Annotated in this window: 212 protein-coding genes and 2 pseudogenes (2 of these 214 only partly in view); 88 read left to right on the plus strand and 126 right to left on the minus strand. The window is 69.2% G+C overall.

What is annotated here, in order from left to right:
- A protein-coding gene (locus FHG54_RS14270; RefSeq protein ID WP_139417864.1) for an NUDIX hydrolase crosses the window boundary here: on the plus strand, positions 1-256 show its 3' portion. 215 nt of this gene lie to the left of the window's left edge; the window shows 256 of its 471 coding nt (coding positions 216-471); its start codon lies off the left edge, out of view; it ends in the stop codon at positions 254-256.
- Between the two features lie 79 nt (positions 257-335).
- A complete protein-coding gene (locus tag FHG54_RS14275; protein ID WP_139417865.1) occupies positions 336-1,271 on the plus strand; it encodes a transposase in 936 nt (311 codons plus the stop codon).
- Between the two features lie 13 nt (positions 1,272-1,284).
- Here FHG54_RS14275 and FHG54_RS14280 read toward each other — a convergent pair whose 3' ends face one another.
- From FHG54_RS14280 to FHG54_RS14290, 3 genes are all read right to left on the minus strand, one after another.
- Complete coding sequence (locus tag FHG54_RS14280) at positions 1,285-2,118, minus strand: alpha/beta fold hydrolase (protein ID WP_139417866.1); 834 nt, start codon at positions 2,116-2,118, stop codon at positions 1,285-1,287.
- A gap of 33 nt (positions 2,119-2,151) precedes the next feature.
- Positions 2,152-2,346 carry a hypothetical protein gene (locus tag FHG54_RS14285; protein WP_139417867.1) on the minus strand — a complete coding sequence of 65 codons (195 nt, stop codon included), beginning with the start codon at positions 2,344-2,346 and terminating at the stop codon, positions 2,152-2,154.
- A 61-nt stretch (positions 2,347-2,407) separates the two neighbouring features.
- Positions 2,408-3,010 carry a class I SAM-dependent methyltransferase gene (locus FHG54_RS14290; RefSeq protein ID WP_139417868.1) on the minus strand — a complete coding sequence of 201 codons (603 nt, stop codon included), beginning with the start codon at positions 3,008-3,010 and terminating at the stop codon, positions 2,408-2,410.
- An 84-nt stretch (positions 3,011-3,094) separates the two neighbouring features.
- On the opposite strand from FHG54_RS14290, the gene FHG54_RS14295 reads away from it, so the two are divergent.
- A complete protein-coding gene (locus FHG54_RS14295; RefSeq protein ID WP_139417869.1) occupies positions 3,095-3,952 on the plus strand; it encodes an EI24 domain-containing protein in 858 nt (285 codons plus the stop codon).
- Here the strand turns inward: FHG54_RS14295 and FHG54_RS14300 are convergent.
- Positions 3,891-6,356, minus strand: coding sequence for a LamG-like jellyroll fold domain-containing protein (locus FHG54_RS14300; protein ID WP_210415433.1), 2,466 nt, complete (start codon positions 6,354-6,356; stop codon positions 3,891-3,893). The genes FHG54_RS14295 and FHG54_RS14300 overlap by 62 nt on opposite strands.
- Positions 6,357-6,568: 212 nt before the next feature.
- The gene (locus FHG54_RS14305; RefSeq protein WP_139417870.1) at positions 6,569-7,714 is read right to left on the minus strand and encodes an epoxide hydrolase family protein; all 1,146 of its coding nucleotides are present in this window, start codon (positions 7,712-7,714) and stop codon (positions 6,569-6,571) included.
- 62 nt (positions 7,715-7,776) lie between these two features.
- Between FHG54_RS14305 and FHG54_RS14310 the strand changes: the two genes are divergently transcribed.
- The gene (locus FHG54_RS14310) at positions 7,777-8,736 is read left to right on the plus strand and encodes a helix-turn-helix transcriptional regulator (RefSeq protein WP_139417871.1); all 960 of its coding nucleotides are present in this window, start codon (positions 7,777-7,779) and stop codon (positions 8,734-8,736) included.
- A gap of 22 nt (positions 8,737-8,758) precedes the next feature.
- Here the strand turns inward: FHG54_RS14310 and FHG54_RS14315 are convergent, their stop codons facing one another.
- Together FHG54_RS14315 and FHG54_RS14320 are read right to left on the minus strand one after the other, a co-directional pair.
- Positions 8,759-9,955, minus strand: coding sequence for a hypothetical protein (locus FHG54_RS14315; protein ID WP_139417872.1), 1,197 nt, complete (start codon positions 9,953-9,955; stop codon positions 8,759-8,761).
- 88 nt (positions 9,956-10,043) lie between these two features.
- Entirely contained in the window at positions 10,044-11,243 is a 1,200-nt protein-coding gene (locus tag FHG54_RS14320) for a hypothetical protein (protein ID WP_139417873.1), read from the minus strand.
- A gap of 128 nt (positions 11,244-11,371) precedes the next feature.
- Here FHG54_RS14320 and FHG54_RS14325 point away from each other — a divergent pair, with 128 nt between their 5' ends.
- The 5 genes from FHG54_RS14325 (at position 11,372) to FHG54_RS14345 (ending at position 17,631) form a co-directional block, all read left to right on the plus strand.
- Positions 11,372-13,495 carry a galactose-binding domain-containing protein gene (locus FHG54_RS14325; protein WP_139417874.1) on the plus strand — a complete coding sequence of 708 codons (2,124 nt, stop codon included), beginning with the start codon at positions 11,372-11,374 and terminating at the stop codon, positions 13,493-13,495.
- 218 nt (positions 13,496-13,713) lie between these two features.
- A complete protein-coding gene (locus tag FHG54_RS14330) occupies positions 13,714-14,832 on the plus strand; it encodes an ABC transporter substrate-binding protein (protein ID WP_139418480.1) in 1,119 nt (372 codons plus the stop codon).
- Positions 14,832-15,752: an ABC transporter permease gene (locus FHG54_RS14335; RefSeq protein ID WP_139417875.1), complete on the plus strand. Its 921-nt coding sequence runs from the start codon at positions 14,832-14,834 to the stop codon at positions 15,750-15,752. The genes FHG54_RS14330 and FHG54_RS14335 overlap by 1 nt, the downstream gene beginning before the upstream one ends.
- Positions 15,749-16,546 (plus strand): ABC transporter permease, encoded by a 798-nt coding sequence (locus FHG54_RS14340; RefSeq protein WP_139418481.1) that lies wholly within the window; start codon positions 15,749-15,751, stop codon positions 16,544-16,546. Before FHG54_RS14335 ends, FHG54_RS14340 begins: the two co-directional genes overlap by 4 nt.
- Positions 16,543-17,631 carry an ABC transporter ATP-binding protein gene (locus FHG54_RS14345; protein ID WP_139417876.1) on the plus strand — a complete coding sequence of 363 codons (1,089 nt, stop codon included), beginning with the start codon at positions 16,543-16,545 and terminating at the stop codon, positions 17,629-17,631. Before FHG54_RS14340 ends, FHG54_RS14345 begins: the two co-directional genes overlap by 4 nt.
- A gap of 46 nt (positions 17,632-17,677) precedes the next feature.
- Here the strand turns inward: FHG54_RS14345 and FHG54_RS14350 are convergent, their stop codons facing one another.
- A complete protein-coding gene (locus FHG54_RS14350; RefSeq protein WP_139418482.1) occupies positions 17,678-18,658 on the minus strand; it encodes an ArsR/SmtB family transcription factor in 981 nt (326 codons plus the stop codon).
- Positions 18,659-18,753: 95 nt separating this feature from the next.
- Between FHG54_RS14350 and FHG54_RS14355 the strand changes: the two genes are divergently transcribed.
- Complete coding sequence (locus FHG54_RS14355) at positions 18,754-19,110, plus strand: cupin domain-containing protein (protein WP_139417877.1); 357 nt, start codon at positions 18,754-18,756, stop codon at positions 19,108-19,110.
- A 66-nt stretch (positions 19,111-19,176) separates the two neighbouring features.
- Here the strand turns inward: FHG54_RS14355 and FHG54_RS14360 are convergent, their stop codons facing one another.
- Complete coding sequence (locus FHG54_RS14360; protein WP_233437783.1) at positions 19,177-19,950, minus strand: CPBP family intramembrane glutamic endopeptidase; 774 nt, start codon at positions 19,948-19,950, stop codon at positions 19,177-19,179.
- Between the two features lie 90 nt (positions 19,951-20,040).
- On the minus strand, positions 20,041-20,832 hold the full coding sequence (locus tag FHG54_RS14365) for a siderophore-interacting protein (RefSeq protein WP_233437784.1): 792 nt from the start codon (positions 20,830-20,832) through the stop codon (positions 20,041-20,043).
- A gap of 175 nt (positions 20,833-21,007) precedes the next feature.
- On the opposite strand from FHG54_RS14365, the gene FHG54_RS14370 reads away from it, so the two are divergent.
- The 4 genes from FHG54_RS14370 (at position 21,008) to FHG54_RS16535 (ending at position 22,952) form a co-directional block, all read left to right on the plus strand.
- Positions 21,008-21,916 carry a methyltransferase domain-containing protein gene (locus tag FHG54_RS14370; RefSeq protein WP_139417878.1) on the plus strand — a complete coding sequence of 303 codons (909 nt, stop codon included), beginning with the start codon at positions 21,008-21,010 and terminating at the stop codon, positions 21,914-21,916.
- A 33-nt stretch (positions 21,917-21,949) separates the two neighbouring features.
- On the plus strand, positions 21,950-22,183 hold the full coding sequence (locus FHG54_RS14375; protein ID WP_139417879.1) for a hypothetical protein: 234 nt from the start codon (positions 21,950-21,952) through the stop codon (positions 22,181-22,183).
- Positions 22,184-22,326: 143 nt separating this feature from the next.
- Complete coding sequence (locus FHG54_RS16530) at positions 22,327-22,725, plus strand: alpha/beta fold hydrolase (RefSeq protein ID WP_210415434.1); 399 nt, start codon at positions 22,327-22,329, stop codon at positions 22,723-22,725.
- The gene (locus tag FHG54_RS16535) at positions 22,722-22,952 is read left to right on the plus strand and encodes an alpha/beta hydrolase family protein (protein ID WP_198169767.1); all 231 of its coding nucleotides are present in this window, start codon (positions 22,722-22,724) and stop codon (positions 22,950-22,952) included. The genes FHG54_RS16530 and FHG54_RS16535 overlap by 4 nt, the downstream gene beginning before the upstream one ends.
- Here FHG54_RS16535 and FHG54_RS14385 read toward each other — a convergent pair.
- Entirely contained in the window at positions 22,936-23,823 is an 888-nt protein-coding gene (locus FHG54_RS14385) for an intradiol ring-cleavage dioxygenase (protein ID WP_139417880.1), read from the minus strand. The genes FHG54_RS16535 and FHG54_RS14385 overlap by 17 nt on opposite strands.
- Before the next feature lie 103 nt (positions 23,824-23,926).
- Positions 23,927-24,502 (minus strand): helix-turn-helix transcriptional regulator, encoded by a 576-nt coding sequence (locus tag FHG54_RS14390; protein WP_139417881.1) that lies wholly within the window; start codon positions 24,500-24,502, stop codon positions 23,927-23,929.
- A 67-nt stretch (positions 24,503-24,569) separates the two neighbouring features.
- Here FHG54_RS14390 and FHG54_RS14395 point away from each other — a divergent pair, with 67 nt between their 5' ends.
- A complete protein-coding gene (locus FHG54_RS14395) occupies positions 24,570-25,523 on the plus strand; it encodes an NAD(P)/FAD-dependent oxidoreductase (protein WP_139417882.1) in 954 nt (317 codons plus the stop codon).
- Positions 25,524-25,572: 49 nt separating this feature from the next.
- On the opposite strand, the gene FHG54_RS14400 is transcribed toward FHG54_RS14395, so the two are convergent.
- The 4 genes from FHG54_RS14400 to FHG54_RS14415 all read right to left on the minus strand — a co-directional run bounded on the left by FHG54_RS14400 (position 25,573) and on the right by FHG54_RS14415 (position 33,220).
- Positions 25,573-27,573, minus strand: coding sequence for an NHL repeat-containing protein (locus tag FHG54_RS14400; RefSeq protein WP_139417883.1), 2,001 nt, complete (start codon positions 27,571-27,573; stop codon positions 25,573-25,575).
- Between the two features lie 142 nt (positions 27,574-27,715).
- On the minus strand, positions 27,716-29,239 hold the full coding sequence (locus FHG54_RS14405) for an ATP-dependent DNA ligase (RefSeq protein ID WP_139417884.1): 1,524 nt from the start codon (positions 29,237-29,239) through the stop codon (positions 27,716-27,718).
- A 127-nt stretch (positions 29,240-29,366) separates the two neighbouring features.
- Positions 29,367-31,967, minus strand: coding sequence for a purple acid phosphatase family protein (locus tag FHG54_RS14410; RefSeq protein ID WP_139417885.1), 2,601 nt, complete (start codon positions 31,965-31,967; stop codon positions 29,367-29,369).
- 212 nt (positions 31,968-32,179) lie between these two features.
- A complete protein-coding gene (locus FHG54_RS14415) occupies positions 32,180-33,220 on the minus strand; it encodes an alpha/beta fold hydrolase (RefSeq protein ID WP_233437785.1) in 1,041 nt (346 codons plus the stop codon).
- On the opposite strand from FHG54_RS14415, the gene FHG54_RS14420 reads away from it, so the two are divergent.
- Both FHG54_RS14420 and FHG54_RS14425 read left to right on the plus strand, forming a co-directional pair.
- A complete protein-coding gene (locus FHG54_RS14420; protein WP_139417886.1) occupies positions 33,219-33,578 on the plus strand; it encodes a hypothetical protein in 360 nt (119 codons plus the stop codon). The two genes, FHG54_RS14415 and FHG54_RS14420, sit on opposite strands and share 2 nt — an antisense overlap.
- Before the next feature lie 108 nt (positions 33,579-33,686).
- On the plus strand, positions 33,687-33,977 hold the full coding sequence (locus tag FHG54_RS14425; protein WP_139417887.1) for a DUF4287 domain-containing protein: 291 nt from the start codon (positions 33,687-33,689) through the stop codon (positions 33,975-33,977).
- 37 nt (positions 33,978-34,014) lie between these two features.
- Here the strand turns inward: FHG54_RS14425 and FHG54_RS14430 are convergent, their stop codons facing one another.
- On the minus strand, positions 34,015-34,728 hold the full coding sequence (locus FHG54_RS14430; RefSeq protein ID WP_233437786.1) for an NUDIX hydrolase: 714 nt from the start codon (positions 34,726-34,728) through the stop codon (positions 34,015-34,017).
- On the minus strand, positions 34,725-35,285 hold the full coding sequence (locus tag FHG54_RS14435) for a TetR/AcrR family transcriptional regulator (protein WP_168197190.1): 561 nt from the start codon (positions 35,283-35,285) through the stop codon (positions 34,725-34,727). The genes FHG54_RS14430 and FHG54_RS14435 overlap by 4 nt, the downstream gene beginning before the upstream one ends.
- Positions 35,286-35,467: 182 nt before the next feature.
- Between FHG54_RS14435 and FHG54_RS14440 the strand changes: the two genes are divergently transcribed.
- Together FHG54_RS14440 and FHG54_RS14445 are read left to right on the plus strand one after the other, a co-directional pair.
- Positions 35,468-37,405 (plus strand): S16 family serine protease, encoded by a 1,938-nt coding sequence (locus FHG54_RS14440; RefSeq protein WP_168197191.1) that lies wholly within the window; start codon positions 35,468-35,470, stop codon positions 37,403-37,405.
- Positions 37,406-37,458: 53 nt separating this feature from the next.
- On the plus strand, positions 37,459-37,935 hold the full coding sequence (locus tag FHG54_RS14445) for a DUF4190 domain-containing protein (RefSeq protein WP_139417890.1): 477 nt from the start codon (positions 37,459-37,461) through the stop codon (positions 37,933-37,935).
- 113 nt (positions 37,936-38,048) lie between these two features.
- Here FHG54_RS14445 and FHG54_RS14450 read toward each other — a convergent pair whose 3' ends face one another.
- Positions 38,049-40,598, minus strand: coding sequence for a lamin tail domain-containing protein (locus FHG54_RS14450; protein WP_139417891.1), 2,550 nt, complete (start codon positions 40,596-40,598; stop codon positions 38,049-38,051).
- A gap of 168 nt (positions 40,599-40,766) precedes the next feature.
- Between FHG54_RS14450 and FHG54_RS14455 the strand changes: the two genes are divergently transcribed.
- Positions 40,767-41,162 (plus strand): YybH family protein, encoded by a 396-nt coding sequence (locus FHG54_RS14455; protein WP_139417892.1) that lies wholly within the window; start codon positions 40,767-40,769, stop codon positions 41,160-41,162.
- A gap of 24 nt (positions 41,163-41,186) precedes the next feature.
- Here the strand turns inward: FHG54_RS14455 and FHG54_RS14460 are convergent, their stop codons facing one another.
- The 4 genes from FHG54_RS14460 to FHG54_RS14480 all read right to left on the minus strand — a co-directional run bounded on the left by FHG54_RS14460 (position 41,187) and on the right by FHG54_RS14480 (position 46,630).
- Positions 41,187-41,849, minus strand: coding sequence for a hypothetical protein (locus FHG54_RS14460; protein ID WP_139417893.1), 663 nt, complete (start codon positions 41,847-41,849; stop codon positions 41,187-41,189).
- Between the two features lie 74 nt (positions 41,850-41,923).
- Positions 41,924-43,012 (minus strand): zinc-binding dehydrogenase, encoded by a 1,089-nt coding sequence (locus FHG54_RS14465; protein WP_139417894.1) that lies wholly within the window; start codon positions 43,010-43,012, stop codon positions 41,924-41,926.
- Positions 43,009-43,677 carry a TetR/AcrR family transcriptional regulator gene (locus FHG54_RS14470; RefSeq protein WP_139417895.1) on the minus strand — a complete coding sequence of 223 codons (669 nt, stop codon included), beginning with the start codon at positions 43,675-43,677 and terminating at the stop codon, positions 43,009-43,011. The genes FHG54_RS14465 and FHG54_RS14470 overlap by 4 nt, the downstream gene beginning before the upstream one ends.
- A 331-nt stretch (positions 43,678-44,008) precedes the next feature.
- Entirely contained in the window at positions 44,009-46,630 is a 2,622-nt protein-coding gene (locus FHG54_RS14480; RefSeq protein ID WP_139417896.1) for an ATP-dependent Clp protease ATP-binding subunit, read from the minus strand.
- Positions 46,631-46,985: 355 nt separating this feature from the next.
- On the opposite strand from FHG54_RS14480, the gene FHG54_RS14485 reads away from it, so the two are divergent.
- Positions 46,986-47,330 carry a type II toxin-antitoxin system HicB family antitoxin gene (locus tag FHG54_RS14485; protein ID WP_233437787.1) on the plus strand — a complete coding sequence of 115 codons (345 nt, stop codon included), beginning with the start codon at positions 46,986-46,988 and terminating at the stop codon, positions 47,328-47,330.
- Between the two features lie 271 nt (positions 47,331-47,601).
- Positions 47,602-47,829: a hypothetical protein gene (locus FHG54_RS14490; RefSeq protein ID WP_139417897.1), complete on the plus strand. Its 228-nt coding sequence runs from the start codon at positions 47,602-47,604 to the stop codon at positions 47,827-47,829.
- A 54-nt stretch (positions 47,830-47,883) separates the two neighbouring features.
- Here FHG54_RS14490 and FHG54_RS14495 read toward each other — a convergent pair whose 3' ends face one another.
- The 4 genes from FHG54_RS14495 to FHG54_RS14510 all read right to left on the minus strand — a co-directional run bounded on the left by FHG54_RS14495 (position 47,884) and on the right by FHG54_RS14510 (position 50,687).
- Positions 47,884-48,267, minus strand: a complete 384-nt coding sequence (locus FHG54_RS14495; protein ID WP_232331526.1) for a type II toxin-antitoxin system death-on-curing family toxin — start codon at positions 48,265-48,267, stop codon at positions 47,884-47,886.
- A complete protein-coding gene (locus FHG54_RS14500) occupies positions 48,264-48,467 on the minus strand; it encodes a ribbon-helix-helix protein, CopG family (RefSeq protein WP_139417898.1) in 204 nt (67 codons plus the stop codon). The genes FHG54_RS14495 and FHG54_RS14500 overlap by 4 nt, the downstream gene beginning before the upstream one ends.
- A 379-nt stretch (positions 48,468-48,846) precedes the next feature.
- Positions 48,847-49,071, minus strand: a complete 225-nt coding sequence (locus tag FHG54_RS14505) for a type 2 periplasmic-binding domain-containing protein (protein ID WP_139417899.1) — start codon at positions 49,069-49,071, stop codon at positions 48,847-48,849.
- 374 nt (positions 49,072-49,445) lie between these two features.
- Positions 49,446-50,687, minus strand: coding sequence for an MFS transporter (locus FHG54_RS14510; RefSeq protein ID WP_233437788.1), 1,242 nt, complete (start codon positions 50,685-50,687; stop codon positions 49,446-49,448).
- A 54-nt stretch (positions 50,688-50,741) separates the two neighbouring features.
- On the opposite strand from FHG54_RS14510, the gene FHG54_RS14515 reads away from it, so the two are divergent.
- The 5 genes from FHG54_RS14515 to FHG54_RS14535 all read left to right on the plus strand — a co-directional run bounded on the left by FHG54_RS14515 (position 50,742) and on the right by FHG54_RS14535 (position 58,048).
- Positions 50,742-51,329 carry a hypothetical protein gene (locus tag FHG54_RS14515; protein WP_139417900.1) on the plus strand — a complete coding sequence of 196 codons (588 nt, stop codon included), beginning with the start codon at positions 50,742-50,744 and terminating at the stop codon, positions 51,327-51,329.
- A gap of 70 nt (positions 51,330-51,399) precedes the next feature.
- Positions 51,400-51,795, plus strand: a complete 396-nt coding sequence (locus tag FHG54_RS14520; RefSeq protein ID WP_139417901.1) for an amino acid-binding protein — start codon at positions 51,400-51,402, stop codon at positions 51,793-51,795.
- Between the two features lie 189 nt (positions 51,796-51,984).
- A complete protein-coding gene (locus FHG54_RS14525) occupies positions 51,985-55,656 on the plus strand; it encodes a family 20 glycosylhydrolase (protein ID WP_139417902.1) in 3,672 nt (1,223 codons plus the stop codon).
- 80 nt (positions 55,657-55,736) lie between these two features.
- Entirely contained in the window at positions 55,737-56,312 is a 576-nt protein-coding gene (locus FHG54_RS14530; protein ID WP_139417903.1) for a PadR family transcriptional regulator, read from the plus strand.
- Positions 56,313-56,317: 5 nt separating this feature from the next.
- Positions 56,318-58,048, plus strand: a complete 1,731-nt coding sequence (locus tag FHG54_RS14535; RefSeq protein WP_233437789.1) for an ABC1 kinase family protein — start codon at positions 56,318-56,320, stop codon at positions 58,046-58,048.
- A gap of 25 nt (positions 58,049-58,073) precedes the next feature.
- On the opposite strand, the gene FHG54_RS14540 is transcribed toward FHG54_RS14535, so the two are convergent.
- On the minus strand, positions 58,074-58,460 hold the full coding sequence (locus FHG54_RS14540) for an antibiotic biosynthesis monooxygenase family protein (protein ID WP_139417904.1): 387 nt from the start codon (positions 58,458-58,460) through the stop codon (positions 58,074-58,076).
- A 29-nt stretch (positions 58,461-58,489) separates the two neighbouring features.
- On the opposite strand from FHG54_RS14540, the gene FHG54_RS14545 reads away from it, so the two are divergent.
- Entirely contained in the window at positions 58,490-59,209 is a 720-nt protein-coding gene (locus FHG54_RS14545) for a TetR/AcrR family transcriptional regulator (RefSeq protein ID WP_168197192.1), read from the plus strand.
- On the opposite strand, the gene FHG54_RS14550 is transcribed toward FHG54_RS14545, so the two are convergent.
- The 3 genes from FHG54_RS14550 to FHG54_RS14560 form a co-directional block, all read right to left on the minus strand.
- Positions 59,184-59,501, minus strand: a complete 318-nt coding sequence (locus tag FHG54_RS14550) for an ArsR/SmtB family transcription factor (protein ID WP_139417906.1) — start codon at positions 59,499-59,501, stop codon at positions 59,184-59,186. The two genes, FHG54_RS14545 and FHG54_RS14550, sit on opposite strands and share 26 nt — an antisense overlap.
- Positions 59,498-59,968 (minus strand): SRPBCC family protein, encoded by a 471-nt coding sequence (locus tag FHG54_RS14555; RefSeq protein ID WP_139418491.1) that lies wholly within the window; start codon positions 59,966-59,968, stop codon positions 59,498-59,500. The genes FHG54_RS14550 and FHG54_RS14555 overlap by 4 nt, the downstream gene beginning before the upstream one ends.
- 133 nt (positions 59,969-60,101) lie before the next feature.
- Positions 60,102-60,452, minus strand: a complete 351-nt coding sequence (locus FHG54_RS14560) for a metallopeptidase family protein (protein ID WP_139417907.1) — start codon at positions 60,450-60,452, stop codon at positions 60,102-60,104.
- 127 nt (positions 60,453-60,579) lie between these two features.
- Between FHG54_RS14560 and FHG54_RS14565 the strand changes: the two genes are divergently transcribed.
- Positions 60,580-61,755 (plus strand): low temperature requirement protein A, encoded by a 1,176-nt coding sequence (locus FHG54_RS14565; protein WP_139417908.1) that lies wholly within the window; start codon positions 60,580-60,582, stop codon positions 61,753-61,755.
- A gap of 88 nt (positions 61,756-61,843) precedes the next feature.
- Here the strand turns inward: FHG54_RS14565 and FHG54_RS14570 are convergent, their stop codons facing one another.
- From FHG54_RS14570 to FHG54_RS14585, 4 genes are all read right to left on the minus strand, one after another.
- Positions 61,844-62,719: an RNA polymerase sigma-70 factor gene (locus tag FHG54_RS14570; RefSeq protein ID WP_139417909.1), complete on the minus strand. Its 876-nt coding sequence runs from the start codon at positions 62,717-62,719 to the stop codon at positions 61,844-61,846.
- Positions 62,716-63,333, minus strand: a complete 618-nt coding sequence (locus tag FHG54_RS14575) for a carboxymuconolactone decarboxylase family protein (RefSeq protein WP_139417910.1) — start codon at positions 63,331-63,333, stop codon at positions 62,716-62,718. Before FHG54_RS14575 ends, FHG54_RS14570 begins: the two co-directional genes overlap by 4 nt.
- Before the next feature lie 451 nt (positions 63,334-63,784).
- On the minus strand, positions 63,785-64,699 hold the full coding sequence (locus FHG54_RS14580; RefSeq protein ID WP_139417911.1) for an aminoglycoside phosphotransferase family protein: 915 nt from the start codon (positions 64,697-64,699) through the stop codon (positions 63,785-63,787).
- A 2-nt stretch (positions 64,700-64,701) separates the two neighbouring features.
- Complete coding sequence (locus tag FHG54_RS14585; protein WP_139417912.1) at positions 64,702-65,253, minus strand: DEAD/DEAH box helicase family protein; 552 nt, start codon at positions 65,251-65,253, stop codon at positions 64,702-64,704.
- Between the two features lie 455 nt (positions 65,254-65,708).
- On the opposite strand from FHG54_RS14585, the pseudogene FHG54_RS14590 reads away from it, so the two are divergent.
- The 6 genes and pseudogenes from FHG54_RS14590 to FHG54_RS14615 form a co-directional block, all read left to right on the plus strand.
- Positions 65,709-66,432 (plus strand): annotated as a pseudogene (locus tag FHG54_RS14590) (ATP-binding cassette domain-containing protein); the annotation flags it as partial.
- 85 nt (positions 66,433-66,517) lie between these two features.
- On the plus strand, positions 66,518-67,144 hold the full coding sequence (locus tag FHG54_RS14595) for a TetR/AcrR family transcriptional regulator (RefSeq protein ID WP_210415435.1): 627 nt from the start codon (positions 66,518-66,520) through the stop codon (positions 67,142-67,144).
- Positions 67,145-67,147: 3 nt separating this feature from the next.
- On the plus strand, positions 67,148-68,431 hold the full coding sequence (locus FHG54_RS14600; RefSeq protein ID WP_139417913.1) for a glycosyltransferase: 1,284 nt from the start codon (positions 67,148-67,150) through the stop codon (positions 68,429-68,431).
- A gap of 188 nt (positions 68,432-68,619) precedes the next feature.
- On the plus strand, positions 68,620-69,225 hold the full coding sequence (locus FHG54_RS14605; RefSeq protein ID WP_139417914.1) for a dihydrofolate reductase family protein: 606 nt from the start codon (positions 68,620-68,622) through the stop codon (positions 69,223-69,225).
- A 51-nt stretch (positions 69,226-69,276) separates the two neighbouring features.
- Entirely contained in the window at positions 69,277-69,606 is a 330-nt protein-coding gene (locus FHG54_RS14610) for a YciI family protein (RefSeq protein WP_139417915.1), read from the plus strand.
- Positions 69,603-70,835, plus strand: a complete 1,233-nt coding sequence (locus tag FHG54_RS14615; RefSeq protein ID WP_139417916.1) for an RNA polymerase sigma factor — start codon at positions 69,603-69,605, stop codon at positions 70,833-70,835. Before FHG54_RS14610 ends, FHG54_RS14615 begins: the two co-directional genes overlap by 4 nt.
- An 18-nt stretch (positions 70,836-70,853) precedes the next feature.
- Here FHG54_RS14615 and FHG54_RS14620 read toward each other — a convergent pair whose 3' ends face one another.
- Both FHG54_RS14620 and FHG54_RS16415 read right to left on the minus strand, forming a co-directional pair.
- The gene (locus FHG54_RS14620) at positions 70,854-71,168 is read right to left on the minus strand and encodes an XRE family transcriptional regulator (protein WP_139417917.1); all 315 of its coding nucleotides are present in this window, start codon (positions 71,166-71,168) and stop codon (positions 70,854-70,856) included.
- 44 nt (positions 71,169-71,212) lie between these two features.
- Positions 71,213-71,383, minus strand: a complete 171-nt coding sequence (locus tag FHG54_RS16415) for a hypothetical protein (RefSeq protein WP_168197193.1) — start codon at positions 71,381-71,383, stop codon at positions 71,213-71,215.
- A 286-nt stretch (positions 71,384-71,669) separates the two neighbouring features.
- Here FHG54_RS16415 and FHG54_RS14625 point away from each other — a divergent pair, with 286 nt between their 5' ends.
- The 3 genes from FHG54_RS14625 to FHG54_RS16975 all read left to right on the plus strand — a co-directional run bounded on the left by FHG54_RS14625 (position 71,670) and on the right by FHG54_RS16975 (position 74,823).
- On the plus strand, positions 71,670-73,325 hold the full coding sequence (locus tag FHG54_RS14625; protein WP_139417918.1) for an ABC-F family ATP-binding cassette domain-containing protein: 1,656 nt from the start codon (positions 71,670-71,672) through the stop codon (positions 73,323-73,325).
- Positions 73,322-74,620 (plus strand): MFS transporter, encoded by a 1,299-nt coding sequence (locus FHG54_RS14630; RefSeq protein WP_139417919.1) that lies wholly within the window; start codon positions 73,322-73,324, stop codon positions 74,618-74,620. The genes FHG54_RS14625 and FHG54_RS14630 overlap by 4 nt, the downstream gene beginning before the upstream one ends.
- 74 nt (positions 74,621-74,694) lie before the next feature.
- On the plus strand, positions 74,695-74,823 hold the full coding sequence (locus FHG54_RS16975; RefSeq protein WP_267898503.1) for a hypothetical protein: 129 nt from the start codon (positions 74,695-74,697) through the stop codon (positions 74,821-74,823).
- 31 nt (positions 74,824-74,854) lie between these two features.
- Here the strand turns inward: FHG54_RS16975 and FHG54_RS14635 are convergent, their stop codons facing one another.
- Positions 74,855-76,489, minus strand: a complete 1,635-nt coding sequence (locus tag FHG54_RS14635) for an MFS transporter (RefSeq protein WP_139417920.1) — start codon at positions 76,487-76,489, stop codon at positions 74,855-74,857.
- Between the two features lie 427 nt (positions 76,490-76,916).
- On the opposite strand from FHG54_RS14635, the gene FHG54_RS14640 reads away from it, so the two are divergent.
- The 6 genes from FHG54_RS14640 to FHG54_RS14665 all read left to right on the plus strand — a co-directional run bounded on the left by FHG54_RS14640 (position 76,917) and on the right by FHG54_RS14665 (position 83,302).
- On the plus strand, positions 76,917-77,390 hold the full coding sequence (locus FHG54_RS14640; RefSeq protein ID WP_139417921.1) for an Lrp/AsnC family transcriptional regulator: 474 nt from the start codon (positions 76,917-76,919) through the stop codon (positions 77,388-77,390).
- A gap of 58 nt (positions 77,391-77,448) precedes the next feature.
- Entirely contained in the window at positions 77,449-79,575 is a 2,127-nt protein-coding gene (locus FHG54_RS14645) for an MMPL family transporter (RefSeq protein WP_139417922.1), read from the plus strand.
- The gene (locus tag FHG54_RS14650; protein WP_332310023.1) at positions 79,538-80,809 is read left to right on the plus strand and encodes a sensor histidine kinase; all 1,272 of its coding nucleotides are present in this window, start codon (positions 79,538-79,540) and stop codon (positions 80,807-80,809) included. Before FHG54_RS14645 ends, FHG54_RS14650 begins: the two co-directional genes overlap by 38 nt.
- A complete protein-coding gene (locus tag FHG54_RS14655) occupies positions 80,806-81,432 on the plus strand; it encodes a response regulator (RefSeq protein ID WP_139417923.1) in 627 nt (208 codons plus the stop codon). Before FHG54_RS14650 ends, FHG54_RS14655 begins: the two co-directional genes overlap by 4 nt.
- Positions 81,433-81,514: 82 nt before the next feature.
- Positions 81,515-81,970: a DUF2871 domain-containing protein gene (locus FHG54_RS14660; protein WP_139417924.1), complete on the plus strand. Its 456-nt coding sequence runs from the start codon at positions 81,515-81,517 to the stop codon at positions 81,968-81,970.
- 90 nt (positions 81,971-82,060) lie between these two features.
- On the plus strand, positions 82,061-83,302 hold the full coding sequence (locus tag FHG54_RS14665; protein WP_139417925.1) for an endonuclease/exonuclease/phosphatase family protein: 1,242 nt from the start codon (positions 82,061-82,063) through the stop codon (positions 83,300-83,302).
- A 1-nt stretch (position 83,303) separates the two neighbouring features.
- Here FHG54_RS14665 and FHG54_RS14670 read toward each other — a convergent pair whose 3' ends face one another.
- Entirely contained in the window at positions 83,304-83,837 is a 534-nt protein-coding gene (locus FHG54_RS14670) for a hypothetical protein (RefSeq protein WP_139417926.1), read from the minus strand.
- 39 nt (positions 83,838-83,876) lie between these two features.
- Complete coding sequence (locus FHG54_RS14675; protein WP_139417927.1) at positions 83,877-84,491, minus strand: histidine phosphatase family protein; 615 nt, start codon at positions 84,489-84,491, stop codon at positions 83,877-83,879.
- Positions 84,492-84,693: 202 nt separating this feature from the next.
- Here FHG54_RS14675 and FHG54_RS16420 point away from each other — a divergent pair, with 202 nt between their 5' ends.
- Together FHG54_RS16420 and FHG54_RS14680 are read left to right on the plus strand one after the other, a co-directional pair.
- A complete protein-coding gene (locus FHG54_RS16420) occupies positions 84,694-84,918 on the plus strand; it encodes a hypothetical protein (RefSeq protein ID WP_168197194.1) in 225 nt (74 codons plus the stop codon).
- A gap of 4 nt (positions 84,919-84,922) precedes the next feature.
- Positions 84,923-87,208 (plus strand): ATP-binding protein, encoded by a 2,286-nt coding sequence (locus tag FHG54_RS14680; protein ID WP_168197195.1) that lies wholly within the window; start codon positions 84,923-84,925, stop codon positions 87,206-87,208.
- On the opposite strand, the gene FHG54_RS14685 is transcribed toward FHG54_RS14680, so the two are convergent.
- The 4 genes from FHG54_RS14685 to FHG54_RS14700 form a co-directional block, all read right to left on the minus strand.
- Positions 87,192-87,992 (minus strand): bestrophin-like domain, encoded by an 801-nt coding sequence (locus tag FHG54_RS14685; RefSeq protein WP_139417929.1) that lies wholly within the window; start codon positions 87,990-87,992, stop codon positions 87,192-87,194. The two genes, FHG54_RS14680 and FHG54_RS14685, sit on opposite strands and share 17 nt — an antisense overlap.
- 76 nt (positions 87,993-88,068) lie before the next feature.
- Complete coding sequence (locus FHG54_RS14690) at positions 88,069-88,680, minus strand: response regulator transcription factor (RefSeq protein ID WP_210415436.1); 612 nt, start codon at positions 88,678-88,680, stop codon at positions 88,069-88,071.
- A complete protein-coding gene (locus tag FHG54_RS14695; RefSeq protein WP_139417930.1) occupies positions 88,677-89,825 on the minus strand; it encodes a sensor histidine kinase in 1,149 nt (382 codons plus the stop codon). The genes FHG54_RS14690 and FHG54_RS14695 overlap by 4 nt, the downstream gene beginning before the upstream one ends.
- Before the next feature lie 48 nt (positions 89,826-89,873).
- A complete protein-coding gene (locus tag FHG54_RS14700) occupies positions 89,874-90,368 on the minus strand; it encodes a DUF6069 family protein (RefSeq protein WP_139417931.1) in 495 nt (164 codons plus the stop codon).
- Between the two features lie 189 nt (positions 90,369-90,557).
- On the opposite strand from FHG54_RS14700, the gene FHG54_RS14705 reads away from it, so the two are divergent.
- Positions 90,558-91,136 carry a dienelactone hydrolase family protein gene (locus FHG54_RS14705; protein WP_139417932.1) on the plus strand — a complete coding sequence of 193 codons (579 nt, stop codon included), beginning with the start codon at positions 90,558-90,560 and terminating at the stop codon, positions 91,134-91,136.
- 45 nt (positions 91,137-91,181) lie between these two features.
- Here the strand turns inward: FHG54_RS14705 and FHG54_RS14710 are convergent, their stop codons facing one another.
- Positions 91,182-92,075 (minus strand): TerC family protein, encoded by an 894-nt coding sequence (locus FHG54_RS14710; protein WP_139417933.1) that lies wholly within the window; start codon positions 92,073-92,075, stop codon positions 91,182-91,184.
- 47 nt (positions 92,076-92,122) lie between these two features.
- Entirely contained in the window at positions 92,123-92,656 is a 534-nt protein-coding gene (locus FHG54_RS14715; protein WP_139417934.1) for a dihydrofolate reductase family protein, read from the minus strand.
- A 160-nt stretch (positions 92,657-92,816) separates the two neighbouring features.
- On the opposite strand from FHG54_RS14715, the gene FHG54_RS14720 reads away from it, so the two are divergent.
- Positions 92,817-93,227 carry a hypothetical protein gene (locus FHG54_RS14720; RefSeq protein ID WP_139417935.1) on the plus strand — a complete coding sequence of 137 codons (411 nt, stop codon included), beginning with the start codon at positions 92,817-92,819 and terminating at the stop codon, positions 93,225-93,227.
- Positions 93,228-93,229: 2 nt separating this feature from the next.
- Here FHG54_RS14720 and FHG54_RS14725 read toward each other — a convergent pair whose 3' ends face one another.
- Entirely contained in the window at positions 93,230-93,709 is a 480-nt protein-coding gene (locus tag FHG54_RS14725) for a recombinase family protein (protein WP_139417936.1), read from the minus strand.
- A 172-nt stretch (positions 93,710-93,881) separates the two neighbouring features.
- Between FHG54_RS14725 and FHG54_RS16425 the strand changes: the two genes are divergently transcribed.
- Positions 93,882-94,040 carry a hypothetical protein gene (locus FHG54_RS16425; protein WP_168197196.1) on the plus strand — a complete coding sequence of 53 codons (159 nt, stop codon included), beginning with the start codon at positions 93,882-93,884 and terminating at the stop codon, positions 94,038-94,040.
- 466 nt (positions 94,041-94,506) lie between these two features.
- On the opposite strand, the gene FHG54_RS14735 is transcribed toward FHG54_RS16425, so the two are convergent.
- The gene (locus tag FHG54_RS14735; RefSeq protein WP_139417937.1) at positions 94,507-94,932 is read right to left on the minus strand and encodes a DUF6069 family protein; all 426 of its coding nucleotides are present in this window, start codon (positions 94,930-94,932) and stop codon (positions 94,507-94,509) included.
- A gap of 94 nt (positions 94,933-95,026) precedes the next feature.
- Between FHG54_RS14735 and FHG54_RS14740 the strand changes: the two genes are divergently transcribed.
- Complete coding sequence (locus tag FHG54_RS14740) at positions 95,027-95,533, plus strand: MarR family winged helix-turn-helix transcriptional regulator (RefSeq protein WP_139417938.1); 507 nt, start codon at positions 95,027-95,029, stop codon at positions 95,531-95,533.
- A gap of 27 nt (positions 95,534-95,560) precedes the next feature.
- Here the strand turns inward: FHG54_RS14740 and FHG54_RS14745 are convergent, their stop codons facing one another.
- Positions 95,561-96,532, minus strand: coding sequence for an alpha/beta fold hydrolase (locus FHG54_RS14745; RefSeq protein ID WP_139417939.1), 972 nt, complete (start codon positions 96,530-96,532; stop codon positions 95,561-95,563).
- A 42-nt stretch (positions 96,533-96,574) separates the two neighbouring features.
- Between FHG54_RS14745 and FHG54_RS14750 the strand changes: the two genes are divergently transcribed.
- Positions 96,575-97,204 (plus strand): TetR/AcrR family transcriptional regulator, encoded by a 630-nt coding sequence (locus tag FHG54_RS14750; RefSeq protein WP_210415437.1) that lies wholly within the window; start codon positions 96,575-96,577, stop codon positions 97,202-97,204.
- A gap of 11 nt (positions 97,205-97,215) precedes the next feature.
- On the opposite strand, the gene FHG54_RS14755 is transcribed toward FHG54_RS14750, so the two are convergent.
- The 5 genes from FHG54_RS14755 to FHG54_RS14775 form a co-directional block, all read right to left on the minus strand.
- Positions 97,216-97,839, minus strand: coding sequence for a response regulator (locus FHG54_RS14755; RefSeq protein ID WP_139417940.1), 624 nt, complete (start codon positions 97,837-97,839; stop codon positions 97,216-97,218).
- Complete coding sequence (locus FHG54_RS14760) at positions 97,836-99,116, minus strand: sensor histidine kinase (protein WP_139417941.1); 1,281 nt, start codon at positions 99,114-99,116, stop codon at positions 97,836-97,838. Before FHG54_RS14760 ends, FHG54_RS14755 begins: the two co-directional genes overlap by 4 nt.
- A 4-nt stretch (positions 99,117-99,120) precedes the next feature.
- Entirely contained in the window at positions 99,121-99,861 is a 741-nt protein-coding gene (locus FHG54_RS14765) for an ABC transporter permease (RefSeq protein ID WP_139417942.1), read from the minus strand.
- A gap of 13 nt (positions 99,862-99,874) precedes the next feature.
- Positions 99,875-100,786, minus strand: coding sequence for an ABC transporter ATP-binding protein (locus FHG54_RS14770; RefSeq protein ID WP_139417943.1), 912 nt, complete (start codon positions 100,784-100,786; stop codon positions 99,875-99,877).
- Between the two features lie 114 nt (positions 100,787-100,900).
- The gene (locus FHG54_RS14775) at positions 100,901-102,124 is read right to left on the minus strand and encodes an acyltransferase family protein (RefSeq protein WP_139417944.1); all 1,224 of its coding nucleotides are present in this window, start codon (positions 102,122-102,124) and stop codon (positions 100,901-100,903) included.
- Positions 102,125-102,330: 206 nt separating this feature from the next.
- Between FHG54_RS14775 and FHG54_RS14780 the strand changes: the two genes are divergently transcribed.
- The 3 genes from FHG54_RS14780 to FHG54_RS14790 all read left to right on the plus strand — a co-directional run bounded on the left by FHG54_RS14780 (position 102,331) and on the right by FHG54_RS14790 (position 105,771).
- Positions 102,331-103,326, plus strand: a complete 996-nt coding sequence (locus tag FHG54_RS14780; RefSeq protein WP_233437792.1) for a multicopper oxidase family protein — start codon at positions 102,331-102,333, stop codon at positions 103,324-103,326.
- A gap of 27 nt (positions 103,327-103,353) precedes the next feature.
- Positions 103,354-104,199 carry an SDR family oxidoreductase gene (locus FHG54_RS16980; protein ID WP_139417946.1) on the plus strand — a complete coding sequence of 282 codons (846 nt, stop codon included), beginning with the start codon at positions 103,354-103,356 and terminating at the stop codon, positions 104,197-104,199.
- A 168-nt stretch (positions 104,200-104,367) separates the two neighbouring features.
- Positions 104,368-105,771, plus strand: coding sequence for an HNH endonuclease signature motif containing protein (locus FHG54_RS14790; protein WP_139417947.1), 1,404 nt, complete (start codon positions 104,368-104,370; stop codon positions 105,769-105,771).
- Between the two features lie 140 nt (positions 105,772-105,911).
- On the opposite strand, the gene FHG54_RS14795 is transcribed toward FHG54_RS14790, so the two are convergent.
- Complete coding sequence (locus tag FHG54_RS14795; RefSeq protein ID WP_139417948.1) at positions 105,912-107,504, minus strand: ABC-F family ATP-binding cassette domain-containing protein; 1,593 nt, start codon at positions 107,502-107,504, stop codon at positions 105,912-105,914.
- A 285-nt stretch (positions 107,505-107,789) separates the two neighbouring features.
- Here FHG54_RS14795 and FHG54_RS14800 point away from each other — a divergent pair, with 285 nt between their 5' ends.
- The 3 genes from FHG54_RS14800 to FHG54_RS14810 all read left to right on the plus strand — a co-directional run bounded on the left by FHG54_RS14800 (position 107,790) and on the right by FHG54_RS14810 (position 109,747).
- A complete protein-coding gene (locus FHG54_RS14800) occupies positions 107,790-108,080 on the plus strand; it encodes a hypothetical protein (protein WP_139417949.1) in 291 nt (96 codons plus the stop codon).
- Positions 108,046-109,293, plus strand: coding sequence for an aminoglycoside phosphotransferase family protein (locus FHG54_RS14805; RefSeq protein ID WP_168197197.1), 1,248 nt, complete (start codon positions 108,046-108,048; stop codon positions 109,291-109,293). Before FHG54_RS14800 ends, FHG54_RS14805 begins: the two co-directional genes overlap by 35 nt.
- A 106-nt stretch (positions 109,294-109,399) precedes the next feature.
- Positions 109,400-109,747 (plus strand): hypothetical protein, encoded by a 348-nt coding sequence (locus FHG54_RS14810; protein ID WP_139417951.1) that lies wholly within the window; start codon positions 109,400-109,402, stop codon positions 109,745-109,747.
- Between the two features lie 70 nt (positions 109,748-109,817).
- Here the strand turns inward: FHG54_RS14810 and FHG54_RS14815 are convergent, their stop codons facing one another.
- A complete protein-coding gene (locus tag FHG54_RS14815) occupies positions 109,818-110,474 on the minus strand; it encodes a response regulator transcription factor (protein WP_139417952.1) in 657 nt (218 codons plus the stop codon).
- A complete protein-coding gene (locus tag FHG54_RS14820; protein WP_139417953.1) occupies positions 110,471-111,973 on the minus strand; it encodes a sensor histidine kinase in 1,503 nt (500 codons plus the stop codon). The genes FHG54_RS14815 and FHG54_RS14820 overlap by 4 nt, the downstream gene beginning before the upstream one ends.
- A 149-nt stretch (positions 111,974-112,122) precedes the next feature.
- Between FHG54_RS14820 and ectB the strand changes: the two genes are divergently transcribed.
- Positions 112,123-113,397, plus strand: coding sequence for a diaminobutyrate--2-oxoglutarate transaminase (gene ectB, locus FHG54_RS14825; protein WP_139417954.1), 1,275 nt, complete (start codon positions 112,123-112,125; stop codon positions 113,395-113,397).
- Positions 113,398-113,425: 28 nt separating this feature from the next.
- On the opposite strand, the gene FHG54_RS14830 is transcribed toward ectB, so the two are convergent.
- Complete coding sequence (locus tag FHG54_RS14830; RefSeq protein ID WP_139417955.1) at positions 113,426-113,992, minus strand: bifunctional nuclease family protein; 567 nt, start codon at positions 113,990-113,992, stop codon at positions 113,426-113,428.
- 112 nt (positions 113,993-114,104) lie between these two features.
- Between FHG54_RS14830 and FHG54_RS14835 the strand changes: the two genes are divergently transcribed.
- Genes FHG54_RS14835 through FHG54_RS14845 form a run of 3 tightly spaced genes read left to right on the plus strand, consistent with a single transcriptional unit; the run spans position 114,105 to position 116,457 of the window.
- Positions 114,105-114,881, plus strand: a complete 777-nt coding sequence (locus FHG54_RS14835) for a DsbA family protein (RefSeq protein ID WP_139417956.1) — start codon at positions 114,105-114,107, stop codon at positions 114,879-114,881.
- Positions 114,878-115,756 (plus strand): cytochrome c biogenesis CcdA family protein, encoded by an 879-nt coding sequence (locus FHG54_RS14840; RefSeq protein ID WP_233437793.1) that lies wholly within the window; start codon positions 114,878-114,880, stop codon positions 115,754-115,756. Before FHG54_RS14835 ends, FHG54_RS14840 begins: the two co-directional genes overlap by 4 nt.
- Before the next feature lie 59 nt (positions 115,757-115,815).
- Complete coding sequence (locus FHG54_RS14845; protein ID WP_139417957.1) at positions 115,816-116,457, plus strand: GntR family transcriptional regulator; 642 nt, start codon at positions 115,816-115,818, stop codon at positions 116,455-116,457.
- A 56-nt stretch (positions 116,458-116,513) separates the two neighbouring features.
- On the opposite strand, the gene FHG54_RS14850 is transcribed toward FHG54_RS14845, so the two are convergent.
- Positions 116,514-120,203 (minus strand): phosphodiester glycosidase family protein, encoded by a 3,690-nt coding sequence (locus FHG54_RS14850; RefSeq protein WP_139417958.1) that lies wholly within the window; start codon positions 120,201-120,203, stop codon positions 116,514-116,516.
- A 159-nt stretch (positions 120,204-120,362) separates the two neighbouring features.
- On the minus strand, positions 120,363-121,568 hold the full coding sequence (locus tag FHG54_RS14855; protein WP_168197198.1) for an alpha/beta fold hydrolase: 1,206 nt from the start codon (positions 121,566-121,568) through the stop codon (positions 120,363-120,365).
- Positions 121,569-121,729: 161 nt separating this feature from the next.
- Between FHG54_RS14855 and FHG54_RS14860 the strand changes: the two genes are divergently transcribed.
- On the plus strand, positions 121,730-122,305 hold the full coding sequence (locus FHG54_RS14860) for a GNAT family N-acetyltransferase (protein WP_139417959.1): 576 nt from the start codon (positions 121,730-121,732) through the stop codon (positions 122,303-122,305).
- Here the strand turns inward: FHG54_RS14860 and FHG54_RS14865 are convergent.
- Positions 122,283-124,901, minus strand: coding sequence for an MMPL family transporter (locus tag FHG54_RS14865; protein ID WP_139417960.1), 2,619 nt, complete (start codon positions 124,899-124,901; stop codon positions 122,283-122,285). The genes FHG54_RS14860 and FHG54_RS14865 overlap by 23 nt on opposite strands.
- Before the next feature lie 156 nt (positions 124,902-125,057).
- On the opposite strand from FHG54_RS14865, the gene FHG54_RS14870 reads away from it, so the two are divergent.
- Complete coding sequence (locus tag FHG54_RS14870) at positions 125,058-125,615, plus strand: TetR/AcrR family transcriptional regulator (RefSeq protein WP_139417961.1); 558 nt, start codon at positions 125,058-125,060, stop codon at positions 125,613-125,615.
- Positions 125,616-125,728: 113 nt separating this feature from the next.
- Positions 125,729-126,331, plus strand: a complete 603-nt coding sequence (locus FHG54_RS14875; protein WP_139417962.1) for an ASCH domain-containing protein — start codon at positions 125,729-125,731, stop codon at positions 126,329-126,331.
- Between the two features lie 71 nt (positions 126,332-126,402).
- On the opposite strand, the gene FHG54_RS14880 is transcribed toward FHG54_RS14875, so the two are convergent.
- The 7 genes from FHG54_RS14880 to FHG54_RS14910 all read right to left on the minus strand — a co-directional run bounded on the left by FHG54_RS14880 (position 126,403) and on the right by FHG54_RS14910 (position 135,528).
- On the minus strand, positions 126,403-127,881 hold the full coding sequence (locus FHG54_RS14880) for a sulfatase family protein (protein WP_139417963.1): 1,479 nt from the start codon (positions 127,879-127,881) through the stop codon (positions 126,403-126,405).
- A 112-nt stretch (positions 127,882-127,993) separates the two neighbouring features.
- Complete coding sequence (locus tag FHG54_RS14885) at positions 127,994-129,013, minus strand: aliphatic sulfonate ABC transporter substrate-binding protein (RefSeq protein ID WP_139417964.1); 1,020 nt, start codon at positions 129,011-129,013, stop codon at positions 127,994-127,996.
- A gap of 85 nt (positions 129,014-129,098) precedes the next feature.
- Positions 129,099-129,899 carry an ABC transporter ATP-binding protein gene (locus FHG54_RS14890; RefSeq protein WP_232331496.1) on the minus strand — a complete coding sequence of 267 codons (801 nt, stop codon included), beginning with the start codon at positions 129,897-129,899 and terminating at the stop codon, positions 129,099-129,101.
- Positions 129,881-130,696, minus strand: a complete 816-nt coding sequence (locus FHG54_RS14895; protein ID WP_139417965.1) for an ABC transporter permease — start codon at positions 130,694-130,696, stop codon at positions 129,881-129,883. Before FHG54_RS14895 ends, FHG54_RS14890 begins: the two co-directional genes overlap by 19 nt.
- A gap of 28 nt (positions 130,697-130,724) precedes the next feature.
- Positions 130,725-131,963, minus strand: a complete 1,239-nt coding sequence (locus FHG54_RS14900) for an ROK family transcriptional regulator (RefSeq protein WP_198165905.1) — start codon at positions 131,961-131,963, stop codon at positions 130,725-130,727.
- 189 nt (positions 131,964-132,152) lie between these two features.
- On the minus strand, positions 132,153-134,879 hold the full coding sequence (locus FHG54_RS14905; protein ID WP_139417967.1) for a family 20 glycosylhydrolase: 2,727 nt from the start codon (positions 134,877-134,879) through the stop codon (positions 132,153-132,155).
- Between the two features lie 145 nt (positions 134,880-135,024).
- Positions 135,025-135,528 (minus strand): MarR family winged helix-turn-helix transcriptional regulator, encoded by a 504-nt coding sequence (locus FHG54_RS14910; RefSeq protein WP_233437794.1) that lies wholly within the window; start codon positions 135,526-135,528, stop codon positions 135,025-135,027.
- 87 nt (positions 135,529-135,615) lie between these two features.
- Between FHG54_RS14910 and FHG54_RS14915 the strand changes: the two genes are divergently transcribed.
- The 5 genes from FHG54_RS14915 (at position 135,616) to sufU (ending at position 139,235) form a co-directional block, all read left to right on the plus strand.
- Positions 135,616-136,566 (plus strand): prenyltransferase/squalene oxidase repeat-containing protein, encoded by a 951-nt coding sequence (locus tag FHG54_RS14915; RefSeq protein ID WP_139417969.1) that lies wholly within the window; start codon positions 135,616-135,618, stop codon positions 136,564-136,566.
- Between the two features lie 75 nt (positions 136,567-136,641).
- Positions 136,642-136,890: a type II toxin-antitoxin system VapB family antitoxin gene (locus tag FHG54_RS14920; RefSeq protein WP_139417970.1), complete on the plus strand. Its 249-nt coding sequence runs from the start codon at positions 136,642-136,644 to the stop codon at positions 136,888-136,890.
- A complete protein-coding gene (locus FHG54_RS14925) occupies positions 136,887-137,315 on the plus strand; it encodes a TA system VapC family ribonuclease toxin (RefSeq protein ID WP_139417971.1) in 429 nt (142 codons plus the stop codon). The genes FHG54_RS14920 and FHG54_RS14925 overlap by 4 nt, the downstream gene beginning before the upstream one ends.
- A 160-nt stretch (positions 137,316-137,475) precedes the next feature.
- Entirely contained in the window at positions 137,476-138,741 is a 1,266-nt protein-coding gene (locus FHG54_RS14930) for a SufS family cysteine desulfurase (protein WP_139418499.1), read from the plus strand.
- Positions 138,738-139,235, plus strand: a complete 498-nt coding sequence (sufU, locus tag FHG54_RS14935; RefSeq protein ID WP_139417972.1) for a Fe-S cluster assembly sulfur transfer protein SufU — start codon at positions 138,738-138,740, stop codon at positions 139,233-139,235. Before FHG54_RS14930 ends, sufU begins: the two co-directional genes overlap by 4 nt.
- An 84-nt stretch (positions 139,236-139,319) precedes the next feature.
- Here sufU and FHG54_RS14940 read toward each other — a convergent pair whose 3' ends face one another.
- The gene (locus FHG54_RS14940; RefSeq protein ID WP_139417973.1) at positions 139,320-140,141 is read right to left on the minus strand and encodes an SGNH/GDSL hydrolase family protein; all 822 of its coding nucleotides are present in this window, start codon (positions 140,139-140,141) and stop codon (positions 139,320-139,322) included.
- A complete protein-coding gene (locus FHG54_RS14945; protein WP_168197199.1) occupies positions 140,138-140,884 on the minus strand; it encodes a hypothetical protein in 747 nt (248 codons plus the stop codon). Before FHG54_RS14945 ends, FHG54_RS14940 begins: the two co-directional genes overlap by 4 nt.
- Positions 140,885-140,935: 51 nt before the next feature.
- Between FHG54_RS14945 and FHG54_RS14950 the strand changes: the two genes are divergently transcribed.
- The 3 genes from FHG54_RS14950 (at position 140,936) to FHG54_RS14960 (ending at position 146,242) form a co-directional block, all read left to right on the plus strand.
- Positions 140,936-141,427, plus strand: coding sequence for a MarR family winged helix-turn-helix transcriptional regulator (locus FHG54_RS14950; protein ID WP_139417974.1), 492 nt, complete (start codon positions 140,936-140,938; stop codon positions 141,425-141,427).
- 170 nt (positions 141,428-141,597) lie between these two features.
- Positions 141,598-144,399, plus strand: a complete 2,802-nt coding sequence (locus FHG54_RS14955; RefSeq protein ID WP_139417975.1) for an MMPL family transporter — start codon at positions 141,598-141,600, stop codon at positions 144,397-144,399.
- Position 144,400: 1 nt separating this feature from the next.
- The gene (locus tag FHG54_RS14960) at positions 144,401-146,242 is read left to right on the plus strand and encodes a hypothetical protein (protein ID WP_139417976.1); all 1,842 of its coding nucleotides are present in this window, start codon (positions 144,401-144,403) and stop codon (positions 146,240-146,242) included.
- Here the strand turns inward: FHG54_RS14960 and FHG54_RS14965 are convergent.
- On the minus strand, positions 146,232-147,113 hold the full coding sequence (locus FHG54_RS14965; protein WP_139417977.1) for a sigma-70 family RNA polymerase sigma factor: 882 nt from the start codon (positions 147,111-147,113) through the stop codon (positions 146,232-146,234). The two genes, FHG54_RS14960 and FHG54_RS14965, sit on opposite strands and share 11 nt — an antisense overlap.
- 95 nt (positions 147,114-147,208) lie before the next feature.
- On the opposite strand from FHG54_RS14965, the gene FHG54_RS14970 reads away from it, so the two are divergent.
- The gene (locus tag FHG54_RS14970; protein WP_233437795.1) at positions 147,209-147,970 is read left to right on the plus strand and encodes an SDR family oxidoreductase; all 762 of its coding nucleotides are present in this window, start codon (positions 147,209-147,211) and stop codon (positions 147,968-147,970) included.
- Between the two features lie 14 nt (positions 147,971-147,984).
- On the opposite strand, the gene FHG54_RS14975 is transcribed toward FHG54_RS14970, so the two are convergent.
- From FHG54_RS14975 to FHG54_RS14985, 3 genes are read right to left on the minus strand one after another with little or no spacing between them, the layout of a single operon-like run.
- Positions 147,985-149,334, minus strand: coding sequence for a class I SAM-dependent methyltransferase (locus FHG54_RS14975; protein WP_139417979.1), 1,350 nt, complete (start codon positions 149,332-149,334; stop codon positions 147,985-147,987).
- Positions 149,331-150,719, minus strand: a complete 1,389-nt coding sequence (locus tag FHG54_RS14980) for an FAD-binding oxidoreductase (RefSeq protein WP_139417980.1) — start codon at positions 150,717-150,719, stop codon at positions 149,331-149,333. Before FHG54_RS14980 ends, FHG54_RS14975 begins: the two co-directional genes overlap by 4 nt.
- Positions 150,720-150,728: 9 nt before the next feature.
- Entirely contained in the window at positions 150,729-151,673 is a 945-nt protein-coding gene (locus FHG54_RS14985; RefSeq protein ID WP_139417981.1) for an oxygenase MpaB family protein, read from the minus strand.
- Between the two features lie 96 nt (positions 151,674-151,769).
- On the opposite strand from FHG54_RS14985, the gene FHG54_RS14990 reads away from it, so the two are divergent.
- The gene (locus tag FHG54_RS14990) at positions 151,770-152,438 is read left to right on the plus strand and encodes a YdeI/OmpD-associated family protein (RefSeq protein WP_139417982.1); all 669 of its coding nucleotides are present in this window, start codon (positions 151,770-151,772) and stop codon (positions 152,436-152,438) included.
- A gap of 51 nt (positions 152,439-152,489) precedes the next feature.
- On the opposite strand, the gene FHG54_RS14995 is transcribed toward FHG54_RS14990, so the two are convergent.
- The 4 genes from FHG54_RS14995 to FHG54_RS15010 are packed head-to-tail and all read right to left on the minus strand — an operon-like array spanning position 152,490 to position 157,978.
- A complete protein-coding gene (locus tag FHG54_RS14995; protein WP_210415438.1) occupies positions 152,490-153,122 on the minus strand; it encodes a TetR/AcrR family transcriptional regulator in 633 nt (210 codons plus the stop codon).
- Positions 153,119-155,704, minus strand: coding sequence for a PEP/pyruvate-binding domain-containing protein (locus tag FHG54_RS17010; RefSeq protein WP_276528341.1), 2,586 nt, complete (start codon positions 155,702-155,704; stop codon positions 153,119-153,121). Before FHG54_RS17010 ends, FHG54_RS14995 begins: the two co-directional genes overlap by 4 nt.
- Positions 155,701-157,131 carry an MFS transporter gene (locus FHG54_RS15005; RefSeq protein ID WP_139417983.1) on the minus strand — a complete coding sequence of 477 codons (1,431 nt, stop codon included), beginning with the start codon at positions 157,129-157,131 and terminating at the stop codon, positions 155,701-155,703. Before FHG54_RS15005 ends, FHG54_RS17010 begins: the two co-directional genes overlap by 4 nt.
- 55 nt (positions 157,132-157,186) lie before the next feature.
- Positions 157,187-157,978, minus strand: a complete 792-nt coding sequence (locus tag FHG54_RS15010; RefSeq protein WP_139417984.1) for an alpha/beta fold hydrolase — start codon at positions 157,976-157,978, stop codon at positions 157,187-157,189.
- Positions 157,979-158,046: 68 nt separating this feature from the next.
- Here FHG54_RS15010 and FHG54_RS15015 point away from each other — a divergent pair, with 68 nt between their 5' ends.
- Positions 158,047-159,186, plus strand: coding sequence for an acyl-CoA dehydrogenase family protein (locus FHG54_RS15015; protein WP_139417985.1), 1,140 nt, complete (start codon positions 158,047-158,049; stop codon positions 159,184-159,186).
- 52 nt (positions 159,187-159,238) lie between these two features.
- Here FHG54_RS15015 and FHG54_RS15020 read toward each other — a convergent pair whose 3' ends face one another.
- From FHG54_RS15020 to FHG54_RS15035, 4 genes are all read right to left on the minus strand, one after another.
- Positions 159,239-159,829 carry a TetR/AcrR family transcriptional regulator gene (locus tag FHG54_RS15020; RefSeq protein ID WP_139417986.1) on the minus strand — a complete coding sequence of 197 codons (591 nt, stop codon included), beginning with the start codon at positions 159,827-159,829 and terminating at the stop codon, positions 159,239-159,241.
- A gap of 1 nt (position 159,830) precedes the next feature.
- Positions 159,831-160,847 (minus strand): cytochrome b/b6 domain-containing protein, encoded by a 1,017-nt coding sequence (locus FHG54_RS16540; protein WP_233437796.1) that lies wholly within the window; start codon positions 160,845-160,847, stop codon positions 159,831-159,833.
- Positions 160,848-161,470: 623 nt separating this feature from the next.
- Positions 161,471-162,451, minus strand: a complete 981-nt coding sequence (locus FHG54_RS15030; protein ID WP_139417987.1) for an electron transfer flavoprotein subunit alpha/FixB family protein — start codon at positions 162,449-162,451, stop codon at positions 161,471-161,473.
- Positions 162,452-162,462: 11 nt separating this feature from the next.
- Positions 162,463-163,239, minus strand: coding sequence for an electron transfer flavoprotein subunit beta/FixA family protein (locus FHG54_RS15035; protein WP_139417988.1), 777 nt, complete (start codon positions 163,237-163,239; stop codon positions 162,463-162,465).
- Positions 163,240-163,403: 164 nt separating this feature from the next.
- Between FHG54_RS15035 and FHG54_RS15040 the strand changes: the two genes are divergently transcribed.
- Positions 163,404-165,200, plus strand: a complete 1,797-nt coding sequence (locus FHG54_RS15040) for an acyl-CoA dehydrogenase (RefSeq protein ID WP_139417989.1) — start codon at positions 163,404-163,406, stop codon at positions 165,198-165,200.
- 15 nt (positions 165,201-165,215) lie between these two features.
- Here the strand turns inward: FHG54_RS15040 and FHG54_RS15045 are convergent, their stop codons facing one another.
- The 4 genes from FHG54_RS15045 to FHG54_RS15060 all read right to left on the minus strand — a co-directional run bounded on the left by FHG54_RS15045 (position 165,216) and on the right by FHG54_RS15060 (position 168,663).
- Positions 165,216-166,109: a lytic murein transglycosylase gene (locus FHG54_RS15045; protein WP_232331503.1), complete on the minus strand. Its 894-nt coding sequence runs from the start codon at positions 166,107-166,109 to the stop codon at positions 165,216-165,218.
- A gap of 180 nt (positions 166,110-166,289) precedes the next feature.
- On the minus strand, positions 166,290-167,174 hold the full coding sequence (locus FHG54_RS16850) for a sucrase ferredoxin (RefSeq protein ID WP_233437797.1): 885 nt from the start codon (positions 167,172-167,174) through the stop codon (positions 166,290-166,292).
- Positions 167,171-168,406, minus strand: coding sequence for a cupin domain-containing protein (locus FHG54_RS15055; RefSeq protein WP_139417990.1), 1,236 nt, complete (start codon positions 168,404-168,406; stop codon positions 167,171-167,173). Before FHG54_RS15055 ends, FHG54_RS16850 begins: the two co-directional genes overlap by 4 nt.
- Complete coding sequence (locus tag FHG54_RS15060) at positions 168,406-168,663, minus strand: BatC protein (RefSeq protein ID WP_139417991.1); 258 nt, start codon at positions 168,661-168,663, stop codon at positions 168,406-168,408. The genes FHG54_RS15055 and FHG54_RS15060 overlap by 1 nt, the downstream gene beginning before the upstream one ends.
- A 132-nt stretch (positions 168,664-168,795) precedes the next feature.
- On the opposite strand from FHG54_RS15060, the gene FHG54_RS15065 reads away from it, so the two are divergent.
- Entirely contained in the window at positions 168,796-169,032 is a 237-nt protein-coding gene (locus FHG54_RS15065; RefSeq protein ID WP_233437798.1) for a hypothetical protein, read from the plus strand.
- A complete protein-coding gene (locus FHG54_RS15070; RefSeq protein ID WP_139417992.1) occupies positions 169,029-169,499 on the plus strand; it encodes a MarR family winged helix-turn-helix transcriptional regulator in 471 nt (156 codons plus the stop codon). The genes FHG54_RS15065 and FHG54_RS15070 overlap by 4 nt, the downstream gene beginning before the upstream one ends.
- A gap of 27 nt (positions 169,500-169,526) precedes the next feature.
- On the opposite strand, the gene FHG54_RS15075 is transcribed toward FHG54_RS15070, so the two are convergent.
- Complete coding sequence (locus FHG54_RS15075) at positions 169,527-170,006, minus strand: nucleoside deaminase (RefSeq protein ID WP_139417993.1); 480 nt, start codon at positions 170,004-170,006, stop codon at positions 169,527-169,529.
- A gap of 15 nt (positions 170,007-170,021) precedes the next feature.
- A complete protein-coding gene (locus FHG54_RS15080; protein WP_139417994.1) occupies positions 170,022-170,981 on the minus strand; it encodes a LysR family transcriptional regulator in 960 nt (319 codons plus the stop codon).
- A gap of 77 nt (positions 170,982-171,058) precedes the next feature.
- Between FHG54_RS15080 and FHG54_RS15085 the strand changes: the two genes are divergently transcribed.
- A complete protein-coding gene (locus tag FHG54_RS15085; protein ID WP_233437799.1) occupies positions 171,059-172,852 on the plus strand; it encodes an L-aspartate oxidase in 1,794 nt (597 codons plus the stop codon).
- On the opposite strand, the gene FHG54_RS15090 is transcribed toward FHG54_RS15085, so the two are convergent.
- Positions 172,812-173,936, minus strand: coding sequence for a helix-turn-helix transcriptional regulator (locus FHG54_RS15090; RefSeq protein ID WP_233437800.1), 1,125 nt, complete (start codon positions 173,934-173,936; stop codon positions 172,812-172,814). The genes FHG54_RS15085 and FHG54_RS15090 overlap by 41 nt on opposite strands.
- Positions 173,937-174,001: 65 nt before the next feature.
- On the opposite strand from FHG54_RS15090, the gene FHG54_RS15095 reads away from it, so the two are divergent.
- The gene (locus FHG54_RS15095) at positions 174,002-174,397 is read left to right on the plus strand and encodes a RidA family protein (protein ID WP_139417995.1); all 396 of its coding nucleotides are present in this window, start codon (positions 174,002-174,004) and stop codon (positions 174,395-174,397) included.
- A gap of 74 nt (positions 174,398-174,471) precedes the next feature.
- On the opposite strand, the gene FHG54_RS15100 is transcribed toward FHG54_RS15095, so the two are convergent.
- Positions 174,472-175,311, minus strand: a complete 840-nt coding sequence (locus FHG54_RS15100) for a DUF4190 domain-containing protein (protein WP_139417996.1) — start codon at positions 175,309-175,311, stop codon at positions 174,472-174,474.
- 237 nt (positions 175,312-175,548) lie between these two features.
- Here FHG54_RS15100 and FHG54_RS15105 point away from each other — a divergent pair, with 237 nt between their 5' ends.
- Positions 175,549-175,938 (plus strand): MmcQ/YjbR family DNA-binding protein, encoded by a 390-nt coding sequence (locus tag FHG54_RS15105; RefSeq protein ID WP_139417997.1) that lies wholly within the window; start codon positions 175,549-175,551, stop codon positions 175,936-175,938.
- Between the two features lie 12 nt (positions 175,939-175,950).
- Here FHG54_RS15105 and FHG54_RS15110 read toward each other — a convergent pair whose 3' ends face one another.
- The 7 genes from FHG54_RS15110 to FHG54_RS15140 all read right to left on the minus strand — a co-directional run bounded on the left by FHG54_RS15110 (position 175,951) and on the right by FHG54_RS15140 (position 183,103).
- Positions 175,951-176,490 carry a hypothetical protein gene (locus FHG54_RS15110; RefSeq protein WP_139417998.1) on the minus strand — a complete coding sequence of 180 codons (540 nt, stop codon included), beginning with the start codon at positions 176,488-176,490 and terminating at the stop codon, positions 175,951-175,953.
- 63 nt (positions 176,491-176,553) lie between these two features.
- On the minus strand, positions 176,554-177,744 hold the full coding sequence (locus tag FHG54_RS15115; protein ID WP_139417999.1) for a serine hydrolase domain-containing protein: 1,191 nt from the start codon (positions 177,742-177,744) through the stop codon (positions 176,554-176,556).
- The gene (locus FHG54_RS15120) at positions 177,741-178,574 is read right to left on the minus strand and encodes an ATP-binding cassette domain-containing protein (protein ID WP_139418000.1); all 834 of its coding nucleotides are present in this window, start codon (positions 178,572-178,574) and stop codon (positions 177,741-177,743) included. Before FHG54_RS15120 ends, FHG54_RS15115 begins: the two co-directional genes overlap by 4 nt.
- Complete coding sequence (locus tag FHG54_RS15125; RefSeq protein ID WP_139418001.1) at positions 178,571-179,530, minus strand: ABC transporter ATP-binding protein; 960 nt, start codon at positions 179,528-179,530, stop codon at positions 178,571-178,573. The genes FHG54_RS15120 and FHG54_RS15125 overlap by 4 nt, the downstream gene beginning before the upstream one ends.
- Entirely contained in the window at positions 179,527-180,420 is an 894-nt protein-coding gene (locus FHG54_RS15130; RefSeq protein WP_139418002.1) for an ABC transporter permease, read from the minus strand. Before FHG54_RS15130 ends, FHG54_RS15125 begins: the two co-directional genes overlap by 4 nt.
- A complete protein-coding gene (locus FHG54_RS15135) occupies positions 180,417-181,433 on the minus strand; it encodes an ABC transporter permease (RefSeq protein ID WP_139418003.1) in 1,017 nt (338 codons plus the stop codon). The genes FHG54_RS15130 and FHG54_RS15135 overlap by 4 nt, the downstream gene beginning before the upstream one ends.
- 74 nt (positions 181,434-181,507) lie before the next feature.
- Positions 181,508-183,103, minus strand: a complete 1,596-nt coding sequence (locus FHG54_RS15140; RefSeq protein WP_168197200.1) for an ABC transporter substrate-binding protein — start codon at positions 183,101-183,103, stop codon at positions 181,508-181,510.
- A gap of 132 nt (positions 183,104-183,235) precedes the next feature.
- Here FHG54_RS15140 and FHG54_RS15145 point away from each other — a divergent pair, with 132 nt between their 5' ends.
- Positions 183,236-184,126 (plus strand): LysR family transcriptional regulator, encoded by an 891-nt coding sequence (locus FHG54_RS15145; protein ID WP_168197201.1) that lies wholly within the window; start codon positions 183,236-183,238, stop codon positions 184,124-184,126.
- 8 nt (positions 184,127-184,134) lie between these two features.
- Here FHG54_RS15145 and FHG54_RS15150 read toward each other — a convergent pair whose 3' ends face one another.
- Both FHG54_RS15150 and FHG54_RS15155 read right to left on the minus strand, forming a co-directional pair.
- Positions 184,135-184,947, minus strand: coding sequence for a GNAT family N-acetyltransferase (locus FHG54_RS15150; RefSeq protein ID WP_139418006.1), 813 nt, complete (start codon positions 184,945-184,947; stop codon positions 184,135-184,137).
- 54 nt (positions 184,948-185,001) lie between these two features.
- Positions 185,002-185,745, minus strand: a complete 744-nt coding sequence (locus FHG54_RS15155; protein WP_198169750.1) for a formylglycine-generating enzyme family protein — start codon at positions 185,743-185,745, stop codon at positions 185,002-185,004.
- Positions 185,746-185,794: 49 nt separating this feature from the next.
- Between FHG54_RS15155 and FHG54_RS15160 the strand changes: the two genes are divergently transcribed.
- Entirely contained in the window at positions 185,795-186,202 is a 408-nt protein-coding gene (locus tag FHG54_RS15160) for a VOC family protein (RefSeq protein WP_139418007.1), read from the plus strand.
- A gap of 30 nt (positions 186,203-186,232) precedes the next feature.
- Here FHG54_RS15160 and FHG54_RS15165 read toward each other — a convergent pair whose 3' ends face one another.
- From FHG54_RS15165 to FHG54_RS15215, 10 genes are all read right to left on the minus strand, one after another.
- Complete coding sequence (locus FHG54_RS15165; RefSeq protein ID WP_139418008.1) at positions 186,233-186,499, minus strand: hypothetical protein; 267 nt, start codon at positions 186,497-186,499, stop codon at positions 186,233-186,235.
- An 82-nt stretch (positions 186,500-186,581) separates the two neighbouring features.
- On the minus strand, positions 186,582-186,776 hold the full coding sequence (locus FHG54_RS15170) for a hypothetical protein (RefSeq protein WP_139418009.1): 195 nt from the start codon (positions 186,774-186,776) through the stop codon (positions 186,582-186,584).
- 91 nt (positions 186,777-186,867) lie between these two features.
- Positions 186,868-187,794, minus strand: coding sequence for a nucleotidyl transferase AbiEii/AbiGii toxin family protein (locus tag FHG54_RS15175; protein WP_139418010.1), 927 nt, complete (start codon positions 187,792-187,794; stop codon positions 186,868-186,870).
- Complete coding sequence (locus FHG54_RS15180) at positions 187,787-188,266, minus strand: type IV toxin-antitoxin system AbiEi family antitoxin domain-containing protein (RefSeq protein WP_233437801.1); 480 nt, start codon at positions 188,264-188,266, stop codon at positions 187,787-187,789. Before FHG54_RS15180 ends, FHG54_RS15175 begins: the two co-directional genes overlap by 8 nt.
- A 528-nt stretch (positions 188,267-188,794) precedes the next feature.
- Positions 188,795-189,817: a class 1b ribonucleoside-diphosphate reductase subunit beta gene (nrdF, locus tag FHG54_RS15190; RefSeq protein ID WP_139418013.1), complete on the minus strand. Its 1,023-nt coding sequence runs from the start codon at positions 189,815-189,817 to the stop codon at positions 188,795-188,797.
- Entirely contained in the window at positions 189,814-190,623 is an 810-nt protein-coding gene (locus FHG54_RS15195; protein ID WP_139418014.1) for an NUMOD3 domain-containing DNA-binding protein, read from the minus strand. The genes nrdF and FHG54_RS15195 overlap by 4 nt, the downstream gene beginning before the upstream one ends.
- A gap of 4 nt (positions 190,624-190,627) precedes the next feature.
- Positions 190,628-192,733 (minus strand): class 1b ribonucleoside-diphosphate reductase subunit alpha, encoded by a 2,106-nt coding sequence (gene nrdE / locus FHG54_RS15200; protein WP_139418509.1) that lies wholly within the window; start codon positions 192,731-192,733, stop codon positions 190,628-190,630.
- 26 nt (positions 192,734-192,759) lie between these two features.
- Positions 192,760-193,182 carry a class Ib ribonucleoside-diphosphate reductase assembly flavoprotein NrdI gene (gene nrdI / locus FHG54_RS15205; RefSeq protein WP_139418015.1) on the minus strand — a complete coding sequence of 141 codons (423 nt, stop codon included), beginning with the start codon at positions 193,180-193,182 and terminating at the stop codon, positions 192,760-192,762.
- 72 nt (positions 193,183-193,254) lie between these two features.
- Positions 193,255-193,488: a glutaredoxin-like protein NrdH gene (gene nrdH, locus FHG54_RS15210; RefSeq protein ID WP_139418016.1), complete on the minus strand. Its 234-nt coding sequence runs from the start codon at positions 193,486-193,488 to the stop codon at positions 193,255-193,257.
- Positions 193,489-193,899: 411 nt separating this feature from the next.
- The gene (locus tag FHG54_RS15215; RefSeq protein ID WP_139418017.1) at positions 193,900-198,402 is read right to left on the minus strand and encodes an endo-alpha-N-acetylgalactosaminidase family protein; all 4,503 of its coding nucleotides are present in this window, start codon (positions 198,400-198,402) and stop codon (positions 193,900-193,902) included.
- Between the two features lie 255 nt (positions 198,403-198,657).
- Between FHG54_RS15215 and FHG54_RS15220 the strand changes: the two genes are divergently transcribed.
- The gene (locus tag FHG54_RS15220) at positions 198,658-199,455 is read left to right on the plus strand and encodes an alpha/beta fold hydrolase (protein ID WP_139418018.1); all 798 of its coding nucleotides are present in this window, start codon (positions 198,658-198,660) and stop codon (positions 199,453-199,455) included.
- Between the two features lie 296 nt (positions 199,456-199,751).
- Here FHG54_RS15220 and FHG54_RS15230 read toward each other — a convergent pair whose 3' ends face one another.
- The 5 genes from FHG54_RS15230 to FHG54_RS15250 are packed head-to-tail and all read right to left on the minus strand — an operon-like array spanning position 199,752 to position 207,493.
- On the minus strand, positions 199,752-202,742 hold the full coding sequence (locus FHG54_RS15230) for an alpha-mannosidase (protein WP_139418020.1): 2,991 nt from the start codon (positions 202,740-202,742) through the stop codon (positions 199,752-199,754).
- A gap of 48 nt (positions 202,743-202,790) precedes the next feature.
- Positions 202,791-204,212, minus strand: a complete 1,422-nt coding sequence (locus tag FHG54_RS15235) for a family 20 glycosylhydrolase (protein ID WP_139418021.1) — start codon at positions 204,210-204,212, stop codon at positions 202,791-202,793.
- Positions 204,209-205,114: a carbohydrate ABC transporter permease gene (locus FHG54_RS15240; protein WP_139418022.1), complete on the minus strand. Its 906-nt coding sequence runs from the start codon at positions 205,112-205,114 to the stop codon at positions 204,209-204,211. Before FHG54_RS15240 ends, FHG54_RS15235 begins: the two co-directional genes overlap by 4 nt.
- On the minus strand, positions 205,111-206,172 hold the full coding sequence (locus FHG54_RS15245) for a carbohydrate ABC transporter permease (protein ID WP_232333662.1): 1,062 nt from the start codon (positions 206,170-206,172) through the stop codon (positions 205,111-205,113). The genes FHG54_RS15240 and FHG54_RS15245 overlap by 4 nt, the downstream gene beginning before the upstream one ends.
- Before the next feature lie 31 nt (positions 206,173-206,203).
- The gene (locus FHG54_RS15250) at positions 206,204-207,493 is read right to left on the minus strand and encodes an extracellular solute-binding protein (protein WP_139418023.1); all 1,290 of its coding nucleotides are present in this window, start codon (positions 207,491-207,493) and stop codon (positions 206,204-206,206) included.
- On the opposite strand from FHG54_RS15250, the gene FHG54_RS15255 reads away from it, so the two are divergent.
- Positions 207,492-208,949 (plus strand): glycoside hydrolase 5 family protein, encoded by a 1,458-nt coding sequence (locus FHG54_RS15255; protein ID WP_233437802.1) that lies wholly within the window; start codon positions 207,492-207,494, stop codon positions 208,947-208,949. The genes FHG54_RS15250 and FHG54_RS15255 overlap by 2 nt on opposite strands.
- Positions 208,950-208,993: 44 nt before the next feature.
- On the opposite strand, the gene FHG54_RS15260 is transcribed toward FHG54_RS15255, so the two are convergent.
- Positions 208,994-210,016: a LacI family DNA-binding transcriptional regulator gene (locus FHG54_RS15260; RefSeq protein ID WP_139418024.1), complete on the minus strand. Its 1,023-nt coding sequence runs from the start codon at positions 210,014-210,016 to the stop codon at positions 208,994-208,996.
- A gap of 287 nt (positions 210,017-210,303) precedes the next feature.
- Here FHG54_RS15260 and FHG54_RS17160 point away from each other — a divergent pair.
- Positions 210,304-210,555 (plus strand): annotated as a pseudogene (locus tag FHG54_RS17160) (EndoS/ChiA family endoglycosidase); the annotation flags it as partial.
- Between the two features lie 28 nt (positions 210,556-210,583).
- Positions 210,584-211,435 (plus strand): EndoS/ChiA family endoglycosidase, encoded by an 852-nt coding sequence (locus FHG54_RS15265; protein ID WP_139418025.1) that lies wholly within the window; start codon positions 210,584-210,586, stop codon positions 211,433-211,435.
- Between the two features lie 48 nt (positions 211,436-211,483).
- On the opposite strand, the gene FHG54_RS15270 is transcribed toward FHG54_RS15265, so the two are convergent.
- A complete protein-coding gene (locus tag FHG54_RS15270; RefSeq protein WP_139418026.1) occupies positions 211,484-212,056 on the minus strand; it encodes an HhH-GPD-type base excision DNA repair protein in 573 nt (190 codons plus the stop codon).
- Between the two features lie 152 nt (positions 212,057-212,208).
- On the opposite strand from FHG54_RS15270, the gene FHG54_RS15275 reads away from it, so the two are divergent.
- A complete protein-coding gene (locus tag FHG54_RS15275) occupies positions 212,209-212,592 on the plus strand; it encodes a glyoxalase superfamily protein (protein ID WP_139418027.1) in 384 nt (127 codons plus the stop codon).
- 98 nt (positions 212,593-212,690) lie between these two features.
- On the opposite strand, the gene FHG54_RS15280 is transcribed toward FHG54_RS15275, so the two are convergent.
- From FHG54_RS15280 to FHG54_RS15325, 10 genes are all read right to left on the minus strand, one after another.
- A complete protein-coding gene (locus tag FHG54_RS15280) occupies positions 212,691-215,678 on the minus strand; it encodes an immunoglobulin-like domain-containing protein (protein WP_139418028.1) in 2,988 nt (995 codons plus the stop codon).
- Positions 215,679-215,713: 35 nt separating this feature from the next.
- Positions 215,714-217,225: an L-arabinose isomerase gene (gene araA / locus FHG54_RS15285; RefSeq protein ID WP_139418029.1), complete on the minus strand. Its 1,512-nt coding sequence runs from the start codon at positions 217,223-217,225 to the stop codon at positions 215,714-215,716.
- Between the two features lie 95 nt (positions 217,226-217,320).
- Positions 217,321-218,928, minus strand: coding sequence for a xylulokinase (locus FHG54_RS15290; RefSeq protein WP_420837418.1), 1,608 nt, complete (start codon positions 218,926-218,928; stop codon positions 217,321-217,323).
- The gene (locus FHG54_RS15295; RefSeq protein ID WP_139418030.1) at positions 218,925-219,632 is read right to left on the minus strand and encodes an L-ribulose-5-phosphate 4-epimerase; all 708 of its coding nucleotides are present in this window, start codon (positions 219,630-219,632) and stop codon (positions 218,925-218,927) included. The genes FHG54_RS15290 and FHG54_RS15295 overlap by 4 nt, the downstream gene beginning before the upstream one ends.
- A gap of 3 nt (positions 219,633-219,635) precedes the next feature.
- Complete coding sequence (locus tag FHG54_RS15300) at positions 219,636-220,688, minus strand: ABC transporter permease (RefSeq protein ID WP_139418031.1); 1,053 nt, start codon at positions 220,686-220,688, stop codon at positions 219,636-219,638.
- On the minus strand, positions 220,685-221,785 hold the full coding sequence (locus FHG54_RS15305) for an ABC transporter permease (protein WP_139418032.1): 1,101 nt from the start codon (positions 221,783-221,785) through the stop codon (positions 220,685-220,687). The genes FHG54_RS15300 and FHG54_RS15305 overlap by 4 nt, the downstream gene beginning before the upstream one ends.
- Positions 221,782-223,368, minus strand: coding sequence for a sugar ABC transporter ATP-binding protein (locus tag FHG54_RS15310; protein WP_139418033.1), 1,587 nt, complete (start codon positions 223,366-223,368; stop codon positions 221,782-221,784). Before FHG54_RS15310 ends, FHG54_RS15305 begins: the two co-directional genes overlap by 4 nt.
- Before the next feature lie 125 nt (positions 223,369-223,493).
- On the minus strand, positions 223,494-224,489 hold the full coding sequence (locus FHG54_RS15315) for an ABC transporter substrate-binding protein (RefSeq protein ID WP_139418034.1): 996 nt from the start codon (positions 224,487-224,489) through the stop codon (positions 223,494-223,496).
- Positions 224,490-224,706: 217 nt separating this feature from the next.
- Complete coding sequence (locus FHG54_RS15320; protein ID WP_139418035.1) at positions 224,707-225,729, minus strand: LacI family DNA-binding transcriptional regulator; 1,023 nt, start codon at positions 225,727-225,729, stop codon at positions 224,707-224,709.
- Positions 225,730-225,912: 183 nt separating this feature from the next.
- On the minus strand, positions 225,913-226,786 hold the 3' portion of the coding sequence (locus FHG54_RS15325) for a WxL protein peptidoglycan domain-containing protein (RefSeq protein WP_232331512.1). 203 nt of this gene lie beyond the right edge of the window; the window shows 874 of its 1,077 coding nt (coding positions 204-1,077); its start codon lies off the right edge, out of view — the gene reads right to left on this strand; it ends in the stop codon at positions 225,913-225,915.

The raw sequence follows: 226,786 nt of genomic DNA on the forward strand, positions 1-226,786 counted from the left end.
CCTCGGCACGTTCCGCTACTCATCCGGCAAGACCGTGCGGGTGTTCGCGGTCTGCGCACCCGAGTTCGAGGTCGACGCTGTGCGGTCGAACACCTTCGAACTCGAGTGGCCGCCGCGGTCGGGCATGATCCGGGAGTTCCCCGAGGTCGACGATGCCCGATGGACGCCGGTGTTCGAGGCGCGGGAGCTGCTCACCGCCGGACAGCGCCCCGTGCTCGACGCGCTCCTGGCGGAGCTCGACGGCTCCGCAGACTGAATCAGATCGAATCAGGCCGAGGCAGACTGAATCAGATCGAATCAGGCCGCAGACACCGCAGAACGAGGAGGAGGCCGGAATGCCGGCAGACGCGCTCGTGAACGCCGCGACGGACCTGTACGCGCTGCGTCCCGACGAGTTCACTGCTGCCCGCAACGCTCGAGCGCAGTCGGCCGGCGCCGACGATCGCGAACTCGGCGCACGCATCCGGGAACTGCGACGCCCCTCCCCCGCGGCGTGGCTCGTGAACCAGCTCGTGCGCCGCCGGGCCGACCAGGTGCAGGCGGTGCTCACGCTCGGCGCCGAGGCCCGAGCCCGCGAGGTCCGCGGGGCGCTCGACACGGCCGAGCTCGCGGAGCTCGGCCGGCAGCGCCGACGCCTCGTCTCCGCGCTCGCCCGCGATGCCGGCGCGCTCGCCGAGGAACTCGGGGCCCCGGTGCGCGCCCCGGTGCTCGACGAGGTCGCCCAGACCTTGCAGGCCGCGATGTCGGATGCCGCCGCGGCCGACGCCGTGCGATCGGGCCGACTCGTGCGCGCACTCGAGGCGGTCGGCGTCGAGGTCGAGCTGAGCGGTGCCGTCGCGGGCGGGCCGGCGCCGCGCACCGAACAGGCGGGTGCTGCGGGCGACTCGGATGCCGCGGACGACGCCGCTGCCGCGAGCGACGCCGCTGCCGCGAGCGACGCCGCGCCGGCCATGCCCTCGGGCCACGACCGTCGGGCCGCCAGGAAACGCGCCGAGCGCACGGTCGAAGCCGCCGAGCTGCGAGCGGCCGAGGCATCCGCTGCGCTCGAGGCGGTCGACGCCCGGCTGGCCGACGCCAACGGCCGGCACGCCGATCGCGCGGCTCGACGCGACGAGCTCGAACAGCAGCTGCGACGAGTCGAGCAGGAGATCGCCGAGGCCGATCGGGCGACGCGATCCCTCACGCGGGAGCGGGAGCGCGCGGCCGGTGCTGCTCATGCCGCTGAGGTCGACGTCGACGACGCCCGCGAGGCGTTCGCCGAGTTCGAATAGCCGCGAGCGCTGCTCAGACGCGCTCGATCAGCCAGTCCATCGCGTCGGGCACGACGTCGAGCACCGAGATGTGCCCGTCGTCGAGTCGCATCCAGAGCGACGCCCGCGGAATGCGCGCGAGCAGCCACGAGGCGTGCGACGCGGGAACGATACGGTCGCCCTCGCCCTGCACGAGCAGCACCGGCACGTCGATGTCGCCGAGGTCGAAGCCCCACGGTGCTGCGAAGGCGACGTCATCGTCGATGAGTCCGTCGGGCCCGGCCGCTCCGGCGAGCACGGAGTCGGCGCCGAGCGACGCCCATCGTGCATCGAGCGCCGCCAGATCGACGGCGAGGAACTGCGAGGGATCGAACTCCTCGGTCTCGGCGAAGGCCGCACGCGCGGCGCGCCCCCCGACGGCTGCACGAAGGGCGTCGGGCGAGGCCATGCCGGCGAACCAGTCGTACCCATCGGTGCGCGGCGCGACGCCCGCGAGCGTGACCGCACCGACCACGCGACCGGGCAGCAGTGCCGCGCAGGCGAGCGCGTGGGGACCGCCGCCCGACGCCCCCATCACGGCGAACCGCTCGAGCCCGAGCGCATCGGCGATCGCCGCGACGTCTGCTGCCGCCGAGGCGACGTCGCGCCCGGGCCGCGGCGTCGATCCCCCGTACGACGGACGCCCGTAGGAGACGAGTCGGATGCCCCGTTCGGCCGCCGCGACGAGCAGGGGTTCGATCGGCGCACCTGTCTGCGGGGAGCCGTGATGCCACACGAGCGTGAGCGTCGACGCGGCATCCGCGCCGGTGTCGAAGGTGTGCAGGCGAGCGCCGTCGCCGATGGCGACATCGAGTTCGGTGTACGTCATGATCGCCACGTGGTCAGCGCTCCATCGACAGGCTCAGCGCTCGATCGAGCGCTGCCCGCGGTCGCGACCGAACACGCCGCGCAGCACGAAGTACACGATGACCGCGACCACGGCGACGACCACGAGCTTGCCGATGAACCAGAGCAGGCTGAACAGCACATCGACGAGGAACCACGCGATCACGACTGCGGCGATGACACCGATGACGGTCCAGACGGTGCGGCTCATGGTTCAACGCTAGTCGACGGGCCGCGGATGCACCGACCCGCTCGAGACCGCCTGGCGCGCCTCACGGCGCATGGCCGTCGAAGAGCAGCACCCGTACCGGGCCGAACGGCATCGAACGCACGCGCAACGGCCGTGCGTCGTCGGCGACGAACCCCGCGTCGGCAAGTGCCCGAGCCGTGTCGCGATCCCAGTGGCATCCATGGCAGAAGCGGGCGGTGAACGGCGTGGCGATGCGCTGCACCACCCGTTTCACCGTGCGGGGCGGCGCGACGACGTGGTCGATGAACACGACCCTGCCGCCCGGCGCGAGCACCCGGCGCACCTCGGCGAGTGCGATCGCCGGATCGGCGACGGAGCAGAGCACGTAGGTGGCGACGACGGCATCGACCGCGTGATCGGGCAGCGGAATCGCCTCGGCCCGCGCATCGAGCGGCTCGGCGCGGTGACCCCACCCGCGGGCGCGCTGCGCGAGTTCGGCTCGGCGCTCGGCATCGGGTTCGAGTCCGATCCATTCGACGTCGGCGTGCAGGGCTCCGAAGTTCTCGCCCTCGCCCGCCCCGATCTCGAGCACCCGGCCGCGCACCCGCCCCACGAAGTCCCGCTCGAGGTCGTCGAGCCGGTCGTCGTCGATGAGGTCGGATGCCGCGGCCGTCGGTTGCTCCATGTCGCCATGCGAGCACGTCGGCCGTGCGGCGTCAAGGGCGCGAGCGCCGATGCGCTGCCTTCCCGCACCTCGTAAGCTGAGTCGATGCTCAGGCGATTCCTCTCCGGCGCCGGCCTCCTGTTTCGCGGCTTCGGTTTCTGGGGGAGGCGGCCAGGCGTGATGCTGCTCGGGCTGATCCCCGCGGCGATCGTGTTCGTGATCGTGCTCGCCGCACTCGTGGCACTCGGCATCCAGCTGCCGGCGATCGCCCAGTGGGCGACGCCGTTCGCCGAGAGTTGGGACGCATTCTGGGCGGTGTCACTGCGCATCGGCATCGCGGCGGTGACCTTCGCCGGCGCGGTGCTGCTTGCGGCGGTGACGTTCACGGCCCTGACCCTCGCCGTCGGCGACCCGTTCTACGAGCGCATCTGGCGGGCCGTCGAACTCGAACTCGGCGGCGAGGTACCCGATCGCGGAGCGGGGTTCTGGCGCGCCGCGGGCGACGCCGCCGCGCTCATCGCACTCGGCATCGTCGCGGCCGTCGTCGTGGGCCTCGTCGGATTCGTGCCGCTGATCGGAACGATCGCGGCACCGGTGCTGGGCGTGGCTCTCTCGGGCTGGCTGCTCGCCAGGGAACTCACGGCACGCGCCTTCGAGGCCCGTGGCATCACTGCGGCGGCCCGCAAGGCCGTGCTTCGCGGGCACCGGGCCCGGATGCTCGGATTCGGCGTCGCGACGCAGCTCTGCTTCATGGTGCCGCTCGGCGCGGTGGTCGCGATGCCCGCCGCGGTGGCCGGATCGACGATGCTCGCCCGCGGCGCCCTGGATGCCGCCGCAGCGCGGATGTCCCGGAACACCGCTCCGGGACATCCGCTCGATGCGCAGTCTCTCTCGCTGCCCGTCAGCCCTCGCTCTGAACCCGTCGACGGCGGAGCATCAGGAACACCGCGCCCGCCGCAATGAGGACGATCGCGATGCCGCCGAAGACGGCGCCTTCGAAGCCCGTGCTTGCGAGGTCGCCCGAGGGGCCGCCGGCGTCGGTCGCGCCGCCGTCTCCGCCCCCGCTGCCGCCGTCTCCGCCCGCGCCGCCGCCGGTTCCGGGTTCAGCGGCGATCGTGAACGATCCGGTCAACGGTTCGGAGACCCGCTCGCCGAATCCCTGGCGGAGCTCGAAGGCGTAGTCTCCGGGAGCGAGCTCCGCGAGTCGCGGGCCGACGGCCGCTGCGACCTGCCCGGCACCTGCCGAACCGGAACCCGTCGCCGCCGTCTCGCCGAGCGGGATCGACCAGGTGCCGTCGGCGCCGACCGTCGCCGTTCCGGCGACGTCGCCCGTCAGCGACACCGTCGCGCTCGGGGTGCCGGTGCCGGAGATCGCGTCGACGACGGACCCCGCCGGCAGCTGGCCGCTCGGCGCCGTGGTGGTGAGCGTGTCGAGGGCGGGGCGAGCCGTGAGCCACTGGTCGGGCGTCGTCGGACGGTCCACCAGGCGGGTCTCGCCGATGCAGCCGGCCCAGCCGTTCAGCGCGCGGTCGTCAGCCCAGTCGGCACCGAAGATCCACGGCATGTCGCCGTTCACGCTCTGCCCGAGCGTGTCGGTGGTGTTGCGCAGCACCGGCGCGCCGTCGACGTACATGGTCGAGGTCGACGAGGCCGGATCGTTGACGAGTGCGACGTGCACCCATCGGTCGAGCATGATCTCACCCGACCACGCCGTGCGATCGCCCTTCGTCGTCTCGGCGGGAACCTCGGTCCACTGGAACTCCTTGAGGTTCGACAGGCCGAGCGCGGCAGGCGACGCCGTGTAGTCCCACTGCGACCACGGCATGCCGGGCATCGTCGAGCGATTGCCTGAACGGGTGATCGCCTTCATCCAACCGTTCGAATCCGCCGTCCACGAACCGTCGATCTTCAGGAACGTCTCGAGGGTGTACCCGTTCTCGAGCCGGGCGTCGTTGACCGCCGCATCCGGCGCCGTCTGCAGGTAACTGAACCGATTCTCGATCTTGTCCGATTCCGCGAAGCAGACCGCTCCACCGTCCGACGAGAACGGATTCGCCTCGTTCGTGACGGTCACGTCTTCGACCATCGCGGTCGGCGACCCCGATTCGGCGATCGCGACTCGAGTGAGGTCCGCGTCTCCCGCGATGTCCTCGAACACCTGTCGCTCCTGAACGACGCCGGGGGTGTCGCCGAATCTCCAGTGGGCGAGCGTGCCGTCGGCCTCCACGAAGTCCTCACGCGACCCGGGCTGCTCGAGGTCGATCGGGGCGGGTGCTTCGAACCCGTCGAGCAGGATGTCTCTGGCGCGCTGCGTGAGCGACGGCTCGTCGGCAGCCCCGGGCGCGAAGTCGGGGGCGAACCCCGCGAATCGCGTGGCGAAGTCGATGTCGAGTGCGAACTGCTGGTTCGGACCCTCGAGGAACGGCTGGTCGTAGCTGGTCAGCGATTCATGCGGCTTCGTGACCACCCAAGGAGACGCCGTCTGCACCGAGATGCGATCGTTGGTGAGGTCGAACTCGAGCAGCCCCAGATAGCCGTTGCCGCCCTCGTACGCCATCTGGTAGTCCATCAGCACATTCGTGACGGAGTTGCCCGAATCGTTCAGGCGAGTGAGCTGCGCCGCGCCGTGGAAGTGCCCGTTGAACGTGAGGAAGATCTGGTCATTGCCGCGGATGAGCTGATCCCAGAGCCGTGCCCCGTACGGGTCCTCCTTCGGGGTGACCGTGTCGGGCTCGACGTTCAGCAGCGCATGGGTCGTGAGGATGACGGGCAGCGTCGGGTGCTCGTCGATCACTCCCTGCGCCCATTCGAGGGTGGCATCCGAGGCCCGCCAGCTGAGCGCGAGCACGAGGAACTCCTGACCGGCGGCCTCGAACACGTGGTACTGGTTGAATCCGGTCGGATCGGCGCCCCCGAAGGTGGACACGTCGGCGGCGCGCGTCGGACCGAACCACTTGAGGTACGGCTCGGCGGCGAGGTCGTACTCGGTGTCGAAGTGGTCGTCTGCCGAGTTCAGCACGTCGTGGTTGCCTGCGAGGATCGAGTACGGCAGGCCGTCATCGTCGAGCGCCGCGATCGCGTTGTCGGCGGCACGCCATTCAGCCTCCGTGCCGACTCTGTCGACGACATCGCCCAGGTGGGCGACGAACGGGATGTTGAGTTCATCGCGGTGCTCGGCAAGCCACTCGGTCTGCGTCTCGAACGGGTCGCTGCCGTACCTCGGCATGAACTGGTCGGCGGAGTACCGGGAGTAGAACTGGGTGTCGGGCAGCACGGCGAGGGTGAATCGCGCCGCCAGATCCGCCTCCTCGGCCGAGGCTGCGACCGTGGGAACGGCGAACGACGCGCCCAGGGTCGCAGTCGCCACGAAAGCGGCGGCGATCCGCCCCCATCGACGACGAGGTGCAGCGGGCGGACGGTCGGGTGGTGCGAGGCTCACAAGTGCTCCAATCAGTGGAACGTACGTCGCCGCCGGTCGTCCGGCGGCGACGTACACATTTGTGAAGACAAGTGAACGTTTCCCGTCCTCCCCGCGAACCCCCGGCGAACGCGACACGACGCTGCGGGGGCATCGACTCCTCAGGCCGAGCGCTGCCCGGCGAAGAACGCCCTGATGTCGCCGGCCACGAGTTCTGGGCGCTCGAGGGCTGCGTAGTGGCCGCCCTCTTCGAACCGGCTCCAGTGCACGATGTTCGAGTTGTCACGCTCGGCGAAGACCTTGATCGTCTGGAAGTCGTCCTTGAAGACCGCGACACCGGTGCGCGCGCTGCTCACCTGCGGCTCGTCCTCGGCACGGGCGTTGTCGAGGTAGCTGCGGCTCATACCCGCAGCGGCATTTGCGAACCACGTGACGCTGACCTCGACGAGGATCTGCTCGAGCGTGACGAGCGAGGTGCCGTTGCCGAAGGAGTTGAACAGCTCGGAGTAGGCGAACAGACCGATCGGCGAGTCGCTGAGCCCCACCGCCACGGTCTGCGGGCGGCTCGCGTTCATCGTGTTGTAGCCGCCCACCGACTGGAACCACTGCATGTGCTCGAGCCCCGCGTAGTCCTGTGGTTCGAGGTGCTCGAACTCTGCGGGGTCGCCGCTCGGGAACGAGAAGAGCTGCAGCACGTGCAGGCCGAGGAAGCCCTCGGGGTCGAGGAGCCCGAGCTCACGGGCGACGAGCGCGCCGTTGTCGGAGCCGTGGATGCCGTACTCGGAATATCCGAGCCGACGCATGAGCTCGTCGTAGACGCGGGCGACGCGAGCGGTGGTCCAGCCGGGCGCGGCGACCGGGTTCGAGAAGCCGAACCCCGGGGCATCCGGAATCACGAGGTCGAAGGCGTCTTCGGCGCGGCCGCCGTGCGCGACCGGGTCGACGAGCAGGTCGATGAGGTCGAGGTAGTCGACGGATGACCCGGGGTAGGTGTGCGCGAGCAGCAGCGGTGTCGCATCGGGGTGAGGCGAGCGCACGTGGATGAAGTGGATGCGCTGGCCGTCGACGTCGGTCGTGAAGTGGGGCACGGCGTTGATGCGTGCCTCGGCCGCGCGCCAGTCGAGCCCGCGCCAGGCCTCGACGGCCTCGCGGAGGTAGGAGTTCGGGGTGCCGGTGTCCCAGTCGTCGGCGGGAGCAGGCTGGGGCAGGCGGGTGCGCGCGAGCCGTTCCATGAGGTCGTCGACGTCGGCCTGGGGCACGTCGACGGTGAACGGGCGGATCTCGGTGGAAGAGGTGGTGTTCGTCATGTCTTCGACGGTACGGTGTATATAGGAACGTTCAGTTCCTAATGATCGAACGGGTCTGCACGATGTCCGATACCGCCGCACGGCTGCTCTCGCTGCTCGCCCTGCTGCAGTCCCGCCCCGACTGGACGAGCGCTGAACTCGGCGCCAGGCTCGGCGTGACCCCGCGCACCATCCGCAACGACATCGATCGCCTGCGCGAACTCGACTATCCCGTCGACGCGACCCGCGGCGCTGCGGGCGGCTACCGGCTCGGCGCGGGCGCGAAGCTGCCGCCGCTGCTGCTCGACGACGAGGAGGCGGTCGCCGTGGCGATCGGACTGCGGGTCGCGACGGGCATCTCGGGCGTCGAGGAGTCGAGCACCCGCGCTCTCACGAAACTCGAACAGATGCTGCCGTCGCGGCTCCGGCCGACGGTCGAGGCGCTCGCGACGGTGATCGAGCGGGCGCCCGAGAACAACGACACGGATGCCCCCGACCCCGAGGTCGATGCGGCGGTGCTCACAGCCGTGGCGAGCGCCATCCGCGGGGCCGAATGGATCAGGTTCGACTATCAGGGCACCGCGCGCCTCGTGGAGCCGTATCGCCTGCTGAGCTGGGCTCGGCGCTGGTACCTCGTGGGCCGCGACCCGGCAAGCGGGGAGTGGGGCACGTTCCGAGCCGACTGGATCGAACCGCGCATGCCGACGCGACGCCGTTTCGAGCCGGCGACGGTGCCCGGCGGCGACTACACGGCGTTCGCGATGCGGTCGATCGCCGAGAGTGGTTGGAAGGTTCATGCGCGTCTGCGGATCGCGGCGTCGGCGAGCGCGGTGCTCGCGCGCATCCATCACGCGGTCGGCGTCGTCGAGGCCGTCTCCGAGACCGAGTCCGTGCTCGTCACGGGCGCCGACTCGCTCGACACCATCGCCGCCTACATCGGCATGCTGGGCATGGACTTCACCGTCGAATCGCCCGATGAACTGCGATCACTGCTCAAGACGTACAGCGAACGCTACGCGAGAGCAGCAGGCACGCCCGCGTGAGGCGGCGACCCGGCCGAACGATTCAGCGGCACGCCTTCGAACGCTCGATGAGCTCGTCGGGAGGGTGGCCGTAGAGCCACTCGCCGTTGCCGTTGGGGTCGGTGTGACCCAAGCCGATCGCCCAGGCGGTGGCCCATGGCTCGTTGTTGTTCGCGTACTCGCCGACGAGGTCGAGGCACTTCGAGGTGATCGCATGACCGACCTCGTGCGTGACGAGAGCGACGATGGTGGGGTCGCCCCAGCGCTCGGCGATGCTGTTCGAGAGGGTGATCGTCGAGAGGCCGCCTTCCCAGGTGTCCCAGGTCGCGGTGCCGCCGGCCGAGCCGTTCTCGCCGTAGCCGATGACGATCGGCGCCCAGTCGAACTCGAGCAGCACGCCGCCCGCGATCGACCGTGCATAGGCTTCGACGGCGACGCGGCGGTCGTACAGCGGGCCGGCCTTCTCGGCCTCTTCGGCGGCATGGGTCGACTGCAGTGCGTTCGCCGCCGCGACGTACTGATCGATGCGCGCGGCGGCGTCGTGGTCCCACGTCGTGGCACTCGCGAGCTCTTCGACGGTGTTGCGGTACTCGATGCGCTCGATGTTGCGCGCGGACCCGTTGGCGGCCTCGATCGCAGCGGCGACCGGAGCGATGGCCGCGACGTATGCCACGCCGGCGTCGGCGGTCGAACGATCAGCCGACGCGAGGTCGGCGGCGTGCGCGCTCGACGCACGGGCCTCCGCGTCGAGGCGCTCGGTCTCAGCGGCGAGCAGATCCGAGGCGCGGTCGAGGTCGGCGAACCAGACGGGGCGGGGCAACGGCCGGGTCGGCTCGGCGAAGTCCGTGTGCGGTGCCGCCCCGATGACGGTGTCGAGGGTGCCGGCGGCGGTCGACAGCGCGGCCTTGGCCGTGGGGTCGACGAGGCCGTCGGGGGCGGCGAGCATCGAGGCCGCGATCTCCGCGCTCTCACCGGCATCCGCTTCGGCCAGTGCCGTCGACTCGCCGATCGCCGCCGCGTCGTCGACGGCGACCCGGTGGGCTGCCACCGCAGCGTCGAAGCGAAGATTCGCGATCGCACTCACGGCGAGGATTCCCGCCGCGACCAGGAGGAACAGGGCGATGCCGACCATCGTCCACGCGACGACCGAGCGCGAGCGGCGCGGGGTTCCGGGATCATCGGGCACCGCGAGGGCGGGGCCCGAGTCGAGGCTCACGGTCGGCGCGGATTCGGTGGTCACTCGTGAAGTATCGCCGCTCGGGCACGGATCGGGCAATCCGCACGATGATCTCGCGAGTTCCTGATTGTTCCCGATGCCGAGTGCGGCCTCACCGGCAGCTCTGCGAGAGTGCGATGGCTTCGGGTGAGGGCTGCCCGTAGTTGTTCACGCCGTTGCTCTCGTGGGTATACCCCATGCCGATGGCCCAGGCAGTTGCCCAGACCTCGTTGTTGGAGGCAAGGCCGTCGCCCATCAGGTCGTAGCACTTCGAGGTGATCGAGTGGCCGACCTCGTGCACGACGAGCGCCACCACTCCCGGGTCGCCCCACATCTCGGCGACGCTGTTGGAAAGCGTGATCGTCGAGAGCCCGCCGTCGGAGGTGTCCCACGTCGAGGTTCCCCCGTACGAGCCGCCGGTGCCGTATCCGTTCACGGTGGGCGCCCAGTCGAACTCGAGCAGCACGCCACCGGCGATCGACCGCGCGAACTCCTCGACCTGCTTTCGACGCTCGTAGAGCGGTCCGGCCTTCTCCGCCTCCTCTGCACCGTGCGATGCCTGAGCGGCGCTCGCAGCGGCGACATATGCGTCGATGCGCGCCGGGGCGTCGGAGCCCCAGCCCGCCCCCTCGAGGTCTTCCATGGCCAGACGCAGTTCGATGCGGTCGAGGTTGCGGGCCGAACCGGTGGCTGCGTCGATCGACGTCGCGATCGGCGGAACCATCGCGATGAAGTTCGTGCCGCTCGTCTGCGTGTGCACGACGGCATCCTGCACGACCTCGACGTGCTCGCGCGCGCCGATCGCCGCAGCCGCCAACCGCTCGGTGTCGGCCTCGAGTCCCTCGGTGGCGCGATCGAGGTCGGCGAACCACACCGGCCGATCGTGGCCCTCGGGTGCGGCCGCGGACTCGCGGTCGAGCTCTTCGCCGGCATCGATGGCTGCGGTGAGCTCTGCCGCTGCAACACCCAGGTCGCCCTGAGCTGTCGTATCGACGAAGCCGGCGGTGGTGTCGAGCAGATCTGCGGCGAGTGCACCTGTCGACGTCGCCTCTGCGACGGCCGCGTCGAGTTGCGAGTACGCGCCGGCGGCCACAGCTGTCGACTCGGCCTGATCGGCGACCGCTGCGTCGAACCGCGCGTTCGCCGCGGCGTGAACGACGAGGGTCGTCGCGCCGGCGATGAGGAAGACCGTGACGCCGACGACGATCAGGCCGATGGTGCGGGGCGAGCGGCCCGCGGGGGCCGATGAACCGGTGTCTGTTCGTGATGCGTTCGAATCGGGCGTGCTGGCTGCGTCGGCGTCGAAAGTCACCAGTGCAGTATGTCGGCCCCGTTCCGCTGAGACAAGCGGAATATGCGTTGCGAATCAAATGACTGGTTCACTTGACTGGGACGGATGACCCACAATACGCTTCCCTCCAATTGAGCAAGGAGGCTCCGATGGCGATCGATCATGCACGCCCTGCACGTGCCAGTTCCGAACGCACCACCGTCCGACGAAGGCGCGGGTGGCGAGGCAGAGGCCTGACCATCGCGCTCGCCGCCGCACTCGCGGCCGGCGCACTCGCGACCGTTCCGGCCGCGCTCGGCACGGCACCGGCCGAGGCCGCAGCCGCCGGGTGGTGGGAACCGCCGAACCGCCCCGCCGAAGACGTCGAGCTGAACGTCTCCGGCGAACCCTTCACCGGCACGACCGCGAACGGTGAAGTGCGCGGCCTCATCGACTCCCACACCCACCTGAACTCCAACGAGGGCTTCGGCGGTCACCTGATCTGCGGCGCACCGTTCTCGCCGAACGGCGTCGCCGACGCGCTGAAGGACTGCCCCGAGCACTACCCCGACGGCAGCGCCGCGCTCTTCGAGAATCTCGTGAGCGGCGACGCCGACGGAAAGCACGACCCGGTCGGCTGGCCCACCTTCACCGACTGGCCGAAGACCACCTCGATGACCCACCAGGCCTCGTACTACGCCTGGGTGGAACGCGCCTGGCGCGGCGGCCAGCGCATCCTCGTCAACGATCTCGTCACGAACGGCGTGATCTGCTCGCTGCCGATCATGCCGAAGGACCGCTCGTGCGACGAGATGACGGCGATCAGGCTCGAGGCGCAGAAGGCGCGCGAGATGGAGTCGTACATCGACGACATCTACGGCGGCGCAGGCAAGGGCTTCTTCCGCATCGTCACCACACCGGCCGAAGCGCGATCGGTCATCGAGCAGGGCAAGCTCGCCGTCGTGCTCGGTGTCGAGATGTCGGAGCCGTTCGGCTGCAAGATGATCCTCGACGTGGCCCAGTGCTCGAAGGCCGACATCGACCGTGGGCTCGACGAGTTCGCAGCGATGGGGGTGTCGAGCATCTTCCTCTGCCACAAGTTCGACAACGCCCTCTGCGGCGTGCGATTCGATCCCGGCACGCAGGGCACGATCATCAACATCGGCCAGTTCTATTCGACCGGCACCTACTGGAAGACCGAGGCGTGCACCGGCCCTCACCACGACAACCCGATCGGCAACGCACCGCCGCCCGAGGAACTGCCCGGCGCTGAGCCCCCCACCTATCCGTCCGGGGCGCAGTGCAACACTCGAGGTCTCACGTCGCTCGGCGAGTACGCGCTCAAGGCGGTCATGGCTCGCAACATGATGGTCGAGGTCGACCACATGAGCGTGAAGGCGGCAGGTCGAACCCTCGACATCCTCGAGGCCGACGACTACCCCGGCGTACTCTCGAGCCACAGCTGGATGGACGAGAACTGGACCGAGCGCCTCTACAAGCTCGGCGGCTTCAAGACGAGCTACCCGCACGCCGCCGAGGGCTTCATCGAGGAATGGCAGGACGGTGCGGCACTTCGGGAGCAGTACGACAAGGGCTACGGCGTCGGCCTCGACTTCAACGGCATCGGCGGCCACCCCGGAGGCGGCAGTTCCGACGTCACCGTGGAGTACCCGTTCACCGCTGCCGACGGCACGACGGTCGTCGAGCGACAGGTGAGCGGCGAGCGCACCTTCGACGTCAACACCGACGGGTTCGTCCACTCCGGACTCCTGCCCGACTACGTCGAACAGCTCCGACTCGCAGGCGGCGGCGACGAACTCGTCGACGACCTCATGTCGGGCGCCGAGTCGTACCTGCAGACGTGGGAGGCGACCGCGGCACACGAGAGCTCGCAGAATCTCGCCACGGGCAAGCCCGCGTGGGCGAGCTCGAACGAGAACAACCCGTTCACGAGCTACGCCGCCTCTCGTGCCGTCGACGGGCGCGACAACACCCGCTGGGCGAGCGGCAACTGGGGCGCGAGCCCGCAGTGGCTGCGCGTCGACCTCGGTGATTCGCAGCCCATCAGCCGCGTGTCGGTGAACTGGGAGTCGGCCGCTGCGAAGGCCTACGAGGTACAGGTATCGGATGACGCGCAGAACTGGCGCACCGTCTGGTCGACCACGGCAGGCAACGGCGGTCTCGACACCGCGTCGTTCGCGGCGACGAGCGCCCGTCACGTGCGCGTGCTCTGCACGGAGCGCACGACGAACTACGGGTACTCGATCACGGAGCTCGGCGTCTTCGCCGGCTGACCACTGCACGACCCGAGCGGATGTCGCGGCGCGAGCCGCGGCATCCGCTCGATGTCTGGCGCGGCTCGCATCGCCGAGCCGTCGACGGGTATTCATCCGCGATTCATCTGCGCACAGCCTGCCCGATGAGCGTCGTCCCTACTGTGGCCTCGGCTCCCCCGGTTCTGCACGCCCGTCTCACAGCGCGGGCGGCCGGCGGAGCAAACGGAGGACACGTGTTGAAGAAGAAATTCACGCTCGCGGCGGTCGGGGTCTCGGCTGCGGTGGCGCTCGGCCTCACCGGTTGCGTCGGCGGCGCCGACGCCGGCGAAAGCGGCACGGATGCGGCGACGGCGACGAGTCTCGCCGACTTCGGCGACCTCGCCGCACTCGAGGAGGCGGCGAAGGCCGAGGGGCAGTTGAACGTCATCGCCCTGCCGCGCGACTGGGCGAACTACGGCGCGGTGCTCGACGCCTTCGCAGCCAAGTACCCCGAGATCACCATCAACGAGGCCTCGCCCGACGCGTCGAGCGCCGAGGAGATCCAGGCCGCCGAGACGAACGCCGGCCTCGACACGGCACCCGACGTCTTCGACCTCGGCCTGACGGTCGCCCTGCAGAACACCGACCGGTTCGCGCCGTACCAGGTCGCCACGTGGGACGACATCCCCGACGAGCTGAAGGAGCCGAGCGGTCTGTTCGTCGGCGACTACGGCGGATTCATGTCGATCGGCTACGACTCGTCGAAGTTCGAGGCGCCCGAAGCGCTCGACGACCTGCTCGGCGCCGAGTACAAGGGCTCGGTCGCGATCAACGGCGACCCGACGCAGGCCGGTGCCGCGTTCGCCGCGGTCGGACTTTCCACCGTGCAGTCCGACGGCACGCTCGACGACTTCCAGCCGGGCATCGACTTCTTCTCGGAACTGAACGCCGCGGGCAACCTGCTGAAGGTCGACGTCACGACCGCCACGGTCACCTCGGGCGAGACGCCCGTCGTCTTCGACTGGGACTACCTGAACGCCTCGCACCGCGACGCGAACCCGAACTGGGAGGTCGTGATCCTTCCCGGCACCGGGTACGCGGGCTATTACAACCAGGCCGTCAACGTGGATGCCCCGCACCCCGCGGCCGCACGGCTCTGGCAGGAGTTCCTCTACAGCGACGAGGCGCAGAACCTGTGGCTCGAAGGCGGCGCCCGCCCCGTGCGCGCCGAGGCCATGGCCGAAGCCGGCACGATCGACGAGGAGCTCTTCTCGAAGTTGCCCGCGACCCCCGAGGTCACGGTCGTTCCCACCGAGGAGCAGTCGACGGGCGCCGGCACGCTGCTCGGCGAGAAGTGGGCAGCGGCGGTCGGTTGATGACCGTCGCCGCACCCGCGGCGCCCGTCGCCGTGGCGGAGCCGGTCTCTCCGGCTCCGCCTCGGCGACCCGTACGCCCGGGCACGTCTCCAGTGCTCGGCCTCGTGCCCTTCGCCGCCTACGTCCTGCTGTTCCTCGCCCTGCCGACCGTGCTCGCGGTCGCGAGCGGATTCTTCGACGGCGACGGCGCCTTCACCCTCGCGAACGTCGCCGCACTCGGCGACCCCGTCATCGTCGCGACGTTCGCGAACTCCGCCTGGCTCTCGGTGCTGACCGCCGTGGTGGGCGCACTGATCGGCGCACTCGCCTGCTACGCGCTCGTCGGCCTCGAACACGGCAGGGCCCGCAGCCTCGTCGATGCGGCCAGCGGGGTGCTGGCCCAGTTCGGCGGCGTCATGCTCGCCTTCGCGTTCATCGCCACCATCGGCATTCAGGGCCTCGTGACCGTGTGGCTCCGCGACACCTTCGGCATCGACATCTTCGCCGAGGGCGCGTGGATCTACGGCCTGCCCGGCCTCGTGCTGCCGTACATCTACTTCCAGGTACCGCTCATGATCATCACCTTCATGCCCGCGATGAGTGCGCTGAAGCCGCAGTGGGCCGAGGCGAACCTCACGCTCGGCGGCACCCGCACCGGGTTCTGGCTGCACGTGGGCGTTCCGGTGCTGGCGCCGTCGTTCTTCGCGAGCCTGCTGCTGCTCTTCGCCAACGCCTTCTCGTCGTACGCGACCGCCGCTGCCCTCGCGAGCCAGGGCTCCCAGATCGTGCCGTTGCAGATCCGCACCGCGCTCACGAGCGAGACCATGCTCGGCCGCGAGAACCTCGCCGGCGCCCTCGCACTCGGCATGATCCTCGTCATGACGGTCACGATGTGGGCGTACTCGCTCGTGCAGCGTCGCGCCGCCCGGTGGCAGCGATGAACCGGGGCCTTGCACCGCACCCCGCGGTTCGCTGGGTGATCGGCATCGTCGTCGTCGGCCTCTTCGCGATTCCGATCGTCTCGATGGCCGAGTACACGTTGCGCGACGTCGACGGGTATTCGCTCGCGCACTGGGCGTCGCTCTTCGATCCGGCGAACGCGGCGAAGTACCGACCGATCTGGATCGGCCTCGGCAATTCGGTCGTGCTCGCGATCGTCACGGTGGCGATCGTGCTGTTCCTGCTCGCACCGACGATGGTGCTCGTGACGCTCCGGTTTCCGGCGCTGCAGCGTCCGTTCGAGTTCCTCGTGCTGCTGCCGATCACGATTCCCGCGATCGTGCTCGTCGTCGGCCTCGCGCCGATCTACCTCGTGATCGGCCGCACCTTCGGCACCGGCATCTGGACCCTCGCGTTCGCCTACGGCATCACCGTGTTGCCGTTCGCCTACCGCTCCATCCAGGCGTCGATGGAGGCCACCGACGTGAGGACGCTCGCCGAGGCGGCCCGCTCGCTCGGCGCCGGCTGGCCGACCGTGCTGCTGCGCGTGCTCGCGCCGAACCTCCGGCCCGGCCTCATCGCGGCATCCCTCATCTCGCTCGCCGTCGTGCTCGGCGAGTACACGATCGCCTCCCTCCTGAACCGCCAGAATCTGCAGACCGCCCTGGTCGTGGTCGGCAAGCAGGATCCCTACGCCTCGGTGATCCTCTCGCTCCTCGCGCTCGTCTTCGCGTTCGTGCTGCTGCTCGTGATCGGGCGCGCAGCCCGGCGCCCCATGAAGAAAGTCCGTCCATGACCGATATCGTCACCTCAGCCGAACTCTCCACCGCCGACAACTCGATCCTCGCCGCCGGCGGCGAGGGCACTGCAGCCGAGTTCGACGGCGTCGTGAAGGACTACGGGTCGAACCGCGTGCTGCACGGCGTCGACCTCGCCATCCGTCCCGGCGAATTCGTCTCGCTCCTCGGCCCGTCGGGGTGCGGCAAGACCACTGCGCTTCGAGTGCTCGCGGGCCTCGAGAGAGCCGACGGCGGCACCGTGCGCATCGGCGGGGTCGACGTGTCCGGCATACCCACGAACCGTCGCGACCTCGGCATGGTGTTCCAGGCGTACTCGCTGTTCCCTCATCTCGACGTCGCCGCGAACACGGCCTTCGGCCTGCGGATGCGCAAGGTCGCCAAGGCCGAGGCATCCGTTCGGGTGCACGACGCGCTCGCGCTCGTCGGGCTCGGCCATCTCGCCGCGCGCTACCCGCACGAGCTCTCGGGCGGGCAGCAGCAACGCGTCGCCCTCGCCAGGGCGCTCGTCACCGAGCCTCGGGTACTGCTGCTCGACGAGCCGCTCTCGGCGCTCGACGCGAAGGTTCGGGTGAGCCTCCGCGATGAGATCCGGCGCATCCAGCTGCGGCTCGGCATCACGACGGTGTTCGTCACGCACGACCAGGAAGAGGCGCTCGCCGTCTCCGACCGCATCGCGGTCATGGACGGCGGCCGCGTCGACCAGGTCGGAACCCCGGAGGAGCTCTACCTGCGTCCGGCGACGGCGCATGTCGCCGAGTTCGTCGGCCTGTCGAGCGTGCTGCCCGCGGTCGTCACCGGCGATTCCGCCGACGTGCTCGGCGTCACCCTGCCGGTGATGGGCAAGCCCGCCAGCGGCCCGGCCGAGGTCTTCGTTCGGCCCGAGAACGTGCGGCTCGGCGGCCCCGTCGCCGCGATCGTGCAGGAGAGCACGTTCCTCGGCAGCATGCGACGCACCCTGCTGCGCACCGAGAGCGGCGTATTGCTGCGCATGCAGCATCCGGCGCGCGAGCAGCTGCAGTTCGGCGAGCGCGTGACCGTCGACCTCGATGCAGTGGCCGTGGCGGTGCGGCCCGCGACCTGACGACGGCGAGCGGATGCCGCGGCGCGCGCCGCGGCATCCGCTCGTCTCAGGTGGTGGCGCCGACGAGCGCCTCGCCGAGCGGGGTGCGCACATGCAAGACGCGGGCGCCGCGGCGTTCGCTCGCGATGAGCCCGCTCTCGCGCAGCACCGAGAGGTGATGCGACGCGGTCGAGAGGGCGAGGCCGCTGTCGGCCGCGACCTGCGTCGTGGTGCGCGGATCGTGCGCGGCGAGCAGGATACCGGCGCGTGCCGGGCTGATGAGCGCACCCAGCGATCGTGAGGCCGCTGCAGGGTCTTTCGCCCAGGTCTCAGTGACCCCCTGCGCGGGGTAGAAGAGCGTGGGCTGGGCCGGCGGCTCGGTGAGCACGGAGCACCCGAGGCCGCCCATCACCGACGGCACCAGCACGAGCCCGCTCCCCCGGCAGTCGACGAGCTCGCGATGCTTGCGAAGCCGAACTCGCACGACGTCGCCCTGCCAGTCGACGGACTCGTGGAGGCCCGCGACCATGGCGGCGATGCCCTCGCTCGTCATCCGCCGTGCGCGTACGGCGATGTCGGCGCGCAGCAATCGCTCGAGCTGCGGCCAGACGGGCGCAAGCACGGCCTGCCAGACTTCGCCCCACGCCTCGGCGATCATCGCCCGCGCCTTCGTCGGCCGCTCGATCATGCGTCCGATGGCAACGTGCCGGGCCCCCGTCGATCGGGCGAGCATCTTCGTGAGGTCGGCGCGCAGCAGCTCGGGGCGCACGGACGCGAGTCGCTCGGCCTCGTCTTCCGGGGTCAGGTTCCAGTTCGGCGTCGTGGTGAGGAAGTCGGGGAAGTACCCGGCTTCGCCGATGATGACCGCCAGGAGCTCGAACGCCTGGTTCGGCACGCGGCCCTGCACGCTCCGCAGCCAGCCCCACTGGAGCGGCTGTTCGCCCGGGCGCAGCAGCACCCGCACCGCATGGCTCAGTTCGTGCCCTGGGGAGATTCCGAACCGGATCGCCGAGATGTCGTCGGGTGCCAGTTGGAAGTCCGCGAACATTCGATCCACATCGAAATACTACCGGGGCCGGATGCCGCGGGCGGAGCCTGTCGTCATCAGGAGCCACCGCACTCATTCCCGCGAGAGGACGAATCATGACCGCCACGACCTTCATCCCGCCGATCGTGCCCGCCGACGCCATCAAGCTCGGCTCCGGCCGCACGCTCCGCTTCGAGGGACGCGATCACGGGGCCGCCGTCTCGTACTTCCTCGTCGACAACGACCCCGGGCAGGGCCCGGACCTGCATCGCCACCCCTACCCCGAGACCTGGATCGTGCTCGAAGGCGAAGTACGGCTCACGATCGGCGATCAGGAATTCGCCGCATCCGCCGGCGACACGGCAACTGCGCCCGCCGGCGTCTGGCACCGCTTCGTCGCGACGGGCACGAGCCGCCTGCGCATGGTCTGCATCCACGCATCAGACGTCATCGTGCAGGAGTTCGCCGAGTAGCGCCGCGTCGTCGCACGTGTTCACGAGCCGGTCACGCTGCGCCAGAGGGTTTCAGGCGTGCAGTGATCAGCGCACGGTGCGTTCGTCGGCGCCGCGGATGACGAACGCGACGACGGCGAGCCCGGCGATTCCGGCGATGAGGTTCACCGTCGAACCGAGCGCGGCGAGCGGGCCGGGGGTGCCATGGCCGACCGCGAAGGTCGAGAAGTCCCAGAGGCCGTGCAGCACCATCGCCCAGATCAGGCTGCCGGTCGTGCGGCGCAGGATGTAGAACACCGTGCCCCCGAGGAACGCCATGCCGACCTGAGTGAGGGTCAGCGCCATGTCCTGCCCCGCGAGGGCGTTCGTGAGGTGCATGAGCGCGAAGAGCGCCGAACTGAGGAACCAGACCCAGCCCTCGCCGAGCCGGCTGCGCAGAGCCACGAGCAGCAGGCCGCGGGTCGCCATCTCCTCGGTGAAGCCGACCAGCAGCAGCACGATCGACGCGGCGAAGAAGCCGACGTCGTACGAGCCCCAGTCGGTGCTCGCGAGGTTGAGGAGGAGTGCCACCACCATGATCGCAGGCACGAAGATCGGCCAGCGTGCGCTGTGCTTGCGGTCGAACAGTGCTGGTCGCCACCAACCGAGCAGGCTCGCCGTGATCGCGAGGAGGATCGCGCCGATGATGAGCGACAGCCCTGCGCCGAGGAAGAGTGTGCCGCCGTCGCGGCCGAATTCGGTGTAGGGCACTCCGCTCAGTTGTTGCACCGCGAAGACGAGCAGGGCGTAGGCCAGCCAGACGGCGAGGCCGATCCAGATGCGGGGGCGAACGCGCAGCGAAGCGGCGGGGGAATCGGACATCTGCGGTCCTTCAGTTGGCGTGGGAGTCGAATTCTCAGATGGAAATATACAACCTCTGAGGACTCGGATCTGCACCGGCCCCGACGCGGCTCAGCGAGCGCGCCAGTACCCGCAGAAGGTGACGTTGCCCTTCGGCACGCCGCGGTCGCCGACGAGGTGTCGGCGGGCGCCGGTCGCGAGTTTCGATTCGCCGGCCGCGAAGGCGGAGACGGAACCCTCGAACGCCGGTAACTGCCTGAGGTGGTCGAGGCCTGCTGCGCCGGGCGCCTCGCCAGGCCGGCGCACGATCCAGTGCACGCCGACCCCGTCGGGCGCCTCGACGTGCTGTCGGTCGTCGATATCGGCGAGCTCGATGAGCGCGTCTCCGAGCGCGTCGCGAGGCAGGTCGCGGAGGATGCCGACGAGCGCGGGCAGTGCGCTCTCGTCGCCGATCAGCAGCGTGCGGTCGGCCTCGACGGGTCGGTAGCCGCAGCCCTGGTCGATGAGCGCGACGGATGCCCCGATCGGCAGGCTGCCCGCCCATGGCCCGGCGATGCCGGCGTCGCCGTGCACGACGAAGTCGATGTCGAGCTCGAGCTCGCCGGGCCGGAACTCGCGCACGGTGTAGTTGCGGATCGCCGGGCGCGTCGCCCGCGGCAGGGTGAGATAGCGAAGATAGCCCGCCATGTCGTACGTGCCCGAGAGGTTGTCGAATCTTGCGCCGTCGGCGACGGGAACGGCGAGCCGGAACCACTGGTCGAACCCGAGGTGACGCCACGCGGCGAGGTCGTCGCCTGCGAGGGTCAGTCGCACGAAATGCGGAGAGATGCGTGCTGCGCGAGCGACCTCGACCTCGACGACCCCGGTCGTCGCGTGCGTGATCTCGATGTTGCTGATCGCCACCGGGCCTCCAAAGTTAGGTAACGCTTACCTTACCTACCGACCGGCTCTCTCACCACCCCGAGGCTCGAAAGGCGTCACCACTGAGGAGATCTCAGTGTGCAGCACGGATGCGGCGGAACCCGCCGGCGCGCACGCTTGCCGAACCATCCCAATCGAGTGCGTCGAGGAGACCACCATGACCGAATCACCGGCCGCGCAGGCCGCAACACCCGCAGCACCCGCATCGCCGGCAACAGGCACTGCGTCGCCGGTCGAGACGATCGACCCCGTGACGATCGACCGCGCCCTCAAGGCGAAGCATCGCGCGATGTGGGCATCGGGCGACTACCCGACGCTCGCCACCGACCTCATCTGGAGCCTCGGTCCCGTGCTCGTCGACGCGGTCGGCGTACGACCGGGCGACCGCGTGCTCGATGTGGCCGCCGGCTCCGGCAACACGGCGATTCCCGCCGCGCTCCGCGGCGGCGAGGTCGTCGCAAGCGACCTCGCACCGGAACTGTTCGAGGCCGGCCGACGCGCGGCCAGGCAGGCAGGAGCCGAACTCGAGTGGCGCGAGGCCGACGCCGAGTCGCTGCCGTTCGACGACGCCGCGTTCGACGTGGTCGTTTCGTGCGTCGGCGTCATGTTCGCGCCGCACCACCGTCGCGCGGCCGACGAGGTGTTGCGTGTGACCCGGCCCGGCGGTCGCATCGGCCTACTGAGCTGGACCCCCGCGGGCTACATCGGCGAGATGTTCCGGGCCATGAAGCCCTTCGCTGCCCCGCTTCCCGAAGGCGCGCAGCCCGCTCCGCTCTGGGGTGATGAGCAACACGTGCGCGAGTTGCTCGGCGACGGCGTCGATGAGTTCGAGGCGCACCGCGGCACGGTCACGGTCGGCCACTTCACCTCGCCCGAGGAGTTCCGCGACTACTTCAAGCGGAACTACGGACCGACGATCGCCGTCTACGAACGCATCGCCGACGATCCCGACCAGGTTCGCGCCCTCGACGAGGCGCTCGTCGAACTCGCTCGTTCCCACGGTCTCCGCGCCCCTGGCGATGCCCTGCAGTGGGAATACCTGTTGGTCACCGCTCGCCGATCCTGAGCAGGATCGGCCCATCCCCAAAGAAGGAGAATCATGTATCTCAGCGAGGACCATCTCGTGTTCGAACCGCACCACCGCGGCGAGGAACGCCTGAACCGCGACCTCGAACTGCGCCGGGTCATCGCCGAACGCACCGCCGAGGCCGTCGAATCACAGGTGACGGATCTCTGGCACCCGCCGTTCCTCGTGCGCTGGCGTCGCCGCCTCGCGCTGTCGACGGACGCGCTGTTCGGCCACGGCGGAGGGCCGGCCCCAGTCGCCTCGTGACCCGGGTGTCCGACGGCACGACCAGCCCGGTGCGGCGCACGAGACTCGCGCCTACACTGGGGCAGGAGTTGATGATGGCAGCCGCCCCGGGAACACCCTTCGCGGAAGACTTCCGCGGGTGCCTCGCGGAGACTCCGCGAACCGTGTCAACGGCGTCAGGACCGATCGAGTACGCGGATCGCGGACGCGGCGAGCCCGTCCTCTCCGTCCACGGCACCTTCGGCGGATGGGACCAGGGTCTCGTGGCGGCCGAGTTCCTGCGCGTGAACGGGTACCGGATCATCGCTCCGAGCAGGCCCGGATATCTGGGAACGCCGCTGTCGACGGGGCAGACCTTCACGCAACAGGGCGATGCCATGGCCGCGCTGCTCGATGCGCTGGGGATCGACCGCATCATCGTGCTCGCCGTCTCAGGCGGCGGACCCGCGGGCTACGAACTGGCGGCTCGGCACGCCGACCGTGTATCCCGGCTCGTTCAGGTCGACGGTGTGTGCATTCCGGGCCCGATTCCGGAGGCAGCAGCGCACCGCTTCATCGCGTGACGTGCCCGACGCTGATCGTGCACGGTCGCTCGGACAAGACCGTGCCGCCTGCCAACGCCGAGTACGCCCACGCGCACATCTCCGGCTCCGAGCTCTACTGGATGGATGGATCGCACGTCGCGTTCGCTCTCGAGGCCGCCGACACGGCGCCGGCGTACGTCGTGCGCTGGCTGCGCGGCTCCACCGGAGCCGCTCAGACGGAGCGCCGCGTCACACCCCGATCGTGAGCGCCGCCGTGTACCCGCCCGCGACCGAGCCCGACATGCTCGCGATCTGGTGGATGCCGCCGTCGTCGCGGAACACGTTGTCGCTCGAGAGGCTGACCTGCGACACGTTGCGCACGCTCTGCTCGTAGCCGCTCGTCGCATAGACGAGACCGTTGACCTCCTCGGGCAGCGCGATCTGCGAGGTCTTCACGATCGGGCCCGAGGCGACGGCGTTCGCCACGTCGGAGTACACCTCGAAGTGGATGTGCGGCCACCGACCCGTGTAGCACGCGGGGTAGATCGAGGTGAAGCGCACGGTGCCCATCGCATCGGTCTCCTGCACGCCGCGCAGGTAGTTCTCGTTCTCGACGCCGCGCGAGTACAGCGAATAGTCGCCGTCTCGGTCGCAGTGCCACAGATAGACGCCGGCGCCGACGAGCGCGCTGCCCGTCGCGGCATCCCTCACCGTCAATTCGATCGCGAGCGGCACGCCCTCGGCGACCGTCGACGACGAACCGAACGACGAGCGGATGTCGCTGCGCACGATGCCCGAATCGTCGAGCACGTTCACGCCGTTCGATCCGTCGGCCGGATACGGCCCCCCGGTCTCGTCGGGTACCTCGTCGAGCGGGCCGGATGCCGCAGCAGACGCCGACGGGGTCGGAGTGGCACCGGCCGTGCCGGGCGAGGTTGCACTCGCGCTCGGTGCGGGGTCGCCGCCTGCGCACGCGGCGAGCAACGACGTCAGCCCGATGCCGCCGAAGATTCCGAGCATGAGGCGCCGGTCGACGAGCGTGCGGATGTCGTAGACGAGGCCGCGGTGGTCTTCGTCGATCTCGTTGCCGTGCTCGTCGAGCCAGCGCGGGTCGGTTGCGGGCCGGTCGGTCGTCATGGAGCGCTCCTTCGTCTCATCTGATCACCAGCATGGAGCGTCGCGCAATGGCGGTGCTGTGCTGCGCCGATGAGGCTCCTATGTCGCGCTCACGCCGTCGCATTCACTCCGCGGTACGCGCGTGCACGCGCTCGCCCTGCACGCTCAGCAGGTTGAGGATCTCGGCCGGTTCGGTCGACGCGCTCGCGTGACCGTGCGGCACGCGCGTGTCGAACTCGGCCGCCTCACCGGCCTCGAGAAGGATCTCCTCGTCGCCGAGCGCCAGACGCACGCGCCCGCTGAGCACGTAGATCCAGTCGTACCCGTCGTGTGCGCGCTGCGTGATGGGCCGGCCGGGCGGATACCCCGGCAGCACCATCTTGAAGGCGTGCAGGTCTGGGTTCTGCCGAGTCAGCGGAATGATCGCCGTGCCGTTCCGGTAGAACGGCTTCGGATGCACGCGGGGGTCGGCGATCTGGGGCGCGCCGACCAGGTCGTCGAGGTTCGCCCCATAGGCGGCGGCAATGCGGATGAGGAGCTCGAGCGTCGGTCGTCGAAGGCCCGATTCGAGTCGCGAGAGCGTGCTCGTCGAGATGCCGGTCTCGGCCGCCAACTCGACGAGCGTGTAACCGCGTCGACGTCGCAGTTCTCGCAGCCGCGGTGCGACCGCGCCGAGCATCGTCTCGAGGTCGTCGGTCATCGAGCGCTCCTTTGCCGTTTCGGCAACAGTCGTTGCGCCCTACCGAGACTATCGCGAGGCTGGAGTCATGCAACGTGAATCATGGGATGTCATCATCGTCGGCGGCGGCAGCGCAGGACTCAGCGCCGCGCTCATGCTCGTGCGGGCTCGACGTCGGGTGCTCGTGCTCGACGGCGGCGCCCCGCGCAACGGCGTCGCCGCGCACATGCACGGCGTGCTCGGGCGCGACGGATGGTCGCCGCTCGAGCTGCTCGAGCTCGGGCGCGAGGAGGTCGCCCGGTACGGCGGGGCGGTGCGCACGGCGGATGTCGCGAGCGCCGAATCCCTTGACGACACCTCGAGCGGCGACGCACCCGGGTTCACCGTCACCCTCGCGACCGGCGAACGACTCGTCGCGCGTCGCCTGCTCGTGGCGACCGGACTGCGCGACGAGCTGCCCGGCCTGCCGGGGCTCGCGGAGCACTGGGGAACGGGCGCGGTCGTCTGCCCGTACTGCGACGGCTGGGAGGTTCGCGACCGGCGCATCGGCGTGCTCACCACGGGTCCGCGCAGCGTGCACCAGGTGCAGTTGCTCCGGCAGTGGTCGCCGTCGGTCACGTTCTTCACGAACGGAGCGCCGACCGCCGACGAGGATGTGGCGGCCATGCTCGCGCGCGGCATCGTGATCGAACCGCGAGCCTGGGCGAGCGTGACCGCCGACGAGGCGGGCCGGCTCAGCGGCATCCGACTCGCCGACGGCACCGCGGTCGCTCTCGACGCGATCTTCCTCGGACCGCGCCCGGTGCCGAACGACGGCCTGCTGACGGGGCTCGGTGCTGCGACCGCGCCCGCCTTCGGCGACGGGGACTGGGTGGGCATCGATCCGACCGGCCGCACGAGCGTGCCCGGCGTCTGGGCCGCAGGCAACGTCGTCAATCCCGGAGCGAGTGTGCCGATCGCCGCCGGGGCCGGCAACCTCGCCGGCGCCGCGATCAACGCCGACCTCGTCGAGGAGGAGATCCGAACGGCGCTCGCCGGCTGATCCCAGCAGCCGTTGTCTACAGGGGTTCCCCGCCCGTTGTCCGAACTCTTCAGGGCTGCTGCGGCGCTCCGATCAGGGGCGCCTTCACCGGCGCGGCCATGCCCAGGTAGACCACGAGTCCGTCTCCGAACGGATCGGTCTGCACCGGCACGGCGATCCAGTTGTTCGTGAGCCACACGTTGCCCGACGGGTCGACCTGCACGCCCGTATTGCGCTGCAGGCCGTCGAAGCCGTAGCCGCCGTCGGCCGGCGAGATCTCGTGCCCGGCCTCCCCGTCCGGGCAGGTGCTCGCCCGCGCGCCGCACAGGTGCGACAGCCGCCGGCCCGCGAAGTTCGCGACCCACAGATTGTCGTCCCCGTCGACCGCGATACCCCACGGCACGGTCATGCCGGCGCCGTCGAAGCGCTCCGTCGATCCGTCTGGACCGACACGGACGATGGTTCCGTGCAGGAGCGGGAGCAGGTCGAGCGCAGGCGCGTCAAGGGTCTCGCCGCTACTGCACGGAATGTCGATGATGCCGGAGTTCGACACCCAGACATTGCCGAGGCTGTCGCTCGCCGCGCCCAGGGGTTTGCTGAACGTGTCGGAGCCGCCGAACGGCGACCCCGGCAGCGGCGACCCATCCGACGCGAACCCGAACACCTGGTCGCCGCCGTTCGAGGTCGCGAAGACCGAGCCCTGCGCGTTCTGTGCGACGTCGAACGCCTTGGGAATGCCCGTGCCTGCCACGACAGAGCGTGAGTGATCGCCGTCCGGGTACACGACCACTGAATCATTGCCGCAGTTCGCGATCCAGATGTTCCCTGCGACATCCGGCTTGACTCCCTGCGGCCAGCTCAGCGGGCCGTCGAGGTATCCGTCGGCGCCTGAGATGGGCGCGCCGTCGAGGCCGAACTCCGAGACGCTGTTCGACGTCGGCGGCGCCGCGCGGCACTCGGAACCGGTGAAGCCGAAGTTGCCCACCCACACGTGGTTCTGCTGGTCGATCGAGATGCCGAATCCGGCTCCGTTGAGACCGCCGCCCGTGAACGTCTCCATGGGCTGTCGTCGTTCGTACGGATCAAGCAGGAACAACTCGGTGCCCGGGCACACTCGCGAAGGGTGCCGTGACCAGGTGGCGTTGTTGTTCGCCCACACGCGGCCCTGCTCGTCGAACGCGACATTGCCCGGCCCGTTGAACTGCCGCCCGTTGCCGTAGAACCGCAGCGCGATCACCCAGGCGGCCGTCTCCGACGCACGCACCGGGGTGAACTCCGGGTCGACGGGAACCTGCGCGAAGACGCCCGGCGCGTCGCCGGATGGATTCGTCGGAAGCAGCGTCATCGCCTGCCATGTCGTCTCGGGGCGCACGCCCCAGGCATCGGTCGCGGCATCCAGGAAGGCTTCGCAATCGTTCGCACCCAGTGCGCACCCGGTGATGATGCTCGCGAGCGAGTTGAACGTCGCGAACGTCTCGGTCGACGTGCCGTTCGGGTACTGCGTCAGGAACCGCGCGGGATCGCCCCGAGCGGGTTCGACGAGGTTGCGCGGCATCAGGGCGGCGTTCTGCAGGCCCGGCGCAGGCCCGCCGATGACCCCGGCCACCGCGAACTGGGCGAGGGAGTACCCCGCGGCGACGGTGGTCATCTCGTTGATCGCGGTCCTCCCCCTGCGCAGGTCACCGAGCGATGCCGCGAGTTCGACGGCATCGGGAATCGCCACGTCGTCGGCGGATCCCCCGCGCGAGGTCGCGTAGAGCACATCCGAATCGGCGACGGAACCGGCAACGTCCACGCGGAATCGCCCGTGCCGATCGGTCGTCGCGCTCGACAGCAGGGTCGAGGTTCCGGCCGTTGCCCCGGCGACGAACAGCTCGACCGTTGCCCCTTCGACGGCCGAGTCGCCGATGGTGACATGACCGCGGATCGTCGGGCCGCGGCCTGAGGCGCCGACCGAAGACCTCTCTGAGGCTGCGACCGGAACTGGGGCGGTGGCCGGCGCGGCGATCGCAGCGATCATCGCGACGACGGCGACGACGACGAGTACGAGCCTGTTCGGGCGCAACGACATGACCGGATCCCCTCGTGGCGGCCCGTTCGGCGCCGGGCCGATGACCCTCCGCAGGGTACGCCGATCGCGGCGATGCGATCACCCCCCGTTCAGGTGAGGAACCCTCAGCTCATCTTCACCGCAACCTGCTGTCGCACTCGCCTCAGCCGCGAAGCAGCGCGCGCAGCGTCTGAATCGTGTCGGCCTCGGCCGCGGTCTTGTCGTCGCGATACTTCTTGACCCGCGCGAACCGCAGGGCGATTCCGCCCGGGTACCGACTCGATCGCTGCACACCGTCGATCGCGATCTCGACGACGATGCTCGGCTCGACCCACACCGCGTGCTCGGTGCGCCGGATCTCGATCTGCGGAAACCGCTCGGTCTGCCAGCGCAGCAGCTCGTCGGTGAGCCCCTTGAACGTCTTGCCGACCATCACGAAGTCGCCCGGGTCGCCGAACTCGCCTCCGGGGTCGAGCGCCCCGAGGTGCAGGTTCGACAACCACCCGGTGCGGCGACCGTAGCCCCACTCCGCGGCGAGCACGACGAGGTCGTAGGTGTGCACGGGCTTGACCTTGACCCAGCTCGCGCCGCGACGCCCCGCGGCATAGTGCGATCCGATCGCCTTGACGACGACCCCCTCCTGACCCGCGGCGAGCGCGTCGCGCGAGACCCGCTCCGCGACCTCGGGGTCTGCGGTGACCTCGCCCGGAACGCGATGGCCGGGCGCGATGCGCTCGAGTTCGGCGAGCCTCGTCGAGAGCGGCTCGTCGAGCAGGTCGCGCCCGTCGACGTGCACGACGTCGAAGAACCACGGATGCAGCACCGTCTCGCGTGCGGACTCGGCGCCGAAGCTCGACATCGTGTCTTGGAACGGGCGCGGCGACCCGCTCTCGTCGAGCGAGAGCGTCTCGCCGTCGAGGATGACCTCACGCACCGGAAGCGCCCGCACGACCTCGACGACCGCGGGCAGCCGACGGGTGACGTCTGCCAGATTGCGGGTGAAGACGCGCACCTCGTCGCCCGCGCGGTGCACCTGGATGCGTGCCCCATCGAGCTTGTACTCGACTGACGCCTCGCCGGTGGCCTCGAGTGCGGCCGCGGCGCTCGAGGCAGTGCCCGCGAGCATGGGCAGCACCGGCCGGCCGACGATGAGGCCGACCGCCTCGAGCTCGGCGCCGGTGCCCGTGAGTGCGAGCCGGGCGGTCTCGCCGAGGTCGCCCGACAGCATGGCGGCGCGGCGCACCACGTCGACCGAGCGTTCAGCGGCACGCGCCACCGCGTCGGTGACGACGCCCTCGAGCGCACCCGTGCGCACCTCGCCGAGCAGCACCCTGGCGATGAAGCCCTGTTCACGATCGGTCGCCCGGCCGAACATCTCGTGCAGCAACCGCGCACGCTCGGCCGACGACCCGGTGCCGGATGCCGCGGCGAGGCGATCGAGCCCGGCGTCGAGTTCGGCCACCGTGAGCGAGGGTTCGGCCGCGGGTGCTCCCGTCGCTGCGGCGACCCCGCGCCAGCCGACCCCCACACGACCCTGCCTGGGCTTGCCGACGAGGAGCCCCACGGCCGGAGCGATCTCGTCGGGTTCGAGACGGCGCAGCAGTTCGGCCAGCGCCTCGACCTTCGCACGGCGCGAACGGGTCGAGGCGACGGCGTCGGCGGTCAGCGCGAGTTCGTCGAGCAGCACGAGGTCAGTCTGCCACCGGCATCCGACATGCACGCTGCGACGGAGCACGAACGCCCGGCCGGTTGACTCGGCCGGGCGTTCATCTCATTCGAGCGGGCGGATGCCGCGGCATCCGCTCGCTCGTCAGCTAGCTCTGCGCCGGCGGGTCGGCCGCGAGGCGTCGACGTCGCAGCGCGATCAGGGAGACGATCGCGCCGAGCGCGAGCAGCACACCGGCGGCCCACAGCGCAGCGGATGCCTCGGCGCCCGTGCTCGCGAGGTCGCCGCTCACGGTTCCAGCGGCCGAACCGGCGCCGCCATTGCCGCTGCCGCTGCCACCACCGGCTGCCGCGCTGACCTTCACCGGCGCCCAGCCGAGGAGCCTGCCGTCGGCGGACTGCACGACCAGCCTGTGGTCACCGGGCGCCGTGCCCGCGGCGACGACCGTCGTGAACTCGCCGCTCGCATCAGCGGTGGCGGCTCCGAGCTCAGTCGGCTCCGAGTACAGCCACGCCCAGACGTCGGCGCCGGCCTTCGCCTCGCCGAGGCCGACGGTGAACGGCACGCCGGCGGTCACGTTCTCGGGAACGGTGATGTCGCCGCGAGTCGCGTCGGTCAGCTCTGCCGGGTCGACCGGCTCGGGAGCGGTGCCGGGCTGCTCGGGGTCGACGGGCGCCTCGACGCCGGCCCCGGTGACCCACTTGCGGCCGTCGTCCGTCTTCGTCACCGTGAACTCGTCGTACACGGCGCCGACCGGCAGGTCGGTCGTCGCGGCCGCCGTCTTCTCGGCGAGGTACGAGCGATAGACCAGCTTGTCGGCCGAGACGTCGACGACCTGGTAGGTCGTGACGCCCGCGCCGCGCAGCACCTGGGTGGCGTTGTTGTTCGTCCAGACGTTCTTCTCGTCGGTCTCGAGGTTGTAGTGCTTGGCGCCCGAGTTCGAGACGACGTAGACGGGACCGTCGGTGATTCCGGGCGTCTCGGTCACGTCGTCGTTGTTGTAGCCACGGGCATAGGTGTGGTCGTGGCCCATCATGACGAGGTCGATGTCGTGCTTCTGGAAGACCGGCACCCAGAACTCCCGCAGCACGGGCTCGTCGCGCCCGGCCGAGGTCGAGTACACGGGCTGGTGGAAGGTCACGACGTTCCACTTCGAGGGGCTCGACTCGAGCACGTGGTCGAGCCACGCCGCCTGGAACTCGGTCCAGAGACGGGAGACCTTCGTCGACGGGCACTCGTCGCCGGCGCAGCCGGGCAGGTCGTCGGGGGTGAGGAAGGTCGTGTCGCGCGTCGCGTTCAGGGTGATGAAGCGCATGTCCTGGTAGTCGGTGAAGTATACGGTCTCGGCAGCGAACTGCGTCCAGTGCTCGAAGTACGCGGCGTACTGCTTCGCGACATCCGTGTCACCGACGGCGAGGTCGGCGAGGTCGCCCGTGGTCGCCGTGGTCGGGTTGTTGTGCGGGTACTCGAAGTTCGCCTTCCACGACGTCAGCAACTTGTCGCCCGAGTACTCGTGGTTGCCGGGCGCGGCCATGACGTTGGTCGTCGCAGCAGAGGTCTCCATGCCCTTGAACCAGTTGAGCCACTCGGTCTCGTTGCTGCCGGTGTTGATGAGGTCGCCGGCGTGCACCGAGCCGATCGAGTCGGTCGCCGTGGCCTCCGCCTGCTTCACGACCGACGGCCAGGTCGAGTCGAGGCCGATCTGGGCGTCGCCGTAGTAGACGAACTGGAAGTCGGTGTCGTTCGGGTCGGCGGTGGTGAACTCGCGCCATTCGCTCCATGCGCCTTCGAGGCCGACGCGGTAATTGTAGGCCGTCGCCGGAGCGAGGGCGTCGACGGTCGCCGAGAAGTGCTGCTTCGGGTTGCCGTTGACCGTGCCCGCCGAGTAGGCGTCGACCGAGCGCACGTCGCCGCCCGCCGCAGGCTGGATCTGCACCTGCCCGCTCGTGTGCGAGACGTCGCCTGCGAGCCACGAGAACGACTGCGAGGTCTCGGGCGTCTCGGTCGGGGTCATGATGACGCGCGTCGGCGGCACCGCGACGGGCACGCCGGGCTCGCCGGCAGGCAGCAACCGGATCGAGGAGACATCGAGGTAGATGTCGGAGCTCGTCTCGCGGTCCTGGTAGAGGGCGACCGCGACCGTGTTGGTGCCGTCGACGAGCACGTCGCCGTCGGCCTCGAAGTGGCCGGGCGCCGGGTCGGAGGCACCGGATCCCGCGTACTCCACGTTGGTCGTCTCGGTCACCCGGTCGGCGTCGAGGCCGGCGACTCGCTGACCGTTGATCCAGACCACGGCGCCATCGTCGTAGCGAAGGTCGCCGACGATCGACCCGACCTCGTCGGAGACGCCCGCCGCGAGCTCGAAGGTCGTGCGGAAGAAGAAGGTGGGCACGTTCGGTGCTGCCGCGCCGTCGATGTACTGGTTCAGCAGCGTCTTCGGCATCAGCCCGCCGACCGACGCGAGCTCGCCGCGCTTGGCGCCGAAGCTGCCCTGCGCCGACTTCCAGGCGCTGTCGTCGAAGCCGGTCGTGGTCCACACGCGCAGCGGTTCGGCGCCGCGTGCGGGGTCGGTGCCGTCGTCGAGGTACTTCCAGGTGGTCGTCTCGGTGGAGATCACCGGGTCGGTGGGCACGTCGGTGGCGGCGAGCGCCGGGGCCGGCACCGCGAGCACACCGGCGAGCAGTGCGAGCAGAGCGGTCGACACCGCCCCCCGCCTCCCCCAGCGTGTCGCGTTCTTCGTCGTGGTCATGTCTGTCCTTCGTCGCAGGGTCGGGGGTGGCACGCTCGCGCAGCCGTCGCCGCCTGGCGGGCGGTCGGAGGTCGGGTGTCGGGTTCCTCCGCCATGCAATCGGCCACGGATGTCGTGGAGCTTGCCGCGAGGCGACCGCGAGGTGAACCCGGGCGTTCTACAGGCGTGCTTGCGCTACCGGCGCGCGACGGTCGACGGACGGCGCCCGAACCTCAGCGTGCGGACGTGACCCGTGCGGATGCCTCGGCCCGCAGGAACCCCTCGACGGTCGAGGCGAACCGGTGCGCGTCGTCGAGCCACGGGAAATGGCCGGCAGCGGCCTGCACCGCGACTCTGGAACCGGGAATCGACTCGGCCAGTTCGACGACCATCGTCGGGGGTGAGTTCAGGTCGACCGCGCCCGCGATGAACAGTGTCGGCGCAGCGAATGCTGCGAGCGCGATCGCCGTCGCCTCGGGATCGAACGCCCCCTCGGCCGCGAAGACGGCGGCCGCCTCGTCGTTCTGGTGCCGCTCGCCGGCGTCGCGATGCGCCTGCGCCGCGGCATCCCACCGCCCGTAGTAGAACGGGTCGATCGCGCTCCAGTCGTCGCCCCCGCCGTCATGACCCGCGACGATCCTCTGCAGGGCGGGGTAGGCCGCCCCGAACCACGACTCTTCGGTTCGGAGGCGTGCGATATCGAGCCGCGCCTCGGCGGTCACGGTCAGGCCGAGAGCTGCCGCGCTCGGTGTGACGAGTACGAGCCGATCGACATGTTGCGGGTAACGAGCCGCGTACATGATCGCGAGGTTCGTGCCGGCCGAATGGCCCAGCAGGTCGAGCCGCTCGAGTTCGAGGTGCTCGCGCAGCGCTTCGAGATCGTCGACGAGACGGTCGCACCGGTACGACGACAGATCGGAGGGAACCGCCGAGGCGCCGGTGCCCCGGGGGTCGAGCAGCACCAGCCGGCGGTGCTCGGAGAGGCCGCCGAGGTCGCCGAGGTAGCGGGAATCGCGCATCGGGCCGCCCGGCACGCAGATGAGCGGATGGCCCGCCGCTCCGCCTTCGATCTCGTGGAAGGCGAGTTCGGTTCCGTCGAACGCTGCGAAGGTCGGCATCCGACCGATCATGGCAGTTCCCGGCGACAGGCGGAGAAGTTCTCCACAGGCCGACCACAGGCCCAGCCACAATCCCAGCCACAGGCCAGGCGTGCGGCTCAGCGCCCGCAGGTTGCTCCGCTGCCGCGACCTGCATTCGGGCATGATGGTGCGCATGAGCGAATCCGCACCGACCACCGCCCAAGCCCCGACGACGAACTTCCGCCTGCTCGGGGTGATCTCCTTCGTCATCGGCGCCGGCGCGGTACTCGTGACCAGGCTGCTCGGCCTCGTCGCGCCGTTGCTGATCACGACCGGGCTGTCGCCGGCGTACGAGCTCCTGAACGGATTGGGGATTCTCACCAACGTGCTCTCGCTGTTGCTGGGAATCGCGGCACTCGTGCTCGGCGTGCTCGTGCTGCTGCGGCGCGGCGCACCGAAGGGATTCGCGGCGGCGGGCGCGGCGCTCGGTGGAGCGGAGGTGCTGAGCGCGCTCATCGGCTTCGGTCAGACCGCGTTCTACTCGTTCATCTGAGCCCGGTCGTTTCGATTCAGATCGAAATACTGGCGATCGGATGCCACGGCACCCGAACCTGTTCGACGAGGGTGCCGCGCGGCATCCGCACCGTGAAGGGAACCGCAGATGTCATTCCAGGCCTACCTCGACACCATCGAGCAGAAGACCGGACTCACCCCTCGTCGATTCGTCGAGCTCGCGACCGAGCACGGCTTCGGCGAGGGCACGAAGGCGACGCCGATCGTCGCGTGGCTGAAAGCGGACTACGGCCTCGGACAGGGCCACGCGATGGCGCTCGTGCACGTGATCACCAAGGGTCCGCAGATCAGCGCGAAGCACGTCGGCACCGACGGCGTGCACCGCGACGCGGCCGACACGCTCTGGCTCGACGGCGCCGCGACGAACCCCAACGCGTAGCACCCGCCGGAACGGCGCCCGTCGGAGCGGCACCCGGTCAGAGGTCGTCGAGCTCGACGATGCGCTCGGGGTTCCACCGCTCGGCCCAGCCGAGCTCGTCGAACATGCGGGAGAGCACGAGCGCGGTGAAACCCCAGACGAGCCGCTCGCCGACGGTGAACGCCGGCGAGCGGTAGCTGCGGTCGCCGAGGGTGTGCTGCGTGTTCGCGCGGTTCGCCGGTTCGAGCATCTCGGCGACGGGCACACGGAACACCTCGACGGACTCGTCGTGGTCGACCGCCGCGACCTCGGACGGCTTCGACCACCACGCGGGCACGGGCGTGACGAGGTGCTTGCTCACGGGCACCGGCATGGGCGGCAGCATGCCGAGCGGTTCGATGCCCGCGGCGTCGACCCCGGTCTCTTCACGGGCCTCGCGAATAGCGGCGGCGACCGGGCCGGCATCGGATGCCTCGAGCCGCCCTCCGGGAAACGCGATCTGCCCGGCGTGGCTGCTGAGGGTCGCGGCGCGGCGCAGGAGCAGCACGTCGAGGTCGCGCGGCACGGCTCCGCCGGTGCCCGCCGGCACGGCGTCGAGCACCCCGAAGAGCACGAGCACCGCGGCCAGGCGGAGCTCTGCGACATCCGTTCGGCTCTTCGGCCAGTCGGGATGCCACTCGAGGCCGCGCTCGCACAGGGCGATGAGGTCGGCGCGGGCGTCGACGACGTCGCCGGCGTCAGCGTCAGCGTCGGCGTTCAGGGGCGGCCTCACGCGCTCGGCTCGTCGGGGCCGAGCATGACGGAGAGCAGCGGCGTCGCCCACGGATGCTCGTCGAGATGCTCGGGGAACCGCATGGCGAGCACCGTGTTCACGAGCAACCCTCGGGCCAGGTAGTCGCGCGCCTGCTCCGGCGTCGCCTTCGTGTGCTCGAGCAGCACCGTGTACATCTGCGACAGGAGCGAGCGCACGTACGCACCGACCGAGGCCACGCTGCACGTCGCGAAACCCTGCAGCAGCACGCCCATGACGGTGTCGTCGAGCGCCGTGCGAGCGTAGCGGGCGTCGAAGTGCTCGAGGTCGAACTCCTCGAGCCGGATGCGTCGCATCTGATCGACGATCGCGTCGCCGGCGCGTTCGAGCACGGCGAGGAAGAGTGCCTCCTTCGTGCCGAACAGGTGCAGCACATAGCCCTGCGAGATGCCGGCGGCCTGGGCGACCTGCGTCGTCGTGGTGCCGAAGTACCCGCCGCGGGCGAAGGCGCCCATCGCGGCATCGAGCACCAGTTCCTGGCGTTCCGCGCGCTTGAGGTGCGTCGTCGTCTCTGCCATCTCGTGAATTCTACCCACCGCCACGGCGCCTCCCGACAGAGTGACCGACCGCACCTCGACCGCCGGACACATCGTGCTTGACAGATTCAGGGCTGTCCCTGATCTTGTAATTGATTGATTACATCATCATGTTTGCACGGGCCTGTTCGCCCGCCCCATCACCCTCACGAAGGAGACCTGGCATGTCCACGACCACGAGACGACGGCGACCGAGAGGCCTCGCCGCGATAGCCGTGCTCGCCACGGTCGCCCTCACCGGCTGCGTGCAGCTCCCGTTCGGCGGCGGCCCGAAGGCCACGCCCGTGCCGGCCGTCGACCAGAAGACCGAGGTCACGATCCCCGCGCTGAGCGGGGCCGGCGATGGCGCGGTGAGCGCGATCGACATCAGCATCGCCCCCAACTCGAGCGGAGCGCTCGCGGTCGAGGTGTCCGAGAACGAGGTCGGGGGTGCCGGGCGCACGCTGCAGGCGTCCGCCTGGAACTCCGCGATCGTCGCCACGCTCTTCACCGGCGCCGACCTGGCGACCGACTACCGGTTCGCGTTCGACGGATACGTCGACGGGCCGAGTGCCGGCGGCATCATGACCGCCGGCATCATGAGCCTCCTCCTCGGCGACGAACTGCTGCCGGGGGTCGCGATGACGGGAACGATCACGCCGACCGGCACGATCGGGCCGGTCGGCGGGGTGCCCGCGAAGATCGCGGCGGTCGCCGAGGGCGGCGAGTACACCAAGGTGCTCATCCCGCTCGGACTGCGCAACGCCCCCGACCACGACGGCGCTTCGGTCGACGTCGTGCGGCTCGGGGCCGAGCACGGAGTCGAGGTCGTCGAGGTCGGCGACATCGCCGAGGCCTACACACACCTCACCGGCGCATCGCTCCCTGCGCCGTCGAGCGCCCCCATTCCGCGAGTCACCGAACCCGGGTACTCGAGCATCGAGTCCGCCACCAACCACCAGATCACCGAGTTCGAGCGCAGCGAGTCCGATTACCTCGGGCTCTCCGAGATCGTCCGGTCGGTCGGCGACGGCGCCTACGAAGCGGCGGCAGCGGATGCCGCGACCGCACGTGACCTGCTCTCGCAGGGCCTCGTCGGGGGTGCCCTCATGAAGGCGATCGGCGCCAACATGCTCATGAAGGCGCTGAGCGGCACGTACCGCACGGCAGACGATGTGCTCGCGCGCGGGATCGACAGCCTGCTGGTGCGATTCGACTCGGCCGGGCAGGCGTCCGATGTGTTCTTCAACTACCTCGACAAGCTCGACAACTACGAGGTGGAGACGCTCGCCGACGCCGATGCGCTCATCAATGCGTACGGCAACGCGTTCGACGCGTACTCGCTCTACCTCTACGCCGATGCCCAGATCCAGGCGATCTACGATCAGGCCGGGAGCTACGCCACGCTCGAGGATCTGCTCACCGACTCGCTCACGCCGCTCGTCTACCTCGAGGTGTCGATCGCCCAGGTCGAGGCCGCCGAGGCAGTGTTCGAGATCGCACGCGACGGCGAAGGGCCTGCGATCTCGCCCGAGGTCGACGTCGCGGCGGTCGCCGAGTTCTTCCGCAAGGCAGCGGACTCGAACCTCGAGGTCTTCAACGCCGACGTCATCGCCGGGCTCGCGGAGGACGCCGGCGTCTCCGAGGCGGTCGCGCTCGAGGCGATGGGCAACAACGACCTCTCGATCGCGCTCGCGAACAACGCGACGGGTCTCGTGCACGGCATCCAGGCCTACCTCGGCGAGGAGAACCCCAACTCCGCGTACGCCGCGATGGGGTACGGATGGACGAACTACTCGCGCAACGCGAGCCTCATCGAGAAGTACGGCACGAACGGCATCATCGACTGGACGACGTTCAGCGTCGTCGGCGTGACCAGCGACGCACGCCTCGTGCACACCCTCGACTTCTCGCGAGGTCAGGTGGCCCAGGCGATCGGGGTGCTCGACGGCAACGACTACTCCACGGTGCTCGGCGTCGGCGCCTTCGAATCGGCCTCGCTCGCACGCGAAGGCGACTTCGAGAAGAAGTTCGAGGCGATCCAAGACTACACGGGAACCTTCGCGCTCAGCCGTGTGCTCGCCTACCTCGGCGGGTTCCAGCGCGCCGACTACACCGAGTGACCCGAACCTCTCCACCACCTCCACCGCAGCACCGCCACCACAGAAGGAGCATCATGACCGACACCAACCTGCCTCAGCCGCTCGCGTCTCAGCCGCCCGCGCCGCAGCCGCCCGCGCCGCAGCCGTCCGCGCCGCAGCCGTCCGCGCCGCAGCCGCCCGCGGCCCAGCCGCCCGCGGCTCAGCCGCCCGCGCCCGTCGCGACCGCCGCCGAGTACGCCGCCGCACCGGCCGCACCCGTGGTCCCCGGCAAGGGCCTCGGCATCGCAGGCCTCATCCTCGCGATCTTCCTGCCGCTCATCGGCCTCATCGTGAGCATCATCGCGAAGTCGAAGTCGAAGAAGGCGGGCGTGAAGAACACCCCGGCGACGGCGGGCATCATCGTCGGCGCGATCCTGACCGTGGTCGGCGTCACCGTCATGATCGTCATCATCGCGGTCAGCGCGTCGCTCGTCGGCGGCCTCGCCGAAGTGTGCAGCGAACTCGGCACGGGCGTCTGGGAGGTCGACGGCGTCACCTACACCTGCGGCTGAGCGCAACCGCAAACCAGCGCGAAGCGCCGCCGGGCCAGGCCCGGCGGCGCTTCGTCGTTCGGGTGCCACGGCGTTCGGGTGCTACGACGTTCGGGGGCTACGACGTTCGGGGGCTACGACGAGGCGGAGTTCCGTGCGCGACGCATCATCAGGAGCCCGCCGACGACCACGGCGAGCACCGCGAACGGCGCGAGCGCCATGAGACGGTCGTCGACGCCGGTCGAGGCGAGACTGCCCTTCGCCCCGGCGGCGGTCGTCTCCCCCGGAGCGGCGACACCGGGAGTGCCCGGCTCGCCAGGCGCGCCCGGCGTCGTCGCGCCCGGCAGCGTGCCGAGGCGCAGGGCACCGGGCTGCTCGCCGTCGGCGAACCACCAGACTGGGCGGGCCGTCGCCGTCTCGTCGGCCGACGCACGCGCCACGGGCGCCGCAGCATCCGCAGCATCCGCGGCATCCGCGGCATCCGCAGCATCTGGCGTCAACGATGCCGGCGCGGTCGCGAAGCCCTCGTTGTTGAGGTTCGGCATGCCGGCCGGTCGCGCGAGGTGCACGATCGACGGGGCAGCGCCGGTGAGCGCGATGCGAGCGGAACGGCCCTCGCAACCGTCGTCGCACACCGCCCAGAACTCATCGAGCACGGTGTCGTAATCGAGCGCCATCACGCCCCCGAGCCCGGGGTCGATCTCGGCGATCTGCTCGATCGATCCATTCGTGCCGAGTGCGTAGGCGTAGACGAAACCGTTGTCCTCGACCGCGACGAAGAACAGGCCATCGCCGTGGCCCGGGTAGTCGGCCGGATCGTACGGTGCACCGGTGTTCGCATCGACGAGGAGGCCGGCGAGCGAGACATCCGACACCCACTCGACGGCCTCGATGCCGGTGTTCGCCGCGACCTGCGGGAGTGAAGCGGTGAGGTCCCACTCCTGGCTCGCGACGACGTCGGGGCCGGGAGCCTCGGCGTCGACCGCGAGAACGACGTTGCGGTTCACGCCCTTGTCGGAGTTGTCGCGTTCCGAGCCGAGGTAGACCCGGCCCGCGCCGTCGACGGTGATGCCCTCGGTGTCGGGGCCGGCCGCCGCAGGCGAGTCGGCGTCATGCTGGAACCGCGCACGCTTGCCCTGCTCCCAGCCCTTGGCGAAGGCCACGCTGCCGTCGGCATTCGCGGCGAGCTTCCAGAACATTCCGGTGCCGTTGTCGACCGCCCACAGGAACGTGCCGTCCGGCGTCTGCTGCGTGTCGAGTCCAGACGAATCCTCGAGGAACATGGCCTGCTCGTCGAGCGTCGTGACGTCGGGCGAGCCGGGCCACACACCGACGGCGGGCTCACCGGGGCCGCCCGGTTCTGTCGGGGCGCCGCCGCAGTTCGCGGCCCCCTTCGAGGCGATCTCGGCGTCGGCGAACTCGCCGATGCCGTCCGGGCAGCGTGCCCAGGTGACTGCGGCGTGGTCGGCCCAGCCGTGCTCGGCGACGGTCAGGCCGTCGGCGTTGCGGATGGTCGCCACGTCGGCGCCGCCGAGACCGAAGTCGAAGTGCGCGCCGCCGTCGAAGACGAAATAGGCGCCCGGGGCGAGCACGGTTCCGGCGTCGACCGGGGTGACGTCGGCCGCGTGCCCGAGGGGATCGCTGTCCATGAGCGTCCAGCCCGAGAGGTCGACGGGCTCGGCGCCGATGTTCACGACCTCGACCCAGTCGGTCGCGTCGCCGTTGGACTCCACCTCGTTGACGGCGATGGCCGGCAGCACGCAGGAGTTGGGGGCGCCGGGGGTCGCCCGAGCGAGCGCGAAGGCGCCGGACGCGTCGGGGCAACGGGCGTAGCTCGCCACCGCCTCGTCGCCGTCGACGGCCGGATGCCCCGCCCATGCGTGCTCGTCGAGCAGCGTGCCGACGGGGTCGAACACACGGATCGAATCCGACCCGCCGATGCCGATCGCCGCCTGGAACTCCTGGGGTGCGCCTGCCGTGTCGACACCGACGGTGGATGCCTCGACGACGAGTCGCTCCCCCGCCGCGATCGTCGCGCCGGCGCCGAAGAACCAGCGGTGGTCGTCGGAGTTGTCACGAACCTCGAACCCCGAGAGGTCGAGCGACTCGGTGCCGGGGTTGATCAGTTCGATCCAGTCGGCCGGGCCGGAGTCGATCTCGTTGATCAGGAGGCTGCCCGGGGTCACCGGAACCGAACAGTCGTTCGCGGCGCCGAGCGTGATGCGGGTCGCATGCGACCACTCGCCGCCGTCTGCGCACCGAGACCAGTCCGCGAGCGGCGCTGTCGCAGCGTAGGCGTAGGCGTCGACCTGCTGGTCGGCGGCGTCGCGCAGCACGACCTCATCGCCCTTGCCGAGCCCGAAGGGGAAGCCGAGCGGCGCGGCATCCTTCTGGAGCACGAGGTGGGCGCCGGGCTCGATCGTCGTACCGGCGGGGATGGTGCCGCGCTCTTCGCGCTTGTCGTCCATCACCGACCATCCCGAGACGTCGACGGCCGACGCCGAGGAGTTGTAGAGCTCGATCGCATCCGTCGTTCCGGGTACGACGTCGTCGTAGACGATCTCGTTGACGACGACACCGCCTTCGGCGCCGAGGGCGATGGTCGGGGTCGCGGTGAGCGCGGCGACGGCAGCCACCGCTGCGAAGATCGCCGGCACGCGTCGGGATGGGCGGGGCACGGGCATTCGGGGCGCTCCTGTCGGCAGAAATGGGGACCGAGAGGTACTCGACCGCGCGGGGGTGTCCGGAATGCATCCGCTCGGTGAATCAGCGGTGTCCACCGGATGTCAGGCGCGCGTCTCGGCGAGCATCCGGTGATTGTGCGCGGCCGTCGACCGGGGCATCCTGAAACCATGAACGAACGCGAGGAGTTCCTGATCTGGCTGCAGCGCGAGTCGGCGCGGGCCGAGCGGGCGATGTACGACGGCGACGACGGCCCGCGCCGCGCGATCTGGTCGGCAGAGGAGCCGGTCAGCGTGCTCGGCGCATGGCGCAACGCCACGAATCGCGCCGAACTGATCGAGGCGTTCGAAGAGGTCTCGGCGAGCTTCTCGAACTGCACCGACTACACGTTCGACCTGATCGGCTTCGATGTGCTCGGCGACGCCGCCTACACCGTCGGGTACGAACGTGTCTCGACGTCGGTCGATGGCGAGCCCCGCACCTTCACGTTGCGCACAACCCAGATGTACCGGCGCGAGCCCGACGGATGGCGGGTGGTGCACCGCCACGCCGACACCGTCGTGTGACTGCCGGGCGACGACGGCAGCGCGTTACTCGGAGCCGTCGAACAGCCCGCCGTCGAGCAACCAGTTGTTGCGCAGACGAAGAGCTCGTTCGGTGCTGGCCACGAGTGTGGCGATCAGGAGCGTGATGTTGAACCAGCCCGGGAGATGGATCGGAGACGTGAACGAGCCGACGCTCTCGGCGACGGGCGGGATGTGGGTGATCTGCTCGACGATCTGCGGGATACCCAGCACCAGGCCCACGATGAGCACAGCAATGGACGCGAAGCCGATGGCGCGGCTCATGACCGGGTGCTCGCGATCGAGGCGAGCACGCCGGCCCTCGCCGGAGGCGGGGTCGGGCATCAGCTGCTGCTCGGCCCCGACATCGCTCAGGTAGTGGCAGCGCTTCAGTCCGTATCCGCTGGCGACCACCTCGACGGTGCCGCCCGTCACCGGGAACGCGGCCGGGAGCTTGGATCCGGCGTGATGCCAACCGTCGAGGTAGAGCTGCGCCCAGACCTCGCCGTCCGAATCTCCCGCGAGCCGCACGTCAACCGACCAGATCTGGCGCAGGCCGTCGCCACGGGTGAGGCGGATGTGGAAGAGGGAGCGCGAGAAGAGCTGCCACCACCGGAAGCGCTCGAGGGCGTGCCCGTCGCCGGGCTTGACCTTGCGAGCCGCGCGTCGACGCTTCCGATCGGAGAACACCCCAGCCACGATAACGGCTCGCGGTGACAACTCCAGGTGGCGGATCGGCCGCGCCCAGCGGTGGCGAGCCCGCCCTACAAGCTGGTCACTACGACACGCGTGATCTCGGGATCCTTCAGGGCGGCGTAGCCCTCATTGATCTCGTCGAGCGCGATCTCCTTCGAGAGCAGCGAGTCGAGCTCGAAGCGCCCTTCGAGGTAGAGCTTCGCGTACATGGGGATGTCGCGCTTGGGCGTGGTCGAGCCCATGTAGACACCCTGGATGCGGCGCTGCGAACCGATGAGCCCGACGATGTTCTGCGTGATGTCGTCGGCTGGGGCGATCACGCCGATCAGATACAGCCCGCCGCCCGGAGCGACCATCGTCACGGCCTGCTCGGTGACCTGCGTCGTGCCGACGAAGTCGAACACGGCGTCAGCGCCGCGCCCGGTGATCTCCATGACTGCGGCCGCGGCATCCGTCGCCTTGGAATTGACGACGTGCGTCGCGCCGAACGCGCGCGCCTTCTCGAGCTTGTCGTCGGCGATGTCGACCGCGATGATCGTGGTCGCCCCCGCGATGATCGCGCCGTTGATCGCGTTGAGGCCGACGCCGCCCGCACCGATGACGACCACCGAGTCGCCGGCCTGCACATCGGCGGTGTTGAGCACAGCGCCCGCGCCCGTGACGACACCGCAGCCGAGCAGCGCGGCCTGGCCGAACGGAATGGCGTCGGGCACCTTCACGAGCTGGTTCTCGTGGACGAGCGCCTGCTGGGCGAAACCCGCGAGGCCGAACGCCTGGTAGACGCCTTCGCCGTTCTCGGTGAGGCGCGGCGCCTCGCCCTCGGCGCGCAGGGTCTGCTCGGGGTGCAGGCACTGATAGACCCGTCCCGAGAGGCATTTCTCGCACGCACCGCAGTACTGCACGAGGCATCCGACGACATGATCGCCGACGCTCAGTTCGGTGACCTGCGCACCGACGGCGGCGACGACGCCGGCGACCTCGTGGCCGAACACGGCAGGCAGCGGGTTGCCGAAGTCATTACGCGACATCGTGAGGTCGGTGTGGCAGAGGCCCGACGCCTTCACGTCGACGAGCACCTCGCGACCGACGGGCTGTGAGATCTCGAGTTCGGCTGTCTCGAAGCCGGCGCCGATCTCGCGGATGACGACTGCTTTCATGGCTGGATCCTTTCGGGTTCGCGCGCGACGGAGGGCCCGTCGTGCGAGTGACGGTCGCGGTGCATCCACCGCGGCATGAGTTCGAAGAGGTGGCTCGCGATCGCGTCGGCGTCGGCCTCGACCTCATCGAGCACCCACGCGACGATGACGCCCGTTGCGGCGTTCGCGATGTAGAGCGCGCTCAGGTGCGCGTCGAGTGCGGCGGGCAGGTCGGCCCGGTCGACGATGTGGTCGCGGATGCGGCGTGCCATGGTCTGCGCGACGGCGCTCTGCATTCCACGCGCGACCGGAATAGTGAAGACCGCCGCGTACAGCGCTCGGTTCTGTGCGTAGTGCTCGACCAGACGCTGCTGGGAGACCAGCATCGCCTCGGCAGGGTCGCCGGCGTCGGCCTCGGAGCGTTCAGCCTCGGCGAGGACTTCGAACGTCGAGGATTGGAGCCATAACGCAAGCTCTTCAAGGTCGGCGAAGTGCGTGTAGAAGGTTGCCCGACTCACTGCTGCCTCGGCGACGATCGCACGCACAGTGACCTCGCGACCACCATGCGACAGCCGCTGCACCGCTGATGCGATGCGTTCGCGGGTTCGTACGGCGCGCGGGTCGGCCGAGCGCCGAATGCCGCTTCGCACTGCGGCAAGCGGGATGTTCGCATCGCTGGTGACCACACCTCGACTCTACGTTTTTCTAGACAGATGTCTAGAAAACCGGACGCTCAGCCCTGAACCGTCGCGCCTCGGGTCTGAGAATCCAGAGCCCGCGGCCGATCTGAGGAGATCTCCCATCACCGCGCGATGGGGAGGACGAGTCACGCGGTGGGGCGGCGAGCGGTGGGTTCGCCCCGAGGACGCGCGGCACTTCGGCACTCCGGCACTTCGGCACTCCGGCACTTCGGCACTCCGGCACTTCGGCACTTCGGCACTTCGGCACCGCGGCCGGCGGCGTTCAACCGTCGGTCAGAAGCCTCGAGACGGGTGGCGCGCCTCCTCGACAGGCGGGTCAGGCGGCGAGCTGCACCGTCGCGCGCGGCACGGGCACGATGACGAACTCGCCGTCTGCGGCATCCGCTCGCACACCCTCGCCGTCGCCGAGGGCACCGCTGACGAACAGGTCGCTGATGCGATCATCGATCTCGCGCTGGATGACGCGGCGCAAGGGCCGGGCACCGTATTCGGGCTCGTACCCGCGCGAAGCGAGCAGCGACACCGCGGCATCCGTCACCTCGAACGCGACCTCGCGCGCCGCGAGCCGCGCCGCGGTCGCCCCGAGCATGAGGCGCACGATCGAAGCCAACTGCGGCTCGTCGAGCTTCTGGAACAGCACGATCTCGTCGATGCGGTTCAGGAACTCGGGCCGCATGGCCTCGCGCACCTTGCCCATCACACGGGCCTTCACGTCGTCGGATGACGCGAACCCCGAGGCATCCGACCCCGCAACGAAGCCGAGCGCACCCGACCGCGACGCGAGGAACTCGCTGCCGAGGTTCGAGGTCATCACGACCACCGTATTGCGGAAGTCGACCGTGCGGCCCTGGCCATCGGTGAGGCGTCCGTCGTCGAGCACCTGCAGCAGCAGGTTGAACACGTCAGGGTGCGCCTTCTCGATCTCGTCGAACAGCACGATCGAGTACGGGTTGCGCCGCACGCGCTCCGTGAGCTGGCCGGCCTCGTCATAGCCGACGTATCCGGGAGGGGCGCCGACGAGTCGCGACACCGTGTGCCGCTCGCCGAACTCGCTCATGTCGAAGCGCACGATCGCCTGCTCGTCGTCGAAGAGCGACGACGCCAGCGCACGCGCCAGCTCGGTCTTGCCGACACCCGTCGGCCCGAGGAACAGGAAGCTGCCGATCGGCCTGCGCGCGTCGCCCATGCCGGTGCGGCTGCGGCGCACGGCCTTCGCGACGGCGGTGACCGCGTCGTCCTGACCGATGACGCGCGCGTGCAGCTCGCCCTCGAGGTCGCCGAGGCGCTCGCGCTCGCTCTCGGTGAGGCGGTTCACCGGGATGCCGGTGGCCCGCGAGATCACCGCGGCGATCTCAGCCTCGTCGATCACGGTCGAACGCTCGGTCGCGTCGGAGCCGAGCCCGGCGGATGCCGCAGCACGGCCGGTCTCGGACGCCTCGTCGAGCTTCGCCTGCACCTTCGACATCTCGTCGCGAATACGCGAGGCCTCCTCATAGTGCTCGGCCTGCACCGCGGCGTTCTTGTCGGCCTCGAGCGACGCGAGCCGCTCGATGAGCGCCGAGACGTCGACCTTCACACCGAGCCGCAGGCGCAGGCGCGCCCCGGCCTGGTCGATGAGGTCGATGGCCTTGTCGGGCAGCACCCGGTCGGTGAGGTAACGGGCCGACAGTTCGACTGACGCCCGCAACGCGGCATCCGTGTATTTGACGCCGTGGTGCTCTTCATACGCACCGCGCAGCCCGTGCAGGATCTGCACGGCGTCCTCGATCGACGGCTCGCCCACGCGCACCGGCTGGAACCGGCGCTCGAGAGCCGGGTCCTTCTCGATCTGGCGGTATTCCTTGAGCGTGGTCGCGCCCACGAGGTGCAGCTCGCCGCGCGCGAGGCGCGGCTTCAGGATGTTGCCCGCGTCCATGCCGCCACCGCCGCCGTCACCGCCCGCGCCGACGATGCTGTGCACCTCGTCGACGAAGACGATGAGCCCGCCCCCGTTCTTGGAAGACGCTGCCGCGGCGATCTCGTCCATGGTCTTGGTGAGGCGCTCCTCGAAGTCGCCGCGGTAGCGGGTGCCCGCGAGCATGCCGGGCAGGTCGAGCGAGATGACGCGCTTGCCGAGCAGCTGCTCGGGAACGCTCTCTTCGACGATCGCGCGGGCGAGACCCTCGACGATTGCGGTCTTGCCGACGCCGGCCTCGCCGACCAGCACCGGGTTGTTCTTGGTGCGGCGGCTGAGGATCTCGATCGTCTGCTCGATCTCGTCGACGCGTCCGATCACGGGGTCGAGGTCGCCCTCCCGGGCCAGCTCGGTGAGATCGGTGCCGAACTTGTCGAGCATCGGGGTCGCGGATGCCCCGGCGCCGGTGCCTGCGGCATCCGTCTCGCCATCGGCACTCGGCATGCCTGCTTCGACTGTCTCGCGAATGCCCTGCGTGAGGGCCTCGGCGGTGACGCCGGCGCGCGCGAGCACCTGCCCGGCGGGGGCATCCTGCCCCAGCACGAGCGCGAAGAAGAGGTGCTCGGGGTCGATGTAGGTCGAGCCGGCCGAGCGCGCCACCTGGTAGCTGTGGAACAGCGCGCGGGAGGCGCTCGGGGTGATTGTGGCCGCGTTGATGTCAGCAGCATCGGATGCCGCGGGCAGCCGCGCCTCGGTCGCCGTGATGATGCGCTCGGGGGCGACGCCGATGCCCTCGATGGCCTGCGTGACGGCCTCGTCTTCGACGATGACACGCAGGATGTGCAGGGCGTCGAGCTCGGTCTGGCCGCGCTCGAGCGCGAAGCGTCCTGCCTGTTGCAGGATGCCCTGCGTGCGGGCGGTCAGGAAGCGGCTGAGGTCGATCGACCGCGCCTGACGCGAACGCTCGCCCTCGAGGTAGCGGCTGAGGAACTCGTCGAACGAGTTGGTCTCATCGCCGCCCTGGGGTGTGAAGTCTTCGGGCAACTGCGTCCTCCTGGCTGGAACTTGAGTTGGGTACGCTCAAGTTCAACGCGGAGAGGGCGTGGGTATTCCCCTCAAGAGCAGCCGCGCGGTCTCACGGCTCTCCGTCGTCACTTGGGTGACGGTGCCTATTGGACTGCAGGCAACGCGTCGACGGCTCTCGAAATCGACGATGCAGTCTGGATCGGCACGTGGAGGGGCGACCGCGTCGGATACTCTCTCCCGCGAACTCACCTGGCCAGGCAACGCGGGCGCCGCTCGTTGCGGTCGGATCCGAGTGACTTGAGCGCTGGTGCCAGTTGTGGCACCATTGCGCTGTGGCCTCAATCGAGAAGATCGAAGAAGGGGAACGACTCTCGTGGACAACACCATTGAGCGACCGGCAGTCGAGCACTACCGCTACTCCGTCGAATGGAGTGCAACCGATGGTGAGTTCGTCGCGACCATCGCCGAGTTCCCATCACTCTCCTGGTTGGCAGCAACTCAGATCGACGCGCTCCGTGGGCTCGAAGACGTCGTCACATCCGTGATCGATGACATGCTCGAGTCTGGTGCAGAGGTCCCCGAGCCGCTGGCCGACCGCACGTACTCTGGGCGAGTGAACCTTCGGGTCGACCCGGCGATCCACCGCAAGCTGGCCGCCGAAGCACTGAGGCATGGCACGAGCCTCAATGCGTACGCGGCTCGCCTTCTCGACCAATAGCATGATCGAACGGCCGCACGAGAAAGTCGACCCTTACCAGCGGCTGGCGTAACCCCGTCGAAACTGGCGACTTCCGCGGACCCGCTTTGAGGCGACGAGTCCCACGGCGACTGCAGCATAGATTCACGACGTGACTCACCCCGCACTGCGATCACCGGCGGCACCGGCGACGTCGACGCACTGACGCGGGCGTTCGAGGGCTGCGAGGTCGTTGCGCACTGCGGATACCGCATGAGACCGTCGCCGTCGTCGGCTCGGCGCCGAGCATCTCTTGCTATCGAAGGCCGTGCGGCGCGTGGCATCCGTCGTCGATCGCCGCGTGATCGTGGTGCCGTGGCCAGTGTGGGCACAGTACGCCCTCGCGCGGGTGACCGAGTGGACGATGAAGGCGCCCCTCGTCGACCTGCGACCGCGGCGCATGTTCACGGCAGAGCAGATTCGGGAGAGCCTGCCCGAGCGCCGCGGGTTCGGGTGGCGGGACCTGCGGATCGGCGGCTGAGCGATCGGGGTACTCAGCCCGACGCAACCGATGTCGTGAGGGACGACGAACGGACTATGAGAACGGATGCATCCGCTCCCGGATCCACCTGGCCGCGTCCTCCGGCCTGACGTCACCCGACGCGACCGCGCGAAGGAACCGATCGGCCGCATCGACGTCGTCCACCACCAGATCGACATCGTTGAGCTCGAGAAGCGCCACCGTCACGAACCATGCCAGGCGCTTGTTGCCATCAGCGAGCGCATGATTGCGGTTCACCGCCAGCAGCAGCGCGGCCGCCTTCTCGTCGAGGGTCGGATGCACCTCCTCGCCGAACACCGGCATCGGGGTCGCGAGCGCCGAGAGCAGCAGGTTGCGGCCACGAGCGCCGTCTTTGTAATGGAAGCCCTCCTCATCGAGCAGAGCTTCCACATCCTCGGGATCGAGGTACTCGGTCACCGGGAGAGGCGCTCGAGCAGGGCGGCGTCACGCGTGCGTACGCGCTCGAACGCGGCACGACTGCGGGCGGACTTGTCTTCGCGCGCGGCAAGTTCGTCGAGCGCGATCTCGACGACTTCAGTTTTCGACCGGCCGAACTTCGCGGCCAGTGCTTCGAGCATGCGGTCGTGCTCGTCGTCGAGGCGCAATGTCATCGCCATGTTCGGCCCCTTCCGCGGTCATCCGGGTTGCGACTCATTCTAGCCGCGCTGGTATCAGCTTGGTATCTCGTGTGAGAGCTACGGATGCCGCAGCTCACCCGGCACGTCGGGGTCGCCACGCGGCCAAGCAATCCGTGATGGAAGGCGGGTCGAGGTATTGAGAACGCGGGGCGCGCGCAACGTGCGACCCCGACCTCCTGGCCCACGAGACGTCCGAGCAAGCAAACCCTGGCCGAAACGACACTCGCCCAGTAACCCCGACCGATGCGACATCCGCCTCGAGCTATGCCAGTTCCGCCTCATCACAACCTCACGGTGAGGCGGAACTGGCATAGCGATTCCGACCAACGCGTTCGCGCAAGGGAGAACCAGAAGGGTGTCAGTCTGCGCGACCCCCCGCAACCGCCCTCACCGCATCCAGCACAACCTGCAACGCCGGCGAATCCGCCTGACGGCGGCGGTGAACCGCCGCGATGTCGCGGGTCGACTCGGGCCGCACGGTCGGGATCGCCACGAGATCGGGATGCAGCGGCGGCCATTGCAAACGCACCAGCGCGGCGACGCGCAGACCAGTCGACCGTGGCAGCGGAACCGGGGTCGACATCAGTGACGTCGACGGGCTGACGCGAGCGTTCGAGGGGGTGCGAGGTCGTCGCGCACTGCGCGGGCATCAACGGGCTGGCCCGACGTCGGGGAAGTTGGTGTCGGCCGAGACACCGGCGAGGCGCGGACGAGGCGCGCACGCGGATCCGACGTAGAACCCTTCCCCGAGAGGAACTCGGCCAACGCTGTGCCAGTTCCCCCTCATCGTGAGACATCACACCTCATCGACGAGGCGGAACTGGCATACTCATTCTCTTGTCACGAGCGGCGACTTCTCCTGTCACGAGCGGCGACCTCGTCCAGTGGGACGGCGATGGGCGTGACGAAGACCGTGGAGCTCGAGCGCAAGTAGGCGGTGCGTTGCGAGAGCAAGCGTCAGGGGGTGCCGTCGTCTGCCGGCGACCGGCGGCCGCGCACGAACGCCAACGGCAGTGTGGCGAGCGAGGCCGCCGCGGCCACGAGCAACGCGGGGGCGAAGGCGAGTCGGGCCGCGAGCGAGCCGATGAGCATCGACCCCACACCCGTGCCTGCGTCGAAACCGATGTTCCACACGGCGCTCACCGTGTCGTACTCCTCGCGCCGCACGGCGTTCAGCGACAGCAGGAGCGTGAGGTTCTGCAGCCCCCCGTAGGCGACGCCCGACAGCGCCATCCCGCAGAGGAACAACGGCACCAGCGTCGCCGCGGGGTCAGACACGGCGAACGCGACGAGAACAAGCCCCACGGATGTCGCGAGCACGAGCGGCCAGACGAACGGGCGGGTACCGTGCCGGTCGGCCGGGCCGCCGATCCCCCACCGGCTGATCGCGGCGGCGACCGTGAACAGCGCGAGCCCGCCAGTCGTGGCCGCGGGCGTGGAGACCATCTGCGGCGCGAAGGTGATGAGTGCGCCGCCGGCGAGGGTGACCGCGAGCAGCAGGAGCATGGGTCGAAGAAGCCCACGCGGCATCCACGACCTGCGGCCGGCGCCGTCGCCTTCGCCTGTCGTCGTGTCGGCCGTGCCGTCGCCGTGGTGCTCCGGCGTGTCGATTGCGCCGTGCCAGGCATGGGCGAGGGCCGGCGCGAATCCGATGCCGAGCAGCGGAAGGGTGCCGAGGGCGAAGACCAGCCAGAACCCGACGGTGTCGGCGAGCCACGGCCCGATCGGCAGCAGCAGCACCTGCGGCACCGCGATCGCTGCGCCGTACACGCCGATGGCGGCGCCGTGCCGAGCAGGTGACACGAGATGCGCCACGGCGGCAGAGCCGCACACCGTGAGGATTCCGAAGCCGAAGCCCCGCACCGCCGACAAGGTCAGGATCCACCACAGATCGTCGGAGAGCAGCTGCAGCAACGACGGACCGCCGAGCAGCGCCAGCCCGACCCCGAGCACGAGCGCCGCCCCGAAGCGGCGCAGCAGCCGCGGCACGAAGCCCTGGGTCAGAATCGTCACGAACAGCAGCACACCGTTGACCAGCCCCGAACCGGCCTCGTCGGCACCGCCGTGCACAGCCCACAGCGGCGCCACCGGCAACAGCACGGCGTACCCGGCGAAGCCGGCCGCGGTCAGGATGAGCAGTGCCGGCATGCCGCGCTCGCGCCAGACGGGAAGCGAGGTCGACGGGCCCGAGTGGTTCACGCCTTCCGACCCTACGCGGCATCCGTTCCGAGCGTCGCCTCGTAGGCTTGACGCGTGCCCCGACTCCACGCAGAGCCCGACCGAACCAAGTGGGTACCCGTCACGGACTCCCTCGGGTTCCGCGGTCGCCGCCACCGCAAAGCGGCGATCCGGATGCTGCTGGCGCAGGCCAAGGGCCCCGGCGCGGCGCCGTCCGGGGCTGGCGGCTTCACCGCGTGGGCGATGAGTCAGGCCGTTCCGTTCCTGATGCGCAAGGCCGGAGGCCGGGTGCTCGTGTGGGTCTGGAAGGCCGACCCCGAGCTGGTCGTGGCGATGGCGCAGGTGCAGACGGCGACACCGCAGTTGCGGGCCGCCCGCGCGTCGTTGCCGATCGAGTACGACGATTCCGAGAAGTTTCGCGGCACCTACCTCGGCATCGGCGAGAAGCTCTCCATGCCGCTGCCGCCGGGCGGTCGCCTGCCCTTCGCAACATACACGTGGGATCTCGGTTCGCACTTCGTGAGCGTGACTGCGGTGTGCAGCGATCGCGAGCGGTTCGGCACCGTCATCGGCGCCGTCGACGAGCTCGCACGCGGCATCCGCATCATCGACGACCTCACCGTCGGCGAGTCGGCGACGGTGCTGCGCCTCGACCCGGCCTGATCGGGCACACCGCGTTGACGCGCCGCGGGCGCGGGCGTAGACCTGAGGCATCCGAGAAGGAGGTGCCGTCATGGCGAAAGATCTCTTGGTCACACTCACCGATGAACCCGGCGAAGGGGCTCGACTCGGCGAGGCACTCGGCAACGCGGGCGTCAACATCGAGGGCTTCTGCGCGATCATGGAGGGCGGCCGCGGCGCCGTGCACGTGCTCGTCGACGACGCCGCCAGTGCCGGCGCCGCGCTCGAGGGTGCCGGCATCACAGTCGAGGCCGAGACCGACGTGCTCGTCAGCCCGGCATTGCCCGACCCCGAAATCGACACACCGGGCACGTTCGGGGCGATGGCGCGTGCGCTCGCCGACGCCGGCATCAACATCTCTCTCGCATACGTGGCCACGAGGAACCGCGTCGTGCTCGCGACGACCGACAATCAGCGGGCCACGCAGCTGCTGCAGACGATGATGTGACGGGCCGCGTGCCGCGCGAGGCAATCCGTTCCCTGCGGCCCACGTGCGGCGCGAGGCATCCGTTCTCAGGAACTTCGACGCCCTTGACTTATTTCACCCTCTCCCTATAGTTACTCGTAGTCGCCAGCGTTGGCCCGGGACGACGGCGTTCTCACAAGCCCACGAGGGGGATTCTCCGTGAACCGAACCATGACGCGCCCTATCGCCCTGATCGGTGCCGCTGCGACCGTCGTCGCCACGATGACGGCGTTCAGCCCGAGCGACGCGCCCGACCCGGCGGTGCAGCCGCAGACGATCCCGGCCGTGCAGGAGTATGCGCCGGGCGAGACCGCATGGCAGCCCGCGGAGTCGACCCGAGTCCTCGTGCGCACCGCCGACGCCGAAGCCCTGGCCGACGACGCGCAGACGCTCGCAGACGAGCTCGAGACCGAGACGGGCATCGAGTGGATCCAGGTCGTGACCACCGACGGGGAGCCGGCCGCCGGCGACATCGTGCTCGCGCTCGACGCGGTCGACGGCACCGCCACCGAGGAGGCGTACCGGCTCACCGCAGGTGAGAGCCTCGAGATCGTCGGCCCGAGCGACACCGGAGTCTTCTGGGGCACCCGCACCCTGCTGCAGTCGCTGCGCACCGACGGCGGCGTCGGCGGAGTCATCGTCGACGAGCCCGGGTACGCCCAGCGCGGCCTCATGGTCGACGTCGGGCGCAAGTACTTCACGCCCGAGTGGCTCGAGGAGCGCATCCGCGAGCTCTCGTGGCTCAAGATGAACACCCTCCACCTCCACCTGAGCGACAACGTGGGGTTCCGCGTCGAGCTCGACTCGCACCCCGACATCGTGGACGACCCGGCACTGACCAAGGCGGATGTCGCCCACCTGGTGGAGGTCGCCGAGCAATACCACATCACCCTCATCCCCGAGATCGACTCACCCGGGCACCTGGACGCAGCGCTCTCGACGCGGCCCGACCTCCAGCTCGTTCGCGCCGATGGAAGCGTTTACGCCGGGCACCTCGACTACTCCAAGCCCGAGGCGCGCCAGTTCACGAAGGACATCATCGGCGAGATCGCCGACATGTTCCCCGGCCCCTGGTTCCACATCGGCGGCGATGAATACTACGGCGCGCCCTGGCAGCCGCCCGCCGAGCACGTGACCGCCGCGAACTCGCCGCAACTGCTCGAGTACGCCCGGGCGGCCACCGGCTCCCCAGACGCCACGCTGCTCGACGGCTTCGACGCCTACATGAACGAACTCGTGAGCCTGCTCGCCGAGAAGGGCAAGCGCGCCAAGATGTGGAACGACCACATCGAGCCCGGCGACGGCGTCATCGACGTCGACCGGAGCGTTCAGGTGGACTCGTGGGTTCGTTGGCGGAACTGGCTGCCCGGTGTCGAAGACTTCATCAACGCCGGATACGACGTGGTCAACCGCAACGGCGACCACCTCTACTTCATCCTCACCGAGGGCGGCCGCAACGAGACCGGCAAGAAGTCTCCGTCGGGCCTCTACGAGCTGTGGACTCCGCGCACCGTCATGAGAACCCCCGGGCAAGACGCCGTGCTCGCCGAGAACCTGCCGCTCGGCGGGGCGATCATGTCCATCTGGGCGGACCAGCCCGATTCCATGACCGAGGAGGAGGTCGCCGCCGAGGCCGGCCTGTGGTTCCGTTCCTTCGCCCAGAACATCTGGGACTCCCCGAAGAGTGCGCCGACCTGGAACGAGTTCGCCCCGATGATCGAGGCGATCGGCACGGCGCCGGTGCCGAGCGACGCGCCGGAACCCACGGCCGACTTCCCGTGGACGGCGACCAGCCCTGCGGTGCTGCACGCCGCACCGCAGGCCGGTGACCCGTTCGCCATCACCGACACCACGAAGATCTTCGTGGACTCGCCGCAGACGGCGGACTCCGCCGCCCTGCTCGCCTCGGGGCTCGCGCGAGCCGCCGGGTTGAGCGCTCTGCCCGAGATCGTCGAGAGCGGCACACCCGCGGCAGGAGACGTCGTGCTCACCGTCGGCGACCCCGACCTCTCGGGGGTGGAGATCCCGGCGAAGGGGGCGGATGAGGCCTACCGCATCGACATCGACGGCGTGGTGCGCGTCGAAGGAGCCACCGCCGATGCCGTCGCGCGGGGCGTCACGACCCTGGCGAAGGCGACGCGCGCGCAGGCGGAACTCTCGCCCGTCACGGTCGTGGATGCCCCGGCCTACGCCGAGCGCTCGGTGATGCTCGACGTCGGCCGCAAGTACTACAGCCCCGATTGGGTGAAGGACTTCATCCGCGAGATGTCGTGGAACCAGCTCAACACGCTGCACCTGCACCTCAACGACAACGAGGGCTTCCGCGTCGTCGTGCCCAGCTACCCGAACACGGCGAGCCCCGACGCGTGGAGCGCCGACGAGCTCGCCGAGATCCTCGCCGTGGCCGAGGAGCATCACGTCGAGGTCATCCCCGAGATCGACGGACCCGGGCACATGGACTGGATCCTGCGCAACTACCCGCAGTTCCAGCTCCAGCTCAGCTCCGGGGCGAAGGTGACCAAGGCGCTCGACTACTCCAATCCCGAGGCCGCCGAGTTCCTGCGCACCATCATCAGCGACACGATGGCGATGTTCCCCGACAGCGATCGCTTCCACATCGGCGGAGACGAGTACTTCCTCACTCCCATCACGAGCCGAAACACCCCGCAGCTCCTCGCCTACGCGCGGCAGGTCGCAGGCTCTTCGCAGGCGACGGTGCACGATGGCGCGACGCACTTCATCAACGAGCTCGGCGCCTTCGTCGCGAGCCAGGGCAAGCAACCGCGAGTGTGGAACGACGGCGTCGACCTTCCCAATGCGCTCGTGCCGCTCGACACGAGCATCGAGGTGGAGATCTGGAGCGTGTGGGGCCACAACTGGCGCGAGATGAACGCCCAGGACTTCATCGACCAGGGCTACACCGTGGTCAATGCCCACGGCGACTACTACTTCATCATCCGTGAGAACTGGGACAACCTCACGCACGACAAGCACTCACCGCGCGGGATCTACGACAACTGGCAGCCGAACGGCTTCATGAACGACGCCGGCGGTTCGACGAGCGTCATTCCCGCCGAGAACGAGCAGCAGCTCGGCGCCGGCATCCACGTGTGGGCCGACGACCCCGACTACTGGACCCCCGAGGAGGTCTGGGACCAGCTCGTGCCGTGGCTGCTGCCGCTCGGCCAGCGCACATGGGACTCCCCCGAAGCACCGGCGACCTTCGCGGAGCTCAGCGAGACCGCCTTCGCGCTCGCCCACCCGACGAGTGCGCCGATGGCCCCGGCCGAGCTCTCGCTCGTCGCCTCCGCAGGCGGCGCGTCGGCGCAGTGGCAGCCGCCTGTGAGCGCCGGCGGCGATCCGGTGACGGGCTACACGGTGGTGTGGACCGTCGACGGACAGGCGCAACCCGGCGTCGAACTCGCAGCCGGCGACACCTCCGCCCGGCTGGACGGTCTTGCCGAGGGTGCGAGCGTCAGCGTGGAGGTCTTCGCGACCAACGCCCTCGGCACCAGCGTCAGGCCGGCGACCGCCGGCCCGACCACCGTGCCCGGTGGGACAGTCGCCGTCGAGGTGACGGCGGAGACCCGGTGCATCGCCTCGAAGGCGTACATCACGGTCAGGGCCACGAACGGTGAAAGCGTGCCGATCTCGCTCACGATGCAGTCGGAGTTCGGCGAGAAGTCGTTCGCGAGCATCGCAGCCGGCAAGCATGCGACACACGCCTTCGCATCGCGGGCGCCGAGCGTGCCGGCCGGCGACGTCACCGTCACGGCGACGCTCGACGGCACGGCCGCCTCCTCCACCGGCACCGTCGAATACGAGGCACGCAGCTGCGGATAGTCATCGACAACGAGGGCCGAACGATATATCGTTGACATATCGTTGAGACGCGGGCGAGCGCCCGGTTCAGGGAGGTCATCATGAGCGGTTCGTACATGGGCAACGGCTTCACCGGCCATTCCGGCGGGTGGGGGCACGGGCAGGGCCACCCGGGGCCGAATCTCTGGGAGGCGATAGATCAGCTTCGCGGCATGTTCGAGCAGAAGGTCGCCCCGCGGATGGGCCGGGGCGACGTGCGCGCGGCGGTGCTCGCGCTGCTCGCCGAGCGGCCGATGCACGGCTACCAGATCATCGGCGAGATCGCCGAGCGCAGCGGCGGGGCATGGAAGCCGAGCGCGGGCTCGGTCTACCCGACACTGCAGTTGCTCGCCGATGAGGGGCTCATCAGCGCCGAGGAGTCGAACGGCCGCAAGACCTACTCGCTGACCGAAGCGGGCCAGGCCGAGGCCGAGGCATCCGCTGATCGCCCGGCGCCCTGGCAGACCTCGGGCGCACGCGACTCCGGGCCGATGGGGGCGCTGCCGAAGGCCGGCATCGAACTCGCGCAGGCGGCGGCGCAGCTCGGGCGCACGGGCACTCCCGAGCAGATCGCTCAGGCCGTCGAAGTGATCGACGACGCGCGTCGTCGTCTCTACTCGATCCTCGCTCAGAGCTGACCTCCGTGCCCTCGGCACGTCGGAGCCCACGAGACTCGACGCCCGATGTCGGCAACACGCGGGCGCGCTACCGACGCATCCTGCGGTTCGCCGCACGACACATCGTGCAGACCTGGTGGTTCGAGCTGGTGCTGCCCCGCCTGGGCATGGCGAAGGTTGCGGCGCGCAGCAGAGAGGCGCGGTTGACTCGCATCGCCGAGCGCTTCCACGTGCTCGCGGTCGACCTCGGCGGTCTCATGATCAAGGTCGGCCAGTACCTGTCGTCTCGGCTCGACGTGCTGCCGCCCGAGATCACGCGCGAGCTCGCCGGGCTCCAGGACGAAGTACCGCCCGTGCCGTTCGACCGGGTCCGGCGCCTCGCCGAGGCCGAGCTGGGTGTTGAGCTCGAGCGCGCGTACACCTGGTTCGACGAGACACCCCTGGCGGCGGCATCCCTCGGTCAGGCGCACCGCGCGCGGCTCTCCGCGATCGATGCCGCCGACACCGGGCTCGAGGAGGCCGTCGTCAAGGTGCAGCGACCGGGCATCGAGACGATCGTCGATGTCGACCTGGCGGCGCTGCGCCGCGTCGCCGGTTGGCTCAGCCGCGTGCGTTTCGTCTCGAGCCATGTCGATCTCCCCTCGCTCGTCGAGGAGTTCGCGGCCACGAGCCTGCAGGAGATCGACTACCTGCAGGAGGCGCGCAACGCCGAGCGGTTCGCCGAGAGCTTCGCCGGCGACCCGCGAGTCGCCGCGCCCGAAGTCGTCTGGGAGCGCACGACGCGCCGCGTGCTGACGCTCGCCGACGTGACGGCGATCAAGATCAACGACCGCGATGCCCTGGTGGCAGCGGGCATCGACCCGAAGGCGGTCGCGAAGCAGTTCGCGGCCGTCATGTTCGACCAGCTCTTCCGCGACGGCTTCTTCCACGCCGACCCGCACCCCGGCAACATCTTCGTCACGCCGGTCGAGCAAGTGACGGATGCCGCAGAGCCGGCGTATCGACTGACCTTCATCGACTTCGGCATGATGGGCGAGGTGCCCGACGGGCTGCGCCGCGGCCTGCAGCAGCTGATGCTCGCGGTCGCCGCGCGTGACGGCACACGTCTGGTCGAGGCCATCCGCGGGGTCGGCATCCTGCTGCCGTCGGCCGAGACGGCGGAGCTCGAGCGAGCGATGGCCGAGCTGTTCGCGCGCTTCGGGGGCATGGGCCTCGCCGAACTCCAGAAGGTCGACCAGCACGAGCTGCGCAGCTTCGCGATCGAGTTCGGCGAGGTCATGCGGGCCCTGCCGTTCCAGCTGCCCGAGAACTTCCTGCTCATCATCCGCGCGATGTCGTTGACGTCGGGCATGTGCAGTTCGCTCGACCCCGACTTCAACATGTGGGACGCCGTCGAGCCCTACGCCGCACAGCTCCTGCGCGACGAGCGCGGCAACATCGTGCAGGCGCTGGGGCACGAGGCACTGTCATTCGCGGGCACGCTCGCGCGGCTGCCGAAGCGCCTCGATGCGCTCGCCGACCGCGTGGAGGAGGGGCGCCTCGTCGCGAACTCGCCGCGGATCGAGCAGCGGATGGCGCGGCTCGAGCGCACGGCAGGGCGGATCGTCTCGGCGGTGGTGTTCGCGGGCCTGTTCATCGGCGGCATCCTGCTTCGCCGTGACGAGCCGGTGTGGGGCGGCGTGCTGATCGCGGTCTCGGCGATCCCGCTGCTGCACGCCCTGCTCGCCGGGGTGTTCCGGCGACGCGGGCCGCGGTGATCAGACAGCGGATGCCGCGACTTCGCTACGCAGGCACGGCGGCATCGGCATCGACATCTGCCAGAACTTCGACGACGACGAACTCCGCCACTCGCTCGACCCCCGCCTCAGCCTGGGCCGGCCGGCGCGAAGGAGCCGAAACCGTCACGAATCGCTCGGCGCTCGGGCGATCGTCGAAGACGAGATAGCTGTAGTACGAGCCGCTGTCGACCGCCCGCGCGAACCGGGCGCTGATGAAGCCCGGCAACGTGCGGATGAACGGGATCACATTCGACGTCAGCCCTTCGATGGCGTCTTCGCGTGAGCCCGGAACGTCCCATTTTCCGATCACTGCAAACATGTCGCTCAACTCCTGCTGGAGCCCTCTCGGCACAGCCGAACGAAGGCTGTCTTTTTCACTAGTGACATTCACTAGTGAATGCATACAGTATGCTCGCCTCCATGAGCAGAGTCAAGGATGCCGACGCCGAGCGCACTCCGCCGACCCGGCGGGAGCGGGCCAAGGCCACCCGGGCCGCCATCATCAGCGCCGCGACGACCGAGTTCGCCGCGAACGGCTACCAGGGCACGACGATGTCGATGATCGCCGCACGCGCCGGGGTCGCGGTGCAGACCGTGCACTTCGTCTTCCACACGAAGGGAGAGCTGCTCACCGCGGCGGTGAGCGTCGCCGTGCTCGGCGACGAAGCACCCATCCCGCCCGAGCGAACGGAGTGGTTCCGCGCACTCCTCGAGGAGCCCGATCCATACGCCGTGCTGGCCGGCTTCGTTCGACACGGAGGCGCGATCCTCGTCAGGGCGAGCGCCATGAACGAGGTGGCGCGGTCTGCAGCCCCGGCCGACCCCGACGCCGCGGCCGCCTTCGAGCAACTCGAGCGACTCCGTGCAGAGGGGTACCGAACGGTCGTCGAGCACGTCGCGACCAAGGGCGCCTTTCGAGGCGCACTGGACGTCGATTCGGCCACCGACGTGCTCGTCACGCTGTTGAGTCCGAGAACCTACCTGTCGCTGACGGTCGATCGAGGATGGTCGGCCGACCGCGCGCTGGAGTGGCTCGCCGACACCGTGCCGCTCGCCATTCTGCAGCCGCGAACCGCCGCGAACGGCGTCGAACCCCAGGTCGAGCACGCGCGGGCTACAGCCCCTCGGCGATCTCCTTGATCGCGACGAGACGGCGCTGCCACTCGGCACCGATCGCATCCAGTCGATGCGCGGTGGCACTCAGCTGCGAGCCGAGCACGCGGTACCGCACCTCACGGCCGACCCGCACCGGTTCGACGAGGCCGGCCTCCTCCAGCACAGCGAGGTGCTTGGCGATCGCCTGACGGGTGACGGGCAGGCGCCCGGCGAGGGCCGACGCGGATGCGTCGCCCTCGCCGAGGGCCGCGAGGATGCTCCACCGGGTCTCGTCGCCGAGTGCGGCGAACACCGGGACCAGCGTTCCGGTGGTCACGCGTCACCTTCGAGCAGGGCGACGAGCTTGTCGAGCTCGACGACCCAGCCCTCGGCGTGGCTCGCCATATTGGCGGCCGGATCGGAGGTGCGGTCGAATCCGGTCTCCACGACGGTGAGTTCGGTGCCACCGGGCACCGCCTCGAGGGTGAAGGTGAAGACCGTCGAGCGATCGTCGAGCGTGTCGACGCGGCGCCCGAGTGCGTCGTCGTTGCTCCACCGGTACGACACCAGGCGCGGGGCATCCGCCGCCTCGACCCGCAACGGCACGGAGCCGTACTCGGGGAATGTGATGGTGCCCTGTGCGCCGGCGCCTGTCCCGTCGAGTACGGTGCGCCCGAACCAATCGGAGATGTGCTCGGGCTCGGTGACGGCTGCCCACACCTTCTCGACGGGCGCGGCGATGCGGATGGTTCGCCGCACGGTGAACGTGCCCTCGTCGATGACGGATGCCGCGTTGTCAGTCATGGTCACGATGATCTTCCTTTCGATGGATTCCTGCAGCGAACTCCATTGCTGCAATTCAATGGTTGCACATTCTGGGTCGTACTGCAACCTTGAAGTTGCAAGTCACGTGCCCGCGGCGGGACATCCACCCGCTCTACGCCCAGCCGAGCTCTCGGAGCCGCGCGTCGTCGAGCCCGAAGTAGTGACCGATCTCGTGCACGAGCGTGATGTGTACCCGCGAACGCAGCGAGTCGAGATCGGAGCTGTGCTCCTGCAGGTTGTTCTTGTAGAGCGTGATGCGGTCGGGTAGCTCCCCGAAACCGTAGACGCCGCGCGTGGTCAGCGGATGCCCGCGGTACAGCCCGAACAGCCGTGGCCGCTCCCCCATCGGCTGATTCTCGACGACGATTCCGACGTTCTCGAGCCCGCGCACCATGTCGTCGGGGAGCGCATCGAACTCGTCGGCCACCATTCGCTCGAAGTCGTCGTCGGAGATCTCGACCATGCCTCCATTGTGCTCGCACCCGACGAAACGCGACGCGAGCGCCGCAACGGCGTAGCGTGTGCGGCGAAGAGGCGAACGAGGAGGTTGCCGATGGCCGGGGTTGAGGGCGCCTGATGCGGGCCGACCGATGAGCGCCGAAGCATCCGAGCAGATCGCGGTCACCGACCGTGATCCGTCACGTGCCCACTGGATGGAACTGTTCTTCGACCTCATCTTCGTGGCGCTCGTCGGCCAACTCGCCCACCCGCTGCACGACCACCCATCGGTCGCCGGCCTGCTGCTGTTCACCGCCCTGTTCGCCTCGGTGTGGTGGTCGTGGGTCAATCTGACCTTCACGGTGAACATCATGCCGTCGCTCAGCCGGCGGCAGCTGGCACTCGTGATGCTCGCCGCGATGTTCGCGGTCGGTGCCATCGCGGTCGCCGCCCCCGAGGCGACCGGCGAGCGTGCGTGGCTCTTCGCCGCGGGCAACGCGGCGCTGCGGCTCGTGCTGCTCGGCCTCTGGATCGCACAGTCGTGGCGCGTCGGCGCAGCGTCGCGAACGCGCCTGCTCATCTACAACGGCGCAACGGCTGTGCTCTGGTTCGTGTCGATCTGGCTGCCGAGTCCGTGGATGTTCGCACTCTGGGGCCTCAGCATCGTCGTCGAGGTGACGCTGCTCGTCACCTCGAGCAGCAACTGGGCCGCCCGGGTGCTGCCGCGCATGAACACCGAGCATCTCTCGGAGCGGTTCGGGCTGCTCGTGGTCATCGTGCTCGGCGAGTCCGTGCTCTCGAGCGTCGCCGCGCTCAACGAGAGCTGGGGCCTTGCCTCGGGAATCGTTGCGATACTCGGCCTCGGCGTGATCTCGCTGCTCGCGTGGTCGTTCTTCATGTACGGCACCGATGCGATGCGCGTCGGTCTCGAAGACCTGCGCGCGGCCGGTGACTACCGGGCGATCCGCGACACGGTCGCCTTCCTGCCGTTCCTCATCGTCGCGGGCGTGACGGCGATCTCGGGCGCGCTCGACAGTGCGATCCAGCACCCGGATGAGGTGCTGCCCGGGGCATCCGCCATCGCCCTCTGCGCGGGCATCGCCGTCTTCTACGCGACGAACGCGGTCATCTCGCTCCGCTTCGGGCGGCAGCTTCGCGCGGTGCTCGGTTGGGCGATTCCCGCGCTGCTGCTGACGATCGCGCTTGGAATCGCGGCTGCGGTGGTCGACGCAGCGCTCGCGATCGCCGCTGCGGTGATCGTGCTCGCCGTCATCGTCGCGACATCCGAGATCACGAACCGGCGCAAGCTGCGGGGTGACGCCGTGTGAGCGACGCGCCACTCGGCGTTCGCGGCGAGCTCGAGTTCGGCTGGGTTCTCGGCGGCCGAGCCGTTCAGGACGTCTGGGTGGTGCCGTGCTACCGCACCAGCTGCGCCGCCACGTCGAGCCGACCGAGCTTCTGCGGGTTGGCGACCGAGAAGATGCGGGTGATGCGCCCGCCCTCGATCTCGAACGAGATCGTGCCGGCGAGCTCGCCGCCGATCTCGCCGCGAACCGCAGGATGCCCGTTCACCCAGGTCGGCTTTCCCTCGAACGGCAACCCGAGCTTCGCGAGCCCGCCGATCAGGTAGCGGGCGATCTTGTCGGCTCCGTGGATCGGCCGGGGCGCGGCACCGCGCACGAGTCCGCCGCCGTCGGCGACGGAGACCACGTCGGGTGCGAGCACGTCCATCAGCCCTTGCAGGTCACCCGAATTGGCCGCGGCGAGGAACTTCGCGACGACGGCCTCCTGCTCGGCGCGATCGACCGCGACACGCGGGCGGCGGGCGGTGACGTGCTCCTTCGCGCGGTGGGCGATCTGCCGCACGGCCGCCGGCGACTTGTCGACGGCTTCGGAGATCTCGTCGTACGGCACGTCGAACACCTCGCGCAGCACGAACACCGCGCGTTCGGTCGGACCCAGCGTCTCGAGCACCGTCAGCATCGCGATCGACACGCTCTCGGCGAGCTCGACGTCGTCGGCGACATCCGGACTCGTGAGCAGCGGCTCGGGCAGCCACTCCCCCACGTACGACTCGCGCCGACGCGCCGACGTGCGCAGGTGGTTGAGCGACTGCCGAGTCACGATCCGCACGAGGTACGCGCGGGGATCGCGCACCTCGCTGCGGTCGACCTGATTCCATCTCAACCAGGAATCCTGCAGCACGTCTTCCGCGTCGGCCGCGGAGCCGAGCATCTCGTAGGCGACCGTGAAGAGCAGGCCGCGATGGGTGACAAACAGATCGTCGGTCATGTCGCCGACCCTACGACATCGGCCTGAACGCCGTCCGTCTCCGACGAGCGGGCGGCGAGCGGCGGCAGCTCGCACGAGTCGGCATAGCCCTCGGAATGGATGCCGAGCGCGACGTTCATGCGCGAACTCATGTTCATGAACGCGACCTTGGCGGTGAGCTCGATGAGCGCGGCTGGGCCGAGTTCGTCGAGCAGCGTGGCCGACAACTCGTCAGTGACGGCTGGCGGGGTCTGGCTCATCGCCTCGGCGTATTCCATGACGTGGCGCTCGAGGGGCGTGAACACGGATGCCTCGCGCCAGTTCGGCACGTGCCTGGCCTTCTCCTCGTCGAGGCCCTCGTTGTGCGACTTGTAGTAGTTGAAGTCGAGGCACCAACTGCAGCCGATGGTCGCCGCTGTTGCCATGACGGCGTACGACGCGAGGTTGCGGTCGAGTTCGTGCAGCGACTCGATCTTGCGGCCGATGCCCATCGACGCCCGCATGAGGGCGGGGTGGTGTGCGAGCACGCCCATCGAGTCGGGCACCCTGCCGAGCATCCGGCGGGCTCCGACCTTCACGACGGTGCCGAAGAGTCCGGTGAGCTCGGTCGGCGGAATTCGGGTATCGGTGGTCATCGTGTCCTCCTTCGATCGTCGACGGCCGGATTCGGTTTCCGAACGGCCTGTCGACATGAAGACACCGGATGTCGCGGGGTTGTGACATCGCTGCAGGATACGTTCGATGATTCCCCTGGCGCGATCGCTCAGCGAGTCTCCGGGGTAGAACGCTTCGAAGAGCCTGAGCGAACCGCACTGCTCCCAGACAATGTTGCCAACCCGAGGAGAGATTTCCGATCCCAGGCTGGGCGGAGCGTTCCGACCGATTCCTCAAGCGTTCATGGGTGTTCGGTGTCGGGCCTTATGCGCTCGCCCCCGAACCCGAGAAGGTGCCAGCCGCGTTCGCCCGTCGTCGTGTACTCATCGACGTGGACACGCTGGAGAGCCGATGAATGGGTTCGATCCCGTGACTGCCTCTCGCGGCGCGGCTGACGCCGCAGTGCGTCGCGTCGCGGCATCCGTTCACCGTTCACCGTTCACCGAAGGCGAGGATCGCACTGAGCCGCGCCCGGCACTCGGCGACGAACTCGGGGTAGGTGTTCCAGTAGTACGGGATGCCGCTGATCGCGACGGCGATCGCCCACGCGCGGGCACGCAGCCAGGTCGGCTCGTCGAGGTCGAGCGCGTCCCAGTAGGCGAGGCACGCCGGAAGCGGGTAGTCCCAGATGGCAGCGTGTTCGGCGTCGGGGGCGCCGACCGAGAGGGCGCCGAAGTCGATGACCGCATGCAGGCGTCCGGAGTGTGCGAGCAGGTTAACCGGGCGCAGATCGCCGTGCAGCCACACCTGCGCCGCCGAAGAATCGGGCAGCGCGAGCGCGTCGCGCCACCAGCGTTCGAGCCGGTCGACGTCGAGGTCGGCATCGACCAGTGGGCGGGCATCATCGAAGTTGGGCCCCATCCACTGCTCGGTTTCCCGGAGGCTGCCGCCGCGATACCAGCTGAGTTCGTCGGCCCGTTCGGCTCCCATGAGGTCGGTGCGGTGCAGCGCGCTGACGAACCCGGCGAGCTCGGCGCCGAACCGCGCCCAGTCGCTCACCGTGTCGGGTGCCGGCGGTGCGCCCTCGATCCAGCGATACACCGACCACTCCAGCGGATACTCATCGTGCGGTGACCCGGTGTGCACCGGCTCGGGCACCCGCAACGACAGCGACGGGGCAAGGCGTGGCAACCACGAGCGCTCCTTGCGCAGCGAGGCGACACCGCCCGGCGTGCGCGGCAGCCGTACCAACAGGGCGTCGCCGAGGCGGAACAGCACATTGTCGGTGCCGCCACCGACCGGGGCCAGCCGGAGATCTTCCCACTCGGGGCGCTCTCGGTGGATGAGCGACGCCACGACGTCGCCATCGATGGGAAGTTCGTCGTCATGCAGGGCATTGCGGGCCATGATCAGCTCCCGTCCACGAGGGCGCGCTCGAGTGCCGCGAGGCGCGCCGCACGGTCGCCGCTGACCTCGATGACGCGAGTGCGCTCGCCCACGAGATCGGGATCGTCGACGAGTTCGAGCAGCTCCTCATCCATCGCCGCGCGAAGCTCGAGGTCGTCGTCGTCGGCGACCCGAAGGGCATCGCGATGATGCAGTGGCAGCACCACGAGCAGATCGACGTGCCGCATCGCCTCCGCGGTCGGGCCGAAGCCGCGCTCGAACAGCGTGGCCGACCGGCCGCCCCGGCGCAACGACTCGAGCGCCGCCAGGTACGCGAGGAAGTCGATCGGCCCTCGCTCGGCGATGACCGGGCGGTCTGCGGCATCCGTCGCCGTCAACCGGCGAGTACTCGACACGAGTTGCTCGAAGAACGTCGACGCGTCGGGTTCGTCGAGCGAGGCGTCGACGAGCTCGAACGGGTCGCCCCACCGCTCGAACTCGGGGTGCGCAGCGACGAAGTCGTCGATGAGGGTGGTCTTGCCGCTCGCGTGCGTGCCCGAGACGACGATGCGCATGCAGCAAATCTACGGCCACGACGAACGACCCGTGCTGCCTCAAGCTCGGGATGTCCGCGCACGTCGTGCCGATCGTTGCGGCCGAACAGTACACAGAATCGATCGTCTGATGCATTTGTACTTCCTGTGACGGCTGAGTCAGGCCCTCCGCGCTCGTTGAGTCGATCCGAGCTCGCGGCGGCCGCTCGTTCTCGATCCTGTACGGATCGTCGTCACTTGCGCACGTTCCCGCTCTGTCAGGTGCCGTGCGTCGTATCGAAGGAATTCGAATGCTCAACCGAACCAGGCATCATCCGGCGCGCCATCGCGCACAGCTCATCGCTTCAGACATCTCCGTGATGCGCGGGGCAACGCCCGTGCTGAGTCACGTCGACCTCACCATCACTCCGGCGTCACGCAGCGCGATCGTGGGAGAGAACGGCGCGGCAAGTCCACCCTGCTGCACGTACTCGACGGAGACCATCGTCGACCTCGACCCGTCGCCGGACGGTCGAGTGCGCGTTCACGGCGGCGGCTACGCCGGCTACCGCGAGGGACGGCGGGCCGAGCGCGAACGCTGGGAGCAGGAATACGACCGCCAACAAGCCGAGCACGCCCGACTGCACGACCGCCTCAGTTCCGCCCAGAACCGGCTCGTGTCGGGATGGCGACCGGAGAAGGGCACGAACAAGCACGGGCGGGCGACCCGCGCGGGCGGACTCGTGCAGAGTGTGCACCGACGTCAGGAACAGCTCGAAGCCCACGCGGTGACGATGCCGGAGCCCCCGCAGCAGTTCCACTTTCCCGAGCTGTCGACGCAAGTCGACCCTGCTGGACGTCATCGCCGGCGAGCTGCAACCAGACACCGGCTCCGTTCGGATGCCGCAGAACGTACGTCTGGGCTACCTGCGGCAAGAGAACGACCTGCCGCTGCAGCGGCGCGCGAGTGAGGTCTACGCGACCCACGTCGATGCGCTTCACGCAGCAGGGAGGATGCATGCGTCGGAAGCGATCGGGCTCTCGCAACTCGGCCTCCTGCGCGCTCGTGAGTCGAGCAAGCGGATCGGTGAGCTGTCGATGGGACAGCAACGACGCCTCGACCTCGCGCTGGTGCTGGCGGCAAGACCCCACGTGCTGCTGCTCGACGAACCCACCATCCACCTCTCGATCGCCCTCGTCGACGAACTCACCGAAGCGCTCGCAGGCGGCGGTCGTGCTCGATTCATTTGAACGAGCGTCAAGAATTCACTTGACTGAAACTCAAACCAAGAGGATGATGCGTGACATGGGCTCTCCCGCTCGCGAGTACGACATGACGGCACGCGCCGCCGCGACCGCGCGCACGCGCGAGCGACTCCTCCTGGCCGCGCGCGAGCGATTCGCCGACCGCCACTACGACGACGTCACGCTCGCTGAGGTCGCGGGGGCGGCCGGGGTCACGGTGCAGACCCTGCTGAACCACTTCGGTTCGAAAGAGGGCATGCTCGCTGCGGCGGCCGAGGCCTTCGCCGGCGTGGTCGCCGACCTGCGCGGCCCGGTCGAGCCGGGCGATCTCGACGGCGCCGTCGATGCACTGATGCGTCACTACGAGGTGCTCGGCGACGCGAACTGGCGGCTCGTCGCCGACGCCGAGCGTCAGACCGTGCTGGGCAGCCTGCTCGACGGCGCTCGAGCCGCCCACCGCGCGTGGATCGAGGCGGTCTTCGCGCCCCACCTCACCGCTGCCGACCGCGGAGGCGACCACCTCACCGCTGCCGGCCGCGGAGGCGACCGCGAAGAGACGGTCGCCGCGCTCTACGCCGTCACCGACGTCGGCACGTGGAAACTCCTGCGGCGCGACCTTGGCCGCTCGCCCGAGGTGACGCGCGCCGTGCTTCGCCGGCTCATCGCCGGTCAACTCGAGAGGGGTTGAACCATGAGGTACCTGCTCGCGGTCTGGGACGGCGGCGGTGCGACCCCGCCGAACCTCGGCATCGCACGCCTGCTCGTCGATCACGGTCATGAGGTCGTCGTCTACGGTGACCCGACGCTCGCCGCCGACATCGCCGCGACGGGCGCGATCCACCGCACCTGGCCGACCGCACCGCAGCGCCGATCGACCTCACTCGACGACGACGTGCTCAAGGACTGGGAGTGCCGCACGCAGATCGGCGCGGGCATGCGCCTGCGCGATCGGCTCATCTCCGGGCCGGCAGCGTCCCGATTCGCCGCCGACGTCGTCGCCGCGCTCGACGACGAGCCGTTCGACGCGGTGCTCGCCGACGGCATCCTGTTTGGCGCACTTGTCGGCGCCGAGGCACGCGGCATCCCCACCGTGGCCATGATCGGGAGCGTCTACGTGGCGCCGTCTCGCGTGCGCCCGCCGGCGGGACGCCTCGCCCCGGCCCGCGGGCCGCGGGGTCGAGCGCGCGATCGCGCCGGATTCGTGCTGGCCAACCTCATGTGGGACCGCGGCGGCGGCGGCCTGCGAAGCCTGAACCGCGTTCGCGCCGAGTTCGGGCTCGACCCGCTCCGCCATCTCTGGGAGCAGTGGGAGCGCGCCGAACGCGTGCTCCTGCTCACCGGATCGGCGTTCGACGACCCGCCGGCCGAAGCCCCGAACGTGCGCTACGTGGGTCCGGTGCTCGAGGACATCCCGACCGAGGGCGTGCTCGAGCTACCGCCGGGCGATGACCCGCTCGTGGTCGTCGGACTGTCGAGCTCGTACATGCAGCAGTCCGCGCTGCTCGGCCGCATCGCGCGGGCCCTCTCGACCCTTCCGGTGCGCGGCGTCATCACGACCGGGCCCGCGATCGACCCGGCCGAGATCGACAGCGCCCCCAACGTCGCCGTGGTGCGCGCCGCCGCCCACAACGAGCTCTTCGCCAAGGCAGACCTCGTCATCACCCACGCGGGTCACGGCACACTGATCAAGGCGATCGCGGCCGGCCTGCCCTCGCTCTGCATCCCGCTCGGTCGCGATCAGACCGACAACGCCGCGCGCGCGGCACGACACGGCGTGGCCATGGTGATCTCACAACGGTCGGATGCCGCGACCATCGCCGAGGCCGTGAATCGGATGCTGCACGAACCTTCGTACCGAGCTGCGGCGGAAGCGCTCGGTGAACAGATCCGCGCCGAGATCGCGACCGGGGCCGCCCTGACGGAGCTCGAGGCCGCGGCCGCGGCGAGGCATCCGCTGGGCCCACGCAGGGCGTAGCGCAACCCTGCCTCCCGTGGCGACGTCGCAGCTCCGGCCCTCGGCTCACCGCTCGTGCAACCCGCCTCCGGCAGGGGCGGCTGACGGCGCGAGAACATTCTTCGCTCGTTCTGTCGGTTCGCGTCGACGCCGTTCGTAGCAATGGTGAGAGGATGCCCGCGAGGGGCGCCCCGGAAGGGAACACGATCATGAAGCTGATCACCAACACCCAGATCACCGTCGACGGCGTGATGCAGGCGAACGGCGGGAACAACCCGGAGTTCGACCCAGGGTTCGAGCGCGGCGGGTGGGCGCTGCCGCTCGGCGATGAGGAGTCTGAATCCTACATCGGCGACTACTACCAGCGCGCCGACGCGTTCCTGTTCGGGCGGCGCACATACGACCTCTTCGCCGGATACTGGGGCGAGGAGCGCCGAGCCGACGTCGACGACCCGTTCGTGAGCTCGCTGAACTCGCGGCCGAAGTTCGTCGCATCGAACACGATCCGAGACCCGCGATGGGCCGACACGACGGTGCTCTCGGGAGATCTCGAGGTGGCCATCCGAGACCTGAAAGCCCGGCCTGGCGGCGAACTGCAGGTGCACGGCAGCGGACAACTGATCCGCTGGCTGCTCGAACGCGAGCTCGTCGACGAGATGACGCTGATCGTCTTCCCGGTGATCGTCGGCGCAGGCACCCGGCTGTTCCCCGAGACAGGCGGGGATTTCGCCCTCGAACTGCTGGAATCACGCACGTTCCAGACGGGCATCCTGGCGCAGACCTATCGTCCGGCCGGGCGCCCGGAGTATGCGTGACGGGCAGCATCCGTAGCAGTATGGCCGTGAGCCACATCCGGGAGGTGTGAGATGCAATACCTGGTCTCGGTGATCGACGAACGGACCAACTCCGGCACGCCCGACGAGATGCGGGCGATCGGCGACTTCAACGACCGCCTGCGCGCGGGCGGCCACTGGGTGTTCGCGGCCGGCCTCGCAGCGCCGAGCACGGCGACAGTCATCGACGGCCGGGGCGAGCAGCCCGTGTTCACCGACGGGCCCTTCATCGAGTCGAAGGAGCACATGGCCGGGTTCTGGATCATCGACGCCCCCGACCTCGACGTGGCACTCGAACTCATGGCCGAGGGGTCGCGGGCCTGCAATCGCCGGGTCGAGGTGCGACCGATCCTGGTCGTGTGAGCCCGATCGACGCGCGCGACGCGATCACCCGTGCCCACCATGAGGAGTGGGCCCGGGTGGTCGCCTCACTCGCGAAACGATTCGGCGACCTCGATATCGCCGAGGATGCGGCATCCGAAGCCTTCGTGATCGCGGTCGAACGGTGGCCGGCCGACGGTGTGCCGCCCAACCCGGGCGCGTGGCTCACCACGACCGCGAATCGCAAGGCGATCGACCGGATCCGGCGTGAGCACAAACGCGACGACAAGCATCGGGAGGCGTTGATGCTGCGCGACGACGACCCGCCCGAGCCGCTCGGCGCGATCGACGACGATCGGCTGCGGTTGATCTTCATCTGCTGCCACCCGGCCCTTGCGTTGGAGGCGCGGGTGGCGTTGACGCTGCGTATGGTCGGTGGCCTGACCGTGACCGAGATCGCCCGCGGCTTCCTCGTGCCGGAGAGCACCATGGCGCAGCGCATCACCCGCGCGAAGGGCAAGGTCGCGGCGGCCCGCATCCCCTACCGGGTGCCGTCGGCGCACGACCTGCCGGAGCGGGTCGCCGGGGTGCTCGCCGTGCTGTTCCTCATCTTCAACGAGGGCTACCTCGCAACCGGCGCCGACACCGACCCGGTGCGCGCCGACCTGACCGCCGAGGCGATCCGGCTGACGCGCCTGATCCGCACGTTGCTCCCCGACGACGGCGAGGTCGCCGGTCTGCTGGCGCTGATGCTGCTCACCGAGGCCCGCCGCCCCGCCCGCGTTTCACCTGGCGGCGAGCTCGTTCCCCTCGGCGAGCAGGACCGCCGCGCCTGGGATCATGCACTGATCGAAGAGGGGCACGTGCTGGTGCGCGAACGCCTCGATTCCGGGGTGGCACCCGGTCGCTTCCAACTGCTCGCTGCGATCAACGCTGTGCACACCGACGCGCGCGACGCCCGCGACACCGACTGGTCGCAGGTCGTCGCCCTGTACGACCAACTGGAGCGCCTCGACCCCTCGCCGATCGTCGCGCTCAACCGCGCGATCGCCGTCGCCGAACTCGCAGGCCCGGATGCCGGGTTGACGATCATCGATCGTCTCGCTGATGCACTGAACGGGTATCACGCCCTCCACGCCACGCGCGCCGAACTGCTGCGCAGGCTCGACCGCCGCACCGAGTCACGAGCTGCCTACGATCGTGCCATCGCTCTCGCGGGCAACACCGCCGAGACGGCCTACCTGGCTCGCCGCCGCGACGAACTCGGTTGATGCGGCGAGCCGGCCGGCCTACATGCTGTCGTCGGCGACCGGGCCGCCCTCGCCTTCCCAGGTCTCAAGGCGGCGAACCTTCGCATCGGTGAACTTGCGACGTACCCCGTAGCCACCGACCGAATCCTCGTCGATGAAGACCACGCCGTAGGACTCGAGCACCGCCAGCAGTCTCTCCTGCTCGTCGAGGCTGAGCGCCTCGCCGCCCTTCTCGAACCGGCGTACTCGTTGCTTCTCGATATCCGCGTCAGCAGCGATGACCTTCGCGGAGACCTGGGTGAGGGCGCGCGCGGCACGGGCGAGATCCGGTGTGAGATGCGACGTCATTGCCATGACACTCATTCTGCCGCGAGTCGCGAATCTCTGCATCTGAGCTCCTACTGCGCCGAACACTCGGGCGCTGTACCCCGGAGATCCTGCACGAGCTGCGGGGTGCGCCACTGCCCGATCGTCGTCAGCCAGCGGCCGACGGGATATGACAATCGCACCACGAAGTAGTTGACGTACTCGATCACGCCGAAGGCCCCGACGGCCAGCGGCAACAGCATCGCACCGACGGTACCGGGCCACCACAGGACGACGCCGACGAGGCCGATCGTCGCGCGACGTCTCGGTCGAGCACAGCGAAATCTGATCCGCTTGCCAACCGGACGGGCGGCATGTACTATCGCCGGATGCATTTGTACTTCCTGTGACGGCCGAGTCAGGCCCTCCGCGCTCGTTGAGTCGATCCGAGCTTGCGGCGGCCGCTCGTTCTCGATCCTGTACGGATCGTCGTCACTTGCGCACGTTCCTGCTCTGTCAGGTGCCGTGCGTCGTATCGAAGGAATTCGAATGCTCAACCGAACCAGGCATCATCCGGCGCGCCATCGCGCACAGCTCATCGCTTCAGACATCTCCGTGATGCGCGGGGCAACGCCCGTGCTGAGTCGCGTCGACCTCACCATCACCCCGGCGTCACGCATCGCGATCGTGGGAGAGAACGGGCGCGGCAAGTCCACCCTGCTGCACGTACTCGACGGAACCCTCGTTCCCGACGCCGGCTCCGTACAACGCATCGGGACACTCGGCGTCGCTGCACAGGAGATGCCCGCAGGCGATGACCGCACCGTCGGCCAGGCCGTGGCCGAAGCCATCGCTGCACCACTCGCCGCGCTGGCATCACTCGACTCCGCTGCGCTCGCTCTCTCGGATGGCGCGGCAGACGCTGCGGAGCGTTACGCCGATGCGTTGGAGGAAGCCGAGATACTCGACGCCTGGGATGCCGAGCGCCGCGTGCAGGTCGCGCTCGAAGCCCTCGACGCCGAGACCGACCCCGACCACCTGCTCGGCGAGCTCTCGGTGGGGCAGCGGTATCGCGTGCGTCTGGCGTGCCTGCTGGGTGCCGAAGACGACTTCCTGCTGCTCGACGAGCCCACCAACCACCTGGATCGCAGCGGTCTCGACTTCTTGAGCACGCAGCTCCGGTCGCGCAACGGCGGTGTGGTCGTCGCCACGCACGATCGTGCGTTGCTCACGGATGTTGCGGAGACCATCGTCGACCTCGACCCGTCGCCGGACGGTCGAGTGCGCGTGTACGGCGGCGGCTACGCCGGCTACCGCGAGGGACGGCGGGCCGAGCGCGAACGCTGGGAGCAGGAATACGACCGCCAACAAGCCGAGCACGCCCGACTGCACGACCGCCTCAGTTCCGCCCAGAACCGGCTCGTGTCGGGATGGCGACCGGAGAAGGGCACGAACAAGCACGGGCGGGCGACCCGCGCGGGCGGACTCGTGCAGAGTGTGCACCGACGTCAGGAACAGCTCGAAGCCCACGCGGTGACGATGCCGGAGCCCCCGCAGCAGTTCCACTTTCCCGAGCTGTCGACGAGAACCGGCGCGCTGCTGCTGAGTGCCGATGACATCAGCGTGGCGGAGCGCTTGGCGGGCCCGATCTCGTTCTCGCTCTCGCACCGTGGTCGCCTGGTCGTGACCGGTCCGAACGGGGCCGGCAAGTCGACCCTGCTGGACGTCATCGCCGGCGAGCTGCAACCAGACACCGGCTCCGTTCGGATGCCGCAGAACGTACGTCTGGGCTACCTGCGGCAAGAGAACGACCTGCCGCTGCAGCGGCGCGCGAGTGAGGTCTACGCGACCCACGTCGATGCGCTCCACGCAGCAGGGAGGATGCATGCGTCGGAAGCGATCGGGCTCTCGCAACTCGGCCTCCTGCGCGCTCGTGAGTCGAGCAAGCGGATCGGTGAGTTGTCGATGGGACAGCAACGACGCCTCGACCTCGCGCTGGTGCTGGCGACAAGACCCCACGTGCTGCTGCTCGACGAACCCACCAATCACCTCTCGATCGCCCTCGTCGACGAACTGACCGAAGCGCTCGGCGCGACGCAAGCTGCGGTCGTGCTCTCCACCCACGATCGGCAGCTCCTCCGCGACATCGACGGTTGGCCATCACTGCACGTGAGTGCTCTGGCGAGAAGGGAGGCTCTGGCATGAGCCGGAAGAATCCCGACCTGCTGCGCGCGCTCAGGCCGCTGGGCGACCGCGACTACCGGCTGCTGTTCGCCGCGGTCGGCATCGAGGTGTTCGGCACCGGCATGTGGACGATCGTCATGGTGTTCCAAGTGCTCGCGCTCGACGACAGCCCACTGGCACTCTCGGCAGTCGCAACGGGCCTCAGCCTTGGCCTGTTGGCGTTCTCGATCCTCGGCGGGGTCGCCGCTGACCGCTTCTCGAAACGACGCATCATCATCACGGTGCAGGGGCTCACCGCTGCGGTCATGAGCACGGTGGCGGTGCTGTCCCTCAGCGGGTCGATAGAGCTGTGGCACGTCGGAGTCGCGTCGTTCGCGATGGGGGCCGGAAGCGCGTTCTTCTATCCCGCATACAGCGCCTACCTGCCGCACGTGCTCCCGCCGGAACAGCTCCTCGCGGCGAACGGCCTCGAAGGGGCGCTGCGACCCTCGATGGGGCAAGGCCTCGGACCGGCGCTCGGCGGGATCATCGTCGGTGCGTTCTTCCCAGCCATCGGGGCGGTCGTCGTCGCGGCATCGTATGCGATCGCGTTCGTCATCGTGCTCCTTCTCAGCCGGCGTGACGAGGTGACCGAGTCGACGTCGACCGAGGAGCGAACCAGCGTGTGGGGTGACCTCCGCGCGGGCGTTCGCTACGTGGCCGGCACACGCTGGTTGCTCTGGACGCTGATCTTCGGATCGTCGCTCGCGCTCATCATCCAAGGGCCGATCGAAGTGCTCTTGCCCTTCCTGACCCGAGGCCGATTCGAGGACGCGGAGGCCACTTTCGGCATGCTCCTGGCCGCGTTCGGAATCGGTGGTGCAGTCGGTTCGCTCGTGGTGTCATCCCTGAAGCTGCCGCGCCGCTACCTGACATTCATGATCGTCTGCTGGGGCGGAGGCACGCTCCCGCTCGTGCTGATCGGCCTCGCGGACCACCTCATGCTGATGCTCGCCGCCCTGTTCGCCGTCGGAGCCGCGACCGGCGCCGGCGTCGTCATCTGGGGGACGCTGTTGCAGCGGCTCGTGCCGCTCGACATGATCGGCCGCGTCGCAAGCCTCGACTTCTTCGTCTCGATCGCCTTCATGCCGGTCTCGATCGCGATCGCCGGTCCCCTGTCACTCCTCCTCCCGGTGGAGACCATCTTCATCATCGCCGGGCTCATACCGCCGATACTCGCCCTGGTTGCCCTCGCCGCGGGCCGGATGCAAAGCACGGAGCTGCAGCGCCCTCTGGACACCGAAGAGACCGAACGCTCGCCGCAGGCGAGCGCATGAGTGCTCGAGATCCGAGGTTTGATCTCCGTCTCAAGCGGGAGGCGCGCGCTCGAGTCGGCGCGTAGTCTCCAACGATGGACACCGTGTCAATGATCATGGGAGCGTCGATCGCTTCGGTCGCATGGATCGCTATCGTGCCCTGGTCGAAGCTCAAGCGGCTCAAGGAACTCGACGAGCGTGCGAACGACTCCGTGAACGAGTAGCCTGCTCCGGCTGTCGTGCCGGCGCCGGAGCTCACGATTTCGCGCGCGCCGACGCCCGCAGCCTGAGCGCGGCGACGAGCCCGAGGGCGAGGAAGACCGATGCGACGAGAAGCGCCCATCGCGTGCCATCCGCGAAGCCGGCGGCAAGGGCGTCGACCGCGGTCGAGGTGTCGTCGCCGAGAGGGCTGGAGGTTCCCTCCGCGCGCAATTGGGTGATCGTGGTTCCGGCAGATTGCCGGGTGCTCTCGGCGAGCGAGCCGGCAGCCTCCCCGGTGATTCCCGCCTGGCTCAGCGCCGAGGGGAGAGTGATCGCGAGGGAGATCGAGAGGGCGGCTCCGGCGAAGGCGGTGCCGAGGGCGGAGCCGACCTGGCGAACGGTGCTCTGGGTTGCAGCGCCCTGACCGGATGTCGCGGCGGGCACGTCGCGAAGCACCGTGCCGGTGAGCTGTGCCGACGCGAGGCCGAGGCCGAGACCGTAGACGATCAGCGGAATCGCCACGAGCCATCCCGGTGTCGTGCCCTGGATGAGCACTGCCAGCACGACGACGCCCACCAGTTCGAGCGCCAGCCCGATGAGCACCGTGCCCGCGGAACCGAACCGCTCGGCAAGGTGGCGGGCGGAAGCGCCGGAGAGGAAGGCCCCGATCGCCATCGCCGCGAGCACGAGGCCGGCCCCCATCACGTCGAGGCCCAGGGCGTTGACGAGGTACAGCGGGAAGACGAAGATGATGGCGAACTCGCCGACTGCGACGGTCGCTGCGGTGATGTTGCCCCACGAGAAGGTCGGCAACCGGAAGAGCCCGAGGTCCAGCAGTGCGGAACGATGGACCCGCTCCCGATGCCGTTCCCAGACGACGAAGAGCACGAGGGTGACCGCCGCGATCGCCAGTGCGATCGGGACGATGGAGATGGGCGCGGTCGCCGGCCAGACCCAACCGAAGATCTCCAGGTCGGCTTTCGGCGTCCACCAGCCGAGTTCGGGCCCCTCGATGATGGCGAAGACCAGCGTGCCGAATCCGATGCCGCTGAGCAGGGCGCCGTCGACATCGGCGCCGGGGCGCGTGTTCTCCCCGCGGGTCTCGGGAACGGTGAGGATCGTGCCGAGGAACACGAGGGCGCTCAACGGGATGTTGACGAGGAAGATCCAATGCCACGACGCCCATTGCGTCAGTGCGCCGCCTGCGAGCGGGCCGACCGCGGCCGCTCCGGAGATCACGGCTCCCCAGACCCCGAATGCGGCGGCACGGTACTTGCCGCGGAAGACGGCGTTGACCGTCGAGAGGGTCGACGGCATGATCATCGCCGCGCCCACCGCCTGCACCGCTCGGGCGGCGATCAGCGGGCCGGCGCTGTCTGCGGCGGCGGCGAAGATGCTTCCCGCGACGAAGACGACGAGGCCCGCGATGAACAGCGCTCGCCGGCCCCAGCGATCGGCGAGCTTTCCCGTCGACAACAGCAGTGCGGCCAGTACCACCGCGTAGAGGCTGTTCACCCATTGCGCATCGGTGAGATCGAGGCCGAGGTCGCTGATGATCTCGGGCATCGCTACGCCGACGATCGTGCCATCGAGCACGATCATGCCGAGGCCGGTCGACACGACGGCGAGCGCCAGCCAGTCGCGCCTGGTCGGCGCTTGAACGGTACCGGCTGCCCGCTGTGAACCCATCGAGTCCCCCGCCCTTCGTGAACACCAACCTGCCCTGATCACGAGGCGTTCGAATCAACAGAACGATTGATGTCGTCGTTCAGGATGCCACAGCCCGGGCGCTCCTCGACGGCCGTGCTCGCTCGGGGCGGAGCGATGCGTGAATCACGACGCGGCGCTCCGCCCCTGCAGATCTGGTGTGCGGTCGAAGAGGATGCGGGTGCTGCACGGCGGGCTCGTGGCCCGTGCGCATCGAGGCCATGCCTTGTGGGCTTCGGCTCGACCCGACCGCTGATCCGACCTGTTCTCCTGCAACGAATCCCAGGTGACCATGGCGCGTTCTGCACACCATATGAAACGCTGACCAGCCGTGATGCGCAAGCTCACTCGCCAGACTTGAACGATCTGACTAGTCTGGTCGCAGCACTGACCTCAGGAGTGATCAAACATGGCAACCTCGATCGACGCGACCGACCGACGCATCCTTCTCGCCCTCGACGAAGACCCCCGCATGCCGGTTGCGCTGCTGGCGCAGCGCCTCGGGCTCGCGCGTGGCACCGTTCACGCGCGGCTCGAGCGGATGAAGACGGGTGAGTTGCTGCGACCGCATTCCACACGCATCCGCCCGCAGGCCCTCGGACGCATCGTCGCGGCATCCGTGCGTGCCGAGCTCGACCAGCACCTGATCACCGAGGCGATCGAGGCGCTGAAGTCCATCCCCGAGGTGCTCGAGTGCTTCGCTCCGGCAGGCGATGACGATCTGCTCCTCCGCGTCGTTGCGACGACGCCCGATGATCTCTACCGCGTGAGCGAAGAGATCCGCCTGTGTCCGGGGATCGTGCGCACCTCGACGAGCCTGTTCCTGCGCGAGGTCATTCCTTACCGGGTGTCGGGCCTGTTGGGGTCTCAATCGAACGGTTGAGTGAGGTTTCAACCGCGCGCGCGATGTCCGGATGCCGCAGGGTTGATGGACTTTCCGCATGTCTGAAATTCGGGTTCGCCGTTCCCTGCCCGAGCGCCTCACGTCTCGTCGAGGTGCCTGGGTCTCCATCGCCGTCGTGCTGCTCGCATTCGTCGCGCTGTTCGGTCTGTTCGGTCAAGCCGATGCCCCAGCGGGCTCGGATGTCGCTCCGCCGACGTCGGAGTCGGCACAGGTCGAAGAGGCGCTGACGCAGTTCCCGAACAACGACGAGCAGTCCGTGCTCATCGTGGCCGCCCGAGACGACGGTGCTGCACTCAGCGACGCCGACCTCGCCGCGTTGACGGACCTCGTGCCGGCGATCGACGCGGAGACGGGGCTCGAGGCATCGCCGCCGTTCACGAGCGACGATGGCGACGCCGCCGTCATCCAGACCCCCATCACCGTCGGCGAACACAACGGCGAGAACGCGGAGACGATCACGTCGCTCCGCGATGTGCTGGCCGCGAATTCCATCGACGGGGTGAGCCTCCAGGTGACCGGCGGCCCCGCATTCGGTGCGGATATCTCGGCCGCCTTCGACGGGGCCGATTTCACCTTGCTCATCGTGACCATCGCGATCGTCGCACTGCTGCTCATCCTGACGTACCGCTCGCCGGTGCTCTGGCTGATCCCGCTCGTCGTGGTGGCGTTCGCCGATCAGCTCGCGGGGAAGGTCACCGCTGCGGTCGGCACCGCCTTGGACCTGCAGTTCGACGCCGGCATCATCAGCGTTCTCGTGTTCGGCGCCGGAACGAACTACGCCCTGTTGTTGATCTCCCGCTACCGCGAGGAACTCGGCAAGACCGACGACCACCGTGCCGCGCTGGCCTCGGCCTGGCGAGCGACCGCGCCCGCCATCGTCGCCTCGAACCTGACCGTGGTGATCGCACTCGCCACGCTCGTGCTGGCGGTCATTCCCGGCACCCGTGGCCTCGGCATCTCCTCAGCGGTGGGGCTGCTCATCGCGTTGGCCGCGGTGCTGTTCGCCCTGCCGCCCGTCCTCGCCGTCTGCGGGCGCAGGGTCTTCTGGCCCTTCGTTCCCCGCCCGGGCCAGACCCGGCAGCAGGGGCGCGTCTGGCACGGCGTCGCGACCCGCGTGGTGCGCCGCCCCTGGGTGGCGCTCGTCGCGGGTGCCGCCCTGCTCGCGGTGATGGGCGCGGGCCTCTTCGGCACGTCGATCGGGCTCAGCCAGACCGAGAAGTTCCGCGTCGCATCCGAATCCGCAGCGGGCCTCGAGACGCTCTCCGAGCACTTCCCACCCGGCGAAGCGCAACCGATGGTCGTCGTCACCGACAGCGGCGAGACGAACGAGGTGATCAACGCCATCGAAGACCTCCCGGGCATCGTCCGGGTCACCCCGACCGGAGATTCGGAGGACGGATCACTCACGAAGCTTCTCGTCACCGGTGAACCGGCTCCGGGTACGCAGGACAGCCTCGACCTCGTCACCGATGTCCGCGATGCCGCTCACGGCATCACCGGCGCCGAAGCTCTGGTCGGCGGCCCGGTGGCCGCGGATCTCGACGCCCGCGACGGCAACCTCAGAGATCTGCTGGTCATCGCCCCGCTGGTGCTCGCGGTGAGCTTCGTCGTGCTCCTCATCCTGCTCCGCTCCCTCGTCGCGCCGTTCCTGCTGCTGTTGGTCAACATCGCGAGTGCGGTGGCTGCGATCGGAGCAGGCGCCTGGCTGAGCCGGGTGTTCTTCGACCAGGACGCACTCGACCTGCAGGTTCCGTTGCTGTCGTTCCTGTTCCTCGTCGCGCTCGGCATCGACTACACGATCTTCCTGGTGCACCGGGCGAAGAACGAAGCCGTCGAGTACGGCACCCGCCAGGGCATGGTGCGGGCCGTCGCCGGCACCGGCGGGGTGATCACGAGCGCCGGCATCGTCCTTGCCGCAGTGTTCGCCGCACTCGGGGTGCTGCCGCTCGTCACCCTCGGACAGCTCGGTCTCATCGTCGGACTCGGCGTCATCGTCGATACCCTCGTGGTACGCACGGTCATCGTGCCGGCGATCTTCAGCCTCGTGGGCGACCGGATCTGGTGGCCGGGACGTGCACCCCACGCCCGGAGAGCCACGTTCACGCCGCAGGATGGAGAATCGGGTCATGAGGATCATGTCAGGGAACCCGCAACCGTCGGATGAGGCGACCCCCGGCGAGCAGGCGGCGCGGACCTTGAGCGCGATGGTCCGGTCGATGCAGGCCGGACAGCACCTGATCACCGCCCTGCTCCTCATCATCGGGGCCGGCCGCGCCCTCGCCGACGGCACGCAGGTGGCACTGATCCTCGTCTCGAGCCTGGCGTTCGCGGGGTGGTACCTCGGCGGCGCCATCCTCGCGAGCCGGACCCGTGATCGGGCGCTGGGTGCGTGGTGGCTCGTCGGCCTCGCCGTGATCTGGGTCGGCACGGTGGCGGCGTCGGTCGAATTCGTGTGGCTGGCGTTCTCGCTCTGGCTCCTCGCCGGCCATCTCCTCCGGTGGCGCTGGGCGGTGGTGTTCTCGGTCGTGGTGTTCGCCGTGGTCGCGGCGACACCGCTCGTGCACACCGGAACGACGAGCTACGCCAACCTCATCGGCCCGCTCGTCGGCGGGGTGTTCGCGCTCGGGATCTCGCGCGGCTACGTCGAGCTCATCCGGGACGCCAGGGAGCGTCAGCGGCTCGTGGCCTCTCTCGTGCAGGCCCAAGCGGAAATGGCGGATCTGCATGAGGAGCTTGCACACACCCAGCGCGAATCCGGAGCGATGGGCGAACGAACCCGTCTCTCCCGAGACATCCACGACACGATCGCGCAGGGGCTCTCCTCGGTCACGCTGCTCGTTCACGCCGAACTCGAGAACCATCCCGAGAGCGAATCGGCCCGGGTGCTCCGTCAGATCGAATCGATCGCCGGCGACAGCCTCAACGACGTTCGTCGGATCGTCGCCGCGCTGGCCCCCGGCGAGCTCGAAGCGGGCGCTCTCGCCGGCGCCCTGCGGCGCATGCTCGACCGGCTCGCAGAAGAGACGGGGCTTCAGGCCGAACTCCATGTCGACGACGGATTCCCTGCCCTGCCCACGGCCGCGGAGGTGGCACTGCTTCGAACCGCGCAGTCGGCACTCGCGAATGTGCGGTTGCACGCCGGCGCGAAACGTGTGGTCGTGAGCCTGGCCGATGTCGAAGACGCGATCCGACTCGACATCGTCGACGACGGCCGCGGATTCGATGCCGGCGTCTGGGACACGGGGTCGAACCGGGTCGAACTCGGCGGATACGGGCTGCACTCGATGCGGGCCCGCCTGCGGGAGCTCGGCGGCGGGCTCGATGTGGAGAGCGCGCCCGGCGAGGGCACGGCGCTTTCCGCCCACGTGCCGCTCGGACGAACGATGGAGGAGCGATGAAGAAGACGATCACCGTGCTGCTGGTCGACGACCACCCGGTCGTCCGCACCGGCCTTCGGAGCCTCTTCGAGCGGAACGACGAGGTCGACGTCGTCGGCGAGGCCGCCACGGGCGAGGAGGCAGTCACCCTGTCGGACCACCTTCACCCCGATGTCGTGCTCTGCGATCTCCGCCTCGGGCCCGGAATCGACGGCGTCGCCACCACCGCGGCACTGCGCGCACAGGATCCGGCGCCGGCCGTCATCATCCTCACCACCTTCGACCGCGACGTCGAGATCATCCGGGCCATCGAGGCCGGCGCGGCCGGGTACCTGTTGAAGGATGTCTCACCCGACACGATCGTCACTTCCCTCCGTGAAGCCGCCGCAGGCGGAATGGTCCTGGCTCCCGAGATGGCCAGGCGCGTCGTCGAGGGCATGCGCAAGCCGAGTCTCAGACTCACCGAGCGCGAGATCGAGGTACTCCGCCTCCTTGATCAGGGAGCCTCGAATCGTGAGATCGCTCGCACCCTGTTCGTGACCGAGGCGACCGTGAAGACCCACCTCGTGCACCTGTTCTCGAAGCTCAACGTCGAGAGCAGGGCCAAGGCAGTGACCCTCGCACGCGAGACCGGACTCATCTGACCGAAAGGCGTGGAGATCAACCGTTCGGGTGATCCGCCCCGCGCGCCGCACCGGCAACATGGAACGGAACGAAAGGGATCCGATGCACAAGCTCTTCTACGCCGCCTTCTTCTACATGCTCGTCGGAGTGGCCTCGGGGCTGTTCTACCGCGAGTTCACCAAGATGAACGACTTCCCCGAGGGGCAGTTCACCCAACTCGGCCTCGCTCACACGCACCTGCTCACGCTCGGATTCATCGTGCTCCTGATCGTGCTGCTCCTCGAGAAGGTCTTCACGCTCTCACGCAGCAAGCTCTTCGCGTGGTTCTTCTGGGTCTACAACGCCGGCGTCGTCCTCACCTCTGCGATGCTGATCACGCACGGCATGCTGACCGTCGTCGGTGAGGAATCCGGCGGCATGATCGCCGGAATCGCCGGACTCGGCCACATCCTCCTCACGGCCGGCATGATCCTGCTCTTCCTCGCCCTGCGCACGGCGCTTCGTGCAGGCAGCAGTGCCCCCGGCATTCCGGCAGCAGCCGAGGCACCCACCGCGTAGCCGGCCCGGGGCATCCGCACCCTTCCGGTCGACGCGATCTCTCCCTAACGTTGGGGATATCGCTTGCCGACCCCCAATGAAGGAGTGCGCATGTCCACGAGACGTCGCCTGCCCGCCATCCTCGCCGCAGCCTCGATCGGCGCCCTGACCGCCACGGCCCTGGCCGCCACGCCTGCAACGGCACACGACTGGTGGCCAGGTTCCGCCGAGCTTCGCGTGGCCACCTACAACCTGTCGCTCAACCGAAGCGAGCCGGGCGCGCTCGTGGCTGATCTCAGCACGGGCACGAACGCCCAGGCCAAGACCGTGGCGGAGGTCATCCAGCGCACGAACCCCGACATCGTGCTGCTCAACGAGTTCGACTACGTCGAGGGCGGTGTCGCCGCCGACCTGTTCCGCGACAACTACCTCGAGGTCTCCCAGGGCGGCGCCGACCCGGTCGAGTACCCGTATGCGTTCGTCGCCCCGTCGAACACGGGTGTTCCGAGCCGATTCGACCTCAACAACGACGGCACGATCGGCGGCGGCGACGACGCGTTCGGATTCGGCCTCTTCGAGGGGCAGTACGGCATGGTCGTGCTCTCGAAGCACCCGATCGTCGAAGACGAGGTGCGCACGTTCCAGCACTTCCTCTGGAAGGACATGCCGGGCGCACTGCTGCCCGACGACCCGACCACGCCAGAGCCGGCCGACTGGTACTCGGCCGACGAACTCGAGGTCATGCGCCTCTCGAGCAAGTCGCACTGGGACGTGCCGATCGAGGTCGGCCGCACGACGATCCACGTGCTCGCCTCCCACCCGACGCCGCCGACGTTCGACGGCCCCGAAGACCGCAACGGCCTGCGCAATCACGACGAGATCCGCTTCTGGGCCGACTACATCACGCCGTGGTCGTCGCGGTACATCCGCGATGACGCCGGCGAGCGCGGCGGCCTGAAGCTGCGCGACTCCTTCGTGATCGTCGGCGATCAGAACGCCGACCCGGTCGACGGCGATTCAGCGGATGCCGCGATCCACCAGCTCCTCGAGCATTGGCGCATCACCGATCCGCTGCCGACCTCCGACGGGGCGGTCGAGGCAGCCGCCCTGCAAGGCGGCGCGAACCTGGCGCACCTGGCCGATCCCGCATACGACACCGCCGACTTCAACGACAACCCCGAGCCCGGAAACCTGCGTGCCGACTACGTGCTGCCGTCGCGCGGCCTCCGGGTGAACGACGCCGGCGTGTTCTGGCCCGTGCAGGCCGACCCGCTCTCGGCGCTCACGGGCACCTACCCGTTCCCGTCGAGCGACCACCGGCTCGTGTGGGTCGATCTGCGGGTGCGCCGCTGATTCAGGCCCCGCCCGGCAGGCCCACCCGGTCGGGCACCGCGCCGACCACGCGGGGCAGCCACGACTCCACCTCGGGCCAGGGGCGGCCGGTCGGCAGGTGCCGCAGCAGTCCCGCGAGCGAGGCGGCCTCGGGCCAGGGGATGACCCGGATCGGCGCCTCCGAGGCGAGTACGCCGAGCCACCAGTGCCGCCACGTGATCGGCAACTCCTCGGGGTGGAGCACGACGTAGTAGTCGGGGACGCTGATGGCGCGGCGCCCCGCGGCCTCGACCGCGCGATCGATCTCGAGTTCGAGCACGCCGAAGGTCGACTGGTCGTCGAAGAACTCGACCCAGGCGGCGGCGACGTGCCCGAGCGGGTCGTGATCGTGCACGAGGTAGGGGGCATTCGCGGTCGTCGACCAGCGCGTCACCTCGTCGTCGGATGCTCCCTCGAAGCTCTCCGTCCGAACGTTCGCGAAGCCGTGGAGGGCGTGGATCGCCGACGCCGCCTCGTCGCCGACGACGACCAGTGTGGTGCTGGCCGGAGCCTCCATTTTCGAATTGTACGTTCGACTGCGACGGAAGTCAGGCCGTCAGCTCGCGAGTCGCAGCTCCGCAGCGCGCTCGTCGAGGCCGATCAGCACTTCGTCGAAGTCGACCCCGCCCACGGTGTGCACGCGCCACGCGGCATCCGTGAACCGCACGAGCGATGACGTGGCGTTCTCGAGCTTCGGGTAGTGCCGCATCTCGTGGCCGCTGATGGTCGCGAGCGTGTGCCGGATGAGCATGCCGTGCGCGACCGCGAGCACGCGGGCGCCTTCGTGCTCTCGGGCGATGCGATCGAGACCGCGGATGCCGCGGGGCCCCACTTCCGCGTTGGACTCCATGCCGGCGAAGTCGCGATCCGGCCAGTGCGTGTCGAGCTCTCCGGCGAACGCGCCCTCGGCTGCGCCGAAGTTCTGCTCGGTGAGTTCGTCGTAGCTGCCGCCGAACGGCAGCCCGAGCGCCCCGGCGATGATCTCGGCCGTCTCGCGCGCCCGGCCGAGAGGTGAGCTGACGACCACGTCCCACGTTTCACGCTCGAGCGCGGATGCCGCGATGCGCGCCTGCTCGCGACCGGTGTCGTTCAGCGGAATATCGGTGCGACCCTGCATGCGCGCCGCGAGGTTCCAGTCGGTCTGTCCGTGGCGGATGAGGGCGATCAGCATGCGTTTCAGCGTAGGCGGGGGCGACTGGGCGGATGCTGCGAGTCGAAGCCGGGTGCGAACGCGTCAGGGCAGAACCTGAGGAAACCTCCGTGCGTTGTACGGATGTGGCAACGGCGGACCGGGCGCACGCTCGTGAGTACATCGCGAGTACGAATCGCGGGCACCACCAAGAACGTCACAGATCACCAGAAAGACACAGATCATGCACATCCGTACGTTTCTCATCATCCCTGCCGCCCTCGTCGTGGCCGTCCTCGCCGGTTGCGGTCAGGGCCAGGCATCGGGCGTCCGTGCCGGATCCGAGCGGCAGTTCGTGCCGTCGAGTTCGGTGTGTTACGAGCCCTGGTACATCCGCCAGCACGCGCCCGACGGCCTCTGCGCCGAGACGACCGTCGTCGACGACCGGTCACCGCTCGGGGGCCCGTGACACCGTGACCATCGGCACGGGGCGGGCGACCGCCCGGCTGCGGCATCCGCTTCCCGGGTCTACACTGGGCGCCGTGACCGGGCAGTCGCTCACGCCTCGTGAGAGCGCGGTGCTGGCCGCCATCGAGCGGCGTCTGAACAACCCCGAGATCGCCGCGGAGTTGTTCATCTCGGTGCGCACGGTCGAGAGTCACATCGCGAGCCTCAAGCGCAAGCTCGGTGCCGAGAACCGTGCACAACTCATGGCTTCGGCGGAGGACCGGCGTGGTCATGCGGCGTCGGTGCGCCTTCCACGGAACGCGTTCGTCGGCCGCGACGACGACCTGGCCACGCTCGCCGAGCAGGTCGACCGGCACCGCCTGATCACCGTCGTGGGCCCGGGCGGTGTCGGAAAGACGCGGCTCGCACTCGAGTTCGCGAGCCACGTGCACGGTGAGCGCCTGCCGGTCATCGTCGAACTCGAGCACGCCGAGCCGGGCGATGTCGTCGCCCGCATCGCGAAGGCCCTCGGCCTCGAGGCCGCCAGCGGAATCGACGTCGCCGCCTGCATCGCCGTCGCCCTGGCCACGCATTCGTACCTGCTCGTGCTCGACAACATCGACCGCGTCGGGCCGGCCGTCGCCTGGGCGGTGGGCCGAATCCATACCACCGCACCCGACCTGCGGGTGCTGACGACCTCCCGCACCCCGATCGGCGACGACGCCGAGCACATCCACCCGCTCGCCCCGCTGGCGGCCGACGGCGCGGGTGCCGCGTCGGTCGCCATGTTCCTCGACCGGCTCGGCGCACACGGGCGGCACGGCGACCTCGCATCGCCCGGATCGCGCGGCCACCTCGCCTCCCGTGCCGAGATCGACCTCGCCGCCGAGATCTGCGCCCGCCTCGACGGCCTGCCGCTCGCGATCGAGCTCGCGGCGGCGTGTGCGCGGCACCTCTCCCTCGCCGAGCTCGCGTCTCGTCTCGAGCGGGACTTCGCCACGCTCGACCGTGCTGTGCCGCTCGGGAGGCACCGCACGCTGGAGACCGCGTTCGAGTGGACGTGGGACCTGCTCACCGACGAGGAGCGCGACGTGCTCTGCCGTCTCGCTGCCCTGCCCCGAACGTTCGACGTCGATCTCGCGGCCGCCGTCACCCACCCGGGCGCGGAGGGCGACGTGCTGCGGCTCCTCGACCACTCCATGCTCGTTCCGGCCGGAGGGTATCCGCGCCGATTCCGCCTGCTCGCCGTGATGCGCGAGTTCGTGCACGCGCGCACCGATCCCGCCATCGTGCGCGAGGTGCTCGAACGGCACGCCGAATACCACGTCGAGATCGTCGAGGACTTCGTCAGCCGCGCCCGCGTCGACAACAGCCCCGAGGCGCAGAATCGATCGGTCGGCCTCTGTCCCGAAACGAACGCCGCGCTGCGCTGGACGCTCGCTGCGGGGCATCCGCTCGCCCTGACCTTCGCTGCCGACCTCTCGATCGGCATCGAGCAGTACGGATCCGACGTCGACAGCCTGGGCTCGATCGCCATGGCCGCCCGAGACGAGCGGGTGCTCGCCGAGGCATCCGCCGGGCAGCTCCTCGTCATGGGAACGGCGCTCGCCTACTACGATCTGCAGATCGTCGACGAGCTCGCGGGGCGGGCGCTCGAGGTGGCGCGCGCGCACCCCGACGACGCCCGCACACGGCTCGCGGCCGAGCATCTCGCCGGCCTCGCCGACGGATACAGCGGCCGCCAGGAGTCGGCGCTGCTGCACCTCGATGAGGCGGAGCGCATCGCCGCCGAACTCGACGAGTCCTGGGAGTTGGCGGCCGTACACCACACGCGCGGCCTCGCGCTGCGCGGCGCAAGTCGGGAGGATGCGGCGAGGGCGATCGCCGAACTCGAACAGGCGATGCGCGGCTACGCACTGGCGGGCGACATGCTGCACGCCAGCAGCGCGCGCTTCAACATGGCGCTCATCTCGGCAGAGGCAGGGCTCGAGCCCGCGCAAGCAGCACGGTGGGCGGGCGAGTGCGCAGAATACGCGGCGTCGATCGGCAATGAGCACGAGCTCGCGCACGCTCACCTGGTGCAGCAGATGCTGCAGGTTCCGGATGCCGCGGAGAGCCTCGACGAGCTGCTCGAGGCGTTCCGCCGGCTCGGCGACCTGCGCTGCGTGACGCGGTGCATGCTCCTTCAGGCGGATCGGGCGGAGCCGCGGGGCCGCAGGCTGCTGCTCGAGCGAGCGCTCGAGTTCGCCGATGCGGGCGGTGACCGCGCGAATCAGACGGCGATCCGCGAGCGCCTCACCGCGATGGTGTGACGTCGATGATCTGTTCGAGCACCCGCTCGTATGCTCCGGGGTCGATCGAGATCACCCCCGCGTAGGGATGGTCCATGTCGGCCGTGAGAAAGATGACGAGGCCGACGAAGAGCGCGAGCAGCCCGGCGACGAGCATGTGCAGTCGCGTGTTCTTCACCTGGACGAACGCGATCAGCACCGCGTTGACGGCGGCGCCGACCCAGATGACGAGCCAGAAGAGCGGCGGCAGGGCCAGGGCGGTGGCATCGATGCGCGCCCGCCGCGACTCGACGAGGTCGTCGAAGGTGGCGAGCGCCTGCCCGAACTCGGCCTGATCAGCGAGACTGTCGGTCTCGACGGAGTGCAGGAGCTGCTCGAACTCGTCGATCTGTTCGTCGCTGGCGCCGGGGAGCCTGCCCGCCGCCTGGTCGGGGAAGTCGATCTCGATGACCGAGTGCATGTACTCGTCGAGCACCTCTCGCATCGGGTCGCCGTATTCGTCGGGCAGGCCGGTGGTGGCACGGTAGAGCGCGCCGACCTGGCCCGCCTCTTCGATCGTGGCCTGGCGCGTGTCCGAGAAGTCCTCGTAGACCGACACCGCCACGAGCGCGAGCAGGATGCCGAAGAACACGCCGAAGGTTCCGATGACGTGGGCGAGGGCGCGATCCCACTCCTTGACATCGGTGACGAGCCGGTGCACGGCCGGGTGGAGTGCGAGCACGATCAGGCAGGAGACCACCACGAAGCCGCCCACGAACAACGGCAGCGTGATCAGGATGCTCGTGTTGTAGAACCAGTCCAGCATGCTCGCTCCCCACACCCCGGTGAAGCACAGGCGCTCCTCGCCCGCCGGTGCCGTTCAGCCTAGGGGCCGCCGCAGTTCAGAGCCATCCCCGCTCGCGAGCGACCGTGAGCGCTTCGAGGCGGTTCCGCACGCCGAGCTTGCCGATCGCGTTCGAGAGGTAGTTGCGCACCGTGCTCGGCGACAGGAAGAGCTGCTCGGCGATGTCGAGGATGGTGGCGCCCTCGGCCGAGGCACGCAGCACGTCGGCCTCACGGTCGGTGAGCGGATTGTCGCTGGCACCCAACGCCTCGGCAGCGAGTTGCGGGTCGACCACCCGCTCGCCCGCCCGCACCCGGCGGATCGCCGCCGCGAGCTGCTCGACCGGGTCGTCCTTCACGAGGAATCCCCGAGCACCTGCGGCGAGCGCACGAGCGAGATAGCCGGGCCGCCCGAAGGTGGTCACGATGACCACGTCGCAGCCCGGCACCGCCTCGAGCAACGGTGCGATGAGGTCGAGGCCGTTTCGCCCGGGCAGTTCGATGTCGAGCAGCACGACGTCGGGACCGAGTCGCTCGGCGGCGGCCACCACCTCATCGCCGCGCTCCACCCCGCCGATGACGGTGAGATCGGGTTCGAGGTCGAGCAGGGTCGTGAGCGCCGAGCGCATCATGCGCTGGTCTTCGGCGATCAGGATCGTCGTCTCGCTCACCGCGGTGCCTCGGCTGCGAGCGGAATACTGGCGGTGAGACGGAACGCCGTGTCCGAGGACTCGACGTCGAGTGCTCCGCCCTCGGCCTCGACGCGGTCGCGAAGGCCCGTGAGCCCGCTGCCCGCACCCGGCGCAGCGCCGCGACCCGCCCGGTGGCCCGGACCGTCATCGGTGATCTCGATGCGGGCGGCATGCGCGGTCACCGTGACCTCGATCGTGCAGTTCCGGGCCGGTGAGTGCCGCAGCACGTTCGTCGCGCCCTCGCGAACCACCCAGCCGAGCACCGCATCCACCGTGATCGGAAGCACCCGATCCGGCAGGCTCACGGATGCCGCGACCCCGGCGTCTTCGAGTGCGTGGCGCGCATTCTCGATCTCCTCGGAGAGGCTGACCGATCGGGAACCGGCGACGACGGATCGCACCTCGCCGAGCGCGTCGCGCGCGATCGTCTCGACCTCCGTGATGTGTGCGGCGGCGGCATCCGCATCTGACGGGATGAGGCGACGAGCCGCCTCGGACTTCACGGTGATGACCGAGAGGGAGTGCCCGAGCAGGTCGTGCAGGTCGCGGGAGAAGCGCATGCGTTCCTCACCGACCGCGGTCGCGGCCAGACGCTCCCTCGTGCGATCGAGCTCGCGCGCCAGCGCGACGTAGTACTGCACGAGGAAGTTGCCGGCGCCGCCTGCGAACGCGGCGAACCCCACGAGCACCGCCGCTGCGAGCGACCAGGTCTCGAAACCGACGGCGAACGCACCGCTCACCGCGATCGCCCCGACCATGCCCATGGCCCACCACCGGCGGATCGCGAGCGCCGCGGCGACCGCGAGGAGCGGGAACAGCAACGCCTGGCCGGTCTGCCAGAGCAGGATGTACCCGGCGCAGAGCAGCAGGAGCGCGACGAAGACGAGCTCCGTCACGACCGTGGGGCGTCGGCGCGCACCGAACGGCAGCGTCACGGCGACGCCGAACACGCCGCCCAGCAGCAGCACGTAGGCGGCACGCGCCCAGTCGGCCGTGGTGACAGCCGCGACGAGCGGGGCGATGAGCAGCACCGGTGCGGCGATGAGCGCGAGCCAGGGCCCCGGCCGGTAGGCGATCCACGCCGGTCGAAGTGAGGTCTTGCGGAGGTCATCGGTCATCGTCATGCGTTCGCTCCCCTCGCCAATCTACGTCACGGGCTCTCTCTCGCCGGGTCATCGCCCGTCGTTTCCGCGGTGCTGCACGCGAGCGGCGCGCGGCAGGCCGATCACGAGTGTCGATCCCGTCGCGACGTGCATCACGAGCAGCACCACGAGCACGGCACCGGCCGTTCCTGTCATGACCGGGCCGAGCAGCGAGAGCGCGAGGAAGGCCCAGCCGACGATCGTGAAGATCAAGCGGCCGCGCTTCGAGACGCGCTCGAGCAGGGCGAGCACGCCCCACGCGGCGAGGCCTGCGACGAGCGTCGCGCCCACGATCGCCGGCGGTGCGACGGTCTGCGCCGTCGCGCCGGCTCCGGCGACGAGGTCGAGGCCGGCGAGCGGAACGGCGATCACCCACACGAGGAGCGGCGACAGGGTCGCTGCCGCGATGGTCGCCGCCCTGCGGAGACGGCGCCCTCGACGGGAGCGGAGTACGCCGGCGGCATCCGCTCGCCCGCGGTCGGTATCGGTGATCGACGGTGAGGTTTCTGCAGTCGTTTCATTCATGTCGTCGACGCTACGAACCACGCCCGCAGCCTGACAGAGTCGGATGTCCCGGCTTCGGTAGGACGAACGTCACCCCCTGTTCGGCATCCGTGAGGCGGCCTGGGCCTCGTCGCGACGGGTCGACATCGCCGGATCGAGGGAGTAGCTTCTCGAACGAATCCAGAGAACGTACGGAACGGGGGCATCCCGATGTCTGAAGTGCTGCTCTTCCACCATGCGCTCGGCCCGAACGAGGGCCTTCGCGCGTTCGCAGACGAGTTGCGCCGGGCGGGCCACACCGTGCACTCCCCCGATCTGTTCGAGGGGCGCACGTTCGCCACGATCGGTGACGGCGTCGCATATGCCGACGAGGTCGGCTGGGGCGAGATCATGACCCGCGGCGATCGGGCGGCAGAGGCGCTGACGAACGACCTCGTCTACCTGGGCTTCTCGCTCGGCGTCGTGCCCGCACAGAAGCTCGCGCAGACGCGGCCGGGCGCCCGCGGTGCGCTGTTCGTCTCCTCGTGCCTGCCCGTCGCCGAGTTCGGCGGGTGGCCGGCCGGGGTCCCTGCGCAGATCCACGGCATGGACGCCGACCCGATCTTCACCGGCGAGGGCGATCTCGACGCCGCCCGCGAGCTCGTGTCGTCGGCCGACGACGCCGAGCTCTTCCTCTACCCCGGCGATCAGCACTACTTCGCCGACTCGAGCCTGCCGAGCTACGACGCGGGTGCGACGGAGCTCCTCACGCAGCACGTGCTCGGGTTCCTCGCCCGCGCCGGCGCATGACGAGCGGGCCGTTCGCCTCCCGGTCGGCGAGCTGAGGGCAGGCGCTCAGCCGAGCCCGGCGCGCTTCTCCGGGGCATCCGACTCGCCCTCGACCGGGCGGCGCGACAGGCCGACCGAACCGGCGCCGGCACCCTTGGAGAGTGCCGCCGACACCGCGACGGACTCGTCGACATCGGGATACTGCTGGCGCAGCTGCACGGCCTGGCGGCGCCGGTGTTCGCGCTTCGCCTTGCGTGAGGAGGCGATCAGGTTCAGTGCCTCGACGAGGATGGCGAACGCCATCGGCGCGTAGATGAGTGCCTTGTCGATGTGAACGCCGAAGCCCTCGGCGATGAGGAACACGCCGATGAGCAGCAGGAACGACAGCGCGAGCATCTTCACCGTCGGGTGCTCGTTCACGAACGTGAAGATGAACCGCGCCGCGAACAGCATGATGCCGAACGAGAGCACCACGACCGTGATGATGACGAGGAGGTTCTCGGTCATGCCGACGGCGGTGATCACGGAGTCGAGCGAGAACACGATGTCGAGCACCAGGATCTGCGCGAGCACCGAGCCGAACGTGATGCGCTTTGGCGCCCCGCCGTGCTCCTCTTCGGCGCCCTCGAGCTTGTGGTGGATCTCGGTGACCGCCTTGTAGACGAGGAACAGACCACCGGCGATCAGGATGAAGTCCTTGATCGAGAAGCCCATCCCGAACCAGACGACGACATCCTCCTTCAGCGTGATGATCCAGCCTGCGAAGAAGACGAGGATGACGCGGATCACCATCGCCAGGGTGAGGCCGAGGTTGCGGGCGCGCGCCTGCTGCTCGACCGGGAGCTTCGACGCGAGGATCGAGATGAAGATGACGTTGTCGACACCGAGCACGACCTCGAGCACGAACAGTGTCAGGAAGACGGCGATGAGGTCAGGGGTGAAGGCGAAGGAGAAGTCCACCCGGCAATGCTAGGCGAGCGAGCGGATGCCTCCGCACCGGTGTTCCGCTATGCAGGCGCATACCTGGCGAAGATGGTTCCGGAGTCGTATCGCTGCACGTCGAGCAGCCGAAGGCCCACCGGATGCGGTGTGCGCAGTCGGACCTCGGCATGGCTGACGATGAACGGGTGGATGCCGACGTGCACCTCGTCGACCAGCCCGGCGTCCATGAGCGTCGCCGCCAGTTGGCCGTAGCCGTGCGAGATGATCGACCCGTACTGCTCGCGCAGGCCGCGCACCGTCTCGGCCACGTCACCCTCGATGAGGGTCGCGTTCCAGTCGAGCGGGCCGGTCAGCGTCGTCGAGGCCACGTGCTTCGGCAGAGCGTTGTAGTGCGCGGCGAAGCCCCGATCATCACTCTGCGCCGGCCAGTACTCGCGGAAGAACTCGTAGCTCTCACGGCCGAGCAGCACCGCGTCGGCGCCGAAGACGAGTTCGTCGGAGTGGCGCACCAACTCCGGATCGTCGACGTCGAACCAGTGCTCCATCTGGTCGAACACCCCGTCGAGCGTCATTTCGAAAGAGACCGTCACTGTTCCCATGCGTTCCAGCGTGCTCCTTCGAGCGTCGGATGTCACGGGCCAGCACCGAGCGGCTGCGGCAGGTGCACCGCGCGCAGGTGTACCGCGCGCAGGTGTACTCTGCGAAGGCTGTCGGCGCCGATGCCCGGCGAGCCCGACCCGGTCGACCGAAGGAGCCAGCGTGCGGATCCGCGCCGTCGATCTGGTCGACGTGTTCGTCTACCTCGTGGTGCTCGGGCTCTTCACCCAGTTCTTGCCGGGCATCATCACCGAGTCGTTCTTCGTCTCGCTGCTCACCGCCGTGCTGTTCAAGCTCGCGCTCGAGGTCATCGCGGTGCTGAAGACGCGAATACTCGACCGCGTGCGGGCGGCGCGCACGGCAGCGGGCAAGACGCTGAACGCGGCGCTGCTCATGGTGCTCGGCGCCGGCAGCAAGTTCGTCATCCTGTGGCTCACCGACCTCGTGTTCGGCGACGCCGTGCAGCTCGGCGGTTTCTTCTCCGTGACGCTGCTCATCATCGTGCTCATGCTGGCGCGCGCCGGTATTCGCCTGCTCATCGACCGCACCCGCCCGCGCGACGGTTCGGCGTAGGCTCAGCCGCGCGCGTCTTCGAGGTGGGGGGCGCCGTGGCTCAGCACCTTCACCACGAGGTTGTGCCGGGCGAGCGTGCGAATCGTGCGCGTGACCTCGTCGCGATCACGGCCGAGCGCACGCTCGTTGGCCACCACGAGCACATCGCCAGCCTGCAGCGTGCCGAACAAGCGGCCGAGCCGCTGCTCCCAGGTCTCGGGCGCCTCGGCCGCAGGGTGCTTGAAGTCGAGGATCGCGACCCCGAAGTCGGCGAGGTCGTTCCGCTGCTCGACGACCGAGGGCATGTCGTCGCGTGCGACGACGAGACCGACGAGACGGGCACCCTCGGGGCGCGCCTTCCACCAGTCCTGGTTGCGCTGCAACTCCTCGAAGCACTCGGGGCAGCCGAGCGCATGGTGCCCGGGGCCGTGGGGTGCGGGCGCAGCATCCGGCATCGATGCCGCCGATTCATCCGTCGTCGACCTCGTACTCAGCTCTGCCATGCGTGCCCTTTCGATCCGGTCCCATTGTCTCGCCGATCGCGGGTCAGCGCGAGCCGCGGAGGGCATCACGCTGCCAACAGGCCGACAACGCCGTACGGGCCACCGAGAGAGGGCGGGCGTCGCGATCTCTCGACGCTCAGCTTCGCGGCGCATCGCCAAGGCGGTCGCCGAGGTGCTCGGCGACGAGCGCTACCGCCGCGCGGCGGCGAGACTCGGTGATCAGGTGGCGAGGGATGCCGCGGGCAGCGCGCTGCTCGACGAGCTCGAGGCCGCTCCCCCTTCGCGAGGCGACCCGGCCACCGGCGAGCGCCCCGTGCCCGAAGCATCCTGACCCGCGCGGGCGACGCTCAGGCACCTGCTGCGCGGGGCGACGCTCAGGCACTGCACCGATCGGCCGGCACTCCGGCACTCCGGCACTCCGGCACTCCGGCACTCCGGCACTCCGGCACTCCGGCACTCCGGCACTCCGGCACTCCGGCACTCCGGCACTCCGGCACTCCGGCACTCCGGCACTCCGGCACTCCGGCACTCCGGCACTCCGGCACTCCGGCACTCCGGCACTTCGGCACTTCGGCACCGATCTCGAGGAGCGGAACTGCCGCCCGGCCCGCTCGAAGAGCCGCCCGTCGTCACGAACGCCTGCTCGATGCCGGCGTTCGTCCCGTGCCAGCGGCCATCTCCCGCAGCACCTCGAGCTCAGCCGGCGCCAGCGCGGCGAGCTGACTCGCATTCGCGACGCGACCCGGCCACCGACGATCGCCCCGTGCACGAGGCATCCTGACCCGCGGGGCGACGGCTCAGGCGCCTGCTGCGCGGCGGCGCAGCATGAAGATGAGCACGATGCCCGCCGCAAGGTGCATGCACCCGAGTGCCACCTTGGTGCCGAGCGTGGCGTCGAGGAAGACGAGTGGCGGCAGCGAGAACACGAGCACGGCGACGGAGATGATCGTCCAAGCCCTCCGTGCATTCGACGTGAGTCGCTCGAGCAACGCCAGCACGCCCCAGGCGGCGAGGGCGAGGGGCAGAGTGCTCACGATCACGAGCAGCGCACTGATCTGCAACGTGCCCACGAGCGGGCTCGTGATCGCGAGTGAGGCGCCGGCGAGTGACGCGACGATCCACACTGCGAGCGGTGCGACCACCGCGACGACCGCGGTCAGCACTCGATATCGGATGCGGGTCGCGCGGGACTTCTCTGCGGTGATGTCGATGGTCGAACTCATGATGGTGATCCTCCTCGTGCACGTGATTCGGTCAGGTATCGGTCGACACGATACCGAGAATTATTTGAAGCGTCAAATAGTTTAGAGTGGGATCATGACCGATGCATCGCCGGGTTCCGACCTGTCCGCGCTCCAGCGCACCGCCTGGATCAGGTTCGCGATCGTCGCTCACGGGATACCGGCCGAGCTGAACTCACGACTCCTCGCCGACTCCAAGATCGGGCAATTCGAGTTCCTGGTGCTCAACCACCTCAAGCTGAGCGACGGGCGTTCCATGGCGATGTCCCGGCTCGCAGTGCTGATGGCATCCTCGCCATCGCGGCTCTCGCACGTCGTCGCCCGGCTGGAGACCGATGGGCGGGTCAGGCGCAGTCGATCGAGCGCAGACGGGCGTGCGGTGGTCGCGACACTCACCGACCGAGGAGACGAGTTGTACCGGGCCGCCGCACCCGGTTACTTCGCCGCCGTGCGAGAGCTGTTCTTCGATCGGCTCGACGAGACCGAACTCGCCGAGCTCGACCGGCTCATGGCGAAAGTGCTGCCCGGCGTCGATGGCGGCGGCATCCTGGCACCGCTCCCGCACCAGGTGGGCGGTGGCTGATCAGTCGCCTGCGAGCAGAGCCCGGGCTCACCCGTCGTGAGCGTCCCAGTACCGTTCCAGCTCCGGTCCGAGCTGCTTCGCAACTTGCATCGGCAGGGAATGGGTGGTTTGCGGCCAGATCGTCACCGACCCGATTCCGATGGCGCGAGCACGGCGAGCCGCCTCGGAACCACCCGCCATGGACTTGTCGGCGGCGAGGTCGACCCGCACGGGCATCGGCAGGGAGTGCCACTCGGCATCGGTGAGCGTTCGCGGCGACAGGGTGACGGCGGCGTAGTGCTTCGAGCCCTCGTCGACCATCATCGACATCGGCGTGCGCTCCCGCACTTCTTCGACCGAGACTCCGCCGATGCCGGCCAGGGCCCAGTCCTTCCACGATTGCGGAACGGGCAGCAGCAGCAGCGTCGCCCACAGGTAGATCGAGGCGGGCATCGGGCGCAGCACCATCACCGGTTCGAGCAGGGTCAGCGACGCGACCCGGGCGGGATGCCTGAGCGCGTGCGTGGCCGCGATGGCACCGCCGAACGAGTGCCCGACGACGTGCGCCGCGCCGAGGCCGAGACCTGCGAGCGCCTGTTCGACCCATGCGGCCTGATCCTCGAAGGAGGTGAAGGGCACGGCGTGGGTCGACATTCCGGAGTCGCCGATGGCGTCCATCGCATAGACCGTGCGACGGCCGATCCACTGCGTCAGGTTCTCGCCCCACATCGGCGCACCCGAACGGATGCCCGGCAGGAGCACGACCGGCGTCGCAGCCCCTCGCCCGGCGTCGGCCGCTGCCCACTCGTAGACCCGCACAGTGCCGAACTCGGTGGCGACGTCGCGGGTGCCGGAAGGATCGGGAATGGTCGCCATCACCTCGTCGTAGGCGCCGCGGTAGGACTCGAAGCCTGCCCGGCTCCGCCATTGCCCCACCTTCGGCCGGCGCGCTGCGGCGAGCCGGTCGATGAGGAGCAGCGACGCGCCCAGTGCCGCGAGAGCGATGAGTGTTCTCCGCATTGATCAACTCCAGAAATACAATCGTATTGTCGAATGCCTCGAGTGTACACGACGCGCAATACAGGCGTGTTTCACCGGGTCTATGATGGCGGGGTGAGCAGCACCGACCCAGACGAGCGCCGAATCGCGATCATCCGCGCGGTGTGGCAGACGATCGCCGAGAGCGGCATGGGCGCGGTCTCCATGCGCACCGTGGCAGCGGCCTCGGGGGTCTCGGTGGGAGGGATCCAGTACTGGTTCCACAGCAGAGACGAACTCCTGCGCGACAGCCTGCAAGTGATGCTGACGGAAGCGGCAACACGGCACACGGCGGCCTCCGGCGCGGCCGACGAACGCCAGGCGCTCTGGCACCTCATCAGTCAACCGATCCCTCTGGCAGCCGGGGCACCTGCCGGGGTGTCCGTCTTCCACCACTACGTCGCGGCGGGAATCAACCATCCAGTCCTGGCCGAAATGCTGGCACGGGCGAAAGACGGCCAGGAGAGCGAGGTCGCTCGGCTGCTCGGCCGCATCACGCCCGGGTCGGGCGATCATCGTGAGGCGGCGCGGTCGTTGATCGCCCTCTCCGACGGGCTGACGATTCGCGTGCTGATCGGCGGGCTGACCGGCGCGGAGGCAGAACTGACTCTGCGCAACGAAGTGGATCGGCTCGCGCCGGAGACGAAGCGCTGACCACGCCGGCGTCAGGACTTCAGATAGCCCCGGGAATACGCGGTCGCCACCGCAGCCGCCCGGTCGTTGACGCCGAGCTTCGCGTAGGCGTGCAGCAGATGGGTCTTCACCGTAGCCTCGCTGATGAACAGCTGCTTCGCCGCCTCGCGATTCGTGCTGCCCTTGGCGATCAGGTCGAGCACCTCGAGCTCTCGTTGCGAGAGCGGCTCCTCGGCGGGCTGTCGCATCTGGCCGAGCAATCTGGTGGCGACGGCGGGCGAGAGCGTCGACATGCCCTGTGCTGCTGCTTCGACCGCACGGAACAACTCGTCTTTGGGGGCATCCTTGAGCAGGTAGCCGGTCGCTCCCGCCTCGATGGCAGGAAGCACGTCGCTGTCGGTGTCGTAGGTGGTGAGCACGAGCACTCGAGAGGAGATCCCGCGCTTCGCAAGCTCCCTGATGGCCGAGACCCCGTCGGTCCTCGGCATCCGCAGGTCCATGAGGATGACGTCGGGCCGCAATTGTTCGGCCGAGCCGATCGCCTCGCCGCCGTCGCCGGCCTCGCCGACGACCTCGAAGCGCGGATCGGCGCTGAACATGCCGCGCAGGCCATCTCTGACGACGGGGTGGTCGTCCACGAGCAACAGGGTGATCATGTCTCGCTCCTCACCGGGATGGCGGGCACCGATGCCGAGATCGCCGTGCCTTCGCCCTGCTCCGACTCGATGGCAAGGCTGCCCGCCAAGCGCTGGACACGCTGACGCATACCGGCGAGCCCGAAGCCGCCGCTGACCGCCCCGGTTTCGCGCTTGGCATCAGGGTCGAACCCGACTCCGTCATCACGCACGTCGAGCGTCACGACGTCCGGCATGTACGAGAGCGTGAGCCGCACCTGTTCTGCGTCGGCATGCTTTGCCACATTCGCGAGCGCCTCCTGGGCGGTGCGCAGCAGCGTCACCTCGACTTCGGCATGCATCGGGCGCGGGTCACCGGTCGTGGTGAGCACCGCATCGATGCGGTTCGCCTCCGACCACCGGCCTGCGACGTCGCTGATGGCGTCGGGCAACCTCGCATGCGCGAGCAGCTCCGGTTCGACCGCGTGCACGGTCCGGCGTGCCTCGGCGAGGCTCGTGCGCGCCATCTCCACCGCGGTCTCGACATGACGCTGCGCGGTCGACGTGCCGCCGAGCGTCTGCTCGGCCGCTTGCAGCTGCGTCAGCACCCCGGCGAGGCTCTGCGCGAGGGTGTCGTGGATCTCACGCGCCATGCGCTGCCGTTCGTCGAGCACGCCGGCCTCGCGCGCCTGCTTCAGCAATTGCGCGTGCAGGCCGGCGTTCTCGGCCAGCGCGTCTTCGAGTCTCTGATTCGCCGCGTGCAACTCGACCATCGCGCGTCGCTGCTGTTGGTTGCGACGCTCGCTCAGGGCGGTGAAGTAGACGAACACGCCACCGATACCGCCGCCGATCAGGCTGAGCACGAGCCATGCCCAAACGAACTCCGCCTCATCGAACCGGTAGCCCCCGAGGTACGACCCCGCCATGATCATCGCCGTCGCCCCGACACCGAGATAGCGCCAGACGCCGCGCAGGTAGACGGCAGCGTGCAGATAGCCGACGAACGCGAAACTCCCGTACCAGGGAGCGAGCGAAATGAGCAACGCACTGATCGCCATCAGCACGACGAAGTGCGCGATCATCAGAGACTGTCGGGCACGCCATCGCTCCGGCGCGACGTACAGGAGAGCCAGCCATGTCGCCGCCGCGGCGACGACGACGAGCGTCGTCGCCCGGTCGACCTCTCCGCCGTCCAACGGCTGCATCAGCGTGATGCCAGTGATCAATACGAGCAGCACCACGGGGATCGCGCGGTACACCAGGCGCTCCCGGCGCTCCCAGCGGTCCGTCTCCTCACGGAGCTCCGCTTCGATGCTCACGTATCTACTCCCAACGGAAGAACCTTGCCGCCAGTGCGCCTGCGACGATCGTCCACCCGAGCATCACGGCCAAGTGCAGCAACTGCGGCCAGTCGCCCGCAGCGGCATCCTGCAATGATGCCACGCCTGCACCCAGTGGGCTGAAGTCGCTGATCGTGAGCAGGACTGCGTTCATCTTCTCGCGTGGGATCCAGAGGCCCGCGAAGAACAGCATCGGGAAGAACAGCACCATTCCGATGCCGCTGGCGCTCATCGAGCTCGGAGCCAACGCGGCCACGATGAGGCCGACCGCGCCCGTTGCCGCAGTGGCGAGAACGAACGAGACGAGGTAGCCGAGTACGTTCTGTGGCACTGGCGCGGCGAAGGCCAGGCGGGCGATGGCGAGCAGTGCCACCATCAGCCCCACGGTCATCGCGGTGCACATCAGCAGCTGCGCCCCCAGCAACGTCGCGGGGGTGATGGGCGTCGTGCGCATCCGACGCAGCACGCCCTTCGCGCGATAGCCGGCAGTCAGCTGCGGCAGGATCGTGAGCGCGAACGTCGCGATGGCCAGCGCCACGGCGATGGGCACGTAGAGGTCGATCACGCGAAGTCCGCCGAGATCGGCAGATGGCTCGCGGAAGCTCGGGATGAGTCCGAGGGCGATCAGCAGAACCGGAGCAAGTCCAAGCCCGACCCCGACGTTCATCGGGTCGCGGAAGAACAGCTTCGTCTCGGTGGTCGTGAGCTTGGTCAGTGCGGTCATGGTCGGTATCTCCTCACTTGTCCAGGGATCGGCCGGTCAGGGCGACGAACGCGTCGTCGAGGGTGGTCTGCTCCAATCGCAGGTCGCCGGCGATCACCTGCTGCTGTGCCAGCAGCGTGGTGACGGCGTGGAGGAGGTTTCCGGTGCCGGTCACGACGAGCTGGCTGCCCGCCCGTTCGACATTCGTGACCTCGGGCAGCCCGGCGAGCAGGCCGTGGTCGAGCGGCGCAGACGGGCGGAAGCGCAGGCGCTGGCGGTCGTCGACCTTCGCGACGAAACCGGCGGGGGTGTCGACCGCGACGACGCGCCCGGAGTCGATCAGTGCGAGGCGATCGCAGAGCCGCTCCGCCTCCTCCATGAAGTGGGTCACGAGCACGATGGTGACGCCGCGATCGCGGATTCGCTCGATCAGGTCCCAGGTGTCGCGGCGAGCCTGCGGGTCGAGACCGGTGGTGAGCTCGTCGAGCACCGCGATCCTGGGATTGCCGACCACCGCGAGCGCGATCGACAGCCGCTGCTTCTGACCGCCGGAGAGTCGGCGGAACTGCGTTTCGAGCTTGTCGGCGAGCCCGAGGTCATCGATGAGCTCACGCCAGTCGACGGGATCGCGATAGAACGAGCTGTAGAGTTCCATCGCCTCGCGTACCTTCAGCAGGTCGGGAAGCTCGGTCTCCTGGAGCTGCGCGCCGAGCAGTTCCTTCAGCTCGCGCTCTTCGCGCTGGGGATCGAGACCGGCGACGCGGATCGAACCGCCGTCGGGCTTGCGCAGGCCCTGGATACACTCGACGGTCGTGGTCTTGCCGGCGCCGTTGGGGCCGAGGATGCCGAAGATCTCGCCCTCCCCGACGCTGAAGCTGACGCCGTCGACGGTGGTCTTGCCCCCGTACCTCTTCACGAGGTCGTTCACTTCGATGATCTTCTCCATGCTTCTCACTCTTTCGGGAGACAGGCCGATGCGAATCGACCGGGCGGATGGGCCTCGAGGTGACCACGGCGGATGCCTCCATCAGCCGATCGGTTGATGGCGGCATCCGTTCGGTCAACCCACGCGCTCCGACGCCTTGGCGGATGTCGGGCGTCGCGGCGCGAGCGCCCGCGGGTGACGATGGCCGTTCAGCCACTTGCCGATCCAGGTGCTTCGCACGAACAGGTCGTAGCTGCCGAGCAGCAACACCGCCGTGACCGTGAACGTGATGGCGAGCTTGACGAGGATCGGCCAGTCCAGGTCGGCGAGCGCGAGCCCGACCGCGATCACGATGGGCAGGTGCAGCAGGTAGCTCCAATAGGACGCGTCTGCCAGGTACCGCATGAGCCGACTCTCGCGCTGCAGGAAGCGCACGCACAGGCCGATCAGCGCGAAGGTCCAGGTCCACCCGGCGAGCGCCATGAGCGAGGCGTGCAGCAGCAGCGGGGTCTGCTCGGCCGGCAGCACCTGCACGGCGACGGCGAGCACGACCGCTGCCGCGAGCTGCGCGGGCCATCCACGCGCGATCCGGTGCAGCGAACCCGCCTGCGCGTGCAGGAACCAGCCGACGAGGAAGGCACCAAGGTACGCGGTCAGCGCCGTCACCGAGGGCAGGATCGTGTAGGGCTCGCGGATGCCGCCCACGGTCGTGCCCTGCATCAGCAGGCAGGCGAGATATGGGATGGCTGCGAGCACGATGCCGCCGGGTGCCGCGAGCAGGCCGCCGATACGCGACGCGATGCGCCCGCTGCGCTCGCGGCCGAGCAGCCGCAGGGCGATGGCGCGCAGCACCACCGTGATCAGGACGCACTCGACCAGCACCCACAGGAACCAGAGATGCGCAGGCGAGAACAACAGGAGAACCTCCGGTACACCGTCTGGCGTCGTCGCCGTCGCCGCCTCCGGCGCTTGCTCCGGTGCCTGGCCGCGCAGCGCAGCACCGATGCCGATGACGACGCCGATGGAAGCGACAGCGACGGGCCAGAACGCGATGGCGGGCAGCCCGATGCGCAGCAGCCGGTCTCTGACATAGGGGCCGGCCCGGCGCCGATGCAGCACCATGCGGCCGAAGAAGCCGGCGAGCGTCATGAACAGCACCATGCGGAACAGGTGGATCCAGTCGACGGTGATATGGGCGATCGGGCTCGAACGCGAGTCGGAGAATAGCCAGGGTATGCCCGGCAGGAAGGGCATCAGCGCGTGCAGCACGATGCCGAGGGCGAGCGCGGTCGCGCGCAGCGTGTCGAGTCCGTGGATGCGCGCGGTCGCCGTGCCGTGAGTGGGTGTGGAATAGGTCATCCTCCGACGCTAGGAATGCCGTGGGCGCGTGCGCATCGCGCAAGCGTGTGATCGTCACTCCACCGTTCAGTCGACCCATGGGTCATTCGGGCGGACGCGGCACTCCGGCACTCCGGCACTTCGGCACTTCGGCACTCCGGCACTTCGGCACTTCGGCACTTCGGCACTCAGGCACTCAGGACGCGGTGCCGGTCGGCGGCCGCCACGTGTACCGATTCGAGGCGACGGATGCCGGCACGTACTGGTATCACTCGCACCAGGTGTCGCACGAGCAGGTGCTGCGCGGGCTGCTCGGTGCGATCGTGATCGAGCCGGCGACGGCCCCGCCTGACGCGGCCGACATCGATGTCACCGCCCTGCTTCACGTGTACGGCGGACAGCACACGCTGAACGGTGCCGTTGCCGACGAGCACGTCGACGCCTCGCCCGGCGCGACGGTGCGCGTGCGCGTGATCAACACCGATCAGGGCACGGCCGCCGTGTGGTCGGCGACCCCGTTCCGTGTCGTCGCGATCGACGGCCACGAGGTGAACGAGCCGCCGGACGTCGATGGCCGCCGAGTGCTCATCCCCGCCGGCGGGCGAGCGGATGTCTCGGTGCAGGCGCCTGCCGACGGCGATGCCGTGCGGCTCCGGGTCGGCGGCGCCCGCAGCGTCGTGATCGGCGAGCCCGGGGCATCCGCGCCGCCCGACCCTCGCCAGCCCTCGACGACGCTCGACCTGCTCGCCTATGGCACCCCGATGCCGCTCTCGTTCGATGCCTCGGATCCCGACCGCTCGTACGACTACGTCATCGCCCGCCGTTTCGGCATCATCGACGGGCGGCCCGGGAACTTCTGGACGATCAACGCGCGCATGTTCCCCGATGTGCCGATGTTCGGCGTGACCGAAGGCGACGTCGTCGTGATGCACCTGCGAAACGACTCGGGCGACGTGCATCCGATGCACCTCCACGGCCACCATGTCGTCGTGCTCTCACGCGACGGGGTGGCGGCTTCGGGCAGCCCGTGGGTCGTCGACTCGCTCGACGTGCACCCCGGCGAGTCGTACGACATCGCGTTCGTCGCTGACAATCCCGGCATCTGGAGCGACCACTGCCACACTCTGCCGCACGCGGTCGACGGGCTCGTCGCCCATGTCATGTACGACGGCGTCACGACGCCGTTCACGATCAACGGCGACGCGGGCAGTCAGCCGGAGTGAGGCGGGGTGCGAGAGTACGATGCCCGCATGCGCATCGTCGTGGTCGGGGCCTCCGGTCGAATCGGCACCGGCGTGGTGGCCGCCCTTGCCGTTGCCGGTCATGAGGTCGTTGCCGCATCGCGACGCAGCGGCGTCGACGCGGTCACGGGCGACGGCCTCGCCGGGGCGCTCTCCGGCGCCGATGCGGTCATCGACGTGACCCGCCCGACCACGTACGTCGACGACGAGGTGCGCACGTTCTTCGAGTCGGTGACCGAGAATCTCATCACCGTGGAACTGGCCGAGGGTGTCGCCCACCACCTCGCACTGTCGGTGGTCGGCTGCGACCGCGTGCCCGAGAGCGGCTATCTGAGCGCGAAGGCCGCCCAGGAGCGGCTCATCGCGGGGTCGGGAATGCCGTACACGATCGTTCGGGCGACGCAGTTCTTCGAGTTCGTGCCCCACATCACCGACACGCTCACGCACGACGGCGTCGCGCGGGTTCCTCCTGGCCTGCTGCAACCGATCGCCGCGATGGATGTCTCGGTCGCGATCGCCGCGACGGCCGTCGAACGCCCGCTCGGCGGCATCATCGAGGCGGCCGGGCCCGAACGACTCCCGATGGCCGAGTTCGTGCAGCGCGTGATCGACGCACGCGGAGACGAGGTCGAGGTCGTGACCGATCCGGGCGCCCGGTACTTCGGCACCCGAGTGCTCGGTGACGAACTCGTGCCCGGCGAGGGAGCCCGGCTCGGCGAAGGAGCCCGGCTCGGCGAAGGGGCACGGTTCGGTGAAGGAGCCCGGCTCGGCGAAGGGGCACGGTTCGGCGAAGGGGCCCGGCTCGGCGCGACGACCTTCGAGGACTGGCTCGGTGCGCACGATCTGCGCGGGTGATCGCGCTGACCGCACCTGATCGCTGTTGTTGACCGTGGCGGCAGCGGTGCGACGCCCTGACCCTGCCCGACCCCTCCTCCACAGGCCATCATCGGTCGAAGTTATTCACAGACTGACCGGCGATTTTGCGGTGATTCGAATGTCGGTGGGTCGGGGCAGACTTGTGCCATGACCGGAATCACCGAAGCGCTCGAAGACCTGCGGGTTTCGCTTCAGCGCGTGATGGGCTTCGGTGATCCCGCGGGCTGGTCAGACGATGAACTGCTCGCCGAGACCGCGGCGATCGAGGCGATGGGCCGGGTGGTCGACGCGCGACGCGTTGCCTGCGCCGGTGAGGTCGGCGAACGATCACGGGTCGAGCTGGGCGGTGAGCGGTTGTCGACCCGGCGCGGGTGCCGCTCTGCCGCCGAGCTGCTCGAGCGGGTGACGCAGGTCTCGGGCGCCGAGGCGCGGCGGCGCATCGCGCTCGGCATGGCCACCCGCGCCCGCTCCGGGCTGACCGGCGAGATGATGCCGGCACGATTCCCCGAGGTCGCTGCCGCCCTCGCCGAAGGCGAATTGGGAGCAGATGCCGCGGCCACGATCGTGCGAGAACTCGGTGCCACTCGAAACGTCGCCGACCCCGCTGGCCTCCAGGCCGCCGAGCACGAGCTCGTCGGGGCGGCCGTCGGCTCGGGTGACTCCGTACCGGTGCGGTGCACGGCCGATGAGGTCCGGGTGCAAGCGCAGGTGTGGGCGCACTTCCTCGATCAAGACGGCCCCGAGCCCGACGATGAGCGGGCCATGCGTCGGCGTGCTTTCCGGTTCGGCCGGGCTCGCGACGGACTCATCCCGGTCACCGGAGAACTCCTGCCCGAAGTGGCGTCTGGGCTGCGGCGACTCTTCGACGCGCACCTCGCGCCGCAGTCGGGCGGCGGCTTCATGACCGCCGAAGAGCGCGCTGACCTCGACCGAAGCGGCGAGCAGCGAACCGCCGACCAACAGCGCCACGATGTGATCGCCGCGATCATCGAGACCGCTGCCCGCTCGGGAGAGCACCCCACGATCGGCGGGTCGGCGCCCACGGTGCTCGTGAGCGTCCGCGCCGCCGACGTCGAGACCGGTCGAGGCGTCGCGCATGCCGACGGCGTCGAGATTCCGGTGTCGCTGCGAGCAGCCAGGCAACTCATGTGCACCGGCGGCACACAACAGGTCACGTTCGACGGTCACGGTCGAATCATCCGTCTGGGCTCGCCCGAACGCTGCTTCACCTCCCACCAGCGGCGTGCGATCACGCTTCGCGACGGTGGCTGCCTCATTCCGGGGTGCAGCGTGCCCGCATCGTGGTGCGAGATCCACCACGTCATCCCCGACGTCGACGGCGGCCCCACGCACCCCGACAACGGCGTGTTGCTCTGCTGGTTTCATCACCGCACGATCGACACCTCGGGGTGGGGCATCCGCATGATCGCCGGAGCACCGCAGATTCGGCCTCCGGCGTGGCTCGACCCCGGCGGCCGATGGCGCGTCGCCACGAAATCACCGACGAGACTCGCCGATCTGCTCGAACAGCGGCGTCCCGGGGCGGCCTGAGCCAGCCGGGGCCCAGCCGCCAGCCGGACTAGCTGCCAGCCGGACTAGCCGCCAGCCGGCCAGCCAGCAGCCGCCCAGCGCCCGGCCACCAGCCGCCCAGCGCCCAGCCACCGGCCACCAGCCACCAGCCACCAGCCAGTTCAGAGCGCCCCGGTCGCCGCCGTCTCGCGCACCCGTCCGGCGCCCTCGAACACGAGCAGCCGGTCGGCGAGCTTGTCGACGAAGAACCGGTCGTGGCTGACGACGATCACGGCGCCCGGAAAGTGGGTGAGCGCCCGTTCCATGACCTGCGTCGAGGTGATGTCGAGGTGGTTCGTCGGTTCGTCGAGCACGATCACGGCCGCGCCCGAGAGCAGGCACTGGGCGATCGCGACGCGGGCGCGCTGACCGCCCGAGAGCGTGCCGATCTTCTGCTTCAGATCGGCCTCCGAGAACTGCAGCATGGCGAGGAACCGATTCACGCTCTTCTTCGTCGCGGTGAACGCGAGCGAGTCGGGGTAGGCGTTGACCGCGTGCCCGACCGTGTCTTCGAGGTCGAGCTCGGCATAGACCCGGTTGTACGACACGAACCTCGCGCCCTTGGCCCAGCGAACCGTACCGGCATCCGCTTCGGTCTCACCGGTGAGCACATCGAGCAGGGTCGACTTGCCCGAGCCGTTCGAACCGAGCACCGCGACCCGGTCGCCGCGTTGCAGGTCGAAGGAGACCCCATCGAAGAGCGGAGTGCCGTTGAATCCCTTCGCCAGCCCGGTCACCGTCAACAGGTCGTTCGACACCCGCAGGCCCTCGTAGATGCCCGTGATGATCTGGTCGATCGGGCGCGGCGCCTGCCGCTTCTTGATGTCGGCGAGTCGGCGCGCGACGGCGTTCGAGGGGTTGCGAGCGGCCTCGCGGCGCGCCGCCGATGCGGCCTGCTCGTAGGCCAGCAGCTCCTCTTCGTGGGCGAACTGCTTCTCGAGCATCTTCAGTCGCGACCGCTTCGCGTGCACGTACGCCGAGTAGTCGCCCTCGTATTCCTGCAGGCGATAGTTCTCGAGCTCGATGATGCGGGTGACGACGCCGTCGAGAAACTGCCGGTCGTGCGAGACGACGAGCACCGCGCCCGCGAACGACGACAGCCAGTTCTCGACCCACTTCACGCCGTCGAGGTCGAGGAAGTTCGTCGGCTCGTCGAGCAGCAGCACGTCGGGCGCCTGCACGAGGATCTGCGCGAGCGCGGCGCGGTTCCGCCATCCGCCCGACAGTCGCCCGACGGCGAGTGCACGACGCTCGTCGTCGAAGCCGAGTCTCGTCAGCACCGTGTCGATCGTGGTCTCGTAGGTCCACCCGTCGATGTGGTCCATGCGCTCGAAGAGCTCGCCCTGCTCGGTCAGCAGCCGGGTCATCGCGTCATCCGCCATCGGCTCGGCGAGCGCCATGCCGATCTCGTCGAGGCGGGCCTGCGTCTCGTGCACCTGCGCGAAGTGCCCACTCAAGATCTGCTGGATGCTCTGCTCGCCGTCGAGCTCGGAGAACTGCGAGAAATACCCGATCGTGGTGCCGAGCGTGACGTCGCGGGTGCCGCCGCTCGGCTCGCGCCGCCCGAGCACGACCTCGAGCAGACTCGTCTTGCCGGTGCCGTTCTTGCCGATGAGGCCCACGCGGTCGCCCTGCTTGAGCTTCAGGAACGCCTCTTTCACGACCGTGCGCCCGTCGAACTCGATGCTCACGTCGTTCAGTCGGATGAAGCTCACGGATGTCCTTGCAGTCGGGAAGAGAAGCAGCGAAGCGGATGCCTCGGGCCGCGAGCCGCGAGCCGCGAGCCGCGAGCCGCGAGCCAACTCTACCGACGCCGCGGCGCCGCCAGATCCTGGGCCGGACGGCCGCGTTGCCGCAGCGCGCAGGCGATTTCGCGATACAGCCCCGTGTCTCGGATGCACGAGTGCGAATCGCCTGCAGCGTGCGGGCGTGCCGCGTGGCCGCATGAGAGTTCCCTCATGCAGGGCCCGCAACAGCATGGTCCGCGGCAGAATCGGAGCATGAGGCGCGTCGTCACGATCACCATGGTCGCTGCAGCCGCCGCGGTGGCGGTCACGCTCGGTGCGCTCGGCGCGAGTGCGCTCACACCCCGCGACGAGCCCGGCCGGGCGGTCGATCTCGCGCCGCTCGTGGTGCAGACTCCGGCACCCGGCAGCACCCCCGAGGAGTCGGCGCCGCCGACTGCCGGGCCTGAGCAGCCGACGACCGTCGCACCGAATCCGCCCGACGACCTCGATGATGACGACCTCGATCCGGATGACACGGACGACCCTGATGACGACGCCGGGTGACGACGAGCTCGACCTCCTCCACGCCGTCGCCGAATCGAGCCGCCTGCACCTGGTCGAGGCGACGCGCGTGCACGGCGAGGCCGGCCCTGACGGATTCGTCACCGGCTACCGGGTGCGGCTCGCCGACGAGGCCGGGCGGCAGATCGAGCGCTTCGTCTACGTGACCACGGAACCCCGCGGCGGCGACCGCGACGGCGTGCTGCGCATGCGCGACGAATCCGGCGACGAGCGCGCGGTCTGGGTGTACCCGAACGATCCGCGCCTGCCCGCTCTCGCCCGCGCCGTCGTGCCGTCGCAGGCACGCGAAGTCCTGGAATCGTTCGGCCCGGGTCATGTGTGGGCCCACGACGCATCGGGCGTCGGCTCGCCGGGGGGCCGGGAATCGGAACTCGCCCTCGTCGTCGCGGCCTACCGACCGGGAAAACGGGCGGTGGTGCGCGCGACCCTCGGAGGCCGTCGCGCCTACCTCAAGGTGGTGCCGCCCGGACGTGCCGAACGGATTCACGCCCGGCACGAGGTCTGGCGTGCCGCAGGCATTCCGGTGCCGCGACCGCTCGGCTGGACCGAGCAGGGCATCGTCGGGCTGGCGGAGCAACCCGGTCGCGCAGCGAGCGAAGCCCTCGACCGAGCCGACCCCGATCGGCTGCTCGACGGCATCGCGGCGCTCAGGCGACGTATCGCCCAGTTGCCGAGCAACGCCGATGCGCGCGGCTCATTGGGCGGACGCGTCGACTGGTACACCCGCCGCACCGCGATGCGCGACCCGGAACTCGAGCCTCGGCTCCGGAGCATCCGGGCATCGGTCGACCGGCTCCTGGCAGAGACGACCGCCGAACGCGTCACGATTCACGGCGACCTGCACCTCGGCCAGCTCTTCGTCGACGAGCACGACCCGAGCCGGGTGGCAGGCGTGATCGACATCGACACCGCCGGCACCGGCGACCCCGCAGACGACGATGCGGCGCTCTGGGCTCATCTCATCGCAACCGCGACGCATGCCGCAGCGCATGCGGCGACGGCCGGCGACCTCGTTCGAGCCGAGCGGGCCGAGACGCTCGCCGACCGCGCGCGCAGTCGGTGGAGCGCCGACGGCGCCGACCGCGCGGATCGCATCGCCGCCATCGCGGCCACCCACCTGTTGGGGCACGCGCTCACCGGCTCGCTTCCGGCGGCCGACGCGGTCGCACTGGCGGAGGGGTTGGTCCAACGATGAGAACGATGAGAACGATGAGAAGGTCCTCATCCCGGCCTCCTCGTCTTCTCATGCAGCAGCCCGAACCTTGAATCGGAGGGTTCCCCTCCCGACGAAAGGACACACGATGCGCAACAGGACGAAATGGATCGCAGTGGGCGCGGCAACGACGCTCGGACTCGGGATCACCGGATTCGGCAGCGTGGCGGCGTTCGCCGACGACGGCACCGGGTCGAGCGACTCCGTTGCCGTGACGACCGAGCCGACCCCGAGCCAGCAGATCGCCAGTGCGGCGACCGACACGACGCTCTCGGTCGCGACGCCCGATTCCCCCGCGACCGCGGCCTCGCCGGCCGACGCACCGGACGGAGCGGACACGGCGGCCACACCGCCGACCCCGGCCTCGCCCGCCTCGGCCGACGACCTCGCAACTCCGGAATCGCCCGCGTCGGAGTCGCCCGCGTCGGCGAGCTGATCGACGCGTTCGACCCGAGGAATCGCCCGGACTCACACGAGTCCGGGCGATCCGCCTGTCACGATTCCGTTCAGACGAGCCGATAGCCTGCGCCGCGCACCGTCTCGATGCGCGCGGCGCCGAGCTTGCCGCGAAGGTAACGCACATACACGTCGACCACATTGCTGCCGGGGTCGAAGTCGACGCCCCAGACCCGGCTCAGCAATTGCTCGCGGCTCAACACCTGGTCGGGATGCCGCAGGAACTCCTCTGCGAGGGCGAACTCCCGTGCGGAGAGCTCGACGGTGGCCTCGCCGACCGTCGCCCGGCGCGTGTGCAGATCGAGCTGCAGGTCGCCGCGCGCCAGCGTGGTTCCCGCTCCGCCGTCGACGTCTCGCAGGCGTGAACGCACCCGTGCGAGCAGTTCGTCGAACTTGAACGGCTTCGGAATGTAGTCGTTCGCTCCGCCGTCGAGCCCGGCGACGGTGTCGCTCGTCGCGGTGCGCGCGGTGAGCATGACGATCGGCACGGTCGCCCCTTCGGCGCGGGCACGGCGCAAGACCGTGAACCCGTCGAGTCCGGGCAGCCCGACGTCGAGCAGTACGAGATCCACCGCCCCGCGGCGGATGAGCTCGAGCGCCTCGGTGCCGGTCGGCGCCACGACGACGTCGTACCCCGCGGCGCGCAGCCCGCGCTCGACGAACCGGGCGATGCCCGCTTCGTCCTCGGCCACCAGGATGCGGCTCATCCGTTCTCCTCCCCCTCGGCCGGAGCGCGCCCGGCACCTCCGTCGATCGGAACGACGATCGAGAACCGCGAGCCGGCGCTCGAACTCGACACCTCGACCCGGCCGCCGTGCGAGCCTGCGATCGCCTCGACGATCGGCAGACCGAGTCCAGATCCACGGATGCCGCGGCCCGCGTGCACTCGACCGAACCGCTGGAAGATGCGCGCCTCGGCACCCGGCGGAATGCCGGGTCCCTCATCGTCGACCCACAGTTGCACCACCCCGTCGCCGCGCGTGCTGCCGATGCGCACCTGCGTGCCGTCGTCGGAGTACTTCGCGGCGTTGTCGACGAGTTGCAGCCACGCCTGCGTGATCCGCCGCGGATCGAGCACGACCGTGACGTCGGCCGTTGCGGCGAGTCGCCAGTCGTGGCCCGGCATGACGCTCGACTTCGCATGCACGGTTCGGGTCAGTTCGGCGACGTCGACCGGCTCCATCACCGGCGAATCCGCCGGAACCTCGGCGAGCAGCTCGATCCGGTCGACGAGTTCGACCATGCGATCGAGCTCGCCGATCGCGAGGTCACGGGTCGCGCGGACCTCGTCGACATCGGCCGGGTCGAGCAGTTCGAGGTGACCGCGCACGATCGTGATCGGGGTCTTGAGCTCGTGCCGCACGTCGTCGAGCAGGCGCCGTTGGCTCGAGATCGAGTCGTCGAGCCGGTCGAGCATGCCGTTGACCGTCTCGGTGAGGCGGCTGACCTCGTCGCGCCCGTGCACCGGAATCCGCTCGTCGAGGGCGTTGACCGTGATCCGCGATGCCGTCGATCGCAAGCGGCGAACCGGCTCGAGCAGGCGGCCGGCCACGAACCATCCGGCGAGGCCGACGGCGACGACCGCACCGGCGGCGATGGCGGCGTAGGTGACGAACGCCGCGTTGAGATCGGCGAGCGCGCCGTCGAGGTCGATCGCGTCGACGTAGACGCCGCGCTGGGGATCACCGGCGACCCCGACGGGCGCAGCGACGTACCGGAACCAGTGCCCCGATTCGGCGAACGTGCCGATCCGCACCGCGTCGTCGTCGGCGCTCTCGGTCGCCACTCGCTCGACGAACCCCGGCACCGCATCGAGCCGAAGGTCGCTCTCGACCCCGGGCACGAAGGCCGCACGCCCGTCGACGATGCCGAGCGCTCCCTCGAATCGGCCCGGCACGACGCGTTCGAGCACGCCGTGCAGTGCGCCGCGAGTCGTCGCGAAACCGTCACCCGAGGGCACGGCCGGCACGCCGGCGCCATCGGTCGACTGGGAGTCGGATCCCGTCGCGCCGGCGTCGGCACCGGCACCCGCACCGCCGACGACGGCCCGCGCACTCTCGACCCGCTGCAGCAAGCGGGCATCGACGGCGGCGGTGATGCGATCACGCTGCACGAGATAGGCGGCCCCTCCCGCCACGGTCAGGCCGAGGAAGGAGACGGCGATGATCGACACGAGGATCCGCGCACGCACCGAACCGAGACCCATGGATCCAGTATCTCCAGACGCTCGGCCGACGGTGACGAGGATGAGAACTCTCTCACGCGGCATCCGTCTGCTGAACCCCTCACCGACCACCCAGCCGGACGATCTAGGCTGAAGCACCGTCACCCACCTGAAAAAGGAGCATGCCCGCCATGAGCGACGCCGCGAATCTCGACGTCTTCGACCGCCGCGAGTCGGAAGTCCGCGGATACGTCCGCGCATTCCCCACGGTCTTCGACCGTGCGAGCGGTTCGACCCTCGTCGACGCCAACGGCCGCGAGTACCTCGACTTCTTCGCGGGCGCCGGCGTGCTGAACTACGGGCACAACAACCCCGTGTTAACCCGGGCGCTCATCGAGTACCTCGAGCGCGGCGGAATCATCCACGGCCTCGACATGGCGACCTCGGCCAAGCGCGCGTTCATCGAGGCGTTCGAACGTCTCGTGCTCGAGCCTCGCGGGCTCGACCACAAGCTGCAGTTCACGGGCCCGACCGGCGCGAACGCGGTCGAGGCGGCACTCAAGGTCGCCCGCCAGGCCACCGGCCGCTCGACCGTCGTCGCCTTCACCAACGCCTTCCACGGCCTCAGCCTCGGCGCACTCGCCGCAACCGGCAACGGACACTATCGGGATGCCGCGGGCACGCCGCTCGACAACGTGGCACGCCTGCCCTACGACGGGTACCTCGGCGTCGACGTCGACACGCTCGACCTGTTCGAGAAGATGCTCGACGACCCGGGATCGGGACTCGACCTGCCCGCTGCCGTCATCGTCGAGGCGGTGCAGGGCGAGGGCGGCATCAATGTCGCGAGCATCCCGTGGCTGCAGCGACTGCGCGCGATGACCGCCGAACGCGGCATCCTGCTCATCCTCGACGAGATCCAGTCGGGCATCGGACGCACCGGCACCTTCTTCGCCTTCGAGGCCGCCGGCATCGTGCCCGACATCGTGACGGTGTCGAAGTCGATCTCGGGCTCGGGCCTGCCGATGTCGCTCGTGCTGCTGCGCCCCGAGGTCGACGTGTGGAAGCCGGGCGCCCACACCGGCACGTTCCGCGGCAACAACCTCGCATTCGTCTCGGCGCGCGTCGCCCTCGAGACGTACTGGGCCGACACCGCATTCACCGACGGCGTCGCCGCGAAGTCTGAGCTGCTCCGCACCGAACTCGAGCGGATCGCCGCCGAGCACCCTGAACTCGGCTTCGCCCCGCGCGGCCGCGGGCTCATGTACGGCCTGGCATGCGACGCAGACCGCACGCTCGCGGGTCGAATCTCGAAGGAGGCGTTCGCACGGGGCCTCGTCATCGAGACCTCGGGCGCATTCGACGAGGTGCTGAAGTTCCTGCCTGCGCTCACGATCACCGAAGACGAGTTGCGCGCCGGTCTCGCGATCGTGCGCGAGAGCCTCGACACGGTGCTCGCTGGCTGAACACAGGGTGCTCGCTGCCTGAGCTCGGTCAGCCCTGGAAGTCCTCCGGGTCGACCTCGTCGAGGAACCGCTTGAACTCGTCGAGCTTCTCTTCGGCACTCGCCTCGCCGGCCGAAGCCCCGGCGCCGGCTTCGGCCCCGGCCCCGGCTTCGGCTTCGGCTTCGGCTTCGGCTTCGGCTTCGACCATCTCGGCGGGGATGCCCGCTTCGTCGAACACCTCGTCGGCGACCCAGATGGGCGCTTCGGCTCGCAGGGCGAGCGCGATGGCGTCCGACGGCCGTGAGTCGAGGATCTGCAGGCCGGTCGGTGTCGTCAGGGTCAGCTCGGCGTAGAACGTTCCGTCTGCGATGCGGGTCACCTCCACTTGCTCCACCCTCGCCCCCAAGGCGCCGAACAGCGTCGTGATGAGGTCATGCGACAACGGCCGCGGCGCCTCGCGACCCTCGACGGCGAGCAGTATGGATGTGGCCTCCTGGGCGCCGATCCAGACCGGGAGCAGCCGCCCGGCGCCGTGCTCCTCGAGCACCGGCTTCAAGAGGACGATGCACTGGCCCGCACCATCGAGGGCGACATCGAGAACGCGCACCTGGATCATGTCCCCTCCCGTCGGACGATCAGGAATTCGGGTGACCCTGCCATCGTACGTCCGAGTGCGTCACGGCGCCTGAGACCGAGGTTTGTTGGATCCAACATGTATCCTAGATCCGATGTCCTCGAACACTCCTGCACCGAAACCCGTCCACCCGCTTGCGCACCGGCTCCGCCGCGCGCGCATCCTGAACGTCGTGCTCGGCGCCGTCGCGGCGTTCCTGCTCGTCATCGTGATCGCGCAGTCGATACCGGGTGCCACGCAGGAACCGGCGGCCGGCGCGCAGCAGGGTCAGACGCCCGCGACGGAGGGCGGCGCGGGTGCAGGCGCGAACGCAACCGAGGAGATCGCAACGCGCGACCCCGACGATCCCTTCGCGATCGGCGATGTCGACGCACCCGTCGTGCTCGTCGAGTGGGCCGACTTCCGCTGCCCGTTCTGCGCTGTCGTCACGAACCAGACGCTGCCGACGATCTTCGAGGAATACGTCGACACGGGCCTCGTGCGCTACGAGTTCCGCGATGTCGCGTTCTTCGGCGAGGAGTCGGTCGACGCCGCCGTGGCCGCCCGTGCCGCCGGCGAACAAGGTCGGTTCCCCGAGTATCTCGAGGCGCTCTTCGCCGCGGCACCCGAGAAGGGCCACCCCGACATGCCGCGCGAGAAGCTCATCGGCTTCGCTACGACGGCCGGCGTACCCGACCTTGCGAAGTTCGAGCAGGATCTCGACCGCGCCGACCTGCACGACGCGGTGCTCGCGAGCACCGACGCGGCACAGAAGCTCGGCGTCACGAGCGTGCCGTTCTTCGTCGCCGGCGACCAGGTCATCGCCGGTGCACAGCCGATCGAGAACTTCCGCGCCCTCCTCGACGAGCAGTTGGCCGCGGCGGGCGAGTGATCGACCTCGGGCTCGCGGGAGCGCTCGTCGGCGGCATCCTCACCCTGCTGAGCCCGTGCTCGGTGATGCTCCTGCCGGCGTTCTTCGCCTACGCGTTCACGAGCCCGGGCCGACTGCTCGCCCGCACCGGGGTGTTCTACCTCGGCCTGATCACCACCCTCGTGCCGATGGGGGTGCTCGCGGGCACGGTCGGCGCGTTCGTCAGCGCCAACCGCACGCCCCTCGTCACGATCGCCGCGGTCGTCATCATCGTGCTCGGTGCGGTGCAGCTCGCCGGCATCCCCCTGCCCGCGTTCACCCGCAGCGGGGCGAGCGAGGGCACCGGCGTGGCATCCGTCTACCTGCTCGGCACCGTCTACGGGCTCGCGGGAGTCTGCGCCGGCCCGTTGCTCGGTTCGGTGCTGGCGCTCGCCGCGCTCGGCGGGCAGCCGCTCTACGGGGGCCTCGTGCTCGCGGTCTTCGCACTCGGCATGACGGGGCCGCTCTTCGGGCTCGCCTTCGCCTGGTCGCGGTCGGCGAGGCTCCGCGGCATGCTGCGCCCGCGCACCGTGCGCATCGGCCGTTGGGCCAACACCTGGACGCAGATCGTCGGCGGCCTCCTCGGCATCGGCATCGGCGTGCTGCTTATCGTCACCGAGGGCACCGCGTCGCTCGGCGGCGTGCTCGGCGCCTCGCAGCAGTTCGCAATCGAGAGCTGGGTGCTCGAGCGCACGACCGGCGTCTCCGACCTCGTCGTCATCGCAGTCGCGGTCGCGGCGCTCGCGATCGCCTGGGGCCTGCACCGGTGGCGCCGGGCGGCGGTAGGGCGAGCGGATGCCGCGGGCGACGCCGAGTCTCCCGAGGCATCCGTGACCTCTCCCGGCGGTGACGCATGACCGCCGTCGCGCGCACGAATCGGCGAGCGGATGCAGCGGCGCACCGCCATGATGGTGGAGTGCCCGCCGTCGACAGTGCCGCTGAGCGCGCTCGATCTGCGATTCGCGCGTCGATCCTCGACGGCACGCACCGGCCGGGCACGATGCTCAGCGAGAACGAACTCGCCGCAGAGCTCTCCATGAGCCGCACTCCCGTGCGCGCCGCGCTCACACGCCTGCAAGACGAGGGCCTGATCGCGATCTACCCGAAGCGCGGCGCGCTCGTGCGTTCACTCAGCGATCGCGAGATCGCCGACCTCGCCGATGCCCGGCTGGTCCTCGAGTCGGCGGGTGTGCAGCGCGCGAGCACCGCGGCGAGGAGGGCGCTCGCCGACCGGCTCGAGCCCGGGCTCGTCGAGCAGCGCGCCGCCCTCATAGCCCGCGACCTCGACGGCTTCGTGACCTCGACGATCGCGTTCCATCGCTCGTTCGTCGAGGCGGGCGGCAACCTCGCCCTCACCGAGATCGGCGACCGGCTCACCGACCGGCAGCGCTTGCTGCTGAGCGCGCAACGCGACTCGCTGTTCGAACGAGCAGACCAGATCTTCGACGAGCACCGCGCCCTCGTCGAGCGGCTGCGCGCCGACGATCCCGACGGCTTCGCCGAGGCCCTGCGCGGCCACCTCCTCGACATGCACGGCCCCGAGCTCGGCCCCATCTGATCGATCACCCTGTTCGGGAAGGCCGGCGCCCTGCTCGGGGCCGTTCGGGCGAGCACTCAACCGGAGGTCTCGATCGGGTCCTCTCCCCCGGCGCGCCGCCGCTGTGCGCGGATGCGCCATGTCACCACGATGCCGCCGGCGGCGAGCAGGGCGATCGCGAGCCCGCCGAGCCACGCGCCCGAGAAGCCGCTCGATGCGAGGTCGCCCTCGGCATCACCAGCGCCCGAGGCACCCGAGCCCCCGCCCGATCCGGGTTCGGTACCAGTGCCGGGTCCGGTACCAGTACCGGGGTCGGTGCCGGGGCCGGCGCCAGGCCCCGGGTCGGTGCCGTCGAGCGGCACGACGTGCACATCGACGCGCGACACCTCGCCGTTGACGGTGACCTCGACCGAGCCATCGCCTGCGGCGATGGCGGTGAGCTCACCGGTCTCGGCGTTCAGGCGCAGCACGCCCGACGCCTCCACAGCGCGCTCGAGCCCAGCGCTCCGACCGCTGTCGATCGCGACGCCGTCTCCGCCCCAGCTGGCGCTCATCGGCCAGCCGACGGGCACCGTGCGACCGCCGTCCTGTGCGATCGTCGCCGAGATCGGCACCGTCTCCCCCACCATGAGCACGGTCGGCACATCGAGTTCGATGCCGTCGACACGCGGCTTGACCTCTGCGCGCATCCAGCGGGTGCGGTCGACGACCGTCTCGGGGTCGTGGCCGACCACGCCGGCCGATGGATTGACCCCGAGCATCGTCCATCCGGTGAATCCGCCCGTCTCGGGAGTGGCCGACGGGCCCTTGCCCGAGTTGCCGTTGATGAGCTGCGAGACACCGCCGGCCGATGAGGCGTGAAAGGCGCCCACGTGTCCGTTGACGACGGCGATCGACTTGCCCGAGTCCGCACGGAACTCGGCGAGGGTGTCGGTGAACGCGGCGGCCTCGTACCGGTCGCTGAGCTGGCTCGCCTTCGCGGGCTGCGGGTCGTCCGACGGATGGTGCGCGAAGACCAGCACACCGGTGATCGACGAGTCTGCGGCGGCATCCGCGAGCTCACGGTCGAGGAAGGCGAGCTGCCCGCGGTCTGAGGCGCGGAACGACCCGGCCGCCGAGTTCAGGGTGATGAGCTGGGTCTTGCCGAGCGTGATCGAGTTCCTCGTGGCACCGAACACCGCCTCGAAGTTCGAGATCGGCCCGCCCATGACCTCGTGGTTGCCCGGCACGTACACGTACGGCAGCCGGTCGCCGACCTCCTCGTCGAGTATCTGCTTCGCGAACGCGATATCGGCCGGGCTCGCTTCGTCGACGAAGTCGCCGACGATCACGAGGTGGTCGGGCTCGGCGGCGAGGATCTCCTGCAGCGTGCGCCGGGCTCCCGCGACGGCCCCGCTCTCGGGGCTTCGGGCGACGAACTGCGCGTCGCTCATCACCGCGATGCGCTGCGGCCGTTCGTCGACCGTGCCGTTCGTCGCGATCACGGGGTCGTGCACCACGGGCGCGACCGGTTGGTCGACGTCGGGTGCGACGATCGCCTCGAGCCCGGCGATCTCGACGTGGCCCTGGTACTGCACGGCCGAGCGCGTCTCGAGCAGGCGGATGCGCTGCAGGTGCAGCGGGTAGGGCGTGCCCGACGGCACGGTGAAGCGCACCTGGCGCCAGCCCGTCCAGTCGACGTTCGGGCCGTCGAGGTTGATCGTCGTACCCGCTCCGTTCTTCATCTGGATACGCGGCCACACCCCGCTGCCGTCGCCGTTGATCCACAGGGTGAGCGCCTGCGGCTGCCCGGCGAGCTCGCGACCGAGGCTCCCGCTCACCGACATCTCGGGGGCGATCGCGTAGTACCCGCGGGTGCCGGTGCTCGTCGTGAAGTCGTAGTCGAGCGCGAGTGCAGGCACGCCGTCCTGGCCGGTGGTGAGCGTCGTCGTTCCGGTGGCCCGGTCGGCGGCCTTGCCCCAGCTCGCACCGTCGGCGAAGTCGGCGACCGACTCGCTGCGGTAGCCGATCGTGACCGCGACCTCGACGGAGCGCCCGTCGGCGGTGAAGGTCACGGTCGCCGAGCCGCTCTCACTGTTCGGAGTGATGAGGAACCCGTCGAGGCCGTCGGGTGCCACCGTCACCGCGGCGCCGGCCTCGACCGTGACATCCGTGGTCTCGAGCGGTGCGGTGAATCCGTCGGCGTCGAGGCCCGTGAGGCTCACCCGCGCCGTCCGTCCTGGGTCGGGCAGGGCGACGATCGTGCTGCTCGGGCGAATGCGCTCGAGTTCGCCGAGCACGCGAAGCTGCGCCGCAGCGGTCTTGCCCTCGGCGGTGAAGGCCACCGTGCCGGTGCCGCTCGCGCCGCCGACGACGCGTGCATTCGCGCCGTCGATCGCCTCGACGGCGAGCCCGGCATCGGCCGTGAACTCGCCCTCGACCGGTACGCCCGAGAGGTTCTCGTCGAGCCCGGTGGCGGCGACGGTGCGGCCGAGGCGCGGGAAGACCGCGTCGGCATCCTCGAGCTGGGAGGCGGGGGCCACCGCGACATCCGTCACCGTGCCCGCCGGTGCGCTCGAGAAGAAGGCGAGGCTGTTGGCCACGGTGCGTTCGTTGCCGTCGGAGGGGCGGTTGACGACCTGCGCCTCGCTCGTGCCGGCGCGGCGGGCGAGCATGGTCGTCGACCCGCCGCCGTCGAGGTTCACGGCGTTGTGCACACCGAGGTCGAGCATGAGGTCGCCGAGTTCCTGGATCGTCATGCCGCGGCCGTCGCCGGCACGGCCGTCGATCGCCACGACCGTGACCTCGGTACCGTCGCGGCTCACGCCGACGGCGGTGCGCGCGGCCTCGACCTGGTCGTCGTCGGTCTGCACGCCGTCGACGATGAGGCGCTGCGAGCCGCTGACGGCGAGGTCGACCTCGTGGTTCGTTCCGACGGCGACGTCGACGGACTGGCCGACCGTGAGTGCAGCGATGGTCGCCGCGCCGGCCTCCCGGCCGATCAGCACCCCCGAGCCCTCGGCGATGCTCGCAGGTGCGCCGATCACGGCGGGATCGGTGGTCACCGACTGCACGACGCCGTCGGTCACGACCGCCAGTGCGACGGATGCCGCGAGCTCGCCGGGTGCGCCGAGCGGGCGACTGAGCGGGTGCGCGCCCCAGGCGGCGGTGTACCAGCCGATCTCGCCGCCACCGAGCGCCGGGGTGTTGACGCCGTCGATGGGAGTCTCGACGCCGTCGACGCCGAGGGTGCCCTCGACCATGAGTTCCTGCACTGCGGCGAGGCCGTCGGTGATCGTGAATGCCTGGCGCGATCCGCCGCTCGCGGTGCGCAGGCCGCTCTGGGGCGAGACGTTGACACCGACCGGCGCGACCGATGCGTTCATGTCGAAGTAGTCGCCGTTGACGGCGGCGATCGCACCGGTGCCCGCGATCTGCTGCGACACGGGGGCGCCACCGGTGACGGCGCCGGCGTCGAGCACGTCGAGCGAGAGCGTCGGCGTCGAGAGGTCGGCGCGCATGACGTGACCCGTCACCCATCCCGCGGGCTGGAGTCGTCGGAAGTCGGTGAGTTCGAGACCGGGCGCGAGCGATTCGGTGTCGGCGGTGAGGAGGCTCGAGTCACCGCCCGAGAGGTCGAGTCCGCCGGTGTCGGGCGCGGCCTGCGCGGGAGCGGCGATGTCGGCAGCGGTGAGGCCGCCCACGGCGATCACGGTCGCGATGGTCAGGGCGACGTACTGTGCGGTACGCCCCCGGTGTCGTCGTGGTGTCGTGCTGAGCGAGGGCATGGGGGCGTACCTTCTCGGTGTCGGATCGTGTTCGGTGCGAATGCGGCCTCGAGCACGCTACGGACCTGATCGGTCGCGAACACGGCTCACCGGCGACCGCGAGATGACCCGCAGGTGAACGACGGGCGACCCGGCATGGCGCCCAGCTCCGCACGATCGCTATTCGTGGGCCGGCGCCGTCTTCTCGAGCCACGGCAGCATCGTGCTCAGCGCCCGCAGCGCGACGAGTCCGTGCCCGGTATCCGGCAGCACCTCGCTCGTGACCTCGGTGCCGAGGGTGCGCTGCTGCTCGACGAACGCCGCCGTGAGCTCGGGGCGCACGAGCGTGTCGGTCGCGCCCTGGGCGACGTAGAGCGGCATCTCGAGCCGGGCTCCACCCGGCGTGTTCTCGGCGAGCACGCTCGCCCACGGCTCGGTGGATGCCGGATCGGCGGAGAGGAAGCCGCCGATCAACGGCTGCCCGAGCTCGTGCAGCTCGTCGTTCTGCCCGAACAGGCACAGCTCGGCCATGCGGGGCACCGCGTCGACCGCGGCGGGAGTCAGGATGGTGTCGAGGTCGATGCCGGGGGTCGACGCGTAGACCGAGGAATAGGCATCGAAGGCGTATGACGCGATGGAGACGCCCGAGATGTCGCCGATGTCGGCGTCGAGCAGCTTGCCGAGGTTCACCGCCGGCGCGGCGACGGCGACGGCCTGCACGTCGAGTTCCGGCGCGTAGTCGGCCGCCTGCTGGGCAGCGAACAGTGCCGCGTGCCCGCCCTGCGAGTGCCCCCAGAGCGCGACCCGGTCACTCGCGCCGATGTCGAGCCCGCCCGCCGCGCGCACCGCATCGAGCACGTTCCGGCCTTCGGTCAGGCCGACGAGGAAGGAGTCGGGGCCTGCGGCACCCATGCCGGAATAGTCGGTGGCGGCCACGATGTAGCCGCGGTCGATCAGCTCGCCCATCCCCTCGATGAGGTCGAACGGGTCGAAGCCGACCGACGGGGCGCACCGCTCTCGCGTGCCGGTCGTCGGATGGCCCCACGAGACGACGGTACGGCCGCCGTCGGGAGCCGCGTCATCCGGAGCCGCGACGACGCCCGACACGAGGATGTCGGCCCCATCGAGATCGGTCGAGTGGTAGAGCACCCGCCACGCATCGACGCCGTCGGGGGCGCTCGGGAGCGGCTCGCTCCGCACGAGTGCACCCGGCTCGCCCTCGGGCATCGGGGTGGGGATCGTGTAGAACGGCCCCTCGGTCAGCTCCTCCTCTGCCCCCTCCACGAGCTGGCGCGGCAGGGAGCACGCGCCGAGCGCGGCGAGCGCGAGCGCTGCCATGACGACGGATGCCGCGACGCGGACGCCGGAGCGAACGTCTCCGTTCATCGCCGTGTCACGGCCTGCGGGACGCTGCGGGTGCGGACTCGGACACGGTGCCTCCAGCTCTTCGGATGACGCAGTGGATTCACAGTGCCACGATTTCCCGGCATCCGGTACGCCCGCGATCGGGTGGGGTGCATGTCGGCGGGCGGTGGCAGGCTGAGGTCATGGTGATCGAGGTGCGACCCGCGACCGAGTTCGACGACGTGGCCGCCGTCGTCGGGCCGAAGAATCCCGCCTCGAACGTGTGCTTCTGCCTGAGCTACCGGCTGCTCTCGTCGAAAGAGAACGTCGCCCTGCACGGGCCCGAGCGCGCCGAGCGCGTGCGAGGGCTCTGCGCGCTCGACCCGCCGCCCGGCGTGCTCGCCTACGAGGGCGATGAGGCGGTCGGCTGGGCGGCGGTGCATCCGCGCGCCGACACGAGCTTCGCGAAGAACCGCAAGATCCCGCACGTCGACGACCTCGACGTCTGGTCGGTGTGGTGCATCCGCGTACGTCCCGGGCACCGCAGGGGCGGCATCAGCCACCACCTGCTCGCCGGTGCGGTCGAGTTCGCCCGTGGGCACGGCGCGCCCGCGATCGAGGGTTACCCCGTCGACAACAGGGGCGAGAAGGTCGACCTGACCATGGCCTACGTCGGCACTCGCGCACTGTTCGAGCGGGCCGGCTTCACGAAGGCCTCCGACACTGAGTCGGTGGTCAGCGGGTTTCCCCGCGTGCTCATGCGTCTCGATCTGGGCTGAGCTGCGCCTTCGGAGCCGCCGCCGCAGCCGCAGCCGAAGCCGCCGCAGCCGCCGCAGGTGCCGGTGCCGCCTGATTCGCCCCGTGCACCGGGTGGCTCCGCTCGAGCGCGGCACCTTCGACGTCGACATCGGGCAGCAGCCGGTCGAGCCACTTCGGCAGCCACCACGCCGCCGGGCCGAGCAAGTGCATGATCGCGGGCGTCAGCAGCATACGCACGACGAAGGCGTCGAAGAGCACGCCGATCGCGAGCCCGAAGCCGAGGGGTCGCACCATCGTGAGGTGCGAGAAGACGAACCCGCCGAAGACCGCCGCCATGATGATCGCCGCCGCGGTGACGACGGCACGTCCTCCGCGCAGCCCCGCGACGACCGCGAGGCGCGCAGGGGTGCCGTGCACGTACGCCTCGCGCATGCCCGAGACGAGGAACAGCTGATAGTCCATCGCGAGCCCGAACAGCACCCCCATGACGATGATCGGCGCGAAGTTCAGCACGGGCCCGGGGTTGTGCACGCCGAAGACCTCGCCGAGCCACCCCCACTGGAAGATCGCGACCGTTGCGCCGAATGCGGCGAAGAGCGACAGCACGAAGCCGGCGGTCGCGATGAGGGGAACGAGGATCGAGCGGAACACCAGAATCAGGATGACGAGCGAGAGCCCCACGACGACTGCGAGGTAGAGCGGCAGTACGCCGGCGAGCTTCGCCGAGATGTCGACGTTGCCGCTCGCACTGCCGGCCACGCCGAGTTCGACTCCGCCGAGGCCATCAGCGGATGCCTCGTCGCCGCCGATCGGCGACTGGCCCCGCAGCTCGTGCACGAGCGTCTCGGTCGACTCGCTCGACGGCCCGTCGCTCGGCACCAGCTGGAAGGCGAAGAAGTCGCGCTCGTCGGAGACGCCGGCCGGAGCGACGGCCACGACATCGTCGATGCCCATGAGCCACTCGGCGAGGTCGGCCTGCGTCGCCACGATCTCATCTTCGGCGACCGCGTCGGGCAGCGTCGCGGTCACGAGCAGGGGGCCGTTCTGGCCCGGGCCGAAGGCCTCTGCCACCGCGGTGTAGGCCCGGTAGGGCGTGGAATCCGGCGATTCGGATGACCCGTCGGGCAGGCCGAGCCGCATCGAGAGCGCCGGAATCGCGATGACGAGGAGCAGCACGACCGACACGACCGCCGTGACGATCGCACGCCACGTGGGCATCGCGGTCAGCTTCGGAGCGGCGTGCGACTCGTGGCCGATCTCTGCGCGTGCGCGCTTGGAGAGCACGCGCGGCCCGATCATGCCGAGCAGCGCCGGGGTGAGGGTCACCGCGATGAGCACCGCGACGAGCACGCACACCGCGCCGACGGTGCCCATGATGCCGAGGAACGGAATGCCGGTGACGTTCAAGGCGAGCAGCGCCACGAGCACGGTCGAACCGGCGAACACGACGGCGTTGCCCGCGGTGCCGTTGGCGAGCCCGATCGACTCGTGCAGCTCCATGCCTGCGAGCAGCTGGCGTCGGTGCCGGTTGATGATGAAGAGCGCATAGTCGATGCCGACCGCGAGGCCGAGCATGACGCCGAGCACCGGGGTGACCGACGTCATGTCGACGACGCCCGAGAACGCGAGCGACCCGGCGACGCCGATGCCGACGCCGATGAACGAGGAGATGATCGGCAGCGTGGCCGGCAGCAGTGCACGGAAGACGATGATGAGCACGAGGGCGGCGATCAGCACGCCCACGATCTCACCGATGCCGATGAGCCCGTCGATCGAGGCGGCGATCTCCGAGGAGTAGTCGACGCTCACCCCGTCGATGTCGGCGCCGTCGAGTGCGGCGGCGACGTCGGCCTTGAGCTCGCTCGACAGCGAGAACAGGTCGTCTTCGAACATGACGGCGCCGATCACGGCGGACTCGTCGTCGGAGACCGTGCGGATCTCGGCGGCGGCGTCCATCAGCCGCGTGCCGTCGTCGAGCTCGGCGGCCGAGGCGTCGAGCTTCTCGGCACCGGCGTCGAGCTGCGCCTGTTGCGCGTCGAGTTCTGCGGCGCCCGCGTCGATCTGCGCCTGCTGCGCGTCGAACTGCGTGGCAGCCTGTTCGTATGCACCGGCGGCCTTCGCCTGCGCGACGGCAGCGTCGAGCTGCGCCTGACCCGCGTCGAGCTGGGTGCGGGCGGCGTCGAGCTGGGCCTGGCCCGCGTCGAGCTCGGCACGGCCTGCCTCGATCTGCGCAGTGCCGTCGGCGAGCTGGGCCGCCTGGTCCTCCCGAGCGGATGCCGCGGCGAAGGGATCCACGACGTCGGCGACGCCGTCGATCTCTGAGATGTCGGCGAGCAGGGCGGTGATCTCCGCGCGCTGCGTCTCACTCAGCGCCGAACCGTCGACGGACTGGAACACGGCGGTTCCGGTCGCTCCGCCGAGCCCGTCGAGTCGGGCATCGAGCTGCTCGGTGACGCGCTCGGTCTCGGTGCCGGGGATGCTCATGCTCTGCGTGAGCGTGCCGCCGAAGGCGAGGAACGCGCCACCGGCGAGCGCGAGCACCGCGAGCCACCCGACCAGCACGAGCCACGCGCGGCGCACCGAGAATCGTCCGATGCGGTACAGGAGTTCAGCCATTTGCCGAGGCGCCCTTCATGAGGTGACAGGTCGGCGCATCATCGAGCCCATTCGAGGATAACCGACATCTGTCGGAGAACTTGCCGAGAGCCGCCGAAGGTTCAGCCGGTGTTCAGTCGAGGCGCTGCGGCATCCGGAACTGGCAGAATCCCCCGTATGGATGTCAGGGCGGAGCGCACGCGGCGGAGCCTGCAGGTCGCACTGCTCCAACTCGCCCGCGAGCGCCCGCTCGATGAGTTCACCGTTGCCGAGATCGCCGCCCGCGCCGGCGTGAACCGCAGCAGCTTCTACCAGCACTACTCCGACAAGGAGACGCTGCTCGCCGATGCACTCGACGCAGCGGCCGAGGCCGCCGCCGCGACGCTGCCGGCGCAGTACGAACCGCCGAACGGTCCGCCGCAGGCACTCGTCCACTTCCTCGAGCACGTCGACGAGCACGCGGCGCTCTACCGCTCGGTGTTCGGGCCGACCGGGTCGGCGGCCGTGCTCGCCCGCCTGCGCGCCCGCATCGACGCCATCGTGCGCGAGGGCTTCGTCTCCTCTGCCGACACTGCCTACGACGGGCTGCCCATCGACATCATCGCGGCCGGCATCACGGGCTCAGCGCTCGGCGTCGTCGAGGCATGGCTCATGCGCGACCCTCGCCCGTCGGTCGAGATCGGCGCAGAATGGGTGTGGCGCGCGCTGCTCGGCCCCGGCAGCGCCTGGGCGTGACGCCGCCGGCCGCCTCAGCGCGGTTGCAACCCGAAGAAAGGACGCGATGAGCAACTGCCCCCCTCGGACCCGGCGGAATCCGGGAATGACGACAGCTGCCGGGCGCTGACCGAATGCTCCTCACCGAACCGGTCGCACGAGCCATCGCCGATGGTTCGGTCACCGTCGTGTTCCGCAGATGGGCGCGACAACGGGTGAAGGCAGGAGACACCTTCCGCTCCATCGTCGGCGTGATCAGAGTGACCTCGATCGACGAAGTCGCCGAGATCACCGCAACGGACGCCCTGCGCGCCGGCGCGGCATCCGCCCGGCTCGTGCTCGCCGAGCTCCGTGGTGCCGCAGTCGACCCGATCTTCCGCATCGGCGTCGAGTGGGCCGGACCCGACGCCCGCATCGAGCTCGCCGCCGACGACGCCCTGTCGGATGCGGATGTGGCGACCATCGCCGAAGACCTCGCCGGCATCGATCGCCGCAGCCCCGGCGGGCCATGGACTCACGACGTGCTGCACGCCATCCACGACGAACCGGCCACGCCGGCCGACCGCCTGCGCGGAGATCTCGAGTTGCTCGCCTTCAAGCGCCGTGTTCGCCGTCTGAAGGAACTCGGCCTCACACGCAGTCTCGAGGTCGGCTACGAGCTCTCCCCTCGCGGTGCGATGTATCTGCAGCGATCGACCGTGGGCGATGGTCGCCATCGGCCATCGCCGGAGGGGTGAGGGAGGTCGTGCGTGCGCCGGGGAGCGCCGCATCGCCGTGCGATGCCGGAAGCGGCGAGCCCCCGAACAGTTCAGCGCGCGACGAGCGCCTCGGGCCGGGCCGGCGACAGATCTGCGGCTTCGAGCCCCTCGGGTCGCGGCTGCGACGGGTGCGGGGTGTCGAGCAGATCGGCCTGCAGCCGCCAGAGGGTGACCTTCAGCTCCTCGCGGAGCGAGGCGTACGCCGGGTCGAAGTACACGTTGTTCACCTCGTCGGGGTCGACTTCGAGGTCGTACAGCTCCCACTCCGGCGGGTAACTGTGCGGTGATGCGCCGGGCAGGCCGAGGCCGTCGTTGTAGAAGTAGATGAGCTTGTACCGGTCGGTGCGCACACCGTAGTGGGCGAAGGCGTGATGGTTGACGTCGTCGTTCTCGAAGTACCGGTAGTACATCGCGGGCCGGGTGGGCCGCTCGGGCTCCTCGGTCAGCTGGGGCCAGAAGCTCGTGCCCTGCATGCGCCGAGGCGGCTCGAGTCCGACGCTGTCGAGGATGGTCTGGGCGAAGTCGACGTTTGTGATGATCTGCGAGAGCGGTTCCTCGCGGTGCGGAATCCTCGACGGGCAGCTGACGACCAGCGGCATCCGCAGCGATTCGTCGTACATGAAGCGCTTGTCGAACCATCCGTGGTCGCCGAGGAAGAACCCCTGATCGGAGGTGTACATGGTGAGGGTGTCGTCGAACACGTCGCGCTCGCGGAGCCAGTCGATCACGCGACCGACGTTGTCGTCGACGGATGCCACGCAGGCGAGGTAGTCCTCCATGTAGCGCTGGTACTTCCAGAGGGCCGCCTGCTCGTAGTCGAGTTCCTCGGGCGGCGCCTGCTTCAGGTCGGTGAGCGTGAGGTGATCGGCGATGCGCATCGCGGCGCGGTGGGCGGCCGACGAGCGCGTGCGGTAGTCGTCGCCGAAGGTCGCCGGCACCGGGATCGGCTCCGAGTACATGCCATTGTGCTTCTCATCGGGCTCCCACGGACGGTGCGGCGCCTTGTGGTGGATCAGCAGGCACCACGGCTCGTCGCCCTCGAGCGACTCGAGCCAGGCGAGCGAGAGGTCGGTGATGACGTCGGTGGCGTAGCCCTCGACGATCTCGACGCCGTCTTCGGTGAGGATCTGCGGATCGAAGTACTCGCCCTGGTCGCGCAGCACGGCCCAGTGGTCGAAGCCCTGCGGGTCGTGGCCGGGCCCCTCGCCCATGTGCCATTTGCCGACGATCGCGGTGCGGTAGCCCGCCTCGCGCAACTGCGAGACGAACGTCGGCTGCGAGGCATCGATCGGCGTCTCGAGGGTCGTGACCCCGTTGACGTGGCTGTAGGTGCCGGTGAGGATCGACGCCCGGCTCGGTGTGCAGAGTGCATTCGTGCAGAAGCAGTTGTCGACTCGCACACCGGCTTCGGCGATCTCGTCGATCCGGGGCGTGCGGTTGACGACCGAGCCGTACGCGCCGATGGCATGCGAGGCGTGGTCGTCGGTCAGGATCAGCAGGATGTTCGGGCGTCGTTCGGTGGAGCTCATGGATCTCATTCGTCTCGTGCGTTCAAGGCAGGCCGGGGCATCCGCCGCCGGTCGGAGTGCCGTGCGGCGGAGCAGGCGCTCCGCCGCACGGCGGTCGAATGTCGGGGCCGTGCTACTTGCCGGCCTCCACGAACTGGTCGCCGAGGTAGTACTCGGCGGCGTCAGTCGGCTCGTCGAGCTTGCCCGCCTCGGTGAAGTACTCGTTCAGGGTGGTCAGCCACGTCACGACGGTGCCGTCCGCGGTCAGCTCGTCGAGCTCGGCCGAGGTCATGAACTTCGCGTTCTCGGCCTCGACGGCGAGCGCGGCTGCGTCGATCTTCAACATCTTCGAGGTGAGCTCGATCGTCTCGTCGAGATCGGCCGCGCGGTAGTCCATGGCCTCGCGCAGCACGGCGAGCACCTTGAGGGTGGCCTCGGGGTGCTCCTCGACGAAGGTCGGGCTCGCGACGTACGCACTCGGGAAGGCGGCCTCGTCGATGAAGTCCTCGTTCGCCGCGAGGATCTCGAGGTCGGGCACCTGCTCTTCGATGGTGCTGATGAGCGGGTACCAGATGCCGGCGGCGTCGACCTGCCCCGATGCGAACGCCGACACGACGGTCGGCGGGTCCATCGCGACCTTCTCGACGTCGTCGATCGTCATGCCGACCGACCGCAGCGCCATGGTGAGGATCATGTCGCCCGAGGTGCCCTCGGGTACGGCGACCGTCTTGCCCTTGAGGTCTTCGAGCGAGGTGATGCCCGGCTGGGCGATCACGCGGTCGGCGTTGCCGAGGCCGTTGATCGAGGCGACTGCGGCCTTGCCCGATGCCGGCAGCCACATCGAACCCGGGCCGATGTAGCCGAAGTCGAGGTCGTTCGTGCCGAGGGCCTGGATCTGCAGCGGTCCGTTCGTGAAGACCGGGGTCTCGACGTCGAGGCCGTGCTTCTCCCAGAGTCCCTGATCTTCGGCGATCGCGTGCAGGCTCGCGCCGTTGAAGTCGGCGATGTAGCCGACGCGCACCTTCTCGGGCTCAGCGGATGCCTCGGAGCCGGACTCGCCGCCGGTGGCGCTGGTCGAGCAGCCCGCGAAGGCGAGGGCCACGAGTGCTGCAGCGGCGGCGGCGATGCCGCGCTTGCGGTGTGAGTGGGTCATGGATCTTCCTTGATGTCATGCCGTCGGGTCGACAGCGGAGGGGTGGATGGGTTGCGCCGGAGGAGTCCGGCAGGTGGTGCGGGTGCTAGTGGTTCTGGTGGTACACCGCGTTCCAGACGCGGTTCCGGAGGGCCGCGAACTCCGGGCTGAGTCGCATCTCCTCGGTGCGGGGGTAGGGCAGGTCCACATCGACGATCTCGAAGATGCGACCGGGTCGAGCGGCCATGACGACGACGCGGTTGGCCAGGAACACGGCCTCGTCGACGTCGTGGGTGATGAAGACGACCGTGCGCTTGTCGCGACTCCAGGTGTCGAGCAGTTGCTCCTGCAGCTTCACCCGGGTGAGCGCATCGAGCGCACCGAACGGCTCGTCCATGAGCAGGATGCTGGGGCCCACCGCGTAGGCACGGGCGATCGCGCACCGCTGCTTCATGCCGCCCGAGAGCATCTTGGGCAGCGCATCGGCGAACTCGGTGAGTCCGACCATCTCGATGAAGTGCTCGGCCTTCTCGCGACGGTCCTTCGCGTTCAGGCCCGCCGTCTTCAGTCCGAACTCGACGTTCTTGCGCACCGTGAGCCACGGGAAGAGCGCGTACTGCTGGAAGATCACGCCGCGTTCGGGGCCGGGGCCGTCGACCGCGAGACCGTCGACGAGCGCATCGCCCGCGGTGGGCTGGTCGAGCCCTGCGAGGATGTTCATGAGGGTCGACTTGCCGCATCCCGACGGCCCGACGACGGTCACGAACTCGTTGTCGGCGACATCGAGTGAGACGTCGCCGAGCGCGACGAACTCCTCGCCCTTCAGGTCGAAGGTCTTGCGTACGTGACGCACCGAGATGCGGGCATCGGTGAGCTGGGCTGTGGGGTTCATCGGCGTTCCTGCCATCCGGTGAGCTTCTTCTCTGCGAACAGCAGCACCCGGTCCATGAGAAGGCCGAGGATGCCGATCACGATGAGTCCGACGAAGATCGTCGGGAGGTCGTAGTAGATCTGGGCCTGCTGCATGCGATAGCCGAGACCCGCTTGCGCGGCGATGAGCTCGGCCGCGACGAGCGTCGCCCAGGCGGCGCCGAGTCCGACGCGCATGCCGACGAGGATGAACGGCACGGATGCCGGTACGACGACCCTGGTGAAGATGCCGGCGTCTTTCGTGCCGAGCACGCGGGCCGCGTTGATCAGTGTTCGGTCGATGTTGACGACGCCCTGGAAGGTCGAGATCACGCACGCGAAGAACGCCGCGAGGAAGATGACCAGGATCTTGGGCTCTTCGCCGATGCCGAGCAGCACGATCGCGAGTGGAATGATCGCGAGCGGCGGGATCGTGCGGAAGAACTGGATCCACGGCTCGATGATGCCGCGCGCCCAGGCGTACCAGCCCATGAGGAAGCCGACGGGAATCGCCACGAGCGTGCCGAGGGCGAAGCCGGTGAGCACGCGACCCAGGCTCGCCGCGGTGTCGCTGAGCAGGGTGCCGTCGAGGAGCAGTTCCCACGCGCGCACCGCGACTTCGACCGGCGATGGCAGCCTCAGCCCTGCGGCTGAGAGCGTCCACCAGATCAGGATGCCGGCACCGACGCTCAGGAGGTTGAGCACGAGCATGCGGCGGCGCGGCGACCCGGCCTTCTTGGGCGTCGCGGGTTGCGCGGCGGTCTGCCGCACGGGGGCGTCGGTCACTACGACCATGCGCGACCTCCTCGATTCATGGGGGACATCAGGTATTGCTCCTTCGCAATGGGGTGGCCGCGGGTGCGACGTTCGTCGCCGACTGATAGCCGGCGAGCAGGGGTGAGTTCTGGAAGATGGCGATGATGGCGCCGATCGCTCCGCCTTCGTCGCCGAGGACGGCGCCGCGAATGGTCGGCGAGTACTCGCCCACCGGCAGCAGTTCGTAGGCGGTGGTCGCGGCTGCCTGCGCGATGATGACGTCGGAGACGAGTGCGATCTCGCCTCCGATCACGATCTCCGACGGGTTCAGGGCCACTGCGAGCGAGCCGAGCACACGGCCGACTGCCTCGCCTGCCTCGCGAAGCACGCCGACGACGATGGGGTCGCCGGTGCCCGCGGCATCCGTCAGCTCGTCGAGAGTCGCCACGGGCACGCCCGCTTCGGTGCAGCGGCGCAGGATCGCATCCGTCGAGGCGACGGTCTCGAGGCATCCGCGCTTGCCGCAACGGCATCGCTCGCCGTTGCCGTCGAGGCTGATGTGCCCGAACTCGCCGGCGAGTCCCGACGCCCCGGTGACGAGTCGCCCGCCGACGACGAGTCCGCCGCCGATGCCGTCGGACAGGCGCAGGTAGAGCAGGTGGTCGATGCCGGCGGCGGCATCCCACGTCGCCTCGGCGAGGCCCGCGAGACGAGTGTTGTTGTCGAGGACCACGGGCGCCTCGAACCGCTCCGCGAACGCCGTGCGCATGAGTGTCGCACCGGCGCGACGCGCCTCCGCGACGGGCTCCGACGGCTCGTGCGGCACGCGAGGTGAGAACGGACCGGGGAAGCCGATGCCGACGCCGAGCACGCCGTCGAAATGCAGCCCGCGCTCGATGCCCAGGCGATCGACGAGATCGAAGGCCGCGGCGATGCGCTCCCCCCACGAAGCGGCGGCGTCGTAGCCGACCGCGTCTGAGGCGACGACGTCGTGCGCGGCGTTCGCGACGACGATGCGCACACGGCGGCGACCGAAGTCGACGCCGAGGTACTGTCCGGCGGCGGGGTCGAGCGTGAGCCGCTCGGCGGGGCGACCCCGGCCAAGTCGCGGAGCCTCATCGGATGAGACCGAGATCACACCTCGAACGAGCAGCTGGGAGGTGATCTCCGACAGGGTGGTGCGCGAGAGGCCGATGCGCACGGCGAGGTCTCCGCGCGTCATCGCGCCGTGCTCGCGCAGCGCCTGCAGGACCCGGTCTTCATGGGTCCGTCTGACGAGTGCGTGCACTCCAGTGGGCAAGGTCACAACGACGAACCTAAGTTGCGGCATTTTTTCCGTCAACCTACCGACATAATTCGGTTTCAAATCCGTCGCATCGCGGAATAAGACCTCGACCGGTTCGCCTCGGATGCCTCGCGCACGACGAAGGGCGCGACGGTCGACGACCATCGCGCCCTCGCGCCACCGGCTACCGGGTCACCCCGCCAACCGCCATCAGCCGCAGGTTCGAGCCCCGTACGGCACCGTCGAGGTGGTGGAGACCGTCTCCCCGTCGACCACGGCGGTCGCCTCGATCGTCACGTCGCCGGCCGGCAGATCGGCGACCCTGGTGGTGAACGCGTGGACCGCGTTCTTTCCGGCCGCCACGGCCTCGAAGGTCTTCGTGCCGTACGCCGAGCTGAAGGTCACCGCGAGCGGGAGTGCCTCGCCGTTCGTCGCCTTCACCGCCAGCAGCGCCTTCGATGCGACGCATCGGCTCGTCACGACGGTGTCGAGGTCGAGAGCGGCATCGAGCACGGTCACCGACACCTGTCCCGCCACGACCGGCTCGCCGCCGCCGACCGACACCTCGAGTTGCCCGGCGTGGATGCCCGGCGTCTCGAAGCTCCGGCTCGAGGCTCCCGTGTACGGCGAGTTCATCGTCATCGCGGCGATGTCGGTCACCGCCGTGCCGGTCAGCTCGACCGGCTCGCGCTCACCGTCGTCCCACACGAGTTCGGCCGCGACATCCGCTGCCCCCGTATCGGGCGCGATCACGCGCCAGTCGATGTCGACGGCAGCGCCCACCGCAGTGTCTCCGGCGACGCTCGGCGCCGCGTCGATGCGCCAGTCGACCGTCGAGGTCGGGAAGAAGTTGACGCCCTGCGCGGTCATGCGCGGGCCCAACTGCCCGACCCGGTCGATGAACTCCGCGAGCACCTTGCCGCCCTGCGGGGTCCAGCCGGCTTCGGCCGTCGCCAGCAGGCGCGGGAAGGTGTAGAACTGCGCCTGGTCGACGCCGCGGATGAACTCGCCCCAGAACGCCGCCTCGACGCCGAGCACGGCGTCTTCTGCGACGCCCGGGATCTGCGCTGCGGGGTTCCAGTTGTAGGCGTTCTCGAGGGTGCACGGCCCGCCGCATGCCCAGGTACCGCCGACGGGCTGTCGGCTGTCCTGCTTCTGCGGCATGTAGGTCTTGTTCGCCGGCGACATGATCACCTTCGCGCCGCGCGTCTCCACCGCTTGGCGAATGGCTGCACCGTCGCCGTTCCAGAGCTGCACCACCGCGTCATCCTGCGGAAGGGCGGTGCTCGCATACTCGTTCCAGCCGACGACGGTCTTGCCGAGGTCGGCGACCGTCGCGGTCGCGAAGTCGACCATCCTGACGTAGTCCTCGTGCGGCGTCGTGTGCGCCTCGTCACCGCCGATGTGCAGGTACTGCCCAGGTGTGAGCTCCGCGATCTGACGCAGCACCTCGGTGATGAAGGTGTAGGTGTGCTCGTTGTCGGCATCGAACGAGGAGCCGCCGACGTTGCCCGAGCCCTGGTGGGGCACGGTGTCCTCGCCGGGCTCCGGCTGGGGGCTCGAACCCGCCGAGTTCAGCTGCGGGATGGCGTGCAGGGCGGCGTTCGTGTGGCCGGGCAGATCGATCTCGGGGATCACGGTCATGCCGTGCTCACCCGCGTAGGCGACGATCGCCCGGTAGTCGTCTTTCGTATAGAAGCCGGTGTGCCCCAGCTCGGTGCCCATGAGGTCACCGGCATCGTTGTACGTCATCGCCGTCGCACCGCTGATGTCGGTGAGGTCGGTGTAGGCGATGCCCGAGGGGTTCTCGGCTGGGGTGTCCATCGCGATCCGCCATCCCTGATCGTCGGTCAGGTGCAGGTGCAGGCGGTTGAGCTTCAGCGGCGCAGCACTGTCGATCAGGCGCTTGACCTCGTCGACCGTGTAGAAGCTGCGCGCCGTGTCGACCATGAGCCCGCGGTGCTCGAACCGCGGGTAGTCGCTGATCGCCACGAACGGCACCGACCATTCGATGTCGGCGACCTGGTCGGAATCGACCCACGCCGGCAGCAGCTGGCGCAGGGTCTGCACACCGTTGAGCGCGCCCGCCGGGGTGTCGGCGGCGAGTTCGACGCCGGCCGCGGTCACGTCGAGGGTGTAGCCCTCGGCTTCGTGGCCGTCGGGTGCGTTGCCCTCGGCGACCGAGATCTCGATCGCCCGCTCGCCGGCCTCTGCGACGATCGGCAGTTCGAATCCGGTCGAGGGCCGCATCACGTCGGCGAGGTACTCCGCCGCGGCGAGGGCGTCACCGGATGCCTCGATCTCGAGGTCGTCGGCGAACACGAACTCGCCCTCGGCGCGCTCGAGCGAGACCGGCGCCGGCACGAGCGGCAGCTGCGGTTCGGGCTCTGGCAGCGGCTGGTCGTAGACGCGGAACTCGGAGATCGAGTACCCCCAGGTCGACCAGCGCGTCACGCCCTGCATGCGCACGAAGGCGACGGGCTCTTCGGCGTCGATGCTGATCTCGTCGATGCGCGGGCACGTGGCCTGCGCGCTGCGCTCGGCCTGCGTCGTCCACTCGACCCCGTCGACCGAGGTCTGGATCTGGTACGAGCGCGCGCACGCGTTCGGCCAGTCGATCACGACGGTCGCGACCTCGGCGGGCTCGGCGAGCTCGAGCTGCAGCCAGCTCGCATCGACGTACTTCGACGACCAGCGCGTTGCGACGTCACCGTCGTTGACGTGGGCCGGCGCGAATCGCGCGTCGTCGAGCTCGGTCGACGACGCCGTGACGGCGGCGTCGAGCGCGAGGTTGGCCGGCATCGCGGCTCGCGCGGCAGAACCGGTCGACGATGTGGAAGCAGGTGGCGGCTCGGTGGCCGACGCGGCGGCCGGCACCGCCGCGAAGGCGAGCGCGGCCACCGTCGCGACGGCGGCGAGACGGAATCTGGTTGGCATGGAACACTCCTCGTCGAGTTTCTGGCAATGGTTCTGGCAATTGCCGGCCAACGCTAAGGACTCCGATTTTTTCCGTCAACACTTCGTCGGAATACGGCGCCGTGATGCGCGGCCGGAATGCCGCGGCCGGGACCTGCTCGGCGGCCTACTCCGCGTCTTGGCCGAGCCGCCGCAGCAGCGCGGCGAGCGTCGCCTGCTCTTCGCGACTGAGCCCGCGGAGCTCCTCGGCCTCGCGCTCGGCGAGGGTGCGCATCGCCTCGTCGACTCGGGTCGCCCCCTCCCCGGTGAGGCGCACGAGCACGCTCCGCCCGTCTCGCGGGTTCGGCCGCCGCTCGATGAGGCCGCGCCTCGTGAGGTTGTCGAGCCGGTTCGTCATCGCGGCACTGCCGATCATGGTCGCCTCGATGAGCTGGGCCGGGCTGAACTCATGCGGCGGGTCCGCTCGGCGCAGTGCCGCGAGCACGTCGAACTCCCAGACCGCGAGTCCGGCGCCGCTGAACGCGCTCGCCCGCAGCCTCCCGAGGCGGTTCGCCACACGCCGCAGGCGCGACATGACATCGAGCGGCGTCAGATCGACACCGGGCAGTCGTCGCGACCATGCGTCGATCAGCAGGTCGACCTCGTCATCGCGGTCACCGCGTCCGCTCACGCTCCGGTGCATACCGCCACGGTATCCCGACGGCGTCCGCCGAGCCCACTCTTGGCAGCAGTGCCCGCACGCGACAGCATGGGAGGCATGGAACGCACCGAGGTCATCGAATGGTTGCTCGAGTCCGATCCCTCGGTGCGCTGGCAGGCACTGCGCGACCTGACCGGCCTGTCGGCCGAAGCGCTCGCGGCCGAGCGGGCACGCGTCGCGACCGAGGGCCACGGCGCGAATCTGCTGGCCCTGCAGGCCGACGACGGCTATTGGGGCGGCGAGGTCTACGGGGTGAAGGGTGATCGACGCAGCGTCATGTGGACCGTGCAGTCCCTGCGCCGCTTCGGCATCGATCCGGATGCCGCGCCGGCGCGAGTCGCGATCGATCGCGTTCGAGCGGGCGTGCACTTCGACGACGTCGACGGGGGGCTCCCGTTCTTCTCAGGCGAGAGCGAGGCGTGCGTCAACGGCGGCGTGCTCGCGGCATCCGCCTACTTCGGGGTGCTCGGCGACGGCGCGCAGCGCATGCTCGAGATCCTGCTCGAGGGACAGCTCGACGACGGCGGCTGGAACTGCGACCCGCCCGAGGAGTCGAGGCGCTCGTCGTTCGACTCGACGCTCTGCGTGCTCGAGGGCCTGCTCGGGTACGAGCTCGCCGTCGGCGATGCGACGCCGGCCGAGGTGATCGCGGCCCGCCACCGCGGTGAGGAGTACCTCCTCGAGCGCAACCTGTTCCGCCGCAAGTCGACCGGCGGCATCGTGCTCGAACGGTACGAGAACCTCATCTTCCCGCCGTACTGGGTGTACGACGTGCTGCGCTCGCTCGACCATTTCCGGGCGGCGGGGCTCGCGGCGGGCAACGGCCCCGACGAACGGATCGAGCCCGCGCTCGACCTCGTGCGGGCGCAACGCCGCGACGACGGCCGCTGGCCGGCCGGCGATCCGTGGAACGGCGAGGTGTTCTTCGCGATCGACGCGCCCGCCGGGCAGCCGAGCCCGTGGAACACGCTGCGATCGCTGCGGGTGCTGCGCTGGGCGGGCGAGTAGCGCCCTACGGATTTCGCGGTCCTGCGCAGATGTCGCGCCGTGCAGACGTCTGCAGCAGCCGGTATGCTGATCTGCATGCGCACCACGCTCAACCTCTCCGACGCGCTCGCGAGTGAAGCACGGGCTCGGGCCGCCATCGAGGGCAAGACGTTCACGAGCTTCATCGAAGAAGCCCTGCGCGAGCGGCTCGCGAAGCCCGATGCGAGCGCGCCGGCCTCTCCCCTGCCGACGTTCGGCGACGGAGCGCACAGGCTGTTGATCGACCTCGACGACGCGGACTCGCTGTGGGCAGTGCTCGACGAGCCAGAGGCACGCGACTCGTGATCGTACCCGATGTGAACGTGCTGGTCTACGCGTTCCACGCGGATTCTCCGCACCACGCCGACTACGCCGATTGGCTGAACCGCACGGTCGCCGACGAGGCGATCGGGCTCAGCGATGTCGTGCTCAGCGGCTTCGTTCGCATCGTCACCCACCCCCGCATCTACGAGCGGCCCGCGCCGGCCGCCGCCGCGATCGAGTTCACGCGGCGTGTCGCAGCGGCGCCACGCGCGCAGTGGCTCCTCCCTGGCCCGCCCGCCTGGCAACGCCTCGCCGACCTCGCGTCAGACGACGGCGGCATCCGCGGCAACCTCGTTCCCGACGCCTACCTCGCGGCGCTCTGCCTCGCCAACGGCGGCCGGCTGGCAACCCGCGATCGCGGCTTCGCGCGGTTCCCGGGCCTGCGCTGGTTCGACCCCGCCCGCTGACGAAGGCGCGCGGCAAGCGGCGCGCACGACCGATTCGCGCCGAACCGGCCGCGGCCCCATTGAAGTGCGAGAGACTTGAAGGGCACCGCCGGCCGCCATCCGACGCCTCCGATCAGGTGCTGGAGAACATGTGACCCTCGACCCGACGACGACCTCCGAGATGCTCGACCTCGCGAGCATCCGGAGTGACTTCCCGTACCTCGCCCAAGAGCTGAACGGGCATCCGCTCGCCTACCTCGACTCCGGCGCGACCGCGCAACGCCCGCTCGCCGTGCTCGACGCCGAGCGCGCCTACCTCGAGCACGCGAACGCCGCCGTGCACCGGGGCGCGTCGACGCTCGTCGGCACCTCGACGACGGCGTTCGAAGAGGCCCGCGAGACGGTCGCCCGCTTCGTCGGTGCCGGGCCTCGCGAGATCGTGTGGGCGTCGAACGCGACTGACGCCATCAATATGGTGGCACTCGGCATGGCGGATGCCTCGGCCGGCCTCGGCGGGGCGGAGGCCGAGATCTTCCGGCTCGGACCCGGCGACGAGATCGTCGTCACCGAGGCCGAGCACCACGCCGACCTCATCCCGTGGCAGCGCCTCGCGGCGAAGACCGGCGCGACGCTTCGCTGGATCCCGGTGGGCGATGACGGCACGTGGTCGATCGACGACGCGGCTTCCGTCATCGGAGCGCGCACGCGGCTCGTGGCGTTCGGCCACGTCTCCAATGTCACCGGCTACCTCGCCCCCGTCGCCGAGGTCGCCGAACTCGCCCACCGTCACGGCGCCCTCGTGCTGCTCGACGCGTGCCAGTCGGTGCCGCACCGCCCCACCGACTTCGCCGGGCTCGGTGTCGACTTCGCCGCGTTCTCGTCGCACAAGATGCTCGGCCCGACCGGCATCGGCGTGCTCTACGGGCGCGAGCACCTGCTCGATGCCCTGCCGCCGGCCCGCACCGGCGGGTCGACGATCACGACGGTGACGATGGAGTCGGCGTCGTTCCTTCCCTCCCCGCAGCGCTTCGAGGCCGGCACCCAGCCCGTCTCCCAGTCCGTCGCGCTCGCCGAGGCCGTGCGCTACCTCGACCGCCTCGGCATGCACAACGTGCACGCGCACGAGACGGCGCTCGCCGAACTGCTCGTCGAGGAGACGTCCCGAGTCCCCGGCGTGCGGCTCGTCGGCCCTCCCCCGGGCAGCCCGCGCGCCGCGCTCGCGAGCGTCGACGTGCCGGGCGTGCACGCCCACGACGTCGGCCAGTTCCTCGATGCGCAGGGCATCGCCGTGCGCGTCGGCCACCACTGCGCCCAGCCGCTGCACCGGCGGCTCGGGCTGCGCGCCACCACACGTGCGAGCGCCTACGTCTACACGACGGCAGACGAGGTGCACCGCTTCGCCGCGGCCCTCGCCGAGGTGCGCGGATTCTTCGGGGCCGGCGCATGAGCGACCTCTCCGGGCTCTACCAGGAGCTCATCCTCGACCACTCGCGTCGCCGCCTCGGCGACGGCGAGCTCACCGAACCGCACGCGACGCACCACGAGCTGAACCCGACGTGCGGCGATGAGATCACGGTCGGCATCCGCCTCGACACATCCAAGGCCGTGCTCGAGCAGATCGGCTGGACCGGCGACGGCTGCAGCATCTCGATGGCCTCGGCGTCGGCCATGACCGAACTCGCTGCGGGCGCCGACCTCGCGCGGGTGCGGCAGCTCATCGACGGATTCCGCTCGATGATGCGCTCGCAGGGCACGGGCGAAGCCGACGAAGATCTCCTCGGTGACGCGATCGCCTTCCACGGGGTCTCGAAGTACGTCATGCGCGTGAAGTGCGCGATGCTCGCGTGGGTGGCACTCGAGGCATGCCTCGCGGCGGCGAGCGCGGACACGGCGGCGGACGCCGCGCCCACCGCCGGAGCCCGAGGCGGCGCCGGCGAGTAGTGCGCCCCGCCGTCGATGTCGGCGACCGGATGCTCCGCCCGCGCCCCGCACGCATGCGTCGCGTTCACCGCAGCCGTGGTGCCATCATGACTGGTTCGCGAGTCGGGCGAGTACGAGCCGTACCACCGCGATCTGCGCCTCGGGCGTCGGGTGCAGGCCATCGCCGTCGAGCGACAGCATGCCCGCGGCATCCGCCGGGTCGATGACGAGGTCGCCGGGTTCGGCGAGTTCGGCGATCAGGCGTGCGGTGCGTCGCACATCGTCGTTCGTCCAGCTGAGGCCCGCACCTCCGAGATACGGATGCGCGCTGATCGCCGCCTCGTCGACCGGTGTCGGCGCGAGCCACACCCAGCGGGGCGCGCCGGCTCCACGCCAGGCGATGCGGAGCCTCCGAAGGTTGCGCGCGGTCTCGTCGGCGCTCACCAGCCGATCGCCGCCCGGGCCGCCGAACCGTTGGGCGTCGTTGGCGCCCAGCATGCAGAACACCAGGTCGGGCTCGAACCGCCGTAGCGCGGGCAGGCCCGCGACCGCCTGAGTTGTCGTGGAACCCGAGACCGCGAGGTTCTCGAAACGCGGCGAGAGATCTGGCCGCTGCCCGCCGACGAGCGCCGCCAGGATCTCGAACCACGAGAGCCGGTCGGCCGTCGTGCTCTCACCGATCGCGACGACCTGCGCGCCGGCGCCGCCCGGCCACCGAGCGAGGTTCGACCGCACGTCGGGGTCGGCCGCGAGTTCGGCGACCGCGCTGTCACGCTGGGCTGCGAGCTCCTCCATGGCCCCGTCGTAGCCCGCGACATCCGTGCCGAAGATCGCGGCCCTGGTCTCGTCGTCGAGGGCGCGCGCATACGGCAGCACGCGCTCGGGGCGCTCGTACCGGGCGAGCTTCGCGTGCAGTGCGGCGGTCATCGGCGTGCCGCTTCCGTGGTGCTCACGCCTGACTGTGCGCCCCGATTGGCGGCCGCGCGGCTGCGCGGGAGGAGGAATGCGCACGCGACGATCCACGCGAGCGAGGGAAATCGCGCTATCGGCAACAGGATCGCGAGCTCGGGGATCGCGACCACGAGCGTCGCGATCATCGCGATGCCGGCGAGCACGAGTCCCACGATGGCGAGCCAGCGCGGGAGCAGCCGCGCGAGCAGGCCCGGCACGGCGATGCCCGCCACGAGCAGCCCGAACGGCACGACGTACGCCGGCCCCCCTGCGAAGAACGCGAGGTCGTGCAGCAGACGGATGAGCTCGGGATGCTCGAGCATCTCGGGGCGGGTGAGTGCCCAGGTGAATGCCGCGGACACGGCCATCGCGGCCGAGGCGAGGATGCCACCGGCGAAGCCGATCGCCGGCCCTGGGGCCCGAACGCCGAGCCGGTTCAGACGTGACCACACGGCGGCGGCGTAGATCGCGAGCGGCACGGACGCCGCGAACTGCAGGAGGGCCGTGAGGATCGCCGAGGTCGGGTGCATGCGGAACCAGCCGACGATCTCCTCCTCAGGACCGAAGGGCGATGGATAGTTCGCACCGCCGGCGAGCAGCATCGGCAGCATGATCGAGATCATGCTGAGCGCGATGACGGAGATCGCGAGGGGCGGCAGCGGCGGGCCCGCCTGAGGGCGCCGCGTCTCGGGCAGCGTGTCAAAATTCGTTCCAGTCATAAATCATTCATAACACAGAATCATTTTGGCACAAGAGGTATGCTGGGACGCATGAGTCTCGATACGCGCGCCGAAGACGCCAGGCCGCCGACCCGCCGCGTTGCATTCCAGCTCTCGCAACTCGGCTCCCTGGCCTCGGCTCGCTTCGCCGACCGCGTTGCCGAACTCGGCCTGCAGCCGAGCGATATCGGGCTCCTCCGCATCATCGCGGGTGACCCCGGCCTCAGTCAGCAGTCGCTCGCCGGCAGGCTCGGCGTGGTGCCGAGCCGTGTCGTCGCGCTCATCGACGGGCTGGAACGCAAGGGGCTCGTCGAGCGCAGCCGCAGCACGATCGACCGTCGAAACTACGAGCTGCGGCTCGCTCAGAACGGCGCCGACGCGATGTCGGAGATGCGCCGGATCGGAGCCGCGCACGAGGCCGACTTCCTCAGTCCGCTCAGCGCTGACGAACGCAGGTCGCTCGGCACCCTGCTCACGAAGCTCGCCGAACACTACGGGCTCGACGCCGAGGTGCACCCCGGCTATCGCAGCAGTCACGGCTAGGGCGCCCGGCGGGCGCCGGGCGCGCTCGAAGCCCTGCATCGCCGCGGCGAGCGCACCGCTCGGGTCGCCGACGATCCTGCTGCTTGCGCCGCTTGCGGGCGAACCTCTAGGTTGAGGGTCACCAGTCGTCCTGAGGAATCCTCTGCGACTGCGGGGGAAGAACATCCGACGTGTCCTCAGCGCTGTACGCACTCGGGCGGTGGGCCTACCGGGCTCGCGGCCTGGTTCTCGCGGGCTGGCTCATCGCACTGGCCGTGCTCTTCACGGGCGCGGCCCTGTTCGGCGTCGGCACCGACAACACGTACCGTATTCCGGGCACCGAATCGCAGGAGGCGCTCGATGCCCTCGCCCGCACCTTTCCGCAGGTGAGCGGCAGCTCCGCGCAATTGGTCGCCGTGGCGCCCGACGGCGGCGACGTGACCGACTCCGACTTCGAAGCCGCGGTCGAAGCCGCCGTCGACGAACTCGCAGGCATCCCCCAGGTCTCGTCGGCGACCTCCCCCTACTCCTCGACCGCGACTCCGAACATCAGCGACGACGACTCGGCCGTGCTCGTGCCCATCCAGCTCTCGGTCGGCACGACCTCGGTGCTGCCGTCGACCGCCGATGCGCTGCAAGACGAAGGCGCCGCCCTCGAGGCGGCACTGCCCGCGGGCTCCCAGGTCGCCGTCGGCGGCCAGCTCTTCTCCCAGAGCGCCGCAGGCATCGGCGTCACCGAACTCATCGGCATCGTGATCGCCTTCGCCGTGCTGTTCGTGACCTTCGCGTCGTTCGCTGCGGCGGGCCTCCCCCTCATCACGGCACTGCTCGGCGCCGGCGCATCGCTCGCGATCGTCTTCATCGGCACCGGATTCCTGACGATCACCTCGACGACGCCCCTGCTCGCGCTCATGCTCGGACTCGCGGTCGGCATCGACTACGCGCTCTTCATCATCTCCCGGCATCAGGATCAGCTGAAGCAGGGCCACGATCCGGCAGAGTCGGCGGCGCGCGCGGTCGCGACGGCCGGGTCGGCGGTCGTGTTCGCCGCGATCACGGTCATCATCGCGCTGCTCGGGCTCGCCGTCGCCGGCATCCCGTTCCTCACCACCATGGGCGTCGCCGCGGCGCTCGCGGTCGCGATCGCCGTGCTCGTCTCGCTCACGCTCATCCCGGCGCTGCTGGGTTTCACCGGCTGGCGCGTGGTCGCCAGGCGATACCGGCCCGCGGTCGCGCCTGCGGGGGGCGACGATGACGATCGCGACGTCGGCGACGACCCAGATGACGACGAGGAACTGGCTCCCGAACCGGTGCGGCACAGTCGACTCTTCTTCGGCTGGGTGCGCGCAGCGACTCGATGGCCGGTCGTCACGATCGTCGTCATCGTCGCCGCGCTCGGGCTCGCGGCGGTGCCGGCCGTGCACCTGAGCCTCGCCCTGCCCGACGCGGGCTCGCTCGAGGAGGGCGACCCCGGCCGAGTGGCCTTCGACCTCATCGACGAGCACTTCGGGCCCGGCTACAACGGCCCGCTCATCGTGACGGGGTCGATCATCCAGAGCACCGACCCCGTCGGGCTCATGGACGATCTCGGCGCCGAGATCGCGGGCGTGCCCGGCGTGGCATCCGTCGCCCTCTCGACGCCGAACGAGGGAGGCGACACGGGCATCGTGCAGGTCATCCCCGAGGGCGGCCCCGACTCGGAGTCGACGAAGGACCTCGTCGGCGAACTGCGCTCGATGCACGACCACTTCGAGGAGGAGTACGGCGTCGACCTCTCGGTGACGAGCTACACCGCCGCCGGCATCGACATCTCGGCGCGCCTCGCCGAGGCGCTGCTGCCGTTCGGGCTGCTCGTCGTCGGCCTCTCGCTCGTGCTGCTCGCCATGGTGTTCCGTTCCATCGTCGTGCCCGTCACCGCTGCGCTCGGCTACGCGCTCTCGGTCGCGGCGGCGTTCGGCCTGACGACCCTCGTGTTCGTCGACGGGTTCCTCGCCGACGCCCTGAACGTCGCCGATGTCGGCACGGTGATCAGCTTCATGCCGATCATCGTGATGGGCGTGCTGTTCGGTCTCGCGATGGACTACGAGGTGTTCCTCGTCAGCCGCATGCGGGAGGACTTCGTGCACAACGGCGACCCGCACCTCGCGGTCGAGCGCGGCTTCCTGAGCTCGTCTCGGGTGGTCACCGCGGCCGCCATCATCATGTTCGCCGTGTTCGCGGCGTTCATCCCCGAGGGCGATGCATCGATCCAGCCGATCGCCTTCGGGCTCGCGGTGGGCGTCGCGATCGACGCCTTCATCGTGCGGATGACGCTCATTCCCGCCGTGCTCTCGGTGTTCGGGCGGTGGTCGTGGTGGATTCCGGCTTCGCTCGACCGCCTGCTGCCGCGCTTCGACATCGAGGGCGAAGGGCTCGCACGCGAATTCGAGCTCGCAGAGTGGCCGGAGCCGGGTGACCGGCTCGCCATCGCGGCCGAAGACGTGCAGGTCGCGGGTGCCGAGCTCGGGGACGGGTTCGCCGTGAGAGTCGGCGCCGGCGAGGTGCTCGAGGTGTCGGGCGACTCGGCGTTGACCCGCCGCGCCCTGCTGCTCGCGCTCGGCGGACGGCTGCCGGTCACCGGCGGCCGGCTCAAGATCGCCGGCTTCGTACTGCCGGCGCGTGCGGCCGCAGTACGCGCCCGCTCGGCGTTCGTGCCGGCCGACCGCGTGGCCGACCCGGGCGCCGCGGTCGCCGACGCGCTCGCCAGCGGGGCATCCGTCGTGATGCTCGACGGCGCCGACGGCGTCATCGACCCCGCGATCCGCTCGAGCATCCGCCGCCTGCTGACGGATGCCGCGTCGAGCGCCCATCGCCATGACGCGCATGCGCTCACCGTGGTGATCGCGCACGGCGGCACAGCGGCGGCGAGCGAGTTCGTGCCGCCCGGCACGATCGTGCACACCGTGCACCTCGACGCGGCGCGGCTCGAGTCATCGCCGATGAGGGTGAGCTGAGATGACCGGGCCGTTCTCGGCGGGCGCCGGCTCCGAGCGTCTGGGCATCGTCGCGATCGTCGGCATGCTGGCCGTGCCGCTCCTCACCGGGGGCGTGCTCACCTGGGCGCTCGCGACCCCGACGGCCCACCTCGACCGGGTCACGGCCGCGATCGTGAACGACGACGAGCCGGTGACGGTCGACGGCAGCACCGTGCCCCTCGGTCGCCAGCTCGCCGCGGGGCTGATGGGCGGGGGCACACCAGACGGCGACACCCCGGAGCATGACCCCCAGAACTTCACGTGGGTGCTGACGAACGACGATGAGGCGACCGCAGGCCTGCGCAACGGCCGCTACGTCGCGGTCGTGACGATTCCCGCGTCGTTCTCGGCATCGGCGACCTCCATGGGCGGCCCCGCGGCGAGCGCGGTGCACGCCGAGATCGAGGTGACGACGACCCCGGCGTCTGCTGCGCTCGACCCCGCACTGACCGAGGCCGTGACGTCGACCGCGGTCGCCTCGATGAACGCACAGCTCATCTCGCAGTACCTCGGCAACGTGTACGAGGGCTTCAATACGATCGAGCAGCAGATCAGCGACGCGGCATCCGGGGCCTCGAGCCTCGCGGCCGGCGCGGTTTCACTCGCCGACGGCGCGGCGACACTGGCGAGCGGCGCTGCACAACTGGCCGCCGGTCTCGGCGCGCTCGACACCGGCAGCGATTCCCTCGCGGCGGGCCTCGCCGAGCTCGATGCGGCAGCACAGGGGCTTCCCGAAGCAGCGGCCCTGCTCGCCGAGGGCGCCGCCGAGGTCTCGTCGGCACTCGACACGGTCGCGTCGAAGCTCGACGGCGCGACGACCGAGTTCTCGGCGGTCGTCGCCGAGATCTGCGCGCTGCCGGGCCCCGGCACCGTGTGCGGGCGGGCGACGGGAGCACTCGGCACCCTCCAGACCGCGAATCGGGATGTCGCGACGCTCGCGAGCGGCGCCGACCAGGTCGCAGCGGGCGCGGAAGAACTCGCCGCCGGCATGACCGCGCTCGTCGGAGGGCTCGACGCCTCTGCCGAGGGTGCCGACGAGGTCGCGGCGGGGGCCGACGCATCGAATGCCGGTGCCGCGTCGCTCGCCACGGGCGCCGCGAGCCTCGTGACGGGCGCCGATCAGGTCGAGACCGGTGCCGCCCAACTCGCCGACGGGCTCGAGCAGGCGGCCGAGCAACTGCCGAGCTACTCGGACTCCGACATCGAGATCCTGTCGTCGGTCGTGTCGCAACCCGTGAACGTGACGCAGTTCTCGCCGGCCGCCGGCTGGCAGACCGTGCCGCTCTACGCCGTCGTGGCGCTCTGGGTCGGCGGGATCGTTCTCGCCCTCGCCCGGCAGGCGGTGCCGCTACGCCGCTTGCTGACGGCGACGTCGTCGGGGCGCATCGCGCTGCAGGCGATGCTGCCGGGTGTCGCGATCGGCGCCGTGCAGGGGCTCGTCGTCGGCGTCGCGTTCCTCGTCGCCGTCGCCGTCGACCCGGCGCAAGGGCTCGGCTTCACCGCAGCGGCCGTCGCGGTCGGCGCCGTGTTCGCCGCGGTGAACCAGGGGCTTGCGGCATCGTTCGGAGCGGTCGGCCGACTCGCGGCGGCATTCGTGGGGGCGATCGCACTCGCGGCCGGGTTGTCGTCGACCGTGCCGCCAGCCGTCGACTCGCTCGCCGCAGCGTTCCCGACCACGCCTGGGCTCGAACTCCTGCTCGCCACGCTCACCGCGGGCACGGTGTGGGCGGCGCTCACGGGCCTCGTGCTCTTCGCGCTGCTCGGCGTCGCCCTCGTGTTCGCCGGAGTCGCGGCTCGCCGCACGGTTCGCGTCAGTCGCTGACGTCGCCGACGATGCGGTCGGCGCCGATCGAGGCGAGGCGCTCCGGATCCGCGAGCACGTCGAGCGACACGATGCGGTCGCCGTCGAGCTCGAACGCCATGATCGAGACGACCCGCCCGTGCACCATCGCGGCGACGCCCGGCCGGCCGCCGATCAGCACGGGTGTCGAGTGCCCGGCCAGACGCCCGGAGAGCACGGCCTGCTCGGCGATCGCCCGCGATCCCTCGACGAGCTGGGTCGACGTGCCGTAGTCGGCGCGCAGCACCGCGCCGTCGTCGAGGAGCCCGAGCAGCGCGTCGAGGTCGCCGTGCTGTGCTGCGGCGAGCCAGGCATCGACGATCCGCCGGCCGCGCTCCCGGGCCGGCCGCACCGGCTCCTCGGCGCCGCGCACTCGCCGGCGCGCCCGCGACGCGAGCTGCCGTGCCGCCTCGGGCGAACGGTCGAGGGCGACCGCGACCTCGTCGAACGACCGACCGAAGACATCGTGCAGCACGAGCGCGATCCGCTCGGCCGGGCTGAGCGTCTCGAGCAGCACGAGCAGTGCGGTGCTGATGCGATCGCTCTGCACAACGAGCTCCGCCGGATCGGCGTCGTCCGCGACCGGCTCGTCGCGCCAGGGCGCGACCTGCCACGAATGCTCCCGCGTCCTCCGGGGCGCACGCAGCACGTCGAGGCAGACCCGGGAGACGACGGTCGTCAACCACGCCTCGAGATTGTCGATGCCCGCGGCGTCGACCCGCTCGAGCCGAAGCCAGGTCTCCTGCACCGCGTCGTCGGCGTCTGCGGGCGAACCGAGCAATTGCGTGGCGACCGCACGCAGCCGCGGCCGCTCGGTCTCGAATCGCCGGGCGAGCATTCGTCGGTCGGTCATGTCACATCTCCTCGGGTTCGTTCGTCGGTATGTCGACGAGGGAACACCCTCGGATGTGACACGAGAGGAACTCGACCATGGCTACACCTCTACTCGTGACCGGTGGAACCGGCAACCTCGGCAGCCGCGTGGTGCCGATCCTGCGTGACTCCGGCCGCGAACTCAGGATCCTGTCCCGGCATCCGCGTGCGAGCGAACCGGGCATCGGGCATGTCTCGGGCGACACCGTCGCCGGCGAGGGGCTCGCCGCAGCGCTCGACGGCGTCGACGTCGTGCTGCACCTCGCGGGCGGAGCGAAGGGCGACGATGTCGCGGCGCGAAACCTCGCCGCCGCCGCGCGCGACGCCGGGGTGAGGCACCTCGTGCTCATCTCGGTCATCGGTGCCGACCGCATGCCCATCGGCTACTTCCGGGCGAAGGCGGCGGCAGAGCGAGCGATCGCCGGCTCGGGCGTGGCCTGGTCGGTGCTGCGTGCCGCTCAACTGCACGACTTCGTGCTCCCGGTCGCACGAGGTCTGGCACGGATGCCCATCACACCGCTGCCCGGCGGCCTTCGCTTCGAGCCGGTCCACGGCGACGAGGTGGCCGCACGACTGGCCGAACTCGCGCTCGGCGAGCCCGCCGGCCGGGTCGCCGACCTGGCAGGGCCGGAAGTACTCGATGTTCGCCGGCTCGTCGCGACGTTCCGCGAGGCGATGGGCGCGCGGCCGCGGCGCGGCCTGCCGATCCGCCTGCCCGGCGCCGTCGGACGCGCCTACCGCGCGGGAGACAATCTCGCGTCTGCGGGAGCGGAACGCGGTGCACGCACCTGGCGGAGCTTCGTGGCCGAGCGCGAGACCGCGGCCGCCCGGCCGTGAGGCGAGCACCCGCCTCAGGGTGTCCACCACGGCCGCAGCGGCATCCCGTCCGTGCCGCCGCGCTCGTCGGGCCGCACGGCGAGCACCTGGTGCAGCTGGATGCCGCCCGTCTCGAAGGCGAGCCGCGAGCCGGCCATGTACAGCCCCCACACCTTCGCGGTCGGCAGCCCGACCTCGGCGACCGCGTCATCCCAGTGCTCCACGAGGTTCGCACACCAGTCGCGCAGCGTCATCGCGTAGTGCAGCCGAAGATTCTCCTCGTGCACGACCTCGAGACCGACGTCTTGCGCCTCGGTGATGATGCGGCCCGACCCCGTGAGCTCGCCGTCGGGAAAGACGTAGCGGTCGATGAACCCCTTCGCCGCGGGCTCCGAGCGGTTGTCGGGGCGCGTGATGCAGTGGTTGAGCAGCAGCCCGCCCGTGCGCAGTCGCGACTGCAGGAAGGTGAAGTACGAGGAGTAGTTGCGCACCCCGATGTGCTCGAGCAGGCCGATCGATGACACGGCGTCGAACCCGGTCTCCGGGATGTCGCGGTAGTCGCCGAACCGCACCTCGGCCAGTTCCGAGAGGCCCTCGGCCTCGATCGCCTGCTTCGCCCAGACGGTCTGCTCCTCAGACAGGGTGACCCCGAGCGCCCGGATGCCGCGGCGTGCCGCATAGCGCACCATGCCGCCCCACCCGCAGCCGACGTCGAGGAGCCGGTCGCCGGGCGAGAGGCGCAGCTTCTCGAACACGAGCCGGTACTTGTTCTCCTGAGCTTCGTCGAGTGATGCGTCAGCGCCCGGGTAGCACGCGCAGGTGTACGTCATCGAGGGGCCGAGCACCCACTCGTAGAAGGTGTTCGAGACGTCGTAGTGGTGGTGGATCGCCTCGGCGTCGCGGTGCTTGCTGTGCCGCAGTCCCTCGGCGATGCGACGCCAGCGCGGCGGCGCCTCCTCTGGCGGCGGCGCGATCGGACGCAGGTGCTCGAGGCCGATCGAACGGATGACGTGGGCCATCGTGCGCGGCGGCGGCAGCTTGAAGACCAATTCGTCGGCGAGCGCCTTCAACAGCTCGAAGGGGTCGCCGGGGTGCACGCCGTGGATGTCGAGGTCGCCGGCGATGTACGCGCGCGCGAGCCCGAGGTCGCCGCGCCCCGTGGCGAGGTAGGTCGTGCCCCGCGGGCTCGTGAGCTCGATCCCGAGCGCGGCATCGGCCGGCCCGGCCGAGCTGCCGTCGTAGGCGGTGAAGCGCAGCGGCAGCCGGCCCCCGGCGAAGATCTCGAGGATCTGCGCGAGGGTCAGCTTGCCCGGGGCATCCGTCGCCGCATCGTGCGCTGGAGTCTCCGCCGTCGTGTTCGCTGCGGCGCCCTTGGTCGTCGTCATCGTCGTTGCACCGCTTTCTCGTAGAGGTCGAGGAGTCGGGAGTCGGGGTCGTACCGCGCCTTGGCCGCCCGGTAGGCGCCGCCGCCGTAGAGGTCGTCGAACTCGTCGCGGGAGTAGAACGCGTCGGAGTAGAGCGACTTGTGGCCGTCGAGTCCCGCGACCTCGCGCTCGATGCGACGATTCGTCTCGCCCTCGACGGCCCCGACCGGCACCGTCGACCAGAAGCCGACGTTGACGTAGCTGCGGTGCGGCTCCATCGGGTAGAGCGGCCAGGCGTCGTCACCGCGCAGCCGCAGCGGGCACAGCCAGATCGGTTCGATCGGCACGTTCGCGAGAAACCAGTCGAGGAACTCGGCGCATCGCTCGATCGGCACCTCGACGTCTTGGATCACGCGTTCGCGGGGCGGCAGGCCCTTCAGCCGCTCGATGCGATTGCCGAGGTCGTAGCGTCGTTCGACCCGCATGAGCGAGGCGTACGACCGGCTGCGCCTGAGCCGGCGAGGCCAGAACCGGCGAACGAGCGGATGCTGCGCGCCGAACGCCTCTGAGCACCAGAACCAGTCGGTGTCCCAGCGCCAGAGGTAGTCGAGCGTCGTGAGGCGATCGTGCACCGCGCCGTCGTCGTGCTGCATCGAGCGGTAGAAGATGCGCTGGCGGGTGTAGTCGCTGACCGGTCCGGATGCCGCGGTGCGCCGGCCGAGGCAGAGGTACGCCTCATCGGCGCTGAAGACGACCCCGTCGAGGTATTCGACGGCGACCCCGTCGAGCGCGGCCGACCCGACGATCTCCGCCATCGCGGCCACGAGATCGTCGAGCCGGTGGAATCGCAGGTGCGTGAGCTCGACGAACGGCAGCACGGGTTCGAGCTCGATGCGCAGCCGCACCGCGTAGCCGAGCGTGCCGTACGAGTTCGGGAACGCGCGGAACAGCTCGGCGTGCTCGCCCGTGTCGCCGCGCGACACGGTGACGAGCTCCCCCGCACCGGTGAGGATGTCCATCTCGAGCACCGACTCGTGCGGAAGCCCGTTTCGGAACGACGTCGACTCGATGCCGAGACCCGTGACGGCACCGCCGAGGGTGATGGTCTTCAGCTGCGGCACGACGAGCGGCGCGAGCCCGAACGGCAGGGTCGCGGCCACGAGGTCTTCGTAGGTGCACATGCCCGCGACGTCGGCGGTGCGCGCATCGACGTCGACGCCGATCACCTGGGTCAGGCCCGAGGTGTCGAGCCCCGGGGCATCCGTCGCGGCCCTCGACCGGAAGAGGTTCGAGGTGCGTTTCGCGAGCCGCACCGGCGAGCCCGGCGGCACCGCCCAGTAGCTCGCGAGCAGGCGCTCCACGCCGGCGGCGTGGGTGGTGCGTGCATCGGTCGCGAAAGCGGACACGTCTCCACGCTAGTCCGGCGCGGGCCCGGTCGCACGGCTCCCTTCGGGGGTCGCGGATGTCCCGAGCCGCGAGACCCGAGCCCGAGCGTTGCGCTCGCTCGGCGAGACGCCGCCGAGCACGCGCCTCGCGACGGAGAGCAGCGCGCGCGTGAGCGTGATCGCCGGCCACCACGGCCGCCGCAGGCCGAGCAGACCTCGGTAGCGGGGGTCGAGTGACGCCACGGCACCGGCGAAGAGGATCGGGTACATCCGGCCCGTGAGACCCGGCAGGCCCGGCCGCCGTAGGAAATGCACGGCCTCGGCGACGCGTTCGTCGTACCTGGCGTCGGCGAGGAAGGCCGTCATCTCGCCGCGCAGCGCATCGACCGTCGCCGGCGGATTCTGCACGCCCATCAGCCGGCCGGCCTGCGCCCATTGGCGCACATAGGCGTCGGGGCCGCCCGGAATCGGCCCGCCCCAGATCTCGTGCGCCCCGAGGAACGCCTCGGTGAACGCATCGTGCACCCAGCGCAGCAGCTCCTCGTCGTTCGCCGAGTAGCGGCGCTCGACTCCCGTCGCGTCGACGTAACTGCCCGTCACGTGCTCATGCAGTCGTGACACGAAAGCGGATGCCGCGGTGGCGCTGCGCCGGTCGCCGAACGTCGTCACGGCGACCCAGCGCACCGTGCCGTCGAGTCGCGCGAGCGGATCGTCGCGATACCGCGACCAGTCGTACACCCCGGCCATGGCCCCCGGATGCAACGTCTGCAGCAGCAACGCCCGAATGCCCGCGACGAGGGTGGGAAGCGCGCCGTTGACGGCCCAGACCGCGCTGCCCGGTCCGAAGAATCCGGCGTCGTCTCCCTCGGCGAGCGCGTCGGTCCACGCCGGCGGCGCAGCTCGCCGCCGTCGCAGCGGATGCCAGCGCGCAGCGCCCACCGACGACCCGGTGGTGCGCCCTGCCGCTTCGCCCATACTCGACGGTAGCCCCGATGGACAGGTCGGCACCTGCGCATCGGCTGCGAACGCGCGGGCGTGGTCAATGACGGTGCCTGCTGGCAGACTCGTGCCATGATCATCGAGATCGGCTCGCCCGGCGGCACGCCAGAGCGCCCGGCAGTCTTCTTCGCGTCGCCCGACGAGTTCCGCGCATGGCTCGAGGCGAACCACGACACGGCCACCGAGCTCTGGATGGGCCTGTACAAGAAGCACGTGCCCGAGCGCGGGCTGACGTGGGAGCAGGCGGTGCCCGAAGCGCTGTGCTTCGGCTGGATCGATTCCGTGGCGCAGCGCATCGACGATGATGCCCGGCGCCAGCGGTGGACCCCGCGGAAGGCCTCGAGCAACTGGTCGAGCGTCAACATCGCGCTCGTCGAGCAGCTCACCGCGGCCGGGCGCATGCACGAGGCGGGCATCGCCGCGTTCGAACGCCGGCGCGACGACCGATCGGGCGTGTACTCCCACGAGAATCCCGAGCGAGAGCTGCCCCCCGAGTCGGCGGCGCGGCTCGCGGCCAGCCCCGCGGCATCCGCGTTCTGGCAGGCCGCGACCCCGACCTATCGACGGCAGGTGACGCACTGGGCGCTCTCGGCGAAGCAGGAGGCGACCCGCGAGCGGCGGCTGGGGCAACTCATCGACGACAGCGCTGCCGGTCGGCTCGTGTCGTTCCAGCGGTACGGCGAGGTTCCGAAGTGGGCGGAGCGGGCTGCTGCGGCGGCGGCGGCCGCGGCAGGCGACTGACGGGCGCGACTGACGGCCGGCGGCCGCTCAGACAGAAGGCTCCCCAGATCTTCACGGGTGCGTCAGGAGCGGAACCACGACGTCATCGACGAGCGAGGTGACGAACTCGGGCGTGACGGCACCGTTCAACAGGAACTCGTGGCGCAGCAGGTTGTGGCCCGTCTCGAGTCGGCGTTCGGGCACCGCTGCACGCTCGAGTTCGCCGCGAGCGACTGCGCGATCGACGATCGAACGCATCGCCTGGATGCCGCGGCCCTGACTCCGCGCACGGAACCGCTCGGCGATGTCGGCATCGCGGAGGGTCTCGCTGATGAGCCCCTTGAGCGCATGGCCGGACGGGCCCGTGAGTGTTCGGGCGACGAGGTCGAAGAGTGCGAGCAGATCGCCGCGGAGTGTGCCGGTGTCGCGCAGTTCCGCGGGAATCGGGAGGGTCGTGTAGACCGCGTCGACGACGAGTTCCGGCTTGCCGGGCCAGCGGCGGTAGAGGGAGGCCTTGCTGACCCGCGCCCGCGCCGCGACGCCGTCGAGCGTGAGCCGGTCGTAGCCGGATTCGGCGAGTTCGTCCATCACGGCCTCGACGATCGCGGCGCGCAGCGCGTCGCCGCGACGGCGGGGCCCCGAGCGGTGGTCGGGGGCGGGAACCCGGTCGAGCGTGCGCTCGGGCGTGCGCTCGTCGTCGTTCACGAGGCGTGCTCGATGCTGACGAGGCCGGTACCGCCGTCGACCGTGACGATCTGGCCGTCTCGCAGTGCCGAAGTGCCGCCGCCCGTGCCCATGACGGTCGGCAGGCCGTACTCGCGGGCGACGATCGCTGCGTGCGAGGCGAGTCCGCCGGTGTCGACGACGACGCCGGCCGCGAGCTGGAACAGGGGCGTCCAGCTCGGGTTCGTATAGGGGCAGACGAGGATGTCGCCGGGTTGCAGCCTGGCGAAGTCTGCGGCTTCCCGGATGATTCGGGCCGGCCCGGTCGACCGGCCGCCGCCGGCCGGGGTGCCGCTCACCACGACGTCATCACCGGATCGTGCGGCGCGGAGCGTGAGCGGCGAGACGAGCGGGGCTCCCGCGTATCGGCCGCGGCGGCGAGCGCGTTGCTCGACCGCCTCGCGGAGCCGCGAGTGCTGACGTGCGGAGACGGCGGCGGGGTCGTCGATGGCGAGCAGCTCCTCGTATCGCAGGTGGAAGACCTCCTGCGGCTCCGCGAGGACGCCCGCCGACACGAGCCGGGCGCCCGCCTCGAGCAGTGCGTGCCGCAGGGGCGGCATCGGCCGCATGGCGTGGAAGTGGGAGTCTTCGCGGAACGCGATGCCGGAGCGAGCATGGGCCGCGACCGCGAGGATCTTGTCGCCGAGACGGAGGAACCGAACGCGGCGACGACCGCGGATGCGGCGCTCGGCGGCGGTCGCCCCTCCGTCACCGGGGTGAACGCCGGTGCCGGCGTCGGGTTCGGCTCCGCCGGGAGCCGGTTCGGCAGTCCGCACGAGCAGCGCCCGGACGGCACCGAAGAGCATGGCGGGATCATCGCCCCACGTCGGCTCCGAGGCGAGGAAGGCGCTCGTGGTCTCCCGGTGGCCGTACTCGTTCGTGAAGTCGGCGATGCGGGCGCGCAGGTCGTCGAGCTCGTGCGATGCGGCGAGCTTCGCCTCGAGCTCGGCATCGGTCGACGATTCGAACGCCTCCCGCCACGCGGCATCCGCTGCCACTGCTGCCGCGAGTGCGGAGAGGGCGGCGTTCGCGTCGCCGGTGCGGGTGCGGACCCCGCGCGTCAACGACGAGGCGTCGCGGCCGAGCCCGAGCACGCCGAGGAGCATGCGGAGCCGCAGCAGGTCGAAGCCCGCACGCGGGAGGTAGTCGATCCGCAGCGTGATGAGTCCGTCGAGGATGTCGAGGGCGCGGCGCGGCACCCTGACGAGCTCGGCCCACCCGAGCGTGCCGAGATCGATCGCGCGCAGCGCCTCGACCTCGCGGTCGAACTCGGCGAATCGGGGGTCCTCGTTCCATCGTTCGGTGCGGAAGCGCCGGATCCGAGGCGCCATGCGGAACGGCGTCGCGGGGGTGCGAAGGGATGGATGCGGGTCGGGCGGCACGAGGCGGTCGACGACGCCGTCGGCCTCGGGCAGCATGTCGGCGAGCGAGATTCGGATCGCGGGAATCTCGGCGAGCATGCGGGTGAGGATGCGTCCGTGTCCGTGCACGGTCCACGTGGTCATGTCGAGCGGTGTGGGGCGGATCGGCAGCAGTTCCGCGACGATGCCGGTCATCAGTCGCCGGATCGCGTTGACCCGCACCGGCTCGGGCGGCAGCGCCGTCAGCGAGCGCGCCTGCACGATCGAGATCTGCCCGTCGGCCGAGACCCACTCGATGTCCTGAGGCCCGCCGAAGTGCTCGGCGATGCGCGTGCCCACCGCTGCCATCGATCGCAGGGTGTCGTCGTCGAGGCGGTCGGGCGCGTCGGGATCGCCGGGCCCGCCGGGATCGCCGGGATCGCCGCCGGCGATCTCCCGCACGCCGCCGCCCGCGTCGGGAACGATGATCACCTCACGCCGACCGAGCCTCCGTTGGCGCACCCCTCCGTCGGCCCCGACGACGAAGTGGTCGGGAGTCACCCGGCCCGAGACGACCGCTTCGCCGAGGCCGGGGCTCGCGTCGATGATCGTCTCGTCTCGCGCACCGGTGACGGGGTTCGCGGTGAACATGACTCCCGCCGTGTCGGCGTCGACGAGCACTTGCACGACGACCGCGATGCTCACCTCGCGATGGTCGATGCCGGCGCGCGTGCGATAGGCCACGGCCCGCTGGGTCCAGAGCGATGCCCAGCACCGGCGCACCGCGTCGACCACCGCGTGCGCGCCGACGACGTTCAGGAACGTGTCCTGCTGCCCTGCGAATGTCGCTCCTGGCAGGTCTTCGGCGGTGGCGCTCGAGCGCACGGCCACGGCGAGCGCATCGTCGCCCGCGGCCCTGCCGAGCGCACGGTACGCCTCGATGATCGCGGCTTCGACCCCGGCGGGCACGGTCATCGCGCCGACGGCTGCGCGCACGCGATCGGCGTCGGCGTCGTTCATGGCCGCCGATGGCACCTCTTCGGCGAGCGCCGCATCTTCGAACGCCTGCCGGTATGCCCCGGTCGTCACGACGAACCCCGCCGGCACGCGGAATCCGCCCCGGAGCAGTTCGCCGAGGTTCGCGCCCTTGCCGCCTGCGACGTCGAGGTCGTCACGGCCGATGTCGTCGAGCCCCATGAGCGGATCTGTGCCGCGTGCGCTCACGTCGTCTCTCCCGATCGTTCGACCACTGCGGAATGGGGCGCCTCGACGGCGCCTGCCGAGGTGCGCAGCGGGCGCGCGGGCAGCAGGATCGTCAGCACGAACGCGACGACGAGCACGCCCGCCCCGTAACCGAGCACGGGCACGGCGGCGGCGAGGTACGCATCGGCCGGCACTCCGGCGGTCTGCAGGTTGATCAGCGCCCCGGTCACCGCGACGCCGACCGTCGCGCCGACCTGCCGCACGAACACCACGGTCGAGGTCGCGACCCCGAGGTTGTCGTGCGTCACTGCGTTCTGCGCGACGAGCAGCATCACCTGCATGACGAACCCGACGCCGGCCCCCATCACGAGGAGCACGAGCGCCGCCGCCCAGATCGGCGTATCGGTGCGAACCGCGCCGAGGAGCCCGAGGCCGATGGCGGACATCGCCGTGCCGACGATCGGGAACATCCGGTAGCGACCGGTGCGCGAGATGATGCGGCCCGACGCCGTCATCGTCACGATCACGCCGCCCATCGCGATCGTCACGGTGGATGCCGCCACCACTGGAGAGACGCCGAAGCCGAGTTGCACGACGGCCGGCAGGAAGCTGATCGTGCCGAACAGGGCGACGCCGATGAGGAAGCTCACCCCTACCGGCACGCTGAACGCCGCGTCACGGAACAGCCGGAGCGGGATCACGGGGTCGGCCGCGCGCACCGCGGTGACGACCCAGCAGACAGCGGTGATCGCGATCACCGCGAGGAGAGTCGCGGCGACCGGCCACCCCGCGCCCGTCGCGGCGAGGCTCGCCGTCGCGACGACGCCGGCGATGAGCACGGCGATCGAGGCCGCCCCGAGCACGTCGAACGGTCGCCGAACACGCGGCATGGGCAGGCTGATCGTTCGCAGGGTCAGCACGTAGGCGAGCACCGCGAGCGGCAGGTACCCGATGAAGATCCAGCGCCACCCCACCGTCTGGATCACGAGGCCGCCGACCACGGGCCCGCCGACGGCTGCGATGACATAGACCATGCCGATCCAGCCGAGGTAGCGGCCGCGCTCGCGCGGGCTCACGATCTCGCCGATGACCGCCTGCGCGCCGAGCATCAGGCCGCCGCCGCCGAACCCCTGCACGATGCGGGCCCCGATGAAGACGGGCAGGCTCCCGGCCAGGGCGGCCGCGAGTGCGCCGGCCGTGAAGAGGCCGATCGCGATGAGCAGCAGCGGGCGGCGGCCGAAGCGGTCGCCGAGCTTGCCGTACGCCGGCATCGATGCGGTCGCCGCGCCGAGATAGGCCACGACGATGAGCGGCATCACCTCGAGACCGCCGAACTCCCCGGCGATGTGCGGCAGGGCCGGCGCCGACGCCGTCTGGTCGATCGCCCCGAGCAGCATCACGATCATGAGGCAGACGAGCACGGGCCACAATCGCCGCGGCGTCGTCATCGCGCCTCCCAGATTAGAGTACGGAACGTACTCTACGCTCCCGCGCGCCGAACTGCTACGCGAAGAAGTCGAGCGCCGCCTGCCGGAACACCCGCGAGCCCGGGGCATTGAAGTGATGGCGCCCCGGAATCTCGAAGAATTCGCCGCTCGGCGTGGCCTCCGCCAGGAGCTTCGACTGCGGGAGGATCGCATCCTCACCGCCCGTGGCGAAGAGGATCGGCTGCAACGGCGGGTCGGCGGCATCGGGATCTGCGTCACCCAGCCGCATTCCCTCGGCGAGCGCCACGAGGGCGCGCAGGTCATTGCCGGCGACCCGTTCGGCGAGCATCACGTAGCTGCGGGTCACCCGATCTTCGACGGGGGTGCCGTGCTCCGCATACGCGCGCGCCTGCTCGATCTCCATGCGCTCGAGCGGTTGCCCGTCGGGGATGCCGCCGAGCACGGCGCGCTCGACACGGCCCGGCAACTGCACCGCGGCCTGCCAGCCGACTCGCGCGCCGAGCGAGTACCCGGCGTAGAAGACGGTGTCGAGCAGGTAGGTGTCGAGCACGGTGGTGATGTCGCCCACGAAGGCCTGCATGGCATAGCCGGATGCCTCGTGCGGCTTGTCGCTCGCTCCGTGGCCGCGCTGGTCGATGCCGAGCACCCGATAGCCCGCACGGGTGAGTGTGCGCACCCAGCCCGTGTTCACCCAGTTGTCGCGGCAGCTCGAGGCGAAGCCGTGCACGCAGAGCACCGTTGGGGCGCCCTCCTCGCCCCAGAGGTAGCTCGCGATGCGAAGCCCGTCGGTCGACATCACGTACTGCGGCTCGGGCATCTCGGTGAGGGCGCGGAGCGAGGCATCCATATCAACCATTCTGGCCCTTCGCGCGAGTAGGCTCGGCCTCACCGGCAGCGAGGAAGGGTCGAGGGGCGATGGGGACCGCACTCACCGATGACCAACTCGCGATCGTGGCCGCGGTGCGCGAGTTCACGGCCACCGAACTCGCTCCGTTCGCGGCCGAACGCGACCGGTCCAAGCACTTCCCCCTCGACGCGCTCGAGGAGGCCGGCCGGCTCGGCCTCGGCGGCATCTACGTGCGCGAAGACGTCGGCGGGTCGGATCTCGGCCGATTCACCGCTGCGCTGATCTTCGAGGAGCTCGCGCGGGGCGATACCGCGATCGCCGCCTACCTCTCGATCCACAACATGGTCGCGTGGATGATCGACCGATACGGCGACGACCGGCAGCGCGAGCACTGGCTGCCGGCGCTCACGACCCTCGTGAACCGGGGCAGCTACTGCCTCACCGAGCCGTCGGCGGGGTCGGATGCCGCGGCCATCACGACGCGCGCGCGGCGCGACGACGACGAGTACGTGCTGAACGGCGTGAAGCAGTTCATCTCGGGGGCTGGCGCAGCCGCCGTGTACCTCGTGTTCGCCCGCACCGGCGAGCCGGGGTCACGCGGAATCAGCGCGATCCTCGTGCCCGCCGCGGCATCCGGCCTCTCGTTCGGACCGAACGAGCGGAAGATGGGCTGGAATGCGCAGCCGACGCGGCAGGTCGTGCTCGAAGACGTGCGTGTTCCCGTCGGCAACCGGCTCGGCGCCGAGGGCGACGGCTTCTCGATCGCGATGTCCGGGCTCGACGGCGGCCGCGTGAACATCGCCGCATGCTCGCTCGGGGGCGCTCAGTGGGCGCTCGATCAGACGCTCGGCTACGTGCAGGAGCGGGAATCGTTCGGACACCCCCTCGGCGACCACCAGTCGGTCGTCTTCACCCTCGCCGACATGGCGACCGAACTGCACGCGGCACGGCTGCTCGTGCACGACGCCGCCGCCGCGATCGATTCCGGTGATCACGATGCGACGTCGAAGTGCGCGATGGCGAAGCGCTTCGCGACCGACGCCGCGTTCTCGGCCGCCAACAGCGCGTTGCAGTTGCACGGCGGCTACGGGTACCTATCGGAGTTCGGCATCGAGCGCGTCGTACGCGATCTGCGGGTGCACCAGATCCTCGAGGGCACCAACGAGATCATGCGCATGATCGTCGGCCGCCGGCTGCTCGGCCGGTGAAGCGGCCGGTAAAGCGGCCGATGACACGGTCGCAAGCGGGCTCGCGCCCGGCTCAGCCGTCGCCGGCCAGCAGCCCGTTGTGCAGCAGGTCGAGCGAGTTCGCGCTGATGCTCGCCGCCGTGTGACTGCCGCCGGGGCGGTACCAGTGCACCGTCGACCACACCGCATCGCGGATGAACCGGAACGCGAGGCGCGGATCGATGGTGCCCCGGAACACGCCGCTGGCCTGCCCCTCCACGATCTGTCCGAGCCAGATCTCCTCGATGCGCGCGGCCCCGTCGACGAGGAACTCGAACCCGGGCTGGGTCATGAGGAACCCGGTCTCGTTCTGGTAGATGCTCACCTCGGCGGGGCGCTCCTCGATCGTGCGATACGCGTGCTCGATGAGCTGGTCGAGGTGCTCGCGGGCACTGCCGTTGCTCGCGACGATGCGCTCGAACGCCGAGAGGGTGTCGTGCTGGAAGGTGCGCAGGATCTCCTGGAGCACCGCCTCCTTCGACGCGAAGTGGTGATAGAGGCTGCCCGAGAGGATGCCGGCCTCGTCGGCGATGTCGCGCACCGTCGTCGCCGAGTACCCCCGCGAGGCGATGAGCCGCGTCGCGATGGCGACGATCTGGTCGCGTCGTCCGGAGCCGTCGCCCACGTCAGCGCCCGCTGACCTTTCCGAACAGCCGGGCGATCGGCGCCAGCACGAGCGGGCGCGCCGCGACCCAGGCCGCCGCGATCACCACGAGCGAACCCGCGAAGATCCAGAATCCGGTCCAGTTCACGACGTCTTGACTGGCGTACATGTGGTTGAGGTTGCGCAGCGCCCCGGTCGCGAAGACGAGCCCGACGTGCACGATGATGAACAGCACGAAGTAGAGCATCACCGGGAAGTGCACCGCGCGGGCCCACTCCACCGGGTAGATGCGGTTCAGCACCTTCGCGTTCTTCGGCCAGAGGCCCGACATGCGCACACCGGTGATCACCGCGAGCGGCGCCGCGATGAAGACGGTGACGAAGTAGGCGATCTGCTGCAGGCTGTTGTAATTCACCCAGCCGTTCTCGGTCGGCCAGTCGAGCGAGATGTACTGCAGCAGCGCCGACAATGCGTTCGGGAAGACCTCCCAGCTCGTCGGCACGAGGCGCATCCACTGCCCGGTCACGAAGAGGAGCACGACGAACACCAGCCCGTTCACGAGCCACAGGATGTCGAGCGACTGGTGGAACCACAGCGGGAGGCTGATCTTGCGTTGCGGGTTCCAACGCGGTGACCAGAACGCCGTCGGTCGTTTCTGCGTGCGCACCTGCAGGCCCGAGCGGATGATGAGCACGATCAGGAACACGTTGAAGAAGTGCTGCCAGCCGATCCACGCGGGGATGCCGACGGGCGCCGACTCTGGCAGGTGGTACTCGCCCGGGTACGTCACGAGAAATTCCTGCATCGGCGGCAGGGCGAGCAGCCAGTTGACCCCGACGACGAGCCCCGTCGCGGCGAGCAGCAGCCCGAAGCCGCCGATGACGAGCGAGCCGGCCCATTGCGCACGGGAGAACGGGCCGTACAGTTTCGGCCACGGCTCGGCAGCAGGGTGAGCGGATGCCGCGGCGACCGCCGTCGAGCGACGGGGCTGCGCCATCGGGGTGCGCTGCGGCGCCATCGGGGTGCGCTGCGGCGCCATCGGGGTGCGCTGCGGCGCGCCGTCGGGGTGCGGTCCGGCACCGGCACCGGCGCGGACGCGGGAGCGGGAGCAGAGACGGGCGCGGGGCTCGGCTCGGGAGCGGCCGCAACAACGGGAGTCGCGACGCGCTCGGGCCTGGCGGGCGCGGAGCCCGCGGGCGGCCAGGGCTCGCCGTCGGCCGTGCGCGGCAGTCCGCGGCGCAGTGCCACGCCTCCGGCCGCTGCAACGACCCCCGACGTGACGGGCACGGCCGGCGCCGCTGCCGCGGGGACCGCAGACACGGGCTCAGCGTCCACGACCGTCGCTGCCGCGGCCGCCGGAACAGCCGGTGCCGCAGCGGCCGCGGATGCCGGCGGCCAGGGTTCTCCACCGGGCACGCGAGGCAGCCCGCGCCGCACCGCCCGAGCGGGTGCGGCAACGCTCACGGCGGCCGAAACGCCAGTCGGGGCATCCGCGTCGGTCGCTGCGGCCGCCGGCTCGGCAGCCACCGACTCGACGGCCGCATCGGCAACGCCCACAGCCGGCACGCCCTCGGCGATCTCGAACACCGGGGGCCAGGGATCTCCTCCGGCGACGCGGGGCAGGCCCTGCCGCGTCGTTCGCCCGTACGTCGCCATCGAGCGCTACGCCTTCCGCGCCTCGAGCGCGGCGATCAACTGCGGCACGACCGTGAACAGGTCGCCGACGATGCCGAAATCGGCGACCTCGAAGATCGGGGCGTCCGCGTCCTTGTTGATCGCGACGATCGTCTTGGCGGTCTGCATGCCCGCCTTGTGCTGGATCGCGCCCGAGATGCCGAGCGCGATGTAGAGCTGCGGCGAGACCGAGACGCCGGTCTGGCCGACCTGGTGCGACTGCGGAACATAACCGGCGTCGACCGCGGCACGCGATGCCCCGACTGCCGCGCCGAGCACATCGGCGAGCCGCTCGACGAGTTCGAACTGCGCCTCGGAGCCGAGGCCCCGCCCGCCCGAGACGACTTTCGCGGCGCCGCGGAGTTCGGGACGCGACGAGGTGGCGACCTCCTCTTCGAGGGCGCCGGCCACGGCCGCCTTCCGGCCGGATGCCGCCACCGCGAGCCGCTCGGTCGAGACGGGCTGCGCTTCGGCGCGGGCATCGATCGAGCCCTCGCGAACGGTGATCACGGGCGCGCCCCAGGTGACCGCGGAGTCGACGTTGTAGGCGCCGCCGTACACGGAGTGATGGGCGACGACGCCCTCGGCGTCGCGGGAGATTCCGACGGCGTCGACGGCGAGGCCCGAGCGTGAGCGCGCCGCGAAGCGAGCGGCGACCTCGCGCCCCTCGATCGAGTTCGACACGAGGATCGCGTCGGGTCGCACGAGGTCGGCGGCCGCGACGAGCGCATCGGCAGCGGGAACCGTGAGCGCTGTGCGGGCCTCGGGGTGTTCGGCGACGAGCACGTGGGTCGCGCCGAGCGCGGCGGCATCCGCTGCTGCCTGCTCGCCGTCGCCCGCGACGATCAGGGCGACCGGGGTGCCGGCGGCTGCGGCGGCACCGAGCAGCCCGGCGGCGCTCGCCGCGAGCGCGCCCGAGGGCACCACGTCGAGCAGCACGAGGATCGAGTCGGCGTTGTAGTCAGTCATCGTCGATTCCCTTACGCGAGCCGGTTCTGGACGAGGTACTCGGCGAGGCGCTCGCCGGCATCGCCCTCGTCGACGATCTTGGTGCCCGCAGCGCGCGGCGGCTTCTCGGCGAGCGAGATCACGATCGAGCGCGACGCGTCGGTGGTCTCGGCATCGATGCCGAGGTCGGCGAGCGAGAGCGTCTCGAACGGCTTCTTCTTCGCCGCCATGATGCCCTTGAAGTTCGGGAACCGGGCGTCGGGCAGGCGCTCGGTGATCGAGACCACCGCGGGCAGCGTCGCGGTGACCGCCATCGTGCCGTGGTCGCTCGCTCGCTCGCCGCGCACCTCGGCCTCGGTGATCTCGACCGTGTTCAGGCTCGTCGCGTTGGGCACATCGAGCATCTCTGCGAGCATCGCCGGAAGCACCCCGCCCGAGCCGTCGGTCGACTCGTTGCCCGCGATCACGAGGTCGAACTCGAGACGCTGCAGCGCGGCCGCGAGCACCTCGGCGGTGAGCCCGACGTCTGCGCCGAGGAGCGCCTCATCGGCGACCTGCACCGCGGCCGCAGCCCCCATCGCGAGCCCCTTGCGCACGGTCGCCGAGGCGGATTCGGGCGACATCGACAGCACGACGACCTCGGTGCCGGCGTGCGCGTCGGCGTACGAGAGCGCGACCTCGAGCGCGCGCTCGCTGATCTCGTCGAGCACGGTCTCGCTCGCCGCGCGATCGGCGATGCCGGTCTGCAGGTCGAGCTTGCGGTCTCCGTACGTGTCGGGGACCTCCTTGATCAGGACGACGATCTTCATTCCGCTCCTTCGACGAGTCGTTCCATCCTAACCAAGCACTTGTTTGCCTGCATAGCGTCCGGTTTTGTGGGGTGGCGCCAAACCAGCTCGCGCAACCGCCGGTCGCGATCGTGGAACCCGCACAGTTCGGGATGCCCCCGAGCGTGCCGGGTTACGCTGCGGGCATGAGTGGATTCCGACCCCCCGTTGCAGATATCGCCTTCACCCTCGAGCATGTCGTCGACTACGACGCCGTCGCGCAGCTGCCCGGATACGAGCACGCCGACTTCGAGACGGTCTCAGAGGTGCTCGACGAGGTCGGCAGCTTCATGGCCGAGATGGTGGCTCCCACCAACCGTGCCGGCGACCTCGAGGGTTCGAAGCTGAACGCCGACGGCACCGTCACCACGCCGACGGGATTCAAGGAGGCGTACTCCGCCTACGTCGACGCCGGATGGGGATCGGTGCCGCTGCCCGAGGAGTACGGCGGCGGCGGGTTCCCGCGCTCGGTCGGCCTCGCCATCCAGGAGCTCACGACGACCGCGAACATGGCCTTCGCTCTCGCGCCGCTGCTCACGCAGGGTGCGATCGAGGCGCTGCTGCACTACGGCACCGACGAGCAGAAGCAGCAGTGGCTGCCGAAGATGGTCACGGGTGAATGGGCCGGCACCATGAACCTCACCGAGCCGCACGCCGGCTCCGACGTGGGCGCGCTCACCACGAAGGCCGTGAAGCGCGAAGACGGCACCTACGCCATCTCGGGCCAGAAGATCTTCATCACCTTCGGCGACCACGACCTCAGCGAGCAGATCGTGCACCTCGTGCTCGCACGCACGCCTGACGCGCCGGCCGGCACGAAGGGCATCTCGATCTTCATCGTGCCGAAGTTCCTAGTGAACGAAGACGGCTCACTCGGCGAGCGCAACGGCGTGCACACCGTCGGCGTCGAGCACAAGATGGGCATCCACGGTTCGCCCACGTGCGTGCTGTCGTATGAAGACGCGACCGGCTACCTCGTCGGCGCCGAGAACATCGGCATGCGCATCATGTTCGTCATGATGAACAGCGCCCGGCTCTCGGTGGGCATGCAGGGACTCGCCGTGGCCGAGCGCGCCTACCAGCAGTCGCTCGACTACGCGCAGGAGCGCATCCAGGGCCGCGCCATCGGCGCAGCTCAGGACTCTCCCATCATCGACTTCCCCGACGTGCGGCGCATGCTCATGACGCAGAAGGCATACATCGCCGCCATGCGACGCATGATGCTGCTGACGGCGAGCTATACCGACCAGTCGACCCACAACCCCGACTCCGCGACCCGCGCTCGTGCCGACGAGATCGTGGGTCTGCTGACCCCGATCTGCAAGTCGTTCGGCACCGACCTCGGCAACGAGCTCACCTCGCTCGCGCTGCAGATCCACGGCGGCATGGGCTTCATCGAAGAGACCGGCGCCGCACAGCACTACCGTGACGTGCGCATCGCCGCGATCTACGAGGGCACGAACGGCATCCAGGCCGCCGACCTCGTCGGACGCAAGCTCCCCGTGCGCGACGGGGCATCCGTGCTCGAGTTCATCGCCACCATGCGCGAACTCGACGGCGAGCTCGCTGCGGCCGGCGACGAATTCGCGTCGATCCGCACGCAGCTGAATGCCCAGCTCGACGCGCTCGAGCAGACGACGGCGTGGATGCTCCGCACCGGCGCGACCGACCCGAACGCCGTGCTCTCGGGCTCGACGCCCTACCAGCGCATCTGGGGCCTCGTCGTGGGCGGATGGCTCATGGCGAAGTCGGCGCTCGCCGCTCGCGGACTCGATGACGACGGCATCGCCGAGACGCAGCTGCCGCTGGCCCGGTTCTACGCCGAGCAGCTGCTGCCGCAGGCCGCGGGCCTCGTCGGCGCGGCCACCGCCGGCTCGCGCGACCTGTTCGCGCTCGACGCCGCCGCGCTCGGCGACGCGTCGGTCCGCGGAGTGCGCGTCTGAGCTGACGACGCCGGCTCAACCGGCCGCGTCGGCGAACTCGCGCGCGACCTTCGCGACCTGGTCGACGTAGTCGTTGTCGTGGTTGTACGAGTAGACGGCGGCCCGCCACCCCTCGGAGCTGAGCATCGGACCCGATGCGCAGAGGTAGCGGGCCGTCGTGAGGGCGGCGTCGTCGATCTGGTGCGGGTCGGCCGCGCCGTCGCCGTTCGCGTCGGCGGCCCATTTCGCCCAGGTGGAGGGGATGAACTGCATCGGCCCGACCGCGCGATCCCACGTGGGGTCACCGTCGAGCTCGCCGCCGTCGGTGTCGGCGATCGTCGCCACGCCGTTGCCATCGAGGGCCCTGCCGATGATCGCGGGCCGGCTGTTGCCGCTCTCGTCGAGCTTCGAGGCGCCGTGGCTTCCGTGATCTGATTCGATGCTGCCGATGGCGGCGATCGTGGCCCACTCGAGGCCGCACTCGGCCTCCTCCTCGGAGATCAAGACGTGGGCGAGTGCATACGCCGTCAACGCGCGCTCGGGAATGCCCGTGGCCGCGGCGACTCGCGCGATCCACTCCGGGTCGACCGACGGCACCGATGCCGGCATCGCGTCGGGAAGGTCGGTCGGCTCATCGGTCTGCTCGGTGTTGCCCTCGAGCTGCTCGTTGTAGTCGTGGCCGTCGGGCGTCGTCACGGGCGGCATCGCCACGGCGGGGCCGTAGGCGTCTGGTGCGGCGAACCCGTCGGGGTTGGTCGCCATGCCGACGACGTTCACCGCGTAGACGACCCCGATCACGAGGGCTGTGGCCCCCGCCACGAGACCGATGATGCCGGCGCCGCGGCGCACGAGCTGCAACTTCGTCGCCCGGGTACCGCTCGGACGACGCTCGCCGTACTCGTCGGCGTCGAAGTCGTCGTTCCAGGACATCGGTGTCTCGCTCCGTTCGGGCGGTGGTTCAGGGTGCCCGCGGGGGTCGGTCGCCGGCTCGCTCGAAGCCCGGCGTCGATCTCCCCGCCTGCTCAGCGTACTCGCGTGCCGTGATCGCCGCACTCGGAGTGCACAGGCCCGCGGCGGACGGCGGGCTGCGGCAGTGGGCGGGCGCCCCGTCTACGTGATCGAACGCAGCGCGTACTGGCGCACGCGCACGAAGCGCGTCGCGGCGCACGTCGACAACAGGGGTTCGGAGCGGGTCTCCTCCAGCTCGACCACGATGTCGCCGCCTGCGCCGCTCGCGAGCCGAACGCGCCAGCCGGCGTCGGCGGCCTCCTCGGCGATCGGCGCGAACGACCCGATCCGATCGTCGCCCCACGCCTCGCGCGCGAAGTGCTGGGCGGCCTGCACCGGATGCGTCAGCGAGCTGCGCCCGCGGTATCGCTCGGGCACGAGACGCCCGTCGTCGAAGGCATCGGCGATGCGCACGGGGTCGCCGTCGTCTGCGTAGCCGTAGTAGAGCCCGTGCGGAAAGACCACCATGGTGCCGGCGAAGCGGTCGCCGCCGAGATGCGAGCACTCCCAGGCCTCGTCGGGGCGAGCCTCGGCGAGCGCGGTGATCACCCGGCGACCGCGCACGGCGCAGCACTGGTCGTGCCTGGCATGAGTGCAGACGCAATAGACGGGCCGTGTCGATGGGGTGCCGGTGGATCCGTCGAGCGGCACGTCGAGCAATGCCGCGGCATCCGCCGCCTCTCCCCACACGACGCTCTCGCGACCGGGCCGCGAATCGACGATCGCCCACCGCTGCGCGGCCGGAGTGCGGCGCCGGCCGGTGCGGCGGATCGCGAGGGGTCGCATGCCGGCCGCCTCGATGCGCCGCACCAGGGCGCGACCGAGTTCTCGGTCGAACGGCTCGTCGAGCAGCGCGTTCTGGCCCCAGCTTCCCACCACCTCGATGAGGAACCAGCGCAAGCCGCGCGGGCCGGTGCCGACGAGCGGATCGTTCCGCTCTCGGGCGCGATCGCTGCACGGCGCCCAGTGCTCGGCCGCCAGTGTCACGCCGGAGCCACCACGAAGCCCTCGCGCACGAGCCGGCGCACGACGACGACCGCGCTCTCGGCGTCGAGCCCCGGCAGCTCGTCAGCCGAGACGGTATCGCCCGTTGCGAGCCGGAGCACGGCCGGCTCCGCCTCGACCGGAAGCGACAGCGTCTTCGTGCGCGCCACGATGCGCACCCGGTCGTCGATCGTCGTGACGCGAACCGGCAGCGACTCGCGCCACCGCACGGGCGTCGACCCGTCCAGCGCTGCGAGCGCCTCGACGGTCGCGAGCGGCGCGACCGGTTCTGCGCGGGTCTCGGCGCCGAAGCGAGCACTGAGCACGGCGACCGGCCGCGAGGCATCCGTCTGCTGCAGTGTCTCGACGAGCGCCTGCACCGTCTGCGCGACGATCGGCGCGAGCGCCTCGGAGTCGTGCAGGTCGAGGCCGAGCGGCAGCGACGCGCGCAACTCGGCGTTGTCGCCGAGTTGCCGGAGCAGTGCGTCGGCGAGGTCGGCGCGCGTGTAGGCGGCCATGCCGATGGTCAGGTGCACGGATGTCGCGCCGAGCGCCGTCGCCGAATGGATCCATCCGCGCGGCAGGTACAGCGCGTCTCCGGGTCGCAGCACCGCGTCGATCTCTGGTTCGCCCGTGGCCGCGCGTGCGACGGCGGCTCGGTGCTGGTCCCACGGCTGGCTGCGCAGCGGGTCGACCAGCACCGGCGCGTGGATGCGCCAGTGCTTCTCGCCCGAGATCTGCAGCACGAACACGTCGTGGGTGTCGTAGTGCGGGTCGAATCCCCGCGACGACGGCGGGGTGACGTAGGCGTTCACCTGCGCCGGGTGCCCGAGGTCGTCGACGAGTTCGCGCGTGAAGTCGATGATCGGCGGCCACAGCCGGTGCAGCCCCTGCAACACGATCGTCGCGCCGCCCGCGAACTCGGCGAGCACCTTGTCGCTCGAGACCTGGTCGGGGATCTCGGCGCCGAAGCCGCCCGACGCGGTGTAGTCGGACGCCGAGAGCACCGAGCCCTCGTTCGCCATGCGGATGAACGGGGTGCGCACCCCGCGCCGCGTGACGAGTTCGTCGACGGCGGCTGCAGAGAAGAGGTCGCCGAAGCCGCGCTCGAGGTCGGCGGCCGTGGAGAGCAACGGCTCGCGGCCCCAGTACCGCAGGCCGAATTCGTCAGGCGAGACCCGGATGCAGCGCGAAAGCGCGGGCCGACTGCTCGACCCGCGCTCGTGGCCGGTCACTACGCCGAGCCGTCGGCGCCGCCATCGTGGCCACCGGGGTTCGCACCGCCGTCGGCGGTACCCTCGCCCGCAGCCGCTGATCCGTCGGCGCCGCCATCGTGGCCGCCGGGGTTGGCGCCGCCGTCGGTAACGCCCTCGCCTTCGGCCGCGGAACCGTCGGCACCACCGTCGTGGCCCGTGGGGTTGGCGCCGCCGTCGGCAGTGCCTTCGCCCTCGGCGCCAGGCTCGCGGGTGATGTCGTCATCGTTGATCGTCATGAGAGTTCCTCTCTTCGCCTGCATGCACAGCGTATCGAGCGCATCTGCTCGGCGGAACGGGTTGACAGGGAAGGGCAGACGAGTGGCTGGGGCATCCGCGTCTCGGAGAAATGTGTAGTACACTAACTATTCGTGCCCAATGAAATGAATCCGTTCGCCGGCCGCCGGGGGTTCTGGAACCGGCTGAACCGCATCGTCTACACGTTCACCGGCCCCGCCCAAGTGGGCATCGGGCATGGCAAGACCGAGGCGCCCTACGAGCCGCCCGCGAATCCCAGGTGTCCGATCTGCGGCCGGCCGATGGCAGACCACGTCGTGCAGCGCGGTGACGCCAACTCGCCCACGCACCTGATCTGCCCCGGCCGATGAGCGAGACGACGAGCGGGTCCCAGGTCACGACCGGCGACCTGCTGCAACTGGATCAGCAGGTGTGCTTCGCGCTCGCGGTGGCATCCCGCAACGTGATCGCCCTCTACCGCCCGGTGCTCGAACCGCTCGGGCTGACGCACCCGCAGTACCTCGTCATGCTCGCACTCTGGGAGCAGAGCCCGCGCACCCTCGGCGGGCTCGGCGCGGAGTTGATGCTCGAGTCCGCGACGCTGACCCCGATCGTGAAGCGCCTCGAGTCCGCGGGCTTCGTCACGCGAGCACGCAGCACGACCGACGAACGAGCACTCTCGATCGAACTCACCGATACCGGGCGGGCGCTTCGCGCCGAATGCCTCGCGGTGCCGCCGCAGATCATCGAACGACTCGGACTGCCGGTCGACGAGCTCGAGCGCACGCGCGACGCGCTGCACCGGCTGATCGCCGCCGCGCATCCGCGCGCGAACTGAGCGCGGGGGCGATCCGGGCGGGCGACCTTACGAGATGGAACGCACGATGAGCGTGTGCACTTCGCCCGCGAACTGATCGACTGGTCCGTCAACGATCAGCGCCGGGGCGACCGTCGTGATCGGCAGCACTGCCACCGCCGACGACCCGCCGCCGGCGGCCCGGCGCCACCCGGCGATCTGCTCCGCCGACGCGGCGTAGACGATGCGGCCGAGGCCCGCCCACGCATGCGCTGCCGAGCACATCGCGCAATGCTCCCCCGACGTGTACACGGTTGCCGCCGATCGTTCTTCGGGCGTGAGATGCGCGACGGCCCAGCGAACGATCTCGAGTTCCGGATGCCGCGTCGGGTCGCCGGTGCTCTCTTCGCGGTTGCGATCGGCGAACCGTTCGGCGCCGGCGGCATCGACGAGCACCGATCCGAACGGTTCGTCGCCCGAGTCGACCGCCTCCCTCGCGAGCCCGATCGCCCGGCGCAGGTGGATGAGGTCGTTCTTCGAGATCGCCATTCCACGAGTCTGGCCTCAACGGGCCGCAGTCGTCGCGCCGGCGAGCCGCATGGTCGCGCCGGCCCTCGCCGCGAACGCGGTGGCGCTCGCGGTGATCGTGTGCCGCATGACGTCGACCGCCGCGGCCGGTGCGACGTCGGCGGGGCGGGCGACGCTGATCGTGCGCTCGAGCGGCCTCCGCCCGGGCGCCGTCGCCGCGAGCCGCACCGATCGCAGCCCGGGGCGATCGATGAGCACCATCGCGGGCACGATCGCGACCCCGAGCCCGCGTTCGACGAAGCGCAGCACGGCATCCATCTCGGCACCCTCGAGCACCGCTTCAGGTGTCAGATCGGCGGCGGCGAAGGCGGCATCGGTGGCCCTGCGCAGGTCATAGCTCGAGCTGAAGACGATCTGCGGCAGCGCCGCGACATCCGCGAACTCGATGGTGTCACCGGACGTGACGGGCGGCCTGTCGGCCGAGGAGATCACCACGAGCTCTTCGACGAGCAAGGGCGTCACGGTGAATCGTTCGGCCGGCACGGCATCCGTCGTCGTGATCAGTGCCAGGTCGAGTTCGCCGCCGGCGAGTTCGTCGAGTAGTCGGCGCGACCCCTGTTCGGAGAGGTGCAGTTCGATGGCCGGATGCTCCGCATGGAAAGCGCTGAGCACCTCGGCGACGAGGCTGATGCACAGGGTGGGCGTCGCGCCGAGTCGCACCCGGCCGCGCTCGAGACCGGCGAGTTCGGCCAATTCGCGCCGGACTGATTCGGCGTCGGCGAGCATGCGGCGCGCGAGCGGCAGCAGAGACTCCCCGGCGATCGTCAGCGTGCTGCCGCCCCGGGCACGATGGAACAGCTGGGTACCGAGATCGTGTTCGAGCGCGGCGATCTGGCGGCTCAGCGAGGGCTGGGCGAGGTAGAGCTCTTCGGCGGCGCGGGTGAAGTTGCCGAACCGGGCCACCTCGACGAAGCTGCGCAGCTGCTCGAGATTCATATCGATAGCCTCCGCGCATCATCATAACGTCTTATATGCATTGGAGTAATCCGACGGCCGAACCTAGCGTGGAGCGCATGAGTAGTTCAGGCAGCACCGCTTCAGGCAGCACCGCTTCAGGCAGCACCGCTTCAGGCAGCACGACGTCAGAGCGCCAGATCTCTACGACCGTGCTCGTGATCGGCACCGGTGGATCAGGCCTGCGCGCCGCGATCGAACTCGCCGAGGCGGGCGTCGACGTGCTCGCCCTCGGCAAGCGCCCGAAATCCGACGCCCACACCTCGCTCGCGGCCGGCGGCATCAACGCCGCCCTCGCCACGATGGATGCCGACGACAGCTGGCAGCAGCACGCCGCCGACACCCTGAAAGAGAGTTACCTGCTCGCGAACCCGCACACGGTGGAGATCGTCACCTCTGGTGCGGCCCGCGGCATCGAAGACCTCGAGCGCTACGGCATGCCGTTCGCCCGCGAAGACGACGGCCGCATCTCGCAGCGATTCTTCGGCGCCCACTCCTACCGCCGCACGGCGTTCGCGGGCGACTACACGGGGCTCGAGATCCAGCGCACCCTCGTCAACCGGGCCGCGCAACTCGACGTGCCGATCCTCGACACGGTCTACGTGACCCGCATCCTCGTGAACGACGACGGCGCGGTCTTCGGCGCCTACGGCTTCGACCTCGACGACGGCACGCGCTACCTCATCCACGCCGATGCCGTGATCCTCGCCGCGGGCGGCCACACCCGCATCTGGCGGCGCACCTCGTCACGGCGCGACGAGAACACCGGCGACTCGTTCCGCCTCGCCGTCGAGGCCGGCGGGCGCCTCCGCGACCCGGAGCTCGTGCAGTTCCACCCGTCGGGCATCATCGAGCCCGAGAACGCGGCCGGCACCCTCATCAGCGAGGCGGCACGCGGCGAGGGCGGCATCCTCACCAATGGCCTCGGCGAGCGCTTCATGCACAAGTACGACCCCGAGCGACTCGAGCTCTCCACGCGCGACCGCGTGGCGCTGGCCTGCTACACCGAAATCAAGGAGGGGCGCGGAACCCCCAATGGCGGTGTCTGGCTGGATGTCTCGCACCTTCCCCGTGAGACGATCATGCAGCGCCTCCCCCGCGTCTACCAGACCATGCTCGAGCTGCAGATGCTCGACATCACGAAGCAGCCGATCGAGATCGCGCCGACCGCGCACTATTCGATGGGCGGCGTGTGGGTGCGACCAGACGACCACGGCACGGATGTCCCCGGGCTCTACGCCATCGGCGAGGCATCCAGCGGCCTGCACGGCGCCAACCGACTCGGCGGCAACTCGCTCATCGAACTGCTCGTCTTCGGACGCATCGTGGGCCGGGCTGCTGCGGCCTACGCCGGCTCGTTGGACACGCAGCGGCGCTCGGCCGACGCGGTGCAGGCGGCGCGCGACGAGATCGACGAGCTCCTCGCATCCGACGGGCCCGAGAACGTGCGCGCCCTGCAGCGCGCGATCCGCGACACCATGACCGAGCATGCCGGCGTCGTGCGCGACGAGCAGGGGCTCCTCACCGGGCTCGCCGAGCTCGACGCCATCGAGGCCCGCATGGCGGATGTCGGCGTGCATCCCGACATCGCCGGGTACCAGGATCTCGCGCACGCCTTCGATCTGAAGTCGGCCGCGCTCGCTGCCCGAGCCACGATGTCGGCCGCATTGGAGCGCCGCGAGACCCGCGGCTGCCACAACCGCAGCGACCACCCCAAGACGGATGATTCGCTGCAGGTGAACCTGGTCTGGTCGCCCTCGGCCGGGGTGACCCGCGAGGAGATCCCACCCATCCCCGAGGAGATCGCCGCGCTCATGCGTGAGGTCTCGGTGGCGGGCAAGCTCGTGGAGTAGCGACGAGGGCTGCTCGCCCCACGTCAGCTGTCACGACCGCTGGGATCGCGAACCTCGATTCGTCGTAGCGATGGGCGAGGGCGGCTGCGCGCTCATGCAGGGCGTCACGCAACGCGTCTGGGGCGAGGGCCTCGGCGTCGGTGTCGAGCTGCCACACCGCCCATACCGCGTGCCGGAGATCCTCGAAGGTCACGTTCAGCCGAACCCAGCCGTCGGCTTCGGGTTCCTCCGCCCGAACGGCACGTGCGGTGTTCAGCAGCTCTTCTCGGCGCCCGGGCGCGACTCTGACCAGCACCGGGATGTGATCTTCCGAGAGGAAGCGCGCGCTGCGTTCGGCCCAGATGCGATCGAGGTCGACCTGGCCCGGGCGTTCGGCAGGTTCGGGGAGTTCTTCGGCCTCCAGCATCCGCGACAGTCGGTAGGTGCGGTCCTCACCGGACTTGGCCGCCAACAGGTAGGTGCGGTCACGAACGGTGACCAGGCCGATCGGGTCCACGGCGTGCCAGCGCGGCGTCGTGTCTGGTGCGGCGTAGTGGAATCGCAGCTTGCGCCCCCTGAGCACCGCACCGCGGGCCGTCTTCATCACCGTGCCGACCACCTCCTCGGCGACGAGTCGACGCGAGAGCAGATCGGTCTTCGGCTCGACGAGGAACCGCTGGGCGGCGTCGCCCACGCTGGCCCGATGGCCTTCGGGCAGGGCATCGACGATCTTGCGCATGGCCGAGGCGAGCGCCGTACCGAGGCCGAACGCCTGTTCCGCGCGCCCCGACCCAGCGGTCAGGAGGGCCAGGCCCTCGTCGTGGTTCAGCCCGGCGAGCTCGGTGCGGAAGCCGGGCAGCAGCGAGAAGCCGCCATGTCGGCCGCGGTCGGCGTAGACCGGAACGCCTGCAGTGGACAATGCGTCGATGTCGCGCAGCACGGTGCGAACCGACACTTCCAGCTCGGCGGCCAGCTCACCCGCGGTCATCCGCCCGCGCTGGCGGAGCAGCAGCGCCAGCGAGACCAACCGATCGGCACGCATGGTTCCATTCTCGCAAACAAACACGACACAAGGTGTCGTGATTTGCGGGAAGGCTGGTCTCACGTGGCGTCGAAGACGGCGACAACAGACCCGCCGCAGAGCAGGCGCGTGCAACGATTGGAATGACGATGGAACGAACAGCAGTCAACCCGGTGACCTGGTCGCTGGAGATGGGATTCAACCAGGGCGAGGTCGTCTCCGGGCACTCCCGGACCTTGTACATCTCGGGGCAGACCGCGATGAGCGGCGACGGCCGACCCGAGCACGACGGGGACATCGCCGCGCAACTGGGACTCGCCGTGGACAATCTCGAAGCCGTGCTCGCCGAGGCCGGCATGTCGCTGGCGAACCTCGTGCGGCTCAACGTCTACACCACCGACGTCGATGCGCTGTTTCCGCACTACGGCGTGCTGGCGGCCCGGCTGGGTGCCGCGGGCGTCGCCCCGGCGACCACGATGCTCGGGGTGACGCGGCTCGCGATCCCCGGCCAGATGGTCGAACTCGAAGGTACCGCCGTCGCGTAGTCGCGCCCTCGCCGGGCCTACTGCAAGGGCCGGATCGCGTCAGCGACCCGGCCCTTGACGCCATCCTTCGCGGACTATCGAGCGTTGCCGAAGAAGATCGGGGTTTCGGCAAAGATGTACTCGACACCCCAGACGCCGCCGGCGGCACCCTCGGCCGGGATCTCGATGATGACGTTGCCGGTGCCGCTTGCATCCTTGTAGAGCTCGGCGACATCCGAAAGTTGACCGTCCATCACGACGAACGCGCCCTCGTACGACTGACCGGCGGGGCTCACGTAGGTGAACTGCAGCTCGAACGGTCGGCCGGAATCATCACCGAGGTATGTCACCGTCACCGGCAGGATCGCGTACACGTTGCCTGGTGCGGGGTCGGCGTTGAACTGGTTCGCGGCCTTCACATCTGCGGTGGCGTCGAGGGTCGGCGCCGCCGCAGTGACCTCCCACACCGGGCCTTCGAACGTGTCGATGGCCACGGTCGAGCCGAACGGTGCCGGGTTGTCGCGCGCGCCGAGTTCGTCCCCAGCAGATGCCCCTTCCGCGGGCGCTTCGGCGACGTCGTCGCCTTCCTCGACAACGGCCGGTGCGTCCACACCGGTCGCCTCGTCGACGGCGGCGACGAACGCTGCCGCGTACACGAATCCCATGACGATCGAAAGGATCAGGGCCAAGCCCGACAGGGATGTTCCGATGATGGCCAGCAGCTTCGACTTGTTCTTCAGGAACAAGCCGATCACACTGAGCACGAGGCCGACGAACCCGAGAAACCCGCCGAATGCACCGATGATCGGAATGAACGCGAGCAGCAGGCCGACACCACCGAGGGCGATCGCGGCGATTCCGAGGCCGTTCGTCTTCGACGCTGCCGGTGCCGGTGCCGGCGGCTCGTACTGCGGTGCTGCACCGTGCTGCTGCACTACGACGGCCGAAGTGCCGTACGGCTGCCCGCTCGGCGGAGCACCGTACGGTGAGACTGGTTGTGAAGTTGGTTCCGGCTGCTGCCCCGGAAGTGGCGGTGTTGTGGACATCCGTTCACCCTGACAGATGCAGCGAGACGCTCTGAACCACGACGCTCCCCCAGTATTGGGGGGCCGGCGGCGCGGGGCCGTGCCGCCCGTCGCAAGCGTGTCTGCGGTGCGGCTTATGCTCACGTCGTGGCCACCTTCGACGACCTGCGGCGTACCGCTCTCACGCTGCCCGGCAGCGAAGAGCGTGCGACCACGGGCGGTGCCGCGTGGTTCGTTCGCGGCAAGCTGTACGCGTGGGAGTGCCATCCGTGGCCGAGCATCCCTGCCGACATGCGCGAGATCATCGCGGCCGAACTCGTCGTCGGGGTGAAGGTCGCCGACACGTTCGACGCGCTCGCTCTGGTCGAGATGGCGCCAGCCGTCTTTCTCCGCACCACGACGACCTGGGGCGAGCCGAAGGTCGCATTCCGCCTTGCCGGCATCGACGAGGAGCATCTCGCCGAGCTCGTGACGGAGGCGTGGCGCGTTCAGGCTCCGAAATACCTGCGGCGTGAGTTCGACGACGTCGGCGTGTAGCGCATCGTTCGCTCAGTGCACGAACGAGCTCAACCAGATGACCGCAAGCCCGAGAACCATCGTGATCACCGAGCTCAGCAACCGCGCGTACCAGGGGCCGCGGTTGCGCTCTGAATTGATCCAGCCGATGACCGCGAGACTGACGATGCCGATCCACAGTGCGATGTAGTACGCGACATACTGGTCGACCCATCCCAGCGTTGCGAGCGCGAGCACCAGCACGGGCAGCAGCATCGCCAGCAGCATCCCGACGGAATGCAGTGCGGAGCGCGTGATTGCACTGCCGATCGGAATCGCACGGCCATGCGCCGTGCGCCGGCTCGCGACGACGACGGCGTAGACATGCGTCAACCAGAACACGCCGACCGTGCCGACGATGAAGAGCAGCACCTCGAGGTCGGTGTCGAACTTCCACCCCACGGCGACGAGAGCCGTGACGAGCACGAACCCGTACACGGCGTGCTCGGTGTTGTAGGCACCGAGCACGAACCTCACGGGGCGTGCTGCGGTCTGTGCGCCGGCATGACGGGCTTTCGGAGCCTCTTCGCCCATGCACACAGATTCCCACGCTGCGGGCATTCTGGCGAGTACGCGGTCGTTCTGGCGGGCTCCTGGTCAGCCCCCAGCGAGGCAGATGTCGCGGAAGAGCTCGGCGTGCAGCCGGTTCCACGCTTCGGTGACCGGCTCGGGCCACGATGAGAACTTCGCGACGACGGTGTGGCTCGCGGGGTCGACCCAGATGAACTGACCGTGGATGCCGACCGCGTAGTAGTCGCCGCGGTCGCTGCCGGTGATCCACCATTGGTTCGCGTACGATCCACCGGCGTGCACGCGCTGGAAGGCCGTACCGGTCGCGGCCGCGGGGTCTCCGCCGGCGCGAGTGCGGCGAATCCACTCGGCTGAGACGATCCGGTCGCCGGCGATGACGCCCTCGCCGAGCATGAGCTCGCCGACGCGGGCGAGGTCTCGCACGGTGCACGAGATGCCGCCGTTGGCGAAGCCGAACCCGCCCGGGTCGACCGTGATGCTCGCGTCGTGCTCGCAGCCGAGCCGCGACCACAACCGCTGCGACACCGCGTCGGCGTAGCGAAGACCGGTGACGTTCTCGACGATCCACGCGAGCACGTCGGTGCCCGCCGAGCAGTACTTGAACCGTTCGCCGTGCCGCGCGCCGCCGCGCAGCGTAGCGAGGAAGGCGTAGGTGTCGGCCGGGTCTCCGGCGAGCCGGGGCCGCCATCCGGCCACCCGATCCTGGGACTGCACGTGCGAGGAGGGGTTGCGGTAGTCCTCGTCGTAGTCGACATCGACGGTCATGTCGAGCACGTGCTGCACGGTCGCGTCGCCGTAGGCGCTGCCCGCGAGGGCGGGAACGTAGTGGTCGACGCGCTGCGACGGATCGATGAGGCCGTCGTCGACAAGGGTTCCCACGGTCAGCCCGCAGATCGACTTCGAGACGCTCATCAACAGGTGGGGCGTGTGCGGCGTGAAGCCGTCTCGATAGTGATCGGCGATGACCCTGCCCCCGCGAACGACGACGAGCGCGTCGGTGTAGCTCTCGTCGAGGCGGTGCTCGAGATCGGGAAGCGAGCCGAGCAACGCGTTCAGGCCATGACCGGCGTGCGCTGTCTGCACCGATGAGCGGTGAGAGATCGGCGCGGTCGGCACGATCTCGGCCACGTGTGCGAACGCCCACCGATTGTAGGGAGCGTCCTGCCACGTCTCGAGACTCGGTTCACCGGGTTCGGCATCCGGAAATCGCGGCGTGTGGGCGGTGCGGGCGGAACCCGTCGGCAGCAGGGAGGTCACGACAGGATCCTGTTCTCGCTGGAGGCGGTCGATTCGGTGCGGAGCTCGTGGAGTGGCACGGCACCAGGGGTTTCGGGCATGGCGGCGAGGAGTCGCTGCGTGTACTCGTGCGCAGGATGCACGAGCACGTCTGAGGCGGGCCCGACCTCGACGAGCGCTCCGTTGCGCATCACCCCGGCGGTATCGCTCATATACCGCACGACATCGAGGTCGTGCGAGATGAGCAGGTAGCTGAGCGAGTGCTCTCGACGCAGTTCCTGCAACAGGTTGAGCACCTGCGCCTGCACTGAGACGTCGAGCGCGCTCGTCGGCTCGTCGAGCACGAGCAGCCTCGGCCGAGTGGCGAGGGCACGCGCGATGCCGACGCGCTGGCACTGGCCGCCCGAGAGTTGGTGCGGCAACCGTTCTCCGTGCGCGGCGGTGAGACCGACCTCGTCGAGCAGTTCGCGGGTGCGCTGGGCGAGGGCCCGGCCACGCAGTTCGGTATGGGTGCGCAGCGGCTCGGCGATCGATTGCTCGATCGTGAGCCGCGGGTTGAGGGCGGCGCCGGGATTCTGGAAGACCATTCCGGTGCGGGCGCGGAGTGACCGCAGCGCACGGCCCCGCAGCGGACCGAGCGCTGTGCCGTCGATGCGGGACTCCCCCGACGTGGGTTCGACGAGCCTCAGCGCACAGCGGGCCACCGTGCTCTTGCCCGACCCCGACTCGCCGACGAGGCCGAATGTGGTGCCGGCCTCGACATCGAACGAGACACCGTCGACGGCGCGAACCTGGCTCCCGTGAGCCTTGTAGACCATCACCATCTTCTCGACGGTCAGCATCGCGCTCATCGTGCACCTGCTCGGATGCAGGCCGCCTCGTGGAGCGGGGCGATGGGTTCGAGCCCCGGGTCGATCTCGGCGCAGCGGTCGATCGCGAGGGGGCAGCGATCCCGAAAGGAGCAGCCGGCGAGTCCGAGCAGATTTCCCGGCACCGTGCCGGGAATCGCCTCGAGCGGCTGGCCGGGAACGTGCCTGGCCGGGAGCGCGCCGAGCAGTCCCCTGGTGTACGGATGGGCCGGCGCCTTCAGCACCGCGTCGGTGGGTCCGCTCTCGACGACCCGACCGGCGTAGAGCACGGCGACGCGGTCGCACACCTCGCGCACGACACCGAGGTTGTGGGTGATGAGCAGCACGCCGAACCCGAAGCGGTCACGCAGCGACAGGATGAGGTCGAGGATCTGCTTGGCGATGGTCACGTCGAGCGCGGTCGTGGGTTCGTCGAGGATGAGCAGACGAGGTTCGCAGAGCAGCGCCATCGCGATCATCGCGCGCTGCAACATGCCGCCCGAGAGTTCGTGCGGGTAGCTGCGGAAGATGCGCTCGGGGTCGGGCAGTCCGACCTGCCCGAGGTATTCGAGGATGTGAGCCGTCGACGCAGCACGGCCGAGCCGGCGGTGCCGTGCGACCACGTCGCGCATCTGCTCGCCGAGTGTGAAGACGGGATTGAACGCAGTACCGGGGTTCTGGAACACGATGGAGATCACGTCGCCTCGTGCGGACCCGCTGCCGTCGTACGGCTGCTCGATTCCGTCGAGCAGGACACGCCCGCTCGGCACGGCGCCGTTCGGCAGCAGGCCCAGCACCGCGAGCCCGGTGAGGCTCTTACCGCACCCGGTCTCACCGACGATGCCGACGACCTCCCGTGATGCGATCGAGAGAGTGATGCCCCGCACCGGCCGGTTGGTGAGCGCCCCGCGCTCCTCGAACGCGATCTCGAGGTCGTCGATGTGGAGAAGTTGGGTCATCGTTTCACCTGCCGAGGGTCGAAGAAGTCGCGGAGCGAGTCGCCGAGCAGATTGAAGCCGAGCACGGTGACGAAGATGGCGAGACCGGGGAACGTCGAGATCCACCACGCGGTGAAGATCTGGCCGCGGCCCTCGGCGACCATGAGCCCCCAATCGGGTGCCGGCGGCTGTGCGCCGAGGCCGATGAAGGCGAGTGAGCCGGCGGCCAGCACGACGGCGCCGACATCGACGGTGGCCTGTACGAGCACGGGCGTCATGCAGTTTCGCAGGATGTGGCGGGGCAGGATCCGCCACGCGGGCACCCCTGCCGAACGTGCGGCTTCGACGAACGGGCGATCGCGCAGTGACCTCGCTTCGGCGCGCACCAGCCTGGCGTACCAGGGCCACCAGCAGATGGCGAGCGCGAGGCCGGCGTTGGTGAGGCTCGGCCCGAGAATGGCGACGGTGACCATCGCGAGCAGCAGTGGCGGGAAGGCCTGGAAGATCTCGGTGACCCGCATCAGCACGTCGTCGAGCCATCCGCCTCGGTAGCCGGCGATGGCTCCGAGCGGAATACCGATCAGGGCTGCGATCGCCACCACCAGGAGCGAGATGGTGAGCGCCGGGGCCGAACCGATGATGACGCGGCTCAGGATGTCGCGGCCGAGTTGGTCGGTGCCGAACCAGTGCAGCGTGCTCGGCGCGAGGTTGCGGTCGACCACGCTGGTCTCGCCGTAGCCCTGGGCCGGGAACGGCGCGATCCACGGGCCGAAGACGGCGAGCACGACGACGAGCACGATGAGGGCGAGACCGAGCGCGGCGAGGCGGTCGGTGCGCAGCACCCGGGCGATGCGGCCGATGGTGCTGCCGCCCATGGGGACGAACGCGGGCAGTGCGGTGGTCGCGGTCATGAGAGCCTCACCCTCGGGTCGAGCCGGGCCTGGATCAGGTCGACGACCAGATTCGCGATCAGGTAGCCCGCTGCGCCGAGCAGGGTGATCGCCATGATGGCGGGATAGTCGACCGCCAGCATCGCGTTGACCGCGAACTGCCCGATGCCGGGCCAGTTGAAGACGACCTCGACGAAGAAGGTGCCGGTCAAGGTGTAAGCAGCGGCCAGGCCGATGATCGTCATCGTGGGCGGCAGCGCGTTCTTGAGCGCGAGCTTCCAGCGGATGATTCCGCTGCGCAGACCGAAGGCGCTCGCGGTGAAGACGTAGTCCTGGCCGAGCACCTCGAGCATCGATGCGCGAGTCATCCGCGCGATGAGCCCGAGCGGATAGGCCGCGAGCGTGAGAGCGGGAAGTATGAGGTGCGCGAGCCCGTCGCCGTACGCGACCCAGTTGCCGGTGATCACACTGTCGAAGAGCGGGAACCCCGTGACGTGGGCGATCGGCGAGACGTACTCGACCTCGGTGCTGAACTGACCGGTCGCGGGCAGCCAGCCGAGCCGGCCGACGAAGAGCACCTGCAGCAGCAGGCCGAGCCAGAATGCGGGCATCGAGACCCCGCCGATGGCAAGGAACCGGATGGCGCCGTCGAGCGCCTTGCCCGGTCGCTTCGCGGCGACGACGCCGAGCACGATGCCGAAGACCACCGCGATGAGCAGTGCCGCGAACAACAACTCGAGCGTGGCCGGCAGGCGGGTGGCGAGTTCGTCGAGCACGGGTTGCTTCGTCGCGAGGGAGTTGCCCCAGTCGCCGGTGACCAGCCCGCCGAGATAGGTGAAGTACTGCACGAAGAGGGGCTGGTCGAAGCCCAGCTTCTCACTGATGCGGGCGAGCTCCTCGGGTGGGGCTTTGGGGCCGGCGTACACGACCGCCGGGTCACCCGGGATGACTCGCGAGAGCACGAACACGACGAGCGTGAGCACGAAGAGCACGAGCACCGCGGTTCCGAGCCGGCTTGCGAGGAAGCGCAACATTGAACACTCCTGGATCGGATGGGAAGAGCAGTCGGCCGGGCCTGGCGTGGTCCGGCCGACCGCTCCGTGCGAACTCAGTTCGCGGGGCGGATCGGGGCGAAGAAGGTGGTGAACGGGTAGTTCTCATTGAAGTCGGCCACCTCGAGGCCCGTCGGCACGATGCTCACGGCCTGTGCGTCGTAGAGGAAGATTCCCGGCGCCTGATCCACGAGCAGGTTCATCGCCTCCTCGTACTTCGCCTGCGCTGCATCTCGGTCGCTGCCCGTCAGGGTGCCCGCCTCATCGACGAGGGCATCGTATTCGGCGTTGCTCCAGTAACTGAGATTGAAGAAGGGCGCCTCACTCGAGTGGAAGAGCGAGTACAGGTTGTCGGAACCTGCGTCACTGTAGGTCGGCCAGTAGTACACGACGAAGATGTCCTGTGCGGTCGCCGGATCGGCTTTCGCGTTCTCCCATTGCTGGTTGAAGAGCTCGGCACGCACCTCGACGGTGACGCCGATCTTCGCGAAGGCGTCCTTGATGAGCGGCACGAAGCGAGCCTCGGCGGAGTTCTCGGATGCGTAGGTGAGGTTCAGCGTGAAGCCGTCGGCATGCCCGGCTTCGGCGAGCAGTGTCTTCGCCGTGTCGAGGTCCTGGCTGTACTGCGGCACGTCCTCCGAGTACGGGAAGATCCCCTTGGGAACCGGCCCGTGTGCTTGCGTGCCGTAGCCGGCACCGCCGACTTCGATGATGTCTTCATACGGCACCGCGTAGCTGAGCGCCTGTCGCACCTTCGGGTCGTCGAGCGGCGGGCGAGTGGTGTTGAAGAATGCCACGAAGTTGAAGGGCGAGTTCGCCGTTCGCACCTCGGAGCCGAGGTCTGATGCCACGGTGTCGATGTTCTCGAGCGGCAGGCTGGTCGCGAGGTCGACCTCGCCCGCGGTCAGCATCTGCTGCGCGGTCACCGCGTCGGGAGTGATGGCGATGTCGATGATGTCGTAGTGCGGCAGCGCCTCTTCGTTCCAGTGATCGTCGTACGCCTCGAGCACGACCTTCTCGCCCGGGCTGTACGACTTCACCGTGTACGGGCCGGTGCCGGCATCGATGCCGACCTCGAAGTACTGCTCGTCCCCGGCCGAGGCCTCGAGGGCCTTCGGCGAGACGATCCACGCGCCGTAGGTGGATGCCGCGACGAGATCCATCGGCGCCGAGTACGCCAGGTGCATGACGACGGTGGAGTCGTCGGTCGCCTCGATGGTTTCGAGCGGCGCCCAGATGAAGGATGCTCCGGCGTGATCCTTGGCGGCTTCGATGCTCGCCGCGACGGCCTCGGCATCTACTGGTTCGCCATCGTGGAAGGTGGCGCCCTCGCGGATGTCGAAGGTCCACGTGAGCCCGTCGTCGCTGACCTCCCACGATTCGGCGATGGCGGGGGTGAACTCCTCGGCCGCGCCCTCCGCGTTCTTCCAGAGCAGCGGCTCGTAGACGTTACCGAGGTAGAGAGCCTCAGTAGAGAAGGAGCGAACCGGGTCCCAGGTGGTGACCGCGGCCGACGCCGCGACGCTGAGCACCGACGAATCCGTGTTCGCCGAGGAACCCCCGACGGTGCAGCCGGCGAGGCCGACGACGCCGGCGGCCCCGACGGCCAGGAGAGTGAGGGCGCGACGGGTTCGCGCTCGAGTGACTGCCATGTCTGCCTCCAAGGAATGAGTTCGCCACCGCATTGTGGGGAGTTGGGGCTGCGAAGTTCGGCCAGTCTATGGACATCGGGTGATAACACGCCAATACTTAGTTCTCGCCAAAGTGATGCTCTGGAGGTATCGATGGATCTTCGGCTGCTGCGCTACTTCGTTGCGGTCTGCGAGAGCGGCACGCTGCACGGGGCGGCCGCCGTCGTGCATGTCGCCCAGCCCTCGCTCAGCCGCCAGATCCGGCGCCTGGAGCACGACCTCGGGTTCGAGCTGTTCGAGCGCTCGGCGCGAGGCTTGGCGCTGACCGCCGCGGGGCGTCGATTCCTCCCGGTAGCCGAGGACCTGCTCGCGAGGTCCAGTCAGGCCGCCTCGACTGCGCGATCCATTGCACGCGGGACCGTGCCCGATCTCACCGTGGTCGCGGCCCCGACCACGGTGACCGACGTGATCTCGCCGTACATCGTGCGGGCCGGCGCAACGGGGATCATCGGCAACGCCATCGAGGCCATGCCCGAGCATGTCTATGCCGCGGTCGAGCGCGGCGACGCCGACTTCGCGGTCGGCACACGGATCCCTCCGGCCGAACTGCAGTCGATGGTGCTCGGCCACGCCTACTTGTGGGCGCAGATGCCGACGGGGCATCCGCTCGCCACACGTACGAGCATTCCCATCGCCGAACTCACCCGGCAACCTCTCATCGTCATGAGCCGGGCTCTCGGCGTGCGCCAGATGCTCGATTCCGCGGCCGCACGAGCGGGCCTGTCGTTCACAGCAGCGGTCGAGACCACGTCACCCTCCCTCGCCCAGGCGCTCGCGGCCGCGGGCCGCGGCATCTGCGTGCTCTCGGATGACCCGCGCTACGACCTCGCTGCTGTGCCCATCTCCGCGCCCGGCGGCGACCTCATCATCACCCTGTTCGGCGTGTGGGATCGCATGCACTACGCCAGCGCCCGCATCGCGACGTGCCTCGAAGAGCTCAGCGCCTTCAGTGCCGAACTCTACCCGCAGACGACGACGGCCTGAGAAGCCGGTCAGGCGGGCTGACGGCGCCAGAGGTACGGCGTCGTCGTCGACACTCTGATCATGCCGGATCGCTCGAGGATCGGACGTGAGAACTCGGTCGAGTCGCTGTGGATGAGTGTCTTTCCCAGCGCGAGCGCAGAGCGGGCGCGAGCGGCCGTCAACGCGCGGTAGATGCCTCGGCCACGCCACTCGGGGCGGGTAGCACCGCCCCAGATTCCGGCGAAGCTGGTGCCTCGCACCGGTTCCAGCCGCCCGACGGATACGATCTCGCCGCCGAGTTCGGCGACCCACAGTTCCATGCCGTCGCGGAGCGCGAGCCGGCGAAGGTGGGCATCCGCGGTCTCCCTCAACACCGGTTCACCGAACGTTGCATCCTCGACCGCGCTCATCGCGCGAACGTCGGCCTCTTCCGTGACGCGCCGCAACGTCACCCCCTCAGGCAGCGGAACGTCGACGGCCAGTGCCGTCGCCTCGCCGATCATGATCGATTCCGGTTCATCCGGCATGAAGCCATGTTCCAGCAGCGCCTCGTGCAACCCCGGCGCAGTGTCGTGCGCGCGGGTCTTCCACTCCACCTTGGTGATCTCAGGGTCGGTCTGGAAATACGTCGACCCCTCTGAGACGAGACGCCGAAGAGCGGGCTCTTCGGTCGCACCGAGGTTCTGATAGGTGACGAATCCGCGTCCGTTGGGAAAGGTCACCAGACGTAGCGGGCCATGCCGAGTCACGTTGATCGCACCCGGTGTCTCCGCATCGGTGCGCAACTGTTCGTCGTAGGCGGAGAGGAACCGCGCCTTCCTCTCCGATTCGTCGCGAGTCATCAGTTGTCACGCTACCGCGCACGCGTCAGCGGATGCGACGACCGCATGACCGGGTCAGCTGCGCGGCGTCCACCCCGACGGCAACGGCCCATCGATCGCCGCCCGCTCCAGGTCGGCCGCCGCAGACCAGCCCTGCGCGGCATCCGTCGCATCGAAGCCGCCGCGAGCGACACGGAACCCGACGTCGTCATGGTGCATGCGCGGTGCTCCGCCCCGGCGCACCGACGCCCGCACGCTCCACGCATCGTCGGCGAATCCGCCGCCGCGAAACACGCGGTACGCGTCGTAGCGAGCCGGGTCGAGCAGGTCCCAGCACCACTCCCAGACGTTGCCGAGCGTGTCGAAGAGCCCGTTGAGATTCGGATGCTTCCCGCCGACGTCCTGCGGATGCGTCACGCCGTCGGCGCTCGTCCAGGCGACCTCCTCGAGCGGACCGTAGTGCGGCCGAGTCGACCCGGCCCGGCATGCGAGCTCCCACTCGGCCTCGGTCGGCAGGCGAACCCCGTCGGCATCGACGTGCCAGGTGACGTCTTCACCGTCATACGTGTAGGCCGGTTCGAGCCCTTCCCACTCGGATGCCGCGTTGCAGAAGCGAATCGCCCGCAGCCAGCTCACGTCGGTTGCCGGGCGGCGCGGATGCGTCGCCGTCTCGCCGAGCATCTCGCCGAGTTGCTCCTGCGTCACCGGGTAGACGCCGATCTCGAACGGCTCGAGGTCGACGCTCCATCGCGCCTTGCGGCGGGCGTCGTGCAGGGCGACGGTGCCGCCGTCGATGCTCGCCATCTCGATGTCCGTCACCGACGCAGTCTCGCACGCCGCGGCCACGACCTCTGCATAGGATGGCCGGATGCGTCTCTTGGATCATCTCGGAATCTCCGTTGAAGACCTGCCTCGCTCCATCGCACAGTTCGATCCGGTGATGGTCGCGCTCGGCTGCACGCGACAGGATGCCGATAACAGTGTGTCTTGGTCGAAGGGCGAGGACGAGCTCATCCTCTTCCCCGCACGCGAAACGGGCAGCGGGCCGCACCGGCACGGCAAGGTCGGATGGCAGCATCTCGCCTTCCCCGTCGGCTCTCGCGAAGAGGTCGATCGTCTGCACGCGATCGCCGTCGACGCGGGTTGGACGTCTGTGCGCGACCCGAAGGTGTTCACTCGGTTCAGTGACCGCTACTACGCGTCGTTCGTCGAAGACGACAACGGCATCCGCTTCGAATTCATGTTCAACCCGCCGAAGGACGTTGCCGCAGACTGAGCTGTCGACGTCGCACACCTGCCGGCCGACCTACCAGACGGTGCCGCCTCCGACCGAGATGCCGCCCCACGTGAGCGCGATGAAGATCGCGGCGAACACGACGGGCGCGATGCCCTTGCCGCTGCGTGCGAGCCCCTTGAGGAGGGCGATCACAGCGAGGATCGCTGCGACGATCGAGAGGCCACCGCCGACGATCAGCCCGATGAACAGCGGGATGGGCATGAGCACGAGGCCGGCCAGCGCGAACCAGAACGCGGCCCAGGCAGTTGGATTTCGGCGATCAACGGAGGAGGACATGCTTCAGTATCTCGTGTCCGCACCTCACCGTCGGTGAGACCCGCACTGCTCGGCCACCTGCAAGCCGAGAGATCCCGCTCGTTCAGCGAAGGCTGAGTGCGCGATCCCAACGCTCGAAGCGGCGCTGCGCGACGATCGTGCTGAGCTCCTCACGCAATTCAGGGTGCTCGATGTAGAAACGCACCGCGCAGTACAGGAGCACCGCGTCCTGCTCGAAAACACCAGCGGTGAACGGAAGCATCACAAACCCGGAAACAGGTCGTCGCTGAGGATCCACTAGCTCAAGCTCCGTGTCCGCCGGGAACGGGAGGAGTGGTCGCGCCACCCGACGACCCTCGTAAACGACGACGGCAGAACACGACATGGGGTCAGTTCCACGGCCGCGCGTTGTCGATTGCGGTGATCCATTCATTGAGCTCGATGATGAGCTCGTCGAGTGTCGATGAGACACCGGCTTGCTCTGCTGGTGTCTCGAAGGTGTTCGCCCAGAGCGGGTTCGTGACGATCGTCGGCGGCCACGAGCGCGGATGTCTCCCGATCTGAGTCGCTTCCACTGCGCGGGCCTGGAAGACGTCGATCGCAGCCTTCCGTACCACGTCGAGCGATCCTGGCGTCGGATAGTAAGCATGCTTGATCGATAGGAGGTCGACGAGATCCCGAACCCGGTCGTTGACGAACGTGGGCGGCTCGTGGGGGTCTGTGCATGCGTGAAGCTTCTGTGCGACCTGATATGCCATAGCGATCCCGACGAGCGCGTCAGGAGTCTGGATGCCGAAGAAGTCTGTGGAGGGCGCGGCGATCCGGTCCGAGTGCTCGCGAATCTGCCCGTCGTCGAAGGCTACCTCAACTTGAACGCGTCGCCATGTGATCCCGCGAAGGGCGAGCAGGACGTCGAAGCGACGCGGCTTTACGATCCGAGGAGCGTTGATCGTCTGGATCGGCGTGCGAGAAAGGGTGACGGGACCCCATGGCTGCGCCAGCACCTCGTCCAGCGCGAGAACGAACTCGTCGACGGAGCCACGGAAGAGGGTGTCGACGTCGCGCGTCGCGCGTGCCGATGCTCCGAGTCGTCGTTCGAGGTAGACACCGCCCTTGAGGAGGAAGAGCGGCTGCTGATCTTGACCCAATGCTCGCTGGAGTGCGGCGACGACGATCGTCGACGCCAGAATCCATCCCGTGCGGGCAGCGCTCGTGCCGAGCGCAACGGATGCTTGACGCACCCACTGTTCCAGTACGCGGGCGCTTGCCGGCGCGCGGTCCTTCTCGGGGAGGGCGGCGAAGGGGTCGTCAGACATACTTCGTTTCGATCTGTGTTGTCAGGCCTGTCGCCTCAGCGATGGTGATCCGACCCCGTTCGCGGGCAGTGTCGATGGCCGCTCGAAGCAGATGCACCGGGACGCCGGTGTCGACTCCCTGCTGGATAGCGGTCTTCTCCGTGACCGTGCGGATGCCTTGCCACCAGGAGAGGTCTGCTTCGGCGAGGTGGGCGTGGTGAAGGACGTAAGCGTCTCCGCCACGCTTGCTGACCCGATGACCTTTGGGGACGGTGACGTGGATTCGGTCTGGGTTGATGTCACAGAGTTCGTGCACCGCCAGCGCGGTGTCGTGGCTGAGCACAGCGTCCGGAGTGTTGGCCCACAGAACGGCCAGCATGTACTCATCGCGCTCGGTGGCGGGGAGTTCCGGGAATCGATAGATGCCGTGGCCCACACGCTCGAGCTTGTCCCGACGAGCGAGCCGAGCCAGTTCCCCGGGTGCGGCTCCCATGTTTCGAGCGTCCCGTTCCGTGACAAACCCGTACTGGTCGAGGGCGACATCCCAGAGATCTTTGCGAAGCACGACTCCCCCAATCAAGTGGCGCAAATAGTGTGCCATAAATGGCGTACTTTTCGCATACGCTGGAGCGATCCTGATATCGACGTCGCGTCGACTCCTTCGCCCGCGCCCCTACAACCTCACCAACGCTTGACAGTGGGAATCTCCACGGCAAGGTGCTCGAGCAGCTCGTACAGATCCACTCGGATCAGCCGCCCAACCCTATAACCGCGTACCGTCCCATCCGCGATTCGGCGCCACAGCGTCCTGACCGATATGCCGAACTGTTCAGCCCCCTCGACAAGCGACACCAGCTTCGGCATCGACGACTCACGACTGGATGCCGCGTGCCACTCCGAACGACCGCTCGAGTTCACGCCTGTCCCTCCCTGTCCATCAATCATCTCTGAACAGAGAAACCTGAATCAGAAAATATTAGCCATTTTGCCTACTGATCAGGTTCTTTATGACAAGAAAATCTCAGAAGTCCCAGTCTTCATCCTCAGTCACAACGGCCTTGCCGATCACGTACGAAGACCCAGACCCCGAGAAGAAGTCGTGGTTCTCGTCGGCATTGGGTGAGAGCGCCGACAGGATCGCCGGGTTCACGTCGGTGACGGTCTTCGGGAACATCGGCTCGTAGCCAAGGTTCATGAGGGCCTTGTTGGCGTTGTAGTGCAGGAACTTCTTGACGTCTTCGGTCAGGCCGACGCCGTCGTAGAGGTCTTGCGTGTACTGCACCTCGTTGTCGTAGAGCTCGTAGAGCAGCGAGAACGTGTAGTCCTTCAGGTCGTCGCGCTCGGCCTGCGAGAGACCTTCGAGACCCTTCTGGAACTTGTAGCCGATGTAGTACCCGTGCACGGCCTCGTCGCGGATGATGAGACGGATCATGTCGGCAGTGTTGGTGAGCTTCGCCCGCGACGACCAGTACATCGGCAGGTAGAAGCCCGAGTAGAACAGGAAGCTCTCGAGCAGCGTCGAGGCGACCTTGCGCTTCAGCGGGGAGTCGCCCTGGTAGTACTCCATGACGATCGCGGCCTTCTTCTGAAGGTTCTCGTTGTCGACCGACCAGCGGAAGGCGTCGTCGATGTCCTTCGTCGAGCACAGCGTCGAGAAGATCGACGAGTAGCTCTTCGCGTGCACCGACTCCATGAAGGCGATGTTCGTGTAGACGGCCTCTTCGTGCGGGGTGATCGCATCGGGGATGAGCGAGACCGCGCCGACCGTGCCCTGGATCGTGTCGAGCAGCGTGAGCCCGGTGAACACGCGCATCGTGAGCTGCTGCTCGTCGGGCGTCAACGTGTTCCACGACTGGATGTCGTTCGACAGCGGCACCTTCTCGGGCAGCCAGAAGTTGTTGACCAGACGGTTCCAGACCTCGAGGTCTTTCTCGTCCTGGATCTTGTTCCAGTTGATCGCGTTGACGTGGCTGACGAGCTTCAGCTTGCCGCCCGTGTGCGCGGGGTCGTTCTGAGCCGAGTTCACAGGATCGGTAAGGGTCATGAGCTGTCTCTTTCGTTGTTGCGATCGTCGATGCAATGGCGGCACGTCCCGTTGAAGACGCCCTTGTTCGTGTGGTGACGTGTGTGAGCGTTCCGCACGCTCGACGGCATGGGGCGCCCCTTGCGCACCGCCGACATCTTGGCGCGAGTTTCCTCGCTGGCTGTCTTTCCGAAGTTCGGGTTGAGTTCGCCTCGTCGCATCTGCGAGAGTCGCTCGCGAGATTCTGCTGACATCGAGTGGCCGAAGCTGGGGTGCTCAGGGCCGAATCTGCCGAAGTTGGGGTTTTCGGGGCCGCTGTTCGTCCCCTTCCGCATCGCAGACCACTTGGCCTTCTGCTCGTCGGAGTGCGAACGTCCCCACACCGGCGAATCCGGACCAAACCGGTGGACACCAGTCGGGCGCCCGCGAGCACGATCACCTGCGGCCTTCCGCTGCTCTGGCGTCCAGACCACACCCAACGGCCCCAAGCCTCCATCGGTGAGGTTCAGCAGACGGTCACCCGTAGCTCGATACAGACTGATCCAACTGATCTCAGCTTGGCCGAGATCTTCGCGAGTGGTCGCCACGCGCTCGAGCACGACTACCTCGTATGCGTCATCCGGGGTCTTTCGTAGCCAGTCGTAGAACGGAGTCTTGCGTCCGTCTCGAGCGACCTTACGGTGTTCACTCAAACGACGTTTCACCGTCTTGGTTGTCTGGCCGACGTAACGGTATTCGCCGGTTGCTCGCACGCGAAATCCGTACACGACGCCCACGATTGGAGCACCTTGCCCCAACTCGGACGACCACTCGACTGTCTCGATCATGAACTCAGAGCGCGCAGCTGACGCAAAGTTCCAGCTCAGTCCCCTCGAGGGCCATCTGACGCAGGCGGATGTAGTAGATCGTCTTGATCCCCTTCTTCCATGCGTAGATCTGCGCCTTGTTGATGTCACGGGTCGTCGCCGTGTCCTTGAAGAACAGGGTGAGCGAGAGGCCCTGGTCGACGTGCTGCGTCGCCGCGGCGTAGGTGTCGATGACCTTCTCGTAACCGATCTCGTAGGCGTCCTGGTAGTACTCGAGGTTGTCGTTCGTCATGAACGCAGCCGGGTAGTACACGCGACCGAGCTTGCCTTCCTTGCGAATCTCGATCTTCGACGCGATCGGGTGGATCGAGGCCGTCGAGTTGTTGATGTACGAGATCGAACCGGTCGGCGGCACGGCCTGCAGGTTCTGGTTGTAGATGCCGTGCTCCTGGATCGACGCCTTCAGCGCCTTCCAGTCCTCCTGCGTCGGGATGTGCACGCCGGCGTCGGCGAAGAGCTGCGTGACCTTCGCGGTCTCGGGCACCCACGCGGCATCCGTGTACTTGTCGAAGAACTCACCCGAGGCGTACTTCGAGTCCTCGAAGCCGACGAAGGTCTCGCCGCGCTCCTTCGCGATGGCGTTCGACGCGCGCAGCGCGTGGAACAGCACCGTGTAGAAGTAGATGTTCGTGAAGTCGATGCCCTCTTCGCTGCCGTAGAAGACGCGCTCGCGGGCGAGGTAGCCGTGCAGGTTCATCTGGCCGAGGCCGATGGCGTGCGACTTGTCGTTGCCGTCTTCGATCGAACGCACCGAGGTGATGTGGCTCATGTTCGACACGGCGGTGAGGCCGCGGATGGCGGTGTCGACCGTCTTGCCGAAGTCGGGCGAGTCCATCGTGAGCGCGATGTTCAGCGAGCCGAGGTTGCACGAGATGTCTTTGCCGATCTCGTTGTAGCTCAGGTCTTCGTTGTACGTCGTCGGCGTGTTGACCTGCAGGATCTCGGAGCACAGGTTCGACATGTTGATGCGGCCCTTGATGGGGTTCGCCGTGTTCACCGTGTCTTCGAACACGATGTAGGGGTATCCGCTCTCGAACTGGATCTCGGCGAGCGTCTGGAAGAACTCGCGCGCGTTGATCTTCGTCTTCTTGATGCGCGGGTCGTCGACCATTTCGCGGTACTTCTCGGTGATCGAGATGTCGCCGAACGGCGTGCCGTAGACCTTCTCGACGTCATACGGCGAGAAGAGGTACATGTCTTCGCCCTTCTTGGCGAGCTCGAACGTGATGTCGGGCACGACGACACCGAGCGACAGCGTCTTGATGCGGATCTTCTCGTCGGCGTTCTCGCGCTTCGTGTCGAGGAACCGCATGATGTCGGGGTGGTGCGCGTTCAGGTACACCGCGCCGGCGCCCTGGCGGGCACCGAGCTGGTTGGCGTAGCTGAAGGAGTCTTCGAGGAGCTTCATCACGGGGATGATGCCGCTCGACTGGTTCTCGATCTGCTTGATCGGGGCGCCCGCCTCGCGGATGTTCGAGAGCGAGAGGGCGACGCCGCCGCCCCGCTTGGAGAGCTGCAGGGCGGAGTTGATGCCACGCGAGATCGACTCCATGTTGTCTTCGATGCGCAGCAGGAAGCAGGAGACGAGCTCCCCTCGCTGCGCCTTGCCGGTGTTCAGGAAGGTCGGGGTGGCGGGCTGGAACCGGCCGCCGATGATCTCTTCGACGAGGTTGACGGCGAGCTTCTCATCGCCCTGCGCGAGACCGAGCGCGGTCATGACGACGCGGTCTTCGAAGCGCTCGAGGTAGCGCTTGCCGTCGAACGTCTTCAGCGTGTAGCTCGTGTAGTACTTGAACGCGCCGAGGAAGGTCTCGAAGCGGAACTTCTTCGAGTACGCGAGGTCGTTGAGCTTCGTGATGAACTCGAACGAGTACTGGTCGAGCACCGCCTGCTCGTAGTACTCCTTCTCGACGAGGTAGTCGAGGCGTTCCTTCAGGGAGTGGAAGAAGACGGTGTTCTGGTTGACGTGCTGCAGGAAGTACTCGCGCGCCGCCTCGCGGTCCTTGTCGAACTGGATCTCACCGTTCTCGCCGTAGAGGTTCAGCATGGCGTTGAGCGAGTGGTAGTCCATGCCGCTCGACACGCGAGGCGCGTCGATCACTGCGACACCGTCTGTAACTGCTGAGTTGACCAAAATGCGTCCAATCCATCGTCGACGGCGCGAACGTCGTCAGGTGTTCCGAATACTTCGAAGCGGTAGAGGTGCGGCACCCCGGTCTTCTCGGCGATGATGTCGCCGGCCAGACCGAAGGCCGTACCGAAGTTGGTGTTGCCCGCGCTGATCACACCGCGGATCTTCGAGCGGTTGTCGGGGTCGTTCAGGAAGCGGATGACCTGCTTCGGCACGGCGCCCTTGCCGTCGCCGCCGCCATAGGTCGGCACGACGAGCACGTAGGGTTCATCGGCGTGCAGTGCTGCTTCACGCGCATGCAGCGGGATGCGGGCCGCAGAGCGACCGAGCTTCTCGATGAAGCGCTTGGTGTTGCCCGAGACGCTCGAGAAGTAGACCAGGTTCGTCATGGTGCGTCCTTCACGACTGCATTCCGCCGGCTCGCTCCCCCGAGCTCACCGGCTGCTGCTATGCCAAGGGGATCAGCTCAGGCGGGAGGCGAGTTCGTCGATCTTGTCGGGGCGGAATCCCGACCAGTGGCCTTCGTCGGTGATGACGACCGGAGCCTGCAGGTACCCCAGTTCCTTCACCTGCGCGAGTGCGCCTTCATCGACAGAGAGGTCGAGTACGTCGTACTCGATGCCCTTGCTGTCGAGCGCGCGATACGTCGCGTTGCACTGCACGCAAGAAGGCTTGGTGTAGACCGTGACCGTCATTGTTTTCCCCTCGTTCTCAGGCTCTGGAGGAGCCCATCCCCCGGTGTTTCTTCGGTTCTTCAATACTACATCTTGTGTTCGTAGAACTCGACTGCCACAACATGCTGTAGTTACATTCGTGTAGTTATCCACCGGGTTATCCACGGGTTGTGAACAGCGGATGCTGCAACGACCAGCGGATTCTCGCGGCTCGGCCCGGGGTTATCCACACCCCTCGAGTTCGAGAACTCTTCGCCTGTGGACGGATGCCGGGCGTGTCGCGAATCGTTGTGACCATCACACTGCCACCAGCCACCGACATCGCCGTGCGCGGGCGCGCACGGCAGTGGCCGGTGAGGATACGCTCCCTCACCGGCCACATCCGGAACTCCCGCTCCGGCAGTCGTCTGCCCTCAGACGACGCCTACCGCATCACGACGCGCACACGAGCGTCGCGTCGCCCCAATCGGCGTGATCGTCGCCCGCGTCGTCGGCGTTGCGATCGACGACGAGTTCGAGCAGTTCGACGCCGGAGACATCGACGTCGAGAGCGACGCCCGGGTCGTTCCAGCCGATCACGTCGGTGCGAGTCAGCTCGACGCCATCGCCCTTCACGATGAAGATCACGTCGCCGTTCTGCTTCGCGTCGTGCGAGTCGTCGAGGCCGACGGTCGCGGTGAATGCCGAGCACGCGCCGCCGGCGAGCACCGTCACGCTCGAGTCGGCATGCGTGCCGAGACCCTTGTCGAACACCGTGCCGCCGACGGTGAGCGGGAACCCGTCGCCGGCCGCATTCTCGCCGTTGGAGAGGTCGCGCTCGACCGGACCCCACCCGTTCGTCGACGAGACGAAGGGCAGGTCGCTCACGAACACGGTGCCGGCGGGCGCCACCGGGCCGGTGGGCTCGGTGGGCTCGTCGGAGCACGCGAACTTCGCGTCGGCCCAGTCGGCGTGGTCGTTGCCGTTGCCGTCGGGCGTGGTGCCCACCACGAGGTCGACGTACAGCGCGCCGGAGATGTCGGCATTGATCGGCACGGTGGCCGACGTCGCGCCGAGCACCGGCGTGGTGACGATGGTGCGGCCGTCGGCGATCACGCTGAACTGCACCGAGCCGCGCGTGGCCTGCGCGTCATCCACGCCGACCTGCGCCGTGAACGCGGTGCAGAAGCCGCCGGTGTAGTAGCGCACGGTGCTCGGCGCGTGCGTGCCGAGGCCCTTCTCGTAGGCAACGCCGTCGAGCGTGATCGGCGTGCCGTCACCCTCGCCCTGCTCGCCGTTCGACTGGTCGCGCTCGACGGGCCCCCAGCCGTTCGTCGCGCTCACCCACGGATGGTCGCTCGCGAACACGTCGGCCTGCGGGGCCGTGGGCAGGGTGCGCACATCGACCTCGGTCGAAATGCTGCGCTCGCCGACCGGTTCGGTCGTCGTGGTGTAGCTCGCGTTCGCTGTGAAGGCGAACTCGCCGTCGGCACTCGCCGGGGCGACCACGTTCCAGTGCGTCACGAGCGACGCGCCCGGTGCGAGTCCGGCCGCGGTCGCGGCATCCGTCGCCTCGGCAGTCCAGCCCTCCGGCACGTCGAGCGTGACCGCGACATCCGCGATGTCGGCCGGCTCGTCTGAGGTGAAGGTCGTGACGAACTCGGCCGGCACACCCTGCTCGATGACGTCGGGCGTGAGGTCGCCGTTCAGCTGGGCGCACGCGGGCACCGCGTCGGATTCGCCGAGGTCTTCGACGAGCAGGTCGTCGAGGATGACGTCGGCTCCATCGGCGGAGCCGATGCGCTGCAGGCCCACGAACGTGTCGCCGCAGAAGCTCGCGTCGACGGTCTGTTCGAACCGGGTGGTCTCGGTGGCCTCGCCGATCGGCTCGGACGAGGTCACCACCGGGTCGGTCGCGCCGTCATAGCCCGCGACCCAGGCGTACTCCCCTGCCTTCGAGCTCTGGTAGTCGAACGAGACCCGGTACTGGTGGCCCGGCTCGAAGGGAATCGTGTACTCCGAGGTGCGGTAGACCATGCCGGGTCCGCCGCCGGGCGCGCTGTTCTCCTCATGTGCCATGAGCGACCAGTCGCCGCCCAGCACCATGTCGATCGGCCGGTCGTTCCAGCCCTTCTGGGTGAACGGTTCGTTGCGCTCCGAGATATGGGTGCGCGGGTCGGTCGAGCCGCCGGCGTCGCCCTTGACGAACGGGCCCCAGCCCTGGTCGACGTCTTCGAAGTCCTCGGCGTAGATCGCGCCCTCGGGCAGGTCGAGACGGCTCGTCTCGACGACGCGCACGTCATCGATGCGAACGGATGCCTCGCCGGCCTCTGCGCCGATCGTGAGCGTCGGCTTCGCGCCGCCCCTCGGCACGTCGATCAGCACGCGCAGCCGCTGCATGCCGGTGCCGTGCATCTCATCGGCCGCGACGAAGTTCTCGGCGCCCGACGAGTCGATCGTCACCGACTGCGAATCGCCCTTCGGCAACTCGACCGAGAGGGTCGTCGGCCGGGTCCTGCCCGGCTCGACCTCGACCCACGCGCTCACCGAGTAGGTGCCCGGCTTCAGTCGGTCGAGCTTCTGGCTGATCGACGACGCCTCGGTACCGAGGGTCGCTGAGCGGCGTCCGAGGTCGTCGCGCCCCGCGGTCGCACCGCCGGTGGGGTTCCAAGCGTCGAGTGTGCCGCCGCTGAATCCGGGGTCGTCGATGCCGGTTCCATCGCCGAACTCCGCCTTCTTCGGCAGGTCGCTGCCCGAAGAGGGGCTCTTGCCGGCCGCGAGCACGTAGGCCTGCGCGGCATCCGCCTCGATCGTCACCTGGCCGTCGACGACCGGAACGTCCGCGACCTTCTCGCGGCCGGTGTCGGTGAGCGCATAGAGCGACAGTGTGCGGTTCTTCGCGAAGTCGTCGGTGAGGCTCCAGGTGGTGGCTCCGCCGTCGGGGTTGTAGTGGTAGAGCTTGTCGACCTTCTTGCCCTCCTTCGACGACCACGGCAACAGGTAGGTGCCGCCCTGCAGCACGCTCGCGCCGTCGACCGTGATGTTGCGCTCGGCCGCGGTCGCGCCGGTGACGCTGACGCCGCCGGTGAGGTCGATCTGTTCCGGCGTCCAGCGCATGATCTCCTCATGCTGCAGGAACTTCGCGGGCAGGTTCGAGACCCACACGTTCTGCAGGAACGCGGTGAAGTCGTTCTGGTTGGTCCATCCCTCGAACTCGACCAGGTGCGGCGCGCCGAGCTTGGGGTCGGGGTTCCAGACATCGGCCTGGGTGTTGTTCACGAACCGCAGGATCTGCGAGTTGATGCCCTTGTTGTCGGAGCCGCCGTAGTTCTCGTCGTTCGCCCAGTGCGACCACGTGTTGTTCTCGCTGAGCTTGTCTGCCCACTCGGAGCCGACCCGGAAGCCGTGGTCGGTGAGCGAGTCCTGGATCTTCTGGGCGAGCCATCCGTACTGGTAGTACACGTCGACGTAGACGAAGTCGAGGTTCTTGTGGGTCGCGTCGGCGAGCTCACCGATGCGCTCGTCGAGCGTGCCCGAGACGATGTCCTCGCGCTGGTCCATGTAGTACGACTGGTCGAGCCAGTTCCAGCCCTTGGAGTCCTCGTTCGCAAGCGCGTCTGAGAACGACTTCGCCTCGGGGTAGATCTCGGTGGCGTTCACATGCACACCGAACGAGGCGTTCCACTTCTCACCCTGTTTCGCGAGGGTGTTGAGATCGTCGAGGCCGCCCGCGCGCTCGTTGAAGTTGTCGCCGAAATCGGTGTTCGCCGAGTCGTGGCCCTCGCTCGTGTACCCCTTCAGCATCGCGACCTGGCCGAGACCGTCGGTTGCGAGCGAGACGCGCTTCACGTCGTCGAGGGTGCGCAGGAACGGATGCGTCGCCTGCGACGCGAAGTTGAACGGAATGTGGGTGACGACGTTGTCGGGCGTCTGGTCGCCCTTGAACGGGGCGACGCGGATGTCGCGCATCGCGATCGCGCCGTCCTGCCAGTCGACCGTGCCGTCGTCGTTGGCATCGGGCGTGATGGCGACCTTCACCCACGGCAGCTCTTCTGTTGTGGTGGCACGGTCGGCCCGCACGAGCCACTGCCCGCTCGAGACTCCGACCTCGACGCCGCCGGCGCCGTCGCTCACGGCCTGCCGGAAGAAGTTGCCCGCGTCTTTGTTCGCGACTCCGCTCGACGTGTCGTAGAGCGCGTTCGTCGCGAACGCGGCGGCGAGCTGCGAGGTGTTCGCGATGATCGCGTTCGACGCCTGGGGCTCAGCGTCGAGCGGCGTCTCGGGCGTCACGGGGATGAATGCGTCGCCCGAGACGTTGCGATTCACCGAGAGGTTCGCCGCGGCGACGGATGCTCCGGCGTCGGCCGATGACACCGTCACGAGGTTCTGCCCGGGGATCTGCAGTGACGTGACGATTGCGCCGGGGTCGGTGATCTTCGTGACCTCGAAGGTCACGACGTTGTGCTTGGCCCGCAGCCGCGCCTCGATCACGACGCCCTCGAGGTTCGACGGCGTGATCACGTAGGCGGCGGTCGCCCGACCCGCCCGCTTCGAGGTGACGGTCACGGGCTCGTCAGCACCGTTGATGGTGAGGCTCGTGAGCACGTCGGGGTTGCCGCGCAGCGTCGCGTCGGAGTCGCGGTCGGTATAGCCGACGACCTGCGGGAAGTCTGCCGAGACGGCGACCTCGAGGTCTCGCGAGACGAGCATGATCTGCCCGTCGGGCGCGGATGCCGCGGCTCCGGTCTGCTCTGCCGAGGCGGGTGCGGCCGACGCCGGGGCGGCCGACGCGGGGGCCGCCGACGCCGGAGCGGCCGACGCCGGAGCGGCCGACGCGGGCACGGCCGAGATCGGGATCAGTGCACCGGCCGCGAGCACGCCCGCGAGGCCGATCTTGCCGAATCTGTCGATGAATCCTGGTGAAGAAATGCGTGGCTCCCAGTGCTTCGCCGTCATCGACGGCGTCGTCGCCGCCGGGTGTTCCCGACGGTGAATCGCGCACACTGCCATGACGGCGATGTTTGCGATATCAACAACCAGAATGCGTGACACGGCAGCCGGATTGCAAGGATTCACGGAATGTTACGGAGCACCGGACGAGAGAGCCTTCGACTGAAAAGTTTGCGTTATCAGGGGATACGGCGCGTCGCCACGAACGGCGGATCGTCTCCCGACGGCGTAGCCTGATCGAGCCAGACGAAGGGACATCCGATGACCGAGTTCGCGACCTCCGCCGACGGCACGCGCATCGCCTACGACCGGCAGGGCTCCGGTCCGCCCGTGATCCTCATCGACGGGGCGATGCAGTTCCGTGCATTCGACCCGGCGACGACGCAGATGGCGAAGGAGCTCGCCGGCCACGGCTTCTCGGTCGTGCACTACGACCGGCGCGGGCGCGGCGAGAGCCCGGCCGAGTCGCCGATCACCCTCGAGCAGACCCTCGATGACCTCCGCGCGCTCATCTCCGAGGCGACCGAGGGCGCCGACGACGCCGTCGCGCTCTTCGGCGGGTCCTCGGGCGCGGCGATCGCACTCGCGGCCGCGGCATCCGGCATGCCCGTCTCGAAGCTCGTGCTGTGGGAGACGCCGCTCGGCGACGAACTCGGCACCGACGCGGCGGAGTTCCTCGCCGGCCTGCGCGAGCGCATCGCCTCGCGCGACGGCGATGCGACCATCGAGTACTACATGAAGGACATGCCGCCCGAGTGGCTCGCGGGTGCGAAGGCGAGCCCGGGCTGGCCGATCATGACGTCGATGGGGCCGAGTCTCGAGCCCGACGCCGAGGCGCTCGCCTGGACGCAGAGCGCTGCGAGATCGGCGCTCTGGGCCGGGGTCGCGCAACCCACGCTCGTGCTCGTCGGCGAGCAGACCCTCGACCTCATGCTGACCTCGGCCGACTCACTCGTCGCGAACCTGCCGAACGCTGTACGCTCCGCCGTGCCGGCCTCCGATCACGCGTGGGAGCCACGGTCGATGGCCCTCACGATCGCGGGTTTCCTCGTCGGCTGACGGCGTCGCGCATTCGGAGTGCCCGGCACTCCGGCGCTCCGGCACTTCGGCACTTCGGCACTCCGGCACTCCGGCACTCCGGCACTCCGGCACTCCGGCACTCCGGCACTCCGGCACTCCGGCACTCCGGCACTCCGGCACTCCGGCACTCCGGCACTTCGGCACTTCGGCACTTCGGCACTTCGGCACTCCGGCACTCCGGCACTCCGGCACTCCGGCACTCCGGCACTCCGGCACTCCGGCACTCCGGCACTCCGGCACTCCGGCACTCCGGCACCGTGGCCGGAGTGCGAACCTCAGCGCGCGATGCGCAACGTGCGCACCTCGAAGGGGCGCAGTTTCAACTCGCCGCCCAACCGGGCGTCGTCGAGCGGGTCCTCGATGAGGGTTACTTCTCGCACCTCACGGTGGGCGAAGTTCACCGCGAGCGAGCCGGTGACCCGGCGCCCGAGCGACTCGTACACACGCACGACCACATCACCCGTACCGTCGTCGGCGAGCTTGACGCCCGACACGACGATGCCATCGCCCTCGACCGACACCAGGGGCGCGACATCCCGCCCGCCGTGCAGCACGGTGGCCGGCGCGTTGAGTTCGATGCCCGCCCGCGTGGCTTCGGCCGGGCCGGCACCGATGACCATGCCCGTCGTGATCACGTGACGGCCGTGATCGGTATCGGGGTCGGGGAAGCGCGGGGCGCGCAGGAGCGACAAGCGCACGGTGGTGGTCACCGCATCGCCGTCGACGTCGCGCGTGGTGTCGTAGCCGTAGATGGAGTCGTTCACGAGGGCGACGCCGAAGTCCGCCTCCCGCACCAGCACGAAGCGGTGCATCGAGGTCTCGAACTTCGCCGCCTCCCAGCTCGTGTTCGTGTGGGTGACGCGCGACTGGAAGCCGAACTGGGTCTCAGCCTCGGTATGCGCGGCCTGCAGATCGAGCGGGAAGGCGAGCTTCAGCAGTTTCTCGGTCTCACGCCAGTCGATGTCGTTGACGATCCTCAGCGTCCGCTCGCCGGGTGCCAGCGAGAGTGTCTGCGTGAGCGTCGACTCCGAGAAGGCGCGCTCGATGACGACCTCGGCCACGCCGTCGACGAGACGCGAGCTGATGCCGACGACCGAGCGCAGATCGGTGACCCGGTTGCGGTAGTACCGGTCGATGTCCCAGGCATCCCACATGTTCGGGAAGTCCTGATGCAACTGCAGGAGATTCGCGGCGCTGCCCGCGGCCACCGCCTCGCGCCCTGTGGCACGGTCGACCGCGGAAACGATGAGGCCCTCCGCCGAGATCGTCACGCGCACGAGGGAGTTCTCCAGCACGAGGTCGCTGCCGGACACATCCAGAGTGACGGAATCGGCGGATGTTGCGGCGGTCGTCGCCCCGAGGGGCGCCGGCCCCGCCACCGAGGCCGGCGAGAACACGAGCGCGCGATCGCCCTCGCCCGCGAGGGATCGGCGTGCGGCATCCGAAATCGCCTTCGCCCGCACGATGACGTCGTCGAGCACGGCGACCGCCTCGCGGTGCACCCAGGCGATGGACGTGCCGGGCAGGATGTCGTGGAACTCGTGCAGCAGCACCTGCTGCCAGAGCTCGTCGAGCTCGCCCTGCGGGTAGGCGGCGCCGCTGCGCACCGCGTCGGTCGTCGCCCACAGCTCCGCCTCGATGAGGGCGTGCTCGGCCCACCGGTGGCGCGACTTCGTGCCGTGCTGGCTGGTCAGGGTGCCGCGGTGCAGTTCGAGGTAGAGCTCGCCGACCCAGACGGCCGGATGCGTCAGCTCGGCCCTGGCCGCCTCGAAGAAGGCGTCCGGGTGCTCCCATTCGACGCGAGCGCTGCCTTCGAGGTCGTTCATGCGCTGGGCGCGACCGACCATCTCGCGTGTCGTACCGCCGCCGCCATCGCCCCAGCCGACGGGGGCGATCGAACGGGTCGCGACCCGGTTCTCCTTGAACTGGCGAGCGGCCTTGGCGACCTCCATACCCGAGAGCTGCGAGTTGTAGGTGTCCATCGGCGGGAAGTGCGTGAACATCTGCGACCCGTCGATGCCCTCCCACAGGAAGGTGTGGTGCGGAAAGACGTTCTGCTGGTTCCACGAGATCTTCTGCGTGAAGAACCACTCGAAGCCCGCGCGCCGCATCAACTGCGGCAACGCCGGCGAGTAGCCGAAGCTGTCGGGGAGCCACACCCCCTTCGAGCGGATGCCGAACTCGCGCTCGAAGAAGCGCTGACCGTACGAGAACTGCCGCACGAGCGACTCGCCGGTGGGCATCACCGTGTCGGACTCGACCCACATTCCGCCGAGCGGAAGGAAGCGGCCTTCGGCGATGGCCGAGGTGACCCGCGCGAACACCTCGGGGCGATGCTCCTTCAGCCACGCGTACTGCTGCGCGCTCGACATGCCGTACTGGAACTCTGGCTGCTCCTCGAGCAGCGCGGTCATCGACGACGAGGTGCGGGCGACCTTGCGGATGGTCTCGCGCACCGGCCACAACCAGGCCGAGTCGATGTGCGCGTGACCGATGGCCGAGATGCGGTGCGCGCTGGCATCGGCCGGCGCCTCCAGCACTTCGACGAGCCGTGCACGCGCATCGGGGGCCGTCTCGACGATGCGCTGCAGGTCGAGTTCGTCGAGCGCGTCGTCGAGGGCCTGCAGGATCCGCATCCGCCGCGGCGAGGTCGGGGCGAGCTCGGCCTGCAACTCGAAGAGCACCTCGAGGTCGAGGGCCAGTTCGAACACTTCGGGTTCGAAGACCGCGAGGTCCATCCGGCGTGCGCGGTACAGCCGCTCCTTCGAAGCGGTGAGGATGTCGCCCTCGCGGGTGGGGAGGAAGGGGTGGTAGTCGAGCAGCACCGGGTTGGATGCCGCCTCGAGGTAGAGCTCGACCGGCTCATCGCCGGCGGCGATCTCGGCGATCGGCAACCACTGGTTGCGCGGGTTGAGGCTCTTCACCGGGGTTCCGTCGTGGCGGTAGGCGAGCGCCTCGCACTGGAACCCGGTCATGTTCACGTCGAAGCCGAGGTCGATGAGCGCCTCGACCCGGCGGCCGGCCCATTCCGCGGGCACCCGGCCGCTGAGGCGGAACCAGGTGGTGCCCCACGCCGGGCCCCACGCCTCACCCACCCGCGCCGGCGTGTACTCGAGCGAGAGGCCCTCGGCCGCGGAGACAGGTTCTCCCGGGAGTTCGTGCGCTTCGACCGTCAGCGGCACGGCCGCCGAGTGGATGGCGGGGCGAATGCGCTCCTCGAGCACTCGCTTGACGCGGCCGACGGTGAGAGAGGTGTCGTCATGCATGGGTCATTCTCCGGGCTCGGGTTACTAAATCGTTCTAGCGGGGTGAGTCTAGTTCAGGCGACCGGCGACGGCGAGGAACTCCTCGTGGGTGAGCGCGCTGCCGCCGTTCCAGGCGCGCTCGGCCATGGCTCGCAGCGGCCCTCGGATGCCGTCGCCGACCTCTTGCGGCGACTGGGCCGCGGGGTCATCCGACCAGACCGAGAACGCGACGCCGAGCAATGCATCCGGGTAGGGCGCAGCGATCTCCTGCACCCTCCCCCCTGGCAGGGCGGAGAAGAGGCCGGGGTGCCAGTCTGCGGCCCAGATCCGCTCACTGGTCGGGTAGGAGTATCCCGCCTGCTCGCCGAGGACGTAGTAGAACAGCGCGTCGTTGAAGTTGACCAGGGCGTGACCCGCGCCGACGGCATCCGCCACCGGCCGCATCTGCGCATGCCAGTTGGTCCACCAGGTGAGCACGATCTCCTGGTCGAGCGTCACCGCGCTGCTGCGCAGCATCCCGTCGTTCCATGCCCGCGCCGCGAAGCCCCGTTCACGCAGATGAGCGCCGATGCCGTTGACGAAGCTCGTGAGCAGATCGAAGCCGGTCGCCTCCGGTCCGAACCGCTCACGCGCGGCTTCCGCCAGCACGGGATACTCGTCGATCCGGGCGAAGTCCACGAACTCGTCGCCGCCGAGGTTCCATCGAGTGCTGCGTGCGAAGACGGGCGCGACATCGTCGATCAGGTTCTCGGCGAATCGCACGGCATCCGCGCGGGTGACATCGAGCGCATGGTCCGTCTCGAGCGCGCCCGCAGACGGAAGGCGGAGCGACGGATGCTGCGCCAGTGCGTGCCGAAGGTGCCCCGGCATGTCGAGCGAGGGTATGACGTCGATGTGCAGGTCTGCTGCGGCATCCAGCACCCGCGCCGCCTCGTCTCGGGTCACGTGCTCGGCCGAGACGATCTCGGGAAAGCGCTCGGATGCCAGCCGGAAGCCCTCGTTCTCGGAGAAGTGCCACTGGAACGTGTTGATGCCCACGTCTGCCAGCTCGTGCAGCAGCGTGATCATCCACTCGCTCGAGAAGTACTTGCGGGCCGCGTCGAGGTGGAAGCCGCGTTCGACGACCGCCGGAGCGGACTCCACCCGGCCGCGCGGGATCACGCCGTGCGCCCGCAGGTTCTGCAACAGCTGCCGCGTGGCCCGGAACACCCCGGCAGGGGTGCCGGCGTTGACCTCGACGTCATCGGCGACCACGACCGAGAACGATTCACCGCTCCATCCGCCGGCGCGGAGCCGGATGGCGGATCGCCCGCCGTGCTCGATGCCGAGCTCGGCGAGCTCGCGCTCCAGACGTCTCGCCTCTCCTTCGAACTCCGAAGCTTCGGCGATGACGTGAACCGACGCCTGCCGCCAGTCGCCTCCGGTCAGGGCGACAGACGTCGGCTGCGGAATCGAGAACCACCGCGGGCCGACGGAGTCGGGCGAGGTCATCCCTTGACGCTGCCTTCCTCCACCCCACGGAAGAAGTGCTTCTGCAGCACCGCGAACAGCACGATGATCGGCACCAGCGCGATCATGGTGCCCGCGGCGATCACCCGTGGATTGGCGGCGAAGTTGGAGCTCAGGTACTGCATCCCGACGGTGAGCGTGTAGTTCGCGGGGTCGGACAGCACGACCAGGGGCCAGAGGAAGTCATCCCAGGCGCCGATGAATGAGAAGAGCGCGACGACCGAGACCATGCCGCGGATGTTCGGCCACACGATGTGGCGCAGGCGCTGCATCGTGTTCGCACCGTCGATGGTCGCAGCATCCAGGGCATCGGCCGGAACCATGCGGCACGCGGCCATCATCAGCAGCACGTTGATCGCCGCGATCGCGCCGGGCAGGAACACGCCCCAGAGGGTATTGGCGAGTCCGAGCGACTTGATGGTCAGGTACTGACTCGTCAGCGTCACTTCGGCGGGGAGCAGCAGGGTGGAGAAGAAGATCGCCAGGATGACCCACTTGAAGCGGAACTTCATGGTGCCGAGCGCATAACCGCCGAGGGTGGCGAAGACGACGTTGGTGATCACCGTGCCGACGCCGACGAGCAGGGAGTGCCATGCGTAGTCGATCACCGGGATGGTGCGGAACACTTCTGCGTAGTTGTCGAGGGTCGGCGCTGCCGGAATCAACTGCGGCGGAAAGTCGTAGATGTTCTCGGTCGCACCCTTGAACGATGTCGACATCTGCCAGAGGAAGGGGAACACCATGATCACGAGCACGCCGACCAGCAGTGCGTACTTGCCGACCAGTCCGCCCGGTGTGGGCTTCATGATGTCGGCAGAGCCGCGACCGCGGTACGGCTTCTCCTTGCGCGGCTTCGCCGCGGTGTTCGCGCGTGTCAAGGTCATCGCAACGCCTCCTCGGCTTTCGCCGCCCGATCGACTCGTGCGGATGCTTCGGCCGACGCTGCACGGTCGACCCCCGCGGCCTCATCGGCCGACGCTGCACGGTCGACTCGCGCGGCTTCCTCAGCCGTCGCCGCGCGGTCGACTCGAGCCGCTTTGGCCGCACGTCTGTTCGAGAGCATCTCCTTGATGGTGTCGCCGTTGTTCACGAGCGCGACGATCAGCAGGGGAACGAGCGTGAGGAGGAAGAGCACCAGCGAGATCGCGGATGCATACCCCACCTGGCCGTTCAACCCCTTGCCCATCGACTGGATGAGCATCACCATGCTCATGGCCCGGCCGCCCGGCCCGCCAGAACCGTTCGAGAGCACGTAGAGCTCGGTGAACACCCGCATCGCGCCGACGCACACCAGCACCGAGACGAGCATCATCGGACCGCGCACGCCGGGAACGGTCACCGACCAGAACCGGCGCCACCGGCCGGCTCCGTCCATCGCGGCCGCCTCATGCAACTCGCGCCCGACGCTTCCGAGGGCCGCCAGGTAGACGACCATGTAGTAGCCGAGTCCCTTCCAGACCGTCAGCCCGATCGCACAGCCGATCAGCAACCAGCGATCGGAGAGGAACTCGATCGGGCGGTCGATGAGCCCGAAGAAGCTCAGCGCCGAGTTGATCGTTCCGCTTCCGGAGAAGAGGAACTCCCAGACGATCGCCACGACCACCGCGGAGGCGATCACGGGAAAGTAGAACGTGGTGCGGAAGAACCCGATCGCCGGCACCTTGTTGTGCACGAGCAGAGCGAGCAGCAGCGGCAGGAACGTGAGCAGCGGCACGCACACGACGACGTAGACCAGCGAAGTGGTCAGCGCGTAGCCGAACCTGTCGTCCTGGAACATCTTCTCGAAGTTCGCGAGACCGACGAACTCGGCGGGGCGAAGGGGGCGAGCATCCGTGAACGCGAGTGCGACGGTGTTCAGGAACGGCCAGATGGCGAAGACGAACACCCAGATCACGCCCGGGGCCAGGAGCAGGTACGGCACGTACCAGCGCTGTCGTCTCATGGCCTTCGCCCCCTTCGCTTCTCGTCAGCGGTCATCCGACGAAGTTCTGCTCTGCGTACTCGACCGACTTGTCCAGTGCTTCCTTGGCCGTGATCTCACCCTTGACGGCGAGGGCGATCTGCTGCTTCGCGTAGGTCTCCATCGCTTCGGTGAACTGCGGGGCGCCCATCATCTGCGCATCGTCCATCTGCGCTGCGGCCAGTTCGTTGGCGGTTTCCTGCATCGGGTTCTGGGCGACCTCGGCGAAGACCGAGACGTCTTCGTTGGCAGCGATCGTGCCGGGGAAGAAACCGGCCGCGAGCCCCACGAACTCGATCTGGTTGTCAGTGTCGGTGAGGAACTCGGCGAAGGCCAGCGCGGTCGCGGCGTTCTCGCTGTTCCCCGACACGCTGATGCCCTGCACGAACAGCGGCGGGTTGCCGAAGCCGTTGGAGACGGCGACATCGGGCAGCAGGTTCGGCGCGTTCACGGCGAGATCCTTGTCGATGTAGTTCGGTCCTGCGGTCGCCCAGGCGACGGTGCCCTTGTTGAAGTTGTTGATGTTCGCATTGGCCGTTCCCGCATTCTGCAGCGCCTCGGGAGAGACCGCTCCCGCTTCGTACAGTTCGGCGTACCGCTCGACGATCGCCTCTGCCTCCGGGGTGTTGAACACGAACTCGCCGTCTTTGAAGACGTCGAGCGTGCCGCCGCCGTCGGAGACCATGATCTGCAGCGATTTCGGGCTGGGAACATCTGAGATCGTCTGGATTCCGGCAGCAGCGAGGCTCTCGGCAGCATCCAGCGTCGCCTCGAACGTCTCAGGCGTCTCGGTCACGCCGCCCTGGGCGAGCAGCGCCGTGTTCCAGTAGTTCAGTTCGGTGCCGAGGTACCACGGGAAGCCGAACGATCCGTCGATGCCGTCGTAGGTGTAGGCATCGACACCACCGGTGACGTACTCGTCGAGGATCTCGGAAGCGCTGGCCAGATCGAGGAGCTGATCGGCCGCAGCGAGCGAGTGCGCATACTCCGGCGGAAGGTTGATGACATCGGGCAGCTCGCCGGACTCGGCCTGCTGCAGAATCTTGTCCTCGTAGCCGTCGGCAGGCTGATCGACCCAGTTCACGGTCGTGCCGGGGTTCTCCTCTTCGAAGGCGTCGATGACGCTCTTGAAATAGGGCGTGAACTTGTCGTTCTTCAGCGACCAGGTCTGGAACGAGATCTCGCCGCTGATCTCACCGTCGGCACCGCCGGCAGCGGGCGCGGATGCTCCGCCCGTGCATGCCGTGAGTGCGAGCGCAGAGGCCAGTGCGAGTCCGGCGGCCACAGTTGTGCGGGTCTTCATGGACGGTTTCTCCTTCGAAGTGTCCAGCTGCGGCGCGGCCCGTCAGGTCGTCTCGCAGCCACTACTAAAACGATATAGTGACCATAGCATGCCACGTCGATCTTCGACTCGTCCAGCGCTGGGCGACACCGGCCACGATGCCGAACCTGAAAGGACCGCGATGACCAGCCTCGCCTCCCCGCTGCGCTTCGGCGCCAACTACACTCCCACCACCGACTGGATGCACGCGTGGATGTCGTTGGAGCTCGATGACGTGCGCCGCGATTTCGAGGCGCTCGCCGAGATCGGGCTCGACCACGTGCGGATCTTCCCGCTGTGGACCCTCCTGCAGCCCAATCGCACGCTCATCCGCGAGCAGGCGGTGGCCGATGTCCGCGCCGTGGTGGATGTCGCCGCGGAGTTCGGACTCGATGCGAGCGTCGACGTCATCCAAGGGCACCTGTCGAGCTTCGACTTCATCCCTTCGTGGTTGCACACCTGGCATGACAAGAACATGTTCACCCACCCCGATGCGCTCAGCGGCCAGGTGGAACTGGTCACCGGCCTCGGTGAACGGCTCGGCGAGGCGGGCAACTTCCTCGGCTTCACCCTGGGCAACGAGACCAATCAGTTCTCCGCGCAGAACCACCCTTCGCCGTGGCCCGTGTCGCCCGCCGAAGCCGCGGGCTGGATCACCGCCCTGCTTGACGCCGCTCAGGCCGCCGCACCGGCTCAGGAGCATGTGCACAGCGAGTACGACGCGGCCTGGTACATGGACGGACACGGCTTCACCCCGGCGCACGCGGCCCGACTCGGCGCGATGAGCACCGTGCACTCGTGGATCTTCAACGGGACCGCGCAGCGCTACGGCGGCCGCTCGATCGCCTCCGACCGGCACGCCGAGTACCTGATCGAGCTGGCCCGCGGCTTCGCCACCGACCCGCACCGGGCGATCTGGCTGCAAGAGGTCGGAGCGCCGTCGAACTGCCTCACTCCCGAGGAGACACCGGGCTTCCTCGAGGCCACCGTGCGCTCCGCCGCCCGCACCGAGAACCTGTGGGGGGTCACGTGGTGGTGCTCCCACGATGTCAGCAGAAGGCTGGCCGACTTCCCCGAGCTCGAGTACACGCTCGGCCTCGTGGACCAGGACCGACGGATCAAACCCATCGGCCGCCGGTACGCAGAGCTCATCCCGGAACTGCGCCGACGATCGGAGCCGCCGGTTCGCAACCTCGGCATCGTCATCGAGGTCGACGAGCACGAGACCCCGATCAGCCGGGCTGCGATGAGCCCCGGCGGGTCGATCTTCCAGGCCTGGGTGGATGCCTGCACCGCGGGCGTCGATCCCGCCATCGTCACGTCGCTGGATGCGGACAGGCCCGAGATCCTCGCGGCTCGCGGAATCACCGAGCTCGTTCGACCGGCTCTGGGCGACGAGGCAGCGTATTCCTCGCAGAACACGGTCGTCGCCGACTGATCGGCCGGCCGATCGGACGGCCCGACGCGGGTCAGTGCCGGGGCTCAATGCGGGGCGGCGGTGCTCTCACGCACGGTGAGTTGCGGCAATGCGCCCACGCGGTCGGGCAGCACCTCGGCCGACTCGATCTGCTCCCGCAGAAACTCGGCCGCGGCTGCGCCGAGGCCGAAGGTGTCGCGTGTGATGCACGTGATCGAGGGCCGCACGAGCCCGGCGACGACGGAGTCGTCGAATGACGCGATCGACAGCTCATCGGGCACGGCCACCCGCATCTCCTGCGCGACCCGGAGCCCGGCGATGGCCATCACGTCGTTGTCGAAGACCACGGCGCTCGGGCGTTGCGGGCGACTGAGCAGACGGCGCATCGCCGTCGCCGCCGCGTTCGGCGAGAAGTCCGTGGCGATGACCTCACCGGCGATCCCGCGCGCACCCAGCCCTTCGAGCACCTCGGTGCGCATCCTCGTGTGCTGGAACTCCGCCGGCCCGGCGACGAAGGCGATCGAGCGGTGCCCGAGCGCGACCATGTAGTCGAAGAGCGAATGGGCCACGTGCCGGTCGTCGAGCCAGATGGCCGCGGGATGCCCCGCTTCCGATTCATGACTGCCGATGACGACGGCGGGCAGTGCCATCTCCTGCAGTGCGGCGAGCCGGGGGTCGTCGTCGCGAGGGTCGATCACGATCACGCCGTCGACCTGGTTGGCGCTGCGCCAGTGACGATAGATCGCCACCTCCTCTTCGATCGAGGAGACCAGCACCATCTGCATGGCGATGCGGTACTCGGCCAGCGCGGACTGCACACCGGCGATCAGGTCGGTGAAGAAGGCCTCGGTGCCGAGCGTGCCCGCCGACCGGTTCACCGCGAAGCCGATGACGCCGGCACGTGAACCCACCAGCGCGCGGGCGGCGGAACTCGGCAGCCACTGGTGCTCGGCCGCGATGTCGAGGATGCGCTGACGGGTCTGGTCGCTGACGCCCGGGCGTCCGTTCAGGGCGAACGACACCGCACCCGGAGACACTCCCGCGAGTCTCGCGATGTCCGTGATGGTGACGCGTTTCGCCTTCGGCATGTCCTCACTGTAGCGATACAGGCGGCTCGCCGGTTCGATTGAACCGTGCCGTTGCGTGTTCCGTGACACGCAAGAACTAAATCGCTATAGTTTCGAACGCCATGGGAATCGTGATGTTCTCACGCTCCCCCTCGAAGAAGAGAGAAGCCATGAAACGAACGACAGCACTCGGAGCGGGAACGCTGCTGGCCGGACTCGCCGCTTTCGGCACTCAGCCTGCATTCGCCGTCGACACCGCCGCCACCACTGCCGGGAACACCGCGCATTGCGAGAGCGAGCCGCTCGCGATGGCGTACTACCGAACTTGGCGCGACGTCACGGTGCCGCAGAGCGCGAACTCGAATCTGCCCGACCCGAACGTCAGCCGCATGACCGATCTTCCGACGGGGATCGATGTCGCGATGGTCTTCGACGCGGGAGACACCGCCGACACCGCGTACTGGGACACACTCCGCGACACCTATGTGCCGGCCCTGCACGCCCAGGGCACGAGGGCCGTGTACACCCTGTGGATCGACGACCTGGCGGAAGCCGACATCCCGCTGACCGAAGCCGCCTATCGCGCCTATGCGCAGGAGCTGGTCGACACCTACGTCACCCCCCTACGGACTCGACGGACTCGACATCGACGTCGAGTCCTACCCGAGCGGCGATGGCCTCACCCGTGCGATCGGTGTCTTCAACGCGCTCGGCGAGCTGATCGGGCCGAAGTCGGGCACCGACCAGCTGTTCATCTACGACACCAACCAGTCGGGCGACACGGCCCTGTTCCAGGCGGTGTCCGACAATGTGTCGTTCGTGCTGCTGCAGGCCTACGGCCGCGGAACCGCGGGGATGCAGTCGACCTGGAACACCTTCGCCGACGAGATCGCACCGTGCCAGTTCCTGCCCGGGTTCTCGTTCCCCGAAGAACAGGACCGCACTCGCTGGGGCGACGCCGAGGGTCTGTACGATCCGGCGACGGCACCGTCATCGACGGCCTACCAGTACGCGACGTGGCAACCGGAGGGAGCGACCAAGGGCGGCTTCTTCTCATACGCGGTCGATCGCGACGGCAAGGTCTGGGGAGACGACACCATCACCCCGACCGTGTTCTCGTGGACGAAGGCGCTGATCTCGCTGCAGGATGAGGCGGCCGGCGTCGTCGACGCCCCGCCCGCCGCGCCCGCTGCGAAGCTGAGCCGTGACCGCGTGACGATCACGGGTACCGGGTTCCCGAACGCCCAGATCGATCTCTCCGCCAGGGGTCTCGGCCGTCTGCCCTCCGACGCGCAGACGACGGTCGGCCACGACGGCACCTGGTCGGTCACGCTCGACCGGAAGCTCACGTTTCTGATGAGCGTGTCGATCACGCAGAAGTGGTGGAACACCGCGGCCTCCGATGCGGCGACGGTGCGTTTCACGCCCTGGGCGCACTGACCCCACGGATCGATGGAGGGCGGATGCGGGAATCGGCCGCGTCCGCCCTCACCCTGTGCCCTTCGCCGCCGCCTTGGCGGCCTGCTTCGTCGCCCGCACCTTGGCGAGCGACTCGGGGTCGACGATGTCGGCGACCGAGCGGAACGCCCCCTCGTCGCCGTAGGCCCCGGCGGCCTCGCGCCAGCCGGGAGCCTCGACCCCGCACTGCTTGCCGAGCAGTGCGAGGAAGATCTTCGCCTTCTGCTCGCCGAAGCCCGGGAGCGCCTTCAGCCGCGTGAGCACCTCTGCGCCGCTCGGCGCATCCAGCGTCCAGATGGCGGATGCCTCTCCGCCCCAGTCCCCGACGACCGCCGCGGCGAGCGCCTGCACGCGACCGGCCATCGAGCCCGGGAACCGGTGCACCGCCGGGGTCTGCCTGAAGACCTCGACGAACGCCTCGGGGTCGTAGCCCGCGATCGTCTCGGGGTCGATCGCGCCGATGCGCGAGCGGATCTTCTCCGGCCCCGCGAACGCGGACTCCATGGTCACCTGCTGGTCGAGGAGCATTCCCGTGAGCAGCGCGAACGCGTCGTCGCTGAGCAGCTCGTCGGCGGCCTGCTCCCCCGTGATGTGCAATGCCATGCCCCCATCCTTCCACTCGGGCGCCGCGGCATCCCGAGCGCTTCGAATCGAGCCCGCCGAATGCGGACGAGAACTGACCGCTTCGTTGTCTACCGTCGAAGCAGGCGATTCGATGGAACGGATCGCACCCCACCCTCGGAGGAGTCACCATCATGGACTGGAAGATCGAACTCATCTTCGTGCCCGTCACCGACGTCGACCGCGCGAAGGCGTTCTACGTCGACAAGCTCGGGTTCAACGCCGACCACGACCAGACCGTCACCGAAGGGCTGCGCTTCGTGCAGCTCACACCGCCCGGTTCCGCCTGCTCGATCGCGATCGGCGAGGGTCTCGGCGGCGGACTGCAGCCGGGCCAGCAGGACTCGATCCAGGTCGTCATCGCCGACGCCGACGCCGTGCTCGCCGACCTTCGCGCCAAGGGCGTCGAGGCCGACGGCGTCGACGATCAGGCGTGGGGCCGCTTCATCACGTTGGCAGACCCCGACGGCAATCGCTGGACGCTGCAGGAACTGCCCGACTACAGCCAGCAGGCGTAGCAGTCGCGGGGTGAGCGGATGCCGCGGCGCCCCCGTCATCGGCAGCGGGCCCGCATTCGCGCGACGCGAATGCGGGCCCTCGTGGCCGATCGGAGGGACTACCCGCAGCCGGCGGCCGCGACCGAGACCTGCGACCGGTGGCTGCGCCCGTCGGCGGACTCACCCTCGATCGACGCCGAGTCGCCGTCGATCGAAGCCGATCGCGTCGCGAACGAGCTCGACACGCCCTTGCCCGGCGTGACCGAGATCGTCTTGGTGCCGTAGGCGGTCGTGATCGTGACGGTCGCGGTGGCATCGTCGGCGTTGCGCACGGTGACGACCTCGTAGACCTTGCCGGCGACGCAACGCGTGGTCGCCGAGGCCGCGAGGGCGAGGCCGGCTTCGAGCTCGATCTCGGTCGACACCGACGGGCTGACGAGCCCGTCGACGTACCCGTCGTACGAGGCGATGACGGCGTCGACGTCGGCGGGCACGGCCACCGACGCGGTGCCGTCGACGAGGTGCACCATCTCGCTCCAGCTGCCGCCGGTGAACGTGACGGCACCCGCGACCTGGCCGCCGTCGGCCGCGGAGACCTCCGCGGTCACGGTGCGACCGTCTGCCGCCAGTGTGGTGCTCGACGACACCGCGGCGACCGAGGTCCAGTCGTGCATCGCCGTGAGCACCGACTGGGAGACGCTCACGAACGAGCCGTGACGGGGGCTGGCGGGCAGGCCGCCGACCGGGCGCACGTTCCAGTCCGCGCGCTTCGACAGGCGGTCGGTCTGAGTGCTGCTCGCGATCTCGTCGCCGCTGGTCACGAACGCGCGGTACCCGCCGGCACTGAAGTTGTCGACGAGGAAGACGTAGCCGTCGTCGTCGGCGGTGTTGCTCGGGTCGCCTTCGTTCAGCTTGATGATCTGCGGCCCCTCACCCACCTGGTTCGTCTCGAGGCGCGTCATGTTGGTGTCGGTCAGCTGCCACGTCGTCTCGGGATCGGCGTTCCAATCCGATCCGGTCGTGGGCGCCGTCAGCACCTTCGAACGCTCGAGGAAGATGTCCTTTCCCGCCTCGAGGCCGTCTGCGGCGCCGCCCTCTTCGTTCTTCGTGAACCGGTAGTAGTAGTCGCCGATCTTCTCGATGGTCGAGTCGATGCGCGCGTAACCGGTGTTCTGCCACTCGGTGGGCGGGTACGTGAACGTCGTGAAGTCACGCGTGAGCACCGTGAACACGCGGGCGTGGAGGTTGTCGCTGTTCGTGTGCGACGCGTCGGCGTACAACCGAGACGAGAAGTGCACGACGTACGACTGCAGCTCGTCGTCCCAGTACGCCTCGGGAGCCCACGTCATACCGGCCTCGGGCTGGTTGACGCTGATGCCCGAGTTCTCGCCGTTCGTGCGCTCCCAGTGCACGAGGTCGGTCGACTCCCACACGTTGATCTTCAGGCTTCCAGCCGACTGCGCCGGCCCCCAGCCGGTGCCGCAGCTGATGCAGAGGTCGGTGGCGATCATGTAGTACTTGTCGCCGTTCTGGGAGCGGAGGATGTACGGGTCGCGCAGGCCCGTGGTGTCGGCCGTCGAGGTGATCACCGGGTTGCCGCCGTTGACGGTCTCGAAGGTGAAGAAGTCGTTGCCCGTGGTGGCGGCCTGGTAGATCTTCTCGTCGCCGTCGGACTTGAAGTACGCGGCCGCGTATCCGGCGTCGGGCGCCGAACGGCCGTGCTCGGCCACGGTGACCTCGAAGGTGCGCTCGGCCGTCTGCCCGTTGAGCGTTGCGCTGGCGATGAGGGTGACCTCGCGGTCGCCCTCGCCGTATGCGGGTCGCGTGACGAGCCCGCCGCCGGCGAAGGGGTCGGCCGAACCGACCGAGGGCGCGGCGTATGCGGCATCCGTCGATGTGACGAGCGCCGGGTCGGACGACGTCCAGGTGATGGCCGCGCCGTTGACCGTTCCCGTCGTCGCCAACGGGAGGTTCTCGGTCGTGCGCTCGTCGAGTGCGATCGCGTCGAGGTCGGCCGAGACGCTCGGTGCGAGCACCGTCGCGTCGAAGGTGAGCGTCGAGCCGAGCGAGGTCGTCACCGTCAGCGTCACCGGCGTGTCTTCGGTGATCGAACGCGAGACCGCGCCCGTGGTCGAGATGACCGCCTCGTCGGACGACGACCACGCGAGGGTGATGCCGTTGACGGATGCCGGCAGCGTCAGCGTGCTCGACACCGCATCGAGCGACGGGTTGGCGCCGAGCATCGCGGCGAGGATGTCGCCGCGGATGAGCCCCTCGGTGGCCGCGGTCTTCTCGGCGGCCGTGGGCATGCTCGCCGAGACGTCGTCAGCGGTCAGCGCGACATCCCAGAACTTCACGTCGGAGACGTCGGCCCGAAGCAGGGGGTCGCCCTGGTAGAGCGAACGACCGAGATAGCCCAGCACGTCGCCACTCGGAATGATCGAGCTGAGCGAGCGCGTGTGCGTGACCGTGGAGATCACGACGCCGTCGCGGTACAGCGTCAGCGTGTTGCCCGAACCGACCATGGTCAGCGTCGTGAACCCGGGGTTCAGCCCGCCGCCTGCCGGCATGCGGGTCTCGCCGTTGCCCGCACCCGACTTCACGCGGATGGCGGCCAGCACCTGATTGGAATAGCCGCCCTGCGAAGAGCGGGGGCTGAGGAAGATGTGGTTGCCGAGCTGCGTCGTGTCCCACGGGCCGACGCCGGCACCGATGACCCAGCCGAAGTGGTTCGCGGCGGTCTGGGTGGAGACGGTGTACTCGACGGTGAAGCTGTTGTCCGCCGCCGTGACGAGGCCCTGCGGAAGTGCCGCGTAGCCGTCGGCCTTGAAGCGCAGCACGTCGCCGCCGCCCGCGGTGACGAACGACTCGTCGGTGAGACCCGTGAGGGTCGCATCGCGGCCGTTGCCCGACACGTCGAGCAGGGTCGAACCCTCATGCGACATGTCGTAGTGGGCGGTCGGAGCCGGCACTTCGGCGGCATTCGCGGCGAGCGGCGCCGAACCCAGCAGCGACACCGCAAGCGCGGCGACGACGGAGGACGCGAGCGCCGGGCGCGTGGAGCGCCGGCGTGGTGCGTTCGCGGACGTGGTCGATAGTGGTCTCATCGGCGAGAACCCTCTCGGATCTGGTGTGCGCTCGCTCAGATGCCCTGAGCGAGTCGGTAGTACGCCTGGTTCCAGCGCAGCTCGCGCTGGAAGCCGCGCACGGTGGTGTCCTCGTCGATGACGACGAGCTCGGTCCCAGCGATCTCCGCGAAGTCCCGGAACACCTCGATGCCGACCGCCGTGGTCATCACGGTGTGGTGGGCGGCGCCGGCAGCGAGCCAGCAGGCTGCGGATGTCGCGAAGTCGGGTGCCGGCTCCCACACCGCGCGCCCGACCGGGAGCTTGGGCAGATCGGGGGCGTCGACGTTCTGCACGACGTTGGCGACGAGCCGGAACCGGTCGCGCATGTCGCTCATCGCCACGACGAGGGCGGGCCCTGGATCTGCGGTGAAGACGAGACGCACGGGGTCGTCCTTGCCGCCGATGCCGAGTTCGTGCACCTCGAGGCGCGGCCTGGCCGACGTGAGCGAGGGTGAGACCTCGAGCATGTGCGCGCCGAGGATGCGCTCCGCACCGGGCACGAGGTCGTAGGTGTAGTCCTCCATGAGGCTCGCACCGCCCGGCAGCCCCGACCCCATCACGTTCGCGACGCGAACCAGGATCGCGGTCTTCCAGTCGCCTTCGGCGCCGAAGCCGTAGCCCTCGGCCATGAGGCGCTGCACCGCGAGACCCGGCAGCTGCTTGAGTGCGCCGAGATCCTCGAACGACGTCGTGAACGCGCCGAATCCGCCCTCCTCGAGGAAGGAGCGAAGGCCGAGTTCGATCGCGGCGCCGTCACGCAACGACTGGTGTCGCTCCGCACCCGGGAGCAGTTCGCCCGCCACCTCGTACATCTCGACGTACTCGGCGACGAGCGCATCGACATCCGTTTCGCTCTGCGACTCGACCGCGGCGACGAGTTCGTTCACGCCCCACGTGTTCACCTGCACGCCGAATCGCAGCTCAGCCTCGGTCTTGTCGCCCTCGGTGACCGCGACGAAGCGCATGTTGTCGCCGAAACGCGCGAGCTTCAGCGTGCGTGATGCCGCCCAGCCGGCGGCGGCGCGCTCCCAGTCCTCGATCTGCTGCCGCACGACCGGATTCGACACGTGACCGACGACCGTCTTGCGCGCGACGCCGAGCCGCGTCTGGATGTAGCCGAACTCGCGGTCGCCGTGCGCGGCCTGGTTCAGGTTCATGAAGTCGAAGTCGATGTCGGCCCAGGGCAGTTCGACGTTGGCCTGCGTGTGCAGGTGCAGCAGGGGCTTCCGCAGGGCGTCGAGGCCCGCGATCCACATCTTCGCAGGGCTGAACGTGTGCATCCACGCGATCACGCCGATCACGTCGTCACGCGTGTTCACCTCGAGTGCGAGTCGGCGGATCGAGTCGGAGTCCTTCAGGACCGGCTTCCACACGACCTTCACGGGAAGGCCGCCGAGGCCCGCGACGACCGCCTGGGACTGCTCGGCGACCTGACGGAGGGTCTCCTCGCCGTACAGGCTCTGGCTGCCGGTGACGAACCACACCTCGTAGGACTCGAGCGAGGTGGAGAGGGGCTGACGGGGCATGGTGGTTCCTTCGCTGGTGGATCTGTTCGTTCTGATCGTTCTTGGTCGTACGGGTCGTACGGGTCGTGAGATTCGTGCGATTCCGGATGTCGCGGTCAGAGCACCCGCACGGCGGTCCGCTCGACCTCGAGACCCGCGTGATACCGGGAGAGATAGGCGGCGAAGCCGGGGACGTCCTCGGGGTCGGGGTCGACGACGTTGAAGTCGTCGCCGCGGAAGACGCGTTCGCGCAGGTAACCGTCGAGGTCGAGACCGTCTGACGCGGACAGGTACGACGCCAGCACGGCGATGCCCCACGCGCCGCCTTCGGACGCGGTCTCCCCGACCGCGACGGGAGCGTCGAGGGCTCCGGCGAGGAAGCGCTGCGCGACGCCGGCGGTGCGGAACATGCCGCCGTGTGCGAACATCCGATCGAGTTCGACGCCTTCGCCCGCGAGCACGCGCATGCCGAGGCTGAGCGTGCCGAAGACACCGTAGAGCTGCGCGCGCATCACGTTGGCGAGCGTGAAACTGCTGTCGGGCGTGCGCACGAACAGCGGCCGCCCCTCGCTGAGCCCCGCGATCGGCTCGCCGGCGAGATGGTTGTAGGCCAGGAGGCCGCCGGCATCGGGATCGCCGTCGAGCGCCTCGCGGAAGAGCGCCTCGAACACCTCGTCGGAACTGTGCCCGCCGCCCGTGACCTCGGCGAAGCGGGAGAACATTCCCACCCAGGCTGCGAGCTCGCTCGCGCCGTTGTTGCAGTGCACCATCGCGACCGGGTCGCCGGCCGGCGTGGTGACGAGGTCGAGTTCGTGGTGGATGCCGGCGAGCGGCCGCTCGAGCACGACCATGGCGAAGATGCTCGTGCCCGCGCTGACGTTGCCGGTGCGGGGCGCGACCGAGCAGGTTGCGACCATGCCGGTGCCCGCGTCGCCCTCGGGCGGGCAGAAGGGGATGCCGGGCGACAGCGCACCCGAGGGATCGAGGAGGGCAGCGCCGTCGGCCGTGAGCTCGCCGGCCTGCTGCCCCGCGACGAGCACCTCGGGCAGCAGTTCGGCGACCTTCAGCCCGAACGCGCGTTCTTCGACCAGCCCGTCGAACTTCGAGAGCATCGAGGCGTCGTAGTCGCCGGTGGCGGCATCGATGGGGAACATGCCCGACGCATCGCCCACACCGAGCACCCGGCGCCCGGTGAGCTTCCAGTGCACGTAGCCGGCGAGCGTCGTCAGGAAGGCGGCGTCGGCGACGTGCGGCTCGTCGTCGAGCACCGCCTGGTAGAGGTGCGCGATCGACCAGCGCAGCGGGATGTTCACGCCGAGCAGGGCGGAGAGCACCTCGGAGGAACGACCGGTGCTGGTGTTCCGCCACGTGCGGAACGGCACCAGGAGCTCGTCGCTCTCGTCGAAGGCGAGGTAGCCGTGCATCATCGCCGAGACGCCGATCGCCCCGGCCGTCGTCAGCTGCACCCCGTGCCGGCGCTGAGCGTCGGCGACCAGTTCGGCGTGGGCGGCCTGCACGCCGGTCCACACGTCATCGAGCGCGTAGGTCCAGACGCGGTGCTCGAACCGGTTCTCCCACTCGTGACTGCCGACGGCGAGCACGGTGGCCGGGTCGTCTGCCAGCACCAGGCACGCCTTGATGCGCGTCGAGCCGAGCTCGATTCCGAGCGACGTGCGACCTTCGAGGATCGCCGCCGCCGCGGCATCCGTCATCGTGCCACTCATCGGCGCTCGTCCCCGCTCTGGCCGTATACGTTCTGGTACCGATCATAGAGACGGTCGACGGCGGCCTGCGGGATCGGGATCAGCGGCCCCGCCTCTCGTGCGAAGTGCACGGTGCGGGCGACGTCCTCGACCATGACCGCGGCCTTGACCGCGTCTTTCGCAGAGGTGCCGATGGTGAACGGGCCGTGGTTCTGCATGAGCACCGCGCGCGAGCGATGCCCGGAGAGGGTCTCGACGATGCCGCGACCGATCGAGTCGTCGCCGATGATCGCGAACGGACCGATCGGGATCGGGCCGCCGAACTCATCGGCCATCGCCGTGATCACGCACGGGATCTCTTCGCCCCGCGCAGCCCACGCGACCGCGTAGGTGGAATGGGTGTGCACCACTCCCCCGACGGCGGGCATGTTGCGATACACGTAGGCGTGCGCCGCAGTGTCGCTCGACGGGCTGCGCTCGCTCCCGGGCGTACCCGGGATCACGTTGCCGTCGAGGTCGCAGAGGATCATGTTCTCGGGCGCGAGGTCGTCGTAGGAGACCCCCGACGGCTTGATCACGAACAGGTCTGCGCCGGGCACGCGGCCCGAGACGTTGCCGCCGGTCCAGACCACCAGGCCGTAGCGCACGAGCTCGCCGTGCAGCTTCGCCACATCCTCACGGACGACGGCGATCGCGGCATCCGTCTCGGGGCTCCACTCCGCCATGACCTACTCCCGCTTCCGCGAGACGACGCGCTGGAGCAGCACGAACACGAGCAGGATGCCGCCGGTGATGATGGTCGTCATCTCGGGGCGGATACCGCCATCGCGGGTGATGAGCACGTTCATGAGTCCGAGCACGAGGGCGCCGATGACCGAGCCGAGCACGTAGCCGTACCCACCGGTCAGGAGGGTGCCGCCGATCACGGTCGCCGCGATGGCGTCGAGCTCCCAGCCGATGCCGGTGATGTTCTGCGCGATTCCGAGCCGTGACGTGTAGATCACCGCGGCGACGCCCGAGAGCGTGCCGCTGATCACGTACACGAGCACCTTGGTGCGCGGCACCGGCAGACCCATGAGCTGCGTCGAGCTCTCCGACCCGCCGATCGCGTACACCGTGCGGCCGGTTCGTGTGCGGTGGAGCACCACGAAGGCCACGATCACCACGATGGCCGCGATCACGACGCCGGGGGTGACGACGAGGTCGTTGACCTTTTCGCCGTCGATCACCTTGAGCTGCGTTCCGAGCCAGCGGATGGGCGACTCATCGGAGAGCCGCTCGGGAACCGTGCTGAGCAGCGATGCCAGCCCTCGTGCCAGGAACATCATCGCCAGTGTCGCGATGAACGGCTGCACGTTGAAGTACTGGATCAGGATGCCCGAGATCAGGCCGAAGACGGCACCGAACGCGACCATGAGCACGATGACGAGATACGGATTCCACCCGGCGCTCGAGAGCATCACGCCCGCGACGCTCGAGAACGCGATGATGGCGCCGACCGAGAGGTCGATCCCGCCCGTGAGGATCACGAACGTCATCGCCACGGCCAGCACGATGAGGTGCGCGTTGTTGATCAGCAGGTTCGACATCGTGTTGAACTGCAGGATGCGCCCGTAGGTGACCTCGCCGTAGATCACCATGGCCACGAAGATGAGCACCGCGGCGATCGTCGGCAGTGCCGAGGGGTTCGTGCTGAGGATGCGCCGGAACCACCCCGCGAAGCCGGTCGCGGCGGTCGGGGAATCGAGGGTCTGCGACTCGGGAGTCTTCACGTCGGTCATGCCGGCACCTCCTGCTTCGTCGACTCGGTACTGCTACTGGATTGGATGGGCTCGGGTGTGCGTGGTCGTCGACGACGGACGAACCAGCTGCGCACGCGCTCCGACTGGAGCAGGCAGAGCACGACGATCACGATCGCCTTGAACGCGGGTGTCGCCGACGAGGAGATGCCGAGGAAGAGGATGGTCTTGTCGAGGGTGGCGATCAGGAGCGCACCGACGACTGCACCGCCCAGCGAGAACTTGCCGCCGGCGAGGGAGGTGCCGCCGATCACGACCGCGAGGATCGCGTCGAGCTCCATCTGGTACCCGGTGCGGGACACGTCGACGGTCATCACCGTGCCGACCGACATGATCCCGGCGACGCCGGCGAGCAGCCCGCTGACGATGTAGACGGTCAGGAGCAGGCCCTTCGGCTTGATGCCGGCCATGCGGCTCGCCTTCGGGTTGATGCCGGTCGCCTCGATCATGAGGCCGAGGGCGCTGCGCCGCACGACGAGGCCGACGATCACGACGATGAGGATCGCCAGGAGGAAGACGACGGGCAGCCCGATGAGGAAACCGTTCGCGATCCATTCGAACGGGTCGTTCGAGGCGGCCGTGTTCTGGCCCCCGGTGATGACCTTGGCGAGACCACGACCGGCGAGCATCATCACGAGCGTGCTGATGAACGGCTGCAATCCGACGTAGGCGACGAGCACGCCGTTCACTGCGCCGAGCACGGCACTGACGATGAGGGCGAGCCCGACCGCCGCGAGCATCGCGCCGCCGGATCCCGTGTCGGAGGCGCTCTTCAGGAACTCCATGGAGACGGCTCCGGACACCGCCATGATCGAGCCGACCGAGAGGTCGATGCCGCCCGTCGCGATCACGAGCGCCATGCCGATCGCGATCATGATGATCGGGGCCGAGGCACGAATGATGTCGACCATGTTGCCCACGAGGTGACCGTTGGCCGGGTTGAGGGAGACGGCCAGGTACGACGGGTCCTTCACGACGTTGAGGGCGAGGAGCGCGAAGATCGCGACGATCCCCCAGAAGAACGGCCGCCGGACGAGGTCGGTCAACCACGTCATGCCGCCGGTGGTCTGCGTGTTCATTCGTTCACCTCCGCGATGATGTCGTCTTCGGCCTCGACGAGGCTGCTGTGGGCGGCGGCTTCCACGCCGTGCGCCGCGATGACGTCGACGATCCTCTGGGCGGTCACGTCGGGTCCGTTCACGATCTCACCGATCTTCTGATGGTCTTTGAGCACGACGATGCGCTCGCTGAGTCGCACAACCTCCTCGAGCTCGGAGGAGATGAAGACGACCGACATGCCCTCTTCGGCGAGTTCGGCGACGGCCTCCTGGATCTCGGCCTTGGCTCCCACGTCGATGCCGCGGGTGGGCTCGTCGAGGATGAGCAGTTCCGGTTTGGTCGCAAGCCAGCGGCCGAGCAGCACCTTCTGCTGGTTGCCGCCCGACAGGTTCTTGATCGGCCGGTTCGGGTCGGCAGGGCGCACGTTCAGCGCTGCGATGTAGCGCTGCACGATCTCCTCCTGCTCCTTCTTCGGAATCGGCCGCGCCCACCCGCGCTCCGCCTGCACGGCGAGGATCATGTTCTCGCGCACGGTCAGATCGGCGATGATCCCCTCGTCGCGGCGATTCTCGGTGGAGAAGGCGACCCGGTGGTTCAATCCGTCGGCCGGGGACTTCACGTCGACGCGCTTGCCGTGGATCGTGATCGATCCCTCATCGGGCCGGTCGGCGCCGTAGAGCAGTCGGGCGAGCTCCGTGCGGCCGGAGCCGAGGAGGCCGGCGAAACCGACGACCTCGCCGCGGTGGATCTCCAGGTCGGTGGGCTCGATCGAGCCGCGACGGCCGAGTCCTTCGATGGCGACGACGGGGTCGACTGCGCGATCGCGCTCCTCGGTGCGGCGGTTGCCGCCGAGCGACTTCAGCGCATCGAGGTCCTTGCCGATCATCTTGGAGATGAGGGCGTGTCGGTCGAGGTCGCGGGTGAGGTACTCGCCCTCGTACTTGCCGTTGCGGAGCACCGTCAGCCGATCGCTGATCGCGTAGATCTGATCGAGGAAGTGCGAGACGAAGAGGATGGCGACACCCTGGTCGCGAAGCGTGCGCATGACGCGGAAGAGACCCTCGACCTCTGCGGCGTCGAGGCTCGAGGTCGGCTCGTCGAGGATCAGCACCTTGGCCTTGATGGCCATGGCGCGGCTGATGGCGACGAGCTGCTGCATCGCGATCGACAGCGACGACAGGGGCAGGTGGGTGTCGAGGTAGTCGAGGCCGAGTCGGGCGAGGGCCTCGGTGGCGGCGCGGTGCGTGGCTCGCCAGTTGATGCCGAGCAGCCCGCGGACCTCATGGCCGAGCATCACGTTCTCTCCGATGGAGAGATTGGTGACGAGATTGACCTCCTGGTACACGGTGGAGATTCCGGCGGCCTGGGCATCCGCGGTGCCGTGCAGGAGTCGCTCCTCTCCGGAGACGAGGATGGAGCCGGAGTCGATCTTGTAGACGCCCGTGAGCGCCTTGATCAGGGTGGACTTGCCGGCCCCGTTCTCGCCCATCAGGGCGTGGACCTCACCCTGGATGAGTCGGAAGTCCACTCCGTCCAGGGCTTTGACACCCGGGAACTCGATCGAGATGTCACGCATCTCGACGATGGGCAGTGGTTCAGTCATGGCATTCGCATTCCTGTGTGCTCGGCCGACCGTGCGGCCGAGAAGTCTCATGAGAACGGTGCGGGGCCCTTGGGGATGGACCCCGCACCGTTGGGGGCTCGCGGGCACGAGACCCGCGGCGTGGATCAGAACTTGCGGTCGGGCAGCGCGGCCTGAGCCGCCTCGGGCGAGTCGAACGCCTCGCTCGGCACGATGATGTACGACTCGACGCTCTCGCCGGCGAGTGCCTTCTCGACGACGTCGATCGCGGTCTCACCGAAGAGCGGGTTGTACTCGTGCACGAAGCTGAGCGTGCCGGCGGCGAGCGCCTCCATCGCGGCGAGCGTGCCGTCGATGGTCGCGATCTTCACGTCGACGCCCGGAGTGAGGCCTGCCTCCTCGACGGCCTGCGCCGCGCCGAGGCCCATCTCGTCGTTCTGTGCGAAGACGAGCTGGATGTCGTTGTTGTTGGCCTTCAGGAGCGTCTCCATGACGCTCTTGCCCTCTTCGGCCGACCAGTTCGCGGTCTGTGCGTCGACTTTCACCAGATTCGAGCCCTCGACTGCGGTGTCCCAGCCCTCGTTGCGCTCGTTGACGACGCCGACGCCGGCCGGCCCCTCGAGCACCACGTAGTTCGCGCCTTCGGGGAACGCCGAAACGGCCCAGTCGCCCACTGCCTCGGCCACGACGAGGTTGTCGGGCGCGATGCGGGTGACGTAGAGGCTGGGGTCGTCGGGTTCGATGCCGCGGTCGAGCAGGACCACGGGGATCTCCGCCTCCTGAGCACGGGCGAGGGAGTCCTCCCAGCCCGAAGCCTCGGTGGCGGAGAGGAGGATCACGTCGACCCCCTCGTCGACGAACGACGTGAACGCGTCGATCTGCGACTTCTGGTCGAGGTTCGTCGCCGGGGCGTACTTCAGGTCGAAGCCCGCGTCCTCGGTGAACGTGTCCTGGATGTTCGTCTCGTTGGCCTCGCGCCAGCCGCCCTCGGGGCCGACCGCGACGAAGCCGACCGAGATGAGCTCGCCTTCGCCTGCCGCCGCCTCGCCGCCGTCGCCGCTCGCGCAGCCGGCGAGTCCGAGGGCGAGCGCCCCCGCACCGACGAAGCCGAGCAGTCCGAGCATCCGCTTCTTGTGTGCCATGTTCTCCTCCTTGAGACTCTTCGACCTGACGATCGAAGAGGAAGTCCGCGTGCCTGTTCGTCAGACACTCTCGGGTGTGTGCGATCAATTGTGCGCGCTAACAATTGGTTTGGCAAGCTCGAGAGCTAGATTCGTTGCAATTCTGTTACCGCGCACAATTATTGCTCGCCGAGGCCTCCCTCAAGCTCGCAGAATGTACCGCTGAACCTGGTCCGATTCAGCGGCGCGGCGCGGCGCTCGAGGCCCGCACGACGAGGCTCGGCTCGATCAATTCGTGCTCTTCGGTCGACTCGCCCTCGATCGCGGCGATGATCGAACGCAAGGCGAGAGCGCCGAGCGCGGCGAAATCCTGCTTCACCGTCGTGAGCGGCGGCAGGAAGTGCCGGGCGTCCGGGAGATCGTCGAACCCGACGACGCTCACGTCTTCGGGAACGCGGAGCCCGCGATCTGCGAGCCCGTGCACGAGGCCGAGCGCCATCTGGTCGTTCGAGGCGAAGACGGCCGTCGTCTCGGCGAAGTCGAAGGACGTGCCGAAGTCGTAGCCGCAGTCGGACGTCCAGTCGCCGACCACGAGACTCGCTTCGGGCAGCCCTGCGGCCGCCAGGGCTTCGCGCCAGCCCTGCGCTCGTGCCCGAGCGTCGAACCAGTCGAGCGGACCCGCGAGATGGGCGATGGACCGGTGGCCGAGTTCGATGAGATGGGAGACCGCCATGATCGCACCGTCGCGCTGGTCGACCCCTGCGGTGTGCATCTCGGGGTGGGGTTCGGACTTGATCACGAGGGTCGGAAGGCCGCCGCTCTGCTGCCGGAGCAGGTCGAGCGACGATTCGCGAGGAGCGATCACGCAGAGGGCGTCGACACCCTGCGTGACGAGCTCGACGACACCGGCGTCGATCTGCTGGCCCTCCTCGTCTGAGACCGAGTACGCGCTGATGGCGTAGCCGGCCTCCCGCGCCGCGCTCTCGAGCGCGCGCAGCGTGCTGTTCGGCCCGTACTGCACGGGGCTGTCGACCACCACGCCGATCCGCATCGCCCGGCGTGTCGCCAGGGCGCGTGCGATCGAGCTCGGGGTGTAGTTCATCTCGTCGATCGCGTGGAGGACGCGTTCCCGCGTCGACTCTCGAATGTTCGGATGCCCGTTCAGCACGCGTGACACCGTCATGTGCGAGACGCCCGCGACCTTGGCCACGTCGTAGATGCTCGGCCGCTGCCGCCCATTGCGCGTCGCCTGATCAGACATTGCCGCTCACCTCGTTCGATCTCGTGGCCGCCGGCATCTCTCCGCGGGGGGCCGACATGTCCTGTACGTCGGCGCGGTCCCTTCGGGAACCGATTCTCACATCGTACGGCGACGACCGACGGGAGACACGCAGACAGGGCGCCACCGGCACGACGCGCCCGGTGCGCGGCACGGAACCGGCCATCAGCGCTCGTCCGCCGACGAGTTCGCCGTCCGGCGACCTTCCTCTCGTGCCTCGGCGAGCGCCGCATCGAACCGGCGGCGCGATCGCAGACGCCCCCAGATCACGGCACCGAGCAACAGCGCGATGCCGATGATGACGATGAGCTGGGGCCACGGAACAGCCCAGACCATCACCTGTGTCGAATGGGGCTCGAGCGCCGAGGTCTCACCGTCCATCGTCACGACGGTCGCGTCGAGCGTGACGGTCACGGGCACGAGGAACAGCGGCCAGACGTCGTCGACGACCGCGGTGAGCGTCCGCGTGTCGCCGGGCAGCAGTTCCTGTCGAATCTCCTGTTCCGCCGGGAATCCCGCTCGTCGTCCGCCGGCTTCGACGATGCCCTCGGCGAGGAGGCGCGTGTTGCCCTCGTTGACGACGTCGAACGAGACGGTCATCTCTCCGGGGCGCAGCGGGTTCCATGAGAGCGTGTAGCCGGATTCGATCGTCTGCACGGTGGCGGCGGGCGTCAACTCACCGGTCACACGGGTCAGCACGCGGAAGCCCACCCGGCTGTCGACGCCGAGGCTCGTGCCGTCCTCGGCCGACTGCCGCGACAATACGGAGGCCGTGATCCCGGCCGCATGGTCACCTGGTTCAGCCTGTTCCGGAACCTCGATGGTGAACGGGATCACCACGGTCTCACCTGCACCGACCGTGACGTCCTCGGGAAGGCTGATCCAGGTTCCCGCCGCCACCGACTTCTGATCGGCGGGCAGGATGTCGAATCTGCCCGTGCGCGTGTAGAAGCCGTCTGCCGCGGTGAGGCTGAAGGTGACGGATTCGTCGCTGACGTTTCGCACCGCGAAGTGCTCTTCGATGCGCTCGCCGGGGTCG

This window comes from Agromyces laixinhei (assembly GCF_006337065.1).
In the GTDB taxonomy this organism is placed as follows: domain Bacteria; phylum Actinomycetota; class Actinomycetes; order Actinomycetales; family Microbacteriaceae; genus Agromyces; species Agromyces laixinhei.

Excerpts from the sequence above, each read along its gene's own strand:
- FHG54_RS14275 (WP_139417865.1), top strand. The coding sequence starts at position 336 with ATGCCGGCAGACGCGCTCGTGAACGCCGCGACGGACCTGTACGCGCTG.
- FHG54_RS14280 (WP_139417866.1), bottom strand. The coding sequence starts at position 2,118 with ATGACGTACACCGAACTCGATGTCGCCATCGGCGACGGCGCTCGCCTG.
- FHG54_RS14285 (WP_139417867.1), bottom strand. The coding sequence starts at position 2,346 with ATGAGCCGCACCGTCTGGACCGTCATCGGTGTCATCGCCGCAGTCGTG.
- FHG54_RS14290 (WP_139417868.1), bottom strand. The coding sequence starts at position 3,010 with ATGGAGCAACCGACGGCCGCGGCATCCGACCTCATCGACGACGACCGG.
- FHG54_RS14295 (WP_139417869.1), top strand. The coding sequence starts at position 3,095 with ATGCTCAGGCGATTCCTCTCCGGCGCCGGCCTCCTGTTTCGCGGCTTC.
- FHG54_RS14305 (WP_139417870.1), bottom strand. The coding sequence starts at position 7,714 with ATGACGAACACCACCTCTTCCACCGAGATCCGCCCGTTCACCGTCGAC.
- FHG54_RS14310 (WP_139417871.1), top strand. The coding sequence starts at position 7,777 with ATGTCCGATACCGCCGCACGGCTGCTCTCGCTGCTCGCCCTGCTGCAG.
- FHG54_RS14325 (WP_139417874.1), top strand. The coding sequence starts at position 11,372 with ATGGCGATCGATCATGCACGCCCTGCACGTGCCAGTTCCGAACGCACC.
- FHG54_RS14335 (WP_139417875.1), top strand. The coding sequence starts at position 14,832 with ATGACCGTCGCCGCACCCGCGGCGCCCGTCGCCGTGGCGGAGCCGGTC.
- FHG54_RS14340 (WP_139418481.1), top strand. The coding sequence starts at position 15,749 with ATGAACCGGGGCCTTGCACCGCACCCCGCGGTTCGCTGGGTGATCGGC.
- FHG54_RS14345 (WP_139417876.1), top strand. The coding sequence starts at position 16,543 with ATGACCGATATCGTCACCTCAGCCGAACTCTCCACCGCCGACAACTCG.
- FHG54_RS14350 (WP_139418482.1), bottom strand. The coding sequence starts at position 18,658 with ATGTTCGCGGACTTCCAACTGGCACCCGACGACATCTCGGCGATCCGG.
- FHG54_RS14355 (WP_139417877.1), top strand. The coding sequence starts at position 18,754 with ATGACCGCCACGACCTTCATCCCGCCGATCGTGCCCGCCGACGCCATC.
- FHG54_RS14360 (WP_233437783.1), bottom strand. The coding sequence starts at position 19,950 with ATGTCCGATTCCCCCGCCGCTTCGCTGCGCGTTCGCCCCCGCATCTGG.
- FHG54_RS14370 (WP_139417878.1), top strand. The coding sequence starts at position 21,008 with ATGACCGAATCACCGGCCGCGCAGGCCGCAACACCCGCAGCACCCGCA.
- FHG54_RS14375 (WP_139417879.1), top strand. The coding sequence starts at position 21,950 with ATGTATCTCAGCGAGGACCATCTCGTGTTCGAACCGCACCACCGCGGC.
- FHG54_RS14385 (WP_139417880.1), bottom strand. The coding sequence starts at position 23,823 with ATGACGACCGACCGGCCCGCAACCGACCCGCGCTGGCTCGACGAGCAC.
- FHG54_RS14390 (WP_139417881.1), bottom strand. The coding sequence starts at position 24,502 with ATGACCGACGACCTCGAGACGATGCTCGGCGCGGTCGCACCGCGGCTG.
- FHG54_RS14395 (WP_139417882.1), top strand. The coding sequence starts at position 24,570 with ATGCAACGTGAATCATGGGATGTCATCATCGTCGGCGGCGGCAGCGCA.
- FHG54_RS14400 (WP_139417883.1), bottom strand. The coding sequence starts at position 27,573 with ATGTCGTTGCGCCCGAACAGGCTCGTACTCGTCGTCGTCGCCGTCGTC.
- FHG54_RS14410 (WP_139417885.1), bottom strand. The coding sequence starts at position 31,967 with ATGACCACGACGAAGAACGCGACACGCTGGGGGAGGCGGGGGGCGGTG.
- FHG54_RS14420 (WP_139417886.1), top strand. The coding sequence starts at position 33,219 with ATGAGCGAATCCGCACCGACCACCGCCCAAGCCCCGACGACGAACTTC.
- FHG54_RS14415 (WP_233437785.1), bottom strand. The coding sequence starts at position 33,220 with ATGCGCACCATCATGCCCGAATGCAGGTCGCGGCAGCGGAGCAACCTG.
- FHG54_RS14425 (WP_139417887.1), top strand. The coding sequence starts at position 33,687 with ATGTCATTCCAGGCCTACCTCGACACCATCGAGCAGAAGACCGGACTC.
- FHG54_RS14435 (WP_168197190.1), bottom strand. The coding sequence starts at position 35,285 with ATGGCAGAGACGACGACGCACCTCAAGCGCGCGGAACGCCAGGAACTG.
- FHG54_RS14440 (WP_168197191.1), top strand. The coding sequence starts at position 35,468 with ATGTCCACGACCACGAGACGACGGCGACCGAGAGGCCTCGCCGCGATA.
- FHG54_RS14445 (WP_139417890.1), top strand. The coding sequence starts at position 37,459 with ATGACCGACACCAACCTGCCTCAGCCGCTCGCGTCTCAGCCGCCCGCG.
- FHG54_RS14450 (WP_139417891.1), bottom strand. The coding sequence starts at position 40,598 with ATGCCCGTGCCCCGCCCATCCCGACGCGTGCCGGCGATCTTCGCAGCG.
- FHG54_RS14455 (WP_139417892.1), top strand. The coding sequence starts at position 40,767 with ATGAACGAACGCGAGGAGTTCCTGATCTGGCTGCAGCGCGAGTCGGCG.
- FHG54_RS14465 (WP_139417894.1), bottom strand. The coding sequence starts at position 43,012 with ATGAAAGCAGTCGTCATCCGCGAGATCGGCGCCGGCTTCGAGACAGCC.
- FHG54_RS14500 (WP_139417898.1), bottom strand. The coding sequence starts at position 48,467 with ATGGCGATGACATTGCGCCTCGACGACGAGCACGACCGCATGCTCGAA.
- FHG54_RS14505 (WP_139417899.1), bottom strand. The coding sequence starts at position 49,071 with ATGTCGACCCCGGTTCCGCTGCCACGGTCGACTGGTCTGCGCGTCGCC.
- FHG54_RS14520 (WP_139417901.1), top strand. The coding sequence starts at position 51,400 with ATGGCGAAAGATCTCTTGGTCACACTCACCGATGAACCCGGCGAAGGG.
- FHG54_RS14525 (WP_139417902.1), top strand. The coding sequence starts at position 51,985 with ATGACGCGCCCTATCGCCCTGATCGGTGCCGCTGCGACCGTCGTCGCC.
- FHG54_RS14530 (WP_139417903.1), top strand. The coding sequence starts at position 55,737 with ATGAGCGGTTCGTACATGGGCAACGGCTTCACCGGCCATTCCGGCGGG.
- FHG54_RS14545 (WP_168197192.1), top strand. The coding sequence starts at position 58,490 with ATGAGCAGAGTCAAGGATGCCGACGCCGAGCGCACTCCGCCGACCCGG.
- FHG54_RS14555 (WP_139418491.1), bottom strand. The coding sequence starts at position 59,968 with ATGACTGACAACGCGGCATCCGTCATCGACGAGGGCACGTTCACCGTG.
- FHG54_RS14560 (WP_139417907.1), bottom strand. The coding sequence starts at position 60,452 with ATGGTCGAGATCTCCGACGACGACTTCGAGCGAATGGTGGCCGACGAG.
- FHG54_RS14565 (WP_139417908.1), top strand. The coding sequence starts at position 60,580 with ATGAGCGCCGAAGCATCCGAGCAGATCGCGGTCACCGACCGTGATCCG.
- FHG54_RS14570 (WP_139417909.1), bottom strand. The coding sequence starts at position 62,719 with ATGACCGACGATCTGTTTGTCACCCATCGCGGCCTGCTCTTCACGGTC.
- FHG54_RS14575 (WP_139417910.1), bottom strand. The coding sequence starts at position 63,333 with ATGACCACCGATACCCGAATTCCGCCGACCGAGCTCACCGGACTCTTC.
- FHG54_RS14580 (WP_139417911.1), bottom strand. The coding sequence starts at position 64,699 with ATGGCCCGCAATGCCCTGCATGACGACGAACTTCCCATCGATGGCGAC.
- FHG54_RS14585 (WP_139417912.1), bottom strand. The coding sequence starts at position 65,253 with ATGCGCATCGTCGTCTCGGGCACGCACGCGAGCGGCAAGACCACCCTC.
- FHG54_RS14595 (WP_210415435.1), top strand. The coding sequence starts at position 66,518 with ATGGGCTCTCCCGCTCGCGAGTACGACATGACGGCACGCGCCGCCGCG.
- FHG54_RS14600 (WP_139417913.1), top strand. The coding sequence starts at position 67,148 with ATGAGGTACCTGCTCGCGGTCTGGGACGGCGGCGGTGCGACCCCGCCG.
- FHG54_RS14605 (WP_139417914.1), top strand. The coding sequence starts at position 68,620 with ATGAAGCTGATCACCAACACCCAGATCACCGTCGACGGCGTGATGCAG.
- FHG54_RS14610 (WP_139417915.1), top strand. The coding sequence starts at position 69,277 with ATGCAATACCTGGTCTCGGTGATCGACGAACGGACCAACTCCGGCACG.
- FHG54_RS14620 (WP_139417917.1), bottom strand. The coding sequence starts at position 71,168 with ATGGCAATGACGTCGCATCTCACACCGGATCTCGCCCGTGCCGCGCGC.
- FHG54_RS16415 (WP_168197193.1), bottom strand. The coding sequence starts at position 71,383 with ATGCTGTTGCCGCTGGCCGTCGGGGCCTTCGGCGTGATCGAGTACGTC.
- FHG54_RS14625 (WP_139417918.1), top strand. The coding sequence starts at position 71,670 with ATGCTCAACCGAACCAGGCATCATCCGGCGCGCCATCGCGCACAGCTC.
- FHG54_RS14630 (WP_139417919.1), top strand. The coding sequence starts at position 73,322 with ATGAGCCGGAAGAATCCCGACCTGCTGCGCGCGCTCAGGCCGCTGGGC.
- FHG54_RS16975 (WP_267898503.1), top strand. The coding sequence starts at position 74,695 with ATGGACACCGTGTCAATGATCATGGGAGCGTCGATCGCTTCGGTCGCA.
- FHG54_RS14635 (WP_139417920.1), bottom strand. The coding sequence starts at position 76,489 with ATGGGTTCACAGCGGGCAGCCGGTACCGTTCAAGCGCCGACCAGGCGC.
- FHG54_RS14640 (WP_139417921.1), top strand. The coding sequence starts at position 76,917 with ATGGCAACCTCGATCGACGCGACCGACCGACGCATCCTTCTCGCCCTC.
- FHG54_RS14645 (WP_139417922.1), top strand. The coding sequence starts at position 77,449 with ATGTCTGAAATTCGGGTTCGCCGTTCCCTGCCCGAGCGCCTCACGTCT.
- FHG54_RS14650 (WP_332310023.1), top strand. The coding sequence starts at position 79,538 with ATGAGGATCATGTCAGGGAACCCGCAACCGTCGGATGAGGCGACCCCC.
- FHG54_RS14655 (WP_139417923.1), top strand. The coding sequence starts at position 80,806 with ATGAAGAAGACGATCACCGTGCTGCTGGTCGACGACCACCCGGTCGTC.
- FHG54_RS14660 (WP_139417924.1), top strand. The coding sequence starts at position 81,515 with ATGCACAAGCTCTTCTACGCCGCCTTCTTCTACATGCTCGTCGGAGTG.
- FHG54_RS14665 (WP_139417925.1), top strand. The coding sequence starts at position 82,061 with ATGTCCACGAGACGTCGCCTGCCCGCCATCCTCGCCGCAGCCTCGATC.
- FHG54_RS14670 (WP_139417926.1), bottom strand. The coding sequence starts at position 83,837 with ATGGAGGCTCCGGCCAGCACCACACTGGTCGTCGTCGGCGACGAGGCG.
- FHG54_RS14675 (WP_139417927.1), bottom strand. The coding sequence starts at position 84,491 with ATGCTGATCGCCCTCATCCGCCACGGACAGACCGACTGGAACCTCGCG.
- FHG54_RS16420 (WP_168197194.1), top strand. The coding sequence starts at position 84,694 with ATGCACATCCGTACGTTTCTCATCATCCCTGCCGCCCTCGTCGTGGCC.
- FHG54_RS14685 (WP_139417929.1), bottom strand. The coding sequence starts at position 87,992 with ATGCTGGACTGGTTCTACAACACGAGCATCCTGATCACGCTGCCGTTG.
- FHG54_RS14695 (WP_139417930.1), bottom strand. The coding sequence starts at position 89,825 with ATGACGATGACCGATGACCTCCGCAAGACCTCACTTCGACCGGCGTGG.
- FHG54_RS14700 (WP_139417931.1), bottom strand. The coding sequence starts at position 90,368 with ATGAATGAAACGACTGCAGAAACCTCACCGTCGATCACCGATACCGAC.
- FHG54_RS14705 (WP_139417932.1), top strand. The coding sequence starts at position 90,558 with ATGTCTGAAGTGCTGCTCTTCCACCATGCGCTCGGCCCGAACGAGGGC.
- FHG54_RS14715 (WP_139417934.1), bottom strand. The coding sequence starts at position 92,656 with ATGGGAACAGTGACGGTCTCTTTCGAAATGACGCTCGACGGGGTGTTC.
- FHG54_RS14725 (WP_139417936.1), bottom strand. The coding sequence starts at position 93,709 with ATGGCAGAGCTGAGTACGAGGTCGACGACGGATGAATCGGCGGCATCG.
- FHG54_RS14735 (WP_139417937.1), bottom strand. The coding sequence starts at position 94,932 with ATGAGTTCGACCATCGACATCACCGCAGAGAAGTCCCGCGCGACCCGC.
- FHG54_RS14740 (WP_139417938.1), top strand. The coding sequence starts at position 95,027 with ATGACCGATGCATCGCCGGGTTCCGACCTGTCCGCGCTCCAGCGCACC.
- FHG54_RS14745 (WP_139417939.1), bottom strand. The coding sequence starts at position 96,532 with ATGCGGAGAACACTCATCGCTCTCGCGGCACTGGGCGCGTCGCTGCTC.
- FHG54_RS14755 (WP_139417940.1), bottom strand. The coding sequence starts at position 97,839 with ATGATCACCCTGTTGCTCGTGGACGACCACCCCGTCGTCAGAGATGGC.
- FHG54_RS14765 (WP_139417942.1), bottom strand. The coding sequence starts at position 99,861 with ATGACCGCACTGACCAAGCTCACGACCACCGAGACGAAGCTGTTCTTC.
- FHG54_RS14770 (WP_139417943.1), bottom strand. The coding sequence starts at position 100,786 with ATGGAGAAGATCATCGAAGTGAACGACCTCGTGAAGAGGTACGGGGGC.
- FHG54_RS14775 (WP_139417944.1), bottom strand. The coding sequence starts at position 102,124 with ATGACCTATTCCACACCCACTCACGGCACGGCGACCGCGCGCATCCAC.
- FHG54_RS16980 (WP_139417946.1), top strand. The coding sequence starts at position 103,354 with ATGCGCATCGTCGTGGTCGGGGCCTCCGGTCGAATCGGCACCGGCGTG.
- FHG54_RS14790 (WP_139417947.1), top strand. The coding sequence starts at position 104,368 with ATGACCGGAATCACCGAAGCGCTCGAAGACCTGCGGGTTTCGCTTCAG.
- FHG54_RS14800 (WP_139417949.1), top strand. The coding sequence starts at position 107,790 with ATGAGGCGCGTCGTCACGATCACCATGGTCGCTGCAGCCGCCGCGGTG.
- FHG54_RS14805 (WP_168197197.1), top strand. The coding sequence starts at position 108,046 with ATGACACGGACGACCCTGATGACGACGCCGGGTGACGACGAGCTCGAC.
- FHG54_RS14810 (WP_139417951.1), top strand. The coding sequence starts at position 109,400 with ATGCGCAACAGGACGAAATGGATCGCAGTGGGCGCGGCAACGACGCTC.
- FHG54_RS14815 (WP_139417952.1), bottom strand. The coding sequence starts at position 110,474 with ATGAGCCGCATCCTGGTGGCCGAGGACGAAGCGGGCATCGCCCGGTTC.
- FHG54_RS14820 (WP_139417953.1), bottom strand. The coding sequence starts at position 111,973 with ATGGGTCTCGGTTCGGTGCGTGCGCGGATCCTCGTGTCGATCATCGCC.
- ectB (WP_139417954.1), top strand. The coding sequence starts at position 112,123 with ATGAGCGACGCCGCGAATCTCGACGTCTTCGACCGCCGCGAGTCGGAA.
- FHG54_RS14830 (WP_139417955.1), bottom strand. The coding sequence starts at position 113,992 with ATGATCCAGGTGCGCGTTCTCGATGTCGCCCTCGATGGTGCGGGCCAG.
- FHG54_RS14835 (WP_139417956.1), top strand. The coding sequence starts at position 114,105 with ATGTCCTCGAACACTCCTGCACCGAAACCCGTCCACCCGCTTGCGCAC.
- FHG54_RS14850 (WP_139417958.1), bottom strand. The coding sequence starts at position 120,203 with ATGCCCTCGCTCAGCACGACACCACGACGACACCGGGGGCGTACCGCA.
- FHG54_RS14855 (WP_168197198.1), bottom strand. The coding sequence starts at position 121,568 with ATGAACGGAGACGTTCGCTCCGGCGTCCGCGTCGCGGCATCCGTCGTC.
- FHG54_RS14860 (WP_139417959.1), top strand. The coding sequence starts at position 121,730 with ATGGTGATCGAGGTGCGACCCGCGACCGAGTTCGACGACGTGGCCGCC.
- FHG54_RS14865 (WP_139417960.1), bottom strand. The coding sequence starts at position 124,901 with ATGGCTGAACTCCTGTACCGCATCGGACGATTCTCGGTGCGCCGCGCG.
- FHG54_RS14870 (WP_139417961.1), top strand. The coding sequence starts at position 125,058 with ATGGATGTCAGGGCGGAGCGCACGCGGCGGAGCCTGCAGGTCGCACTG.
- FHG54_RS14875 (WP_139417962.1), top strand. The coding sequence starts at position 125,729 with ATGCTCCTCACCGAACCGGTCGCACGAGCCATCGCCGATGGTTCGGTC.
- FHG54_RS14880 (WP_139417963.1), bottom strand. The coding sequence starts at position 127,881 with ATGAGCTCCACCGAACGACGCCCGAACATCCTGCTGATCCTGACCGAC.
- FHG54_RS14885 (WP_139417964.1), bottom strand. The coding sequence starts at position 129,013 with ATGACCCACTCACACCGCAAGCGCGGCATCGCCGCCGCCGCTGCAGCA.
- FHG54_RS14890 (WP_232331496.1), bottom strand. The coding sequence starts at position 129,899 with ATGGCAGGAACGCCGATGAACCCCACAGCCCAGCTCACCGATGCCCGC.
- FHG54_RS14895 (WP_139417965.1), bottom strand. The coding sequence starts at position 130,696 with ATGGTCGTAGTGACCGACGCCCCCGTGCGGCAGACCGCCGCGCAACCC.
- FHG54_RS14905 (WP_139417967.1), bottom strand. The coding sequence starts at position 134,879 with ATGCCAACCAGATTCCGTCTCGCCGCCGTCGCGACGGTGGCCGCGCTC.
- FHG54_RS14915 (WP_139417969.1), top strand. The coding sequence starts at position 135,616 with ATGGAACGCACCGAGGTCATCGAATGGTTGCTCGAGTCCGATCCCTCG.
- FHG54_RS14920 (WP_139417970.1), top strand. The coding sequence starts at position 136,642 with ATGCGCACCACGCTCAACCTCTCCGACGCGCTCGCGAGTGAAGCACGG.
- FHG54_RS14930 (WP_139418499.1), top strand. The coding sequence starts at position 137,476 with ATGCTCGACCTCGCGAGCATCCGGAGTGACTTCCCGTACCTCGCCCAA.
- sufU (WP_139417972.1), top strand. The coding sequence starts at position 138,738 with ATGAGCGACCTCTCCGGGCTCTACCAGGAGCTCATCCTCGACCACTCG.
- FHG54_RS14940 (WP_139417973.1), bottom strand. The coding sequence starts at position 140,141 with ATGACCGCCGCACTGCACGCGAAGCTCGCCCGGTACGAGCGCCCCGAG.
- FHG54_RS14945 (WP_168197199.1), bottom strand. The coding sequence starts at position 140,884 with ATGACTGGAACGAATTTTGACACGCTGCCCGAGACGCGGCGCCCTCAG.
- FHG54_RS14950 (WP_139417974.1), top strand. The coding sequence starts at position 140,936 with ATGAGTCTCGATACGCGCGCCGAAGACGCCAGGCCGCCGACCCGCCGC.
- FHG54_RS14960 (WP_139417976.1), top strand. The coding sequence starts at position 144,401 with ATGACCGGGCCGTTCTCGGCGGGCGCCGGCTCCGAGCGTCTGGGCATC.
- FHG54_RS14965 (WP_139417977.1), bottom strand. The coding sequence starts at position 147,113 with ATGACCGACCGACGAATGCTCGCCCGGCGATTCGAGACCGAGCGGCCG.
- FHG54_RS14975 (WP_139417979.1), bottom strand. The coding sequence starts at position 149,334 with ATGACGACGACCAAGGGCGCCGCAGCGAACACGACGGCGGAGACTCCA.
- FHG54_RS14985 (WP_139417981.1), bottom strand. The coding sequence starts at position 151,673 with ATGGGCGAAGCGGCAGGGCGCACCACCGGGTCGTCGGTGGGCGCTGCG.
- FHG54_RS14990 (WP_139417982.1), top strand. The coding sequence starts at position 151,770 with ATGATCATCGAGATCGGCTCGCCCGGCGGCACGCCAGAGCGCCCGGCA.
- FHG54_RS15005 (WP_139417983.1), bottom strand. The coding sequence starts at position 157,131 with ATGACGACGCCGCGGCGATTGTGGCCCGTGCTCGTCTGCCTCATGATC.
- FHG54_RS15010 (WP_139417984.1), bottom strand. The coding sequence starts at position 157,978 with ATGGATGCCTCGCTCCGCGCCCTCACCGAGATGCCCGAGCCGCAGTAC.
- FHG54_RS15015 (WP_139417985.1), top strand. The coding sequence starts at position 158,047 with ATGGGGACCGCACTCACCGATGACCAACTCGCGATCGTGGCCGCGGTG.
- FHG54_RS16540 (WP_233437796.1), bottom strand. The coding sequence starts at position 160,847 with ATGGCGCCGCAGCGCACCCCGATGGCGCCGCAGCGCACCCCGATGGCG.
- FHG54_RS15030 (WP_139417987.1), bottom strand. The coding sequence starts at position 162,451 with ATGACTGACTACAACGCCGACTCGATCCTCGTGCTGCTCGACGTGGTG.
- FHG54_RS15035 (WP_139417988.1), bottom strand. The coding sequence starts at position 163,239 with ATGAAGATCGTCGTCCTGATCAAGGAGGTCCCCGACACGTACGGAGAC.
- FHG54_RS15040 (WP_139417989.1), top strand. The coding sequence starts at position 163,404 with ATGAGTGGATTCCGACCCCCCGTTGCAGATATCGCCTTCACCCTCGAG.
- FHG54_RS15045 (WP_232331503.1), bottom strand. The coding sequence starts at position 166,109 with ATGTCCTGGAACGACGACTTCGACGCCGACGAGTACGGCGAGCGTCGT.
- FHG54_RS15060 (WP_139417991.1), bottom strand. The coding sequence starts at position 168,663 with ATGACGATCAACGATGACGACATCACCCGCGAGCCTGGCGCCGAGGGC.
- FHG54_RS15070 (WP_139417992.1), top strand. The coding sequence starts at position 169,029 with ATGAGCGAGACGACGAGCGGGTCCCAGGTCACGACCGGCGACCTGCTG.
- FHG54_RS15075 (WP_139417993.1), bottom strand. The coding sequence starts at position 170,006 with ATGGCGATCTCGAAGAACGACCTCATCCACCTGCGCCGGGCGATCGGG.
- FHG54_RS15080 (WP_139417994.1), bottom strand. The coding sequence starts at position 170,981 with ATGAATCTCGAGCAGCTGCGCAGCTTCGTCGAGGTGGCCCGGTTCGGC.
- FHG54_RS15085 (WP_233437799.1), top strand. The coding sequence starts at position 171,059 with ATGAGTAGTTCAGGCAGCACCGCTTCAGGCAGCACCGCTTCAGGCAGC.
- FHG54_RS15095 (WP_139417995.1), top strand. The coding sequence starts at position 174,002 with ATGGAACGAACAGCAGTCAACCCGGTGACCTGGTCGCTGGAGATGGGA.
- FHG54_RS15110 (WP_139417998.1), bottom strand. The coding sequence starts at position 176,490 with ATGGGCGAAGAGGCTCCGAAAGCCCGTCATGCCGGCGCACAGACCGCA.
- FHG54_RS15120 (WP_139418000.1), bottom strand. The coding sequence starts at position 178,574 with ATGAGCGCGATGCTGACCGTCGAGAAGATGGTGATGGTCTACAAGGCT.
- FHG54_RS15125 (WP_139418001.1), bottom strand. The coding sequence starts at position 179,530 with ATGACCCAACTTCTCCACATCGACGACCTCGAGATCGCGTTCGAGGAG.
- FHG54_RS15130 (WP_139418002.1), bottom strand. The coding sequence starts at position 180,420 with ATGACCGCGACCACCGCACTGCCCGCGTTCGTCCCCATGGGCGGCAGC.
- FHG54_RS15135 (WP_139418003.1), bottom strand. The coding sequence starts at position 181,433 with ATGTTGCGCTTCCTCGCAAGCCGGCTCGGAACCGCGGTGCTCGTGCTC.
- FHG54_RS15140 (WP_168197200.1), bottom strand. The coding sequence starts at position 183,103 with ATGGCAGTCACTCGAGCGCGAACCCGTCGCGCCCTCACTCTCCTGGCC.
- FHG54_RS15145 (WP_168197201.1), top strand. The coding sequence starts at position 183,236 with ATGGATCTTCGGCTGCTGCGCTACTTCGTTGCGGTCTGCGAGAGCGGC.
- FHG54_RS15150 (WP_139418006.1), bottom strand. The coding sequence starts at position 184,947 with ATGACTCGCGACGAATCGGAGAGGAAGGCGCGGTTCCTCTCCGCCTAC.
- FHG54_RS15160 (WP_139418007.1), top strand. The coding sequence starts at position 185,795 with ATGCGTCTCTTGGATCATCTCGGAATCTCCGTTGAAGACCTGCCTCGC.
- FHG54_RS15165 (WP_139418008.1), bottom strand. The coding sequence starts at position 186,499 with ATGTCCTCCTCCGTTGATCGCCGAAATCCAACTGCCTGGGCCGCGTTC.
- FHG54_RS15175 (WP_139418010.1), bottom strand. The coding sequence starts at position 187,794 with ATGTCTGACGACCCCTTCGCCGCCCTCCCCGAGAAGGACCGCGCGCCG.
- FHG54_RS15180 (WP_233437801.1), bottom strand. The coding sequence starts at position 188,266 with ATGGGAGCCGCACCCGGGGAACTGGCTCGGCTCGCTCGTCGGGACAAG.
- nrdF (WP_139418013.1), bottom strand. The coding sequence starts at position 189,817 with ATGACCCTTACCGATCCTGTGAACTCGGCTCAGAACGACCCCGCGCAC.
- FHG54_RS15195 (WP_139418014.1), bottom strand. The coding sequence starts at position 190,623 with ATGATCGAGACAGTCGAGTGGTCGTCCGAGTTGGGGCAAGGTGCTCCA.
- nrdE (WP_139418509.1), bottom strand. The coding sequence starts at position 192,733 with ATGGACTACCACTCGCTCAACGCCATGCTGAACCTCTACGGCGAGAAC.
- nrdI (WP_139418015.1), bottom strand. The coding sequence starts at position 193,182 with ATGACGAACCTGGTCTACTTCTCGAGCGTCTCGGGCAACACCAAGCGC.
- nrdH (WP_139418016.1), bottom strand. The coding sequence starts at position 193,488 with ATGACGGTCACGGTCTACACCAAGCCTTCTTGCGTGCAGTGCAACGCG.
- FHG54_RS15215 (WP_139418017.1), bottom strand. The coding sequence starts at position 198,402 with ATGACGGCGAAGCACTGGGAGCCACGCATTTCTTCACCAGGATTCATC.
- FHG54_RS15220 (WP_139418018.1), top strand. The coding sequence starts at position 198,658 with ATGACCGAGTTCGCGACCTCCGCCGACGGCACGCGCATCGCCTACGAC.
- FHG54_RS15230 (WP_139418020.1), bottom strand. The coding sequence starts at position 202,742 with ATGCATGACGACACCTCTCTCACCGTCGGCCGCGTCAAGCGAGTGCTC.
- FHG54_RS15235 (WP_139418021.1), bottom strand. The coding sequence starts at position 204,212 with ATGACCTCGCCCGACTCCGTCGGCCCGCGGTGGTTCTCGATTCCGCAG.
- FHG54_RS15240 (WP_139418022.1), bottom strand. The coding sequence starts at position 205,114 with ATGACCTTGACACGCGCGAACACCGCGGCGAAGCCGCGCAAGGAGAAG.
- FHG54_RS15245 (WP_232333662.1), bottom strand. The coding sequence starts at position 206,172 with ATGAGACGACAGCGCTGGTACGTGCCGTACCTGCTCCTGGCCCCGGGC.
- FHG54_RS15255 (WP_233437802.1), top strand. The coding sequence starts at position 207,492 with ATGGACGGTTTCTCCTTCGAAGTGTCCAGCTGCGGCGCGGCCCGTCAG.
- FHG54_RS15250 (WP_139418023.1), bottom strand. The coding sequence starts at position 207,493 with ATGAAGACCCGCACAACTGTGGCCGCCGGACTCGCACTGGCCTCTGCG.
- FHG54_RS15260 (WP_139418024.1), bottom strand. The coding sequence starts at position 210,016 with ATGCCGAAGGCGAAACGCGTCACCATCACGGACATCGCGAGACTCGCG.
- FHG54_RS15265 (WP_139418025.1), top strand. The coding sequence starts at position 210,584 with ATGCGCAGGAGCTGGTCGACACCTACGTCACCCCCCTACGGACTCGAC.
- FHG54_RS15270 (WP_139418026.1), bottom strand. The coding sequence starts at position 212,056 with ATGGCATTGCACATCACGGGGGAGCAGGCCGCCGACGAGCTGCTCAGC.
- FHG54_RS15275 (WP_139418027.1), top strand. The coding sequence starts at position 212,209 with ATGGACTGGAAGATCGAACTCATCTTCGTGCCCGTCACCGACGTCGAC.
- FHG54_RS15280 (WP_139418028.1), bottom strand. The coding sequence starts at position 215,678 with ATGAGACCACTATCGACCACGTCCGCGAACGCACCACGCCGGCGCTCC.
- araA (WP_139418029.1), bottom strand. The coding sequence starts at position 217,225 with ATGCCCCGTCAGCCCCTCTCCACCTCGCTCGAGTCCTACGAGGTGTGG.
- FHG54_RS15290 (WP_420837418.1), bottom strand. The coding sequence starts at position 218,928 with ATGAGTGGCACGATGACGGATGCCGCGGCGGCGGCGATCCTCGAAGGT.
- FHG54_RS15295 (WP_139418030.1), bottom strand. The coding sequence starts at position 219,632 with ATGGCGGAGTGGAGCCCCGAGACGGATGCCGCGATCGCCGTCGTCCGT.
- FHG54_RS15300 (WP_139418031.1), bottom strand. The coding sequence starts at position 220,688 with ATGACCGACGTGAAGACTCCCGAGTCGCAGACCCTCGATTCCCCGACC.
- FHG54_RS15305 (WP_139418032.1), bottom strand. The coding sequence starts at position 221,785 with ATGAACACGCAGACCACCGGCGGCATGACGTGGTTGACCGACCTCGTC.
- FHG54_RS15310 (WP_139418033.1), bottom strand. The coding sequence starts at position 223,368 with ATGACTGAACCACTGCCCATCGTCGAGATGCGTGACATCTCGATCGAG.
- FHG54_RS15315 (WP_139418034.1), bottom strand. The coding sequence starts at position 224,489 with ATGGCACACAAGAAGCGGATGCTCGGACTGCTCGGCTTCGTCGGTGCG.
- FHG54_RS15320 (WP_139418035.1), bottom strand. The coding sequence starts at position 225,729 with ATGTCTGATCAGGCGACGCGCAATGGGCGGCAGCGGCCGAGCATCTAC.